We start from the raw sequence: 181,887 nt of genomic DNA on the forward strand, positions 1-181,887 counted from the left end.
CGGAAGGTGCGAGACTCCTGCGGGAATAGCGGGACAGGTGAGACCCCACAGGCGCAGAGCGCTGAGAAGGCTCACCGCCCGCCCCGCGGAAAGCGAGCAACCTGGAGCGGAAATCAACTAGACCACACTCTAATTAAATAGTAACAAAGTTACGAAGCAGCTGTTTTTATCAGCGAGCCTTTCGATTTTTTAAAGGAATTCGAATGAATAGATCAAGTCGAGATTGTGTTACACTTAACAATAAGAAATAAGATCAAGAAAGGGCAATCACATGAATATTTTGTTTGTAGGAGATGTAGTAGGCTCAATAGGGCGTGATATGATAAAAGAATATGTTCCGAAGCTTAAAGACAAATACCGACCTCAAATCACCATAATCAATGGCGAAAATGCGGCAGGCGGTAAAGGAATTACTGAAAAAATTTATCGAGGGTTTCTGGAAGTCGGGGCTCAAGCTGTAACCCTTGGCAATCATACTTGGGACAACAAGGAAATATTTGAGTTTATCGATAAAGCCAAGTATTTAGTGCGCCCGGCCAATTTCCCTGAAGAAAATCCGGGAAAAGGAATTGTCTATTTGAAATATAATACGGAAGAAATTGCAGTTATCAGCCTTCAAGGGAGAACGTTCATGCCTGCAATCGATTGTCCGTTTAGAAAAGCGGATGAATTGATTAACGAAGCCAGAAAAAGAACCCCATTCATTTTTGTTGACTTTCACGCCGAAGCAACAAGTGAGAAGCAGGCAATGGGATGGTATTTAGATGGAAGGGTTTCGGCTGTTATTGGGACGCATACACATGTACAAACTGCAGATAACCGGGTTTTACCAGAAGGAACAGCTTATTTATCTGATGTAGGAATGACAGGCCCATATGATGGCATATTAGGTGTAGAAAAAGAGGTCGTGATGAAAAGATTTTTAACGGGCCTGCCAGTCCGTTTTGAAGTTCCGAAAGAAGGCCGAACGCAATTAAGTGCTGTTTTAATCGATCTTGATAATAAAACAGGCAAAGCCAAAAAGATTGAGCGAATAATAATTAATGATGACCAACCATTCTTCTCATAAAGTTAAGCCTAAGGTGAGCCTTTAGATTTTTTAAAGGAATTTATCGAGCAAGCTAAAGTAAAATTCGGGCGTAATACGACAAGGCGAATTTGATTGGTTTATACTGCACGTTAGTTTGTGATAAAATAAAGATGACTGTATTCCTTTGCCAAAATAGGCTATGGAATACAGTCTTTTTTATTGGAGTTCGAACGATTAAATGTTGTGAGAATTTATGCAAAGGTGCATTGCGGGCTGTTTTTATTATAGAAATGTGCGGAATATTCCATTATTTTGTCCAAGCCGGAATATGTGATTTAAAAACTGAATATAGTAGCAATGGAATGATATATACCTGATGTGTTCATTTCCAGATAGGCAAGAATCGAAATTTGTTATGCCCTTTTGCCCAAGAGAGGGATTGCTTTTTCCTAGAATATGAAGGCTCACTTCTAACAGGCAGCATTAAGGGGGTATGAAAGCGAAACAAGTTTTGGTCATGAACATACAGGAGGGGTAAAACAAGGAGGAGCTAGGAATGGAAATATTAAAAGTTTCAGCAAAATCTAATCCTAATTCTGTAGCAGGTGCGCTTGCGGGTGTTTTGCGCGAAAGAGGCGGTGCAGAAATCCAAGCGATTGGTGCAGGTGCATTAAACCAGGCGGTAAAAGCAGTAGCGATCGCAAGAGGATTTGTGGCGCCTAGCGGAGTGGATTTGATTTGTATCCCGGCATTTACAGATATAAAGATTGATGGAGAAGAGCGTACAGCGATTAAACTTATCGTGGAACCGAGATAAGAGGAAAAGCGCAAGCGCCTTCGGAACGATCAAAAAGCCGATTGTTCCTGCGATGGTTATTCTAAGGAGCTTTCCTTATCCTGTCGCATTGTCGACACTAGTACGTCCTATACGTCGGGGCTAGGCGCTGGAGCTAGACTGTTCTCCAACTTCAAAAAGCTTATTCTTCTTATTAAAAACCAATGGACCTGTTTGCATATAAAGCAAGCAGGTTCTTTTCTTTGCCTATTCTTAGCAAGTCGAAATCCGAATGGTTTTCCCCTAAATGAACTTTTTAAAATATTATTCTAGCATCCAAGTTGAAATTTATAAGGGTTTTCTGGAAAGGGTTTCCGAGATAAGAGCGAACTGTGAAAAATGTGGCAATCTAAACTACCGTCCCTTATATTTTATAAATGAAAATCAACATATCTAATATAAATTTATAAAAAATAAAATATTCATATAATCGACAATAATTAGTCTGAAAGGGTTGCTTTTTTTTTGACTTAGGTCTAGAATTGAAAGCGTTTAGTACCTTTCGAAATCCTTATTCAGTATACATTTTAATCATTAAGATAAGAGCAATAGAAAGGGACTACACTTATTTAATAAAAACGTTTTTTACATATTTTTTTAACGTATCCAAAGGGGTGTAAGACATGATCAATCAACTTTCATGGAAAGTTGGAGGGCAACAAGGGGAAGGTATTGAGAGTACTGGGGAGATTTTCTCAATTGCATTAAATCGTTTGGGCTATTACTTGTATGGGTATCGCCACTTCTCATCACGGATTAAAGGTGGTCATACAAACAACAAGATCCGCGTGAGTACAACTCAAGTCCGTTCGATTTCGGATGATCTTGATATTTTGGTAGCGTTTGATCAGGAAACAATTGACCTAAATTACAAAGAACTTCATGATAAAGGCGTTATCATAGCGGATGCCAAGTTTAGTCCAAAGAAGCCAGAAGATACGAAGGCTGCATTGTATTCGATTTCATTTACAGATTTAGCTACCGATCTAGGCACATCCCTTATGAAAAACATGGTTGCAGTGGGTGCAACATGTGCAGTTTTAAACTTAGATATTAGCGTATTTGAAGTAGTAGTTGAAGAAATTTTTGGACGTAAAGGGCAGCAAGTTGTTGCTAAAAATATGGAAGCCATTAAAGCGGGCTTTGACAGTATGAAAGAAAATCTAGGTGAAACAGCAGAATTAATGGAACTTGAAAAGGCAGATGGCAAGCAGCGTTTATTTATGATTGGAAATGATGCGATTGCACTTGGCGCGCTTGCTGGCGGATGTCGCTTCATGGCAGCATACCCAATTACACCTGCTTCTGAAATTATGGAGTATTTAATTCAGAAGCTTCCACCTATTGGCGGAGCTGTTATTCAAACGGAAGATGAAATTGCTGCGGTTACAATGGCTATCGGAGCAAACTACGGGGGCGTTCGTGCGATTACTGCATCAGCTGGACCTGGTCTTTCTCTTAAGATGGAAGCAATTGGCTTATCCGGAATAACGGAAACTCCATTAGTTATTGTTGACACACAGCGTGGCGGCCCTTCAACAGGTCTTCCAACGAAGCAAGAACAATCAGACTTAATGGCAATGATTTACGGTACGCACGGAGAAATTCCAAAAATCGTAATGGCTCCAAGTACTGTTCAAGAAGCATTCTATGATACTGCTGAGGCATTTAACCTTGCGGAAGAATACCAATGTCCGGTCATCGTCTTAACGGATCTGCAGCTTTCTCTAGGGAAGCAAACAGTTGAACCGCTTGAATTTGATAAAGTAGAAATTCGCCGCGGCAAGCTGGCAACAGAAGAATTGCCTGAAATTGAAAACAAAGGCTATTTCAAACGTTATGAAGTAACGGCAGACGGAGTTTCTCCACGTGTCATTCCAGGGATGAAAAATGGAATTCACCACGTAACAGGTGTTGAGCATGATGAAACGGGTAAGCCGTCTGAATCAGCAGCGAACCGTAATGCTCAAATGGATAAGCGCTTCCGTAAAGTAGAAAATATCAAATTTGATACACCTGTTCACAAAAACGCTCCGCATGAGGAGGCTGACCTATTAATCGTAGGCTTCAACTCAACACGCGGTGTCATCGAAGAAGCAATGGGACGCCTTGAGAAAGATGGCCTGAAAGTGAATCATGCGCAAATACGCTTGATTCATCCATTCCCAACGGATGAATTATTGCCACTCGTTAAATCTGCTAAAAAAATCGCTGTTGTTGAAAACAACGCTACTGGGCAATTGGCTAATATCATGAAGATGAACGTCGGTAACGCTGAGAAGATTCATAAGCTGTTAAAGTACGACGGGAATCCATTCTTGCCACATGAAATTCACACAAATTGCAAGGAGTTGTTCTAAATGGCAACATTTAAAGATTTTCGAAATAGCGTAAAACCAAACTGGTGTCCAGGCTGTGGGGACTTCTCAGTACAAGCAGCAATGCAGCGTGCAGCGGCAAACGTTGGATTAGAGCCTGAAAACTTAGCAGTTATTTCAGGAATTGGGTGTTCAGGGCGTATTTCCGGTTATATTAATTCATATGGCTTCCATGGAATTCATGGCCGATCTCTTCCAATTGCACAAGGTGTGAAAATGGCAAACCGTGATCTAACTGTGATCGCTTCCGGTGGTGACGGGGATGGATTTGCCATTGGGATGGGACATACAATCCATGCGATCCGTCGTAATATAAATATTACGTACATTGTAATGGATAACCAAATTTACGGTTTAACAAAAGGGCAAACTTCACCGCGTTCAGCAGCTGGTTTCAAAACGAAATCAACGCCATTAGGTTCCATTGAGCAAGCGATCTCTCCAATGGAAATGGCCTTAACTGCTGGTGCGACGTTTGTTGCTCAAAGCTTCTCTACTGATCTTAAGGATTTAACTGCATTAATTGAAGCTGGTATTAATCATGATGGTTTTGCTTTAATCAATGTATTCAGCCCTTGTGTTACTTATAATAAAGTAAACACATATGACTGGTTTAAAGAGAATTTAACAAAACTAAGCGATATCGAAGGGTATGATCCTTCTAACCGCGAAGATGCTATGCAAACATTAATGAAACATAATGGCCTAGTAACTGGCCTTATCTATCAAAATACAGAACGCAAATCTTACCAAGAATTGTTACAAGGATATTCTGAAGCTCCTTTAGCTCATGCTGATCTTAACTTGGATCAGGCCCATTTCGATAAATTAGTTGAAGAATTTATGTAATAAAACAAAAAGAAGCCTATTATAATATAGGCTTCTTTTTGTTTGGCTGTTTTCTAAATGATTGTTGTTTATAAATAGTTATATAAAGTTGATTGGAGCGGAAGATGCGAGACTCCTGCGGGAGTAGCGGGACAGGTGAGACCCCACAGGCGCAGAGCGCCGAGGAGGCTCACCGCCCGCCCCGCGGAAAGCGAGCATCTGGAGCGGAAATCAGCCTACTCCGCACAACTAAGTAGAATAGCAACAAGGTTTGCGAAAACAGCCTTTTGTTTAAAGGGAGTCCTATTTCAATATTATTAAGAAAATATGCTTTAAAAAGAGAAAACCTTTAGGCTAATTTTGTGACAACTATCACGTACGGATATATTAAAATAGTCTATCATTAATAGTTGCAGAATGGTTAAGAATATTTCCTTTGGTTAATAGTTGTAATATCCATCAACTTCGAGGTTGAGACGGGATTTCTATTGTTTTCAAGGCTTAAAGGCCTTATACTATAATAATGTGTGCATAGATTTATGCCATAGCAATGCACCAAATAAAATTATGTGTAGAAAAATAGATCCGTACTTAAACCAAGTATTTGCGAAAGGAGAAAAATTTATGAATGAAAAACAACGACTAGAAGGGCAACAAGTGCAAACAGCTAATCCTTCGGACAAAAAATCCGAAAAGGATTTCAGTAAGTATTTTGAATCAGTTTATACACCACCTTCCTTAAAGGACGCAAAGAAGCGCGGGAAAGAAGAAGTAAAATATCATAAAGATTTTGATATTCCAGAAGAGTTCCTTGGCATGGGAAAAGGGCGTAAATTTTATATTCGCACTTACGGCTGTCAAATGAACGAACATGATACTGAAGTAATGGCAGGTATTTTTCTTGGGCTTGGGTATGAACCGACTGATACCGTTGAAGATGCGAATGTCGTTTTATTAAATACGTGTGCGATACGCGAAAATGCAGAGAATAAAGTATTTGGCGAGCTTGGTCATTTGAAGCCTTTAAAATTAGAAAGACCGGATATGCTTATAGGGGTATGCGGCTGTATGTCCCAGGAGGAATCGGTTGTCAACAAGATCTTGAAAACATATACGCAAGTCGATATGGTTTTCGGAACCCATAATATCCACCGTCTTCCGAATATTTTGCGTGAAGCGTATATGTCAAAGGAAACAGTCATTGAAGTATGGTCTAAAGAAGGCGACGTGATTGAAAATCTTCCAAAAGTTCGCCGCGGCAATATTAAAGCTTGGGTAAACATTATGTACGGCTGTGATAAGTTCTGTACGTATTGTATTGTGCCTTATACACGAGGAAAAGAACGGAGCCGCCGGCCTGAAGATATCATTCAGGAAGTTCGCGGGCTTGCTGCCCAAGGCTACCAAGAGATTACGCTTCTTGGCCAAAATGTGAATGCATACGGAAAAGATTTTGAAGATACTAAGTATGGCCTTGGCGAATTAATGGATGAAATCCGGAAAATCGATATTCCACGTGTGCGCTTTACAACGAGCCATCCGCGTGATTTTGATGATTATCTCATTGAAGTATTGGCTAAAGGCGGTAATCTTGTCGAGCATATTCACTTGCCAGTACAATCAGGTTCAACAGAAGTCCTAAAGATTATGGCACGTAAGTATTCAAGAGAGCATTATCTAGAGCTTATTGGTAAAATCAAGGCAGCTGTTCCAAATGCAACCTTTACAACAGATATAATTGTCGGTTTCCCAAATGAGACAGAGGAACAGTTCGAAGAAACGATGTCCCTTTATCGTGAAGTAGGGTATGAAGCTGCGTATACATTCATTTATTCTCCACGTGAAGGAACACCTGCTGCTCAAATGGAAGACAATGTTCCAATGGAAGTGAAAAAAGAGCGATTGCAGCGTTTAAATGCACTTGTTAATGAGATGTCTGCAGAAGCGATGAAGAAATATCAGGGTGAAATTGTCGAAGTTCTAGTAGAGGGCGAAAGTAAAAACAACCCTGATGTATTAGCAGGCTATACGAGAAAAAACAAACTTGTTAACTTTGTTGGCCCAAAAACAGCTATTGGTAAACTTGTAAAAGTGAAAATTACGGATGCGAAGACATGGTCATTAAACGGAGAAATGATTGTAGAACATGACGCGTTAGAGGTGAAGTAAAATGGCAAAATACACAAAAGAAGACATTGTTGCTCGTGCAAAAGAGCTTGCCCAGATGATAGCAGAAACGGAAGAAGTAGATTTCTTTAAGCGTGCAGAAGCACAAATCCATGATAATGAAAAGGTTCGTGCCACGATTTCGAATATTAAGGGACTGCAGAAACAAGCTGTAAACTTGCAGCATTTTGGTAAACAAGAAGCTTTGAAAAAAACAGAGGAAAAAATTGTTGCTCTAGAGAATGAACTTGATGAAATTCCGGTTGTCCGAGAATTCAAGCAATCTCAAATTGAAGTAAATGAATTGCTGCAAATTGTAGCCTCCGCTATCTCAAACACTGTAACGGATGAAGTGATCACTGCAACTGGCGGTGACCTTTTGAGCGGGGAAACAGGCGCAAATATTAAAAATAGCAGTTGCTCCCATCATTAATTTTTTTGATGGTTTTAACGACAAAAAACACCTGGATCAAAGAATCTGGGTGTTTTTTTGCTATATATGTTTATTGGGTTGTTTTAACTTTGTATCAAAATCCTGTGTAAGTTGATGGAAAAAGTCAGCGGCTGCTTTACCCCCTGTTGCTTCCCCGGAACATTCGCCCTGAAAAAGCATACTATGAATTATGCCAATACTTTTACCTGACATTCATCAAGAAATATCGCACACTAGTCTAATATCCCGCATAGGATGAATTGAAAATGAATGAGGAGGTTCGCTCGCAATGGGAGAATACAGAGAGATTATAACGAAGGCGGTCGTTGCGAAAGGACGGAAGTTTACGCAGTCCAATCATACGATTTCCCCTGCAAACCATCCGTCAAGCATACTTGGCTGCTGGATCATAAACCATACGTACGAGGCGAAGAAGGTCGGTAAAACAGTCGAAATTAGCGGTTACTATGACATTAATGTTTGGTATTCATTTAACAATAATACAAAAACAGAAGTTGTTACCGAACGTGTTGACTATAAAGATGTCATTAAACTAAAATACCGTGATCCAGACTCCTTTGATGACCAAGAAGTAATTGCCCGCGTCTTACAGCAGCCGAACTGTACTGAAGCGGTTATTTCCCCAAATGGAAATCGAATAATCGTTCATGTGGAAAGAGAATTCCTTGTTGAAGTCATCGGTGAAACAAAGGTATGTGTTGCTGTACACCATGACAAATGCGACTGTGATGATGATGAGGAAGTTTGGGGATTAGATGTTGATGATGAAGAGTTTGAGGACTTAAATCCTGACTTTTTAGTAGGAGATGAAGAGGAATAAACGTTTACTAGGAGGTTTTGCTTCCTAGTTTTTCTTTTTCGGCTAGTTATGAAACATTATAGCGTTATTAAACAATTGAAAACAAGGGTTTTATTAAGAATCATTTTGTAATATAATAAACGAAAGTTTCAATAATTCAGAATGCAAGGAGGTAAACCGAGTGGCAAATTATTTACTGTTTGTATTTATGTGTTTTATGCTCATTATTTTGCCGGGTCCTGATACAGCCATTATTACGAAAAATACGATTTCGAAACAAAAAGCAGCAGGTGTGCAAACTACTTTTGGAACGCTTGTTGCCCTTCTTATTCATACGCTGGCAGCCGGATTAGGCTTATCGGCATTAATTGTAAAGTCGGCTTTTCTTTTTACATTTTTAAAATATGTTGGAGCGGTATACCTCATTTATCTTGGCTGTAAATCAATGCTGTTTATTTTGAAAAAACAGCCAAGCTCTGAACAGGCAGACAATAAACCGAATAAATATGAAAATAAATCAAGCTTTCGGCAGGGATTCCTTACAAACCTTCTTAATCCGAAAGTGGCTGTTTTCTTTTTGACTTTTTTGCCTCAATTTGCTGGAACAGGCAATAACGCTTTCATTGAATTCTTAACTTTAGGATTAACCTATACGGTTTTAACAATGATCTGGTTTTTCTTTTATATTAAATTGATCAATTATGTGAGCGAATTTATGAAAAAACAGTCTACAATCAAGGCTGTCGAGGGGCTAACGGGAGGAATTCTGATTTTGTTTGGGATCAAATTGGCTTTTGAAAGCAGATAAATTAACATATGAAAAAGCAGTCTCTATTAGATTGCTTTTTTTCTTTTTTCCATTATTATTTATCAGGACCCAATATTGTTCCACTGAGCAATTAGGAAGTCTATGATATAATGAAAAAGAAGTTTTCATCGGAAAATCTATTAATATTAAAAAAGGATACAATCAAAAAGTTGGAGGATATTATGGCAGCAACTTATACGCCTATGATACAGCAATACTTAAGAGTAAAGGCAGATTACGAAGATGCCTTTTTATTTTTTCGCCTTGGCGATTTTTATGAAATGTTTTTCGATGATGCAATTAAAGCATCACAGGAGCTAGAAATCACATTAACGAGCCGAGAAGGCGGATCTGAAGATCGTATTCCTATGTGTGGGATCCCTTTTCATTCCGCTGCTCCATATATTGATCAGCTCGTTGAACGAGGATATAAAGTAGCGATTTGTGAGCAGACAGAGGACCCAAAACAGGCAAAAGGAGTTGTGCGCCGAGAAGTCGTCCAGTTAATTACGCCTGGCACGATGATGGAAGGCAAGGGTCTTCAGGAAAAAGAAAACAACTACATCGCCTCTATTTCGCATTTTGAAGATGATACATTTGGTTTTGTTTACAATGATTTATCAACAGGTGAAACAAAAGTTACGATGCTTAGTGCAGGTTTTGAAGAGGTATTAAATGAGCTTTCGTTGTCGGGTGCAAAGGAATTGGTCATCGCAACTAATTTTGACGTGGAATGGCAGAGGAAAATAAAAGAGCGTTCAGTCATGACGATTTCATTCGAAGATGATTGTGCCTACCGGGAAACTTATCAATCATTACTAGAGGATATCAACCAGGAGAAGCTGAGTCAAACTGCTTCCAGACTCCTTAACTACTTATATAGAACGCAAAAAAGAAGTTTAGATCACTTACAAAAGATATCAACGTATCAGACGCACCACTATATGAAAATTGATTATTTTTCGAAGCGGAATCTCGAACTAACAGAAACGATTCGTTCGAAAGGTAAAAAAGGCTCCTTGCTCTGGCTCCTTGATGAAACAAAAACAGCAATGGGCGGAAGGCTCCTAAAGCAATGGGTTGACAGGCCGCTAGTGAATGAAGAAAAAATAAAAAGCCGTCACACACTTGTTGAAACATTCATTGCTTCCTATTTTGAACGTGAAGAAATCCGAGAGAAACTGAAGGAAGTTTATGACCTTGAACGACTCGCAGGCAGAGTAGCATTTGGGAACGTTAATGCACGTGATTTAGTACAATTAAAACGTTCCTTGCTTCAGATTCCACATTTACAAGAACTATTAAATAGATTATCGAATGTGGAGGCAGATAAGCTTGCTGAACGCCTTGATTCCTGTGAGGAGGTAGTTGATCTTCTTGAAAGAGCAATTGTTGAAAACCCTCCGCTTTCCATTAAAGACGGCAATATGATCCAGGATGGCTATCATAGCGAGCTGGATAAATTTCGTGATGCAACTCGGAACGGGAAAACGTGGATTGCGCAGCTGGAGAAACAAGAGCGGGAAAAAACGGGCATTAAGTCCTTAAAGGTCGGCTATAATCGTGTTTTCGGCTATTATATTGAAGTGACAAGATCCAATTTACATCTTTTAAAAGAAGGGCAATATGAACGGAAACAGACATTAACGAATGCAGAAAGATTCATCACACCTGATTTGAAAGAAAAGGAAGCACTCATACTTCAGGCAGAAGAAAAAAGTGTGGAGCTTGAATATGAGCTTTTTACAGCTGTCCGTGAGCATGTGAAAGAATTCATTCCGAGATTACAAGCTTTGGCTAAAACGGTCAGCGAACTTGATGTTCTGCAATGCTTTGCAAGCGTAAGTGAAGAGAGACATTATGTCAAACCGACATTTTCAAAAGATCGAAAAATTATCATTCAAGATGGACGCCATCCTGTAGTTGAGAAAGTGATGAATGCACAGGAGTATGTTCCGAACGATTGTTACATGGATAATGAAAGAGAAATCCTTCTGATTACTGGACCAAATATGTCTGGGAAAAGTACGTATATGAGACAAATTGCGCTCACAGCGATTCTTGCTCAAATTGGCTGCTATGTACCAGCATCTGAAGCCGTCCTCCCTATATTCGATCAGGTATTTACCAGAATTGGGGCCGCTGATGACTTAATCTCGGGTCAAAGTACATTTATGGTGGAAATGCTTGAAGCAAAAAATGCGATCGTGGGTGCGACTCAAAATAGTCTCATACTATTTGATGAAATCGGGCGCGGAACATCAACATATGACGGTATGGCGTTAGCGCAAGCAATTATCGAATATATTCATGATCGAATAGGTGCAAAAACGCTATTTTCCACTCATTATCATGAATTGACTGTTTTAGAAGAAGAGTTGGAAAAAGTAAAAAATATTCACGTCAGTGCAATCGAGCAAAATGGCAAAGTTGTGTTCCTTCACAAAATTAAAGAGGGAGCAGCTGACAAAAGTTATGGGATTCATGTGGCCCAGCTTGCTGAATTGCCAGAAGAGCTAATAAAGAGAGCAAATGAAATTTTAACGGGGCTTGAACAAAAAGACCGATTAATAGAGACAGCTAGTAGCGTTGAAAAAGGTCCGCAAAAAGTAGCAGAACCAGCTACCCAGCTTTCTTTCTTTGAGGAAACAACAGAAGTAAAAGCACCAGCCTTGAATTCTAAGGAAAAAAGCATCTTAGAAAAAGTAAAAACACTGGATATTTTGGATATGACGCCAATGCAGGCATTAAATACCCTTTATGAGATTCATAAAAAATTAAAAGGTTAACTTTATTCAGCAGAAGTCCCACTTCTATAAGTGGCGAGATGAATGCAAACGGGTATCCAATTTAATGGGGTTCAAACCCTGGCTGAATAAAGTTAAGCCTCCGGCGGATGCCTCAGATTTTTAGGGAGCAAGCTAAGATAAAAATCTGGGCGCAAATACGCCAAGGCGAATTTGATTAGATAATGAAGTGGCAGGAGGTGGAGGATAATGAGGAGAATTATTCAGTTAGATGACGCGCTTTCGAATAAGATTGCGGCTGGAGAGGTTGTGGAACGGCCTGCATCCGTTGTAAAGGAACTTGTAGAGAATTCGATTGATGCCGGCAGTACAATCATTGAAATTGAGGCAGAGGAAGCAGGGCTTGCGAAAATTCGTATCATTGATAATGGAGATGGGATTGAGGAAGACGATGTGCTTACTGCTTTCCAGCGCCACGCAACGAGTAAAATAAAAGATGAAACCGATCTGTTTCGCATCCGGACCCTAGGGTTTCGCGGAGAAGCCTTGCCAAGTATTGCATCCGTCTCTAGAATTGATCTGAAAACCTGCACAGAAGATATTGGCACGCGTGTACTTGTTGAAGGTGGCAAGGTTGAAGCAGTTGAAAAAGCCCCTGGTAGAAAAGGAACGGACCTGACAGTGTCGGACTTGTTTTTCAACACACCGGCCCGTCTAAAATATATGAAAACAATTCACACGGAGCTCGGCAATCTGACAGATGTGGTCAATCGTCTTGCTCTTGCCCATCCCGAAGTGTCGATCCGTCTCGTTCACAATGATCGAAAGCTTTTGCATACGAACGGAAATGGCGATGTCCGTCAAGTGCTAGCCGCCATCTATGGAATGAATATTGTGAAGAAAATGGTTCCAATCAAGGCGAGCTCACTTGATTTTCGTCTTAGCGGCTTTGCAGCATTGCCCGAGGTGACAAGGGCATCGAGGAACTATATTTCCACGATGATAAACGGCCGATTCATTAAGAATTATCCACTCGCAAAAGCCATTCAGGAAGGCTATCATACACTTTTGCCAATTGGTCGTTTTCCGATTGTTTTACTAAATATTGATATGGATCCACAGCTTGTAGATGTAAATGTCCATCCTTCGAAAATGGAAGTGCGCTTGAGTAAGGAACATGAATTAAATGAGCTTGTGACGGAGGCAATTAGGGCGGCTTTCAAGGCGCAGGAGTTAATTCCATCTGAAAATCCGCAGCCAAAACCAATTCAGCCTCAGTCCGAACAGACCTTTTTTGAATTAGATCCTATACCGGAAAAAGACAGTTTTCAAGATGAAAGGGCTGAAAGGAATCCGAGCCCTTTCGTGATTCGTGAACATAAAGGTCCGTCTGAAGGAATCGCCGCCAATTTTTCAGTTTCTTCTGTTGATAAGGGACCTGAACAAATTGTCGAGGAGTCTTTGCCATTTAATGAGGGTGACAATCGAAGTTTCACTGCATGTCATGAGGAACAATCCATTGAAAGCCGTCAACCACGAGTTCCCGCACTATATCCAATTGGACAAATGCACGGGACATATATTTTTGCCCAGAATGAAAAAGGCATGTATATTATTGACCAGCATGCAGCCCAAGAAAGAATTAAATATGAATATTTTAAAGAAAAGGTTGGAATTGTTGCAAATGAGTTGCAGGAAATGCTTATCCCGCTCACATTTGAATATTCAACAGACGATGCGATAAAAATTGCTGAATATAAGGCCGAACTCGAAAAGGTCGGGGTTTTTCTCGAGCCGTTCGGCCATAACAGTTTTATTATCCGCTCCCATCCACAATGGTTCCCGAAAGGCGAAGAACAGCAGATCATAGAAGATATGATCGAACAGCTCCTTTCCATGAAGAAAGTCGATATTAAAAAGCTGCGGGAAGAAGCCGCCATCATGATGAGCTGCAAAGCATCCATCAAAGCAAATCATCACTTAAGAAATGAAGACATGCAAGCATTACTTGACGAACTAAGACAAACATCCGATCCATTCACATGCCCGCATGGACGGCCGATTATTATTCATTACTCGACGTATGAAATAGAGAAGATGTTTAAACGGGTGATGTAATTTCTAAGTAGGAGTACCATTTAGTTATTTTGTTGAGTACGTGACAAATTAGTGAATTAAAATAAGCCCTTCTCATGAGAGGGGCTTTATAGAAATGAATAGAATGAGGTAAACTTTTATTATTCCTGTATGCCGTCTTGGAAATTCTTATGCCAGTTTTTATCCCCGGTGTGTTCGAGGTCCTGTGTAGTTCGCTCCAAGACATCAAGCATCCATCGTTTGGTTTCATTTAAGGTATCATAGAACAGTTTTTCTTCAACTCCAGATGTCTTTATTCCAGCTAGGGCATTCGAAGCCATTAGACGTCGATGTTCGTCTGCTTTTTTGTCATACTCATCAAAAACATGTTTTACGAACTTCGCAATTTCTCTGTGTTCCTTAGTTACCCTTTGCTGAATATCAAATAATCTTTTATCCATTTAATATCCCCCCTAAAAATATTAATCCTTATAATATTTCCCAAAATAGCAAATGCCATAACTCGTTCGCTCCCTGAAAACATTCAATAATTCAAAAGAAGAAAATTGCGAATAATAACTACCCTATTAAAAAAAGAAGATAAAATTGGTTTCAATTTTATCCTCTTCCTTTTGAATATCAATTATTAAAACAATCTAGTTAAAACTTTGTCCTATGCGTCAAGGGTTCTGTTTATTTCTTTTTCACTATGCACTGTCGCAATGCTATATCTATTTAGATTTAGCTGATTTAATTGCATTGATTATTTTCCATGACGAAATAATAAGGACCCTTTACCGTACAGCTTTTTGCAGCTTGTCAATAAACTTTAATGCTTTTCCCGTCCCAATGGCAACGGATTCTAGCGGGTTTGGTGCAAGATGGACGGGTACAAAGATTTCTTTAGCTACCCATTCCTGCATTCCATTCATTAGAGCGCCCCCACCTGATAGAATCACACCCCGGTCAACGATATCGCCGCTTAATTCAGCAGGACTGTCCTCAAGTGTAGCACGAATGGCCTCAAGAATATGGAGTAATGATTCTTTCATGGCATCGCGTATTTTAAACGAAGACAGGGTAATGGTCTTAGGAAGACCGGTAACAAGATCGCGGCCCCGGATCTCCATTGTTAATTCATCATGGTCTACGAGGGCGTAACCAATTTCCATTTTTACTTGTTCAGCCGTTCTTTCGCCGATAAGAACATTGAATTCTTTGCGGACATATTGAATGATATCATCGTCCAGTCGATCACCAGCGACACGGATTGAATGGCAAGCTACCACCCCGCCGAAGGAGATGATTGCTACTTCTGTCGAGCCTCCTCCAATATCAACGACTACGTTTGCAACCGGTTCATCAACCGGCAAATCCGAACCGATGGCAGCGGCTACAGGCTCCTCAATTAAATGAACATGTTTTGCACCTGCATTACGGACGGCATCGTGTATAGCTCTTCTCTCCACGCTTGTGGAACCCGACGGAGTACAGACAATAACATTTGGTTTTCGAATCGCAAAGCCTAATTTTTTCGATGCTTTTCTCATTACATGGCGGAGCATCTCAGTTGTTGTATCATAATCGGCGATTACGCCACCCTTTAAAGGACGAATTGCGATAATACGCCCAGGAGTTTTGCCGATCATTTCCTTTGCTTCTTTTCCAACTGCCAGCACCTTTTTCGTATCCGTATCAATCGCGACAACAGAAGGTTCGTTTACTGCGATGCCTTTATTTTTACTATAAACAAGTATATTAGCTGTTCCAAGATCAATGCCAATTTCGGAAGTTGCAATCATTTTTTTTCACCCAATTCTCTTAAAATAGTACACAATACAACCTTCTATTACGTTAACATGATTACGGGGGTCATCTTTCATTTGTAAAAGAATCGTTATGGAATTGTAATGAAAGATGAAAAATTCGCCATTTATCCCTTATTGCGTTAGTCAAAATGAATAGGATCAGGAAAATCTGTTAATAATGGTTAAATGTTGGAAAATGAACTTATTTTTTAATAAAAGCTAACCGCTCCCGCTGAAAGAAAATCGTCTTTGTGATACGATAAGGATGAAGCGTCCTTAGTTAAGAACGGGCGATGGCAAATAAGTTCGGCAGTGAAGGCAGTGTGAATAGATTGAAGGAAAAAGAAAAGCTTGTTGTGCTAATTGGGCCAACTGCAGTAGGAAAAACGAAATTAAGCATAGACCTGGCAAAAAGGTTTAACGGAGAAATTATAAGCGGCGACTCGATGCAAATTTATAAGGGAATGGATATCGGAACGGCCAAGATTAAGAACATTGAAATGGATGGGATTCCGCACCATTTAATTGACATAAAACAACCGGATGAACCTTTTTCTGTTGCTGAGTTTCAACAATTGGTCAGATCCAAAATCACTGAAATCGCACGAAATGGAAAACTTCCGATGATCGTCGGCGGAACGGGTTTGTATATTCAATCTGTAATATATGATTACCAATTCTCAGATGCGCCTTCAGATGATTCCTTTCGGGAAATCCTTGAAAAAAGAGCAGAGGCAGAAGGAAATGAGCAATTGCATCATGAATTGATGCAAGTCGATCCGGAAAGTGCGGGACGAATACATCCTAATAATGTCCGCAGAGTGATCAGGGCTTTAGAAATTTATCATTGTTCGGGTAAAACCGTAAGTGATTACCAGGAAAAACAAGTTCCGGAACTATTATATAATACAGCGATTATTGGCTTAATGATGGAACGTGAACAATTGTATGCACGGATCAACAAAAGGGTTGATTCCATGGTTGAGGAGGGGCTGCTTCCTGAGGTTGAGAAGCTGTACAAACAAGGGATAAAGGATTGTCAATCTATTCAAGCGATTGGCTACAAGGAGCTTTATGAATATTTCAATCATCGTGTCTCTCTCGAAGAAGCAATTGTTCAATTAAAGCAGAATTCCAGGCGCTACGCGAAAAGGCAGCTAACTTGGTTCCGCAATAAAATGAATGTGGAATGGTTTGATATGTCGAAAATTGCTGATTCAATAGAGTTTGAAAAAAAATTCACAGAAATTTCAACGTATATTGAAGGAAAGCTGAAAATAAAATCGAATACATAGTATTAGAGATAAAAGAGGAGGATTTATAATGAAAACATCTATTAATATTCAAGACCAATGTTTAAATCAGCTACGCAAAGACAACACAAATGTAACAGTATTCCTGTTAAATGGATTTCAAATAAGAGGCCAGATTAAAGGCTTTGATAATTTTACTGTTCTTTTAGAATCAGAAGGAAAGCAACAGCTTGTGTATAAACACGCGATTTCTACATTTGCTCCGCAGCGCAATATACAGCTGGATATGGACATACAACAGTAAATTCACTGTGTTCAGTTCTCATAAATACAACAATGCCCGCTCCATCAATGGAAGCGGGTTGTTTTAGTTCATCTTTTTACCCAAGGCGAGGTTTAAGCTTGTAAATTTCTTTAATGAAGTTTGCTTGATTTGAATACATATAGATTAGATATATCTGCTCGCAGATTAATCTGCCATACATTCCAACTAACTGCATATTCACTTCATTGTGAAACAGCTTGTATCAGTAGAAATGAGGAAATAACGGATAAAGGGTTAAAAACAATTAGGAATTGAGATAGGCTTTTGTCACAAACAAAACTTCTAGGCGTATACTGTTCCTTAGAATGTGAGGTGAATGCTTTTGGATCAGCCGATTCGCTTGAAGAATAATGGACAGATTAGTATTGTTCTAAATTCACAAAAACGAACATTATATGCGAAAGACCAGCCTAATTCTCAAGCCATTTCGAAGGAAATCCCCCCCGAGCATACAGCTCTAAAAGATATTGAAGATGAACTCGGAACACTAGTGGGAATGGAAGAAATGAAGAGAATGATTAAAGAAATTTATGCCTGGATTTATGTGAATAAGAAGCGGGAAGATGCCGGCCTAAAGGCAGGGAAACAGGCACTGCACATGATGTTTAAAGGAAACCCAGGGACAGGTAAAACAACGGTGGCAAGATTAATCGGCAAGCTTTTTCAAAAAATGAATGTACTATCAAAAGGACATTTAATAGAAGCGGAGCGAGCTGACCTAGTTGGAGAGTACATTGGACATACAGCACAGAAAACGCGGGATTTAGTCAAAAAGGCGATTGGCGGGATTCTCTTTATTGATGAAGCGTATTCACTAGGGAGGGGGGGAGAAAAGGATTTCGGAAAAGAGGCCATTGATACGCTTGTTAAACATATGGAGGATAAGCAGCATGAATTTATTCTTATACTTGCAGGATACTCAAGAGAAATGGACTATTTTCTCACTTTAAATCCGGGTCTTCACTCGCGCTTTCCATTAGTCGTTGATTTTCCTGATTACACAATTTTGCAGCTCATGGAAATTGGTGAGAGAATGTTAAAGGAACGTGAATATACATTGAGTCATGAAGCGGAGAAGAAGCTCCGTGAACATTTATTATGGGTAAAAACACATTTGAATCCAGTAAGCTTTTCAAATGGAAGATATATTCGAAATGTCATTGAGAAATCAATCCGTACCCAGGCGATGAGGCTGTTAATGCAAAATAGCTATGACCGCCATGATTTAATGACCATTCGGAGCAATGATCTTACTTTTGAGGACAATTAATAAGGATTCCGGCCAATGGGGATCCTTTTTTTGCCTGATCTAAGATAGAAAATAGAGTTAGCTACTCATATTTGGTATGATGTTATTAATGTACATAAGGAAAGAAGGATGTTGATTGGAACATAAGCATGAATTTGAAAAAGTCATTCTCGTTGGATGCCAAACGAAAGAAGATGATCAGCGCTTCAGATATTCAATGGAGGAGCTTGGCTCATTAACTGAAACGGCAAAAGGAACTGTTTTGGCTACTTTGACGCAAAAAAGGGATCGCATTCATTCGGCTACATATATAGGTAAAGGCAAGGTTGAAGAATTGTTATCTTTACAGGAAGAACTTGAAGCAGACTTAATCATTTTTAATGATGAGTTGTCCCCAAGCCAAGTAAGGAATCTTTCTGCGGATCTTAACGCAAAAATTATTGATCGTACTCAGCTAATTTTAGACATTTTTGCCCAAAGAGCAAGATCGAAAGAAGGAAAGCTCCAGGTAGAATTGGCTCAGCTCCAATACTTGATGCCGCGTCTTGCTGGTCAGGGAACCCAGTTATCAAGGCTCGGGGGAGGAATTGGCACGCGTGGTCCCGGTGAAACGAAGCTGGAGTCGGACCGTCGCCATATCCGTAATCGCATCAATGAAATCAAAACACAGCTTTCTGTCATTGTGCAGCATCGGGATCGGTACCGGGAAAGAAGAAAAAAGAATAAAGCATTCCAAATTGCTCTCGTCGGCTATACAAATGCCGGAAAATCCACATTATTTAACCGATTAACAGAAGCGGATTCCTTTGAGGAAAATCAGTTATTTGCTACTCTTGACCCGATGACAAGAAAAGTCATATTGCCAAGTGGATTCATGACACTGTTAACGGATACGGTCGGTTTTATTCAAGATTTGCCGACAACATTGATTGCAGCATTCCGGTCCACGTTAGAAGAGGTTAAAGAGGCCGATCTGCTGCTCCACATCGTCGATATGTCCAGCCCGGATTATTTTCAGCATGAACAAACAGTAAATAAGCTGTTAGAGGATTTAGAAAATGAGGAAATCCCGCAATTAACCGTTTATAATAAAAGGGACATGCAGCATCACGATTTTGTCCCAATTGCGAAAACAAAGGCCATTCAAATAAGTGCTTTTGACGTTAACGACAGAAGTAAACTAAAGCGATTAATCGAAGAAATGGTGCTTGGAATGATGAATGCTTATCATGTGGAAGTACCTTCAGCGGAAGGTAAACTTCTCTCCCAGCTTAAAAATGAAACCATTTTTCGTGAATTAACCTTTCATGAAGAAAAACAATTATATGTCTGCAAAGGTTATTTTTTAGAGAATCATCATATTGCAGGTCAATTGAAAAAATACACAAAATAGATAGGGGTACAACATGTTTCAACAGTTATCATTCGGGGAAAAGCTGCAACCAATCGTCAAAGAAGTGGAGCAGCAAATTGCAAATGTATTGCAAAAAATAGATGGCAGAATTGAGGAAAATCAATTCCGGGTTCTAAATAGTTTTCAAAATCATAAAGTGAGTGATTTCCATTTCAATCCTTCCACGGGCTATGGATACGATGATACAGGAAGAGATACGCTCGAAGAAATATATGCGGAAGTGTTCGGCGGTGAATCGGCAGTTGTCCGTCCGCAAATTATATCAGGCACGCATGCTATTTCGATTGCTTTGTTCGGAGTCCTTCGTCCAGGTGACGAGCTGCTTTATATAACGGGGAAACCTTACGACACCCTTGAAGAAATTGTTGGCATTCGGGGGAATGGGGTCGGCTCATTGCAGGAATTCGGTATTTCTTATGATAGTGTGCCATTAACAAGTGAAGGAAATATTGATTATGAGGCAGTTGCAATGGCGATCAAACCAAAGACAAAAATGATCGGGATTCAACGCTCAAAAGGGTATGATCCAAGACCTTCATTTACCGTTTCACAAATCGGCGAAATGATTCGATTTGTGAAAGAAATCAAACCTGATGTCGTAGTTTTTGTCGATAATTGTTATGGGGAGTTTGTTGAAGAAATGGAGCCGTGCCATGTCGGAGCGGATCTAATGGCTGGCTCTCTCATCAAAAATCCCGGCGGCGGGCTTGTGAAGACAGGCGGATATATCGTTGGAAAAAAAGAATGGGTGGAAGCATGCTCTTATCGGATGACTTCTCCAGGAATCGGTGCTGAGGCAGGCGCTTCCTTATATAGCCTGCAGGAAATGTATCAGGGCTTTTTCTTGGCTCCGCATGTTGTTGGCCAGGCATTAAAAGGAGCCGTATTTACAGCCGCGATTCTTGAACGGCTTGGAATGAACTCCTATCCAAAATGGGATGCAGAAAGAACAGATTTGATTCAATCTGTGCAATTTAATGACCGCGATAAAATGGTTGCATTTTGCCAGGCAATTCAATTTGCATCCCCTATCAACTCCCATGTGACGCCTTATCCAAGTGCGATGCCAGGTTATGAAGATGAGGTCATCATGGCAGCTGGAACCTTTATTCAAGGTGCAAGTATCGAGCTGACAGCTGATGGTCCGCTAAGGCCTCCATATGTGGCATATGTGCAGGGAGGACTTACATACTCCCATGTGAAAATGGCTGTGTGCATCGCATTAAACCGATTATTAGACAAAGGATTCATTCAATTAAATTAAAGGCTGTTTTCGTAAAGTTTGTTACTTTTAAAATGTGATTTTTATTTAATAATCTGAGTTGATTGGAGTGGAGGGCACTTGACTCCAACGGGAATAGAGGGAAGCGGGAGACCCCGCAGGCGGTAACGCCGAGGAGACTCCCGTCCTTCCCCTCGGAAATCAAGTGCCTGTAGCGGAAATCAACGGGCAAACTTTATAGGCTAAAAACAACATATGCGAAATGAGCCAAATTAAAAGAAAGCAAACGGGGCAGCTATTTAATTAGTTGCCTTTTTGTATGGGAATAATGAATTATCGGTCACAAACACAGAAATTTCCTTAGACGCGTGAACCAGCACATTGAAGCAAGTCGAAAGACATTTTCATATTACTTGGGAGTATGCATTCATGAATGTTTTATCGAAGGAAAACCTTATGTTAGATAACCTAACATGATGTTGACAATTGACCTAACATTCAAATATAATAATTTCATGAAAAAGGAAGAGGAGTTGAAATAAGTGACTGGAAGTGAGATTCGCCGTTCCAGGCCGCTATTTCCAATTGGAACTGTCATGAAGTTAACCGAGTTGTCTGCCCGGCAAATTAGGTACTATGAAGAGCACCAATTGATTTCTCCATCTAGAACCGATGGAAATAGAAGGCTTTTTTCTTTGAATGATGTTGACAAATTGTTAGAAATTAAAGATTTAGTTGACCAAGGTGTGAATATGGCTGGGATAAAAAAGCTCTTTTTTGTAAAAGAACAGCAAGTTGAAGCACCAGATTTACAAGCTGAAAAACCTGAGCGGGAAATATCCAATGATGATTTAAGGAGGCTACTGCGAAAGGAACTGGTTCAAGCAGGGCGATTTAACCAATCGTCTTCACATCAGCATAATATGCAACGTTTTTTTCATTAGGTTGTATTCGTATAGTTTGTTGCTTTACTACAGTAATATTAATTTAAAAATCTGAGTTGATTGGAGCGGAGGGCACTTGACTCCAGCGGGAATAGAGGGAAGCGGGAGACCCCACAGGCGGTAACGCCGAGGAGGCTCCCGTCCCTCCCCGTGGAAAGCAAGTGCCCGGAGCGGAAATCAACGGGCAAACTTTCAAGGCTAAAAACAACAATATATGCGAAAACTGCCTTTCATTAAAAATAGGTTTGTTAATACGAGAGGGGTTTCTACATGGCAAAGTTTACAAAAGATGACATTAAAAGAATTTCATTAGAAGAAAATGTGAAATTTATCCGTCTGCAGTTTACTGATATTTTAGGAACGATTAAAAATGTTGAAATTCCAATCAGCCAGCTAGAGAAGGCGCTTGATAATAAAATGATGTTTGACGGCTCTTCGATTGAAGGATTTGTTCGGATTGAAGAATCAGATATGTATTTATTCCCGGATCTGGATACATGGGTTGTATTCCCTTGGACAGCCGAAAAGGGGAAAGTGGCCCGCTTAATTTGTGATATATATAATGCCGACGGAACCCCTTTTTCGGGAGATCCTCGCAATAATTTAAAACGTATCCTAAAAGAAATGGAAGATATGGGCTTCACGGACTTTAATCTCGGGCCTGAACCGGAATTCTTCCTGTTTAAACTGGATCAGTACGGCAATCCAACACTTGAACTGAACGATAATGGAGGATATTTTGATTTAGCACCGACAGATCTTGGGGAAAACTGCCGCCGTGATATCGTCCTCGAGCTTGAGGAAATGGGCTTTGAAATTGAAGCCTCACACCATGAGGTAGCGCCGGGACAGCATGAAATTGATTTTAAATATGCAGATGCGCTAACAGCTTGCGACCAAATTCAAACATTTAAACTAGTCGTAAAAACGATTGCCCGTAAGCACGGCCTGCACGCTACATTTATGCCGAAACCATTGTTTGGTGTTGCCGGATCAGGGATGCATTGCAATGTTTCGCTTTTTAAAGATGGTGAAAATGCTTTCTTTGATGAAAAAGGGGATTTGCAAATGAGTGATCATGCACGTCAATTTATTGCGGGCATAATTAAGCATTCAACTGGATTCACTGCGGTTACGAACCCAACTGTTAACTCCTATAAGCGTTTAGTGCCAGGATATGAAGCACCTTGTTATGTAGCGTGGTCCGCTCAAAACCGGTCACCGCTCGTTCGCATTCCATCTTCACGCGGCATAAGTACTCGTATAGAAGTCCGGAGTGTCGACCCTGCTGCGAATCCTTACTTGGCTATGGCAGTCTTATTAAAAGCGGGCCTTGATGGCATAAAAAACAACCTTGTTCCTCCAGCCCCTGTCGACCGCAACATTTATGTGATGAGTAAAGAAGAACGCTTAGCTGAAGGGATTTATGATTTGCCATCAACATTAGCACAAGCTCTTGACAAACTAAAAGCAAACGAAGTAATCGTCTCTGCTTTAGGCGGGCATATATTTGAACATTTTGTCGAAGCGAAAGAAATTGAATGGGAAATGTTCCGTACACAAGTCCATCCGTGGGAACGGGAGCAGTATTTGCAGACGTATTGATTGTATTTAGCCTTGATGCCATTGGCGTCAGGGCTTTTTTGTTCTAGGAGTTCTCCGTATAAAACAACAATAAAAACCCCGTTCTGGATCGAACGGAGTTAAACCTTCAAAGCATTTTTTTAATGAATATGGCGGAAAACGCCGATAACTTTCCCTAAAATGGAGACATTACTAAGAATAATTGGTTCCATTGTAGAATTTTCAGGCTGGAGTCGAATATGATCTTTCTCTTTGAAAAACCTTTTAACTGTTGCCTCGTCGTCTTCAGTCATAGCTACGATAATATCACCATTATTTGCTGTATTTTGTTGCTTTACAATGACATGATCTCCATCTAAAATCCCAGCCTCGATCATACTTTCCCCCATAATTTCTAACATAAATACATGTTCATCAGATGGAGCCAGTCTCTCGGGCAGAGGAAAGTATTCTTCGACATTTTCAATAGCAGAAATAGGTAGACCGGCGGTAACTTTCCCGACAATTGGCACATTTACCACTTTGTAATTTGGCGTCTGTGCGGAGTCATCCAAATCAAGAATTTCAATGGCGCGAGGTTTAGTTGGATCGCGGCGAATTAGTCCTTTGCTTTCCAATCTGGCAAGATGGCCATGAACAGTAGAGCTTGAGGCAAGTCCAACTGCTACTCCAATCTCCCTAACAGAAGGGGGATATCCTTTCAGCCTTACTTCATCTTTAATAAAACTTAGAATATCTTGTTGCCTTTTCGATAATTTAACCATCATAATCACACCTCATATGATTTTCTTTCCCTAATTATAGCACAATTTGCAATTGAGTACAAACATAAGTTCGAATTAGTGTTGACATGAAACGAATGTTCGTTTTATAATTAACTCATAAAAACGAACATATATTCTATGAGGTGTTTAATAATGAAGAAACTATGGGAATTATACTCTTATTCTATTATTTTATTTGTTTTAAGCTTATTATCAGTATGCATCTTTCTTATTCATTTAGATGAGCATGAAAAGAAGGATTTTATGAAAATAACCGTGAATGAGGGTGATTCACTTTGGAAAATTGCCGGGGAATTTTCTGATGAACACAAGCTTACCTCTACGGACTTTGTTAAATGGGTAGAGAAAAATAACGGTATTTTAGGTGGAAGGATATTTCCGGGAGATGAAATTGTCATTCCTGTTGTATCCAACAAAAGCAGCCAAACTGAATATGCCAGTTCATATTTAAAATAGATTTATTGTGAGGAGAGCAAATGAAAGCGATCATCTACTGTAGGGTCAGTACAAAGAAGGAAACACAGGAAACATCCCTTCTTAGGCAAGTGGAGGAATTAACCGAGCTTGCAAAAAGGAATGGATTCGAGATTATTAAGATAATTCAAGAAAAGGCAAGTGGCTACGAACTTGATAGGGAAGGGATACTTGAGCTTCTTTCTCTGATTAAAGAGCCGGAAGTTAAGATTGTCCTCATTCAGGATGAAACTCGGTTAGGTCGAGGGAATGCCAGGATTGCAGTTCTTCATTGCATTATTAAAGAAGGAATTAAGCTTTATAGCATTTCACATAATGGTGAGCTTCAGCTTACCGAATCAGACTCGATGGTTTTAAGTATTGTCGGAATGGTAGAAGAATATCAGCGCAAGCTACACAATATTAAGATTAAACGTGGAATGAAACGTGCTGTGAAAAATGGGTACAGACCTGAGAAAAACTTAACTAATAATGGTATCCATTCAGGCAGAGAACGAATAGATGTTCCAATTGAAGAAATTGTTAGGCTGCGGAAAAACGAATTAACTTTTTCCGAAATAGCAGCTACATTAAGAGGATTTGGCTATCAAATATCTAAAGCAACCGTTCATCGCAGATATCAGGATTACATCGATTCCCACCCTCAATAGTGGTCTTTCCTTGTCAAAGGAGCTCATTTTTAGTAATATTTCAATTGAGTTTAGCTAAACAAAAAAGGAGCTTAAATATGCTGTCGAAAGAGAAACTTGCTCGTATCAATACACTTGCAAAGAAGGCGAAGGAAGCTAAATTAACTGAATTAGAAGCGAAAGAACAATCCGCTCTTCGCAGAGAATATTTAGAAACTTTCCGTTCTTCGATGCTAACTACGTTAAAGGGTGTAACCATTGTTGATCCAAATGGGAATGATGTTACTCCTGAGAAGCTAAAAGAAGTTCAAAATAAGAACCATCTTCATTAAGATGGGATATATAGAGGGAATATTGCCGGTGACTTATTCCTTCTTTACATATGTCAGCTTCATTTGTGACAATATAACAGCAAAGGGATTTTTTTAACTAAATCCGATATAAATTGTTGTGTTAAAGAGAAACTGACTATACTATTAGATAGTAATTACTATTCGCAGAGAGGATGTATATAATGTTTGATCAAAATGATGCTTTATCAATAAGCTCCATTCGAACTTTATCAATCGATGCCATTGAAAAGGCGAATTCAGGACACCCAGGTATGCCAATGGGTGCTGCACCTATGGCCTATACACTTTGGACACGTTTTATGAATCATAATCCAAAAAATCCAGAATGGTTTAATCGTGACCGCTTTGTACTTTCAGCTGGTCATGGATCAATGCTGTTATACAGTCTCCTACATCTTTCAGGCTATGATGTATCAATGGAAGACATTAAAAGTTTTAGACAATGGGGAAGTAAAACTCCAGGTCATCCTGAGTATGGTCATACAGCTGGTATTGATGCAACGACAGGTCCACTTGGGCAAGGAATAGCTATGGGTGTCGGAATGGCAATGGCTGAACGTCATCTAGCTGCAGTCTACAACAAAGAGAATTTCAATCTGGTTGATCATTTTACATATAGCATTTGCGGTGATGGAGATTTAATGGAAGGCGTTTCTGCGGAAGCAGCTTCACTCGCCGGCCATTTAAAGCTTGGTAGATTAGTTGTGCTTTATGATTCTAATGATATTTCACTTGATGGGGATTTAAATAAATCTTTCTCAGAGAGCGTTGAACAGCGATTTAAAGCTTATGGTTGGCAATATTTAAGAGTTGAAGATGGAAATGATCCTGCAGAAATTGCAAAAGCACTTGAAGAAGCCAGATTAGATGAAAACCATCCAACACTCATTGAAGTAAGAACAGTTATTGGCTATGGTTCCCCAAATAAATCAGGCAAATCGGATGTACATGGCGCTCCGCTTGGTGCTGATGAATTGAAATTAACGAAAGAAGCGTACAAATGGACTTTTGAAGAAGATTTCCATGTTCCTGAAGAGGTTTACGACCATTTCAGAAAACAAGTTTTAGATCATGGTGAAAAGAAAGAACAAGAATGGAATGAATTGTTCTCACAATATAAAAATAATTATCCGGAACTTGGTGCTCAGCTTGAACGTGCTATGAAACGCGAGCTTCAACAAGGATGGGATAAAGAAATTCCGGTTTATGAGGAAGGGAAGAGCTTGGCAAGCCGTGCTTCCTCTGGAGAAGTATTGAATGCAATTGCCAAGAACTTGCCATCATTTATTGGCGGTTCTGCAGACCTTGCAGGTTCTAACAAAACAATGATTAACGGCGCTGCAGACTATACGCCTGAATCTTATGACGGGCGTAATATTTGGTTTGGTGTCCGAGAATTTGCAATGGGAGCGGCTCTTAACGGAATGGCATTGCATGGAGGACTTAATGTATATGGAGGAACGTTCTTTGTTTTCTCTGACTACCTACGCCCAGCCATCCGACTTGCTGCATTGATGAAGCTGCCGGTAACATATGTGTTCACACATGATAGTATTGCAGTTGGAGAAGATGGCCCGACACATGAGCCAATCGAACAGTTGGCCGCATTACGCGCGATGCCTAATTTGTCTGTCATTCGTCCCGCAGATGGAAATGAAACAGCAGCAGCTTGGAAGGTGGCTGTCGAATCAACTGATAAACCAACAGCATTAGTATTAACTAGGCAAAATCTGCCGACATTAAAAGGAACAAATGAAACAGCCTACGAAGGTGTTTCAAAAGGAGCATACGTCGTTTCACCTGCTAGCAAAGACAAAGCAGATGTATTATTGCTTGCTGCTGGTTCAGAAGTGAATTTAGCTGTTGATGCACAAAAAGTATTAGAAACAGAAGGAATCTTCGCTTCTGTTGTAAGTATGCCTGCATGGGATCGCTTCGAGGCTCAAACAAAAGAGTACAAAGAAAGTGTAATTCCGAAAGATGTGAAGAAAAGATTAGCGATAGAAATGGGTTCTTCACTTGGCTGGCATCGTTATGCGGGTGATGAAGGAGAAGTACTAGCGATTGATCAATTTGGTGCATCTGCTCCAGGTGAAAAAATCATGGAAGAGTACGGGTTCAGTGTCAATAACGTTGTTGCTCGTGTTAAAGCTTTACTTTAATAAATTCAAAATAAAAAGGATAGATGGTTGCAGATTTGTCAGCAACCATCTATCCTTTAAAATTTTATCGGAAAAATTTCTATTAAGATGTAGGAACTAAATTCCAATAGAAACAATTTTATCCCTTTTATGAATGCGCAGCTTTATTAATAGCACTCAATGCGTTAGTGATATCATCCCTTGAAACATCATAATGAGTAACAAATCGAACAGATGAAGGTCCAAAAGCAACAGCAAGAACTCCGTTTTCTTTTAACTTTTCGACGAATTGGCTGGAGCTGATATTTAAGTCTTTTACATCGGCAACGATGATATTCGTTTCAACTTTATTGACAATTTGCAGGCCGTTTATTTGCTGTAAACCATCTGAAAGATATTTTGCATTTTCATGGTCTTCTATTAACCGGTCCCTCATTTTCGTGATAGCAATAAGGCCTGGTGCAGCGATTACTCCCGCTTGACGAAGACCGCCCCCAAGTCTTTTTCGCCACTTTCTAGCACGCATAATAAACTCCCTGCTCCCGGCAAGAATAGAACCAATGGGCGCACCAAGCCCTTTAGATAAACAAATTTGGACGGTATCACAGTATTGGGTAAACTTCTGAACGGGTTTATCTACAGCTGCTGCTGAGTTAAAAAGTCTTGCACCGTCCACGTGAACCGGGATATTATTTTCCACTGCTATGTAATAAATTTCCTTCATGTTGGAGATGGGCACCACTGCTCCGCCAGCACGGTTATGCGTATTTTCAAGGCAAATTAATCCGGTTTCTGGAAAGTGTTGGTCTTCATCCCGGATAGCATACTGAACTGCGGAAGGATCCATAGCGCCCCTGATGCCGGCAATCGTTCTTGTTTGTACCCCGGCAAAAGCAGCCACAGCACCGGTTTCATAGTAAAAAATATGACTCTCAGATTCTAGGATAATTTCTTGACCTGATCGGCAATGAGTGAGAACAGCCACCTGATTCCCTTGGGTTCCGCTTGTTACAAACAAAGCAGATTCTTTTCCAAGTAGATCGGCAGCTATTTCCTCTAATTTTAGGATCGTTGGGTCTTCACCATAAACATCATCCCCAACTTCCGCTTCGTATGCGGCTTTTCTCATTTCTTCTGTCGGTTTTGTTACTGTGTCACTTCTAAGATCAATCATCTCTCAACCTGCCACCCTTTTTTCTTTTCATGTTACGTTAAATATAGAAGAATATCAACGAATCGTCTGTACGAATATCATTTCTTAAAATCTAATGGTTGTATGTTTCCACTGAGAAGTATTCTATTTTTTTCGATAAGAATCAGAGCCTTTGACTAGGTTTGGATTGTGAAATTTCTGAATTCGACAAAATAAGTGGAAGTTTTCGACGCTTTAAGACACATTGTTTAATAACACTTCTTTATAATGGAATGAAAGTGGGTTGTCCCGGAAGGAGAGGTTTGGATGAGAGCCTATCGGTTATATTTAATTGAAGAAGAGTTTGCCTCCCATTACTTCGGTAGGGAGAGAATGTTTTTCCAATTATTCCAGGAATATGAAAATTCGTCGGGCACATTGAAATCCATAATAGCAAAACAAATTCAATTTATCACAAAACCGATACCGGGATTAAAACTTCACCAATATATAAATCAGCAGCTATTTCGAAAAAAAGATTTTCTGACAAAAAAAGGTGCATACTATATAGAGATGGGAAAAAGAAGTCATGCCAAACTTGAAGTATATGATCAATGCTTAGTTTTAAAAGCGAATGGTAATTATGATGCTGAAACAGTATTTTTTGAAGTATTAAGGAAAAGTGAATCTTCATTCTTAGCGATTGATATACAACATCATCGTTATGGCTGGCTAAAGCCGATTAAGGAAAGAAAATTCGTATAAAAACTAGAGAAAAACACGAGCAAATATTGTATAATAACCTTTGGTCTAGTACACTGTATGATAGACAACATGAAGGAGGAAATTTGGATGTGGCCTTATATTCTAGTTGGTATTCTGGCGCTTCTTGCTGGTGTAGCACTAGGATTTTTCATTGCTCGGAAATATATGATGAGCTATTTAAAGAAAAATCCGCCAATTAATGAACAAATGTTAAAAATGATGATGATGCAAATGGGACAAAAACCGTCTCAGAAGAAAATCAATCAAATGATGAACGCCATGAATAAACAAACAAAATAATAGCGGACAAGCACTCAATTACGGGTGCTTTTTCTTTTTTGTGTTAATAATAAATTGTGGCCAAACTACTCAGAACTTGTCTTTAGATATGCGGAATAACTAGCGCAGTGAAAGCAGGACGACCGATATTTATATACTGGGTTTATGAGAGTATTTAATGGACATTCACGAATATATAATCTTCCTTATTTTTGTAATATTTGATAAACTATTTAGGCTATTATAATAAAAATTGCCAATTATTAATTGGTGGGAGGAATTTATTAAACCCAAAAAGTTATAAAAACCTATGTGGAGTAACGCCGCAATAAACCCATTTCGATATTCTTGAAGAAGTGAAGGCGAACCTTTTAAAGTATTTTAGTTTGATATTTCTTACCATGAGTCACTAACTCGGAGGATATGCATATGAAAGTATTTTTAGATTTAATGTGGTTTTTTAAACAGGAGAAAAAAGCATACTTGACCGGGATTCTTTTGCTTTTGTTTGTGGCTCTGCTTCAGCTGATTCCTCCACGGGTCATCGGAATTTTTGTGGATCATATTAAAAATGAAACAATGACAACTGAAATTCTTTATATGTGGGTGGGAGTATTAATAGGGACAGCTTTAATTATGTACGTATTGCGTTATTTTTGGCGGATTCTAATTTTTGGGTCGGCGGTTAAGCTTTCAAGATTGTTAAGGAATAAGCTTTATTATCATTTTACAAATATGTCTCAATCCTTTTATCAAAAAAAGCGGGTGGGCGATTTAATGGCTCACGCTACAAACGATTTGCAGGCTATTCAGCAAACGGCTGGTGTTGGCATTTTAACCCTTGTGGACTCATTAGCAACCGGCGGCTTTGTTATCATCGCAATGGCAGCGACGATCAGCTGGAAACTAACTTTGATCAGTTTAATTCCGATGCCCATTATGGCAATCCTGACTAGCTGGTATGGAACCCTTCTGCATAAGCGTTTCCATAAAGCACAAGAAGCATTTTCGGCACTAAATGATAAAACGCAGGAAAGTGTTACAGGGATTAAAGTAATTAAAACATTTGGGCAAGAAAAAGAAGATATTGAGGATTTTAAAAAACAATCAGAAGGTGTTGTTCAGAAGAATATTTCTGTTGCAACGATTGATTCCTTATTTGATCCGACAATATCAATTATCGTCGGCATTTCCTTTTTCCTTTCGATTGCTTTCGGTGCCAAATATGTGCTTAACGATGAATTAACGATTGGACAACTCGTTTCTTTTACAACATATTTAGCGCTTCTCGTTTGGCCGATGCTAGCATTTGGATGGCTGTTTAATATAGTTGAGAGGGGACGTGCCTCGAATGACCGTGTGTCAGCACTTCTAGCTGAAAAGGTTGACATACAGGATGATCGTGATTCTTTGGAAATCGTCCCGAGCGGGGATATTGAATATCAAATTTGTCATTTTGCCTATCCAGATGAAATAGACCCACTATTAAATGATATTCACTTCTTGTTAAAAAGGGGCGAGACGTTAGGTGTTGTTGGAAAAACAGGCTCTGGAAAAACAACTTTATTGAAATTGCTCATTCGTGAATTCGAAGGATACGATGGGACGATCAAGTTTGCAGATAAGCCTTTAAACCGCTATAAAATGAAAAAGTTGAGAGAAGCAATCGGCTACGTCCCTCAGGATCATTTTTTATTTTCGGTTACTGTCGGTGAAAATATCGCTTTTGCCAATCCTGAAGCAGATGTGGAAGAAATTTATGCAGCAGCGAGACTCGCTAATATTCATGAGGACATTCTTCAATTTACCGATGGCTATCAAACGATCGTTGGCGAAAGGGGGGTATCTCTCTCCGGCGGACAAAAACAGCGAATCTCAATTGCTAGGGCTTTATTAATGAATCCGGAAGTATTAATTCTTGATGATTCCTTATCTGCTGTTGACGCGAAAACGGAGGAGGCGATCCTCTCCTCCTTAAGGCAAAACAGGGAAGGAAAAACAACGATCATAACTGCACATCGATTAAGTGCCATTCAGCATGCCAATCTTATTCTTGTTCTTGAAGCGGGGGAAATCCTGCAAAGAGGCACTCATGAAGAACTAATGGCAGAAGATGGCTGGTATAAAAAGATGTATCTGTACCAGCAGCTAGAAGAACTTGTTGAGCATGGAGGGTAGGAAGATGGAAAAGACAACAGTAATTAATGGGAAAGATCAGCGTAAAATTCTTTTCCGCCTGCTTTCTTATACAAAACCGCATAAGAGAACATTGGTCCTGGCTTTCAGTTTGCTTCTAATCACGACAATTGGAGATATACTTGGACCAATATTAATAAAGACTTTTATTGATGACTATTTATCGTCTCGTAATCTAGCTTTTGAACCGATTTTTGCTCTTGGCGCTGCCTTTATTGGCATTCAAATCTTAAATGTGATTATTTCTTATTTTCAATTGTTGAATTTTCAGAAGGTTGCTTTGAAAATCATCCAGCAGCTTCGCATAGATGTGTTTTCAAAAGTTCAATCGCTCGGATTGAAATATTTCGATAAAACACCGGCTGGGAGTATCGTTTCGCGAGTAACAAACGATACAGAGGCAATTAAAGATATGTTTGTCGAAGTGCTCGTTTCATTTATCCAAGCCGCTTTTCTATTAATAGGGATATTTATTGCCATGTTTATTTTAAATGTAAAGTTGGCATTTTTCTGCTTATTCATTTTGCCGCTTATTTTTTTGATTATGCAGACCTACAGGAGATTCAGTTCAATATTTTATCAGGATCTAAGGGAGCGATTAAGCCAACTCAATGCAAAAATGAGCGAATCATTGCAAGGTATGGCGATTATTCAGGTTTTTCGGCAAGAAAAACGGCTGCGCAAAGAATTTGGCGATATCAATGATCTGCATTATAGGGCTGGAATGAAAAATATTAAAATCGACGGCTTACTATTAAGACCTGCTATCGATCTTGTCTATGTTTTCGCACTTATTCTTGTTTTAAGTTATTTTGGGCTCACATCGATGAATAGTCCGATTGAAATTGGTGTTCTTTACGCCTTTATCAGTTATTTAGATCGTTTTTTTGAACCTATTAACCAGATGATGATGAGGCTCTCTATGTATCAGCAGGCGATTGTTGCTGGTTCTAGGGCATTTAAGTTATTAGATGAGACGGAACTTGCCCCTGCTCAGCGACCGGGGGGGAATAACCGAATCGAGAAAGGGGAAATCGAGTTTCGTAATGTAAGCTTTTCTTATGATAATCAGAGAGATGTAATGAAGAATATTTCATTCACAGCTAAACCAGGGGAAACGGTAGCGCTTGTCGGCCAAACTGGCAGTGGAAAAAGCTCGATTATTAATTTAATGATGCGTTTTTATGAATTTGAAAGGGGCGATATATGGATTGATGGGCAATCCATTAAATCTTATTCGACGGAGGAGCTAAGGAAGCGGATGGGCCTTGTTTTACAGGATCCATTTCTATTTTTTGGCTCGATAAAAGACAATATTCGCCTTCATAATCAGGATATAAGCGATCATGAAATCGAAGCTGCGGCCCAGTTTGTGCAGGCGCATTCATTTATTGAAAAGTTGGAAGATGGGTATAATCACCAAGTTGTTGAAAGGGGTTCTACTTTTTCCAGCGGCCAAAGGCAGCTTCTTGCCTTTGCAAGAACGATTGCTGCAAATCCCAAAATACTTGTCCTTGATGAAGCGACTGCAAATATTGATACAGAGACAGAAGAGGCCATTCAAATTGCACTATCAAAGATGAGAAAGGAAAGAACGACGATCGCAATTGCCCACCGGCTATCGACGATTCAAGATGCGGAGTTAATTCTAGTCCTCCATCAAGGAGAAATTGTGGAACGTGGAAATCATCAAGAACTATTGGCTAAGCGCGGATTATATCATAAAATGTATTTGTTGCAAAATAGTTCTGGCGAAATAGTAGAAGATGTGGTTGGATAGATTGCACTTTCAAAGAATGGTAGGAGATTTAGTTTATTAATAATGAAAACCAGCTTCGTGCGGACATCGCCATAGCTGGTTTTTTTATTGGGTATGAAGTTTCTTGATAAAAATCCGGTTATATTCATTCAGTAAATGATCCAGTTCTTGGCTATACTTAACTGCTTTCGAAGATGTTAAACCGTTTTTCATGGCCACTTGAATTAATTCTAGTCTTTTTTGTTCAATTAAAGTAAGTAACTCTTGTTTTAACACGGCCATTTATCCTTTCATCTGGTTTTAATAAATAATCATGTTTATAGGCATAAAATGGATCAATGTAAAAACATGAAAAATAATAACAATAATTGTAACATTTACTCTAGTATAACGAATTATGGGATTTAATTCAAAAGAAATTTATAGAAACTGCCATAATATTTACAAAAAGGTTAGATTCTTTTAACGTTTTGAGAAAACTTCCTAATCAGAAACAATAAATAATAGGACACAAATTGTTCAAAACTAATCATTATCTTTTCATACCAAGTTTTGTTAGAATGAATGATGAATCATTGTATACAGGAGATGTTAAGATGACAGATTTGAATGTGTTCATTGCATTAGGAGCCGGGTTTCTAAGCTTTATTTCTCCTTGCTGCTTACCATTGTATCCTGCGTTTTTATCTTATATTACGGGGATGTCTGTGGGTGAGCTGAAAGAGGAACATGCGATGCTCCAGAGGCGAAGCATGTTGCATACATTATTTTTCCTGATTGGATTTTCGCTTATTTTTATCGCAATCGGTTTTGGGACTTCCTTCCTTGGCCGTTTCTTTGTTGATTACCAGGATCTAATTCGACAACTTGGTGCAATATTTATCTTTTTCTTTGGATTAATGGTTGTTGGTTTTATTAAACCGGAGTTTTTGTTAAAAGAAAGAAGGTTTGAATTTAAAAACCGTCCATCTGGTCTAATCGGTTCCAGCTTAATAGGAATGGCTTTTGCTGCAGGCTGGACGCCTTGTACAGGCCCAATTCTAGGTGCTGTTATTTCATTGGCTGCATCTAATCCGAATTCGGCGATGATCTATATGATTGCTTACATACTTGGATTTGCAGTGCCATTCTTCATTCTCTCGTTCTTCGTTGGCAAACTTAAATGGATTAGGAGAAACAGTCTAACAATCATGAGAGTCGGAGGCTTTATAATGATGGTGATGGGAATTGTCTTATTCTTTGACTGGATGACGAAAATCATTGCAATGCTGTCACCTTTATTCGGCGGGTTTATGGGCTTTTAGGGAGCTATTTTTGCCGTAATAAAGTTGCAGTTTCTAATAGAATGATCTATAGTACAATAAGCCTATTGACTTTTATAAGTATCGGCGGAAATTGTCGTATTCTTTAAATTGAAATTTCCCTCATCTTTCGATATATTGAATTAAGTGTTTTATTATTGGGGGATCTTGTTTATGATATTGCGACATAAAAGTGAAAATTAAATTCTGTTTTATAAAAGAAATAGAATTTTAATAGAGAAAACTTCCGTTGTAGTGGGTCGAGGGGGAACAGCGATGGCAAGAATATTAATTGTAGACGATGCTAAATTTATGAGATTAACTTTATCCAATATCTTAAAAAAAGCAGAGCATGAGATAGTTGGCGAAGGAGAAAATGGGAGAGAGGCAGTCCGTCTGTACGCGGAATTGAATCCCGAATTAGTAACAATGGATATTACGATGCCGGAAATGAGCGGAATTGAGGCAGTAAAGGAAATTAAAAAGGAATATCCAGGAGCAAAAATAATCATATGCTCAGCGATGGGACAACAAAAAATGGTTGTAGAAGCTATTGAAGCAGGAGCTAAGGATTTTATCGTCAAGCCATTTGACGAGGGCCGCGTATTGGAGGCTGTAAACCGAGTATTAAATTAATCTAACATAGGCTGACTCATAGGGGATTGGGAAGGTGCGAACCTGTCTAATCCTTTTTGGTTAGCTCTCTTCTTTTATTTAGGCTGTTTTCTTAAACTTTGTAGGCCAAATACAACAATATATGCGAAAACAGCCTTTATTTATTAACTTTTCACAAACTGCACAAATAGGATATAATGGAATGGTAAATAAAAAAATAAAGGATGAAAGATTATGAACATGGTTATTGCTTCATCGATTGGAGCCATCTGCATGGCTGTTTTTGCCATGTTCATCCGTATGAAGGCTGCAAAACAACCGGCAACCGCTAAAAAGATCATATTGCCACCCGTTTTCATGAGCACCGGTGCGCTGATGTTTTTATTTCCTATATTCAGGGTGACGCCACTTGAAATTGTCGAAGCAGCTGCAGTTGGAATGATTTTTTCAATTTTGCTGATTAAAACATCTTCGTTTGAAATCAGGGATAATCAAATCTACTTAAAACGTTCAAAAGCGTTCTTGTTCATTTTGCTTGGTTTGCTTATTGTCCGGGTTATTGCAAAGTTGGTCTTAAGCTCCTATATCGATATCGGTCAATTAGGAGGCATGTTCTGGATCCTTGCCTTTGGCATGATCGTTCCATGGCGCATTGCGATGTTTATGGATTTTCGTAAATTACAACAGCAGCTATATAGTTCTACGAACAAGAGGCCTACCATCTAATTCAAAGGTCACCGGAAGTTATTTCGGTGGCTTTTCTATGGTAAAAAAGCGGATTTGTCTCAAATTTCTCAGAAAAAAACCATTCCAATGGATCGGAATGGCTAAAATAAATGCTCGTATGGAGTCATATTTATTTTTTTCTCTGATAATTTTTTTCTGAGAAATTTATGATCTCTTTTAGGCGTAGCTAAAATATAACCACGTATGATCAAATCTTCATTGATATTCGATGCGTGCTCTTTTACTGCAAGCTCACCAATTTTTCCAGCAATTTTTTGACGGGCAACATCTCGGAACAGTTCAGGGACTGGACTAACTAAATCTTCCAGCAGATTCTTTTCTTCCTGTTCCCATAGGTGGATCGTTTCATTGACAAAATGCTCTTCCCAATCCAAATCCGATTTACCGTCCTCTTTCGGCAATCTTTTCAAAAACTTACGAAACATAAAGAAACCGCCAATTGCAAAGAACGAAATCAATATAACAACCCAAAACAGGATAAACCACATAAACCAGCCTTCAAGCATTTTCCTCACCTACACACATATTTTCCTATCTCTATTATAATCGTTCATGTATTGGCAGACAAGACATGAACGATTTGCGAGAAACTTCAGAAGGTTTTCCTTGATTGATCTATTGTAAATTAATATAATAGAATAAGTCCTTTAATGGGGCTGAATGGGGTACTGGTGTCCTCCACGGTCTTCAAAACCGCTTGTGACCTGCGTGCCAGGTCAGCTGGGTTCGATTCCCAGACAGTCCCGCCATCCTTGATACCTAAGGGTTTTTCACATATAAGTTAAGTTATTTCTCCAACGGTTTAATTGCACTTTTTGAGCGAGTTCGTTGGAGACCGTTTAACGAGACCGTGTGCGTAAAATATAGTTTATAGCCTTCTACTTGATAAAATGTAGGAGGTTTATTCATGTCAAAAATGAAAAAAACTAAGGTTAGAATGTATTCTAGAGTAGGTATTCATGTACCTAATAAAAATAATATTGAAGAATATTCAATAAGAGAATTGTTTGATATGTTCTTAGCAGATAAAAGTATTGAAGGGCTTTCTGAAAGAACACTACATGACTATAATGTCCACTTTGATTATTTGATGGGTTTCTTAGGAGAGGAAATAACTAATAACCAGTTCAGTAAGGAACTTTTCAAAAGCTATATTGCTTATATGTTACATGAAAAAGGTTTAAGTCCAGTTACAGCAAATGTAAGAATTAGAACTGTTAGAGCCTTTTTAAGATATTGCTACCTAAATGACTATATTGTTGAACCTATTCATGAATATTTTAAGCCAGTTAAAACAAAAGAGGATACATTAGAATCTTTTACCTCTGATGAAATAAAGAAGTTACTTTCAGTAGTAGATGACAAGTCTTACAAGGGCTTTCGGGACAAATTAATAATTTATTTGTTATTAGACACACTTGTAAGATGTTCAGAATTAGTTGGAATGAAAAGGAAAAATGTTGATCTAAAAGCAGGATTTATTACACTAGAATCAGAAGGAACAAAAACAAAAAAGGCGAGGACTGTTCCCGTATCAATTCGAACAACAAAATTGTTAAAGGAGTATTTAGCCATAACAGAAGAGTATGAAACCGAATTTTTGTTACTAACTTATGAAGGAGAACCATTATCTGATAATACAGTGAGAAAAAACTTAGCTGAGATTGGCAGTAAAGCAGGAGTAAAAAAAAGAGTATCACCCCATACTTTTAGGCACACGGGAGCATTATTCTATATTTTGAACGGTGGTGACCCTTTTAGCCTTCAAAAGATACTTGGACACACTGATATGTCGATGGTGAGAAAATACATTCAGATGACAAATACAGACGTTAAAAAACAACATAATCTTTTTTCTCCGCTAAATATGGTATTTAAATAAGAGTAGCCCCCTCAAAAGAGGGGGCTAGTTTAAAGGGAATTTAACTTTTTCGTAAAATATTAAACAGGAGTTTCCGCAAGTTCGTTTCACATCGCACTCGATTGGAGAACAAAATAAAGACTTCAATTATCTCCGTGTTTTTTATCTCCAACATATTTCCACAAGTGGTATATCCCCCAAAACAAGATTGTGTTTAAGAGTAGAAATATGGGGACCATCAAAGGATTTTCCGCAAAATAATTCGACGCAAAGACAGAAACACCTACCAAGATAATTATGAATGGGAGCAGAAGAATCCAATACCGTTTATCTTTAAGAATTTGAAAACTAAACATGCAACCACCCCTATTCCATACATGATAAATCTTTTGAAAAATAATACCTTGTTTATCCAACAATATGGCTCCGTTTGTTGAATCGATTCTATACACGGAACCTTTTAATTTATCTTAACACAGATTTTCTTGTTTCCTCCAAAAAAATTACTTCAATTGACTTTAGGTGGGCACCTTTGAGCGGGAGTTCTCGTTGTTATGTTCAACCAATTAGCAAGCGTTTTAACGCAGGATTTAACAAAGGCGCATAAATTTATGCGATGCTGTTAATTCCTGTACCAATTGTTGTGCCAAATCATCCATATAAAGCGTTCAAACGTTGATATACCGACTAAAAAGGGAACACCAATTCATACGTGAATTGTGTCCCCAATCATTGTGTTTTTTAATGTTTTCTTCCCAACAACCGAACCCGTTACTTTTTGTGCATCGTCTTTTTATGTTCGTTATATTGTGTTTTTTATCAATACTGAATAAATTGTTTGTATTTTAGCAAAAACATGAAGAATTAACATTTTAATATGTAAAAGATTCATGCTTTCTGTCTTTGTAGCGGCTGAGGGAGCTTCAGTAAACCGATTTATGAATATTTGGAGAGAATAAAGCCACATAAGAAAATAATAGCATCTACCAAAGGTTGAATAAAGACATAGATTGGATAGAGATTGAGAAAAACTTAACACTTTTTTCGCCTTAAACACTTATTACCGCATAGGAATAGTCAGATTAATGACAAAAAAATCAAACTATAATTCTGTTAAACTATTGACTTTTTTTATAAAATATGAGATAATAAAGAATGTACCATTTTTAGGGTATAGAACCCCATCTTAAAATTATCAATTACCTAATTTTATTATACAAATATTTTGGGATGGTGTCAACAGATTTTTTATAAAAAAAGGAAGGTGAAAATATAATGGTAAAGTCAAGTTTTACTTAGTGGGAGATCAGTAATTGCAGATGTTTTTGAAACCTGAATATAGGAAAAGAATTATCAAAAAAATATATGGAGGTAAATGGAAAATGAAAAATGAAAAAATGCAGTTCCCTATTGAATTAAAAAAATTAGATCAGTTAGCTTACAAAAAGCTTTATGATAACGCAAGAAACATATATGACAGATCACAAGATCACACAGTAAATGGTCAGCGAGAAGAATATAAAAATACAAAATGCTTGTTAGGTGCAAATATTCCGCAAATTAGAGACAACATGTGGAAGGATGATCGTTTAAAGCAAGAAATGCGAAAAGCAATGATGGTTTATTTAATAAATGGACAGGCTATAGAATACGTCCCTGAAGTACATAGGACAACAAAAGATTACGATTTTAACGTGGAAATATTAAATAAAAATGTGCATTCACAAGAGGGTAGCATGCAGAGTGCTGTAATCATGCGAGAGACTACGGAAAAATATGAAGTGATTGGAATAGAGGTTTTCTCCAGTAAATCGCAGCTTGCCAAAAGATTAGGTGTGAGCAAAAACTTAATTTACACATGCGAGGCAGGAAAAATAATAAAAATTGACGATATTGTAATTAAATTCCAAAATGTCATCAAAGATAAATCAAAATTAATTGGGTGAAAGCGTGAAAAAAAGGGAAAACAACAAGGTAATAGGAAGCGTAAATGTACAGCGCTTCCTAGAATGTCATTGATAAAATATTACTTTTACAATAACAATCTGTATAGGGTTTTCTTTAAACGAAGGACATTAAATAATATTGGCTCAGGAATTAAAATCCAAAAATGATTTTCAATTTATATCAAATTGATGAAAGGTTGCAGAAGGCACTGGATGAATACAAAGCAAGATAATCACAAACTAACCCCATACAAATTCTATTAAAAATTCGGAGGTAATTTATTTATGAAATACGAGGAAATTGCAAAACTATTACAATATAATAAAGAATACGAAAGCAAATTATTTATGCCAAATGAGATATTTAAAGATTTAAAGGCGAATATCAAGAACACCCCACATATTGCATTTGCTTACTCTTATATCTATCTAGTAACGTGGTTATGCAGATATACGAAATACATTGGTAGCAATGAATCACTTAGCAATCCCAAAATCAAGGAAATATTAGGGTATAATCCTAGAACGCAGACACTTAATTACCTCATAAAGAAAAACGGTTTGCTAGATAATATTGGATATACAAGAATAGATAGAGACCTTCCATATTTAACAAGATTGGAAGATAATGAATTAGAATTTACATGGCTAAGTGATTTAGACGATGCGGAAACGGAAAAACTGATGAGGAGAGATATACCAAAGAATTTTACAATAAAATTTCCAGTAAAGGCATTTAATCGGTATGTTGAAGAAGATGGAGATTTGGGAGTAGCAGGAACGTTTTTTGGGATTGAGAACACCCACTGTATTCCATTTGAGGTCTTTATGTATTGTATGGGTAATGAAGAAATTGGTTGTACAGGATTTTACCTATACGCTTATCTCAAACACAAGAATGATATTTTCAAGAGAGGGTATGATGTACCACTTGAACGATTGGTTGAAGAAACAGGAATTGCTGATAGAACCCTTGACAAATATCTTAATGAGTTGAAAGGATACAAGGTAATCAGATTTAAGCACAATCAGAAATTCTTTGCTGTTGGATTAAGAGAGAGTGAAAGAATGGCAAATACTTACATAACAAATGAATATGTTTTGTTTGAAGATAATCCTGTACCATTCAGAAGGATTGACATTATGAAGAAACAGGATTATCTCGAAATGTTGAAAGAAGAAGAAAACTTGAATATTCAACTAGAGCAATTGCCATTCTAGTTTCGTATTTCAACAACATATGAATTTGCGGTACATATAATATATATATATATATATATATATATATATATAGATTACAATTATTCTTAGCCCCTATTTTACTTACCGCAAAAAGATATGTTATTAATTTTCTATTCGAAAATTTACACATATAGGAACATACATTTGTTATAAATTTACGATACGAGAGCATCAAAACAGACTGAATATGCTTATATATCAAAGTTTTAGTCGTGTAATTAACATCCCAAAGATTATTCTTAGACAAGCTGAAAAGTTAGTATTTTCAAGGTTTAGATCATTCCGAACATGATTGACGATAACCAATATAAGGGCAAGAACTTGTACGAGGTTAATCTACTAATTCCATACGATAAAACCAGTATTTTTGTTTTATATTCTCGAATGTATTTATGTTTTTAATCAGTTCAGTGTCGAGATCACTACACGTCAAATGAGTCAGTTTATTCATAATATCCATTGTGACAATGTCATCGTCTTTCAATTCATTATGACAAGCCCCACAGCAAATTCCCATTCCCATTTGGATTCCATTCTTTCATTTATTCCTTTGTCCATTGTGTAGCATGGGAATAATTATAAATGTTTAAGTGTTTGATGAATTGTATAAGGGGCCCTACCAACAATACACGGAAAACATACGCAAACAAATTTCGACATGAAGAAAGCCGATTTTTCGGGTCTGTTTAGAGAGCAAAATATCTGCTCTCTTTTTTAGTTTCTAAATATATCCAATTTGCGGCTCATAAATGATAATGAACTATGACTAAGGAGGGATAATTTTGAAAAATTTTTTTTGTTTTTTGTTTGTATCATTACTTTTATTTACTGGGTCTACTATGACAATTGCGGAAAGTCCATGGGATCAAAAGGATGTAGCAATAGATAAAAAATGGACTATAAAATTTAATATGGAGGTACTAAATGAAACCGTTAATAAAGAAAATATTTATATTGAAGATTCAAATGGTAATCGTTTAAGTAATGTGATTGTCAGCATAGGCAATAGTGAAGATACTGTAGTTGTCGAAAACTTTTTTAATTATGAATATGAAAAAAATATTATTTAATTATTACAGATAGGGTTAAGGGTAGGAATGGTAAGAGTTTAGGAAATCCAGTAAAAATGCAGTTTACAACTATTAATGAACCAGCTAATGATGAGCCTTTTTACATTGTAGAAGGTGTAGGGGAAAAACAAATTACAACAGATAAAAAAGCGCTCTGGCGTATTTTATTTAATTTAGAAGTTGACCCGAGTACTATTAATCAAGAAAATATATATGTTGTAGATGAAAATGGGAATAAAATGGATACTACTCTGAAACTTTCAAATACAGACGGCAGACATATTATAGTTCTGCCTCCACATGAAGGATATTCATATGAAGAAGTTTATAAGTTAATAGTGAAAAATGTGAAATCAAAAAAAGGAAAAATATTGGATAGAGAAGGAGAAATGCTGTTCCTTATTAAAGATGAAAATTCCCCGTTATAATAAATGATATTTCGTAAATGAGAGCGACCTTTGTGTCGTTCTCATTTTTTTATTATCTCATTGAGGATGATTATCAATTATGTAATGCCAAAATACACCCTTGTTATTATTTACGATATGATTGCCGTGGAGCACACTAAAACCCTTTATCTTCAAGCCTTCAATCATCTTTAGTATCGTGAAACTTAATATCCCTATATCACTCTTAAGGTCTGTATTTTCAAGGGTTCGCAACCTATTCGGAAGAATTAATGATAGCTGAAATTAAATAAATATAAAGTAGCATTTTAAAAAAGTGTTCTTAAACAATATTCTAGGAAATATATTTATTACAAGTAATAATGGGCTTACCTAAAGGAGGAATACAACATGTTAGCTACAGATTCAATTACCACTATTTCTGGCACAAAAGGTAAACAGTTTGGCAAAGATGTTTATACTTCACTAATCAAATTTAAAGATTTGGAGGAGTTTTTGGCAGTTTTCCCTCATGTCCAAAGAAATGTAGATAAAAAGAGAGTGAATTTAATATCAGGTTACATTTTAAAGGGGTTAGAGGATGAAAATATGAGCTTCTTAACTTCACTTACTGTTACATGTAGAGGGAATATGTTCTTTAATGACTCCAAGCAGATGATCGCAATTGACACAACTAGCCGTTTATCAATTAATGATGGTCAACACAGATTTGAAGGGGTCAAGAAAGCGATAAGTGAGCTGAGGAAGGAAATCAAGAAAACTAAAGCTGGTGAAGTTAAAAACGCTTTAAAACGGAAATTGGATTATTTAAATGATATGGTGCTCCCAATCGTTATTTTTGCTAACATTTCAGAAAATGAAGAGAAGCAGTTGTTTCATGATTTGAACAACTTGGCAAAGCCACCTAGTAAGTCTGTAAGTTTAAAATTTGACCAATCTAACTTATATATCAGATTAGCAAAGGAAATTTCTCTAGGGAACGATTACCTTGTTTCGTATGGCATCGACATGGAGAGTGACAGACTTTCTGATAAGAATACAAATTTCGCTCTTTTAAGTACAATAGCGAATAGCATATGTTTCTTATTGGTGGGTACAGAAAAACAAACCGAGGACTTTCTAACGCAAGAAAACTTCCAAACTTATAAGTCCCAGGTTAATGAGACTTTCGATAATTTATTTTCGACTCTGCCGGACGACATTACCAATCGAAAAAAATATCTATTAGGTAAAGCAACAACCTTACAGGGGATATGTAAATTTATTCATAATACTAAGAGTAAATTTATGTTATCAGATGAAGTGATTTACGGAATAATAGAAACAACAGAGTGGAGGCACAACGATATTTGGTTAAGCCATGGTGGCTCATGGGATAAGGATAATAAAAACATTACTTTCCCTGGCAGTGGCACGGGAATAAGGGCGGTTTATCAGATGTTAATGGCTAACCTAAATAAATTCCAAAGTGAAGAAAAAGGGTAAGGGCTCTCTCCTTGCCTTTTTTCGTGGATACAAACGATAATAGCCATTAATGTATTAACTCCATGCGATAGACCAATGTTTTTGCTTTATATTTTCAAATGTATAAATCTTTTTTATTAGAACAGAGTGCAAGCCGATACAAGTGTAATGGGTAAGTGTATTGATAATGTCGATTTTAACTATATTAGCATCTTTTAAAACTTTATGGCAAACGCCACAGTAGATATTCATTGTATCCCTCCTTTCATTCTTATTATACATAAGAGCGAGAAGTGGTACGAACAAAATATATCTTGAATCAAAAGTATCATATCTTAGAAGTATTGACCCTGTTTTTGAGTTGTAGTATTATCAAGGTATAGAGGGGTATCGTAACTTAGTGTCATAAATGCATATCGAAAAAGGGAGAGGATAACATGAAATATGGATATGCTAGGGTGTCAACAGTTGGACAAGATTTAGATGCACAGATTCAAACATTGGAGAATGAAGGTTGCAAAAAGATTTATTCTGAAAAGTTTACTGGGACTAAAAAAAACAGACCTGAGTTTCAAGAATTGCTATCAATCTTAAAAGAAGGTGATACATTAGTAGTTACAAAACTGGATAGGTTTGCACGTTCAACAGTAGACGGTATTCAGACAATAAAAGCACTCTTTGAAAAAGGTGTTAAGGTCCATGTTTTAAATATGGGATTAGTTGAAGATACACCAACAGGAAGATTAATATTTAATATTATGAGTGCATTTGCGGAGTTTGAAAGGGATATGATTGTAGAGCGAACCCAAGAAGGCAAAGCAATAGCAAAGCAAAAAGATGATTTTAGAGAAGGCAGACCGGTTGTTCATAAGAAAAAAGCCATTGAACACGCTTTAAAGTTACTGGAGAGCAATTCATATAAACAGGTAGAAGAAATGACAGGCATTAGCAAAAGTACACTAATTAGAGCCAAACGAAAGCTAAAAGAGCAAGTATAAGGGCTAGGTCAAATTTAACTCCTTCCTTGCAAATAAACTAATTTAGCTAAATATGACTCAAGTGGAAACAGTGAGATATTAGATGTTCTCAAGAGAAATAAGGAACAAATTATAAATATATGTAGATAGCTAGGCTTATTGCACTATAGAATCTTGAAAATATTCGACAAATATTATTCCCCCTTCAATTGTTCCCGGTGGCAGATATCCTTTCACGGGGGGTGGTTTTGACCATTTAAGTGGGTGTAGTGCCGTATATAAGGTAGAGCACACCTAGCCCTCTACTACAGCTTGATTTCGAAATTGAATTTTTGTTAAAGCAACGCAAGTGATTTAACATATAACAACGCTTGGTATAAAACGAAAGCGAGTTGAAACATATTTATCATTAAACTCCTTGATTGAATTACTTGTAATAACCGCTTGTATAGGCTTATTATTCACATATCCATCCGTTCCAAAATTATCTAACAAATGGTTAAAGTCATTTTCTTGAAACAGTAAACAGATAAAACTTCATGTGATTTTCTGCTTTCTTATTGGAATCTGTTGAAGAATGAACTATCACTTTTATCATCGACAGGCATTTGTAGATCCTTTCTCTCTAATTGGTCAATTCGTTACTGTAGGGTATCGGCAAATTCCGAAATGCTCATATCATCTTGTTTATAATTCTTCATGAGTGAAGGTTGGTTTGCAATGGATTCTAAAACGGATAAAGCAGTTTTATAGATAGAACGCTTGGACAGGTTAGAATTGGGTTTATATTCGTCATAGTGCTTTAATCCACTTTCTTCTAGGTAAATTTGTATTTCTTCATGTGAAAGTTCAATGCCTTGAACCTCTAATTCAAGGCGTTGCAGATTGTTCATAATTTCATCTCCTTTGTAAAATAAAAAAAAGCAAAGAAATTATTTCCCTTGCTTCTAACAGTTTAGGTAAGCCAATTAATTTAGTTGTTATTTTGATATAGTATTACAGTAAACTTTCTATACCAATGATTTGCCTGATTAGTGATTTTATTATATTTATCACTTCCCAATTTTAATTCACTCGCTGAATCATAGAAAGGGATTTCGAAAATCGGATTTGATAGGTCATTTACAACAATTTCGAGAACCAATTTTCTTATTGATTCAATAGATTCTGTTTTACCACCTAATCCCCCAACAATTGCACCTACCCCTCCTGCCAATACGCCACCAACAATTGCTCCACCTAATTGTGAACCTCTTGAAGTTGATGTAATTGTACTTGAATTAGCATTAAGTTTCACTTCAATGATGTCACTAAATTTAACGTTATGTACTTTAGGAATACTATTTGCAATTTTCAAATCCACATAACTAGGTACCTCAACAATAATAATAGATGATAGTTCCTCATTAATAGATAGAACCTTTCTCTTTGATAAGGTTCCAACATTTGATATATATTTTTCACCATTTATATTTTCATTTAATAAAATCAGTTTTATTCTGGAACTGAAATCCTCAGCGTCTTGGGCATTTCCATTTAATATAATAATACCCAAAGTAATCCAGAGGATAAATCCCAAAAACATTAGGAAACCCCAACCATCTGCACGACCTAAGAAAATAAGTATAAATCCTACGGGAAACATTAAAAGCATCAAACAACCTTTTACTGAATTCAATTTTCATTCTCACCCTTTGACAAGATTATTATTTTTATTTAATTTATGTTTAACTTTACAGGTTGTTAGTTAAGCATTCTCTGTTTTTGCTGTTTAAACTCTTCTTCTGTCAGTATTCCTTTTGAGTATAAATCGGCAAGTTTAGTTAGTTCATCAGCCACATATGTACTTGATGAATTTTCAGAAATTATATTTCCATCAGTTCGGTCTATGATATGGGTTAGAAGGTTGTGCCAATGATTGGCTTCCTTTATTTCATCACCAGTCATGAATGCTCCAAGGTCATGAGGGGATATAAATATCACTCTATGGACAGAATTTTTTGCGTTGTTTACAACGATCTGTAATTCTAACTCCATTACTACCGAAGTTGATTCACTCGAACCACCTAATCCACCAATAATTGCCCCAACCCCACCTGCTAAGGCCCCACCAATAATTGCCCCACCTATTTGACTACCTCTTGAGAATTTCGTTATGGTTACACCATCCTTTATAATTTCTGATTGGATTATTTCAGCGAAAGAGTAAACGTAATATTGGTAATCATATTTATTCATAGATGACAATTCCCCATTGCCTTTATGTTTATTTTCAATTATACAAACTTTTTTATTGTCTTCATCTATTGCTATATATGACTCTCGGCTAGGGGATATAAATTCTTGTGTAATATTAAAATCCTTAATCGCTTTTACGATTTTTTTAAATTTTTCCTCTAATTCATCACCATAGCCTAATCTACGCTTTGAGTTTAAACGTTCTCCTAAAATCCCACTCCCTACAATTCCAAATAAACAAAAAAATATAAATCCAGCACCTAAATCAACAAAAGAAAATAACATTATTGCAAATATAATCATTCCTAAGCAACCTATTCCATAACCCATTAACAGCCCTCCCACATATTTTATAGTTAAATATTACCACAACAATAGGAGGGTATAATAAAATTATTTAAATATTCCCAATTTTATTATCTTTAAACTTAGACGGTGAAGGTGAAAAGGTAATTTTTTTACATGTGTGTAAAATGGTATGCTGTAGGCATCATTTTCCTTTTTGGGGTATCGTATAGCCAAATAATAAGTATTTTTAATCAAATATAATCAATGTCCTCATAATGAATCTTATGGGGACATTATTTTTGGGAATCTCATTTGAATTATTTGGAATAAAATTGATATTTTATCGAAAATAAACCACTATTCCGTATAGGTAGCGGTCTAAAGGTTGTTAAATAATGGGATTTATTCACGAAATTACTTACCTAATACCACTATCTATATCAAATAAGTACAAGAGAAGGAGCCTAATAAGAAAATTGAAGAGGAATTAAAATCTCGTACCTTTAAGTTGGTAAAAGTAAAAGGCTCATATGGAACATACATAGTTAAAAAGAGGATATTTCCAGATGATGTGAGGAGTGTTTTTTATATCGTAGCAATAGTAGGCACAATCATAGCTATATTCTGATATTTTGACAAATAACTTCTATAAATATAGGGGTTATTTTATTGAATAAAAGGGAACATTTGTTCTATAACGAAGAAAGGAGGGATGCGAAAAGGCAATTAGTGATCGGGGAAAAAATGGCAGACAGCTCACTTTCTGCCGGAACATGTGGCAATACTGAAAAAGGTGGAAATAGAGGATAATTTTCTTGCAAAGCCAATTATTGATAAGTATGAGGTTGTGGAACTTGAAAATAAAATTCACTATGCTATGGAGTTTGCTTTTAGTATGAAGTTAAAGATTTGGCGAGAAGGGTCCTTTAGGGAATATGAAGGAAGGGTGACAAGGCTGGATGGGATTGGCAAAGTAATTTATTTGGTGACTAAAGATGGAAATTTAGAAATAGAGATTTAACATCTTAAAATTTGTTACTTTACATATGGAAGACAAAATAGCAACACCATACAATAATTTGCTGGAACAATAATACCTTCAAGGTGCTTTCCTTCTAAAATTTCATTATCAAAGACCACACTTATTTCGTTTAAGAGTACCACTTCCTTTTTAGTATATGACTACATAATTTGACAAGTAGTGCTAAATGCCTGTCATAAACCTTGACAAATTGTTACAATATTACTAAGGTTTTTGAAAATTTCAAAGTATATGTAACTTACTTTGTAGAGATATCAACAACATGGAATTATTTTATCTAGATGTTGTAATACTTCAGTTGATGATAGAGGAATAATTATTCCCTTGGTTGATCAAGATTTAATATTTATGTTAAATCAAATGAAAAAAACAATTATCAAGGCAATTGAAAGTGTATTAGCAGATAGATTAAAAAAAGTCAAATTAGGTTAAAACAAAGAAAGATATGGTGATAGAATGAAAGAATTAATTGAAGAAATAATTCAATTTAGAGATGAACGTGATTGGAAACAATTTCATAATGCAAAAGACCTAGCCATTTCATTATCATTGGAAGCAAGTGAGTTACTTGAGAATTTTCAATGGAAAACGAGTGGGGAAGCCATTGAAAAGAACATTGAGAAAATAAAAGACGAATTAGCTGACGTTGTTATCTATTCTATATTGTTATCGAGTGAGTTAAGTATTGATCTAGAAGAAATAGTGAAGAAAAAAATGGAAAAGAATAATCTGAAGTATCCAATTGAAAAATCAAAGGGTACAAGTAAAAAATATACTCAACTTTAATGAGAGAGGTTAGTTAAATGACATGGTGGATAGTTCCTGCTGGAACAAAAACTGATAAGATTGCACTTCGAAATGTTAAAAATACCCTAGAAAGTCCATATCATATAGAAAGTAAAAGAAATCTTCTGAATGAGGATACTCTTAAACAACTTGAACTAGTTGATTCTGATAAGTTAGTTCACGTTTGGGGGGCAAAAGGAGGTAAGGATAATAAGAAAAATTGGAAGTCCCTTCAAAGAGGGGATAAGATTATTTTTTACACACAAGGGAAATATATGTATCTTGGAACAGTTTACTCAAAGTTACATGATTATGATCTTGCTAAAGAAATTTGGCCTCCTAAAGATAAGAATAGTGCAGTATTCGAATACATATATTTCTTGATTGATGTTCAAAAAATTAATATTGATGGAAATGAATTTAACAATTTACTTGAATATGGTGGAAGCCCAAGAGGCTTTAATACTATTGCATCAGAAAGAATAGATAAACTTGTTGACCAATTCGGAAGTGTTGAAAAAGCGCTAGAATCGTTGATGGGGAAACAGAGAATTACTTCACAAAAAATTGTAATGGTTGAAATGATCGAGGATGATAATTTCCTATCAGATATTGAAAATACTCAGCAACCTTCACCAAAAGAGGATGATAAACCAAAGGAAAAACCTAATAGGATATCTGGAGGAAATAGTAATGGGAAATGGAAAAGAGATGCTTCTGTTGCATTACGTGCAATTATGGATGCGGATTACAAATGTGAAGTTAACTCAAGCCATTCAACCTTCACATCAAAGGCAACAAAAAAACCTTACGTAGAAGCCCATCATTTAATACCAATGCATACACAAGAATTATTTGATAATAGTATTGATGTCACTGCAAATATAGTCTCCTTGTGTCCAAATTGTCATAGAATTTTACACCATGCTCTTATGAATGAAAAACAGCATTTATTAGAATTACTTTATAATGAAAGAAAAGAACGATTGAAAAATTGTAATATTAAAATATCTAAAAGGGACTTAATATCATTTTACAACTAAATAGCTTTTATTATCTGTCCTAAAAGAGTACATAGTTTTCAAAAATTCACTTAAAACTGTGTACTTTTTTATGCCTTTGAAAGGATTATTAATTGAAAAGGTATCAATTTAAAATGAGATATTTGAAGTTAATAGACCTAGAGAAAAGCAGATTTATATTAGTGGAAGCCCATCAGTTCAGGAACAGTTTGAGAAAGGGTTAGATGTGGTAGCAAATATTATGTTGTTATGTCCTCTATGTCATATAAAAGTGCATCATACAACAATAGAATATAAGTAGCCCATTCCTTAGTGTTATTTTTAGTTTCTATTTATTAAAAGGTGTCTTAAATATCTTTATTCACATATTTATCACAATTTTCAAAAGGGTTAAACTTGTGCTCATGGAACTGTTACCTATAAGGAGGATGGTCTATGTGAACATTGAATTAGCAAAGAAGAGAATTTCTGAATTACAAAACTATGTTGATTTGACTGAAACTTATGTGGCTGATTGTTTTGAAAAACACATAATTAAAGAGTATGCAATTACTGGAAGTGTTGTTAAAGTTGCTGAAAAGATGAATGAGTTAGGATTTAAAATTGGAGAACGTAAAGTAGAAAGTAATGATGTTTCTGCTGTAATAAATACAAATCCTAGTAAAAATGATGATGAATTACATAGGATTGTTAGAAGACTTTATAGAAATAAGTTGAAGAGTCATCCGTATTTGTAGATCAGTAAGGGGGATTAGATTTCCCCTTTGATGATAAAACAGATAATAAAATATGGATGTAGTCAGTTTGTTGAAGAAAAAAGGAGACTGTTGTATGAATTACTCAATTATAGCAGAAAATGATGAGTCGCAGTGGGAAGACCAAACAGGTATATTATATCATTTCCCAGCAAGGTATAAAAACATCCTTACACCTGGTACTAAAGTAATTTATTACAAAAGCAGAATGAAAAATAGAGAGTTTGCCTCTATGCGTTTATCTAAAGAACCACATTACTTTGGATTGGCTACAATAGGAGAGGTGTACCCATATACAAATACTGCTAAGAATCAATATTTTGCTAAGATAGAAGAATATATACCGTTTGGAGAAGCAATAGACTTTAAGGATAGCAAGAATAACTATTTAGAAAATGTAAGTAAAAGCAACTATTGGAGAGATGGAGTAAGAAAAATAACAAAGGAAATTTATATTAAAATTGTTAGTTTATCTAACTTAGATATTCAAAGTTCGAAATCAGATGAAATTGAAGTAGAAATAATAGAAGATACTTTACCGAGTATTCATGAAGTAACCCCAAAAGTGGTTGATAATTTGTTTATCAAAAAAATTATTACAAACGACAATAACTCTAAGACTAAGCAAAATGCAAGGGGAAATGGATATTCAAGAAATGCTAAGAAAATAGGGGACAGAGCCGAACAAGTAGTTTTAAAATATCTAGCGGATGAAAAAATGAATAGTATCAGATGGTTAGCAAACGAAGGTGAAAAACCAGGCTATGATATATCTTGTAAAAATAATGATGGAAATGAAATTTATATCGAAGTAAAAGGTACTACTACAAGTAAATTTGATGGCTTTATTATTACAGATAATGAGTTAAAGACGTCTGAAAAATTGGGAGACAAATTCTATATTTACTTTGTCACGAATTGTTTAAGTAAAAATCCAAGAATCCAGCCAATCCAGAATCCTTACAAAAAGGTGAATTTAAATGAGTGGGAATTGACCCCATTATCATATAGGGTTTCCTTTTCATAATCGATAATGATTCAATCAAGAGTAAGAGAATTTGAATAGAAACAAGATGAGATTAGATAGTACATAGTTATCTATTAATATATATATAACTGTTAACTATCTAGATAACTTAAAGAAGTAGTAAAATACATGTTATCAAAAATACTGAAGGGTCTTTCCAAGAAAAAGTCATCTAAAGAAGAATCTATTATATCCACTACTAAACCTAAAGAATTCAAATCTAATGTTACACCAACAAGAATCGGTGAAGTTGGAGAATATAAGATAAACAGTACATAGTTTCCTTTTTTATATAAAGATATAGTTAGGAAACTGTGTACTATCTTAATGTTGTTTAGATGTTTGACCGACTGCTTATTAATGCCTGTTTATATGCTTCATCAATAAGAGGTTTAACATATTCCAAACTCTTTACATGTTTCAATTTAATATCAATTTGATTAGGTTCTTTGTCTTTTTTGTTTTCATTCTCTAAAAACTTATCTTTGTAGCGTTGTATTTCAGAGATAATGTTTTTGTATTTATCGTAAATACTATCACGATTTCCATTAGGAAAATGAAATAGCAAACGATTTACTTTAGCTGATATTGATAGAAATTTCTCATTACATTGCACAACTTGAAACATAATTCCATCTGAAATATTACAAATGATTGGGGTGTCTAAAGTATGCAATTTGTTAGAAACATATTCATAAATATCGTTTGGAATAGTTCCTTGTTTATTTAACTTTTTGATTACATTTTCCTTAGTGCGATAAGGCGACCCTCCTTTAGGTATTTCAACTAAATTTTCTAAATATACTTCTATGTCCTTTTTATTGAAATGTTTATACTCTATTTGTAGTTCTTGTAGTTTTAATTGATAAATATCTTTTATTGGATAGTTTGCGATTAGCATGAATCTTGAATTGCTATCCCCTACCAAATTTCTATAATTTAAAATTTGTGAAATGGCTTCATCACTTACAACTTCTTTTACTTCGATATAAAGCTTTACTCCATTTTTGTCATGAAATAAAATGTCACATCTCTTACTTTTATTAATTATCGATTCCCTTTCAATTAATGTTAATCCATCTTCAATTAAGTCATACCTGATTAGTAACTTATTTTGTAAAACAATTTCTTCGTTGTATTTCATTTAATCCACTCCTAATTAATTATATAGAATAATCATAACACTTGTAAGGTTTGTTGAAGCAGGATGTAAGCGAATCTTTTTTGAAAAGGTTACAGGAACAAGTACCACTAAAAGAAATGAATTGAAAGCAGCTATTCAGTTTTTAGTTAAAGGTGATACTCTTGTAGTGACAAAGATTGACCGCTTAGCGCGTTCGATTATTGACCTAAATAACATCGTTAATGAATTAAATGCAAAAGGTGTAAACGTTCGATTCTTAAAAGAAAATATTGAGTTTCAAGCGGGAGAAAATAATAATTCACTTCAAACATTACTCTTTAATATTCTAGGTTCATTCGCACAGTTTGAAAGAGATATAATTGTAGAGCGTACTGGAGAGGGTAGAGAGAGAGCAAAAAAACAAGGTAAACACATGGGTAGACCTTTACAAGATAAAAAAGCAATTGAGAAGGCATTAAAGTTGTACTATGAACGAGAAACAAATAGATTAAGTGTTAATGATATTGTAAAAATGACAAGCGTACCACGATCCACTATTTACGCAGAATTAAGGAAAATAAAAGGATAATATTATCCCCTTATACAAGATTTGATAGTTAAGGAAGGATTTTATTTAATAGTGTAGAAATAATGTATTTGCATCTTTAGGATTATACCAGAATAGTTCAAATTAACTATAACAGAACGAGGGTTGATAAAGTGGGTTTCAAAGCAGAAGTTTTACGTGTCCTGATCGCTTCACCTTCAGATGTACAACAAGAACGTGATGAGATTGAAAAGGCAATTTTTGAATGGAACAGTGTATATGCCGAACATTTACAGACTGTACTTCTTCCGAGCAGATGGGAGAATGATGTTACCCCAACATATAGTGGAACATATTCTCAGCAAGTAATAAATGAACAGTTGGTAAAGAAATGCGATATTCTTATTGGTGTGTTCTGGGCAAAACTTGGCACTCCCACAATAGAGCATTCCTCTGGGACACTAGAAGAAATTAGCATTTTTATTGAGCAACAAAAAGAGGTTATGGTTTATTTTGTTGATAAGCCTATTCCTAGAGATTTTGATTTTGATGAAGTTAAAAAGGTTAATGCCTATAGAACTGAATATGGAAAAAAGGGGGTTTATGCTTCTTATAACGTAAATAGAATTGTCGAACATTTATTTCAAAAGGTTATTGATTATAAATCGAAAAATGAAGTAGTAAGTAAAAGTGATCAAGTTAATACTCAAACTAAGGATGTTACTGAAGAAATAGACAAAATTCCTTTCGAAGAATTAATATTATCAGGTAGGCTAACCCAAAATGAAATTCTTTTACTCGGTTACATACTTGATACTGGAAACAGGAATTTTGGCTCAAGATGGATGGCAGATGAAACGAAGAAAATGATACAGAATTGGAATGAAAGATGTTCATTGTCGAATGATATATTGCCTAACTATGAAGGGGTAATAGCAAACTTAGTCGAGCGAGGATTATTAGAAGCAACAGAATATACTAGTCATGGTAACGTAAGATTATTTACAATGCCTATAGCTATATTTGATCAACTTCGTGATCTACCAGTAGGAATAAAATATGAAATTAACAATGTGGTAGAATCTTTTTATTTAGAATTACCGTTTTAGGTAAACACTTTTCTTGTTTCAACAACAAGTGGGGATAATTTAGTAAGAGAGATCGTCTAAAGACACTCTTTTTTACGCTTATTTTCACTATATTTTAGTACAAATTTACGTTTTAAAATCTGTTGGAAATAAAAATGAATATGATTCAAAGCTTAGGCACTCAATAGAGTGTCTTTTTTATATTATCGGGGGCATTTTTCACCAAATATAAAAGTTTATTTATGGAAATATGGTTTAGCTCTTCTGCTCCTGCACTCTGAATTAATCTTGGGTTTGAGCTCTTTTATAAAAAATTTCAATGGTTATCATTGCTAGCTTTATAACAAAAAACTATTCTATAATTAGCTTTTTCTTGAATTGCTCAAGTGGGATAGTATAAAAGTTGGTTTTAAAATACAAAAACCCTGTCTTATGTTGTTGGAAAATGTTATTATTTGTATTACTGTATCTCTTTTTTAGGAGTGAATATAAGTGGATAATATTAATAGAAGAAGTGTTCTGGAAAGAGCTTTTCATAGATTCAGTAAAATGCAAGTGATTGAGTATATCAAAGGTTACAAAGTGGGATATGTTCTTGACAAGGATAAAAAAAATAAAATCGATTTAATAGACGATTTCCTCCTTTTAGATAAAGTACTTAGTGAACAAGATATAATCGACTTAGCTGAAATGGCAGTTATGAAAAGGAAAAAAGGTTTATCCGCGTATACTTATAACTATAAAAATTTGGGTAAACTAAAAGATAAAAACATTGAGCAGATAAGAACTGAATTTGTGAAATCTTATGTATTAACTCCTGTGTATGAGGTTGCTCTAGTTAATGTTGAATCGAATGATGAGAAACTTGATTTAATCATCAAAGTGAAGGAGTATGGAACATATTGGAAGATGGGGGTTCAAGATTTAAATTCATTAACAGCTGTTTATGATAATAAAGTTACTTTTGAGAAGGAAGGTAATAAGGTATCAATTGAAGCAGGGGACGATAATATTGAAGACGTTATAGAAAAATTCCTTTCAAATAGATTGGGGATACCTTTAATCCCTTACACTATTAAAATGTTTAGTGGTTTCTATTCTGACCAAGATAGTGCATCAGAAAAAACTATGCTAATCTTTGACTTCATATATAATAGGCTACCCTCAAAAGGAATTAGTTCAAGCTTTAATGATGTAAAATTTAAAATGAATAATACTTCTCAAAGTGGTGGAGTAAAAGGTATTACTGTTCATGGTAATGATATTATTGCTTCAGATGAAGCATGTAAGTATATTACCCTTTCGAATGATATTGTCTCATTTAAAACAACCTCGTTATACCAAGGGGCAAAGGTAAATGTGCAATTTAGCTTAAAAGGAAAAGACTTTGATAAGTTAAAAATTGTTATTCTTGATAATAAATCAGAAGAATATAAACAAGAAGTAATGAATCTTATGCAAGAAGAATACATTCTTATGTGTAATGATGGGATAAAAAACATTGAAGAAACTAGAAGAAAACTTGAACCTATTTACCAAAATTTCATAGCTTCTAGAACATAGAAGCTATATAACCTCTTTAAAGTAGGTGATATTTAATGCTTTACAGGGATTGTATCTTTTATAAATATAGTGGAACGCCTAATTGGAGGGATATGCAGAGCAATAGTAATGATAATTATTGTTCGTTTAGCTGTGATTCTTACGAGGGGGAAATTCTACAAGCAAGCATTGCTTGGTCAGACCCAATAAAGGTAAGAGACAAAATTATCACATCAGAGCGGAAAACAATAAAGTTTTTTGTTTTTAAGGAAAACAAAGTTATATGCATTTTTGGCGGTTCTGAAAGTCAAATGGCTTATACAATTTCGAAATTATTTACTTTTTTTTCTATTTCGTTGAAAAAAATAAATATATTTGAAAGTTATAAACAAAAAACTTTAAAATCAACCTTTTTTAAGGGATTAACCTTAACTAGTCTTGATATTGCTAAGCAACAATCTGGTTTTGATAATAGTACATATATTAATATTTCGGTCAATGATATTGAGAAGAATAATCTAGCGAAATACATCAATTCACCAGAAATTCTAAGTTTAATCATTCTTTATAAAGAAAAACAAATATACTTTTCATTGGATGTATTTTCTGTTGTTTCTTTTTTTGATACCGATGAATTTAATTCTATTTTTGAAGTATGTAGAAGGATTGTGGTTGATATTGTCTAAGTGGTGGTCTACATTTTTAGTAATAATTCCATTTGTTCTAAACATGGGATTATTATTTGTATTTAAAGATTTCCAGAGTGTTTTTCTAGTGAATGATTTACCAGATTCAATTTCCAATTCCTCTTCCTCTATTTTGGTTAGTTGGTTGTTTGGAGGAATTATGTCATTATTAGGTTTCATTACATTATTTATTGCCTTTTCGTACGAAAATAAGCTTTTAACCGCTTCAAAAATTAAACAACAATTATTAAGACCATATGCCTTAAGTCTTGAAGAAATAATGTTGAATTTTAGCGTCTATAGACTTTATATTTCAAAAGATTTTTTACTAAATTATATTTATTGGGTTTTTATTATTGTTTCAAGTATTTCTATCTTTACTTGGGGAATAATTATTAGTTTTTATACTAATTTCGAATTTATAACCCTTCCAATTAGTTATATGCAAATAACTGATATAATTGTGGTAGTAATTTGGGGATTATTATCTTTTGTTTTAATAGCTATTTCAATATTATTAAACCTCATCCGCTCTAATAAAGACCCTTTAGAGAAAGGCTTTTTACTAAATGAAACACAATTATCAGATGTCCAAATACTTCACGAAAAGAATGGTGACTTGCAAGAACTTTTCTTTAAGATTGCTCCAACTATAACTCTACTGAGAAAACCTCAGGATGTTGAGGAATATGAGTTGAACATTTATTTTCCTATTAAGCTTTCTAATATGAGGTTTGTTGCACAAATATACAATACCAATAGGGACGTATCAATTCGAACGTTTGGTGTAATACAAAACGTTGATAAAATAGGGGGAAGTTTTTCTCATATCTTTACCAATCAACTGAGTTTGACAAGTATTAACTTGAATGAAAACTCTAATGGTGTCTTGAAGTTTTATGATAAAGATAACAGGTTAGTAAGTTTGTTAATGTTAAAAGCAAATAAAAGTGATGAAGGCATTAAATATCAAGTTACTGAGAAGGTAGATTTAAAAATTATTACAAATGATAATGATTACAGGGATATAGAAAATAGAAACGATGAATTTATGGACTACACATTGGGAGTATTATAATCTTTAATATAACAAAAGTGTCTTAATTTTGTACTAGGGTGCAATTGACCAGTTTTAATGATTGATATGTTGATTTAATTGGTAGCTTCACCCCCACAATCGGAACGCATTTTGGATGGCTTATTTGTTAAATGAAACGTAAACGTAAACGTAATCAACGAATAGACTAAAAGAAAAGAATGTTTAAGCACTCACTAGTGAAGGTAAGTGCCTTTTTGTATATAGGGTGGTGCTTTTGACCAATTACATCGATTTATACATTAAATAATGTAAAAGCTGTATCACTCCCACAATCTGTTAAATATCACTTGTGTTTTGTCTCTTGAATACGTTTGATATAAAGGAAATATATATTGTTAACTACATAAAAAATAGAACAAATGAAGGCTAAAAATGTTATAATATAGTTGAGAATGCTATAGACTAAACCGTTGGTGGAATTGGGAAAAGACCGTTGGAATCCCCTGCTACTTAAGGGCTGAATGGGGTACTGGTGTCCTCCACGGTCTTCAAAACCGCATGAAGCCTGCGTGCCAGGCTTGCTGGGTTCGATTCCCAGGCAGTCCCGCCAAAATACAGATTATTATTATTACCGTACGTTGATTTTCACTCGTGCGGTTTTTTCGTAACAAGTTAACTTCAATTAAGTTGGGATTTCAATTTAGATGAATCTAATTTGAACACTTATTGACGTTACTGGTTAATTGCTTCATATTTCTGTGGTTACCCACTTCTTTATCAAACAAAAAAGCGGCGACTATATTTAACATCTCATTCTTCCTGCGATCGGGTTATTGATTATTGTATAGGTTTGATTTAATTTATCGGGATTTGTACTCACTTTTGGACTTTGTTGGGTATTGGTCGGTTCTAGATACTACTTCTTCATAACTAAGACTAAAAACAGTACGCCTAGCATAACAGGCATAACTGGATAATAAGCTTGGGAAGAAAATCGTTTTTCGTTTTCTTCCCAAGCTTTTTTTAGGGACTTATTTGACTGTATTTTTTTATCAGCGGAAAACAGGGGATTTTAATTACATTGATTATTGGGAGAATTAAATTAATTTCTGGTTAATCGCCTAGTTCATTTCTGGTTTCCACAGCATATCTTAAAAGGGACGATAACACTATTCTTTGTGTCTGAGCTTAATTAATACACAAGGACTCTTTGGGGCAATATTTATTGCCTCTTTTTTTGTTGCTTTCATATAAAATCCTCCTCTAAGGTCGAGTTATTGTATTCATCGTCTACAGCATGTGCACGGATTTAATATGCAAAAGGTTTATACAAACGATTTCGCCGGTAGCTAGTACAAATTCAGCGAGGTTATTTTCTACCTTTTTTAACAAGCCTACTTTTCTAGGGTCCATTCCTCCATCAAAGATGACCAGTTTTCCTTCCACCTTTTTTAACTGGTTTTCTAAGGAAAGGAGTAATGGAAGGTTATTCGGACTTTTACTGAAGGGGAGGCTCTCCTTACTTAGTGTATACGGCGTAATGTTTTGGGTGTATGGGATTAGCCATTTGATGTGATGAATCGGAATATATATCGTCTTATAAAGAGGAGAATCGAAAGCAATATAATCATTTAAGACGTTTGTGATATATCCGTAGAAAGATAAATTTCTTGCCACATAAATTTCGAGAAAATTTCCTTTTGCATTTGTCAATACATCTTGATAAGAAAGGGGGTCCATTTCTGCTGTTACAGTTGATTTACTGGGCGGCGGATCAACTAGCTCATCTTTGTTTCTATTAAGCTTGATTTGATGTACATGAAATAAAGGAATATACATATATTGCTCTCCATTAAACAATACAAGAATTTCTTTTCCTGCGTCGATTAATATCCCATTAATCGATTCTTTTCCTATTTGTACATTGATTTGTTTACTCTGCAAAGCGGTTAAATCAGTCAAGATAATTCCTCCTTTAAAATTTTAGTGTTTTTTAGGCAAATACCATTTGTACCCAGTAGTACAATAAGAACAGGGTGAAAATTGTGGATATTGGAATGACAATCAATGATACGCTCAGATAATCCTTCCATTTCACTTTGATCTTATGCTGTTTGAGGATATACATCCAGATAAGCGACGCAAGCGTTCCGATCGGTAACAATAAGGAACCCATGTCACTTCCAATGATGTTAGCAAGATAAATCGTTTTTAATGTAACAGGATCGAGTCCCATTTGTGTTAAAGTAATCGTTCCAACCATTAAAGCTGGATGATTATTAAAGATATTAGATAGAAGGGAAACTAATCCACCCATCGTTAAGCTCGCATAAAGTAAGCCCTGGTTTACAATCGGTTCACATAATTGCACGAGGAACGCTGTCAATCCTACATTGTGAAGCCCGTAAATGATGACGTACATGGAAAACGCAAAAATCAGAATGTGCCATGGGGTCTTTTTCAAAATGTCAACGGGGTTTGTGCGTAGATGATACCATCGCCACATAAGTAAGCAGACGGATCCGAGTACGGCAACTAGCGCAATTGGTATGGAGAGAAAGGAAGCAACAAACAATAGACAGCGCATAACAAAGACGAACAGCAAAACCTTTAACATAAATTTTGTGCGTTTTCCCTTTGTTTCCACCGAGAGTTTTGATCCTTTTAATGGATGGAAATTTTTGGTGAAAAAGTTTTCCTCAATCTCATAAGTGGAATCAGGCAATTTTTTCGGCAATTTTCTTTTCACGACGAGAAACATCAACCAGGACATAAACAGCAAACCTAATGTTGCGGGTACAAACATCATCGCGGTGTGCATATACAGTGTCATATTCACAATTTCCAATGCGATTAGGTTAACGATATTGCTTACGCCAATCGGGGCACTGGAGGCGGTTGCAGTAAGGGCTCCACTTAAAAGGTACGGAATTTGTTGATGGGGTTTTAATTGAAGGTTCCGTAGCAGTAGTATCAAAATCGGTGTCGTAATCAATATACTCCCATCATTATTAAATAAAAGTGTCATCAAAAAGCATAACAGCTGGACGTACCAATATAGCCTGTACCCTGATCCTTTAGCTAAACTGGCAAGACGGGCTGCTGCCCAGTGGAAGAAACCGAAACTTTCTAAAATGACTGCCATGACAATCGTCGCCATAATTGTAATGGAAGCTCCACCAATCTTACTAATAATATCTGATATGTCTGTTCGTGAAACAATTCCTGTTAATAAAATAATCCCTGCACCAATAGCCGCTGGAAACGCTTCGTTTATCCCTTTTGGTCTCCAAAAAATTACGAGCATGGTCATTACGAAAACAAAAATGGTGATTCCTAACTGAAATGTCATCTTCCCACTCCTTTCAATATTTCGGGTAGAGTCACATGACCCTACTTGTCCGTTTGCTTATATTTATATTCGCCCCGAGAAAGAAGGAACTAGATTATTGACTTATTTTGTCTAAATGTATGTTTGTCTGATAGAGATAATTGTACGATTAAGATAGATAACTATTTTTGCAGTTCTCTATTATACTTGCAAGTATCCTGTTGTAGATCGCATTTAAAAAATCCTCAAAATCGTGTGTGATCTGTATTTTAGATTCAGCTTGGTTCGATTCTTTGTCGGTCAAGCCAAACTTGATATTGTATGATTCATACTCCGCATGGTGATTTTTTTATACGTGCGTTTTTTTTATTTTTAGTAGGCACATTCAAAAGATGAGAATCAATTTCCAGATTCTATCTACAAATTGTATAAACTATTAATTATATTGTGAATTTGTTACAATTTGCTTAAGTTTTAATAATATTAACAAGGGGGATATGTTATGAAAGGGGTACTAAAGTTTTTAGTCTTATTTTTGCTATTTACATATTTAAATATAAATTCAGTTGAAGCCCATAGTGGTAGGACTGATAGTAGCGGAGGACATAATTGCAGTCCAAAATCAGTCGCAAAAGGCTTATGTTCTGGTTATCACTATCATAATGGGGGAGGAACCACTAATACAGCCCCTGCACCTGCTAAAACCGTATACAATCCAAAAGTTTACTACGATAAAGGTTATCAAGCTGGTTATGACAAAGGACATGAAATGGGATACAAAAAAGATTCCTCAATCTTCAGTTCTACTGATAATAACAGTGACTATATCGAAGGATGGTCAGCCGGATATCAAAAGGGTCTAGAAGATGGATTAAATAAAATAAAAAAAGAAGAAAAGGATGCGAAAGATAAAAAAGATGGAGAAGAAAAAGGGAAAAAAGACGGTGCAACTTCCTTTTCAGCAGGGAAGAATAATAACGATTACTCATACTCCTCAGGAAGCTCAGAACTTTATATAATTGCTTATAAAGAAGCATTTACTACTTCATGGCAAATAGAAAAAAGTAGAAAAGATGCTTTTGAGAATGGCTATGAGCAAGGATTATTGCAAGATGAAATTGTTATCCCAACTAATTTTGAAACAGACATACTGAGATCTGAATATGAGAAGGGCCACAAAGAAGGAGTGAATGAACGGGATAAAAATGAGATGATAAAATACGAAAAAGAAGGACATTCTTTGGGTTATGATGTAAAGGAGTTTGCCGTGCCTGCGGATTTACAAAAAGAAATTTATATTGATGCTTTAAAACAAGGATATGAAGCTGGTTTACAAAAACGAAAAGAAGAAATTGTGAAAGAAGGCTATACATTTGCCTTTAAACAAATGAAGTATGAAAACAATTTGTATGAAGGAAAAAAACATTTTTCGAACTGGTTTAAAGAAGGTTACGAAAGCAATGATGTTGCTGCAGAAATTAAAATAAAGGCAATAAAATTAGGAAAGGAAAACAAGGAATACACGATCCCAGAGAAGTACAAGGTAAATGCTGATGCTATTGCTTTATATGATAAACTTTTCTTAGAAGGACAAAAAATTCAAAAAGAAGAAAATAGAAAGACCCGTGCCACTTTAATGGCAGCTGGTGTAATAGGTTTTCCAACAGTAGGTGGAATATATTATTGGACTCGTAAGCGTAAAAAGAAAATCGAGTAGTGACATGCAGGCTTCAAGAAATACTTAAAGATAGTTATTATGATATATTTTGCTATTAACATTAATTTTAGGCTAGCTAGGCCTTACCGAGAAGTTCCTTTCAATATTTGTATTAATCCGAACAGTGATTCACTCATGCGATTTTTCTGCGTTTTGGAAATTACTGGACTTAATCTTTATTTATGAAGGTGAGGAGTATTTTTGTTTATTTTCATGAGAAAAGAGGGAAGTATAAAGGAAGAAATACAAACGAAAAATATAAAAATGAATACAGCCAAGAACAATATTAGGTGGGTGTTGTTCTTGGAATAGAAAAAAGAAATTGCCTTCTATTATTCTGTATGATAGAATTGCATACAATATCTAGTATTTATCTTTCGTATATATAACTACATATGGAGATTAAGCATTGGTGTCCTTCTTAGGACTTAATAGGGAATTCGGTGAAAATCCGGAACTGTCCCCGCAACTGTAAGTGCAGACGAATAGAGCAGACCACTGTACAGGGTAACTTAGCGGTACTTGTATGGGAAGGGCTTTTAGTAGGATGAAGCACAAGTCAGGAGACCTGCCAACTTAATCGAAAGTTTCTTTTCTTCGGGGATTGAGATGATGAAACGATAGTGTAATGGTCACAGTTTATTTTACTGTTTCTTTAGTTTATTCTGTCGTTTGATCCGCTCAGTTTCTGGGCGGTTTTTTTATTGCCAGAAGGAGGAAATGGTGAATGAATAATCATATAAAAGATGACCTACTAGCATTCGATTTATTAAAAGAATCTTATCCGCATTTGGATATCGAAGAGTTGGAAAATAGAGCTAGGCAAATGAATAATTTAGATGGCGAAGCCTTATATGATCAACTGATACTGGAATGTTTGTCCTATTTAAGCATTAATGAACCAGATTGGACATATGTGGCATCACATCTCTTACTAAAGAAACTCTATCATGAAGCGGGGAAAAATCGTAGATATTCTTCTGAAAAGTCCTACGGAAGTTTTTATACATTAATAGAAAAGCTAACAACTCTTGAAATCTATCATACAGATCTTTTGGATAGATATTCGAAAGCAGATGTCGATGAGTTAGGTGATTTTATTCTTCCTGATCGAGATAAACTATTCACTTACCTGGGCCTTAAAATGCTTGCAGACCGATATTTAGCTAAAGACAAACTGAAAAATATTTATGAACTGCCTCAAGAACGATTCATGGTCATTGCAATGGTATTAATGAAAAATGAAGCACAAGATAAGAGGCTAGAGCTCGTTAAGGAAGCATATTGGGCAATGAGTGGCCTTTATATGACCGTTGCTACGCCTACGTTAACAAATGCCGGTAAAAATTGGGGCCAACTTTCAAGTTGTTTTGTGGAAACAGTTGATGATAGCCTCGATTCTATTTATGACAGTAATACGGATATTGCTGCCCTTTCGAAAAACGGCGGGGGAATTGGTGTGTATCTCGGAAAAATCCGCAGTAGAGGCAGTGATATTAAAGGATTTAAAGGAGCCTCCTCTGGCGTTATTCCATGGATGAAGCAGCTAAATAACACAGCAGTCAGTGTGGATCAGCTTGGTCAGAGACAAGGGGCGATCAGTGTTTATTTAGACATATGGCATAAAGATATCTTCTCCTTCCTTGATGCGAAGCTGAACAACGGAGATGAAAGGCATCGCACCCATGATCTGTTTACCGGCGTCTGTATCCCAGATTTGTTTATGGAAAAGGTTGAGAGCAGGGGGGACTGGTATTTATTTGATCCCCATGAAGTGAGAAAGGTAATGGGCTTTTCTTTAGAGGATTATTACGATGAAGGAGATTCAGCAGGCTCATTTAGGCAGAAGTATAAGGAATGTATTGATAATAAATCCCTTTCAAGAGAAAAGGTACCAGCTATCGAAATTATGAAATCAATTATGAAAAGCCAGCTGGAGACTGGGACTCCATTTATGTTTTACCGGGATGAAGTAAACAGGAAAAATGCCAATTTACATAACGGGATGATCTACTGCACGAACTTATGCACAGAAATTGTTCAAAACCAGAGTGTGACAAGAAGAGTGGAGGAATATACAAAAGACGGAAAAATCATTATCGAAAAAATACCCGGTGACTTTGTGGTATGTAATCTTTCATCTATTAATCTTGCAAGAGCACATCAAGATCGGGTGTTAGAGAGATTAATTCCAATTCAGGTGAGAATGCTCGATAATGTGATCGATATTAATACAATCCCAGTATTGCAAGGGCAAATTACGAATCAAAAATATCGAGCCATTGGGCTTGGGACGTTTGGCTGGCATCACTTACTAGCGGTCGAAAAAATTCAGTGGGAGAGCATGGAGGCAGTTGAATTTGCCGATCGATTATACGAGAAAATTGCGTTCTTGACGATCCAGAGTTCAATGAAATTGGCAGTTGAAAAGGGAAAGTACCCTGCTTTTAAAGGGTCGGAATGGGAGACTGGTATATTTTTTGAAAAACGAAGATATAGCAATGAAGCTTCTGAGTATGACTGGGATTTCTTGAAAGAGCAAGTAAAGCAAAACGGGATCAGAAATGGTTATCTCATGGCCGTGGCACCGAATGCATCAACTGCCCTAATTGCAGGGAGCACGCCAAGCATTGACCCTATATTTAAGAAACATTATTCAGAAGAAAAGAAGGATTATCGTATCCCTGTCACAGCACCTGACCTTAATAGTGAAACGACATGGTTTTACAAATCTGCTTATCATATTGATCAGGAATGGAGCATTAGGCAAAATGCGGGAAGGCAAAGGCATATCGACCAATCTATTTCTTTTAACTTTTATATTTCAAATAATATAAAGGCCAAGGATCTGTTAAATCTTCATCTCTCTGCATGGAAGCATAAATTGAAAACAACCTATTATGTTCGTTCTACATCTTCAGAAGTAGATGATTGTGAATCGTGTTCAAGCTAAAAGGAATTGGAGGATTCAACATGGAACTATTAAAGAAACGACAGATAATGAATAATACCGCACCAAACCGTTCTACCGCTATTGTGAATGGAGAGTGCTCGAATATATTAAATTGGGATGATGTCCGATTTTCATGGGCTTATCCTAAATATAAGAAAATGCTTGCAAACTTTTGGACACCCTTTGAAATCAATATGTCACAAGATATGAAGCAGTTTCCCCAATTAACAGAAGACGAACAGGATGCTTTTCTGAAAATTATTGGGCTTCTGGCACTGCTCGACAGCATTCAAACCGATTATGCTGGAAAAGTAGCAGACTATTTGACAGATTCGAGTTTGTCTGCACTTATGATCATCCTTGCTCAGCAAGAGGTCATTCATAATCATTCATATTCTTATGTCTTGTCGAGCCTTGTGCCGAAACAAAAACAAGATGAGGTATTTGAATTCTGGCGGACGGAACCTATTTTAGTTAAAAGAAATGAATTCGTCACGAATGGATACCGAGATTTTGCCGAGAACCCCACACCGGGGAATTTATTAAAATCTATAGTTTATGATGTCGTGCTTGAAGGATTGTTTTTTTATTCAGGCTTTGCTTTCTTTTATCATTTGGCACGTAATCAGAAAATGGTCTCTTCTAGTACGATGATCAATTATATTAATCGGGATGAACAAATTCACGTTGATTTATTCATAAAGATATTCAAAGAGATCTTAAATGAGAATCCGGCGCTAAACACAAATGAATTGAGCGAATTTGTAAAAGCAACCTTTAAAAAGGCTGCAGAACTTGAAATTGAATGGGCCCGCTTTGTTATTGGTAATAAAATAGAAGGTATTCTACTTTCAGATGTTGAGGCATACATTAAGTTTTACGCTAACGTAAGAGCTAATCAATTAGGTTTTGAAAGACCTTTTGAGGGATATCGGACGAATCCACTGAGATGGATCGTTGCATATGAAGAAGTGGATTTTGGGAAATCGGACTTCTTTGAACAAAAATCCAGGCAGTATACGAAAGTAAACCAGGTTGATAATGGATTTGATGAATTATAAGATTTCTAAAGTGTGAACCTTGCTTTTGAAGCAAGGTTTTTTTTTGTAACTTGTTGAACTCATAGGAGTACGATTAGGTTAAGTACAAAGGCGTTTAGTGTGTAAATTTATACATTATGGATATTGTCATTGTTTTACCACTATGATAAATTATTTTATTGGATTATACAAATATACCAATTTTGTAAAAACAGAATATAAAAGTGGAATGAATGAAAGTAGGGAATAGGATGAGGTTAGTAAAAGGATTATTTGGTATCGTAATTGGCATATTTTTATTAGGTTTAGTTGCAATTTCTCCAGTAGCATTAATTGGTGTAGGGATTTCGATTTTCGGATGGTATTTAATGAGACAGAAGAGGAAAGGAAAGCAGATTCCTCTGAAGGCTGGCTGGGTACTTACTACAGGCATATTACTCACATTTATTTTGGCTGGAATGTTTGGCGAGACGGATAATGAAGTAAAAGATGTAGTTGAAAATAACCATAAATCCCAAGTTGAAGAGGGTACACATAAAGAAAAACTAGCCGAGGAAAAGGCTAATAAGCAAAAAGAAAGATTAGCTAGTGAGGAAGCCGAAAAAGAACAAAGAGAGAAAGAAGAAGCTGAAAGGCTAGAAAAAGAAAAACAAGAGGCCCAAAATGCACAACAGGAAAAAGAAGAATTAGCTAAAAGGTTTAATTTAGAGGCATATATGGTTGCTCGAGTGGTCGATGGCGATACATTTGTGCTTTCTGACGGTAGAAAAGTCCGCTTGATCGGGGTTAACACGCCTGAGTCGACGACTAGGACTGAAGTGTATGGGAAAGAGGCAAGTATTTATACGACTGAGAATTTAAATGGAAAACAAGTTTGGTTACAAAAAGACGTTTCCGAAACGGATCGATACGGGCGCTTATTAAGGATCGTCTGGTTAGACATTCCGACGAATGATATGGACGAAAATGAAATACGGTCAAAAATGTTTAACGCTGAATTAGTTTTAAATGGATATGCTGAGCCATCTACCTACCCACCTGACGTGAAATATAGCGAGCATTTCAGAAAATTTGCAAGAGAAGCGAGAGAAGCGGGTACAGGTCTATGGGCGTTTGGTGAAGAAGGTACAACGAAAGGTGACTTTGATACGAAGAAAGACGCTACTAACAGTTCAGGTTCTGCCTCTGCTGGCGGTTCAACTTTGGGTAAAACTTCGACATTGCCATCTGCCTCGAATGGCAGTTCTACTTCAAGTACAGCATCATCGTCTCATGCAGCACCGGCTAGTGGAACGAATACGACTGATGCCCCAACATCCGCGGTCAGTGGAACTAGGGAATCTTATAAAAACTGTACGGAACTTAGAAAAGTCTACCCGAATGGTGTTCCTTCCGACCATCCAGCTTATGAGTCAAAACATGACAGGGATAAAGATGGTTGGGCATGTGAAAGATAACACTGCTTATTGCAAATAGGGATCAAAAACTGAAAAAGCGGTCACCATAGTATCAACAATCCATTAGAAATAAGCCTAAATCAAAATGGTTTATGGGGTTTTTTTGTTTGTTTGAGAAGTCTATTAATATTTAGCAAAGATTAAAGGGTTTTTTGATCCAATGTAGAAGTGATAGTAGTGTAGGAAAAGAATTGTTCATTTATTTTAATGAAATTTATTTTTAGGAGGATGGATAATGCGAAACAAAGAGATGCTACTTATACCTGGACCTACACCAGTCATTGATTCTATTTATGATGCGATGGCTCAGGAAACCAGGAGTTTTGTAGATTCGAGGTTTGTCAAGATTTATAAGAATGCGATTGAGAAAACGAAGGAAATGTTCAAAACAGATGGTGAAGTGTTTGTAGTTGCTGGTACTGGAACTATGGCAATGGAAATGGCTCTTGTAAATACCGTTGCTGCGGGGGAAAAGATTTTAGTCATCAGTCATGGCTTTTTCGGTGATCGATTCATTAAATTAGCGGAAGCTTTTGGCATTGAAGTGGACGTACTCCAAGCTGTTTGGGGGAAGCAAGTTTCTCTTGAAGCTGTAGAGGAAAAACTTGCTAAAGGGAAGTTCAAAGCGGTTACAGTTACTCATGCTGATACGTCAACTGGAGTTGTGGCTAATTTAGATGCACTTGTGCCAATAATTAAAAAGCACGGAGCACTGGTCATCGTTGACGGCGTCTGTGCGTCTGCTGCGATCGAAGAAGATATGAGTAAGACGTATGGCGATTCTGATGCTAAGATCGATGTCGTTTTAACTGGGTCCCAAAAAGCAATTGGCGTACCTCCAGGCTTGGCTGTCGTTGCATTTAACAAAACTGCCTTAGCAGCACGGGAACAAATCGGGCGTGTGCCTGCTTTCTATTGTGATATACATAATTGGATTCCAGTAATGCATGATCCTAGTAAATACTTCGCCACTCCGGCGGTAAATCTTGTCTACGCGTACGATGAAGGAATGAGAATCGTATTTGAAGAGGGATTGGAGAATCGTTATAAGCGCCATGAAGCATTCGGAAAAGCGGTTAGAGCTGCCCTTTCTGTATATGGGATGAAGGCTATCGCTGATGAAGATGTCGCTGCCCCTACACTTAGCTGTATTCTTTATCCGGAAGGAATGGACGATGTTGCATTCCGTGCTGCTCTTGCGGAAAAAGGGCTCATTGTCGCAGGTGCACTTGCTCAGTTGGCAGGTAAGGCATTCCGGATCGGTCATATGGGAAATACGACGGAACAGATTCTTGAAAAAGCGATTTTATTGATTGGAGAGACGATGAATGAGCAGGGATATTCGGTCGATCCGGCTAAGGCAGTGGAATGCTTTAGAGAGTTTAGTGTAAGCTTGCGTGCCTAACTAAATAGCCATGCATAAAGTATAAATCTTGAACTATTCAAAAAAAGTTCACATCTAATTAGGTGCGGAATGAGAAAAGGGTGACACGGTATAATATTATAACCTTGTCACCTTTTTTTTCTTGAGATTAATAACTCCATATTTTTTCATGTTTGTCTATCTATAGGGAAAATATAAACAAATCGGCTTTTTTTCTAACATTGCAAATGAAGCAGATTTTTTGAGCAATAATCAATGAATATTTAGATATCTAAACGAAATCAACATAATATGGTACGAGCGGAGCGCGAATATTACCGAATAATCAAGTAAAATAAGACTACTCCTTATTGTAAATTAAAAACTGGATCTGTTTCCTGAGAAACAAAATCAATTTCAAAGCCGAGATCCTTCAGCATTTGGTGATCGGCTGTTCCCTCCTGACCAGCAGTGGTTAAGTAATCCCCTACGAAAATGGAATTGGCTGGATATAAGCCGAGTGGTTGCAAGCTGCGTAAATTCACTTCGCGTCCACCGGATATGCGGATCTCCTTCGTCGGATTGATATAGCGCATAAGGCAAAGAACTTTCAGGCAATATCTTGGGTTTAGCTCACGTGTCCCTTCTAAAGGTGTTCCGTCAATCGCATGTAGGAAATTGACCGGGATGGAATCTGCATCAAGCGCTTTTAAGCTTCTCGCCATTGATACAACGTCCTGAATTGTTTCTCTCATTCCGATAATGACGCCAGAGCAGGGGGAAATGCCATGTTCCTTAATCAATTCAACCGTGTTCACTCTGTCCTCATAAGTATGAGAGGTTGTAATTGATTCATGGTGGTCCGCTGAAGTGTTTAGATTATGATTGTACCGGTCGACTCCAGCTTCTTTTAATGCCTTTGCCTGTTCAGGCTTTAGGAGCCCGAGACATGCACAGACTTTCAAATTGTATTTATCTTTGATCTCTTTTACAGCCGATACAACCTGCTCAACTTCTTTATTGCTTGGACCTCTACCGCTCGCAACAATACAATAAGTTCCGACATTCATCTGGAAAGCCTGATTCGCACCTTTTATTATCTCGTCTTTATCCATCATCCGATACTTTTCGATTGGGGCTGTTGAAACACTAGATTGAGAGCAGTAGCCGCAATTTTCAGGACATAAACCTGATTTCGTGTTAATAATCATATTTAACTTTACTTTATTGCCATAATAATGACGGCGAATTTGATAGGAGCTATGTAAAAGCTCGAGGAGATCTTCATCAGGACATTCTAATATCCCCAATGCTTCTTTATCTGTTAATTCATACCCTTCCAAGACATCTCGTGCAAGGCTTTGCCAAATTCCCATTTCTTCGGCCTCCTAATCTATTAATATTTTATGCTGTCCGCTGGATTTTCCTAAACTGGCTGCGGGCTAACACTTTATGTTCCAGTCGGTTTGCCATCAAACCAGCGAAAACGGCGAGAATGATATCTTTAGGCAACGGAACAATCATCCAAGTCCATGCCAACTTGTATGTAAATCCGTCTGGAGCGGATGCCCATAGCTTATAGGCGAAATACATCCAATTTGTACCAAACCCATAGTTGATGATCATTCCGATTAATGCAGCTGTAATATAGACAGGTAAGCTTTTTTTCATTTCAATCAGTTTTCCAGTTACGTAAGCTGTAAAAATATAAGAAATGATGAATCCAAAAGTAGGACTAAGGATATGAGATAATCCCCCACCAAATTTTGCGAAAACTGGGGCTCCCGCAAGTCCGACAAAAGCATAGACAGCCATCGTAATTGCACCTAACCGACTTCCAAGAATCGCCCCTGAAAGAATCGCAAAAAAAGTTTGCAATGTTATCGGTACACCGCCAACAACCATAAATGGAACAATCGAGGTAATATTGGCACCTATGCACATCATTGCGACAAACATCCCAGCAAGTGTTAATTCAATCGTTTTTAAGCCCTTTTTCATAAAATTCCCCTCCATAAGAAGCATTTGTTCTAGCATAATCGCTTATATTGTATTGTGTCAACTTAAAATTTATTAAGTTAACATAATGACGGAGGACTTAACTTTTTATTTGTAAATCGAGTCCATATTCATCGGTTAAAGTATGGAGGAAGGGACAACTAGGAAAAAGAAAACCAAGTTAACATGATCCTTGGAATAATGCTGTTTGACCGCAGTGTAACAAGTAGAAAGCAGGGAGCCCGCATATGGAAGTTTCATTTTATGTGTATATTGTTTCCAAGCTTTTTTCTTTTTTGTTGAGGCATTCGTGGGTATAATAAATAGACCCAATCACCTTATCTTTGAAACTTCGAAACTAATTTTTAAGAGTGTGAGACCAAGAGAACTTTTTTGAAGGTGTAAAACAAACGGAAAGGGTAAGAGGCGATTGATCAAGTAATTTATTGATTGTAATTAAGGAGAAGTGAATTGATGAACAGCTACAGTAAATTATTATTAAGGTTATCAGCATTGTTTGCATTTATTGGCGCATTTTTAGGTGCACATATGGCAGGCGCTGGTGGTTATGCTTTCCGGCCAATCCATGCTCATGTATTAGTTGTCGGATGGTTAACACTATTCGCATGGGCTGTGTATTATAAAGTATTCACGCCGAAAATTGGGATTCTAGCAAAGCTTCATGTCTATACTGCGGTGATCGGCTCCATCGGATTAACAGGGGGAATGGCACTTTACATCTTTAAGCCAGCATTTCTCCCAGAGACAGTAAATACAGCGGTTTACATTGGCGGAGGCTCAATTTTATTGCTAAGTTTCTTGTTGTTTTTTCTCTTAACGTTTACGAAAGAAAAATAGAGCGGCAAATGTACCTAGATTCTTAGTTCCAATTTTTCAATCAGTATGCCCCATAAGGAACAGCCCGCTCGAATGAACGGGCTGTTCCTCACGATTGTATCCCTTTCCGTTTGTATGGTTTACGAATACCAGGCATCACAAAGCGATCAATGCCAATTTTTCCAGCATTATAGCCAGCTACTAAAATAAAAATTGTTAATAATACCATTTGCGCATTCGTACTGACAGTTCCAGAAAATAGGAATGCAAAGTTCATAACGATTCCGAAGAAAGCGGCCGCAGTTGTTAAACAACCTAGGATTAATCCTACTCCTACAAGTAGTTCACCCCACGCAACCAAGAAGCTGAATAATCCCGCATTCGGAATGGCGACCGCCTCCAAAAAGCTCGCCCACCATCCTTGGACAGCAGGATGATCTCCGCTCGCTTTTGCTACAGCTCCTTGCAGGAAACCGGAAGCATCAAAACCATCTGCCACTTTATGGTACCCGGCAGTAAGCCAGGAATACCCAAGATAAACCCGGATAACAGTCAGTAATCCAGCTGCAATTTGATTTTCTCTTAACCATTTTACGATCATCTTAATCTCTTCCTTTCAAAATAGTAGATTAATTAATACATGTATAAAGTATCATAGAATGGGATAAAATCCCTTGTGTTGTGATACTCGTCACATAATTGCAAAAACAATTTGACAAAATTATGAAAGTTTCACCTTTTGGAAGATTTGTCGCAAATTAACGGGAAGTAAGACCACCACTTCAAGGCTTTGAGAAAGCGAGGAACTAATATGATCAAAGTGGTTAGAAACATCAATTAAACATTAAAAACACCCCCATAAAATAAGTATGCGAATTTTGGAAATGAATCTTTCGATTGTACATATAAGAACATACTTGTATAATAATGACGTAAAAGTAACGAATGATGTAATTTGGAATAGTCGATGTAATGGCAGTATCTTTAATATGATATTGTAACGGACTCTTGATAATTTTTTGAAAAAGTGTTGTAGAAGCGCTTATTTCATATTACTATTTTTATGTAGATTTAAAGTGGAAAGAGAGTGTTCATAATGGGCCGTAAATGGAATAATATTAAAGAAAAAAAAGCGTCAAAAGACGCTAATACGAGTAGGATATATGCAAAGTTTGGACGTGAAATTTATGTAGCAGCTAAACAAGGCGAGCCGGATCCAGAATCAAATCAAGCGTTAAAAGTCGTTCTCGAGCGTGCAAAAACGTACAGTGTACCAAAAACGATTATTGACCGTGCAATTGAAAAAGCGAAAGGCGGTTCAGAAGAAAGTTATGACGAACTTCGTTATGAAGGCTTCGGACCAAATGGATCAATGGTCATCGTAGATGCACTGACAAATAATGTGAACCGTACGGCGTCAGATGTGCGTGCTGCATTCGGGAAGAATGGCGGGAACATGGGTGTAAGCGGATCTGTCGCATATATGTTTGATGCCACAGCTGTTATCGGTCTAGAAGGTAAAACTGCAGATGAAGTGCTTGAAATATTAATGGAGGCAGATGTAGATGTGCGTGATATTTTAGAAGAAGATGACGCAGTAATCGTTTATGCTGAACCTGACCAGTTTCATGCCGTACAAGAAGCATTCAAGAATGTTGGTATAACTGACTTTACCGTTGCCGAACTAACAATGCTTGCGCAAAATGACGTATCACTTCCAGAAGACGCACTCGTCCAATTTGAAAAAATGATCGATGCAATAGAGGATTTAGAAGATGTTCAACAGGTATACCATAATGTGGATTTTGGTGAATAATACATGAGAGCAGACGCCTGTTATTTAACAAAAGGTCATCTCATTTAGATGGTTCATTGAATTTTTTTATAAATATCATAAGCAACCATCTCTAAAATACGCCAATAATTAAAAGGACCATCCGATGAAGTTACATACCTCATCGGATGGTCCTTTGTTTTCAAACCTTAATAGTCGGTGACAAAGAATCCTCTGTCCAAAAAGGATTCGATCAATTCGCTGATTTTGAAAGATATTTGTGGTGAATCGTAATTTTCAAAGGCATGTTCACAGTTATTTTTATAGGCCATCGTTTCGTCATAATGAGTCATATGCCGCTCTATGTCCGCCTCATTATCTTCACGGTCTTTTTGTCTTTTTATGACAGTATCACGATCAGCATAAATGAAGAAACGCATGACACGCTCACCATACATTTTTTTCAACTTTTCGGTCCCTTCCGGATTCAAAGTCAAATAGACAAGATCATGGTTTTGGAAAGCATTGACGATATCTTGTTCGCGAATGCCATAACGAAATCCATCGATCTCGACACTTTCAAGAAATTCCTGTTGGTCTTGCATGTGTTTGAAGGTTGCTTCATTTACAAAATGGTAGTCTTCACCATTTTTTTCATAATGCCGGGGAGAACGAGTTGTATAAGACAGAACAGTTTCCATATCAAATGCGGTAGCAACCATCTTCGCAACGGTTTTTCTTCCAGAGCCATCAGGACCCGTGTAAATAAATATTTTTTCTTTGTCTTTAATTTGATACATGGACAAACCTCCTTTAATGATTTAAAAAAGTACCTTTATAACGTAAAAATGCTATCAGTACTTTCTTCTTTCTGCCCGTTAAATTGGGATAAATTAATTATATCAAATATTAGGAAAAACATGTCTAATTTTTCTGATTTTTAATTTATAAGAATGAATATAATAAAAAATGACCCCCAAAATATAAATTGGAGGTCTTTTCTTTGGATTTTTGCATCTTTACTTCTTTTGTTTTCAGCCGAAAACAACTAATTATTACATTCCCATTTCCCCGTTATCATAGCTAAATTGCCATGCAATTCCAAACTTGTCCGTCAATTGGCCATAGCATTTGCTAAAAAAAGTTTCTTGAAGGTCCAACGCAACAGTGCCGCCTTCTTTCAGTTTATTAAATTGGGATTTAATTTCATCCATGTCCTTGCTGACAACAGCAAGGCTGATGTTGTTACCTTCAACAAAGGGCATATCCGGAAAAACATCAGAAAACATCACAGTGCTTCCGCTAATATTAATTCGAGTGTGCATGACTAAGTTTTTTGCTTCCTCTGGAAGAGGATATTCCGGGTTTGGCGGAGACTCACCAAAGGTCATAATTTGTGGTTTTTCTGTATCAAAAACCTGTGCGTAAAACTCTACTGCTTCACGGCAATTTCCGTTAAAATTCAGATAAACATTAACAGCCATTTTTTTCGCTCCTTCGTTTTGAATTGTTAATCATTGGTACATGATACAATAATAAATTGTATCATTTGAATGTCTTTTATCAAAATAACAACCCGAAAAAATTTATGAAGGAATGATTTCACCTTTTAAAGACATTAAATCAAAAAAGTTCCTTTTTATTTCAAAAACAAAAAGGAACTTTTTCCTATTATCTTATTGAATTGTATTCTTTCTTGGTTCCGTCTAAAAACACAATATCTAATTCAAATTTTGTATAATCGCTTTTGAGATTAAATGCTTTCAGCACCTCAGCGATCACTTCACTTTTAGGTGTTGCCGTGTCAAATTTCAATTGTTCAAAGGTAGGATTAAGTTCGCTTAAAGCTACGTCTCCATTCACTATGATCCCTTTTATTTTATCTTTAATTTCAGCTTCAATTCCGTAATCATAATCGACTTCGTAGGATTTGTCCCTAGCATAATCAACATCTAACTCAAATTTCGTAAAGTTAAATTTGTTTTCAGTCCCTTTTACTGTCGTATCAGTACCATTATTCGTAATCGTATCAGTACCATTATTCGTAATCGTATGATCATTATGTTCAGCCGGGACATTTTCAGGTGGTGGGGAAGTAGCATTATTACAGCCTTGAAGTAAAATGAAAGGCAAAAACAGGATGAAGACAATATTTGACATTTTCATAAAAGAGCCTCCTTTTTGTCTACTATTAACAAAATTAGGTGGATTTATGCTTTAGTTGGTACACTAATAATAATTTTACCTTGTGCAACATTGTTAGATGTATTTACTTTTTATTGTTTTCCTCAAAAAGGTTGCTCTAGACCCACTAAACTTAGGTTTGATAACATAAAAAGTGTTAATAATAATAAATGGGGTAATCAAATGAATTCATCTAAAATAGCATTTTTATCAGTATTAAGTAATTCCTTTGTTGTTGTTCTAAAAATAATTGTTGGCTTATTTACCGGATCGGTTGCTGTTCTTTCCGAGGCTATTCATTCGTCCTTAGATTTAATGGCTTCTTTAATTGCTTTTTTCTCAGTACGAATTTCGAACAGGCCTGCGGATAAAGTCCACCCATATGGTCATGGAAAAGTAGAAAATCTTTCTGGAACCATTGAAACATTATTAATTTTTATTGCTGGCATTTGGATTATTTATGAATGTATCCACAAGCTAATAAACCCGGAACCAATCCAGCTACCGCTTTTGGGAATAGTTGTCATGTTACTTGGGGCTGTCATCAACTTTGTAGTATCAAAAATTGTTAGAAGAACAGCTGATAAAACGAAATCAGTGGCGATGAAATCTAATGCGATCCATTTGCTTACAGATGTATATACATCTTTAGGCGTAGCAGTTAGTTTGTTACTAGTAAGTCTTACTGGATGGTATTTTTTGGATCCGATTATCGGAATTATTTTAGCTGTTTATATCATGTTTGAAGCTTCTAAATTAATGAAAGAATCATTTCCTCCATTAATGGATGCAAGGTTATCACCGGATGAAGAAAGAAACCTCATGAAGCTGATTGAATCCTATAAGGAGGAATATATTGAATATCACGATTTTCGCACAAGACGTTCCGGTCGATATGAATACGTAGATTTTCACCTTGTTGTTCCGTCACATTATAGCATTGAAACAGCGCATGAATTATGTAACCAGATAGAAGAAGATATCAATCATCTGTTTACTCATGCTCAAGTATTAATACATTTAGAACCTGAGAATGAGCGTATTAAATAAAGACTAAACAGAGGTCTTACTTCTAAACATTGAATTACTAACTCATAAACGTGAAAAAAGGGATATCCTGGCGTGATATCCCTTTTTTTACTTCTTACATTCTTATTATTTTTATTCAATGCTAGTGTGAAAAACGATATGAAATTTTGTAACTAGATAATAATTTCTTCTGCCTCCGGTTACAGTAGAATTGCTCTTTTGTTAATCTACCTAGAAAAGCTGATGGCAGATCTGATAAATACTGAAAATTTTAAATTGCTGCTTGTAGTCTTTATATACTCCATTAAATGCTATCTTCTCTCAATGAAGAAGGCATTTTTTTTATATTAAAAAGTAGGGGATGAAATCCATCGTTTAGAAATTCTTTATCTTTTGCATACCTGTAACTTACCGCTATTTCTGTATGTTTACAAAAAATTAATAAAAGAAGACTTGAATTTAATATATAAGCAAAATATTATATAAACGAATGGTTATATATTAATGCTCGGATGAATTTAGGAGGTGTTTTCATGCAAGTATCAACTGTAGAAATAGAAAAAGCTGCGATGATATTAAAGTTGTTAGGCGATAAAACCCGTTTAACAATGGTGAAGATTTTAGATTCACATGATTGTTGTGTTTGTGAATTTGTTGAAATATTTAAAGCGAGCCAGCCTGCTATTAGTCAACACATACGTAAGTTAAAAGATGCTGGAATAGTAGGGGAAATGAGAAGGGGACAATGGATCATTTATTCATTGAATAAAGATAGTTACTATTATCCAATGATCCAAAATCTTCTCGGGCATCTTCCAAGTCAAGAGTATAAATTACAAGAACTAGAAGAACAGGGATTACGAATCTCGTGTGAGTAATAGGGGGATTATGCATTGACATCAGTAATTTTAGCATCTTTGATTTTCTTAATTACACTTATCTTAGTTATATGGCAACCTAAAGGTTTATCCATCGGTTGGTCTGCTTGCGGTGGAGCTATTCTCGCTTTAATCGTTGGAGTAGTTGATTTTAAAGATGTAGTAGATGTAACATCCATAGTTTGGAATGCAACATTAGCGTTTATCGCTATTATTATTATTTCCTTAATACTTGATGAAATTGGATTTTTTGAGTGGTCAGCTCTTCATATGGCAAGAGCAGCAAGAGGAAATGGCGTTCGAATGTTTGTCTATGTGTCCGTACTTGGAGCATTAGTAGCAGCATTTTTTGCGAATGATGGTGCCGCACTAATTTTGACTCCTATTGTATTAGCAATGGTTCGAAATCTAAAGTTTAATGAAAAAATGGTTTTTCCATTTATTATTGCAAGTGGATTCATTGCAGATACTACATCACTTCCGTTAGTAGTAAGTAACTTAGTTAATATCGTGTCTGCAGACTTTTTTGGAATCGGATTTGCTGAGTTTGCTTCAAGAATGATTATCCCGAATCTCTTTTCATTAGTAGCAAGTATCTTGGTTTTATATCTATTTTTCCGTAAAAGCATTCCAAAGAATTATGATCTGTCTCAATTGAAGAAGCCTATAGAGGCTATTCGAGATGATAAAATGTTCCGATTGTCTTGGATTGTATTAGGAATCCTACTTATTGGGTATTTTGCAAGTGAATTTACGGGTATTCCTGTATCGATTATCGCTAGTATTGTCGCAATCTTTTTCCTTTTTATGGCTAGAAGGAGTCATGCAGTTAACGCTCGTACTGTAATAAAAGGAGCCCCTTGGGCGATCGTATTTTTCTCAATTGGAATGTACGTAGTTGTTTATGGACTAAGAAATGAGGGATTGACTAATATATTAGCTGATCTCATTCAAGTGACAGCAGATCAAGGTCTATTTGCTGCAACAGTAGGTATGGGATTTATTGCTGCGATCATTTCTTCGATTATGAATAATATGCCAACAGTCATGATTGATGCACTTGCGATTGCTGATACGAATACAACTGATGTAGTTAAAGAAGCCCTGATCTATGCGAATGTCATCGGGGCAGATTTAGGTCCTAAAATCACGCCGATCGGTTCTCTTGCAACTCTATTATGGTTACATGTCTTATCCCAAAAAGGGGTTAAGATATCATGGGGAACGTACTTTAGAACAGGTATTGTTTTAACAATTCCAACACTGTTTATTACATTAGTTGGTTTATATATATGGTTGGTAATCATTCACTAATTATTAATGGAGGAATAAATGATGTCTAAAAAAACAATTTACTTTTTATGTACAGGTAACTCATGTAGAAGCCAAATGGCAGAAGGATGGGCTAAGAAATATTTAGATGATGAGTGGAACGTATACAGTGCGGGTATTGAAGCGCATGGCTTAAACCCGAATGCTGTAAATGCAATGAAGGAAGCGGGAATTGACATCTCAAATCAAACATCTGATATTATTGACTCTGAAATATTAAACAATGCAGATTTAGTGGTTACTTTATGTGGTGATGCGGCTGACAAATGCCCGATAACACTACCACATGTAAAAAGAGAACATTGGGGATTTGATGATCCCGCTAAGGCTGAAGGAACTGATGAAGAAAAATGGGCTTTCTTCCAGCGTGTGCGTGACGAAATTGGTGACAGACTCAAACGTTTTAGTGGAAATTGTGAATAATACAATTAAATAACCAAGACAATAAACGCTAGGTTTTCCACTAAAACGAATTCAAAAAGGATAAAGAATCTTTAATAGAAAAGATTCTTTATCCTTTTATTTTTCTCTAAATTACATCCCTATTTATTTCCATCCGCATTTAAGAAAGTAATAGAACTCGGCAGCAATCATGTAGTTTTAGTATGTCTAATCGTTTGGATTGTTTAATCATATAAAAAAATGGTAATGTTTTCGTTTCTATCAATGGTTGCCAATAATATTTCGTGAATGTCAGCATTGTATGTAGACTTAATCCTTGTTTTCAGCCAGTCTTCATCTTTTCCCATTTTGTCCAATTCAGATAACTCAATTTTTCTTTCTTTAATAATGGTTCTGGGAAGAACGAAGGATTTAGGGGTTATTCTCAAATCCGAAGGTGTAACCGGTTGATATTGTGGCTTCAGAAATAGAGAAAGAGTTCCGCCCGTTTCCCACATGGCTAAAGCGATTTTTTGGATATCCTCAATATTCGCTTTCCTCAATTCTGTCATTAGATAATCAAGTGAAATTCTAGCTTTGGCTAGGTTTTTGTAAAATATTTTTCCATTTTCAATTAAGGGCAATGGAGGTGATTCAAAAAACTTTCTTAGTTTATCTGACTTTAAACTCCCAATGATACTTGATGTGTATAAAATTACAAATACGCTCATTGTTATCATTGAGCCTTTGAATCCCAATCTTTCATCTGACAATGGGTGAGCAATGATGTTCCCAATGACTAAAGCTATAACAAAATCAAGTAATCTTAACTGTGAAATTGACCGTTGCCCCATTACTTTTGCTACAATAAGCATAAAGAAATAAGCTACAATGGCCCTCAAAATCCATTGAATGGCAGTCAATGATTCTTGACTATAGAAAAAATCCATCCGTACTCACCTATCCATTTCTTTTTGAACAGACGCTATTGATAATATGTCCTTTTCAGCAAATTTTAATAAAAAAAGAAACTACATGAGAACTTTTGCTCAGGTGGTTATAGTATGTTTACATACTGGATTGTTCGCCGTCACTCATGAGAGAATTTTTTGAGAAAAACTTTTATTTAATTGGCTATGTTAAAGCTTAATGTTGATAATTGCACTTGTTGATTGTAGCGGAAGGCGCGAGACTCCTGCGGGAGAAGCGTGTCAGGGGAGACCCCGCAGGAGCGTTAGCGACGAGGAGGCTCCCCGACCGCCCGCGGAAAGCGAGTGCCTGCAGCGGAAATCAACAGCTACATTTATCACAGCCATTTAATTTAAAGAAGAGAAGTAGTGGTTTGTCTTTAACACTAATTTCCTTTTCGAATATTATTTAAATAAAAGGCAGGTGAGTTAAAGTGTATTTGGTTGGTTTCTATTCGCCAAAAGCAAAATCAGGTGTAACTGAATTGGCTTTATCGATTTATTATTGGCTTATAATGAACACGACATTATCTGCTGCATTTATATCTTATGGGACTTTAGAAAAAGAAGAGATTTCAAATGGGCTTATCCACGAATTCTCGAAATTACCATTAACAGAACAAAAACGCAAAGTTAAAAAGATGAAGAAAGAATACGATATTATTATTTACGATGCATCTAGTCAACTTTCCGAAGGGGTATTAAAACTTTTGCCAATAGTGGACAGGTTATTTGTTGTCGGTGAAGAACATACAGATTTTGCAATCAAATTGCATCAAATTATTGGATTTAATAAAATGTTTGATAAGAGCGTAAAGCGTTTTATTACACATTTACAAGGGAATAAAACGTTTATTATCCGTGAAAATAAGGATGATCGCGTTATTGGCTTTAATTATTCAAAAAAAGAAGCAAATGATATTGGTCAAATGGTGTATACAGATTATGTGACTCATTATTTAGAGGAGAAATTTATTGAAAAAAATCAAAAAGTCTATAAAAAAATCAAACAAATTCCAATAGACGATTTGGATAAAGGCTTATATGAACTAGGGATTGATTTTGAAAAAGCATTGCTCTTTCATAAATATGTTGTTCTACGGGTGGAATTAGGTCAGAATTACAACGAAGCACTAGAAAATCTTTTTCCACTTTTAATTAATTCCTCATTCAACGAACTTTTAGAGAAATTTCAAAGCGAAATAAATCTTATTACAAAACTTAATATGTTATAAACACTCATATATAATGCCTCTAAAACTTTTCGTTCTTTATGATTTCAAGAGAATCAAGTTGATCTCAAATACGATAATAATCCTTTGAAAAAAGACATAACACCTCTTTTTAAAATTCAATTTCATTTGTCTTTTTTACATAGGCAAACCATTGATGAAGGACTTCATTGTGGTGGTTGATAATTTGAGGAGCCTTAAAAATCCCCGAATCATAAGTACTATGTCCGTCTTTTGCGAGAATCACATCATACCCAAGACTATATGCACGACGGCATGTTGCATCCACACACACTTCTGTTTGAATTCCGGTAATGACTATTTGTTTTATTCCTTTGACATCTAATTCTTGTCGGAGATTTGTTCGTTGGAATGAATCTGGATGATTTTTTTCAATAATGATATCATTTTCAAATGGAGTAATGAAAGGGTGTATTTTCCATCCGGATGTTCCACGTTCAAGAGGTTTTCCAGGTATATTGTTAAACTTCGTATAAAAAATGGGAGCTCGCACTAAACGAGTTTTGGAAATGAGCAACTGGATGTTCGTTAGTAATTCATTTCCTTTATATAAAGGTTTAGATTCCTGAAACGAGCCTATTTGCACATCAATAATTAGCAAAGCCATATGGGTTTCTAGCACGAATATTCCCTCCGAAATCTTTTATTCAAATCAGATTTTAGTATGTATCATCGATAATGATTTATCCAGAAATACACCGCTGATTAAAAAAACATTCATTTCTAAAGTAAGAAACAAATGACCTAAACTTGAATATTTTGTTCTCTTATAGTAATTTCATTAGGTCCTTTTTTTTTGAGTGCTATTTAATGATGGGTAAAGCTTTTTGACGTAAAAAAATTCCGCTTCATTGGAAGCGGATGAGATAAAGTGAGACTGGATCGAATTTGGAATAACTCATCTAAAATCAACATATAGTATATTTGATATTGATTGGATACTATATATCGTTGTGTAAAATCAGGTATATTTCGACTTTAAGAGCAATCTATTATCTGAGTTTTAACTTAAAAAGTTGTTAAATCTTGATTTAGTAATAATATTCGCATTTATTTGACTCCCTCGTATTCATAGAAACTACTGATTTGCCGATCCTCCATTAAAACTTAAAAACAATCCCAATAAAAAGCCCGGAAAGAATTGAAACTAGAGGAGATTTTAGTTACATTTAAAGTAAGGATAGATTAATAGCGAATGATTGATATTTTTGTAGAATTATAAGGAAATTGGCAACTTTTCTTTTGTCTGCAACGTCTAATTATTGAAAGGGTAAAAACACCTTCGACTAGCTTAGACTATTGATTTTAACTTTATTCAGCAGAAGTCTCTAAACGATATTATTGGAGAGATGAATGCAAAATTGTATCCAATTTAGTGGGGGTTCAACCCCCGGCTGAATAAAGTTAGCCTCCGGCGGATGCCTAATGTTTTTTATGGAATTTATCGAGCAAGTCCGATAATAATCTGGGCGCAAATACGCCAAGGCGAATTTGATTTGATCATCTTAGAATGAGAAGGAATGGAAAGGTGAACCATCTTGAAAAGAAATGTGAAAAGGAAAATGGTCAAAACAAATGAAAAGGTGATTATTTCTATTTTAGTCTGTATTGCCTTAGTCTTAAGCATTTATGAACCGGGGAGAAGGAATGAGGCATTAGCTGTTTCGCCCCTCACACAGCCTATTAATATGATGTATTCATTAATGATGCAAAGAAATTTAGATCCATTCGAAGAAATGAATGTAACGATCAACCATTCCTTTCGTTCTTTTTATAAAATAAAATCGCAAATAAGCAGTGATAACCAAGACCAAATCGTCGAGGACAAAAACGTAAAGCCGGAAATTGAAAGCCAAGAAGTAATCATACAAAATTTTATCGATATGGATGTTAATAGTAGTGTCCAAGTTTCTGAGTCTGCTAAAGAAGAAAAACCTGAATCTGTACAAGAACAACTTGAAAACAAAACAATATACTTAACCTTTGATGACGGCCCTACAATGTATACAAACAATATTGTTGACACATTAAATGCATACGGAATGCAGGCAACTTTTTTCATGCTTGAGCCGAATATGAACAAGTATCCGGATGAATTACTTAAACTTATCAACGATGGCCATGTTCCTGCGTTACACGGAGTTACTCATGACGTTACGAAAATTTATCGGTCGGAAAAAACGGTTGTAGAGGAGATGAATAAGGCCCAAGAAACATTACTGAAGCTAACCGGTTCAGCAACAAATTTAATTCGAACGCCTTATGGATCAGTTCCACATATGAAACCAGCCTACATTCAAGCTGTGAAAGCAGCAGGCTATCAATTATGGGACTGGACTGTCGATAGCCGGGATTGGAAATATAAAAATGGTGAATATGTCGCCAATGTTATCGATCAATTAGAAAAATTTCCATTTCAAAATCGTCCAATTGTTATTTTATTTCATGACAAAAAAACAACAGCTGAACATTTACCCGAACTTTTAGACTATATAAAATCCAAAGGTTATGATACAGCGGTTCTAAATGAACAGCTAACAGCTTATCATTTTTAAAAAGGGCTCTTTACTAAAAGATTGTTGTTTTTTAAATAGGTTTTGTAAAAGAAAACCGTCCAAAAAGAAGTTGATTGAAGCGGAAAGCGAGCATCCTGGAGCGGAAATCAACCTCTCTTCTCTTTTTGTTATAAAAAACAAAGGAATTAATTCCTTTGTTTTTTATTTGATTAAAATAGTCCGAAGAATGCAATATCATCCACAATCAATCGCAAAATGATTTCTTTTGATCATAAATGAACGAAAATGATTGATTTTTGCAATCGGTTTCAGTAGAATATAACCAAGAGATAAGTACTATGCAGTTAGGAGTGATGTTTTGTTAACACCTGAGCGCCATCGAGCGATCTTAAATCTTTTGAAAGAAAAGAACGTTGTCAAAATTCAGGAGCTTGTTGACGTAACAAATACATCTGAATCAACGATTAGGCGTGATCTTAGTCAATTAGAGGAAGAAAAATTTCTGAAAAGGATCCATGGCGGTGCAGCAAGGCTTCAAGGAAAGCTACTCGAACCGAGCATGTCGGAGAAATCTACCAAAAACCTTCAACAAAAACGAAAAATCGCCCAATATGCTGCAGGATTAGTTGAAAAGGGCGACTGTATTTATTTGGATGCTGGTTCGACGATTATTGAAATGATTCCCTTTTTACCGATAGATGATATTGTTGTCGTTACAAACGGTTTAATGCATGTGAATGCCTTGCTTGAACGAAATATAAGGACATTTTTGATTGGCGGGTTCGCGAAGCCAAAAACGGGAGCGATTATCGGAAGAGGAGCCATTGCCAGCCTTGAACATTATCGATTTGATAAATGCTTTATGGGTGTGAATGGAATTCATCCCCTGTCAGGCTACACGACTCCTGATCAGGAAGAGGCGATGATTAAGCAACTGGCCATTTCTATTTCACGTGAAGTCTATGTATTGGCAGATCAGACGAAATTTTCTGAGATTGCCTTTGCGAAAATCGCTGATATTCATCAAGCTGACATCATTACGAATGAATTAGACATCGATAACAAAGAGCAATATATGAGTAAAACGACAATAAAGGTTGTGACATCATGATATACACATTGACATTGAATCCATCTGTAGACTATATTATCGGGCTTCGAAAGGTGGAATTAGGGGAATTGAACCGGACGGAGAGGGAAGCTAAGTTTCCAGGCGGTAAAGGAATTAATGTCTCTAGAGTACTGAAAAGAATGGGCGTACCTAGTAAAGCAATCGGGTTCACTGGCGGTTTTACAGGTAAATATATTGAGGAATATTTGCAGAACGAAAGCGTTGAAACAGACTTTGTTCATGTAGATGAAGATACAAGAATTAATATCAAAATGAAAACGGACAATGAAACAGAAATTAATGGGAAAGGGCCAACAATTACAGATGAGGCGTTTTGGGCATTGAAAGATAAAATCAGCAGGCTTTCAAACGGGGATCTCCTTGTGCTTGCTGGCAGCATTCCATCCACAATGCCCAATACAACATACGAAGAGCTCGTTCAAATTTGTGCAGAAAACGGCGCCTCCTTTGTAGTTGATGCTGAAGGTGATTTGCTAAAAAAAGTCCTTCCATATAAGCCGTTTTTAATCAAACCAAATCATCATGAGCTTGGAGAATTATTTGATACAACGATTTCCAGTGTTGATGAGGTTATCCCTTATGGGGAAAAACTCATTGAAATGGGTGCGCAGAATGTGATTGTCTCACTTGCAGGGAAGGGAGCAGTTTTAATTACGAAAGAAGCTGCTTATATCGCATCAGTGCCGAAAGGGGAAGTAAAAAGCTCTGTTGGAGCTGGTGATTCAATGGTCGCAGGCTTTCTAGCAATATATGAAAAGGAGAAAGACATCGAGAAAGCGTTTCGATCAAGTGTTGCCTTCGGAAGTGCAACTGCATTTTCAATCGGTTTATGTACGAAAGAAAAGGTAGAAGAATTACTGCCTCAAGTTTCTATTCACCGAATTAATTAAAGGGGAGAACAAAAATGAGAATAACAGAGTTGTTAACGAGAGATACAATACTTCTCTCTGTGACCGGAACTGGCAAGCTGGATGCCATTAACGGTCTTGTAGATACGCTTGATAAAGCGGGTAAATTAAATGATCGCAATGCGTTTAAAGAAGCGATTTTAACAAGAGAAGGACAAAGTACAACCGGAATCGGTGACGGCATCGCAATTCCTCATGCAAAAACGAAGGCAGTAAAAGAAGCGGCGATCGCTTTTGGAAAATCGGTTGCAGGTGTCGATTATGAATCACTTGACGGCCAGCCAGCTCATTTATTCTTCATGATTGCGGCTCCAGAAGGCGCAAACAATACGCATTTGGAAGCGTTGTCTCGTCTATCTTCAATTTTAATGAATGATGAAGCCCGAAAGAAATTAATGGATGCTGCAAGTGAAGAGGATATTCTTTCAATCATTGATAGTTATGATGAGGAAGAAGAAGAGGAAGATCAAAACATTGCGGGCAGTAAACGTTTTATCGTCGCGGTTACGGCATGCCCGACTGGAATTGCCCATACGTATATGGCCGCGGACTCGTTAAAAGCAAAAGCAGCTGAATTGGGTGTTGATATTAAAGTTGAGACAAACGGTTCTAGTGGCGCAAAAAATGTTTTGACGAAAGATGAAATAGCAAACGCCACAGCAGTTATTGTTGCGGCCGATACGAAAGTGGAAATGGAACGATTCAGCGGCAAACATGTGCTGCAAACAGCCGTTGCAGACGGGATCCGCAAACCAAAGGAACTGATTGAAAAGGCACTTGAACAGGATGCTCCTATTTATCGTGGCGGAAATGGAAACAGTGGTGCAACAGAAGGCCAGAAAGAGCAAAAAGCTGGCATCTATAAGCACTTAATGAATGGTGTTTCCAATATGCTTCCATTCGTTGTCGGGGGCGGAATTTTAATCGCGATCTCATTTATGTTCGGCTATAATGCATTTGACCCTAATGATCCATCCTATCATCCAATTGCAGATGCACTCATGACGATTGGCGGGGGAAATGCATTCGGATTAATCGTGCCAATTCTTGCTGCATTCATTGCAATGAGTATTGCTGACCGGCCTGGATTTGCTGCTGGAGCTGTTGGCGGTATGTTGGCTGCGAGCGGTGGCGCAGGTTTTCTTGGCGGAATTATCGCTGGTTTCCTTGCAGGATATTTAGTTGTTGGTTTGAAAAAAGCTTTTGCGGGATTGCCTGCTTCTCTTGAAGGGATAAAAACGATTTTACTTTACCCGTTACTTGGAATTGCGTTAACTGGATTTTTGATGCTTTATGTTGTCAATAAGCCAGTAGGGGCTCTTAACACAGCTATTACAGAGTGGCTTTCAGGTTTAGGAACTGGAAATGCTGTTTTACTAGGTGCCGTTTTAGGCTTAATGATGGCATTTGATATGGGTGGCCCGGTAAATAAATCAGCATATGTATTTGGAACTGGTTTACTAGCAAGTGGTGTATACGAACCGATGGCTGCGATCATGGCCGCTGGAATGGTACCGCCACTGGGAATTGCTTTAGCAACTACGATTTTTAAAAGCAAATTTACAAAGCAAGAAATTGATGCTGGAAAAACAAACTATATTATGGGCTTTTCGTTTATTACGGAGGGTGCCATTCCTTTTGCTGCCGCTGATCCGCTGCGCGTGATACCTTCGATTATGATTGGATCTGCTGTTTCGGGTGCGATTTCGATGATGGCGCATATCGGATTAAGGGCACCACATGGTGGAGTATTTGTCGTGCCTCTCGTTGAAGGTTCATGGCTTGTTTATTTATTCGCTATTATCATTGGTGCTGTTGTCTCTGCTCTTTTAATCGGATTCTTAAAAAAGCCAATTAAATAACACATTAAAAAGCCGGTAAGCAATTTACCGGCTTTTTAATGTTAAAAATATTTCATGTAGTTAGAGCAATAGCAGCAGATCGATTTTTTGCGAAAATTTAAGTTGTTTTTTAAACGAAAATCTACATGAAAAGGTTGGCATAAAAACCCGCTTTGTATTATATGCTCTTATGAGTATGTCTGAGAGGGGAGATTGTGTGGTTGCAGGTTTTGAAAAAGCTGCTAAATTTGAACATGGATTCTGGCTGCAAATATTAGGGGATCATGCCCGCTTTATCCATGATTCATTGGCACCGCAAGAAAAAGAATTCATTGAAACTGCGAATGGGTTTATCCGAACATTCGACCAACTGCTTGGCAGAGTTGGAGTGGGCGATTTAGTAGAACTGAGTGTGAAAGCTGAAGATGAGACATTAAAATTGAGAGAATTTAAACTGAAAATCTTAGAGCGTCACCTTGTTGGTAAAGTTAAAATTCATCTTGGGCCCGTATTTTTTAACCATATGGTGAACGAATTAGAGGAATACTTAATTGTATTAAAATATTTGAAAAAGGGAGAGGCTCCTCCAGTATTTCACGAGCTGCATCATCATTTAATTTGGTTATTAGATGCGGCTGGACATGCGGGGGCTATATCTAGCAATATGGCCTGGGTTGAAACAGGCATTAAAAAGTCAATCGACGAATATTTGAATCATTTTAAGGATTTTTATTTAAAAGCTGTTGAAATGACGGATTTTCTGCGTACAAATCTCACTTCATTCCCAGCACTTGATCTCTTTAATAAAGAGGTTTCTCTGGAAATGAAGCTGTTTATGAACTTTCTACATGAGATTGAGGAGCTAGGGCTTAGTAAAGAGGCTTTAGGTACATTTGCACCGCTCATGGCTGACCATATGTTCAGGGAAGAATGCTACTATTTGATGAAACTCGCTGAATCCACCCAAGGGGATAAACCGGATTGTAATCCCGCAAAGCCACGTCTAAAAGAGTAATTAACAGCCACCTTTTAGGGTGGCTGTTAATTGAAGTTGTAATCTTCTAAATAAGTCCAATTACGCTACAACAATACTTTAAATGGAAACAGAAAGCACAGTAGATATTAACAAAACCGAAGATAAATTCAAGATTTTCACACTGCTATTTCGCTTCTCCCTCATCCGGTTTAATCGCCATAAACGTAGCAATGACGGCTAGAATTGCCAGTCCGCTTAAAATGTAAAAGAGTGATTTCTCAGCATTCTTCATTAAAACCGCGATTACAGGCGGGCCGGCGGCTACCCCAATAAATCTCATAGAGCTATAAATGGATGTTATCGTTCCCCTTTCTTTTTTTTCAATTCCAACAGTAATTAAGGCATCCAAACATGGCAAGGCAATACCAATGCCAATTCCACTAAACACGAATAACATAATCATAAACCACATGCCATTTGAGAAACTAAGGACGGCAACAGAAATAGCCAGCAGGACAGATCCCCCAAAAATAATCCACTTCATTAAGTTTTTTTTCTCTTTAATCACTTTACCTGTCACATAGGAGGAAATACACAATGCACCTAATGGAACAGCGAGGAGGAATCCTTTTTTAATATTTTTTATATCATAAGTCTTTTCCAGAATCTCTGACAAATAAAACAGGACCCCGAAAAGTACAAACATTAAAATAACGCCAATGATAAAAATGGCGAATAACCATCTTCCATTATTTTTAAAGGTGTTTTTTATGTTTTGGATAAATTCCTTGAATGGTAACGGTTCTTCTTTTGCTTTAGGCGTCTTGACTAAAAATAAAACAAGCAATATCGAAATGGTGCAAAAAACAGGAAATGAAAAGAACGGTAAATACCAAATGAAGCCTGCTAAAAATGCCCCAAGAATTGGGCTTAATACTTTACCAAAAGTATTGGATGTTTCGATCATGCCGAGAGAACTGCTTACTTCTTCATCACTTTTGAACATGTCGCCAATCAATGGCATGACAATTGGGGCTGCACCTGCAGCACCAACTCCCTGAAGAGCCCGCCCAGCTAATATAAGCCAGTATGGATCATCCATTTTCCATGCTGCCCAGCCGGATATGAGGCCTCCAATCCCAGCAATGAATAGACTTGGAATGATCACTTTTTTCCTTCCAACATAGTCGGACAAACATCCGGCAACTGGTATTAACAGAATGGCAACGATGGAGTAGACCGTTAAGATCATACTCGCTTGAAACGCTGAAATATTTAGCTTTTTTTCCATGGCAGGCAAGACAGGGATCAGCATCGAATTTCCAAGTGTCATTACAAGTGGGATCGAAGCAAGCGAAAGGATGGCCCATTTCTGATTTTTTACATTGTCTCTGGACTGCATCCCTTGAACTTTCTTGCTTCCAGATTGTAATTTTTCAACATGCTCCATTGATTCTTTCCTTTCCTTAAACGTAATCAAACTTAATATTAATATGAGCTAATAAACGAAAAACTAGAATGGAAAACAGCTTACTTTTTATGGGAAGTTTTAGATAGGAAATTAATGTTTGGCTTTGGGATGATAAAAAGGATAAAATAGGAAAAAACAGATAGAGATATGGGGTGCGGAATAATGGAGAGGAAAATCATTGCATTAAATATTGGGAGAGCCGGGCTGCATCTATGGAAGGGGACAACGGAAAAATCTGCAATCGGGAAAAAGCGGGTAAATGAAGCCCATTTGACAAAGAATGGATTCCGAGGAGATTTTGTCGCCAATCGAGAAGTTCATGGTGGACCTGAGAGAGCCGTTTGTTTATATCCGTTCGAACATTATCAGCAATGGGAAAGGGAATTTAACAAGTCATTTCAGCTGCCTGCATTCGGTGAAAATGTTTGTGTGGAAAACATGTTAGAGCGTGACGTTTATATTGGAGATACATACTCCTTCGGCGAGGCAATCATCCAAGTTTCTCAAGGGCGAATTCCATGTGCAACCATTTCAAAGCATAATCGCGAAGATAAACTGCTTAAAAGGGTCGTTGAAACAGGCTATACAGGGTATTTTTTCCGTGTACTCCAAGAGGGGCTGGTTTGTGAGGATTCGTACTTAAAATTACTAGATAGAACCCAAGAAAAATTTTCAGTTCTCACAGGAAATCATATTATGTTTTATAACCGGCAAAACCGGAAAGTAATCGAGGAGTTCCTTGAGGTTGAGGAGCTTGCAGAGGTTTGGCGAGTGAAATTCATTAACACATTAAATGAATAAGCTGTTTTCGCAAATTTTGTTGTGTTTTTATAATAAGATTTATTATCTCGAAAAATAGGTAATCAGTCACAAAAAAAAGGTTCATGGTGACCGAAAGCTCGTCGAAAAGAGAAAACGGTCACACAAAGAGGGCATAAGTGCCCGAAATCTCGTCGGAAAGAGGAAAACGGTCACTCAAAGGGGGGATAAGTGTCCGAAATCTCCCTTGAAAGAGAAAAACGGTCACACAAAGGGGGGGATGGTGCCTGAAAACTATTTATATCATAAAGAAACAATCTTTTAGAAATGAGCCAATGAATAAAATAAAAAACCCCCTTGACATTTTCCATAATTGCGAATAATATAATAAGCAATATAACGTACGGCGTTGACGAAGAGTAGTAGCTTAAACGGAAACTTTAGAGAGCTGATGGGTGGTGCAAATCAGTGTGGACGTTTTAGTGAATGGACTTCCGAGCCTCCAAACCGAACCTTTTTCAGTAGTAGGCTTTGGCGAACGGTCTCATCGTTACAAGGGACAGATATTCAAACGATTTTCGTTTTAATATCTGTTAAGTGAGCTGAATAATCAGCTAATGAAGGTGGCACCACGGGTCTCTCGTCCTTTTTAGACGGGGGGCTCTTTTTGTTTTTTCAAAAAAGTTATCATCCGTAATAAAATAAATAAATCAAATCGTTGAGTAAGAGGAGTACATTGATTTCACTTCGTTTCAGAGAACCAGGCGTTGGTGTGAGCCGGTACGAAGAGTCAATGGAATGGACTTACGAGAGACTTCTTGAAGGACAGTAGGGAAGTACGGATTTCCACCGTTATAGGGATAGGGTATCGATTGAAGTGACATAATTACCATAGCCGTTTAGGCCAATGGGCATTCCATTTCATCCGTACCTGAAATAAGGGAGCAAAAGCCTTTGCTCTAAACTGAGGTGGCACCGCGGTCTGCAGATACGTCCTCTATACGCACAATTTTTGTGTGTATAGGGGACTTTTTTATTTTTATGCTGTGTGTTTTCCAATTTATTAGCAAATATTCCGGTTTTATTAGCAGGTTTTCGCAATCTATTAGCAAATATTCCGGTTCTATTTGCAAGTTTTCGCAATCAATTAGCAAATTCCCGGTTTCTATTCGCAAAGTACACAATTTGTTTGCAAATCCGCATGTCTATCAACAACAACATTAAGTAAGGGGGAAAAGATTTGGAAAAGTCAATTCAAGATCGATATATAGTTGAAGAGCTTGAGGGCGATACGTTAACACCGATCCTAATTTATCAGCGTATGAGCGGGAAGAAAAAATTCTTGTTTGAAAGCTCATTAAAGCATGAAAAGTCCGGCAGGTATTCGTTTATAGGGGCGGATCCGGTGATGGAATTAAAGGGGGATGGGAACAACAGCATTGTAATCACAAACGAGGGGCAAGAAATAATCCACGAAAAGCCGTTGGAAGTATTGAAAAAACTCATGCCTGAAGACAGAATGAATGGGTTTGAGACATTTCCGTTTTGCGGGGGTGCAGTCGGCTATGTCGGTTATGATGTCATCGGACAATATGAGGATATTGGCCGTATTCCAAAAGATGAGTTGAATGTACCTGATGTCCACTTCTTATTTTTTGAAGATATCGCAGTATTTGATCATCTTGAACAAAAGGTTCATCTCGTTGCAACACCAGTAAAATCAAATACCGATATCGATGCTTTGAAACAACGGATCGTAAAAAGAAATGCTGAAATCAAAAACGGAGCAACCGGTAAAAATTCCGAAGATTCAAGGTTATCAGCATTTAAAGCCTCTACCCCAAAAGAAGATTTTATCGAAAAAGTAAAAAAAGCCAAAGAGTATATTTTGGAGGGAGATATTTTTCAAGTCGTGCTATCCCAACGTCTGCAGGCAACGATGGATGGGGATCCATTTTCCTTTTACCGAAAGCTTAGGGTGCAAAATCCATCTCCGTATATGTATTATTTAGACTTTGAGGACTACGCTGTTGCTGGTACCTCACCAGAAAGCTTAATCAAAGCGACAGATGGAAAAGTAACAACAAACCCGATTGCGGGCACAAGGCCAAGAGGGAAAAGTGAATTGGAAGATGAGCAGCTCGAGAAAGATTTGCAAGAAGACGAAAAAGAGCTTGCTGAGCATCGCATGCTTTTGGATCTTGGCAGAAATGATCTAGGCCGTGTATGTGAGTTTGGGTCTGTTCAAATTGAAAAATACATGAAAATTGAGAAATATAAACATGTCATGCACTTAGTGTCAGAAGTCGGCGGGAAGCTGAAAGAGCCTAATTCAGCGATTGATGCTTTGATTTCCTGCTTGCCGGCCGGAACCGTTTCGGGAGCACCGAAAATTAGAGCGATGGAAATAATAAATGAGCTTGAGGATGTAAAGAGAGGGATTTATTCAGGTGCTGTCGGCTATTTTTCCGCAAATGGAAATATGGATTTTGCCCTTACGATCAGAACGATGATTATTAAAGACCAAAAGGCTTATATTCAGGCGGGAGCCGGAATTGTGCATGATTCAATTCCTGAAAAAGAGTACGAAGAAACAATCCACAAACTAAAAGCTTTTTTGGGAGGGCAAGATGATCTTACTTATTGATAATTATGATTCGTTTACGTATAACTTATATCAGTATTTTGGGGAATTGGGAAAGGAAATTGTGGTTGCAAGAAATGATCAGATTACGATTGAAGAGATTGAGAAGCTTAAGCCGGAAGCGATCGTATTGTCACCGGGACCTGGACGGCCGGAGCAGGCTGGCCTTTGTATAGATGTCATCAATAGCTTTTATGACCGGGTTCCAATCCTGGGGATCTGTCTTGGACATCAAGCGATTGGCTATGCGTTTGGCGCTATTATCAAGAAAGCCAAAAATATCATGCACGGAAAGGTTTCAAAGCTAAAACATAATGGTTCTCATTTATTTCAATACATGCCACAGCCGATAGACGTCATGCGCTATCATTCACTCATCATTCAGTCAGGGACTTTGCCGGAAACCTTTCAAGTGCTAGCAAGATCGATGGACGATGATGAAATTATGGCAATCAAACATGAACACTATCCGCTTTTCGGGCTTCAATTTCATCCAGAATCAGTCGGAACAGCACAAGGTAAGCCCATTTTAGAGAATTTTTTACATGAAATTGAGAGGGGTAAGAACAATGAAAGTCATTCTGCAACGATTGTCTGAACGTGAATCCTTAACAGAGCTTGAAATAAAGGAAGCAGTGGACCATATTTTTTCCAATGATGTTACAGATAGTGAGATCGCGGCTTTCCTAATTGGTTTAAAAACAAAAGGAGAGACGGTTGAGGAAATTGCGGGCTTGGTTAAAGCATTACGGGAAAAATCTCTTTCGTTTAGTAAGAAAATTCCTAATGTTATGGATAATTGTGGAACGGGAGGTGATGGTTCCAAAAGCTTTAATATTAGCACCACCTCCGCGTTTGTCATTGCTGGAGCAGGAATTCCGGTTGCTAAGCATGGGAATAGAAGCATTTCGAGCAAGACTGGAAGTGCCGACGTATTGGAGCATATTGGCATTAACTTGAACCTATCGCCTGAGGCGACGGAAGAAATTTTAGAAGAGGTTGGCATTGCCTTCTTGTTTGCACCACATGTTCATCCGCAAATTAAAAGGATTATGAAGGTGCGCAAGGATTTAAGGATCCCAACAACTTTTAACCTGATTGGGCCGCTAACGAATCCGGTCGAACTAGAGACACAATTGCTCGGCATCTATCGCCGGGATTTAACGGTTATGTTTGCTGAAGTGTTAAAAGCACTTGGCAGGAAACGAGCAGTTGTATTGAACGGGGCAGGTTATATGGATGAGGCCTCACTTCAAGGGGAAAACCATCTCGTTATTCTTGAGGATGGAAGGATTATGGAGAAAATTCTTCATCCAGATGATGTCGGATTATCCGTTTATAATAATGATGCGATCAGAGGCGGAGATTCAAGGGAAAACTCGGAGATTCTAATGAAGGTTCTAAATGGAGAAAAAGGTGCTTTTAGAGACACTGTCGTTCTGAATGCAGGGATTGGCATTTTTACAGGCGGCAAAGCGGGAACCATTCAACAAGGGATAAAAATCGCACGGGACACCATCGATTCGGGTGCAGCTTTAAATAAACTTGAACAGCTAATAAAAGCAAGCCAATCTTTACAGAAAGAGGTAATTTAAATGACAACGATCTTAGATACAATTTTGGAAGAAAAGAAAAGAGAGGTTCACAGGTTAAAAGATGAGAGCGGTATGGTTACGAGCAGTTTAAACCTTCCGAAGCGTTCATTTCTTTCGAAGCTTGAAAAGGCCCAACAACTTTCGATTATCGCTGAATTCAAGCGTGCCTCTCCTTCTAAAGGGGAGATCAATATGGCATTAAATCCAGAGGAGCAGGCAAAATCCTACACTGATTTTGGGGCCGATGCGATTTCAGTTCTGACTGACACATCTTTTTTCAAAGGAAGCTTCTCTGATTTAACTGCTGTTAGTGAGGCTGTGGATGTACCTGTTCTATGCAAGGATTTTATCATCGACGAAACGCAAATCATCCAGGCGAAAAAAGCTGGGGCAAATTTAATTTTATTAATTGCCGCAGCTATGGATGCCTCCAGATTGAAAGAACTTTATGAATTTGCGCTTGCGCAAGATCTTGAAGTACTGATGGAAGTCCACAACGAAGAAGAAGTGGAAAAAGCACTTAAGACGGGAACGCGGCTAATCGGCGTTAATAATCGGAATTTAAAAACATTTGATGTTGATTTGGCGGTTACTGAGAGACTTGCTACCTCTATAAAAAAGGCTGGGGCTTTCCTCATTAGTGAGAGTGGGATTAAAACCGAAGAGGATGTTAAAAGAGTCATTGCTGCAGGAGCAAACGGAATTCTCGTAGGAGAAGCCTTTATGTTAGCTGCTAATCTTGAAAAATTATTAAAAGGGATGAAATTGCCATTAAACGAGGTGGTTCAGCAGTGAAAGTCAAAATTTGCGGAATCACGGATATTGAGATGGCGTTATTTGCAATCGAAAATGGAGCAGACGCTATCGGCTTCGTATTTGCGGAAAGTAAAAGAAGTATCACACCAGAAAGTGCTGGAGAAATCATCAGCCAATTGCCAGATGGAATTTTAAAAGTGGGTGTGTTCGTAAATGAAACGAAAGAAATGATCGAGGAAATCGTAAACCTTGCAGGAATCAATACCATTCAACTTCATGGAGATGAATCTCCGGAATTTTGCAGTGGGTTTAGCCTTCCTGTCGTTAAAGCTTTAAGCATTAGCTCTACTGAAGACCTTTCAAAAATAAATGACTATTCCTGTGAATACCTATTACTCGACAGCCCAAAAGGGAAATACCGGGGAGGAAATGGGATTGCATTTGATTGGAGCATGCTCGCAGATGTTGAATTAAATGAGAAAAAAATCATCCTCGCGGGAGGATTGACGATAGAGAATGTGGCTGAAGGTATCGAAAAGGCAGCGCCATATATGGTAGATGTTAGCAGCGGGGTTGAAACCGATGGGAAAAAGGATGCGGCAAAAATAAAAAGATTTATAGAAAAAGCGAAAAGTACGATGAAGGAGGAAGTAAAATGACGACTTACACATTACCAGATGAACGGGGCCATTTTGGTATATACGGAGGAAGATATGTACCAGAGACATTGATGCAATCTGTCCTTGAGCTAGAAGTAGAATACAAAAAGGCGATAGCAGACGACTCTTTTCAAAAGGAACTGCAAGGTTTATTAAAAGACTATGTAGGCCGGGAAACACCCTTGTATTTTGCCGAAAACCTGACGAGACATGCAGGGGGAGCTAAAATCTATTTAAAACGGGAAGATTTAAACCATACAGGCGCACATAAAATCAATAACTCGCTCGGCCAGGCCCTTTTAGCTGTAAGGATGGGGAAAAAGAAAATTGTCGCCGAGACAGGTGCCGGTCAGCACGGAGTGGCAACAGCAACAGCATGTGCGCTTCTCAATTTGGATTGTGTCATTTATATGGGAGAGGAGGACATTCAAAGACAGCAGCTAAATGTTTTCCGCATGGAGCTCTTAGGTGCAAAAGTTGTCAGTGTGACATCAGGCAGCGCTACGTTAAAAGATGCGGTCAATGAAGCGCTTCGTTATTGGGTAACAAATGTGGAGGATACGCATTATATTTTAGGTTCTGTCATGGGGCCACATCCGTTCCCAATGATTGTTCGTGATTTCCAAAGTGTAATTGGAAATGAAACAAAAAAGCAATACATTGAAAAAGAAGGAAAGCTGCCCGAAGCTGTTGTAGCCTGTATCGGGGGCGGCAGCAATGCAATGGGGATGTTTTATCCTTTTATAAAAGATGAGAATGTACGCATGTATGGGGTGGAAGCAGCTGGATTAGGGATTGATACAGATAAGCATGCTGCGTCTTTGACAAAAGGGGTGCCGGGTGTGCTCCATGGGGCACTCATGTACTTGCTTCAGGATGAGAACGGACAAATTCAGGAAGCCCATTCGATCTCGGCTGGATTGGATTACCCAGGCGTAGGTCCAGAGCATAGCTATTTAAAAGATACGGGCCGTGTGCAATATAGTTCTGTTACAGATGAAGAGGCAATGGAGGGATTGCAGCTCTTGTGTAAAATGGAAGGAATTATTCCGGCGCTCGAAAGTTCTCATGCCGTAGCCTACGCTTTAAAACTGGCACCAACAATGAAAGAGGATGAAGGGCTTGTCATTTGTTTATCAGGCAGAGGCGACAAAGATGTGGAAACAGTCAAAGCAAGATTGGGAGGGGAAAGAAAATGAACCGTATTGAAAGGGTATTTCAGACTCTAAAGGAAAACAATGAAAAGGCATTCGTTCCATATATTATGGCGGGAGATGGCGGATTGGATGCATTGCCAGAGCGAATTACATTTTTGGAAAAAGCAGGGGCGACAGCGATTGAACTCGGTATTCCTTTTTCCGATCCGGTTGCCGACGGTCCTGTTATCCAAGAGGCTGGAAACCGTGCGCTCAAAGATGGTACTTCGCTTAGAGGCGTGATTCAAACGATTGCAAATATCCGGCCAATTGTTCATATTCCGATCATTATCATGACCTATATGAACCCGATTATGGCTTACGGAATACAGAACTTCATCTTAGATGCACAGCAAGCCGGCATTGATGGGCTGATTTTGCCAGATTTGCCGATCGAAGAGGAAGAGATAATTGCTCCATTTGCTGAAAAAGCCGGAATTGAAATTATTCGGCTCGTTACATTAACGAGCCCACTTGAACGAATTCAAGAGATTTCTAGCAGAGGAAAGGGATTTCTATATGCTGTAACTGTAAACGGAATAACCGGGGCAAGAAAAGGATTCAACGATCAGCTTGGTGAGCATCTTGAAAAGGTGAAAAGTGTTAGCAGGCTCCCTGTCTTGGCGGGCTTTGGTATTTCTGAACCTGCCCATGTTCAAGAAATGATCCAACATTGTGATGGCGTTATTGTTGGAAGTAAGATCATTGAACTGTTGAAACAAAAGGATTTTTCCGGAATAGAAGGTTTAATAAATGCATCCAAAACAGTAGCAGTCAAATCCTAAATAAATAGCTTCCTTCCATCTTTGGAGGAAGCTATTTATTTTTGAGGATAATAGTGGTCTGAACTCCGTTTGAAACTATTCCGCTAAACCATTTAGGCTATTTGGTAAAAAATTGTTACCGGATTTATTTTACCGGGTAATTGCGATCGAAGTCCGGATTATTAATCTAAATTGATGGAAAGATAAAAGAAATTATTGAATTTTTTATAAAAACAGTTCAAGCAGATTTAGGCGTTTCATTAGGGGTATTCAATGTTTCAATTAGTTTAACAGCCTTATTCTCAGGGATTTTCGTTGTGGCTGCAGGTGGAATAGCCGATAAGGTTGCGAAAGAAAATTACATATATCGGTTTAATATTAAGTATTAGTGGTTCCCTTTGCCTTATTTTGGCTCAAGGAGCTACACTGCTGATTATTGGTCGGATCATTCAAGGGTTTTCTGCTGCATGTATTATGCCAGCTACAATTGCTTTAGTGAAAGCTTATTTTGATGATGCAGATCGGCAACGCGCTTTAAGTTACTGGTCAATTGGATCTTGGGGTGGATCTGGAATTTGCTCTTTTGCAGGTGGGGCCATTGCAACATACATGGGTTGGAAATGGATTTTCGTCTTTTCGATCATTTTTGCTCTTCTGGCAATGCTGTTAATTAAAGATACACCAGAAAGTAAAGGGGAACAAACAGGTTCTTCAAAATTTGACTTCAGTGGTTTTGTGGTGTTCGTTGTCACTATGATTGCATTAAACGTAGTGATTACACGCGGTGCAGATTTTAGATGGACAAGCATCCTCACATTGTCTTTAATCGCGGTCACAATAATCGGGACAGTTGTTTTCCTTAAAATTGTTACAAATAAGTCAAACGGTTTTATTGATGTTGCGTTGTTTAAGAATAAACCTTATACAGGTGCTACGATTTCAAACTTTTTGCTAAATGCTGTAGGCGGAACACTTGTAGTTGCGAATACATATGTACAAATGGGCAGAGGGTATACTGCTTTCCAGTCTGGGATGTTATCCCTCGGATATTTAGTGTGTGTATTAGTGATGATTCGAGTTGGTGAGAAGTTTTTACAACGATCAGGTGCAAGAAAACCAATGATCATCGGCTCCTTAATTTCAGCGATTGGGATTAAGTTTATTGGCTTTAACTTTCTTGCCGGGCGTAATCTATACGATCGTCGCTTTCATTGGGTTTATGCTATTCGGGATTGGTTTAGGAATTTATGCAACTCCATCTACGGACACAGCTGTTGCTAATGCCCCTGCCGATAAAGTTGGTGTTGCTTCAGGAATTTACAAAATGGCAAGTTCACTTGGCGGTTCGTTCGGAGTCGCAATTTCTGCTACTGTTTATGGGGTCATTCTGACGGCTGGTAATATCGAATTGGCTGCCTCTATTGGACTCTTAACAAATGTACTGTTCAGTGTACTTGCGCTAATTGCAATCATTAGTACTGTTCCGGCAAGTGAAGGAATTCGTTTAGAAGATTCATCACTGAAAGGTTTATCGCATGTTAAAGGGCAGTAAAATCTTCATTGAGGAAATTTAATTATTTTTAAGGCTAATCATGATCATAAATATGTAAAAAACTTTAGATATGTAAGAAAAAACGGACAATCCAAGCGATGTCCGTTTTTTTTATTTACTAAAAGTTATTATCCTCTTCCAATAAACATCGGCAAATCGGTATGACCCATCCCCCGAACATACACAAACAAATTGCCTTTATGATGGATTTCATGATCCATTGCCATTTGGAATAACTGACGGCCGGTTAGCTCCATGCCAAATACTTTCGTTAAGTCAATCACTTGGTCTAATTCTTGATCAGTAAGGGAAGCGATTAGATCCTTTGACTTTTCTGTAAAATCCTCTCCTATATGATTAAGGTTTGAGTGTGTAGTTTCTAGTTTCTCAATAAAAGGAGAAGCATTTCCATCTTTAATTGTTTTTACAAATTTATGAAATGACGTATACATATGTGTAACTAGTTTCTGAGCAGTCATAGAAGTTTCAGTAGGCTTGTACTCGTAATTGGCTTCGTCAATTTTCTGAACGAGGTTATTTGTAACTGAACGATGCGATAAAAAATGATTTAACATATTAGATTGACTCAAGATTATTCCTCCTAATAAATTCGTTTCAAGAGTATCACCACGATCTTATCACAAAATATTCCCACTTGCATTTCGAATGAATTGAACTTTAGGTAGAAGTTCCTTTTATCCTCAATTTTCTTTTTAGCAGCTTCGCACAGTTACTTATTTTTCCTTTTAGTACCATTAGCAAACTCCTCACGTATTTTTCAACATTAGATTGACCAAATACGCTGCGGTTGACAAAGAAGTAAATTGTTTCCTCGATGATGGCTAATATAATAATAGGAATGATGATTAATAGAAACCAGATCCACATGAAACGACCCCTTTCTTTCAAGTAATTCCAAATTCATATTCTTATTTGGCTTTGATAAATCTTATTGTTGAAAATCAATACTTGAGGGGAGATTTTGCCTGTAGAGAACCTTTTTTGTGTTAGCAAAAACCGCTTCTCGGAAGGTAAATCGAATCCGTGTGTCTATCAACAAAATTGATTAACATTGCCTTATTTTTAATAGGTACGAAAGAATACAGTACGACCAATTATGCTGGAGGAATGGTATTTGTCAAAAGTAAAATGAAGAAAATAAGGCCTATAAGTAGAAATAATAGGGATGCAAAGTCTACGTAATTTGGACGTAATGTAAACTCTTCTCTTTTCGTCGCTAATCCTGTCATCGCGCTAGTTTGGCTGTCATTAAATTTCGTCATCGTCCCACCGCTGCTAGAAAACCAAATTGTCACTGTCGCAAACAAAACCACTGCAAAAAACATCAATTCAATAAAACGTATGGAAAAAGCGAGGCAAATAGAACAGTAAGCCCAGTTTCAATGGCCATAGTGGTTACGAAAATGATGATGCTCTTTTTCAAAATATTCCCTCCTCTAAAGATGCATATGAAAAGGTTTCGGAAAAATGGAAAATCAGTAAAAAAGATACTGTGGGGCCGTTATGATGATGTGAATTATGTAGAACATGTTATGCGCTATTACAATCGAGGAAATGGTGGTGTCGTGGGTGACGCTACACAGTCATTTAATGCGGAGGAAGTCCATTAACATTATGAAAAAGTTTCTTGGCAGACCGTATGTATGGGGGGAAAGACACCCACAGCAGGAGGGTTTGACTGTTCGGGATTACTGGAATATGCCTTTGCACAAGTCGGCATTGATATGTATGGGACAGCTCAATCTCAGTACAATAAAACAACATCTGTTCCAGAAGATAAAATTAAGCCAGGCGACTTAGTATTTTCCCGCATACAAGCCCGGAGCATCATTTATGTCGGAACGGTCAATTTAGTAATGCAATTAGCAGAGGCGGTACTTCTTATTCTTCCGTTGAAGAGTGGAAAAAACTATATACCATCTTAGGTTTTAGACGGATCTGAGGTAAACGTCATAGTGCCTAGCCAAAAGAAAAATTTATTAATGATTGGAGTTGTTGTTGCTGCTTTGGTAATTATGTACGTTTTCAGTTTGCGATTACAGTTGCAAGGAAGCCAGAGCCAATCAGGGAAACTATAAAGAACAGATTAAAAGTATTGAAAAGGTATTAGAGAATTCAGTAATACTCAGAAAGGGATTTATCATCTTCAATTACTTGAACTTGAAGGTGATAATTCGTACTTTGTTTTGTCTCTATCTTATAAAACTAAAATTGAAAATCAGGAAGAAAATGATCGTATTTCATACATCATAGAAAAGATTATTTCAAACCCTTTTTATGTTGGGCAATCCTGGTTCCGGCTTATCGGTAATGAAGGAAGAATAATACGCAAACTTTTTTGCTATTCATTCAGAGAATATACAGTATGAGATATTGCAATTGTTAAAGATATTCATTTTAAATTTTATCCATTAACGAACGACAGAGTCTTTCGTTAATGGATAAATCTCACGTGTATCTGTATATAAATTGGTGGAGATGCTCGAAAAAGTCCCAATAAGGTAAACTCTATTGATACAGCTTTAATAGCACTTTATCTAAAAAAGTTTTTAATGTGAATGTTGTTAATTGTCAAAATCCCGACGGTACCCCATTATAATCCCATTCATTTTTTAAATTAAAGTTAAGATCCTGTTCCAATGGGCTAACAATTGTCCGGGATCAGGATTATTTTTTTTGAAAAAGAAACATGCAACGATTTTTTGTGTTCCATATATATGTTTATTTGAACTACTAGAATATTAATGTCTATCTCAAAATTTAATTCAATATTGAATTTAATGTTTCAAAAATGAATCAATTAATTCAAGAAATCATAAATGAATAATTTAATTATGAATCTTTTGAAAGAAAACATGATGAATACTCCTTTTTATATCTGCTTTCCAACGAGATTGAATTTTGGCACTATTCTTGCAAGTTGTATAAGTGCAAGGAACATTGCTTTTATTATTTTTTGCCAATAAGACAAATAAGGTGGACATGATGTGTTCAGGCATAAGTTCAATGCAACTTGTGGAATGGGAAGGTAGAAAAAAAGATAACAAGTGAAGGAGTGAGAAATTTAAAAACGGACTTGTGAAAAACGTGATAAAAGGTCGGTAAGTGATGAAGGGTACTTAAACAGTTGAAAGTAACGAAACTGTATCTAAATGATTTGATTGAATCTAGTAGCAATTACTAAAATAACCAGACGTTAAAATAAATCTCTCTATGCCCTGGTTGAGTATTAAAAAGAATAGCAAAACAAAATGTGGAGGGAAAATGAAAATGAGTAGAGCAGTGATCGTCTCTGTGGCAAGAACCCCAATTACTAGAATGCGAGGAGGTTTTAAAGATCTCCATCCCTCCATTTATGGAGGGATTGTCATCAAAGAAGTGCTTCAAAGGGCCCAAGTCGAAGGTGAGGAAGTGGATGACGTCCTATTAGGAAACTGTAATGCGGGCGGAGGAAACATCGCGCGCTTGTCTCTACTAGAAGGTGGGCTGCCCATAACGGTACCGGGAGTTACGATTGACCGGCAATGTGGATCGGCAATTAATACTGTAGCGATAGCTGCCGACTCTATCAATGCCGGAAGTGGGCGGATTCTTGTGGCTGGGGGAACAGAAAGTTTAACAAGGGCTCCTTATCTATTGGAACCCCCAAGTCAATCCTTTGACCGAGTCCCACCTAAGTTTTTACTGAAACAGTTGGCACCAGATCACATCGGAAGTCCGACGATGGGTATTACCGCTGAAAACCTTGCGGAACACTATAACATCAGCCGGGAGGAACAGGATGCTTTTGCCTTGCGAAGCCAGCAAAACATGAAAAAAGCGGTGGAACAAGGATTTTATAAGAATCAAATCATCCCTGTACCCATTAAAGGAAGAAAAGGAGAAGTCATTTTACTTTCTGAGGATGAACACCCAAGACCGGAAACGACTTTGGAAGGGCTGGCTCCTCTTCGCCCGGCATTTAAGAAGGATGGTACAGTAACCGCGGGTAACGCATCTGGTGTTTGTGACGGAGCTTCAGCGCTGCTTATGATGTCAGAAGAGGAAGCGTTGAAAAGAGGGCTGGAACCGCTTGCAAGAGTAGCTGATTGGGCGATCGCGGGTGTGGATCCGAACATTATGGGGATAGGTCCTGTCCCAGCCATCAATAAATTATTAGGGAAAATGGGTTTGACTTTAGAAGATGTGGATTTAATTGAAATCAATGAAGCTTTTGCCAGTCAAGTACTCGCGTGCGATCGTGAACTAAACATGGATATGGAAAAGCTCAATGTGAATGGAGGAGCAATTGCCCATGGGCACCCAACTGGTGCGACCGGAGGGATGCTGGTGATGAAGCTTGCACATGAAATGAAGCGCCGGGGTGTTAAGCGTGGACTCGTATCGGCTTGTATCGGCGGTGGTCAAGGAATTGCTCTAATGCTTGAAAGGTAATGGAAGATGCAGTACGAAAAACATGCTTGTTTTTTAATGTACCTATAAATGTCGTAGAGGAGGTCATCTAATGAGTCGTTTACAAGATAGGATTGCGATTGTCACCGGTGCAGGGCAGGGGATTGGTGCGGAAACAGCGAAGCGATTAGCACAAGACGGGGCAAAGGTGGCAGTATTTGATCTGAATGAAGAGGTTGGTCGTGAAACAGTTCAAGCTATTCAATCCAACGGTGGAGAAGCGATTGCGATCGGTTGTAACGTTTCTGACGTTGAGCAAGTAAATGCTGCTGTTGAAAAGGTTGCTTCTCACTTTGGACGGATTGATATTTTGGTGAATAACGCTGGAGTGACCCGTGATAACCTTCTTTTCAAAATGTCAGTGGAAGACTGGGATACGGTGATGAATGTGCATCTAAAGGGCAGCTTTTTATGTGCGAAAGCGGTGCAGAAATTTATGGTTGAAGAACGCTATGGAAAGATCATCAACATTAGTAGCGCATCGGCTCTGGGAAACCGTGGACAAGCCAATTATTCAGCCGCCAAGGCCGGATTACAGGGGTTTACTCGAACCCTAGCGATGGAATTGGGTCCTTTTAACATTAATGTAAATTCTGTTGGTCCTGGGTATGTCGTAACGGACATGACAAAGGCAACATCAGAACGAGTAGGCTTGGATTTTGAGGAACAGCAAAAATTAATTGCAGAGAGAAATCCGCTTAGAAGAGTCGGGAAACCTGAAGATATTGCCAACGTAATCGCCTTTCTAGCCAGTGAAGACTCAAGTTACGTGAATGGACAAATTATCTACGTCAACGGAGGAGCCCGCTAGGTCTATTCATCATAGTGGTCAATCAAAATAATTTACAGAAAAGGGAGATGGAGAAACATGGAGTTTTTATTGACAGAAGAACAGAAAATGGTGCAAAAAACAATTCGGGATTTCGTGCAGAAGGAATTAATTCCGTTAGAGCCCGAGGTGTTGCGAAATGAGCGAGAAGGGCGTCCGGGAATTTCACCAGAAAAGCTCCACGAACTTCAGATGAAAGCGAAAGAAATTGGTTTTTGGGGAATTGAAACCCCGGAGGAGTATGGGGGAGCAAACCTTGGGGCTGTAATGAGCGCAATTATTGCAATCGAAATCGCTAAAACTTTCATTCCATTTCGACTAGGCGGTGCGGCAGATAATATTCTCTATCTCTGTAATGAAGAACAGAAGAAAAAATACTTGATCCCAACGATTAACGGAGAACGTCGCTCTTGCTTTGCTATTACCGAACCAGGAGCCGGATCTGATGCTAGGAGCATCCGCATGTCGGCAGTGAAGGATGGGAATGACTGGGTTTTGAACGGGGAAAAGACTTTTATCACACAAGGGCATGAAGCGGATTTTACCATCGTGTTCGCAGTTACGGATAAGGAAAAAGGTGCAAACGGCGGGGTTACTTGTTTCCTTGTAGATCGGGATATGGGGTGGCGTTCCGAGTATATTCATACAATGGGAGAATGGGGACCGGCCTCTCTCGTCTTTGAAAATGTGCGGGTTCCGGAAGAGAATATTTTGGGTGAATTAGGTAATGGTTTTGAGCTTGCCATGAGATGGATCGGCAAAGGCCGATGGATGATTCCCTCCAGAGCGATTGGATCTGCAGAAAGATTGCTGCAGATGGGCGTAGATTATTCCAAAATGCGTATGTCTTTTGGCAAACCAATATCTGAATATCAAGCGATTCAGTGGAAGCTTGCGGACTCCGCGGTAGAAATCGAGGCGACGAAATGGCTCGTTTTACGTGCGGCGTGGATGGTAGAAAACGATATTGATGCGCGTCATCAGTCAGCAATTGCCAAGCTATACGGCTCTAATATGGCCAACAATGTGGTGGACCGGGTACTGCAAATTCATGGCGGAATGGGTTATACGAAAGAGTTGCCGATAGAACGATGGTATCGCGAATTAAGATTGCTTCGTATTTTTGAAGGTACTGACGAAATCCTGCGCCGCACAATTGCTCGCAATCTGATCAAAGGACATGTGAAGATTGGAGAACTCGCTTAATAGTGAAGACATGCTTAGCCCGTTATGAAAGGAGGAAAAGAGTTGCTAATAGATCCTAGTTTTATCGGAAGTACAAGTGAATCGAAAATCTTCGAGATCGAAAAAGGAGCCATTCGCAGTTTTGCTGTAGCCATTGGCGATGATAATCCCTTGTACACAGATGAGGCGTTTGCTAAGGAATGCGGGTATCGAAGTATCGTTGCTCCTCCTACATTTCCAACTACGATCCGGGTGATGAACCCGAAAGTCAATTTTGAACCAAGCCGAGTTTTGCACGGAGAGCAGGAATATCTTTATGAACGGCCAATTGTAGCAGGAGATATCTTACGCTGTGTCAGCTCTGTTACTGAAGTCTATGAAAGAGAAGGAAAGATTGGCAAGATGACGTTTCTTGTGCAGGAAACCCGCGGCGAAGATTTTGAAGGTAACTTGGTGTATCGCGGAAAAAACACGCTGATTGTGCGCTGAATGGAGTGAAGTAAATGAATGGAATTGACTGGACTCGGGCAGAAATCGGGCAAGAGTTAGAGCCTCTCGTCAAGCCGGCAATTGATAAAGTCCAATTAGTGAAATACGCCGGAGCGTCTGGAGATTTTAATTTGATTCATACCGATGTTGAAACAGCAAAACAAGTTGGTTTACCAGGCACCATTGCACACGGAATGCTTAGCATGGGTTTTCTAGGTCAGCTATGCAGTCAATTGGTCGGAACAAACGGTTTTGTCAAGCATTTGATGGTTCGGTTTGCAGGCATGGTTTTTCTTGAGGACGTTCTGACCTGTCGGGCCAAGGTTACGAACAAGAATGAGGAAGAGCGTACATTGGATTTGGAAATTCTCGTAGAGCGCGAGCCCGGCAAGACCTTGACAACAGGTAAGGCAACGTTGAAGTTCTACTAAATATGGAAGGGCAAAATGCAGCCAAGTCCTTGTGAGAACGGCTGCATTTTGCTATACGATGGAATCTACTTAAGCTATATTCCATTTTTATCAGGTTAAATAAAAGAACTATTTTTAATTATGATGGATTTTTAGAATTATTTTTTGCATTTAGATTTGATAGGAGAAATGGAAAAATATTGTAAAGAAAGGATGAATATTTTTGCTGGTATTCCTTAATTTTATTGCCTTTCTGGCAGTAACAGGTTATGCGATTTATCTGGTTGCGAATCTTGTCTATAGCCGTGTAACCTTCATCAAGTTAGGGAAGAAATCTAATTTGGGAAAAGATACCCAACAGCGCATCAAAGAAGTTTTAATCAATGTATTCGGCCAGAAAAAATTGTTTAAAGACAAGAAAAGCGGTTATATGCATTTGGTATTGTTTTATGGCTTTTTCATCATACAAATAGGCCTCATAGAAATCATAATCAAGGGATTTATTATTGGTTATGAATTTCCATTCGGAGTAGCGCACAAATATTTCAGTCTCATGCAGGAGTGGACGACCTTCCTTATGCTGTGCGCAGTTGTATACGCTTTTTACCGCCGTTATATTGAGAAGCTGAAGCGGTTGCAATTCAAGCGAGATGCCAAAGCCGCCTTTGTCTATATTGGACTGACCACGCTGACCGTGTCCATCCTGCTTACGCTGGGCTTCGAAACGATCATGCTCGGGCACAAACCTAACTCCGTCCATGCTCCCTTCTCTGGAGTGATTGCGACAGTGTTCTCCGGCATCGGAACGGCGGCTGGAACCGTGTGTTTCTATGTATTTTGGTGGGTACACCTACTGAGCGTTTTATCATTTATGGTGTTCGTACCGCAGTCGAAGCAAGCACATGAGCTATTCGCTTTGTTCAACGTCTTTTTCAAGAAGGTAGGACCTGTTGGAAAGTTGAGAAAAATTGATTTTGAGGATGAAGAAATCGAGGAATACGGCGTCGGGAAAATAGAGAATTTTACCCAGCTGCAGCTGATCGATCTGTACGCATGTGCAGAATGCGGAAGATGCACGAATATGTGTCCTGCTTCAGAAACTGGGAAGACGTTATCTCCGATGAATCTTATCATTAAAATGAGGGATCATTTGACAGAAAAAGGAGCGGCTGTTACCTCGCGTAACCCATGGATGCCCGGTTATGTTTTTGGATCTTCTGCATTATCTCCTGCATTAACAGCTGGATCATCAGCGCAGGAAACAGCGGCAACAGTTGAAATGCCTAAATTAATTGGCGATGTAATCACCGAAGAGGAGATCTGGGCTTGTACGACATGCCGCAACTGTGAGGATCAATGTCCCGTTGCCAATGAACATGTAGATAAGATTATAGATATGCGTCGATACTTAGTGTTAACTGAAGGTAACATGCCGCACGAAGCAACTCGCTATTTCCAAAATATCGAACGACAAAGCAATCCCTGGGGCCTTAACAGGAAGGAACGCATTAAATGGCGCGAAGGCAGAGAAGACATTGTGGTGCCTACCGTTGATGAAGTGAAAGATTTTGAGTTTCTGTTTTTTGTAGGTTCCATGGGATCCTTTGACAATCGGAGCCAGAAAATTGCTCAATCGTTTGCCAAAATCATGAACGCAGCGGGTGTGAAGTTTGCAATCCTCGGCAACGAAGAACGGAATTCCGGCGACACGGCCAGGCGCATGGGCAATGAATTTTTATTCCAGCAGTTATGCCAAGAAAATATTGCCAACTTCCAGGCTTATCATGTCAAAAAAATTGTGACGATCTGCCCGCATACGTATAACACATTCAAACATGAATACCCCGAATTCGGCTTGGAAGCGGAAGTGTATCATCATACTGAATTGATTTGGAAGTGGATTCAGGAAGGTCGGATCAAGCCAACGAAGCAAGTAAAAGAATCGGTCGCTTATCACGATTCCTGCTATATAGGCAGATATAACGATATTTATGATATTCCTCGTAAAATTATAGAGTCGATTCCAGGTGTGAATGTATTGGAAATGGAGCGTAATAAGCAAGATGCCATGTGCTGCGGAGCAGGAGGAGGCATGATGTGGATGGAGGAGACGCAAGGAAAACGCGTTAATATCGAGCGTACAGAACAGGCTCTTCGTTTGAACCCGACAGCGATTGGAAGCAATTGCCCATATTGCTTAACGATGATGAGTGATGGAACGAAGGCTAAAGAAGTCGAAGATCGAGTCAAAACCATGGACATTGCTGAAATCGTAGAAAAATCCCTGGTATGTTAATAACAACATTTGAGAGAGAGAGTCGATGATACAAAATGAATCATTTAATTCAAAAATAAGCGATTTTGATTAATGAGATAAACTTTAAAACTGGTTTTCGAGTGGTTTACAGCATTCTATTTTGGCATAAAAATTGCTTTATACATTTAGTGTAAGAAGTATTCTGTTAGGAAAGGGAGTAAGAGGATGAAAATACTAGTGTTGTTAAAGCAGACGTTTGATACCGAAGAGAAAATTTCTCTCCAAAATGGCAAGGTTAGCGAACAAGGGGTTGAATTCATTATCAATCCGTATGATGAGTATGCTGTGGAAGAAGCGATGAAATTAAAAGAGAAATTAGGGGCAGAAGTAACAGTACTTACTGTGGGGCCGTCACGAACGGAAAGTGCGCTTCGAACTGCTCTTGCAATGGGTGCGGATAAGGCTATACAGATTGAACAGGATGGTTCAGAAGCGGATGAATATGTTATATCGAATATGATTGCTGCGGCTATCAAGAACCAGGCCTTTGATCTCATTCTTGGTGGTAATACAGCAGTGGATTCAGGGGCAGGCCAAATCGCCATCCGAGTAGCGGAAATTCTAGGAATTCCCCATGTTGCAACCATTACTAAATTATCTTTTAACGGAAGAAAAGCTACTGTTGAGAGAGATGTAGAAGGAGATTTGGAGACGATTGAAGTAGAACTTCCATTTTTGGCGACTGCCCAACAAGGGTTGAATGAACCACGATATCCCTCCCTTCCAGGGATTATGAAGGCAAAAAAAAAGCAGATCGAGCGTCTTATTCCGGATGAACTGGGGATCTCAAAAGAGGAGCTATGTGCCCGGACAGAGGTCCTTGACCAATATTTGCCCTCGAAGAAGCAAGCAGGTCAAATTCTAACAGGAGAAATGTCTAACCAGGTTAGTGAATTGTTTCAACTGCTCCGCACAAATGCAAAAGTTATTTAATGGGAGAGGATTGAGAAAGATGAGTAAAGTACTTGTAGTTGCTGAGGTAAAAGACGGAAAATTAAGAAATGTATCCTTTGAAGCATTAACATTAGCTCGATCTTTAGGGGCAAACGGGGAAGTAAGTACAGTCCTTTTTGGCCCAGGAGCAGCCGCCTTTCTGGAAGACATCAGCAAATACGGAGCCGACCGGCTGTATGTGACTGATGAGCAAGCTTTATCTACTTATACAACGGATGCTTATGCCGAAGCATTGGCTGGATTGATTGAAGAAGTACAGGCAGATATCATTCTCATGGGTCATACGGCCATTGGAAAAGATCTAGCACCGCGGATTGCCGCACGATTGGGAATCGGATTGATTTCCGATTGTACGGGAGTAGAAACAAAGGACGGCAAGATTGTGTTTGCCCGTCCGATTTATGCGGGCAAGGCATTCGAGAAGAAAACATTCCGTGAAGGAAAGAAATTTGCCACTCTTCGTCCAAATAACTTTGAGACGTCAGAGAAGCATGTCCAGACTGAGTTGGTTTTCTTCAAACCAAAAGTAAAAGATTTCCGAACAATTGTGAAGGAAATCGTGAGAAAAACTTCAGGTGAGGTAGATCTAAGTGAGGCTAAAATCGTTGTTTCCGGCGGCAGGGGAGTAAAGAGTATGGAAGGATTTAAGCCGCTTAGAGAATTAGCAGAGGTCCTGGGAGGAGCAGTTGGAGCCTCACGCGGAGCTTGCGACGCTGAGTATTGTGATTATTCTTTGCAAATTGGACAAACAGGAAAAGTCGTCACTCCTGATCTCTATATCGCATGCGGAATTTCAGGTGCCATCCAGCACTTGGCTGGTATGTCTAATTCGAAAATTATTGTTGCAATTAATAAAGATCCGGAAGCACCCATTTTTCAAGTAGCCGATTACGGGATTGTCGGAGATTTATTTGAGGTTGTTCCTATGTTGACGGAAGAAATCAGAAAGGCATTGGTAACCAGTTAAATAGATAAGGCATCATTTCCCATTATGTAAAGTGAAATATCGCTTTTTTCATAAAGCGACGATAAGATTCATAAGGCTAATGTCAAAATTTAATTTCTGAGAAACTAAATGTGTGGGAGGATATAAAAATGTCAAAATTTACACAAAAGGAATTTACAACAGCTGATGCCATTGTACAAGAGCTCGTTTCTGCAGGTGTTGAAGTCGCTTTTGGAATTGTAAGTATTCACAACTTGCCAATCTATCAAGCTATTCATCGGGATGGAAACATTCATTTGATCACTGCACGCGGGGAAAGTGGTGCGGTGAATATGGCTGATGGATATGCACGGGCAACCGGCAAATTGGGAGTTGTGATAACAAGTACCGGATCTGGAGCAGGAAATGCCGCAGGTTCATTAGTTGAGGCGTGGAATGCAGGTATTCCACTTCTCCACATAACAGGTGAAATAGAGAGCCCGTATATAAATGTAAGACGACAATATATTCATGAAGCGAAAGATCAACTAACGATGATGGAAGGTGCATGTAAACATGCATATCGTCTCCGTAAACCTGAACAGGCGGTTCCAATGATTCGTAAGTCAATCCATGAAGCCTTTGAAGCTCCTACTGGACCAGTTACTTTGGAGATTCCAATTGATTTCCAATCAGCGATCATTCCAAAAAGTAATATTATAGAAAACAACAAAGGTGTTACTACTCAATTAATTGAAACAGACTTTGTTTTACCTGACGAGATTGTTGCAAAAGTCTATGAAGCGCGTCGTCCTGTTCTATGGGCAGGAGGCGGGGTTATTAAATCCGAAGCGGCAAATGAAATAAAAGAATTGGCAGAATTAATCGGAGCACCAGTCATTACAAGCCAAGCGGGAAAAGGCTCAATTCCTGAAAATCATCCATTATGTATAGGTTATTTTTCTTCTACTCAAGATGTTCGGAATTTTGTGCAAAAGTCAGATTTACTGATTAGTGTTGGTACCCAATTCCGAAGCACAGAGACAGCCCTTTGGGATAGCTTTCTTCCTGAAGACCATATTAGCATTAATACTGATATAAATGCTTTTAACCTCAATTACCCAATTACTCACGGTATTGTAAGTGACGCAAAGCAACTATTAAGAAAATTAATTAAAAGTATATCTAAAAGAGATATTTCAACAAACAACGAGTATTTGGAGGAAGTTAGACGCGTTCGTGATAACGCACGGTGCTCGTTACTTGAAACGCTTGGGCCTTATAAGCACTTTGCAGAAGGTATACGAGAGATCTTACCTAATGACGCCGTCTTTGTTCGTGATGTAACTGTTCCTGCTAACTTATGGGGAAGTCGCGTAATTGATACTTATGAACCAAGAACATCTATTCATGCTGCTGGTGGGGGAATAGGACAAGGACTTCCGATGGCAATCGGTGCACAGGCAGGTTGTAAAGATCGTACTGTTGTCTTGATGGTAGGAGATGGCGGATTTATGGTCAATGTTGGCGAAATGGCAACAGCTATCCAAGAAAATTTACCGATCGTTATTATTTTGTTTGACGACTCAGGGTATGGCGTATTACGTGGCATCCAAGATGTGGTATACGGAGAGCAATTCGCAGTAGATCTATTAAGTCCTGATTTTGTTAAGTTAGGCGAATCAATTGGTTTTGAATCAGCACGGGTTGGTTCACCTAAAGAATTTTTAACAGAATTTGAAAGAGCGGTTACCAGAGGAAAAGCCTCTTTAATTGTTGTAGATATGAAATGTGTTGGTCCAATCGCAAAAAAGAATGCAGTCACACCTGCAGTAGTACCAGATTATCGACCTAAAGCATTCAACTGAATAGCTAATATAGTCAGAAACTCTTTGGACACAGATAATCCTTTATTATAGCATTCCAAGTCTTTTATTTGTCTTAGTACATTTGAATCATTCCAACAACAAGGGGGAAAGGCATCAGAAGCGCTCAATGACTTTGTACGACAGCAGTAGGAATTGAATATAGCCTTAATAAACATAAAATATCGATATCCGATTTTCTATTCTAAAGCACATTATAGTATCGCTGAATGGTCACGAGATTAACGCTACAGTTTGTACAAAGGATACAAAAAAGGGTTGCTTAAATCGAATCCGTTGTCCCAGGAAAGTAGACTTTGGTGTTTTCTACCTACTCAGCTTGCCTTCTTTAGGGTAAATGAAATAGTAAATACAACTAACGGTAACAGAGTGGAGCTCAGATTATTGTATTTAGACACTGATAAGTTTAGAAAGTTTGATGCCAATACCGGATGGATTGCCCATTCCATGATCTATTTCAAGATAAGGGGAGGTTTTTTAATGTATATTAATGGACAATGGGTGAAAACGAATAAGCAACTAGATGTGAAAAACCCTGGAACAGGTGATGTAGTAGATCAAATCTATCTAGTAGGAAAAGAAGAAACAGAGAATGCGATCCAAGCCGCAGAAGCTGCTTTTCCATTATGGTCTGAATTAACTGCTGAACACCGCGCTGACTATCTTGAGAGAGTTGTAAACAAACTTAAAGAAAAAAAAGAATATCTTGCTGAAATAATTACAAAGGAAATGGGAAAATCCATTCATAATGCACGTTATGAAGTTAATAGTACTATTGCCTTCTTTAAGTGGTATGCGGAGGAAGCGAGAAGAGTTTATGGAGATACGATTCCAGCTTCCGCTACTAATAAACGTATTTCAGTTATCCGTCAACCTATTGGGGTTGTCGCAGCTATTACACCTTGGAATTTCCCTTTATCAATGTCGGCACGTAAGCTTGGTCCTGCACTAGCTGTCGGCTGTACTGTTATTATCAAACCATCATCTGAGGCACCTCTATCTTCTGTAGAATTATTTAAGATATTTGATGAAGTCGGATTTCCAAATGGTGTAATTAATTTAGTTATAGGAAAATCAGGTGAAATTGCCGAACCACTTATGAAAAGTAAAGTTGTCCGAAAGATTTCTTTTACTGGATCTACGGAAGTTGGAAAGATACTAATTCGTCAATCTGCAGAAACAGTAAAGAAAGTTTCTATGGAACTAGGCGGTCATGCTCCATTTATCGTATTTGAGGATGCTGACATTGACTTAGCTGTCGATGGACTGATTCAAAATAAATTTGCATCTACCGGCCAACAATGTGTCTGTGCGAATCGAATCTATGTTCATGATGATATCTATGATGAATTTGCAAAACGTTTTCAAGGAAAAATCGCTAAATTGAAAGTAGGAAATGGACTTGACGAATCAAATGAAATTGGTTCTATGACAAACGAAAGTGGAATTGAGAAAGTACATGATCAAGTCAAAGATGCTGTAGAAAAAGGTGCAAAAGTCCTTTATGGCGGGCACAGATTGACAGATGGTGATTTAGCGAATGGATACTTTTATTCTCCGACATTACTGGTAGATGTGAAGGAAAGTATGAAAATATGTTTTGAAGAAACATTTGGTCCAGTGGCCCCTTTGATCCGGTTTAATTCAGAGGAGGAAGTTATTAAGAAGGCAAACGATATTGAGTATGGTCTTACATCTTACTTTTACACGAACGATTTATCTAGGATGTATCGAGTTTCTGAAAAATTAGAATATGGAATGGTGGGAGTAAATGATCCTGCTCCTTTTGCTGTGCAAGGACCATTTGGAGGTGTAAAAGAAAGTGGTTTAGGTCGTGAAGGTGGATATTATGGTCTAGATGATTATCTTGAGACAAAGTTAGTTTCTCTGGCGATTCAACTTTAGTATTTATATTTTAGTACATTTAATCACTAGTGTTGCATTAAAATAGCTTGATTTTTAAAAAGACTCAAAATGCTCAATAACCCTATTTAAGCAAAGGAATAGTCCTTTTTTATGGATAAAGTCAGGTGGTAACCCGTCTAAATCCACTAAAAAAGGACTTACGCATGGACAAAATTCCACGAAAAACTTCATTTGGACAATGGTTTTCACCAATAAATCTGTGTTTATGCAACACTATTGAAATTGGACAAATTAATCAATATTATCCTCAACAAGCAGTCATTCTGACCAATACAGGAAGTATCGGGTGAATTTATTTGGGGATGGATTTTTCTCAAAGTGAACTCCTCGCCTACATTTATCTAATTTATGAGAAATAATGCTGGATCCAGATCAGCTTTTATCATTCACCACAGGGAATGATAAAAGTGATTTCTACATAAGTTCTCTATCGAAAGAAATTTTCCCATCATGAATCTAAATGAAAAATCTGTACGATCATTTCGGAACACAGATCTTAAAAGACCCATAGACTAGAAAAGATAAATTATCAATATGATTGATGAAGAAGCCTGAGTCAGCAGATGCCAGGCTTTATAATTTTAGAATTTTTTAATTATACAAATTTAAGCGTATGGAGTTGACTGTTTTTAATTTTAAAGGTAAGATCCTAATGAATATTCTAAAAATTCATATAAATAATACTGGGTATAATTTACGTTGTAGGAACTTCTAGCATTCGAATTAGATAGAGAATACCATCTCTAATAAAAAAAGGAGTGGCAAGCAATGGATAAATCTCCGGATTGGCTGGAATCTATTCCATTTCCGATGATCTTAACAAATCAAGAATCGGTAATTAAAAGCTATAATTCTCTCTTTTTCAAGCTCTTTGACAATATTGTTGTTGGAGGAAATATACAAGAGTTATTTAGTGAATGGAAAGTACTTGGGAATCTTCTTGTATTAGCGAAACTAGAGGATCAATCTTATTTATTGCAACATAACTATGTCGAGTGTAAAACTGAAACATCGGTACTATACATTGTATCTGACGGCAACTCCATTCAGCATTCACAAGGTATGATAAGAAAATTAGAGCATGAGAATAGAGAACTAGACGCCGTTTTTGAGAACTCCTCCGATGGCATTTACATTACAGACAGTGATGGTTTGACGCTTAAAATAAATGCCGCTGTGGAGAGAGCCCTTGGCCATCCCAAGGAAACATTTATAGGAAAGAATATCAAGCAGTTACTCCAGGATGGGGTTGTGAATGAAGCGCTGTCCTTTAAGGTGCTTGCACAGGGGAAGACCATCCATTCAGTACCAACTAACCACTTCAACACACACTTAAAAACGGCTGTACCCATTTTTAATGAGGCCGGAGAAATCAAGAAAGTGGTCACCTATATCCGGGATCTCTCAGAATTAAATCATCTTTACCAAGAGTTAAATAAAGTATTAGAAATAAATGAGATGTATAAAGAAGAGTTGGAAAAGCTAAAAAACAAAACATGGTGGGATCCAGATATTGTTGTAGAAAGTAAACAGATGATAGATATATACGAGATGGGAGATCGAATTGCCAATTATGATGCTACTGTGTTAATACTTGGGGAAACAGGTGTAGGGAAAGATATATTTGCCCGGCATATTTACCATGCTAGTCAAAGACGGTTAAAGGGGGATTTCATAAAAATTAATTGTGGATCCATTCCTCCGGATCTCTTGGAATCAGAGTTATTCGGTTATGAAGCAGGTTCATTTACAGGTGCGAGTCGGTCGGGAAAACCCGGATTGTTTGAACTGGCCGATAAAGGGGGTTTGTTTTTAGATGAAGTGGGGGAGCTGTCATTGGCTTTACAGGTCAAGCTGCTCCGCGCTTTGCAGGATAAACAGATTCAGCGGATTGGCGGAACAAAACCAAAAAGTATAGATGTAAGGCTTATAGCAGCAACCAATCGAAATTTAAAAGAAATGGTCGAAAAGGGCGAATTTAGGGAAGATTTGTATTATCGCTTAAATGTACTTCCGATCTCTATCCCTCCTTTGCGGGAAAGAAGAGAGGATATATTGCCTCTTGTTCAATCGTTTCTTCAGAAAGTAACTGAAAAATACGGAATTTCCAAGGAATTCGACCGGAATTTAAAAAATTTTTTCTACCACTATAATTGGCCCGGGAATGTGAGGGAGCTGTCTAACCTTGTGGAACGGCTAGTCATTACGGTGCCTAATAATTTTATCACTGCGTCTGATCTTCCGGAAGAATATAAGGACAAAAAGGAGGTACCTGCTGCCTATATCAAAGAAATGACACTGAAGGAAGCGGCGGAGGATGCTGAACGTGAGATATTATCTGTTGCTGTCCAAAAGTTTAAAAATACATATGAACTGGCGGAAGGTTTGGGGACGAGTCAGGCAACGATCGTAAGAAAACTTAAAAAATATAATTTGACAATAACACCTGCCTGAATGAATGTTCAAGAACGAAAAGAAATAAGTATTGCCGATTTAACTTTGCATCTTAAGGATAAAGATGTGTCGGCAAAACTTATTCTTTTTTTATGGAAATAACATTTGTCCGATTAGCCTGGTTAATAGAAGCTATATATATGTTCGGCTTCTTCCTGCCGGGCTTTTCCTTTTTAGCCTGATTAATGTTCAGTTTAATTCAAAAATGAATTTTACGTTCAAAAGTGGTTTAACTAATCCATGGAAAATCGGACAGGATAATTTAATTATGAATCTTGCGAGATAAAGAATAATGTAAAATCCCTTATTGTCATTGTTTTTAACCAAGTCTGAATTTTGGCACTCTTCTTGCAAGTTAGATATATGTAAGGAATAATGCTTTTTTTATTTCTTATCCACAAGATAAAAAAGAGGGGAGATGATGAGTATAGTAAGGTGGTCTGCAGTGACTTGTGAGAACGGGACAATGGATAATATGGGGAGTGGAGGAATGAGTAATTTAAACCGGCCACCGGGAAAAAAGTTGTCAGGAGGGGGTCCATATTACATTGGAATCCCGTCCATATTAATGTTTAGGGATTTTTTATCCTTCACAGAAGATAATTCTACGAATATACGGTGATTTATGACAGATTAGAGAACAGTCTTTCTGATGGGGTGAGAGGGAAATAGCTGAACCTCTTAAAGTATATTGATTGTTTCTCCGGAAGAGTATGGAGGTATAAAGCAATCATTTTCAACTACCTGTATAGATGTAGTTCACTTAATCTATATATCTATGCTCATAATTAATATTCATAATCGGTTACAAGAGAAATCATTTAATGAGGTGAGTATCCGTGAAAAAAAATCTTAATTTAGAACCTATGTTTTCTCCCAAGTCTATTACGATCATCGGTGCATCACGCGGAGAAGGAAAAATTAGTGCAAGACCGTTATATCTTTTACGTAAACTAGGATATCAAGGATCCATTTACCCTGTTAATGCAAAATACACAGAAATAGAAGGATTTCCCTGTTATCAGGATATTGAAAGTTTGCCAAAAGATATTGATATGGCCATTCTTTCAATTAGGGCAACCGATGTCTTGCCTGCCTTGGAGAGATTGGCGAAAAGATCAGTGAAAAGTGCGGTTGTTTTTAGTTCGGGTTTTGCGGAAATTGGAGAAAATGGGCGGGAACTTCAACAGCGTCTGACTGAATTCGTTGAACGAACAGGTATTCCAGTATGTGGGCCTAACTCCTTAGGTTTTTTCAATTTAAAAGACAAAGTAGTTGCTTCGTTTCAACAAATAGAAGCTAGCCGTATGGATCCCATAGCATTTGTAACGCAAAGCGGAGCTTTTGGAACCCTTACCTACAAAATGCTTGAAGAAATGGAAATAGGTTATCAATATTTTGCTTCTTCCGGGAATGAGGCTGGTGTCGATTTTTTTGATTATGTTCACTATTTTGCCGAGCAGGAAGAGATCAAAGTCATTGGGGGTTACATTGAAGGGGCAAGGGATATTGAGAAAATGGATAATGCCATCCGCATGTGCCAACAACAGGATAAGCCGCTGATCTTGATGAAGGTAGGGACGTCCCAATTAGGAGCCACTGCAGCAATTTCCCACACCTCTTCTCTAGCTGGGGATGCATCGATTTACTCCAACTATTTTCAACAAAGGAATGTTGTCCAAGTTGATGATGAACAAGAACTAATCGATACAATCAATCTGTTTCATAAGGCAAAAACGAGTCCTAAAAGAGGTGGGGTAGCGATCGTTACCATTTCAGGTGGAGCCGGAATCGTAATGGCTGATAAATGTGAACAAAACAATGTTGAGTTAACCAAGTTGATGCCAGAGACAGTCACACAGCTTGAAGAACTTCTACCTGCATTTGCATCTGTCAAAAATCCAATTGATGTGACAGCGCAAATCATTCAGGATCTCGATAAACTTTCTGATAGTATCAATGTATTATTAAAAGATGATGGGGTAGAGGCGCTTGTGATTTACATGCAAATAGGGGACCCTGTCGCTCCTGTAATTATTCCTAAATTATCAAAAGTGGCTAATGAAACGAATAAAACGTTTGTTGTCTGTTGGGCCGGGGCTTCAGAAAAGACGAAAGAAATGTTATCTGCTGAAGGTATTTGTTGGCTTCATACTCCAAGCCGTACAATTCGGGCCCTAAAAAATCTGATGCATTATAACAAACGAAAAGAACTGTTGTCTGAACAAAAGAACATTTTTGCGGAAAGATTGACCGATCGTACGGAATTGGAAGCGATCGAAGGAACGATTAATGAGTATACGGGAAAAAGTTATTTGGAATCATATGGAATTCCAATACCAGCAGGAAATATAGCCAGAAACGTTGAGGAGGCTATTGAAGCAGCGAATGCAATAGGATATCCAGTTGTATTAAAAGTACTGTCACAGCAAATCGCCCATAAAAGCGAAGTTGGCCTTGTGAAAATCAATGTGAAATCGGCCGCGGAGGTAAGAAGTTCTTTTGAAGAAATCATGTCCAACGCTTTAAAATACGACCCTAATCTTCAAGTTGACGGAATTCTTGTGGAGGAGATGATTGGGGAGGGTGTCGAAGTAATGGTTGGTTCGATTCAAGACCCGTTATTTGGTCCATGTGTTCTGTTAGGCTTAGGAGGTATTTTTGTTGAGGTATTTAAAGATTCGGTGATCAGACCAGCTCCATTAACTATAGAAGATGCAAAAGAGATGATACAGTCCATAAAAGGATATGCCATTTTAAAAGGTGTCCGCGGTAAAGGCCCTTATGATGTCCATGCATTGGCGGAAACACTCGTAAAGGTTTCAGAGTTAAGCTTGGACCAAAAAGATTGGCTGCAAGAATTGGATATAAACCCAGTAATGGTGCATGAAGAAGGAAAAGGTATCACAGCTCTTGATGCATTATTCGTTGGAAAGCAAGGAGCATTATCTTTATCTCATTAAATAAAAACCGGTCGGAGGAAGTGGGTAGTTTATGCGCTGGGTGATACTTGCATTTGCGTTTTTTGGTACAGTACTCAATTTTGCAGACAAGTCGGTAGCAGGATATGCAGCTATCCCTATTATGAAAGAGTTTAGTCTTAACTTCACTCAATGGGGATTGGTTGGAAGCAGTTTTTTCTGGTTTTTTGCGATTGCGGGTGTGGTGGGCGCTTCATTATCCGACCGATTCGGAGCCAAAAAGATAATGGCGATCATGGTGATATCTTGGACAATCATACAATCTGGATCGTATCTAGTTTCAGGGCTAACCGGACTCGTTTTGATGAGAGTGCTGTTGGGTATTTTCGAGGGGCCTTATTTTGCCACCGCCGCCAACCTTGTTACCAAGTGGTTTCCGCCTGAACGTCGAGGTATCGCCATCGCCCTTATGAATTCCGGTGGTACAATAGGTGGTTTAGTTATGGCCCCAATACTCGTTTCCTCTATTAGTGAAATGGGTTGGAGGAATACTTATGGAGCTTTAGGCCTGGTTGGTATTGTCTGGTTCGTCCTATGGTTATGGCTTGGAAAGGAAAGCCCAAAGCAAGAGACGGAGACCTTGATATCGGGGGTAACTAAGCCTGCATCAAAAATCGGTTGGTCAAATATTTACCCCGTTTTACTGTCTCGTACCTTTATTTTAGTTTGTCTTGCTACTTTCGCGTCATATTGGTTCTTGGCATGGATGCAGACGTTTTTGGCTGCTTATTTTGTTCAAGCAATCAAATTGACACCGAAAGAAATGGGTAATTATGCATCCATTATCGGAGTTACTTCTGCCACCCTTACTTTGTTGTTTGCCATGTTTTCAGATAGTATATATAAGAAAAGTCAAAGCATACGCAAATCACGTGTATTTGTGGGAGGAGGGGCTGTTACTCTGGCGGGTCTGCTTTTCTTTTCCATGACCATTTTTCATCACCCTATGTATGTGCTATTCGTCATGTGTGTCGGGAAAGCACTGGCGTATGTCATGTTCGTATTGTGGCCAGCGATTGCGGCCAACTTGCTTCCTGGAAGAGGAGGTTTAATATTAGGGATCGGGACAGGCTTTGCCCAATTGGCAGGGATCATCGGGCCACTTGTTACCGGGGCTATTGTACAATCAGCGGGTGATAATGTCATACTTGGCTTCGATTATTCGATTTTATCTATCGGGACGTTAATGGTATTGTTTGGACTTGCTTTTCTTCTATTCTGTAAACCAGATATGCAAGCGGGGGGCCTGGCAAATCTTAGGAAAAATGAGTCGGTGAGTTAAAATGCATAATCGAAACAAACCAAGATCTTATGTTTCGTCAATGGGACCACCAGAGTAATCTTGTTTCACGGCTGTTTTAAAAATATATTTCCTTGATTAGACTAAGGGATCGGGTTATTTCCGATCCCTATAAAAATAGATTTAAAACTTCGTCAAAGCATCAACCGCATCCACCAAATCACTATACGAATCCTTTATATATCGACTCATCGTCGCAATATTGCTATAACCAGCGAGTCCCCTCACTTTTTCAATATCATTATTCGTCGCCTTTAACATCAACTTACAAAAAGTATGCCGGAACATATGAGGTGTTAATTTCTTCTTTGGCAAACTATAGCCTTCAATCATTGTCTGAAACCCGCGGACAGTGAATTTCGACGATCGCTGACTATAAAATACATATGGGGAGTCAGCGACATATAGCTTTTGTTTAGTCATTTCTGCCTGATAGCCTAGCCAATCATGGATTTCTGCCAGCGGCGTATTTGAAATCGGAACTGTTCTGACCTTTATCCCTGTTCCTATGATTCTAATCTCTTCAAATCTAAATCAATGTCCTTTATTTTTAAATTAGATAGTTCATCAACACGAATTCCGGCGTAAGTAAGCAGATATATGATCGCTCGGTCTCGACGATACTTTTCTTCTGGTTTTACCGCCTGCTTTTGAAGGATTTCTTCCTTATTATATACAGATGATTTTCAAACTCCACTTCTGTTAGCCTGTTATGTTTTCCATAGTGGCCCCTCATTCTTCGAATCGTTTCCATCCCCCTTTATAAGCGACCAATTATGCTGACGGATAGTTATTTGTCATACACAGAAAGGTAAAGAACACAGCTTTTCACGTTTATCGGACACATTTGTGCTATTATCGGACAGCTAGACGAATTTATCGGACCACACAAACAATTCAGCCCCAAAGTCCATCCTTAATCGCTAGCGATGTTGATGTTTTGTCTGATTTTTGAACAACGTATCAAAGATCAGGGGATTTCCTCCTGAGGATAGGGAGTTTCCCCGATATGTTAAAACAACTCCGTCTCATACAATAAGAGTAAGTTATTTGGTTTGAATGAGGAGGAGTTAATAATGCAAGCAAAAGCGATTGAAAACCAAAAGTCGGCAAGTTCATTTAACAATGCATTTGCTTCCAACTTTGCTAAATCTATGTTTCTAGCAGTCAGTGGACTTGTGATCTTATCTTTTATTGGTACGAGAATGTTTACGCATATTGATTTAAATCTATATGGCTATATGGTTGGGACGATCGTCTTTCTAGGAGGTTTCTTTTACCGGTTTATTGCTTGGGGAGAAAGGCCGCCAACAAAAATTTTTATAAAAAAAGGCATCAAGCTTCTGTTTAGAAAATCCACGCCACAAACATCAGTTGAGCATCTGGCAACATACAAATTCATCTGGAATCGGGGAATTTACCGATGGACCCAACACATCTTAATTGGTTGGGGATGTATCCTTTCTTGTTTTGTGACGTTTCCGCTTGTATTCGGATGGATGTATTTCACGATGGATGACAATGGCTACTATACAGTCGTTGGCATGGGTATCAATTTAATGACCGTAAAAGCAGACGGGATCATTGCTTTCTTTTTCTATAATGCATTAAATTTTACCGCCGTCATGGTGATTGCCGGGGTATGCATGGTTCTTTACCGCCGCTTGAAAAACATGCAGGCAAGAGCGGAACAGAAATTCATCTATGACTTCCTTCCATTATATATGCTGTTATTGGTGAGTATTACCGGATTGGCATTAACATTTATGAACGTATTTTTACATGGCGCAGGGCAGCCAGCAATGTCTTTAATCCACCAATGGTCAGTTGTAATTACATTAATTTACCTTCCATTTGGGAAGCTTGCACACATTCCGTTCCGCCCAATGAGTGTCCTTGCTCGAAATTACAGAGAGCATTATGCAGAACAATCCATGAAGGAATGTAAAGTTTGCGGGGATCATTTTGTTTCAACAGAGCAATCAAAAGATGTCGTCGAAGTACTCGACGTGAACGATATTAAATTCAAAACAAAGGAAGGCTTCCATCTTGCTGAACTATGTCTTCCATGTCGCAGAAAGTACCGGATTTCTCAGTTCTCCGGTCTTCCTACCCACGAGGTAAAAGTTAAGGAGGCAAACCAGAATGCAAAGGGATAATTTTAGGAACGAGAGAGATAAATTTTTCAAAGAAATTGAAAACCTTAATCATCCAAATGAAACCTTAATCAAAACACATTGTAGCTACTGTGCTATGCAGTGTGGGATGAACCTAAGGGTAAATACAAAAACAAACAAAATCATTGGAGTAGAGCCTCGATATGATTGGCCGGTCACACTTGGAAAGATGTGTCCAAAAGGAGTGACTGCTTATCAACAAGTAAACCATAAAGATCGTTTATTAAAACCGTTAATTCGTGATGATCAATCGCTTAAAGGGACGAAAAACGGCTTCCGGGAAGCAAGTTGGGATGAAGCTTACAACTTGATCGTAAAGAAATTCACTGAGCTTCAGGCAGCCTATGGGAATGATACGCTCTCCGTATATAGTGGAGTTTCAATGACAAATGAAAAGTGTTACTTGACCGGTAAATTCGCTCGTGTTGGACTCCAAACACGCTATATTGATTATAATGGCCGATTCTGTATGGCAAGTGCAGCAGGTGGTTTAAATCGCTCATTAGGTATAGATAGAGGTTCGACGATACCATGGACGGATGTACAGGATACCGATTGTATTTTTCTTGCTGGCAGTAATACAGCCGAATGCCATCCGACTATGATGTTCCGGGTTTGGGCCATTCAAGAACGAGGCGGCTATGTGATTGTTGCTGATCCAAGGGAAACACCAGTTGCTAGAAGAGCAGACCTTCACCTTGATTTAAGACCTGGTACTGACCTTGCACTTGCCAATGGGATTTTAAATTTATTAATTCAAAATGGCTATACCGATGAAGAATTTATTAAAAATCATGCAAATGGCTTTGAAGAAACAAAGGAACTAGTAAAAGAGTTCACACCAGAGTATACGAGTACGATTACAGGTGTGGCACCTGAGAAAATTATTCGGGCTGCAGAATTGTACGGAAAAGCGCCAAATGCAATTGTCATGTTTGCCAGAGGGATCGAGCAACAAATTAAAGGGGTAGATAACGTTTCTGCCTACACCAATATGGCACTTGTTACAGGGAAAATTGGTCGTGCTAAATCAGGTGTTGCGACCATTACAGGGCAAGGAAATGGTCAAGGTGGACGGGAACATGGGCAAAAAGCCGATGCTCTACCTGGATATCGTAAAATAGCGAATCCGGATCACGTAAAATATGTTTCAAAGGTGTGGGGGATTGAACCGGAAGAAATGCCAAAAGAAGGTGTATCCGCATTTGAAATGTTTGGATTAATGGAACAAAAGACCATTCGTGCTCTATACCTATTATGTTCAAATCCTGCCGTTTCTGCACCAGATCAAAATTATGTTCGTGAGCAGTTGAAAAACTTAGACTTCATGGTATGTGTTGACTTTTATCTTTCAGAATCTGCTGAATTTGCTGATGTCGTGCTACCTACAACATCTTGGGCAGAGGATGAAGGAACAACTACAAATGTTGAAGGACGAATAATAAAGATTAATCAAGCACAAATGCCTCTAGGCGAATCAAAGCCTGACTGGAAGATTCAAGTAGAAATTTCCGAGCGAATGGGGCGCGGCAAATATTTTTCTCACTTAAAAACCTCTGAAGACATATTTAATGAACTTCGTGTCGCTTCCAAAGGAGGAACGGCTGATTACTACGGCGTAACATGGGAAAAGATTGACAAGCAAGATGGCGTGTTCTGGCCATGTAAAGATGAAAATGATCCTGGAACACCACGATTATTTTTAGATAAAAAGTTCAATCATCCAGATGGAAGGGCAAAAATTTTTGCATTACCATATAGACCGTCCGCAGAAGAGCCAGATGAAGAATACCCAATACGCTTAACAACAGGACGTGTAGTTTACCATTATTTATCAGGGAATCAAACGAGAAGAATTCAATTCCTTCGCGATATGTGTCCGGAACCATTTGTAGAAGTACATCCGGAAACAGCAGCAAAATACAATATTGAACACGAAGAATCCGTCCGTCTCTATACTCGTAGAGGAGAAACAACCTATAAAGTGAAAATCACTGAGGCTATTCGGAAGGATACTGTGTTTGTTCCTTACCACTGGGGCCATGAAAATTCTATTAATCTATTGACAATCGGTGCTCTGGATCCAATTTCAAGAATGCCGGAGTTCAAAGCATGTGCAGCGCAGATTGAAAAATTAGAATTAAAGAAGGTGAAGTAAATGAAAAAGAGGCTATATTTAGAACTTGAAAACTGCATAGGGTGCCGTTCTTGTTTGGCTGCCTGTACGCAGTGCGGCGGGCATGAGGAGCGAAACCGTAACTATGTTTATGATGTGAATCCGCTTGTAAACCGTCAAACGATGCCTCTAATGTGCCTTCACTGTGTCAATCCGGCATGTGCAAGAAGCTGTCCGGCGCAAGCGATTCAAATTCACGAGACAGGAGCCGTGCTTTCGGCTCTTGTGGAAAAATGCATTGGCTGCCAAAACTGTACAATTGCTTGTCCATACGGGATCCCGAAGTTTGATACAGAGCAAAATCTAATGTACAAGTGCGACTTATGTATCGATCGCTCAAAAGACGGCATCCCGCCAATGTGTGCAAGTGTATGTCCGACAAACACGTTACAATGGCTGACAGACGAGGAGATTGAACAGAAACAGAAGCAATTCAATCTTGATAATGGCAAGTGGGTTACAAGCATGCCATATCTTGAAGGTGAAACAAATGTAAAAGTAAATCTCCCTGGTATTTTACAAGGGATAACAAAGTTGTTTTAGGAGGGATTATGTATGGCTGAAAAAAATAATAAAATTCCCTTTAATGAAGATAATTACACACATAATATTGATCGGAATAACGAACGGAAACTCGACAGAAGAGGTTTCATGAAAACATTAGCGGGTGCTGCCGGCGTATTCGCAGTCTCCTCCCTTCCATGGGGTGCTGTTGCCGCAAAGGAATTAATGGGCCTTGGAGAAAAAGAGTATCCTCATAAAAAAATTACAGATGTGAGTAATCTTGCAATCGGCGATGCAATTGATTTCAAATTCCCGGGCGAGCATGACGATGCGATTTTGATCAGATTATCGGAAAATAAATATGTTGCCTATCAGAATGCATGCACACATCTTCGCTGCCCAGTTTTCTGGGTGAAGGAGCAAGAAGAAATGGTTTGTCCGTGCCACCATGGGAAATTCGATGTCGAAACAGGTGCGCCTACGGCCGGACCGCCTAGACGACCATTGCCAGAAATTCAGGTGAAAGTTGAAAAGGACGCAATTTACGCGGTAAGGGTGAAGCGCTATGAAGCATAAGTTTGTAGGAGTTGCCATTCTTTGCGCCATCTTGATGCTTAATATCATCTTTACTCAATATATGGTTCATCAGTTCTTTTATGAAAACTATGTCAATGTCTTGATCTTTTGCGGATTAAATATCGTGTTGTTTCCGATCGCGATTTATTCCTATAATAAGATGAAAAACGTAAAGGCGTGAATCAAATGAACAGTGAAACATACCTTGATTTTTGCTTTGTAAGAGAGGCATCCGGGAACTTTGCTTCAGAAATAGATAAAGTGCTTTCAAACCTTTTTAAAGGTGTCCGTCTGAACTGGTATTTAGATGAAAAGTCTAAAGACGGGGTTGAAATTGTGGTTGCGGAAGTAAAAGGAATGAGTAGATGGGAATCAGAAGAGGAAACGATTGAATTTATTGAAGGTCATGCTGAAGATGTATTTTGGGAATATCTTCAGGGCTACAAAATGTTCATTTATCCTAATAAGAAAGGGTGCAATGGCTGTGGAACCCACTGAGATTGAGAAAATCCAGTCATTTGTATCGTTAAAAGCCGAAGTAGCGATCCTTAGTCATCAAGACGAGGATCAAGCTCCTTTTGTGAAAAAGACGATTCAAAAAACAGAGCTATGTCCTGACGGAACGCATCTGCGCATTTATTTTGATTATCATTACTTCTTTGCTGTTCCCTTAACCACGAATGTGTCGTATAGCGAGAATGAATGGAAAGCATATGACCCGGATGCAGGCTTAAATTATGTTATTAGAAGAGAGTGTGATCCAAATGATTAGAAAAGTCCAGCTTCCATTGCAAACTTTAAATCTTACGGTTGGTTTTGCGGTATGGGTGTTATTATCATCATTACTTCCATTTATTAAAGAGGATATCACTATTCCGGCTGAGCAACTAGCATTGGTGACGGCGCTTCCCGTTGTTCTCGGTTCGATCTTACGAATTCCAGTCGGATATTATGCCAATCAGTTCGGAGCAAGAGTCCTCTTTCTAATCAGCTTTATCCTGCTTTTATTTCCAGTTTATTATATTAGTATTGCAGATTCAGTGTTTGATCTGTTACTTGGGGGATTATTTTTAGGGCTTGGAGGCGCTGTTTTCTCCGTCGGCGTCACATGTCTACCGAAGTATTATCCGAAGGAACGCCATGGTTTTGTTAACGGGATTTATGGTGCTGGTAATCTCGGAACAGCCGTATCAGCCTTTGCTGCACCTGTTGTCGCATCTAAATTTGGCTGGTCCACGACTGTTCAGTTATACCTGGTTGTATTAGCTATCTTTATAGCAGCCAATTTCTTTTTGGGTGATAAAAAGGAAACAAAAGTGAAGACTCCACTTATGGAACAAATTAAAGGGGTCTATAAAAACGAAAAAATGTGGCTTCTATGTTTGTTCTACTTTATCACGTTTGGATCGTTTGTTGCTTTCACAATCTATTTACCAAACTTCCTTGTTGCTAACTTTGGGCTTGATAAGGTTGATGCTGGTTTAAGAACAGCTGGATTCATTGTCATTGCGACTGCGATGCGAACTGTCGGTGGATGGCTTGCTGACCGCTTTCATTCTCTGAAATTATTAATGTTTGTTTTTGGTGGGTTCACAATCTCTGCAATGATCCTTTCTTTTGCCCCGTCAATCGCCTGGTATACATTTGGCTGTTTAACGATCGCTTTTTGTGCAGGAATGGGGAATGGTGTTATATTTAAACTTGTCCCGATGTATTTCCAAAAGCAAGCTGGAATAGTGAATGGAATTGTCTCTGCAATGGGCGGGTTGGGCGGATTTTTCCCGCCATTAATACTAACACTATTATTTAATCTTACTGGACATTATGCTATTGGTTTCATGGCCTTATCGGAAGTGGCACTAGCAAGCTTAATACTAGTTATCTGGATGTATTACCAAGGGAAAATGGGCTTAGCGAACGAAGTAGTCAATCATACAGTTGAAGGTATTCTGGTCACCGATACGAAAGGCAAAATTATTTCAGTTAACCCTGCTTTTTCTGAAATTACTGGATTTCAATCAGAAGAAGTCATTGGGAAAAACCCAAATATTCTTAAATCCGATAAGCAATCAAAAGCGTTTTATGAGGATTTATGGAAATCGATTGAAATAAATGGGTTTTGGCAGGGGGAAATTTGGAATCGACGCAAAGATGGCCGGCATTATCTACAATGGCTGACCATAAGTGCGATCAAAAATGATGCCGGTGATGTCGTACAATATGCTGGAATGTTCAGTGATATTTCCGGCCATAGGGTAAAAAGAGCATAAGTGGGGAGGAGGGGTGGAAATGGACACACAGCCAGTTGAAAAAAATATTAGCTCTTATATCATTCAATCCCAAGAAGATGAGATTAAAAGGATCGCCCTCGAGCTTCATGAAGGTGTAGGACAGACTTTATACAGTCTCTATAACGGATTGCAGTTGATAGAATCAGCGATTGAACAGCCGGCAATGAAAGGATATGTTGGCGAAATGGCCCAAATGCTTGAGAAATCGATTCAAGAAATCAGGCTTCTGGCTGTTGAACTGCACCCTCCGACTCTCATTACACTTGGGCTTCTGCCTGCAATCAAAAGCTATTTGAAGCTATATACGTCAACATATGGGGTTGTCGTTGATTTGGAAAGCTCTGGAGAGGAAGTTCGCATCTCAGAGAGGGAAAGGATTACTCTTTTTAGAGTTTGCCAAGAAGCCTTGGCGAATATTGCCAGATATGCTGATACGATGAAAGTTAAAATTACCTTTAAATGGAAATTAGGTTGTTTATCCATCCTGGTTATCGATGAAGGCAAAGGGTTTGATGTTGAAAAAGGGATGAATCAATCAACCGGCCTCGCAGCGATGAGAGAAAGGATGCATTTAATTGGCGGAAAATGGACCCTTTCATCTAAAATAGGGGAAGGGACTACGATCAAGCTTGACCTACCGTTAGTATAGAGCAAACGCAACAAGGGATTTGCGATTCGCAGTCCCTTGTTGTGTATTTTTTATTTTGGCTATAAAGAAAAATGTTGATCTAGACCACAGGTTGATTGCAGTGGAAGGCACGAAGACTCCTGCAGGAGAAGCGAGTTAGGCGAGACCCCGCAGACACGAAGTGTCGAGGAGGCTCGGTGGTCGCCCGCGGAAAGCGAAGTGCCTGGAACGGAAATCAACTATCAAGATTAACAGAGCCTTTATTTACTGTTATCTTTTTGGAAAAAGCGTATAGTTAAAATATACTTTAAATAAGAACGCAAAATAAAGTTAGGGGGAGTTGACTTGATTAAAATTCTGCTTTGTGATGATCATGCAGTTGTCAGAATGGGATTGAAAATGCTTTTAAACAACCATTCTGATATAGAAGTAGTCGGAGAGGCTTCCGAAGGGAATGAAGGAATCCAGAAAGCCCTTGAACTTCAGCCGGATGTTGTTGTTATGGATTTAAGCATGCCACATGGGAAAGACGGTTTATCTGCCACATCTGAACTAAAAAAGTTATTACCTGAAACCGCTATTTTGATTTTGACGATGCATGACGATGAGGAATATTTATTCAGAGCCATTCAAGCAGGTGCTTCGGGGTGTATTTTAAAGAGTGCGCCACATGATGAACTTTTGGCTGCCATCCGTTCGGTTTCAACCGGCAACGCTTATTTGCATCCTTCTGCGACAAAAAGGCTGATGGAGGAATACATAGGCAGTGTGAAGAATGGAAAGGCGGATACGTTTAATCTTCTCTCTGACAGAGAAAAAGAAGTACTGACATTGGTCGCAAAAGGTTTTTCAAATAAAGAAATTGCTGAGCAACTGATTATTAGTGTAAAAACGGTTGAAACGCATAAAGGGAACTTGATGGAAAAGCTCCAAATGAAAACAAGGCCGGAGCTTGTTGAAATTGCTTTGAAAAAGGGGCTAATGGGATATGGCATATAAAGGATGTAAGCGATTATGCATCAATCAATAAGTAAACAGCCGATTGCTCAAGCTTGTGAAAAAATATTGTCAGAAATAAACGTTGATTTTGTTGGTCTTGCTTTGCAAAACAATGATGGGCCTGATGTCAGCTGGCATTATGCCGCTGGAAACAGCAACGAGAAATATAAGAGAATTTCTGTTCGTTATGGAAAAGGAATTGCGGGAAAAGTCATTTCGACAGGCAGTTCGATAACAATCAATCATTTTCCTGAAAACATCCCTGGGAAAGCATTAGAATATCCGATTATGCTTGCTGAAAAGCTATGTTACGCTTTCGCTGTTCCAATTCTCTATAATGGAGTTCCAAAGGGCGTATTATTAGTAGGAAATCGAACAAATGATTCAATTTCAGAGCGTGAACAAAATATGATTAAGCAGGCTGCGATCACGTTGGAAGGAATGTTAGCGGGCTTATTGTAACCGGCAATGTGGGAGGTAAGATTATGAACAGAAATAATCAAACACATGATGAAATGAAGATTGCTCCTCGTTCTAGCGATGCGACTATTCTCGTAAATGAATCAGGCATCATAACGTTTGCCAATCAGCTTGCAAACGACCATTTCGGGTATCTGGCTAAAGAATTAATCGGGAAAAGGATAAAGGAATTTATGCCTGAGGTAGATCTTCAAGATACTGTGGAGGGCATTGTTTCTCACCAGCACGGACAGCACCGGAACGGCCAAGCTTTTTCCTTCTTTTTCAGGGTGAATTCTTTTTCTCTTGGGGAGGAACGTTTTTTTCTTATTGTTTTTCATAGTGTAAAAGATCAGTCAAGGCTCAATAAACAGCAGTCCTATCAATTAAATGAGCTAGTAGATTTAAAATTCGCCCTCGATGCTTCGACGATCGTCGCCTTCACAAATAAAAAAGGAATCATTACCTACGTGAATGAGAAGTTTTGTGAGGTCTCAAAATATTCAGCGGAAGAACTGATTGGGAAGGATCACAGGATTATCAATTCCGGTTATCATTCAAATGAGTTCATGAAAAATCTTTGGCAGACCATATCAAGTGGAAATGTCTGGACCGGTGAAATTAAAAACAAGGCAAAAGATGGGGCTTATTATTGGGTAGATACGACGATTGTACCTTTTCTGGATGAAAGAGGAATCCCATACCAATATTTAGCGATTCGCCATGAGGTAACACAGCGTAAGCAGGCAGAGGTAGAGCTCCAAAATATGATGGGAAAGATTATTTATGTACAGGAAGATGAACGAAGACGTTTATCCAGGGAACTCCATGATGGAATGGGTCAAAACTTATATAGCCATCTAATTACAATCAGCCGGCTACAGACCGAAATTGATCATCCGCTTTTGGATCAGATGCAGGCTGAAGCAACCGAAATTATTGAAGAGCTTCGTAATCTTTCTTGGGAACTTCGCCCATCGGTACTTGATGACCTAGGACTTATTCCCGCGATTCGTTCATATTTAGTCCGGTTTTCAGACCACCATCAAATCAATGTCCATTTTGATTGTTACTTGAGTAAACGTCTTAGTGCAAACATAGAAATTTCGATATACCGGATCATTCAAGAGGGTTTAACGAATATTGGGAAATATGCTGAATCAGCAGAAGCCGCCGTTACGATTCGCGAAATCGATGATGTCATCCGGGTGATGATTGAAGACCAAGGCAAAGGCTTTGATATTGACAAAATCAAACGGGGAGTAGGCATTTTCAGTATGGAAGAAAGAGCCCGTGCTGTAGGGGGAACACTCTCGATTAAATCGGTTGAAGGAAAAGGGACGATAATCATTTTGGAAGTTCCGTTGGAATAAAGCAACATTGTAAAACATCGGAAATCAAACACCGGTGTTTGATTTCAGTAGCGAATGAGCCAATTATTCCTATAAGGAAAAAGCTGCCGATAAGGCCGGCAGCTTTCGCAATTAATTAAGGTACCCTAATAATACACCGCCCAAAGCTCCTGTTAATACAATTATCCAAGGGGGGAGCTTCCAAAAACTTAGCATGCTGAACAATATGGCAGCAAAGGCAAAGTCAGCTGGTTTTATAATAGAGCTTGTCCAAATAGGCTGGTAAAAGGCGGCAATTAATATACCGACAACCGCTGAATTCACGCCCATTAATGCTCCTTTAATTTTCGAATTACGGCGAAGGTGATCCCAAAATGGCAATGTACCCATTATTAAAAGAAAGGCAGGCAAAAAGATCGCAAAGGTCGCAAGTAGCCCACCCTGCCAGCCATTCATAACAGCACCTATATATGCAGCAAAAGTGAATAACGGTCCGGGAACTGCCTGTGCGGCGCCGTATCCAGTAAGAAATGATTCTGCGCTAATCCACCCAGAGGGAACAAATTCACGCTCTAATAATGGTAAAACAACATGGCCACCGCCGAAAACGAGCGCACCTGAACGATAAAAACTGTCAAACATTGCAATCCAAGTAGATGCAGTTAATTCTCTTAAGATCGGTAGACTGAAAAGCAGCCCAAAGAATAGCACTAAACACCCGATCGCAAATCGTTTTGAAAGCGGAAAATGAAAGTGATTTTCTACTGTATTACGATGTTTTTTATAAATAAGATAGCCGAGCACTCCTGATAGAAAGATGACGCCAACTTGGGTAAAAGCAGTTTGCCAGAGTAATGTAGCTGCGATCGCAACAAGGGCGATTGATTTTCTCGGCAAATCGGGTGCAAGATTCTGTGCTATTCCTAAAATCGCATGTGCAACAACAGCAACCGCCACAATCTTCAACCCATGAATCCAGCTTGCATCTACTGTACCCATTCCTTGAAGCAAGAGTGCAAACAAAATTAAAGCAATGACAGAGGGCGTCGTAAATCCGAGAAAAGCCAATATCCCGCCGATTATTCCCCCCCGTAACACTCCAATGCCGATCCCAACCTGACTGCTTGCTGGACCAGGGAGAAATTGGCACAATGTGACTAAGTCAGCATAGCTGTTTTCATCCATCCATTTTCTTTTGCGGACGTATTCATTATGAAAATAGCCGAGATGGGCAACTGGTCCGCCAAAAGAGGTGAAACCTAATTTCATAGAGATGCATAGAATTTCAAGTAATGTCATTAAATTTATAGTTCTTTTTTCGTTCCTCATTAAATGCTCCTTTTTGAGTAAATTTTACAATATATTTAACTAGACCAAAAAACAAATAAAATTATATTTTATTATCTCTATTATTCTGATAAAGGCGGATAATGGCAGCTATGAAAGAAATTGTTCGTTTTTTCATTTTTAATAAACCTTTATTAAATTCAATCTGTTAACTGAAAAATTATCTTCGTATCGTTTCAATGACTTTTGCTAAAATTGACATATTAATCTAAGGTTAACAAAGTTCATATAATAAAATATAGGATTGAACGGAAAACTTTACAAACATTTAACATTGGTTAATATGGAAAATTAGAAAAAAACAAAAATTTACGTTTGATCTTTTAATAAAGGATGATTTCATTATTTGAAATGAAAAATGTGAATGATTGTGGTTTAATAAAGGATGGATTTTACGAATCACATTTTTTAAAGGCTGGAGGAAGAAGAATGGAAAATAAACTGCTGCCTCATTCACTCGAAGTGATAGAAATCTGTCTGCTTGCGGGGAAGATCATGCTGCAGGGCGGGGCGGAAACGTACAGGGTAGAAGATACGATGTCTAGAATTGCCTCATCTCTTGGTATTCCTCATTCACATAGCTATGTAACACCAACCGGAATTATTTTTTCTATCGATGGGACCGAGCCTGCCAAGTTAATCAGAATATCTGAGCGTTCAACGGATTTATATAAAGTAACATTAGTTAATGGCATTTCACGTAAAATAAGTAGTGGAGAATTAACGGGGATAGAAGCCTTTGACAGGCTGAAGGAAATTGAAAAAGCTGATTACGCGTTTCCGACATATCAACAAATTCTAGCCGCTTCGATTGCAAGCGGGTGTTTCTTATTGATGTTTCTGGGGCAGTGGATTGATGTGATTCCTGCAATCATTGCAGGGGGTTTTGGTTTTACTTGTTTTGTTTATGTTCATAGGGTTGTTGAAATAAAGTTCTTCTCAGAATTTCTTGCTGCTCTCGTGATCGGATTAATTGCCTTTATTTTTGTTAGGACTGGAATTGGCTTGCAGCTGGATAAAATTATCATTGCTTCTGTCATGCCACTAGTGCCCGGCTTGCTGATTACAAATGCGATCAGAGATTTAATGGCTGGACACCTTGTTGCAGGTTTATCTAAGGGTGTAGACGCATTATTGACAGCTTTTGCGATTGGAGCAGGAGTCGCAGTTGTATTTTCTGTTTTTTAAGGTGTTATGCAGAAAGCCATGTTCATTATTGAATGGATTTTCGGTTATCTTCGCTATTGTTGCTCATACTTTGCAATAATTGGTCTCATTATCAAATTAATTGAGCCCATTTTTGAAATAATTGATCCCATTATCGAAATAATTGAACCCATTTTTATAATAATTGGTCCCATATAGCATAATTCCCTAGTTAAAAAATATTATCATTGCTTTACCACTAACGGAGGAGTACGAACGATGGTTCTACATCTAATAACAAGCTTTATTGCTTCGGCTGCTTTTGGTGTCCTTTTTAATGCGCCGAAGAAATCATTAATCAAATGCGGTTTTGTTGGAATGGTCGGGTGGATTATTTATTTCTGGCTTGTAAATATACAATATGATGCTGTTGTAGCATCGTTATTTTCCGCTTTTTCAATTGGGTTGGTTAGTCAGCTTTTTGCTAGGATCTATAAAACGCCGATGATTATTTTCAGTGTTGCAGGGATTATTCCTTTAGTGCCTGGAGGAAAGGCCTATGACGCCATGCGCCACCTCGTTGAGAACGATTATAAAACTGCCATTGAACTTGCGGCAATGGCATGCATGATATCTGGGGCCATTGCAGCCGGACTCGTGATGTCTGAAGTGCTAAATCAAGTCATATTGAAAATAATATATAAGAGACCATCCGAAAAGTAATATTTGTTAGCAAGAAAGATGGACGAAATCCGTTACCAAAATTAAAGATTTTGATAACCATTCTGTAACTCATTTAGCTCGCTGCGGGAGTACAATTCAGATAGAAATAAAAAAACCGAAACGAGCAAATGGAGGAATAGAAAATGAAAGCAAAAAAATGGGTAATCGCAGGTCTTGCAGTTACGACGCTGAATGTGCCGTTGCTTTTTCAAAATGAATATGCACAGGCAACGGAGCAACCGGGAAAAATTGTTCTGAATGAAAAGGAGCATAACAAGATTAATGAAGCCCAAGTAGTTTCGTTAGCAAGCAAATGGAAACAAAGTGAGAGCTATGTGCAGAGGGGAGGAAATTATAAAAAAGGGGAATACGAAACATTTAATTATGAAGGTAAGACCTACCGATATTTATCAGGCGATATTGGGACAAAGAAAAAGTTAATGAAGTATTTAACAGGAACGTTAACAAAATCTCAGGCAAGGCAATTTATTGCTAATCGCGAAATCATTGAGTATAAAGGGAAAATGGCTCAGCCAGAAGCGGATGGCGGCTCTCTTCTTCAATGGAATTTAGCAAAGGCATCTTTTATAAAAGAAGAAGGGAAAAACAGCATTTATAAATTGGATGTACCTGTTGGGGAGACCACTGAAACGGAAGCCTTTAAGATCGAAGTCCGTTACGTTCCAGGAATAGGCTGGAGAATAACTGAGGTTCCCTACAGAGATATTAATCTCGATATTCCATTCAATATTAACCCCGTGTTCATTTTCTTTAACTACTTGCTTATCGATCATGAAACCTCTAAAGAGCAATTTATCTTTAGTGATTTTGATACAGAAGCTTTCAAAAGAGGAATAAAGAAGCTCGAAGTACGCACGATGGAGGAGCACGCTCGAACAAAAACACAAGTGGAATATATCTCGACGTTTTATGTTGAATTAGAAAATGGTTATAAAGGCGAATTGAAAAAAGGCAATAACCAAATGTATTTCCTCATTGAAAATACCGGTGAAATGGAATTTAAAATTGTCAGTGCCGGGGCGCATCCTCATATTGTAAAATAATTATGCACCATTACCAGTTTCAAAGATAACTTACAGAAGCAAAAAAGGAAGGAATATTAACCTTCCTTTTTAGTTTGCCGTCATTTACATGAAGGCAAAAACTTTTAATATGAGTATTGTTATTTCAAAGGAAATAATTGATAATCAAGAAAGATGGAGTTGTTATACTCATCTCAGGTTATTTGTAGAAATGATGGCGTTGTACGCCATATTTTTTAGTGTGAGGGGGATGACATTGAAACTACGTGTTTCTGCAGTGCAGTATCATCTGCATACTATTCATTCATTTGAGGATTTTGCAAAGCAATGTGAACATTATATTAAAACGGCTCAGGAATTTGATTCGGAGTTTGTTTTGTTTCCTGAGTTTTTTACCACACAGCTACTATCAATTGATAATGCCCAAGGAAAAAGGCCGACAATTAATGATCTGCCAGACTTTACTGAACAATATATGAATCTATTTTCTAATTTAGCAAGAGAGTCAAATATGCACATTATTGGCGGCACACATGTGATTAATAAAAATGGCCGCTTATATAATGTGGCGCATTTATTTTACCCAGATGGCAGAATTGCAGAACAGGCGAAATTGCACATTACTCCAACAGAAGTTCAGGAGTGGAACATGTCTCAAGGGAAAGATTTGCAAGTTTTTGATACAGACAAAGGCCGCATTGCTATGTTGACCTGTTATGATATTGAGTTCCCAGAGATTGTTCGAATGGCGAAAGCAAAAGGAGCAGATGTTATTTTCTGTCCATTTTGTACGGATAACCGTCATGGATTCCACCGCGTCCGTTATACAAGCCACGCACGCGCAATTGAAAATCAAGTGTACGTAGTCTTGGCAGGCACGGTTGGCTCACTGCCAACTGTTGATTTCATGCGTAGCAACTTCGGACAGGCTGCAGTCATTACACCTAATGATATCCCGTTCCCGCCAAAAGGGATCATGGCTGAAGGGGAAATAAATGATGATATGATCATAACGGCTGATCTTGATTTAAGCCTTTTATACGAAGTAAGGGAAAAAGGTTCGGTCACAACATGGCGTGACCGCCGAGTAGATTTGTATCCTGATTGGGAAAAAATAGATTCTTGAGAGTGATAAAAAATGGCATATAAAAGCGAATTTTATGTGTTTGATCAAGAGAAACCGGTCCCTGTTGTCATTCGGAATTATACGAGAGACGATTTTGAAGAATTGATTAAAATTCAATCCGAATGCTTCCCGCCTCCCTTTCCGTCCGAATTATGGTGGAATAAGGAGCAATTGAACAATCACGTAACATTGTTTCCTGAAGGCGCCCTTTGTATCGAAGTAAATGGTCAACTTGCAGGCTCGCTAACAGGACTTTGCGTTGATTTTAATCCGGCGAACCCTTCCCATACTTGGGAAGAAATCACGGATAGCGGATACATAGGAAATCACAATCCCGAAGGAAATACGCTTTATATTGTTGACATAAGCGTGCGCCCAAGGGTTCGCAAGCTTGGACTAGGAAAATACTTAATGCAGGCGATGTATCAGGTTGTTATCCAGCGCAGGCTTGACAGACTGCTTGGCGGGGGAAGAATGCCAGGATTTTATAAAAAAGCGGATAAGATGACTGCTTCACAATATGTGGAGGCTGTTATTCAAGGAGAGTTTAACGATCCGATTATCACATTTCTCTTACGCTGTGGAAGAATCCCTCTATCTATCGTTGAGAATTATTTAGATGACGAGGAATCACTAAATCACGCCGTATTGATGGAATGGAAAAATCCATTTAACTTTATTCAGCAGAAGTCTCCCACTCCTATTAGTGGCGAGATTAATGGAAACAGGTATCCAATTTAGATGGGGTTCAAACTCCGGCTGAATAAAGTTAAGCCTCCGGCGGATGCCACAGATTTTTTAAAGGAATTTATCGAGCAAGCTCGATAAAAATCTGGGCGCAAATACGCCAAGGCGAATTTGATATAGAGGAGAGTATGTCCCATGGAATATAAAAGAATTACAAGTATAGAAGATCCATTATTTGTTAAGATGCATGAGCTGATGAAAGAGGTTTTTCCACCTGAGGAAGTGCTTGAATTTGAATTGTGGAAAGAACCTTTAGAGGATCCGGGAATTCGCGTTTTTGTTGCTGTTCATCATGAGGATGTAGTGGGGGCGACAGAATATAGGTACTATCCGGATTGGAATATTGCGATGACAGACTTTACCATCATTGGCCGTCCAGGCCTAAGTCTTGGACGTTTTTTGGCACAAAATCGCTCAGAGGACTTGAATGAGCTTGCAAAAGCGAATGGTAAAGAACTTTTTGGCATGTTCGCAGAAATTTATGATCCATATCAGCTAGAGGATCACGAATTTGGCGGCGTCAAGCCAATGAATCCATTCATTCGCCGTGAAGTTCTTTCCCATCTCGGCTATAAACGTCTTGATTTCCCATATGTCCATCCATCATGGAAAAATGACGGAGAAGCGGTAAAAGGACTCGATTTTTGTTTCATGCCGACAGATGACAATGTTTCAGAAATTCCCGCGAGTCTAGCTGCAGATTTCTTAGTTGCTTATTATTCAGTCCTTTCGAATAAACCTCAGGAATGGGTGCAAATGATTGAGGATTTAAAAAACCAAACAAATGTAAACTTGCTCCCACTATAAAATGATGAATAGAATTTGTATACTTTTAGAACCCTATCAAGCCAGAGTTCTGTTTAAATGGATGAAAAGCTGCTGTTGAGACCTCAACAGCAGCTTTTTGGCTTAAATATTTTGAGCATATCTTTCATCAGGAATTTTATTCAACATCACATAAAGACTTACTGGATCACTTCCGCTATTCACAAAGGCAAATTCCTCATCTCCGCTTGCATGAATGACATCTTTTTCAGTAACTTCTGATGGCTCCCCGTTGATTGTTAATGTCCCGTTTCCTTGTAGAACCAATAAATAAACTGCTGTTCCTGGATGCTTGTGAGCAGGCAACTGCTGGCCAGGCATGAAGTTTAGGACAAATACTGTACTTTCACCCTCGCGAAAAATAATCCTTTTAGTAAATTGGTTATCACTAAACTCCTGAGCCTCTACAAGTGATTTCTTTTCCATCATTATGACCCCCAAATAGAGAATGATTCCTACATGTTAATGATAATCAATTTCAATGGAGGGTGTGATGATTTAGATCACTTAAATGAATGACCTTTAAGTAATTTTATTATTTGTATTTTTGCTGAATGTTATTTATAATATATTACCAAAAATAATGAACGCCTTAAATTACCAGCACAAGAATTAAATAAATCACATGCGTATGAGCAATAATATCGTTTGTAAGTGATTATTACAAAGGCTTCTTAAATGTTGATTTTGCAGCATGCCAAGAAGAAGAGGTAAGGATCAATCGGCAAAAACCGATTGGCTTATTAGGTATGTGTTATGTATGAGCATCAACATGCAGAAAAGAGCCAATACGAAAGAAAGAGGGTATTAAAATGACAGTAGGAACTCAGGTAAAACAAGCGATTGCGGGTTTAAAGAGTGCACAAGCAAGCTTAGAGGGATTTGCTTTAGCAACTGACAATAAAGCAGCAAAACAATTATACCAAGATGCAGCACAGCAAACACAAACAATCATTGACAATGTTGCACCGCGTCTGCAGCAAATTGAGCAAGAAGAGCCGCAATACAAACAATAATAGCCTTGAATTGGTTGGCTTTTAGCCAACCTTTTCATTATTTTAACTTTATTCAGCAAAAACCTCTAAACGAAACGAGTAGCGAAATGAATGGTAAACAGGTATCCCATTCAGTAGGGTTCAAACCTCGGATGAATAAAGTTAAGCCTCCGGCGAGCCTTTAGGTTTATTAAAGGATTTTATCGAGCAAGCTAAGGTAAAAATCTGGGCGCATATGAGCCAAGGCGAATTTGATTTTGAAATATTGCCGAATAGGAAGATGAAAATATGACCATAATTTCGAATGTAAAACAATGTGTAGCAACAATTAAAGGAATTGAAGCGCAGCTCTCATCTTTAGCTTTAAATTCCCAAGATCCTGAAGCTCAAAGGACCTTTCATGAAACGATGTCCATGATGAATGATATCAAAAAAGATCTTCAAGTCCGTGTAAATGAATTAGTATTTGAAGAACCACAATATAAATCTTGAATCTTAATGTGTGGGGTGACGAAATGTCTGAATGGAGCCATATCATCGTTCGTTCGCTCGTATTTATTGCTTTTTTATTCGTAATGACCAAGATTTTAGGGAAAAAACAAATTTCCGAAATATCATTTTTTGAATATATCGTCGGAATGACAATCGGTAGTATTGCTGGCGAAGTCATAATGGGACTTGATGGTCCGATTGGGCATGGAATACTTGCCATCTCCATTTTTGGAGTAATTGCATTTTTAGTTAGTATTATTTCTTTAAAAAGCAATAGCTTTCGGGACTTTGTTGAAGGGAAAGGAACCATATTTATTAAAGACGGAAAGATTATGGAGGATAACTTAAAGAAGGAAAAATATTCAACGGATGCACTAAGTACTTTGCTTCGTCAAAAAGATGTTTTTAATATGGCAGATGTGGAATTTGCAATGTTAGAATCTACAGGTGAATTAACGGTTCTTTTGAAAAAAGAAAATAGACCCCTAACCCCAAAAGATCTTAACATGAAAATGCCTAAAGATAAAGTACCTCAGACGATTATAAGGGATGGTCAGATCGTTAATAATGCACTTGCTGCTGCTGGAAAAGACCGTAAATGGCTTAATATTGAATTAGATAAACTAGGTATTACCCTAGATAACGTGTTTTTTGCCCAAGTAGACTCTTATGGAGATTTAACTGTCGATCTTTTCGATGACAAAATGAAGCAACCTTCCCCACAAACAAAACCGCTTTTAATGGCAATGCTCAAAAAATGCCAAGCTGACCTAGAAATTTTTGAATTGGAAACCGATTCTAACACGGCTAAACAAATGTACAAAAAAAATGCCAAAAAACTAGACGAAGTCATAAAAATACTTAGCCCATACTTAAATGGGTAATAAATTGAATAAGTACCAGTCACGGAACAGGCGTCCCACCAGTTTATCAATAATTTATGTGGGTATTTCCATGAAATTGTGCGGGCAGTTAAAAAAGCCCCTGACCATAATGGGCTAGGGGCTCATAGAAGGAGATATAGGAACTAATAAGTTGGTCATCGACCATCCATTGCCATAGTGGGTCATCGGTTACTGGTAAAAGTATAAATGGTTATCGGTCATTGGTTTGCCAATCGCCATGAATTCAGTACTAAGATGTACACAAGGGGGATCTCCTTCTACGCCTTGAAGAGGAGTCTCACCGCTTCAAGGTTTAGAAATATCTATCGCTGTCAAAGTCTAATTCAACAGCATAATTTTTCGCATTTATTAAATTAGACAGACGGTTCGCCTGACGTTCCATGTCTAATGCTTTTAGGCGGTAGTCTTCCGGATCGAACATGGCGACCTTAACCATAGAGCTAGAATCGCCAAGCGGGTAAAGAAATTCCTCTTTAGCTGTGGATCCAAACTCCTTGTATTTACGTGCTCTGGCACGGAGCTGGGAAGCGAATTCAATTGCCTCTACAATGGCAAGAGATTCGTTATTGAAAATGATTTCATTCTCAATATTTGCTTTGTACATAAGCCGATCAAGAAGTCGGAAATCTTTACGCACTTCTTCAATATCCTTTTCAACTTCTATCAAGTTCCGTGCTTGTTTTGGCAATTGACTCCCTTTTTCCATGTCGATATAGGCGACCCGGCCCATTTCTTCTTCTAATTCATGGATTCGCTTTGATAGGACACTCTTTAATTTAACTGCTACTGCGAGTGAAATTTTCGACATTCTATCGCTCCTTTACACACGATTGTCCATTTAGATTAGCATAGGATTAATTATTCAACAATATTTTGCTAGAGCGGAATTGTGTTATTCTACAATTCTTTTGACATGGGAATATACGTTGAATGAATTCCCGCGAATAAATCCTACGGTCGTAATGTTTAATTCTTCGGCCAGTTTGATGGCAAGGTCCGTAGGGGCGGATTTTGACAGGATAATGCCAACACCGATCTTGGCCGCTTTTAGCAGCACCTCAGAAGAAATTCGCCCACTGAATGCGATTATTTTATCTCTAACAGACAATTTGTTTTGGATACAATAACCAAAAATTTTATCTAAAGCATTGTGTCTGCCGATATCCGTTCTGCTGATGATCAATTCATCTGTTGAGAGTAAGGCGGCATTATGAACCCCACCAGTTTTTTGAAAAATAACGCTGCTATTTTGCAGTTGTTTCATAAGGGATAGACACTGTTTTGATGTCAATATCAGTTCGGAAGTAGACGTTTTCGCTGTCCGAGCATCATTATGAAAATAAAATTGTCTGCTTTTTCCGCAACACGAACCGATGAAACGCTTTGAGTGAAATTCGTGGCTTGTAGTTGTTTGAGCATATAGGTCAACATAGGCAATGCCTTTGTCTTCGTTAATGTGAATATTTTTAATTTCATCCTTCCGCCGAATAAATCCTTCTGACGCTAGGAACCCAAGTGTAAGTTCCTCTAAATTATCAGGGGAACAAACCATTGTCGAAAATTCCTCGCCATTGAGGAAAATTGTGAGGGGATGTTCGGATACAATTTCATCAAATTGTTCTTGTAATATACCATTTTCGAATTTGAAAATTTTATTACTGTGGCTAATTTCTATCGTCATCTTAATCCACCTGCCTAACTTAGCTGAATAACAAAAATACTAGCATATATTTTTCAGATGGCAAGGGTTAAAGATATATTCATAGTGTGAAAACTAAAAAAGTTGTATAAATTAAATAATAGTGATATTATCTATTTAGTTCATAATGTTGTAACATTTTTGATATGAGATAGCGATCCTGTCGTCAGTTAAGAGTGATACAGCTATTTGAAAGCGATTAATTGTTTATGTCCAGCAGCGTTCCTGCTGGAATTAAAAGGATTGAAGACGCATGAATAAATATGAAGCCGAATTTAGCAATCTTGTTCGTTCCTTTCGAAAAAAACATATGGGCAAAGGGCCGAGCAAAGTGACAACCACTTTCTGTAAAAACTGGGCCATTTGCGAAATGGAGGGAAACCTCTCACCAGTCGAAAAATTCATCGCAAGCGCTGATGATGGCAAACAAATGCTTCGGGCAGCCAGAACAGAAATGGTAAAAGAGATGTATAAAAAGAACCAGCCTTTTGAAATGGAAGAGTTCTTACAGGCGAAGTTAATTGATTTATTTGTGGACATCGATATCGAAAGAGACTTTGGAATGTCTATATTTGTTTTTGATCAGGATATTGAAAAGATGTACAAAATCTAGCGTTGGCACTTGGTAGCGAACCTGCTAAAGACTAACCACCAAACACTGCATGTGTCTGGTGGTTTTTATTTTATATAAATAACAAAATAACGAAAAAATGGTCCACATTTAGAGACGTATCAGCATTTAACGGCCAAAATTTTTAATATATCGGTTAGTTTAGTGCATTTATCGGCCAAATTTTTAATATATCGGCCAAAGTCCTAGCGTGATGGAAAAACTTCTAAAGGGGTAGAGCATATGGGAACAACAAAACATACAGGACCTATGAAACTAGATAAATCAATTAAGCCGTCATTATGGGCGGGTTTAGCACCAATGGGGCTTGGAAAGGTAAAGCCGCATCATATCCGGGATACGATGAAGGTTGCCTGGGATAATAAGGATAACTTGCCATATGCATATAGGATTTTAACTCAAGGTGTATGTGATGGCTGTGCCCTTGGCGTATCGGGGTTATACGACCAAACGCTTAACGGCCCTCATCTTTGCACGACTAGGCTAAATGTTCTCCGCTTAAACACAATGCCGGCGATCGATCCAAAGTGGCTGGAAGATGTGGAAAAAATGAAAGAATTGGATAGTACACAGTTGCGAAAATTAGGGAGGATTCCGTACCCGCTTTCTCGTAAAAAGGGAGAAAAGAAGTTTACGAGAATTTCATGGGACGAAGCGTTAAATCGAATCGCAGATAAAATTAAACAAATTGATCCGAAGCAGCTTGCTTTTTATTTAACAGCGCGTGGAATAACAAATGAAGTTTATTATACGGCAGCGAAAACAGCTCGCTTTCTCGGCACGAATAACATTGATAATGCTTCCCGTATTTGTCATTCTCCAAGTAAAACAGCTTTAAAACGGTCGCTTGGAATCGGGGCATCTAGTTGCAACTATAAAGATTGGATCGGGACAGACGTCCTCATTTTCTGGGGTTCAGTTGCGGCGAATAACCAGCCTGTATCAACAAAATATATGTATGCGGCGAAAAAAGCGGGAACGAAAATTATTACGATTAACCCTTACCGTGAGCCAGCAATGGAAAATTACTGGATTCCATCGATTCCGGAAAGCGCCGTTTTTGGAACGAAAATCGTTGATGACGTTTACCAAGTTAATATTGGCGGCGACATTGCCTTTATGAACGGTGTAATGAAGCATTGGTTTGAAATGGAAGAAAAGCAGCCAGGTTCTGCAATTGATTACAATTTTGTTAACGCACATACTAACGGTTTTGCCGAATTAAAAGAGCATCTTTTCAGCCAAGATTGGGATCAACTTGAGAAATCCTCTGGTTTAACAAAGGAACGGATGTATGAATTTGCTGAGCTTTTAGCAAATTCCAAATCAGGGGTGTTTGTGTGGAGTATGGGGTTAACCCAGCACCGTTTTGCAACAGATAATATTTCACAAGTAGCCAATCTTGCTATGCTTCGTGGCTTCCTAGGCAGAGAGCATTGCGGCGTGATGCCAATCCGGGGGCATAGCGGTGTTCAAGGCTCAGGTGAAATGGGTGCAGATCCGTTCGTATTGCCTGGCAGTGACTTTGATGAATTAAATGCGAAGCGGATGGAAGAAATCTGGGGGTTCCCTGTACCGAGATGGCAGGGGGATACTGTCGGCCAAACATTAGAAAACATTATGCTTCCAGATGATCATGAACGAAAAGTAAAGCTCTTTTTTACAAGTGGCGGGAATTTCCTTGAAACAATGCCAGACCCAGATTTCATTCAGCAAGTTCTTGAGAATGTTGATTTGCGTGTTCACCAGGATATCATTTTCAACACATCAACACTTGTCGATGCAAAGGAAGAAGTCATCGTCCTTCCAGCCATGACCCGTTACGAACAGCCGGGAGGAGGCACATCTACAAGTACGGAAAGAATGGTTTACTTTAGTCCGGAAGTTAAAGGACCGAGAATCGAGGGAGCCCGTGCGGAATGGGAAATCTATGTGGATCTTGCCTCAAGAGTTTATCCGGAAAAGAAACATTTGATCCAATTTAACCATGCAGCAGAGATTCGCAATGAAATTGCTGTAGCTAATCGCAATTATGATGGCATTCAGCATTTGAAAAATCGTGGGGATGTCTTCCAATGGGGAGGAGCATGGTTATGCGAGGGTGGTGTATGTCCGACACCGGACGGTAAAGGGACTCTTCTCGCCATTGAAATTCCAGAGCTCCGGAAAACAGAAGGTCAATTCTATGTTACTTCAAGAAGAGGGAAGCAATTTAACTCGATGGTATATAGTGAACAAGATCCATTTAACGGAGCCGATCGTTATGACATTATGATGAATGCAGCTGATGCAGCTGTGCTAAATATCCGTGAAGGCGAATCGATCGTTGCCTACAACCGCTTTGGTACTTACCAAGGACATGCTAAATTCGAAGATGTGAAAGCTGGTAATATTGCGGTATTCTGGCCGGAAGGAAATGTACTGCTTCCGAAAGGCGTATACGAACAATATGCGAAAATTCCCGAATACAATACTAGCATTATCCTTGAAAAAGCCGAAACCTTTCATGCGCAAAAAGATCGCAAATATGTTGAAAAAAGAATTGAAGAACTCGAAATGAGCATCGATTAAGCCGAGTTTCTTCTATTATAATAAGCTGATTATGCTTTGGATGTTATTCCTCAGCATAATCAGCTTTTTTTCTTTTACGGAATCACTCTCTCAACTATGAGTAACAAACATCCGTTCGACTTCACCATTGCGATGGCTGACTGGATTTTCCCCCCATTTCTATGATTCTACTAGCTACTAATTGTATCTGGGGAAAGATGGCAGCAATTGAAATGTTTTTGTAATATGAATAACATATTCCTGTCAAATTATGATGCTATAATCCTTTTTGAGAGTAAATTTATCTTTAATTTTGTCATATTACATAGAAAAAACACGAATGATACAAATGATTGTCAAATTAAGTTATTCAATACATAGACCACTTGCAATAGTAGCGAGAGTATTTTACGTGGAATTTTAGAAAGCAGGCGAAATGAGTGAAGAAGAAACTAATTATTTTAAATACGACACTTATGCTCGGACTTGGCAGTGCATTTGCGCTTCCGTCTGTTCATGCAGAATCCTTTAATAAACAAAAGAGCGAAATTCAAAACCAACGATTAAGTGTTCAATCAAGCTTACGAAAAGCAGATCAAGAAATGGCTGCTGTCCTTGAGGAACTTGCTAGAATTAATGCACAAATAAAACGTGTTGATCAGGCCATAATTGATAATAACAAAATGATCGTGAAAACCGAGTCTGATATTGTTAGCACAAAGGCAGAAATTGAGCAGCTGCAAGAAGAAATGTCTGTAATAAAAGAAAGAATTGAAAAGCGAAACCTTGTCTTAAAACAACGCGCGCTTTCTTTCCAAGAAAATGGGAATACCATTGGTTACGTTGAAGTGCTGCTTGGTTCAACTAGCTTTGGTGATTTCATTGAAAGGGTCGGTGCTGTTACTAAGATTGTGGAAGCTGACCAGGATATATTGGCTCAACATGATGCTGATAAAAAGAGTTTGGAAGAGAAACAAGCTTCAATCGAAAACAAGCTTGCTGGTTTAACGAATATGAAAATGGAGCTTGAAGGCATGCGAGCTCAAATGGAAGAACAGAAAAAACAAAATGATGAATTAAAGCAAGAACTTAAAGTGAAAGAGCAAGAAACGGCTGTATTAAAAGCATCTCTACAAAATCAAGACAGTCTCCTTGCTTCAAAGGAACTTGAAATCCAAAGAATTCAGCAAGCACAAAATTCAATTGTCAAATCCACATCGCGTTCATCTAATGAACGTAAGAGTTCAAACAATAATACAAAAAGTAGTTCCAATCAGGTGACTAATATAAAAAGTAGTTCCAATAATCAGGTGACTGCAACGGCGAATACGGTTGTAGCTAGCGGGAATATCGGTACTGTAATCTCTGCTGGATATAAGTATATCGGTAATTCAGTTTATGTATTCGGTGGTGGTAGAACCGCATCTGATATTGCAAATGGCAGATTCGATTGTTCCGGCTTCGTTTCTTGGGCGTATTCACAAGCAGGGATTAAATTACCGGCTTATACGGAATCATTGAAGAATTCAGGTCGACAAGTGCCAACAAGTGATATGCAGCCTGGAGATTTAGTTTTCTTTGATACATACAAGAAAGATGGGCATGTAGGTATATACATTGGCGGTGGAAAATTCATTGGTTCACAAAGCTCGACTGGTGTAGCAATTGCGAATATGAGCAGTGGATATTGGAAAAATACATTTAACGGACGAGTAGTTCGTATTTAATAGGTAAATGAGCATCGATGACTAAGAATCGGTGCTCATTTTTTTTATCGTTTGTAGATTTCTGTTTCGTTTGTTATTTTTCACAAAAATGTTATTAAAATAGTCACAATTTTTATTAAATTCATACTAATCAATTGATTTTTTCCTTCTGGAATGGTTTAATAATTGTAAACATCATGTGAGTGCTGACCGGGAAAAAAGCATGAAACTACATAATATTTCATTTTTTTTGCTAGGGAATAAAAACAGCGTTTCTTATTATGAAACAACAAGGAGTGTTAAAAGTGATCGCAGCAGATCTTCTAGCAGAAATGCAACAATTTTTAATGGAAGAACAAATAACTATGGAAGAATCCACAAGCCATCCGTTTGGCAATAACGGACACATTTCGGTTTACCCAAAATCAGAAGAAGAAATCGCCACAGTCTTGAAGTATGCCAATGACAAAGAATTATCGATATCGGTTATGGGAGGAGGAACGAAAAGAGGGTTTGGGGGTGTAATCGAATCGGCCGATATATTACTATCTCTCGCAAACTTTAAAGGAGTTGTTGAGCATACGGTAGGGGACATGACATTAACCGTTAAATCAGGGACTACTTTTCAGGAGGTGCAGAATTATTTAGCCGAATTCAGACAAAAGATTTCGCTCGATCCTTTCTGGCCAGAATATGCGACAATTGGTGGCATCATCGCTGCTAATGATAGCGGTCCCAGAAGGCTTAGGTATGGTGCTGCCAGAGATGCAGTCATTGGCTTAAGAACTGTTTATCCTAATGGTTTGGTGATCCGATCAGGTGGAAAAGTTGTAAAGAATGTGGCCGGCTATGATATGAATAAGCTATTTATTGGTTCCATGGGTACGCTCGGCGTTGTTTCAGAAGTAACTTTCAAACTTAGACCGCTCGCTAAATATGAATCACTTGTGCTACTAACGTTCCCAGAAGGAAACCTTGAAGAAATGAAAACATTTGCAGTTAAAGTGCTTGATTCACTCATAGAACCGGTATGTATCGAACTGTTAAATCCCTTATTATCATTCAGACTGACTGGCCAAAAACAGTATACATTGGCAATTAGCTTTGAGGATGTAGAAAGCTCTGTTCATTATCAAGAGGAATTTTTAAAAGGCATCCAACCAAAGAAAACAGAACTTACGATTCTTCATCAAAAAGAGGCCCAAACCTTTTGGGAGCAATTTTATACAATCTCCCCAAATGGTGCCATTACTGAAAAAGGAACTGAAACAACCGCAGCCTTAAAAATCGGCGTTGTAAATCTGGATGTTCTAAAGATGCTAAAGGAATCCGAATTACTGCAGGATAAAAACAATGTAATTATCGAAGCACACGGCGGATTGGGGCACGGATTATGTCAGGTAATAGTGAAAGGGGCAAGTGAAGACGTCGTAGCAGCAATTCATGAATTAGGAAAAATGGCAGAAATGCTAGGAGGATATGCAATCGTAAAACATTTGCCGTTTATCAATCGCAAAGATGTCAATGTGTGGGGCAACAGACCTTCCTACTATTTCCTGCTAGAAGGAATTAAGGAAAAAGTGGATCCGAATAAAATATTGAATCCTAAACGATTTGTGGGAGGGATATGAAGTGAGTGTTACTGAACGCGATTTAATCCAAAACCCGCCATGTACATCGAGCCTAAGTAATTATCTTTGGAGTGATCCGCCAGATGAAAACAAATGGGCAGACTGTGTTCACTGCGGGATGTGCTTGGAATCGTGCCCGACCTATGAGCAAACAGGTCAAGAACAGCATTCCCCGCGCGGGCGTGTCTATCTTATTAAGTCAGTGGCAGAAGGAAGGCTGAAAGTGAATGAACAATTTATAGACCCTGTTTTTGCTTGCCTAGATTGCCGCGCTTGTACAACTGCTTGTCCAGCGGATGTGGATGTAGGCGGCTTAATTGAAGAGGCCAGAGGACAAATTCGCCAGGCCATGCCATTAAAAGGGTGGCAAGGGACAGTCAGCAAGTTCTTCTTGCGCGGAATGTTCCCACATCAGAATCGTTTAAATTCCCTCGGGGGCTTTTTAAAATTTTATCAAAAGAGCGGCATACAAAAGGTAGTCAGAAAAACTAAGCTGATCAACGTTATGCCGGAGCATTTAGTAAATATGGAAGCGATTATGCCTGAAGTAAAAGAACCAGTGAAGAAAAAATATAAAAATCAAAGCGTGATCAAAGCAAGAGGGGAAACAAAGAAGGAAGTTTCATTATTAACAGGTTGTATTATGGACGTCATGTTTAGTGACATCAATCAATCAACAATTAACGTCCTGACAAGGAATGGAAATGATGTGAAGATTCCGCAAAACCAAACATGCTGTGGGGCTCTTCATGTCCATGCGGGTGATCGGGAGATGGGCAGAAAACTCGCAAAACAAAATATTGAAGCTTTTCATGATGCAGAGAAAGTCGTTGTCAATGCTGCCGGCTGTGGCTGTATGATGCAGGAATATGCCGAATTATTCCGCGAAGAGCCGGAATGGCGGGCGAAAGCAGAGGAGTTTTCGAAAAAGGTCGTAGATATTTCCAAACATCTTCATGATACCGGTTATGATAAGCCGGGTGCTGAGCTCAATACAAGGATCACCTATCATGATGCCTGTCACCTTGCCCATGGCCAAGGCGTGCGCCAAGAGCCGCGTGATATCCTCCTCGATATACCTGGGGTCGAAATGGTTCATATGCCAAACGCTGATCGATGCTGCGGAAGCGCCGGGATTTACAATATTACAAATCCGGAAATGGCAGATGCAGTACTTGAAAGTAAAATGGAAAATGTCCCAGACGACGTTGAAATGATCTCTATGGGAAATCCGGGCTGTATGCTGCAGATGGCGGTTGGCGTTCAGAAATATGGCAGAAATCAAAAAATCGTCCATACTGTTCAGCTTCTTGATTGGGCCTATCAGAAGGAGTCCGACTTAAAGGAGGGGAAATAAATTGGCATTAAAAAAGATCAAATCAACTGACAAACACATTCAAAATCTAGCTGAAATTGTCGGTGGTGCTCGTTCAATTCTCTATCAAAAAGAAGATTTACTAGCGTATGACTGTGATGGGTTCACGCTACACAAGCATTTGCCAAAAGCAGTTGTTTTTCCAAAAAATACGCAGGAAGTTGCAAAGTTAGTAAAATACTGTACAGAAAACGGTCTGCCATTCCTCGCACGTGGTGCTGGAACAGGCTTGAGTGGCGGCGCGATTCCCATTAATGAGGAAGTCATTATTAGTCTAGTCCGAATGAAGCGGCTTTTAAGTGTAGATCTCGAGAATAGAAGGGCAGTCGTTGAACCAGGATATATTAATCTAAAGTTGACAAATTCGATTTCTGATAAAGGATATTACTATGCACCTGATCCTTCGAGCCAATCCTGTTGCACAATCGGCGGGAATGTGGCCGAAAATGCTGGTGGCGCTCACTGCCTTAAATATGGGGTAACGACCAATCATATTCTTGGCCTTGAGGTTGTGATGCCAAATGGGGAAATTGTTGAAATCGGCAAAAATGGAATCCTAGACGCTCCGGGCTATGATCTGCTTGGATTGATAACCGGGTCAGAAGGAACATTAGGGATTGTGACGAAAATAACCGTCCGTATTCTAAAAAATCCCGAGGGAGTGCAAACAGTCCTTGCCTATTTTGATAATGTTGAAGATGGGAGCAAGGCTGTTTCAGAGATCATTTCGGCTGGCATCGTACCTGCAGCGCTAGAAATGATGGATAAAGTCGCTATTGAAGGGGTTGAGGCAGCAGCATTCCCGGTTGGCCATCCAAAGGATATTGAAGCGGTCCTGCTCATCGAAGTAGACGGAATTGCTGCCGGGATTGATGAACAAATTAATCAAATTCTTGAAGTGTGCAAAAAGTGGAATGTCCGTGAAGTTAGAGCTGCTAAAGATGAAAAGGAGAGAGCAAGCTGGTGGGCAAACCGGAAAACTGGATTCGGGGCGATGGGCGCGATCTCACCTGACTATTTAGTTCAGGATGGAGTGATTCCAAGAAGTAAGCTTCCAGAAGTACTGAGAGGAATTAATCAAATCAGTAAAGAATCCGGTCTGCGAATCGCAAATATTTTTCATGCTGGTGATGGAAACTTGCATCCGCTAGTCCTTTTTGACGCAAGAAAACCAGGTGAAATTGAAAAGGCCTTAGTTGCCGGAAGTGCCTGTTTGAAGGTATGTGCAGATGTCGGTGGCACGATCACTGGAGAACACGGAGTCGGAATTGAAAAACGGGAAGAAATGCGCTTTGTTTTCAAAGATGAAGAAATTATCGCCCAGACTGATATACGTGAAGTCTTTAATCCACATAATCTATTAAATGCAGGAAAGCTGTTTCCAACGCCAGGACGCTGTGTGGAAATTAAGAAAGAGATGAAGGAAGCTGCTGCTATTTCTTGATCAAAATATATTTTTAGATTATTGAATAATATTTCAAACTATGTTATTCTTTTTTTAAATTAAATTTGAAACAGTGTTGCGTAATAACAAACACCATAAGAAGTACTCAATTCAAAATATGAACGAATTTAAGGAGGAAGTAAAAATGACAAATTATTCAAAAGTAGGAAATCTGCAAGTGGCTAATGAACTTTATGAGTTTATCAATGCTGAGGCTCTTCCGGGAAGCGAAGTAGAGCAAGAAAAATTTTGGCGCGGATTAGAGGAATTAATAGATGACTTAACACCTAAAAACAAACAACTGCTTGCTCGGAGGGATGAACTCCAGAACAAAATTCATTCATGGCATCGGGAGAATAAAGATTTTGATTACTCTGCGTATAAAGCGTTTTTGGAGGAAATTGGCTATCTTGAAGATGAAGGGGAGGATTTCAAGATTGCTTCGGAAGCTGTAGATGACGAAATCGCCATTCAGGCTGGACCACAGCTCGTTGTTCCTGTAAATAACGACCGCTATGCATTAAATGCGGCAAATGCCCGCTGGGGAAGCCTATATGACGCCCTTTATGGGACAGATGCCATAAGTGAAGAGGACGGAGCGGATCGCAGTGGCGGCTATAATCCGGTTCGGGGGGAAAAGGTCATCGAATTTGCGAAAGAATTCCTTGATCAGACCGTACCTCTAAAAGGTGGATCACATAAAGATGCGATTCAATATAGCGTTGTGGAAGGAAAATTAGCTGTAACACTTAGTGATGGTCAGGAGTACGGATTAGCAGATGAAGGGAAATTTGCGGGCTATCAAGGTGAGCCTGAAAAACCGGCTGCTGTTTTACTTATAAACAACGGCCTTCATTTTGAAATTCAAATTGACAAAAGTCATCCGATCGGCCAAACAGATAATGCTGGTGTTAAGGATATTCTGCTCGAAGCAGCGCTATCAACCATTATGGACTGTGAGGACTCTGTTGCAGCAGTAGATGGGGAAGACAAAGTCCTTGTTTATCGCAATTGGTTAGGTTTAATGAAGGGGGATTTATCAGCAACCTTCACAAAAGGGAATAAAACAATTACTCGCACGCTGAATCCCGACCGAAGCTATTCATCGCCAAATGGGAAACCATTCAAGCTTACTGGCCGATCCTTAATGTTTGTCCGCAATGTTGGACATTTAATGTCAATCAATGCGATTTTAGATAAAAACGGAGAGGAAATCCAAGAAGGAATTTTAGATACTGTTATGACAAGCTTGCTTGCCAAGCATTCTCTATTAGGAAATGGCCAATACCAAAATTCTTCAAAAGGATCGGTGTATATTGTCAAACCTAAAATGCATGGATCTGAAGAGGTTGCCTTTGCTAATGAGCTTTTTGATCGTGTTGAAGACTTACTTAGTTTAGGACGAAACACGCTTAAAATCGGGGTAATGGATGAAGAGCGTCGCACATCATTGAACTTAAAAGCTTGTATTCGTGAAGTAAAAGATCGTGTTGTATTCATAAATACAGGTTTTCTCGATCGGACAGGCGATGAAATGCATACTTCAATGGAAGCTGGCCCGATGATCCGAAAAAATGACATGAAGGCATCAAAATGGCTTCAAGGGTATGAAAAATCAAATGTCAATAATGGTTTGGCAACAGGCTTCCAAGGACGGGCACAAATTGGAAAAGGAATGTGGGCTATGCCTGATTTGATGGCAGAGATGGTAAAGCAAAAAATCGGTCACCCTAAGTCAGGGGCAAACACGGCATGGGTTCCGTCACCAACCGCTGCTACGCTGCATGCTCTTCATTATCATGAGGTTGATGTGAGAACAGTTCAAAACAAACTATTCGAAGAAATAAAGGATTTACGTGATGAGATTTTGCAAATTCCAGTCGCTCTGAATCCACAATGGAGCCCAGAAGAAATTCAAGCGGAACTTGATAATAATGCACAGGGGATTCTTGGCTATGTCGTTCGGTGGGTCGAGCAAGGAATCGGCTGCTCGAAGGTACCTGATATCAATAATGTCGGGCTGATGGAAGATCGTGCAACATTAAGGATTTCGAGTCAGCATGTCGCGAACTGGCTGCACCATGGAATCTGTACAGAAGAACAAGTATTAGCGACATTGCAACGGATGGCGAAAGTGGTGGATGAGCAAAATGCAGGCGATTCTGTTTATCGCCCGATGGCAGAGGATTATGACAATTCCGTCGCCTTCCAAGCCGCATGTGATCTGGTGTTCAAAGGCTATGACCAGCCAAGCGGCTATACAGAGCCGATTCTTCACCGCCGCCGGTTGGAAGCGAAGGCTAAGTTTGCTGTAAAACAATAATTTAACTTTATTCAGCAGAAGTCTCTAAACGATATAAGTGGCGAGATGAATGCAAACAGGTATTCACTTCAGTGGGGGCAAATCCCGGCTGAATAAAGTTTAGCCTCCAGCGATCCTTTAGATTTTTAAAGGGATTTATCGACAAAGCTAAGTTGAAAATCTGGGCGCAAATACGCCAAGGAGAATTTGATATTCGATTAACAGGGCATTCGGTCATTTTTGAATGCCCTGTTATTTAAACCTTTAGGTCCTGTAATCGAAACGGAACTCGATCCGTTAACGATCAAGGTTGAAGCAAGGTTGAACGATGAGGAAAAACAAAATAGCAGCACAGAATTGATGATCATCTCCATTCAGAAAATGATTTCCTATCTATCAAAAGTCATGACCTTAAAACAAGGGGACGTTATTCTTACCGGAAGTCCGGCCGGGGTGGAGTGTGTAGGGAATGGAGACGTGATTGCGTGTAAAATTAAAGAGATTGGGATTCTTCGAAATACATTCGTCACAGCTCGCGAATACGCAAAATCTCATTAATTCACACTAAATATGAGCTGAATTAACAAGCAATAATGATGGACTAAAAAGGTATGCATCAGAGGTGAGGCAAGTTTGGAAAGAGAAAATATGGTCAAGTCTGTAAGCCGTGCCTTAGATATCATCATGCTAGTCAGTATGAGAAAAGGCGGGCTAGGGGTAACGGAAATCGCGAACCAAATTGATATTAATAAAAGTTCGGTTTACCGAATTCTTTCGACCCTTGTCCAATATGGGTATGTGGAACAGGATAAAGAAACGGGCCGCTATAAATTAGGGTATAAGTTTTTAGAGGTAAGTTCGAAGCTTTTAGAGTCGATTGACTTAAGAGAAGAGGCTAGGCCATTCTTGCAGGAGCTAGAAAATGAGACGAATGAAGTCATCCACCTTGTCGTATATGATCAAGGAGAAGTCGTCTATATTGAAAAATTAGAAGGAAATGAAACATTAAGGATGCACTCGAAAGTCGGGAAACGAGCTCCGATGCACTGCACATCTGTCGGGAAGGCAATCCTTGCCCATCTTCCTTCTAGTATTGTACTCGATATTTTGGAACGAAAAGGAATGCCAGTCCATACGGATAAAACGATTACAGATAAAGAAACATTCCTTCAGGAGCTCAGCTCTGTAAGGAAAAGCGGGTTTGCTCTTGATTTAGAAGAAAATGAGTATGGAATCACTTGTATTGCTGTACCGATTTTTGATCATTTAGGAAAGGTGATTGCAGCAGTCAGTATTTCCGGTACAACGATGCGCATGGCAGATGACCGCTTAAAACAGCTGCAGTCAAGGATGATCCAGATCGGCAGTCAAATTTCGGCAAGGCTTGGGCATATTAGGTAGGATTAGTAAATGATTTTGAAGAAATTTGTTCGATATATCGAAAAAGATATATCGAACAAATTTTTTTGTTCTAAAGAGTTTGATTAAATTTCTGAATATTGTTGATATTAAAAAAACGAGCTGTATAATGGTATTTAGGTGGAAAAGATGTTGTATAACAAAAATAATATAGTTATATAATAATATTTCTACACTCGCAACAAAAGTTATCATTTGTTTGTCATTATGAATCAGAAGGAGGAAAATGTCGTATGAGTACGGGAATGTTAGCTTTTTTATCACTTTTACCGATTCTGGCTGTCGGGGTTTTTCTTGTAGGGTTAAAATGGCCAGCAAGTAAGGCGATGCCGATCTCCTATATCATTGCAGTCGGATTGGCATTCTTCATTTGGAAGGTGCCTGGGGCCAATATTGCTGCTGCATCGGTTCATGGATTGGTTGTCGCAGGAACGCTTTTGTACATTATATTCGGTTCGATACTACTTCTAAACACACTACAGGAAAGTGGTGGACTCAGCACGATTCGTCAGGGCTTTACCGATATATCTACGGATCGACGAATCCAAGTGATCATCGTTGCATGGCTATTTGGTTCATTTATTGAAGGTGCCTCAGGCTTTGGGACACCAGCGGCAGTAGCTGTTCCACTTATGGTTGGATTGGGGTTCCCAGCAATGGCAGCGGTTGTAGCAGGTATGGTTATTCAGAGTACACCTGTTTCCTTTGGAGCAGTCGGAACACCTATGCTCGTCGGAGTTGGTTCAGGTTTATCAGCAGACGCAAGCATTACGGATAACTTCCTGGCATTAATCACTGCAATTGGAGGGCAAGTTGCGATCTTGCATATGATTGCTGGTACACTTATTCCACTTTTTGTTGTAGCCTTGATGACTAGATTTTTTGGGAAAAACAAGTCATTTTCTGAAGGGATTAAAGTATGGAAGTTTGCTTTATTTGCAGCCTTCGCAATGACATTACCGTATGTCATTGTGGCAAACACACTTGGACCTGAGTTCCCTTCCATGACCGGGGGATTAGTTGGTCTCGCCATCGTCGTCTTTGCTGCAAAAAAAGGCTTCCTTATGCCATCAAAGGAAGAAAACTGGGATTTTGCCGAGAAATCAAAATGGGATCCAGAATGGAGCGGCAAGCTTGAAATTAAAGACATTTCACACCAAAATGGAAAAATGAGCATGATCCGTGCCTGGTCACCATATATTTTAGTAGGATTCTTCCTGGTGTTGACAAGACTAAAAGCACTACCATTAATGGACTGGCTGAAATCAGTGGTGTTAAAGGTAGAAAATATTTTTGGGTCCGGAATTAACTCAAGCTTTGAAATACTATTTTCGCCGGGATCTATTTTCATCTTAGTATCGATACTTACATTTTTCATTCATGGTATGAATGGAAACGCATACAAACGCGCTTGGTCGCAATCTGGAAAGACGACTCTTGCCGCATCGACAGCACTTATTTTTACCGTCCCAATGGTACAAGTATTTATTAATACGGGTGGGGGAACAGCTGGATTTGATAAAATGCCGATTGAATTGGCAAATGGAGCTGCCGCGCTAGCAGGTGAATTCTGGCCATTTTTCGCCACATTTATTGGCGGTCTCGGTGCCTTTATTGCTGGAAGTAATACAGTTAGTAATATGATGTTCGCTTTATTCCAATACAATGTCGGCTCGCAAATTGGAGTGGATGCGACATGGATTGTTGCTCTACAGGCTGTTGGCGGAGCTGCAGGTAACATGATCTGTGTTCACAACGTCGTAGCCGCATCGGCAGTAGTTGGTCTCGTCGGGAAAGAAGGTACTGTCATCCGTAAAACACTGTTCCCATTCGTATACTATGCCTTATTATCTGGAGCAGTAGGTTACTCAATTGTTTGGTACTCACAAAAGGGCATCTTCAACATTGGATCATTCATCGCAGTTGCCATCGCATTCGCCGCAGTATACATCATTGCAACCAATAATAGGCGAGCGAATTTACTTCTTAGTCATAACTCCTCATCAGATGTGAAATCAGCGAAGTAAGAACAAGTCGCACCTATCCAAGCTTTAACTTCTAGAGGCTAAGCGCTGGATCTGGATGCTGAAAACGCTCAAATGATAAATCTATAATTTCCGATGTAATAAATGAAAGTCAGGGAGATGCAGACCTGACTTTTATTCGTTTATTGACGATTTAGGGGGGAGAAAAACCCCCTGGAAGAAGGTTCATTTTATTCCCACCTATTAACCAAATTAGCAGATTGTAGTATAATAGAAAGGTATAGCAAGCTTTGCAAGCTCAGCTATTGAAACGACTTGAAGTATTGTTGCCTTAAGGGATAAGCTACTAAACCTCAGAAGAAAAGGCAGCAAAACCCACACGGATGGAAGTTTCATTTTATGTGATGGAAGTTTCTTTGTTTTAGGGGCTGGTGGGGTTTTTCCATGCCTTAAAAAGGATTTTCTTATCAATAACATAAGGGAGGTCGCATAATGGGAGAGGCTGCAAAAGTAAAAACAGTTTGTGGTTATTGCGGGACAGGATGTGGATTAGTTCTCGAAGTAGAGGATAATAAAATTGTCAAAATAAGAGGGGACAGGGAAGCACCTGTCAACAAAGGACAAACATGTGTCAAAGGATCATTTGCCTATGAATATGTTCATGCCAAAAGCCGTTTAACATCCCCGCTTATTCGCAAAGCAGGACAGCTTGTTGAGACATCTTGGGAAGAGGCCTATCAGTTTATTGTTGAAAAACTACAAGGAATCAAGGCTCAATTTGGCCCAGAAGCGATAACAATGTTTGCAACTGCTAGAAGTACAAATGAAGTGAATTACATCACACAAAAATTTATGAGAACAATTATCGGAAGCAATAATATCGATGGCTGTAACCGAACCTGACACGCTCCAAGCGTTGCCGGTCTGGCGACTGTGTTTGGCAGTGGATTTCCAACTAATACTTTAGAAGATTTTGACAAGGCTGAAGTACTCTTGTTAATGGGTTCAAATACAACAGAAGCTCATCCGATCATTGCAAATAGAATGAAAAAAGCGGTCAAATCAGGCTTGAAAATTATTGTGATTGATCCACGGAAAATTGATATGGTTAAGAGTTCCCACCGTCATTTGCAAATTCAAGTCGGATCAGATATTGCCCTGATGAATGCAATGATTCATGTGATTATCAATGAGGAATTATATGATCCAGCATTTATCAGTAAACATACGGTTGATTTTGATACATTAAAGGAGCAAGTGAAAAAATACACACCAGAATATGCAGCGGTAATAACTGGCCTATCGGCTCAAGATATCATTGACACGGCCAGAGAATATGCAAAAGCGGACAAAGCGATGATCGCATATACTTTAGGGATTACCGAGCACCATTGTGGCGTTAATAACGTTTTTGATGTTGCCAATCTTGCTTTATTGACAGGACATATCGGAAAAGAAGGAAGCGGGATCATGCCATTGCGCGGGCAGAACAATGTTCAAGGTGCGGGCGATATGGGATGTTTGCCGAATCAGCTTCCTGGTGCTGTGAGCATAACAAATGATGAATACCGCGGGCGTTTTGAAAAAGCTTGGGATGTCAAAATCAATCCGATTGCGGGAGATACACAAACAAGGGCATTTGAAAAAATGGAAAATGGCAAAGTGAAAGCGCTTTATTGCATTGGTGAAAACCCGCTAATGGCAGATGTTCATATGAATCATACCCAAAAACTGCTAGAGAAGCTGGACCTTTTGATCGTGCAGGATATTTTCCTAACTGAAACCGCAAAATTAGCGGATGTTGTCCTTCCTGCCAGATCATGGGGAGAAGTAGAAGGGACGTATACAAATACGGATCGTCGAATTCAGCGCGTGCGAAAAGCGGTAGAACCGCATCCGAACATTAAGGATGACTGGGAGATTCTTTGCGAGATATCAACAAGAATGGGCTATTCAATGAGCTATAATAGCAGCGAAGAGATATGGGATGAAATGCGCTCGCTTGCATGGGAAATGTATGGCGGCATGCCTTACTCAAGATTGGATCGGGAATACAGTGTCCATTACCCTTGTCCTGACGAGTCGCACCCTGGAACGTTGATTTTGCATGAAAGGTATCATGACCAAAGTGAAGGCAGCAGTAAACCATCTCCATTTGTACCAGTAATGTATACCGAACCTGTCGAAATGCCGGATGAGGAGTATCCATTTACTCTAACAACAGGCAGACGCTATGAATCTTATAATACACATACGCAAACGACTTTTTATGCGAGTGGGGTCAAAATCAAGCAAACAGAAGAAACGGCAGATATTCACCCGGATGATGCAAGTAAACTAGGAATCGAAACCGATGATTTGGTCGAAGTCAGCTCGAGAAGGGGCAGTGTAATCGTAAAAGTGAAAGTGACTGATCAAGTTGTTCCTGGACTTGTCTTTATGAGCTTCCACTTCAGCGATGTTCCGACAAATGTTCTGACAATTAATGAATTCGATCCGATTTCCGGTACAGCAGAATTTAAAGCATGTGCGGTGAAACTCACACCTGTAAAAGCGGCTAACTAGTTCGAAGTTATAAAGGAAAAGAGATGTGGGTAAAACCTCATCTCTTTTCCTTTTTTCTGTGTAAAAACTAAATCGTCGTTGGATTCGTTGAACAAGCCTTGATGTACGTAGTAATCACCAGCGCAGTGAAATGAAGCCGACGACATTTACATACTTGGTTGAGATTGCAAAATCATGTTTTTTATTTATGTTAAGAATTAAAATTCAATCAATTTAATTAATTTCTCAAAAACCTCTTCCCTTTTCCTAAAAGATGCCATATAATCAAACTGTATTAACTGTACTATGAATAGTAATACACTACATACAGATGGGAGGGTAAGTATGTTTGAGTTAGATGTAAGGAGTCGCAAACCAATATATGAACAGTTGGTTGAGAGATTAAAAGAGATGGTTATTACTGAAGTACTGAAAACGGATGAACAGTTGCCATCTGTAAGAACGCTAGCACAGCAGTTGACGATCAATCCAAATACAATTCAAAAAGCCTATCGCGAGCTAGAGACGCAAGGCTATATATATTCAATTAAAGGAAAGGGAAGTTTTGTTAGTCCGGCAAGTCCAACACAAAATGGGGAGAAGTTGATGAAAGTGAAAAATGAACTGGCTAAACTCCTTTCTGAGGCATTGTATCTCGGGATGTCTGCAGACGAATTATTCACAATGATAAAAGAAATCGAAGTTACGATCGGAGGTGGAATTGATATTGATCAAGATCAGTAATGTACGAAAATCATTTGAAGAGCTAGAAGCACTTGAAAATGTGAGCATTCAAGTGAATAAAGGATCTATTTATGGGTTACTTGGATCAAACGGTGCGGGGAAAACGACGCTATTAAAGCTGTTAGCAGGGATTTACGTTCAAGATGAAGGCGAAGTTGCCATTGATGGACAACCGGTCTTTGAAAACCTAGGGACCAAACAGAAAATCTTTTTCATTCCCGATTTCCCTTATTTTTTACCGCAATATACGGTCAAACAAATGGCGCAGTTTTATCAAAATATCTATCTAAGCTGGGATCAGATCCGGTATGAAGAGCTCGTTCAGTTTTTTCAAATGGATGTTCAGAAAAAAATCCATAAGTTTTCAAAGGGGCTACAAAGGCAAGCAGCTTTTATCCTTGCATTAGCAACGAAGCCTGAAGTACTCATCCTCGATGAACCAATGGATGGTTTAGATCCAGTGATGAGGAAAAAAGTGAAAACCTTATTGATTGAAGATGTGGCAGAGAGAGAAATGACGGTGTTAATTTCATCGCATAACTTAAGAGAAGTCGAAGATATTTGCGACTATGTAGGAATCATGCATAAAGGTCAAATCATCATCGAAAAAGAATTAGATGACCTGAAATCAGATACGCATAAAATTCAGTTAGCATTTAAAGAGAAACTCCCATCTGGAATCTTTGAAAATATGAAACTGCTTCATCAAGAACAAAGAGGAAGCGTCCTTCTTTGCATTGTGAAAGGCAATGAAGAAGAAATCGTCGCTGGTATCAATCTATATAAGCCGGTTGTTTTCGATATCCTGCCGCTTACATTAGAAGAAATCTTTATTTATGAAATGGGGGATGTTGGCTATGCAGTCCAAAATATCCTTGGTTAATCGCGAGTTTTGGCTGACGATCACCCGCAGTGTCGGATGGGTGTCGATCGTGTATTTTCTTGGCTTGTTTATTTGTATTCCTATGAATATTTTGATGAATGCATCTGGAGAAAAACGATTGTTCGTAAGGGTGGGGAATTTATTTCAGCATGAATTGGAAATTCAATTTATCTTAATGATTGGGATTCCCGTGCTTTTAGCCGTCTTTCTATTTCGTTTTTTGCAAGTGAAGCAATATAGTGATTTAATCCATAGCTTGCCGATTAAACGAGAAAGAATCTTTCATCAATATGCGATTGCTGGGTTCATCTATTTAACACTTCCGGTAATTTTCATCGCATTGATTCTATTAGCTCTTTATATCCCATTAGAGTTGAGTGATTTCTTTACGATAAGTGAAATTTTTTCATGGCTTGGGATCACGATTTTGTTCAATACATTAATCTATATGTCAGGCGTAATGCTTGCAATGGTAACGGGGGTATCAGCCGTTCAAGGGGCATTAACCTATGTTCTTTTATTGCTGCCGCTCGGCTTTCTTACGCTAATCAACTTTAATCTTCCGTATTTTCTATATGGATTTCCGAGTGAATACTTTTCTGAAATAAAATATGTTACTTTTTCACCAATTGTTGCTGCCGGAGATCTCTATAGTCGGCCAATTGGGACAACGGTAATTATTAGTTATCTGTTTGTCACTTTAATCTTGTACGGATTAGCTTTAGTTATTTATAAACGTAGAAAAGTTGAAGCAGTATCACAAGCTCTCGTTTTTCCAATTCTCAAACCAATTTTTATATATGGCGTGACTTTTTGCGCCATGCTTGTAGGTGGTTTGTATTTAGGAACAATGGGCGGTGATAAACTTTGGGTTGTTGCAGGATATGTGTTTGGAGCGATTTTAGGCTATTACATAGCAGAGATGGTCTTGCAAAAAACATGGCGGGTATTTAATCAAGTAAAAGGATTGCTCATTTATACAGGCGTGATGGCTGTAGTTGTCATCTTATTCCAATTCGATTTCACCCAGTATGAAAAAAAGATTCCGAACATCGATGAAATCGAACGTGTTCATTTGAGTAACAGCCCTTATTATTATCGCGATTCAATCGAAGACGGAGAAGGACGTTTTTATCTACAAGAGCCAGATAATATTGCATTAGTGCGCGGGTTACAAAAGGAAATTATTGCTGATAAACATAAAAATAAGGCAAAGAAATCAGAGCATAAATGGGCATTTTTCATTTATGAATTGAAAAATGGCAAGAAAATGGTACGTAATTATGTGATTGATGAAAGAGAGTATGCCAACTACTATCAACCAATCTATGAATCAAAAGAGTATAAAATGAAAACGAATGAAATTTTTCAAGTGAAAGATGAACAAGTGGATCGAATTTCTATTTTAACTTATGGCCCAATCGACAAAAGGGTAGTCATCGCTGCTCCGAGTGAGATCAAAGAAGTAATTGAGGTTCTTAAGGACGATGTCGATTCAGCCACTTTTGAACAAATCATCGATGAAAAAGAAGGATATGCGACTATTGAGTTATTGTTAAGTGATAAAAAGACCGTCGGAATGGAATGGAGACGATCTTACAAAGGGTTTGACAAATGGCTTGAACAAAAGGGCTTGCGTGATCAGGCTAAAGTAACTGTTGATGATCTATCATACGCCCTCATCGTCCCGAGAAAGGATCTGCAATTCAGTCCAATGGGATTTAATCATGAAGAACTATTTGCTGAAATGGAAAAGGCTACCACCGTGTTAAAAGTGACCGACAAAAGCATGCTAGAAGAAAGTCTTGAAAATGCCCATTGGTCTAGTAATGGGAAGTATATTGTCGGATTCTACTATAAAAATAATAGAACAATATATATACAAAGCTTTGCAGGCAAAGATATACCGGACTTTGTGAAAGAGCATTTTCAATAAAATAATCATTTGGGAGGGAGGATGCATATGGACAACAACCGTTTGTTTGATTTGAAGGAAATATGCGATCTATACAGCAAGCGGCTATTGCATATTGCTTACTGTATTACGAGAGACTATCATCTTGCTCAAGATGTCGTACAGGAAGCCCTTCTTAAAGCCTATCGAAATCGTGATCGCATTCAGGAGCAGGAGAAACTAGGAGCCTGGCTGTCGTCGATTACGACACGAACAGCGATTGACTTCGTCAGAAAAGAAAGGCGAATAAATGAAAGGCTAGATTGTTATATGGACCTTGAAAATGTGGATGTGCACATGAACCAAAACGTCGAAAAAGAAGTGGAAATAAATCTATTTAACGAACAAATCCACCGTGAAATTAATTCCCTTCCACCTGACCAAAAGAATGTGTTATTACTAAAAATTAAGCACGGATTAAAAGAAAAAGAAATTGCTGAAATGCTCCGACTAAATCCAAGCACCGTAAAAACAAGGTTATATCGTGTTCGGAAGCACCTGAAAGGGATGCTGCTGGAGAGAGAATTGGCTTGAAAGGTTATTATGAGCCCCCCTGGATCAATGCCCAGGGGGGCGTTTTTCAATCCTAAACCCCCACTAATTGACGTTTTACCTTATTTAAAAAAGCTTTGAACCTTTTCTATTAGCTCCTCAACAGCAGGAGATAGATAACGATCTTTTAAATAAGCAAGATAAACTGTACGTTCCAAATACTCTGATTCAATAGTATGAGTAGCGATATTTGGATTTAAGTTATATTTAATATAGCTTTCCGGTAGGATCGTAATGCCAAGACCTTGTTCAACTAGGCTGCAGGCTGTTTCAAATCGCTCAATTTCATATCGAATGTGATGGTTTATTTTTTCTTTTTCGAACGCATTTAATATATCCTCTCTTGTTTGAAATCCTATTGTACTAATTATTAAATCTCTGCCTTGCAAGTCAGGAAGAGTGACAACATCTAATAGATTTAGCGGATCCTCATTATGTGTGACGAGGATTAACTTTTCGTGGTAAATGGGAATCAGTATAATTTCTTCTTTGTGTATCGGCTGATTTGTAATCGTAAAATGGACATCATAATGAATGAGTGAATCAAACACTTTTCTTTTTCCCAATAGCTCTTTAAATTGAAAATGGATTTTAGGGGAATTCGCTTTAAATTTTTTAACAACCTTTGGAAGCCAGAATTTAGCGGATTCAATCATTCCGATCGAAATATTACCACTTCCCATTTGTTTCATTTCATCAAGTTCTTTGAGCATATTGTCGAATTTTCTTACTAGTTCTAAGGATTTCTCATAAAAAACACTTCCGGCATCAGTTAATGCAAATCCCCGAGTGCTCCTCTCGAGCAGCTGAAAGCCTACATTATCTTCTAATTTCTTAATGGCATTGCTTAATGAAGGTTGAGAAATGTGCAGGATTTTGGCAGCTTTAGAATAATGCTTTTCTTGGACGACTGTAACAAAATAACGCAGTTGGCGAAGATCCATATTATATTCTCCCTTTATTTATAGTTAAAAACTATATATTAATATAATTTTCGTATTGGTAATAATATATTTATCAATTTATAATTTCATTAAAGCTATTACTCAGAATTTTTTTAAAAGGAGAAGCCATGTATACTGAACCATCAAAAGAAAATTGGTATGGACGAATTGACAGCAATACAGATCCTTTAAGTTTTAGATTTCATCAAAGAGTTAATTTGAAAGGATTGCCATCTGTTACTGCTAATGAAAAAACATTTGGAATCATCGGGTTCAAGTGCGATGCAGGAGTTAATCGTAATAAAGGTCGTATTGGCGCAGCAGAAGCTCCGGATAAAATCAGACAGGCATTGGCTAAACTTCCTTGTCATTTATCGGACCAGACAGAAGTCTTGGATGCTGGAGATGTTCATTGTGAAGGTGACCAAATGGAAGAGGCGCAATCAAATTTAGGTGAAGCTGTTGCTTACCTTTTGAACAAAGGAGTAATTCCAATCATTTTAGGAGGAGGTCACGAAACATTTTATGGGCACTATCTTGGAGCTAGGCAATCGATTGGCCCGAACGCCAATCTAGGAATAATTAATATAGACGCCCATTTTGATTTACGATCCTATGAGGAACAAAGCTCATCAGGTACAATGTTTAAGCAAATTCTAGACAATGATCCACAGTGCGGCTATTTTTGTGCCGGAATACAAAAGTCTGGGAATACAATGGCCCTATTTGCTACTGCAAAACAGTATAATGTTGACTACATTTTAGAAGAAGAAATGACAATATCTGATGTAGAAAGAGTAAGGGAACAGATTGATCATTTTATTAACAAATATGATCATGTCATCCTTACTTTATGTACAGATGCCATTAATTCTGCGTATGCCCCGGGTGTTAGTGCCCCATCTCCATTCGGTCTTGAACCAAAAGTAGTGCGTTATTTAGTACGCCATATCGTCTCAAATGACAAAACCCTTTCATTTGATATATCCGAAGTAAATCCTACCGTTGATGAAAACAATAAGACAGTTGCGTTGGCAGCACAGTTAGTTAATGAAGCAATAATAAACTTTTAATAACATGATTATCGGGGGTAACATATGAATCTGGAATTAAATCAAATAACAACCGTATTTCTAGCAGTGGCTCTTCTGATGGCTGGTGGACTGCTAATTAATAAATTAAGTTTTTTGAAACGCTTTTGTATTCCCGCACCAGTTGTAGGGGGATTACTATTCGCTATTCTTGTAACCGTATTAAAACAGACGGAAATATTAAATATTTCATTAGATACATCTTTACAAAGCCTTTTTATGCTCACATTCTTTACTACTGTAGGATTAGGAGCAAGCTTTAAACTCGTCAAGCTTGGTGGAAAGCTGCTCGTAATTTACTGGATCGCGTGCGGATTCTTAGCACTAGCTCAAAATCTTATTGGCATAACACTTGCGAAAGTTCTTGGCTTAGAGCCATTACTAGGGATTATGGTTGGTGCTGTTTCCATGGAAGGCGGTCATGGTGCAGCAACAGCCTTTGGTGGAACCTTAGAAGAGCTTGGTATCAATTCGGCCTTATCTGTCGGTCTTGCAGCTGCAACCTTTGGTCTGGTTGCGGGAGGGTTAGTTGGAGGACCTACAGTAAAATACTTAATAACGAAATACAAATTGAAGCCGACAGAAACGGAGGCAGCTGAAGAGGTATCAGCTGCCAATGAAACTGGAGAGTCATCCAAAGGGATCAACTCTCATAAGTTCATGACTCAAATTCTCATCATCACTTTATGTATGGCTGCGGGTTCTTACTTAGGTGAGTTATTTTCAAAAGCGACAGGCTTTGTCCTTCCGAGTTATGTTGGTGCAATGTTTTTAGCCGTTATCTTTCGAAACATCCTTGATAGTATTAATAAAGAGGCTGTAGATATGAAGAGCATCAATCTAATTGGCGATGTAACACTAGGAATATTCCTTTCAATGGCACTAATGAGTATTAAATTATGGGAAGTGGCTGATTTAGCATTGCCAATGCTAGTGATTGTATTTGTTCAAGTACTTTTCATTGTCCTTTTAGGCATTTTCGTATTATTTAAATTGCTGGGCAAAAATTATGATGCTGCTGTAATGGTCGGAGGGTTTACAGGACATGGACTAGGTGCTACGCCGAATGCAATGGCGAACATGTCAGCCATTACGGAACAATTTGGACCATCCAGAAAAGCATTTCTAATTGTTCCGATAGTAGGTGCGTTTTTAATCGACGTATTTGCCATGCCGATTATTATTACGAGTATTAATTTATTGAAATAAAATTGTTCGGACTCAATCGTGTTAATGAAAGTGATATCAATAGATTTGTGCAAAACGTCCCGGTCCAAAGGGACGTTTTTTGTTGTGACAAAATAAAAGGGAAGCTGTAGGGTGAAATCACAAGACGAATGAAACTGCCAGTAGGAACAAAATTACATTTAACTATTGATGAATCGATCCTTTAATTGATTGTGCAGTTTGATGGAGAAGAGGTGTACTATTTTGCATTGATTGAAGGTTAAGCTTGTAGTAATTAACAAATAAGAGAAGAAGCACTTGCTATCAAGCTAAAAGACTAGTTGATTGCAAGTGCTTTTTCATCATTTAAAATAAAAAAATGGAACTTTCCGACTATTTTGATCTTAACATCAAACCGTTTTCAATTTCATTTCGTTTCCTTTAAATGAACGGGAACAAAATAATAAATTGGAGGAATGAAGATGAAGAGAGCACTTTTCCTATCTGCCCTTCTTTTGGTTATATTCACGGTTGCAGGATTGTCGGCATTCGCGAATTTTGATCAGCTTTCGGGGTCCCAAACGCTATCTAAATCTAAATCCATCGAGAATGATGGCGTCATTAGAGTGTATGGGCCAGGCGGACCACTAGGACCAATAAAGGAAGTAGCAGAAAAATTTTCATCTGAAACGGGAATCAAAGTAATTGTGACGGCTGGTCCTGAAACAAATTGGATTGATCAGGCAAAGCAGGATGCGGATATCATTTACGGAGGTTCTGAGTATATGCTTCGTAATTTTATGTTCGACTATCCAAGGATGATTAATGACAAAACGCTCTCAGAATTATATCCACGATCAGCAGGAATATTGGTCCGGAAAGGAAATCCGAAGAAGATACAAACCTTAGAAGATTTAACGAAAAAAGGTGTGAAAATTGTAGATGTAAATGGTGCAGGACAACTTGGTCTGTGGGAGGATTTAGCGGGCAGAAAAGGACTGATAACAGAAATCAGCAATAATATTGATATCTCTGTGAAGTCCAGTGCTGAAGCGATTGAGTTATGGAAATCAAATGCTAAGTTAGATGCATGGATTACATATGAATCCTGGCATTACCGTCTTGAGGATGTAACGGAACTAGTTGAACTCCCGGAAGAAGAAAAGCTTTACAGAGGAACACCGATAGCTCTTACGAACATCACAAGTAATAAAAAAGAAGCACAACGATTCATTGATTATTTAAAAACGGAATCTTCTCACAAAGTCTTTCAAAAATGGGGATGGAAGTAGTGGAAAAAAGTCGAAAATTATCAGAATCTAGGAGGAATGAAAATGAAAAAGTTAGTACTTACATTAGTGATGTTTTCTATTATCTTGGTGTTAGTGGCCTGTGGTAACAGTGAAGTCGAAAAAACAGATGGGAAACAAACAGAGCAAGTACAAGCTGACAGCCTAAAATCATTAGAGAATGAAGGTGTTGGTAAATACTTAGCTGATTCAAAGGGAATGACTTTATATTACTTTACAAAAGATGAGTCAGGTAAAAGTAATTGCAGCGGAGAGTGTCTGGGCAATTGGCCGGCATTTACAGAGGAAAGTTTTACAGTTCCGGAAGGATATAATCAAAAAGATTTTGGTGTTATTACTAGGGAAGAAAACGGAATAAAACAAAGAACCTATAAAGGTTATCCCCTATATTACTTTGTAAAAGATCAAAAAGAAGGGGATATCAACGGTCAAGGTGTTAAAGATGTGTGGTTTGTTGTAAATAACGAAACCGAATTTTAATAACCTTGCTAATTGCAAAGGAACTATCAAATAGGATGGTTCCTTTACTTATCTCAAGATAGTATAATGACAGAAATCTATTTTGATTTAATAGTAGGGAGTGCATAGATAGAGTGAATGAAAAACACGATGGGGAATTAATGGAATTAGTGAACAGAAAACACCGTCCTGCTTTGGAAGAGCTCTATAATCGATACATAAAACTGGTGTATAGTTTTGTTATTAAGTTCACTAATGGAAACGAAGAAAAGGCAAAAGAAATTATTCAATTAGTTTTTTTAAGGCTATGGACAACAAACAGCTGCTATGATCCCGAAAAAGGTCACTTTGTTAATTGGCTCTTAACCATAGCCCGCAATATTTGTATCGACTATCTACGAAAAGAGAAGATACTTTTACAAAATCATCAAAATCAGATGATCGATATTGAAGACCCAGTCAACGAAATTGATCAAAGAGTGAATGTTAGTGAAATTACCGCAGCGAAAAACGAATTAACGAAGCCACAAAGAAAATTAATAGATATGTTATATTGGAAAGGCTATTCTCTTACTGAGATAGCGAAGCTTGAAAATGAGCCACTGGGTACGATTAAGAACAGGCTGCACCAAGCGCTCAAACGGTTAAAGAAGCATTTAGAACTGGAGGATTCAAAATGAGAAGGGAATGTGATAACTTACTTTTATATATTGCAAATGAATTAAATGACAATAAACAAATGGAATTTGAGGAGCATTTAAACCATTGTACGGAATGTACAAAAGAGTATAAAGAATTATCCCAAGCTTGGAGTGCTTTACAATTTGATTATATAGAGACAGATGTCCCTGAGTCTTTAAAAGAAGAAGTGCTCGATTTCGTTTTCAAACATGATACTGATAGCCTCTATGAACCACTTTTTTCAAAATTAAAAGAGTTTGTCAGAGTACTTCAAAAGCAATTTACTCCTTTTACTGCCGGCATTATTACACTCCTTTTCATCGCCATGGCAGGTCTTGGAATATGGAGTGTTCAGCAAACAATTCATCAAGAGGCAATTCCAAAAAATGAACCGATCGAAATTTTATCAGCCATCCCTTTAAAAGCATCCGAACATAGTCATTTGAAAACGGGCGGTATGGCCTATATTGTTCAGCAAGGATCAAGGAAAAATTTAGTGGTTCAAGTATACCAATTGCCTAAAATAGAAGGTTCGGAGGTTTATCAGGTATGGATCCTAAAAAACAGCAAAAGAGAAGACGGCGGAATATTCAAACCTGACGAGAATGGATACGGAAAACTAACCTATCAGTTAGCGGAAGGGCAAATTTTTGACCAGATTGGGATCACAGTAGAACCGGACTCGAATAGTACACAGCCTAGAGGAGTGAGGATTGTAGGGTCATTATAGAATAAACGAGTCTAGAAAATGCGATATCGCATATTTAGATTTTTAACAAAAACATGAAAATATATGTTTAAAAATTTATAACTACTATTTTTTTGAATATTTCATGAACTTTGTCAGAAGTCGTACTTTCACATACCATGCTAGTGATAATGAACAAAAAAACATCATTTTACTTACGAACAGGCTGAATGGCCTGTTCTTTATTTTGCGAAGTTAAATATTTTAATTCAAATCTAAAAATCTGTCAATAGTAAGGAAATAACTGAAGTACAATCTAGATGCGAGTAGGAAAAAAGATCTACCATCCTTTAGAAAATGCTTTTACAACAGGAGTAAAGTACTGTTATCATTGGGTTGAGGTGGTAGTTATGTCAAATATTGGGGTACTAGCAAAAATTATGGGAACGGGATATACCCAATTCGGAAAAAAAATTCTGGCTACCCAGCTGCGTTTTTCTACACTGGAGGCCATTTTTGAAGTAGATGAGCAAGTACAGAGAAAACTAGATCCGATAAAACGAGTCGAGATTCGTGAGTTTATGATAAAGGCACTTGAGGCTGGCGAGGATTTCTACTTTTCACCGTTTGTGTTTTCGGCACGTGGAGGAATAAAGGAAACAAGGGATGGCTGGGAATTAGAACCAGGATGTAAACTATATATTTTAGATGGTATGCATAGATCTGCAAGCCTATCTTCAGCAATTAGCCATTTGAAGGCAAGAAAGGAATCGGCCGAAGAAGGAGGTCGTTTTGAAGAGGCCGAGAAATTGCATAAATACATCGAATCTCTGAGGGAATATCCTGTTTCTATGCAAGTATACTTAGAGCTAGAACAACAGCAAGAGAGGCAACTTTTTAGTGACATTAATAGCGAAAGAAGAGAGGCTCACATCGGTCAGGTCATGCTTTATGATAAACGAGATGGTTATACTGAATTAACTAGAAAAATCGCAAAAAATTTTGAAAATCGATTTGAAATTGAACAAAACCTATCTAGGATAACTTTCCATAATTCGTCACTTACATCCCTTGCCACGATGAGGAAATGCCTTATTGCCATGTTCGAAGGAAACATATCAGTCAAAAGAGGCGAACCTTCTTACCGCTGTAAGCCTGATGAAGCAGAAAGGATTGCAAAGGAATTCTTCGATGTATGGAGCAATATTTTTCCTAGGCAAACAGCCGATCGAAGCCGATATGTTAGTGGCTTTTCAGGAATCCAAATCTCCCTTGGATATTGTGTAAATCAGCTTATGAAAAAATACGATTTGTCCTATTCGAAAGCGATAAAAGGACTTCTAATTCTTAAAAAGGGTTGCACATGGAAACACGATGACTTCATATTTCAGCATCTATATGATTCTTCAACTAGAAAAATTAAAAACCACTCTGCAAATAGAAACATACAAAAAACAGCATTAGAATTTATCAAAATAATTGAAAATGAAAGGCATTGGTCAAATGATTATAAATAATGTTTTTACAAAGCGCCAGTCTTTTATTACATATACGTGTAAAGAACTTTTAGCGATGCTAGTAGATGGGAGGCTTCAATTAAGGGAGACGAATCAGCTACATGTAAGGGGAATTAAAAAATATCTTTTTGAGAACGCTTCCACGGAGGAGATCTATTTCCCGCCGATCGTTGCTGCTGTTGAAAATGGAAAGCTGGACAATGGAAAACCTAAAAAAATGAACATTGTTGACGGGTCACTTCGATTAAAAGCTTTGAGCCAAATGGAAGATTTCTTTTTAAAAGCCATGAAAAGCGAGAACCAAGAAGATGTAAAAAAAGCATACGATCTCATGCATCTTTTAGATAAAACAGAGCTCTCTGTTCAGTTATTTGAGGGCCTAACAAAAGCAGAAGAGGACCAGCTTTATATTGATATGAACACAAAGGGAAAGCAAGTAGCCCTGTCTAAGCGGATCGAATTTGATTCAAGAAGCGCTTTAAATCAAATCACAAACAAGGTACTGCAAACGAATAAAAAACTCCGTAAAGCTGGAATTGAGACGGAGAAGCGTTCGATCATTCGTCCTGCAAACAAAAATTTTCTATCCTTATCGCAGCTTCGCTTGCTTGTGGCGGTATTTCTAACAGGAAAAATGACGGTAAAGACGACTGAAATTAAAGCTGAATTGGTGTTAAAAGAGGAAGAATATATCGAATTAATTAATATTTGGTTTGAGAAGTTGTTCGACTTATACCCAACTGAAAGAATCGGAAACTATGAAGAATGTATGCTCGCAGGCTTTCCACTTGTGATGGCAATAGCTTGCTATACAAATAGAGAGATGGTGAGCGAGCCTTACGAACAAAGGAAAACGGATATCATCCGGAAACTTGATTCCTTAGTGAATGTGGATTGGAGCAGGAGAAATTCGGTATGGAAACAATTTAATGGCTTAAGTCGTGGGTATGGAAACTATTATTATTTGAACAATGATCGGTCGACACATATGCAGATCATTAGTTGGCTAGAAAACCAAGGGAGGTGATGAACATGTAACAATAAAAGAAAAACCCTCTGGGTTCAGTCGTGGTGGACGGGGACCAGAGGGTTTACCGGAGGCCGGAGTATACCAACCTCTTAAAGTTAGTATACTCCTTTTTGAAAAAATATTAAATGGTGTAGAATCTTAAAGGAGTGTAGCTTAATGAAAACAATATCGTTCAGTAAGTATGTAATCGTTCCTGAAACAGTCATGATTATCCCGGAATTTGATTCATTCGGTAACATTTATTCGAAGGTCATAGAAGGTAAACATACATTTCTCGTAAAAAAGAAGCCAAGGGATATCGTAACCTTTAGCCTAAATCGTTACGGTTCAGATCTGCAAGGAGCGATGAAGGGCTCAAAAACAATTATCGGTCCATGCCATATGCCGCCCATCCGCATCAATGGCACGCCTGACATGTACTGGATCCCGTATATTTCACCAAACCATGATCTTTGTGTATGGCTAGCCCTACATCATATTGAAGATTATGAGGAAATTACCAACAATGAAACCCGCGTAATTACATCCCATGGCCATAGCATCCCCTTAGACATCGGAATTAAAAAGCTTGTAGATAGAATAAACAAAGCTGATCAGTTAAAAATAAAAATCGAAAAGCAGACGAACAAAACATGGACGTTTTTCTATGACCCTAAAATAGGAATAGAGTTAATAAAAGATGAAAGAAATAATTATCAGGTTAAACGAGAGAAGAAAGTGGAAGAGGAAGAGTAAGATTATTATAGAAAGGTTTTACCGTAATTTGAACTCTGCAAATTAATAATTGGTTTAGAAAAAAGACCGGTATCGGTCTTTTTTTAAATGAAATAGCAAATGGAAACTATTATTAATTGATTTCATAATAAAAAAGCTTATTAAGCAGGAGAAATTGACATAAGAATGGAAAGAATTATCAAATATTTCTTTTAGGAGGTTTGCTGATGAACATTCAAGATTGCCGTGCAATTATAACAGGAGGGGCATCAGGTCTAGGAGAAGCTACTGCTAAAAATATTGTAAAAAATGGAGGGAAAGCACTTATTTTAGATTTATCAGAAGAACGTTTTAAGAGGCTTCAGGATGAGTTGGGGGAGGATGTTTTTTTTATAAAAACGGACGTAGCGAAGGAAGATGAGGTGAAGGCTGCCATTGAATTCGGTTATGGAAGGTTAGGAAAAATAAATACAGTTGTTAATTGTGCCGGAATTGGAATTGCAGCCAAGCTTCTGGGACGTAAAGGGGTCCATTCATTGGATGCGTTTTCAAAGGTGATTTCGATCAACTTAATCGGAACATTCAATGTTATTCGGCTGGCTGCAGAGCGGATGATACAGAACGATGTAAATGATGATGGTGAAAGGGGAATAATCATCAATACAGCCTCTGTAGCTGCCTTTGAGGGGCAAATCGGTCAGGTGGCATACAGTGCATCTAAAGGAGGCGTTGTCAGCATGACATTGCCAATCGCCAGAGAGCTAGCAGCGTACGGAATTCGAGTAATGACAATCGCACCCGGTCTATTTCATACACCGATGTTTGATTCTCTGCCAGAGGAAGCAAAAACATCCCTTGGGAAGATGGTTCCATTTCCTTCAAGGCTAGGGTTTCCAGAGGAATACGCAAAGCTTACTGAAAGCATTATTACAAACCCAATGTTAAATGGGGAAACCATACGTCTTGATGGCGGGATTCGGATGCAGTCTAAGTAAAAGCAGGTATTCTCTAATTATAGAAAACTAGGAGGAAGAAAATCAGTCAGATTAAGGCTAAGACTCTTTTATACATTTAATAGGCTTTACCTTTGAAATGAGAGTTATATATCGCCCTTTTAGGTAATTAGAATTCCGAATATTAAAAATATACAAATGTTTTAATTAGGATATTTAAGAACTTTTCTAGTGTATACCATATCGAGTTTATCATTGAATTTTCACGAAATGAATAGAGAGGAGAACTCAATGACTGCACAATACTTAAAAGAAGAACATGAAATATTTCGCAAGTCACTGCGTCGGTTTTTAGAAAAAGAAGCTTATCCTCATTACAGCCAATGGGAGGAAAATCGGATCATTCCAAGGGATTTCTGGATAAAGATGGGGGAGCAGGGCTTTCTTTGTCCAGATATTGAAGAAAAATATGGTGGAAGCGGAGTGGATTGGGGCTTTGCGGTTGTAATCAATGAAGAGCTTGAACGGGTAGGGTCAGGCCTAGTCGGAATTGGATTGCACAATGATATTGTCGTTCCTTACATAACCGCTTATGGAACGATAGAGCAGAAACAGAGATGGCTTTCTCGCTGTGCAACAGGAGAAATGATAACCGCAATTGCAATGACCGAACCTAGTGCAGGCTCAGATTTAGCAAGTATTACAACGACAGCAAGGTTAGAAGGAGATCATTATATTTTAAATGGCCAAAAAACCTTTATTACAAATGGAATTCATGCGGATTTAATTATTGTTGCTTGCAAAACGGATTCTAATGCAGTGCCAAAGCATAAAGGTGTTAGCCTAATTGCTGTTGAACGAAATTCACCTGGATTTACTAGAGGAAGAAAACTTAACAAAGTAGGTTTACACTGTCAAGATACAGCGGAATTGATATTTGAAGATTGCGTTGTGCCAAAGGAAAACTTGATCGGTAAAGAAGGCAAAGGCTTTCTATATTTAATGGAAAAATTACAGCAGGAACGTCTTGTCGTTGCAATCGCAGCACAAGTGGCAGCAGAAGAAATGCTAAAGATGACGATTGACTATGTCAAAAGCCGCAGAGCATTTGGAAAACCGATTAGTCATTTTCAAAATACCCAGTTTAAAATTGCTGAAATGGCGACAAATATCGAAATGGGTAGAGCATTCCTCGATCAATTGATTATAGAGCATATGAGAGGAAGGGATGTCGTTACTAAGGTTTCGATGGCAAAGTGGAAATTAACCGATAACGCAAGGAAAATCGCAACAGAATGTATGCAGCTTCATGGCGGCTATGGCTATATAGAAGAATTCGAGATTGCGAGACGATATCGGGATATCCCAGTAGCAAGTATTTACGCAGGCACGAACGAAATAATGAAAAGTATCATTGCAAAAAATATGGGTTTATCGCAGATTAACGGGCAGTAAGACCCCCACTGATGGAAGATTCACTTTATAGGGAGGTAGAAGAAATTTGCGTGAAGCAGTTATCGTTGAAGGAGTAAGGACTCCTATAGGAAGAAGAAAAGGATTATTAAAAGATATTAGGCCAGATGAACTGGCTGCAATTGTGTTAAGAGCATTAGTAAATCGTGCGGGCATTGAATCAAGAATGATTGATGATGTCATATTAGGATGTGTGTCCCAAATCGGAGAGCAAAGTGGAGATATTGCTAGAATCGCAGCACTTATTGCCGGTTTTCCTATTGAGGTGCCAGGCACAACAATTGATCGACAGTGTGGATCGAGTCAGCAGGCGGTTCATTTCGCCGCTCAGACCATTCTCGCTGGAGATATGGATGTTGTCATTGCCGGCGGAGTGGAAAGTATGTCAAGGGTTCCGATTGGATCGAGCTATCAAGGGGTGCCTTTTAGTGAAAAATTAACAAGTAAGTATGAGATTATTCACCAAGGATTGTCTGCGGAAAGAATCGCTGAAAAATATGGCTTTACACGTGAAGAATTAGATCAATTCTCATATGAAAGTCATCAAAAAGCTTTAAAAGCGCAAGCTGAAGGATATTTTTCTAAAGAAATTACTCCAATCGAAGTTACCTTGGAGAATGGAGAAAAAATGATTGTAACAGATGATTCAGGTCCACGGAAAGAGACATCTGTTAAGACTCTTGGTGAATTAAAGACTGTCTTTAAAGAGGACGGGGTCATTCATGCGGGAAACGCAAGTCAGATCAGTGACGGAGCAGCAGCTTTATTAATCATGTCTAGAGAGAAGGCTAACGAGCTTGGACTGAAGCCGAGATTTCGAATCCTAACTAGAACAGTTGTCGGTTCTGATCCAACGCTTATGCTGACCGGGCCGATTCCGGCAACAGAAAAAGTATTACAGAAAGCTGGTTTAACAATTGATGAGATTGATATATTCGAAGTGAATGAGGCATTTGCTCCTGTGACGTTAGCTTGGTTGAAAGAAACGGGCGCTAATCCAGCGAAGTTGAATCCGAACGGCGGTGCGATTGCGCTGGGACATCCTCTTGGAGGCAGCGGTGCACGTCTGATGGTCACGATGATGCACGAGCTTGAGCGGACAGGAAAAAGATACGGCCTACAAACGATGTGTGAAGGCCATGGAATGGCAAATGCCACAATTATTGAACGTTTAGATTGATCAAGATTTTTACTACTTCATCAAGGTTTGCACGATTTATTGTTGATTTTTCATTTCATTTTTAAGCTGTGTTAAAGCTTAATGTTGATAATTGCACTTGTTGATTGTAGT

At 38.2% G+C, this 181,887-nt stretch carries 162 protein-coding genes, 2 tRNA genes, 3 pseudogenes, 1 riboswitch and 2 other annotated features; of the genes and pseudogenes, 136 read left to right on the forward strand and 31 right to left on the reverse strand.

Going from position 1 to position 181,887, the window contains the following annotated elements:
- Positions 1-271 precede the first annotated feature (271 nt).
- The 10 genes from BGM26_RS02735 to mutL all read left to right on the forward strand — a co-directional run bounded on the left by BGM26_RS02735 (position 272) and on the right by mutL (position 14,163).
- Positions 272-1,069: a TIGR00282 family metallophosphoesterase gene (locus tag BGM26_RS02735; RefSeq protein ID WP_217038227.1), complete on the forward strand. Its 798-nt coding sequence runs from the start codon at positions 272-274 to the stop codon at positions 1,067-1,069.
- Between the two features lie 517 nt (positions 1,070-1,586).
- Positions 1,587-1,847 carry a stage V sporulation protein SpoVS gene (spoVS, locus tag BGM26_RS02740; RefSeq protein ID WP_009791522.1) on the forward strand — a complete coding sequence of 87 codons (261 nt, stop codon included), beginning with the start codon at positions 1,587-1,589 and terminating at the stop codon, positions 1,845-1,847.
- 641 nt (positions 1,848-2,488) lie between these two features.
- Positions 2,489-4,225 (forward strand): 2-oxoacid:acceptor oxidoreductase subunit alpha, encoded by a 1,737-nt coding sequence (locus BGM26_RS02745; RefSeq protein ID WP_217038228.1) that lies wholly within the window; start codon positions 2,489-2,491, stop codon positions 4,223-4,225.
- Entirely contained in the window at positions 4,226-5,092 is an 867-nt protein-coding gene (locus BGM26_RS02750) for a 2-oxoacid:ferredoxin oxidoreductase subunit beta (protein WP_217038229.1), read from the forward strand.
- A 603-nt stretch (positions 5,093-5,695) separates the two neighbouring features.
- Positions 5,696-7,240, forward strand: coding sequence for a tRNA (N6-isopentenyl adenosine(37)-C2)-methylthiotransferase MiaB (gene miaB, locus BGM26_RS02755; protein WP_217038230.1), 1,545 nt, complete (start codon positions 5,696-5,698; stop codon positions 7,238-7,240).
- A gap of 1 nt (position 7,241) precedes the next feature.
- Positions 7,242-7,670, forward strand: coding sequence for a YlbF/YmcA family competence regulator (locus BGM26_RS02760; RefSeq protein WP_217038231.1), 429 nt, complete (start codon positions 7,242-7,244; stop codon positions 7,668-7,670).
- 289 nt (positions 7,671-7,959) lie between these two features.
- A complete protein-coding gene (locus BGM26_RS02765) occupies positions 7,960-8,511 on the forward strand; it encodes an outer spore coat protein CotE (RefSeq protein ID WP_217038232.1) in 552 nt (183 codons plus the stop codon).
- A gap of 187 nt (positions 8,512-8,698) precedes the next feature.
- Positions 8,699-9,298 carry a LysE family translocator gene (locus tag BGM26_RS02770; protein ID WP_217040611.1) on the forward strand — a complete coding sequence of 200 codons (600 nt, stop codon included), beginning with the start codon at positions 8,699-8,701 and terminating at the stop codon, positions 9,296-9,298.
- 182 nt (positions 9,299-9,480) lie between these two features.
- On the forward strand, positions 9,481-12,087 hold the full coding sequence (gene mutS / locus BGM26_RS02775) for a DNA mismatch repair protein MutS (RefSeq protein ID WP_217040612.1): 2,607 nt from the start codon (positions 9,481-9,483) through the stop codon (positions 12,085-12,087).
- Positions 12,088-12,294: 207 nt separating this feature from the next.
- Positions 12,295-14,163 carry a DNA mismatch repair endonuclease MutL gene (gene mutL / locus BGM26_RS02780; RefSeq protein WP_217038233.1) on the forward strand — a complete coding sequence of 623 codons (1,869 nt, stop codon included), beginning with the start codon at positions 12,295-12,297 and terminating at the stop codon, positions 14,161-14,163.
- Between the two features lie 119 nt (positions 14,164-14,282).
- On the opposite strand, the gene BGM26_RS02785 is transcribed toward mutL, so the two are convergent.
- Complete coding sequence (locus BGM26_RS02785; RefSeq protein ID WP_217038234.1) at positions 14,283-14,582, reverse strand: hypothetical protein; 300 nt, start codon at positions 14,580-14,582, stop codon at positions 14,283-14,285.
- Between the two features lie 333 nt (positions 14,583-14,915).
- Positions 14,916-15,923, reverse strand: coding sequence for a rod-share determining protein MreBH (gene mreBH / locus BGM26_RS02790; RefSeq protein ID WP_217038235.1), 1,008 nt, complete (start codon positions 15,921-15,923; stop codon positions 14,916-14,918).
- 299 nt (positions 15,924-16,222) lie between these two features.
- Here mreBH and miaA point away from each other — a divergent pair, with 299 nt between their 5' ends.
- The 7 genes from miaA to glnA all read left to right on the forward strand — a co-directional run bounded on the left by miaA (position 16,223) and on the right by glnA (position 23,941).
- Entirely contained in the window at positions 16,223-17,224 is a 1,002-nt protein-coding gene (gene miaA, locus BGM26_RS02795) for a tRNA (adenosine(37)-N6)-dimethylallyltransferase MiaA (RefSeq protein ID WP_217038236.1), read from the forward strand.
- A gap of 28 nt (positions 17,225-17,252) precedes the next feature.
- Positions 17,253-17,486 (forward strand): RNA chaperone Hfq, encoded by a 234-nt coding sequence (gene hfq / locus BGM26_RS02800; RefSeq protein ID WP_217038237.1) that lies wholly within the window; start codon positions 17,253-17,255, stop codon positions 17,484-17,486.
- A 343-nt stretch (positions 17,487-17,829) separates the two neighbouring features.
- Positions 17,830-18,777: a stage V sporulation protein K gene (gene spoVK, locus BGM26_RS02805; protein WP_217038238.1), complete on the forward strand. Its 948-nt coding sequence runs from the start codon at positions 17,830-17,832 to the stop codon at positions 18,775-18,777.
- A 115-nt stretch (positions 18,778-18,892) separates the two neighbouring features.
- Complete coding sequence (gene hflX / locus BGM26_RS02810) at positions 18,893-20,149, forward strand: GTPase HflX (RefSeq protein ID WP_217038239.1); 1,257 nt, start codon at positions 18,893-18,895, stop codon at positions 20,147-20,149.
- Between the two features lie 13 nt (positions 20,150-20,162).
- Positions 20,163-21,434, forward strand: a complete 1,272-nt coding sequence (locus BGM26_RS02815) for a methionine gamma-lyase family protein (RefSeq protein WP_217038240.1) — start codon at positions 20,163-20,165, stop codon at positions 21,432-21,434.
- A 554-nt stretch (positions 21,435-21,988) separates the two neighbouring features.
- Entirely contained in the window at positions 21,989-22,336 is a 348-nt protein-coding gene (locus tag BGM26_RS02820; protein WP_217040613.1) for a MerR family transcriptional regulator, read from the forward strand.
- A gap of 270 nt (positions 22,337-22,606) precedes the next feature.
- Positions 22,607-23,941 (forward strand): type I glutamate--ammonia ligase, encoded by a 1,335-nt coding sequence (gene glnA / locus BGM26_RS02825; protein WP_217038241.1) that lies wholly within the window; start codon positions 22,607-22,609, stop codon positions 23,939-23,941.
- 119 nt (positions 23,942-24,060) lie between these two features.
- Here glnA and lexA read toward each other — a convergent pair whose 3' ends face one another.
- The gene (lexA, locus tag BGM26_RS02830) at positions 24,061-24,684 is read right to left on the reverse strand and encodes a transcriptional repressor LexA (protein ID WP_217040614.1); all 624 of its coding nucleotides are present in this window, start codon (positions 24,682-24,684) and stop codon (positions 24,061-24,063) included.
- 153 nt (positions 24,685-24,837) lie between these two features.
- Here lexA and yneA point away from each other — a divergent pair, with 153 nt between their 5' ends.
- The 4 genes from yneA to tkt all read left to right on the forward strand — a co-directional run bounded on the left by yneA (position 24,838) and on the right by tkt (position 28,323).
- The gene (gene yneA, locus BGM26_RS02835) at positions 24,838-25,161 is read left to right on the forward strand and encodes a cell division suppressor protein YneA (RefSeq protein WP_254118938.1); all 324 of its coding nucleotides are present in this window, start codon (positions 24,838-24,840) and stop codon (positions 25,159-25,161) included.
- A 20-nt stretch (positions 25,162-25,181) separates the two neighbouring features.
- Complete coding sequence (locus tag BGM26_RS02840; protein ID WP_217038242.1) at positions 25,182-25,829, forward strand: YneB family resolvase-like protein; 648 nt, start codon at positions 25,182-25,184, stop codon at positions 25,827-25,829.
- Positions 25,830-25,906: 77 nt separating this feature from the next.
- Positions 25,907-26,140 (forward strand): DUF896 domain-containing protein, encoded by a 234-nt coding sequence (locus tag BGM26_RS02845; RefSeq protein WP_217038243.1) that lies wholly within the window; start codon positions 25,907-25,909, stop codon positions 26,138-26,140.
- A 182-nt stretch (positions 26,141-26,322) separates the two neighbouring features.
- On the forward strand, positions 26,323-28,323 hold the full coding sequence (tkt, locus tag BGM26_RS02850) for a transketolase (protein WP_217038244.1): 2,001 nt from the start codon (positions 26,323-26,325) through the stop codon (positions 28,321-28,323).
- A 127-nt stretch (positions 28,324-28,450) separates the two neighbouring features.
- Here tkt and ltaE read toward each other — a convergent pair whose 3' ends face one another.
- A complete protein-coding gene (ltaE, locus tag BGM26_RS02855; protein ID WP_217038245.1) occupies positions 28,451-29,476 on the reverse strand; it encodes a low-specificity L-threonine aldolase in 1,026 nt (341 codons plus the stop codon).
- Between the two features lie 285 nt (positions 29,477-29,761).
- Between ltaE and sirA the strand changes: the two genes are divergently transcribed.
- The 4 genes from sirA (at position 29,762) to BGM26_RS02875 (ending at position 34,454) form a co-directional block, all read left to right on the forward strand.
- Complete coding sequence (gene sirA, locus BGM26_RS02860; RefSeq protein WP_217038246.1) at positions 29,762-30,199, forward strand: sporulation inhibitor of replication protein SirA; 438 nt, start codon at positions 29,762-29,764, stop codon at positions 30,197-30,199.
- A gap of 87 nt (positions 30,200-30,286) precedes the next feature.
- The gene (locus tag BGM26_RS02865; RefSeq protein WP_483297767.1) at positions 30,287-30,499 is read left to right on the forward strand and encodes a YneF family protein; all 213 of its coding nucleotides are present in this window, start codon (positions 30,287-30,289) and stop codon (positions 30,497-30,499) included.
- A gap of 408 nt (positions 30,500-30,907) precedes the next feature.
- On the forward strand, positions 30,908-32,656 hold the full coding sequence (locus BGM26_RS02870; protein WP_217038247.1) for an ABC transporter transmembrane domain-containing protein: 1,749 nt from the start codon (positions 30,908-30,910) through the stop codon (positions 32,654-32,656).
- 4 nt (positions 32,657-32,660) lie between these two features.
- Complete coding sequence (locus BGM26_RS02875) at positions 32,661-34,454, forward strand: ABC transporter ATP-binding protein (protein ID WP_217038248.1); 1,794 nt, start codon at positions 32,661-32,663, stop codon at positions 34,452-34,454.
- A gap of 84 nt (positions 34,455-34,538) precedes the next feature.
- Here BGM26_RS02875 and BGM26_RS02880 read toward each other — a convergent pair whose 3' ends face one another.
- On the reverse strand, positions 34,539-34,715 hold the full coding sequence (locus BGM26_RS02880; RefSeq protein WP_254118942.1) for an aspartyl-phosphate phosphatase Spo0E family protein: 177 nt from the start codon (positions 34,713-34,715) through the stop codon (positions 34,539-34,541).
- A 314-nt stretch (positions 34,716-35,029) separates the two neighbouring features.
- Here BGM26_RS02880 and BGM26_RS02885 point away from each other — a divergent pair, with 314 nt between their 5' ends.
- The 3 genes from BGM26_RS02885 to BGM26_RS02895 all read left to right on the forward strand — a co-directional run bounded on the left by BGM26_RS02885 (position 35,030) and on the right by BGM26_RS02895 (position 37,075).
- Positions 35,030-35,737, forward strand: a complete 708-nt coding sequence (locus BGM26_RS02885) for a cytochrome c biogenesis CcdA family protein (RefSeq protein ID WP_217038250.1) — start codon at positions 35,030-35,032, stop codon at positions 35,735-35,737.
- Between the two features lie 273 nt (positions 35,738-36,010).
- Positions 36,011-36,370, forward strand: a complete 360-nt coding sequence (locus tag BGM26_RS02890) for a response regulator (RefSeq protein WP_217038251.1) — start codon at positions 36,011-36,013, stop codon at positions 36,368-36,370.
- A gap of 213 nt (positions 36,371-36,583) precedes the next feature.
- Positions 36,584-37,075, forward strand: coding sequence for a CcdC family protein (locus tag BGM26_RS02895; protein ID WP_217038252.1), 492 nt, complete (start codon positions 36,584-36,586; stop codon positions 37,073-37,075).
- A gap of 101 nt (positions 37,076-37,176) precedes the next feature.
- Here the strand turns inward: BGM26_RS02895 and BGM26_RS02900 are convergent, their stop codons facing one another.
- Positions 37,177-37,602: a DUF2621 domain-containing protein gene (locus BGM26_RS02900; protein ID WP_217038253.1), complete on the reverse strand. Its 426-nt coding sequence runs from the start codon at positions 37,600-37,602 to the stop codon at positions 37,177-37,179.
- Between the two features lie 146 nt (positions 37,603-37,748).
- Between BGM26_RS02900 and BGM26_RS02905 the strand changes: the two genes are divergently transcribed.
- From BGM26_RS02905 to BGM26_RS02920, 4 genes are all read left to right on the forward strand, one after another.
- Positions 37,749-37,845: transfer RNA gene (locus BGM26_RS02905), tRNA-Sec, on the forward strand.
- Between the two features lie 158 nt (positions 37,846-38,003).
- Positions 38,004-38,978 carry a tyrosine-type recombinase/integrase gene (locus tag BGM26_RS02910; RefSeq protein ID WP_254118944.1) on the forward strand — a complete coding sequence of 325 codons (975 nt, stop codon included), beginning with the start codon at positions 38,004-38,006 and terminating at the stop codon, positions 38,976-38,978.
- Between the two features lie 1,361 nt (positions 38,979-40,339).
- Complete coding sequence (locus BGM26_RS02915) at positions 40,340-40,903, forward strand: hypothetical protein (protein ID WP_217038254.1); 564 nt, start codon at positions 40,340-40,342, stop codon at positions 40,901-40,903.
- A gap of 285 nt (positions 40,904-41,188) precedes the next feature.
- Positions 41,189-42,124 carry a hypothetical protein gene (locus BGM26_RS02920; RefSeq protein WP_217038255.1) on the forward strand — a complete coding sequence of 312 codons (936 nt, stop codon included), beginning with the start codon at positions 41,189-41,191 and terminating at the stop codon, positions 42,122-42,124.
- Between the two features lie 352 nt (positions 42,125-42,476).
- On the opposite strand, the gene BGM26_RS02925 is transcribed toward BGM26_RS02920, so the two are convergent.
- The gene (locus BGM26_RS02925; RefSeq protein WP_217038256.1) at positions 42,477-42,668 is read right to left on the reverse strand and encodes a hypothetical protein; all 192 of its coding nucleotides are present in this window, start codon (positions 42,666-42,668) and stop codon (positions 42,477-42,479) included.
- A gap of 259 nt (positions 42,669-42,927) precedes the next feature.
- Here BGM26_RS02925 and BGM26_RS02930 point away from each other — a divergent pair, with 259 nt between their 5' ends.
- The 4 genes from BGM26_RS02930 to BGM26_RS02945 all read left to right on the forward strand — a co-directional run bounded on the left by BGM26_RS02930 (position 42,928) and on the right by BGM26_RS02945 (position 46,084).
- Positions 42,928-43,215 carry a hypothetical protein gene (locus BGM26_RS02930; protein ID WP_217038257.1) on the forward strand — a complete coding sequence of 96 codons (288 nt, stop codon included), beginning with the start codon at positions 42,928-42,930 and terminating at the stop codon, positions 43,213-43,215.
- A gap of 56 nt (positions 43,216-43,271) precedes the next feature.
- A complete protein-coding gene (locus tag BGM26_RS02935; protein ID WP_217038258.1) occupies positions 43,272-43,643 on the forward strand; it encodes a hypothetical protein in 372 nt (123 codons plus the stop codon).
- Positions 43,644-44,012: 369 nt separating this feature from the next.
- Positions 44,013-45,107, forward strand: a complete 1,095-nt coding sequence (locus BGM26_RS02940; protein WP_217038259.1) for a DNA sulfur modification protein DndB — start codon at positions 44,013-44,015, stop codon at positions 45,105-45,107.
- A 416-nt stretch (positions 45,108-45,523) separates the two neighbouring features.
- The gene (locus BGM26_RS02945) at positions 45,524-46,084 is read left to right on the forward strand and encodes a recombinase family protein (protein ID WP_217038260.1); all 561 of its coding nucleotides are present in this window, start codon (positions 45,524-45,526) and stop codon (positions 46,082-46,084) included.
- A 620-nt stretch (positions 46,085-46,704) separates the two neighbouring features.
- On the opposite strand, the gene BGM26_RS02950 is transcribed toward BGM26_RS02945, so the two are convergent.
- The 3 genes from BGM26_RS02950 to BGM26_RS21330 form a co-directional block, all read right to left on the reverse strand.
- Complete coding sequence (locus tag BGM26_RS02950; RefSeq protein ID WP_254118946.1) at positions 46,705-46,956, reverse strand: hypothetical protein; 252 nt, start codon at positions 46,954-46,956, stop codon at positions 46,705-46,707.
- Between the two features lie 80 nt (positions 46,957-47,036).
- On the reverse strand, positions 47,037-47,741 hold the full coding sequence (locus BGM26_RS02955; protein WP_217038261.1) for a hypothetical protein: 705 nt from the start codon (positions 47,739-47,741) through the stop codon (positions 47,037-47,039).
- A gap of 65 nt (positions 47,742-47,806) precedes the next feature.
- Positions 47,807-48,631, reverse strand: a complete 825-nt coding sequence (locus BGM26_RS21330) for an SHOCT domain-containing protein (RefSeq protein WP_254118948.1) — start codon at positions 48,629-48,631, stop codon at positions 47,807-47,809.
- A gap of 627 nt (positions 48,632-49,258) precedes the next feature.
- On the opposite strand from BGM26_RS21330, the gene BGM26_RS02965 reads away from it, so the two are divergent.
- The 6 genes from BGM26_RS02965 (at position 49,259) to BGM26_RS02990 (ending at position 53,221) form a co-directional block, all read left to right on the forward strand.
- Entirely contained in the window at positions 49,259-49,399 is a 141-nt protein-coding gene (locus BGM26_RS02965) for a hypothetical protein (protein WP_217038262.1), read from the forward strand.
- Positions 49,383-49,610 (forward strand): YolD-like family protein, encoded by a 228-nt coding sequence (locus BGM26_RS02970; protein ID WP_367949262.1) that lies wholly within the window; start codon positions 49,383-49,385, stop codon positions 49,608-49,610. Before BGM26_RS02965 ends, BGM26_RS02970 begins: the two co-directional genes overlap by 17 nt.
- 477 nt (positions 49,611-50,087) lie before the next feature.
- On the forward strand, positions 50,088-50,417 hold the full coding sequence (locus tag BGM26_RS02975; RefSeq protein WP_217038263.1) for a nucleotide pyrophosphohydrolase: 330 nt from the start codon (positions 50,088-50,090) through the stop codon (positions 50,415-50,417).
- Positions 50,418-50,434: 17 nt separating this feature from the next.
- Positions 50,435-51,460, forward strand: coding sequence for an HNH endonuclease (locus BGM26_RS21630; protein WP_302053211.1), 1,026 nt, complete (start codon positions 50,435-50,437; stop codon positions 51,458-51,460).
- 416 nt (positions 51,461-51,876) lie between these two features.
- Entirely contained in the window at positions 51,877-52,176 is a 300-nt protein-coding gene (locus BGM26_RS02985) for a hypothetical protein (RefSeq protein ID WP_217038264.1), read from the forward strand.
- Between the two features lie 94 nt (positions 52,177-52,270).
- Complete coding sequence (locus BGM26_RS02990) at positions 52,271-53,221, forward strand: protein NO VEIN domain-containing protein (protein WP_217038265.1); 951 nt, start codon at positions 52,271-52,273, stop codon at positions 53,219-53,221.
- A 334-nt stretch (positions 53,222-53,555) separates the two neighbouring features.
- Here BGM26_RS02990 and BGM26_RS02995 read toward each other — a convergent pair whose 3' ends face one another.
- A complete protein-coding gene (locus tag BGM26_RS02995) occupies positions 53,556-54,365 on the reverse strand; it encodes an endonuclease NucS domain-containing protein (RefSeq protein WP_217038266.1) in 810 nt (269 codons plus the stop codon).
- Between the two features lie 34 nt (positions 54,366-54,399).
- Here BGM26_RS02995 and BGM26_RS03000 point away from each other — a divergent pair, with 34 nt between their 5' ends.
- The 6 genes from BGM26_RS03000 (at position 54,400) to BGM26_RS03025 (ending at position 59,856) form a co-directional block, all read left to right on the forward strand.
- Positions 54,400-54,933, forward strand: coding sequence for a recombinase family protein (locus BGM26_RS03000; protein WP_367949317.1), 534 nt, complete (start codon positions 54,400-54,402; stop codon positions 54,931-54,933).
- 131 nt (positions 54,934-55,064) lie between these two features.
- Positions 55,065-56,000: a hypothetical protein gene (locus BGM26_RS03005; RefSeq protein ID WP_217038267.1), complete on the forward strand. Its 936-nt coding sequence runs from the start codon at positions 55,065-55,067 to the stop codon at positions 55,998-56,000.
- A gap of 471 nt (positions 56,001-56,471) precedes the next feature.
- Positions 56,472-57,542, forward strand: coding sequence for a hypothetical protein (locus BGM26_RS03010; RefSeq protein WP_217038268.1), 1,071 nt, complete (start codon positions 56,472-56,474; stop codon positions 57,540-57,542).
- Positions 57,543-57,577: 35 nt separating this feature from the next.
- Entirely contained in the window at positions 57,578-58,207 is a 630-nt protein-coding gene (locus BGM26_RS03015; protein WP_217038269.1) for a hypothetical protein, read from the forward strand.
- Positions 58,200-59,285 (forward strand): hypothetical protein, encoded by a 1,086-nt coding sequence (locus BGM26_RS03020; protein ID WP_254118951.1) that lies wholly within the window; start codon positions 58,200-58,202, stop codon positions 59,283-59,285. Before BGM26_RS03015 ends, BGM26_RS03020 begins: the two co-directional genes overlap by 8 nt.
- A gap of 474 nt (positions 59,286-59,759) precedes the next feature.
- A tRNA-Sec gene (locus BGM26_RS03025) sits at positions 59,760-59,856 on the forward strand.
- 680 nt (positions 59,857-60,536) lie between these two features.
- Here BGM26_RS03025 and BGM26_RS03030 read toward each other — a convergent pair.
- Both BGM26_RS03030 and BGM26_RS03035 read right to left on the reverse strand, forming a co-directional pair.
- Positions 60,537-61,208 carry a DUF2642 domain-containing protein gene (locus BGM26_RS03030; RefSeq protein ID WP_217038270.1) on the reverse strand — a complete coding sequence of 224 codons (672 nt, stop codon included), beginning with the start codon at positions 61,206-61,208 and terminating at the stop codon, positions 60,537-60,539.
- A gap of 31 nt (positions 61,209-61,239) precedes the next feature.
- Positions 61,240-62,598 carry an arsenic transporter gene (locus tag BGM26_RS03035; protein WP_217038271.1) on the reverse strand — a complete coding sequence of 453 codons (1,359 nt, stop codon included), beginning with the start codon at positions 62,596-62,598 and terminating at the stop codon, positions 61,240-61,242.
- A gap of 481 nt (positions 62,599-63,079) precedes the next feature.
- Here BGM26_RS03035 and BGM26_RS03040 point away from each other — a divergent pair, with 481 nt between their 5' ends.
- The 5 genes from BGM26_RS03040 (at position 63,080) to BGM26_RS03060 (ending at position 71,149) form a co-directional block, all read left to right on the forward strand.
- Positions 63,080-64,294 carry a YHYH domain-containing protein gene (locus tag BGM26_RS03040; protein ID WP_217038272.1) on the forward strand — a complete coding sequence of 405 codons (1,215 nt, stop codon included), beginning with the start codon at positions 63,080-63,082 and terminating at the stop codon, positions 64,292-64,294.
- 391 nt (positions 64,295-64,685) lie between these two features.
- Positions 64,686-64,884: riboswitch (cobalamin riboswitch) on the forward strand.
- A 137-nt stretch (positions 64,885-65,021) separates the two neighbouring features.
- Positions 65,022-67,247 carry a ribonucleoside-diphosphate reductase subunit alpha gene (locus tag BGM26_RS03045; RefSeq protein ID WP_217038273.1) on the forward strand — a complete coding sequence of 742 codons (2,226 nt, stop codon included), beginning with the start codon at positions 65,022-65,024 and terminating at the stop codon, positions 67,245-67,247.
- A 20-nt stretch (positions 67,248-67,267) separates the two neighbouring features.
- Positions 67,268-68,308 (forward strand): ribonucleotide-diphosphate reductase subunit beta, encoded by a 1,041-nt coding sequence (locus BGM26_RS03050; RefSeq protein WP_217038274.1) that lies wholly within the window; start codon positions 67,268-67,270, stop codon positions 68,306-68,308.
- 230 nt (positions 68,309-68,538) lie between these two features.
- Entirely contained in the window at positions 68,539-69,744 is a 1,206-nt protein-coding gene (locus BGM26_RS03055) for a thermonuclease family protein (RefSeq protein ID WP_217038275.1), read from the forward strand.
- Positions 69,745-69,979: 235 nt separating this feature from the next.
- On the forward strand, positions 69,980-71,149 hold the full coding sequence (locus BGM26_RS03060) for a pyridoxal-phosphate-dependent aminotransferase family protein (RefSeq protein WP_217038276.1): 1,170 nt from the start codon (positions 69,980-69,982) through the stop codon (positions 71,147-71,149).
- A 326-nt stretch (positions 71,150-71,475) separates the two neighbouring features.
- Here BGM26_RS03060 and bioB read toward each other — a convergent pair whose 3' ends face one another.
- Together bioB and BGM26_RS03070 are read right to left on the reverse strand one after the other, a co-directional pair.
- The gene (bioB, locus tag BGM26_RS03065) at positions 71,476-72,483 is read right to left on the reverse strand and encodes a biotin synthase BioB (protein ID WP_217038277.1); all 1,008 of its coding nucleotides are present in this window, start codon (positions 72,481-72,483) and stop codon (positions 71,476-71,478) included.
- Positions 72,484-72,511: 28 nt separating this feature from the next.
- Positions 72,512-73,108, reverse strand: a complete 597-nt coding sequence (locus BGM26_RS03070) for a biotin transporter BioY (protein ID WP_217038278.1) — start codon at positions 73,106-73,108, stop codon at positions 72,512-72,514.
- Between the two features lie 471 nt (positions 73,109-73,579).
- Here BGM26_RS03070 and BGM26_RS03075 point away from each other — a divergent pair, with 471 nt between their 5' ends.
- Positions 73,580-73,963 (forward strand): hypothetical protein, encoded by a 384-nt coding sequence (locus tag BGM26_RS03075; RefSeq protein ID WP_217038279.1) that lies wholly within the window; start codon positions 73,580-73,582, stop codon positions 73,961-73,963.
- A gap of 88 nt (positions 73,964-74,051) precedes the next feature.
- Here BGM26_RS03075 and BGM26_RS03080 read toward each other — a convergent pair whose 3' ends face one another.
- A complete protein-coding gene (locus BGM26_RS03080) occupies positions 74,052-74,543 on the reverse strand; it encodes a DoxX family protein (RefSeq protein ID WP_217038280.1) in 492 nt (163 codons plus the stop codon).
- Between the two features lie 495 nt (positions 74,544-75,038).
- On the opposite strand from BGM26_RS03080, the gene BGM26_RS03085 reads away from it, so the two are divergent.
- Positions 75,039-75,758: a YebC/PmpR family DNA-binding transcriptional regulator gene (locus tag BGM26_RS03085; RefSeq protein WP_217038281.1), complete on the forward strand. Its 720-nt coding sequence runs from the start codon at positions 75,039-75,041 to the stop codon at positions 75,756-75,758.
- Between the two features lie 167 nt (positions 75,759-75,925).
- Here BGM26_RS03085 and BGM26_RS03090 read toward each other — a convergent pair whose 3' ends face one another.
- The 3 genes from BGM26_RS03090 to BGM26_RS03100 all read right to left on the reverse strand — a co-directional run bounded on the left by BGM26_RS03090 (position 75,926) and on the right by BGM26_RS03100 (position 77,882).
- Complete coding sequence (locus BGM26_RS03090; RefSeq protein ID WP_217038282.1) at positions 75,926-76,516, reverse strand: guanylate kinase; 591 nt, start codon at positions 76,514-76,516, stop codon at positions 75,926-75,928.
- A gap of 255 nt (positions 76,517-76,771) precedes the next feature.
- Positions 76,772-77,200, reverse strand: a complete 429-nt coding sequence (locus BGM26_RS03095) for a VOC family protein (RefSeq protein ID WP_217038283.1) — start codon at positions 77,198-77,200, stop codon at positions 76,772-76,774.
- Between the two features lie 187 nt (positions 77,201-77,387).
- A complete protein-coding gene (locus BGM26_RS03100; RefSeq protein ID WP_217038284.1) occupies positions 77,388-77,882 on the reverse strand; it encodes a YusW family protein in 495 nt (164 codons plus the stop codon).
- 201 nt (positions 77,883-78,083) lie between these two features.
- Here BGM26_RS03100 and BGM26_RS03105 point away from each other — a divergent pair, with 201 nt between their 5' ends.
- From BGM26_RS03105 to arsC, 4 genes are all read left to right on the forward strand, one after another.
- Positions 78,084-78,950 (forward strand): cation diffusion facilitator family transporter, encoded by an 867-nt coding sequence (locus tag BGM26_RS03105; RefSeq protein WP_217038285.1) that lies wholly within the window; start codon positions 78,084-78,086, stop codon positions 78,948-78,950.
- 512 nt (positions 78,951-79,462) lie between these two features.
- The gene (locus BGM26_RS03110) at positions 79,463-79,807 is read left to right on the forward strand and encodes an ArsR/SmtB family transcription factor (RefSeq protein WP_217038286.1); all 345 of its coding nucleotides are present in this window, start codon (positions 79,463-79,465) and stop codon (positions 79,805-79,807) included.
- Between the two features lie 15 nt (positions 79,808-79,822).
- Positions 79,823-81,121, forward strand: a complete 1,299-nt coding sequence (locus BGM26_RS03115; protein WP_217038287.1) for an arsenic transporter — start codon at positions 79,823-79,825, stop codon at positions 81,119-81,121.
- Between the two features lie 21 nt (positions 81,122-81,142).
- On the forward strand, positions 81,143-81,562 hold the full coding sequence (gene arsC / locus BGM26_RS03120; RefSeq protein ID WP_217038288.1) for an arsenate reductase (thioredoxin): 420 nt from the start codon (positions 81,143-81,145) through the stop codon (positions 81,560-81,562).
- A gap of 203 nt (positions 81,563-81,765) precedes the next feature.
- Here arsC and BGM26_RS03125 read toward each other — a convergent pair whose 3' ends face one another.
- Positions 81,766-82,470, reverse strand: a complete 705-nt coding sequence (locus BGM26_RS03125; RefSeq protein ID WP_217038289.1) for a DUF421 domain-containing protein — start codon at positions 82,468-82,470, stop codon at positions 81,766-81,768.
- Between the two features lie 452 nt (positions 82,471-82,922).
- Between BGM26_RS03125 and BGM26_RS03130 the strand changes: the two genes are divergently transcribed.
- Positions 82,923-83,723 carry a hypothetical protein gene (locus BGM26_RS03130; RefSeq protein ID WP_217038290.1) on the forward strand — a complete coding sequence of 267 codons (801 nt, stop codon included), beginning with the start codon at positions 82,923-82,925 and terminating at the stop codon, positions 83,721-83,723.
- A gap of 109 nt (positions 83,724-83,832) precedes the next feature.
- Here the strand turns inward: BGM26_RS03130 and BGM26_RS03135 are convergent, their stop codons facing one another.
- Entirely contained in the window at positions 83,833-84,363 is a 531-nt protein-coding gene (locus BGM26_RS03135) for an isochorismatase family protein (protein WP_217038291.1), read from the reverse strand.
- A 916-nt stretch (positions 84,364-85,279) separates the two neighbouring features.
- Between BGM26_RS03135 and BGM26_RS03140 the strand changes: the two genes are divergently transcribed.
- The 5 genes from BGM26_RS03140 to BGM26_RS03160 all read left to right on the forward strand — a co-directional run bounded on the left by BGM26_RS03140 (position 85,280) and on the right by BGM26_RS03160 (position 91,153).
- On the forward strand, positions 85,280-86,296 hold the full coding sequence (locus BGM26_RS03140) for a polysaccharide deacetylase family protein (RefSeq protein WP_217038292.1): 1,017 nt from the start codon (positions 85,280-85,282) through the stop codon (positions 86,294-86,296).
- Between the two features lie 319 nt (positions 86,297-86,615).
- Positions 86,616-87,368 (forward strand): DeoR/GlpR family DNA-binding transcription regulator, encoded by a 753-nt coding sequence (locus BGM26_RS03145; RefSeq protein ID WP_217038293.1) that lies wholly within the window; start codon positions 86,616-86,618, stop codon positions 87,366-87,368.
- Complete coding sequence (gene pfkB, locus BGM26_RS03150; RefSeq protein ID WP_217038294.1) at positions 87,365-88,279, forward strand: 1-phosphofructokinase; 915 nt, start codon at positions 87,365-87,367, stop codon at positions 88,277-88,279. The genes BGM26_RS03145 and pfkB overlap by 4 nt, the downstream gene beginning before the upstream one ends.
- A gap of 14 nt (positions 88,280-88,293) precedes the next feature.
- Positions 88,294-90,159: a PTS fructose transporter subunit IIABC gene (locus BGM26_RS03155; RefSeq protein ID WP_217038295.1), complete on the forward strand. Its 1,866-nt coding sequence runs from the start codon at positions 88,294-88,296 to the stop codon at positions 90,157-90,159.
- 175 nt (positions 90,160-90,334) lie between these two features.
- Complete coding sequence (locus tag BGM26_RS03160; RefSeq protein ID WP_217038296.1) at positions 90,335-91,153, forward strand: DUF2935 domain-containing protein; 819 nt, start codon at positions 90,335-90,337, stop codon at positions 91,151-91,153.
- Positions 91,154-91,298: 145 nt separating this feature from the next.
- Here BGM26_RS03160 and bcbE read toward each other — a convergent pair whose 3' ends face one another.
- Positions 91,299-92,564 (reverse strand): bacillibactin exporter BcbE, encoded by a 1,266-nt coding sequence (gene bcbE, locus BGM26_RS03165; RefSeq protein WP_217038297.1) that lies wholly within the window; start codon positions 92,562-92,564, stop codon positions 91,299-91,301.
- Between the two features lie 183 nt (positions 92,565-92,747).
- On the opposite strand from bcbE, the gene BGM26_RS03170 reads away from it, so the two are divergent.
- The 9 genes and pseudogenes from BGM26_RS03170 to BGM26_RS03210 all read left to right on the forward strand — a co-directional run.
- Positions 92,748-93,386 (forward strand): MOSC domain-containing protein, encoded by a 639-nt coding sequence (locus BGM26_RS03170; protein WP_217038298.1) that lies wholly within the window; start codon positions 92,748-92,750, stop codon positions 93,384-93,386.
- A 358-nt stretch (positions 93,387-93,744) separates the two neighbouring features.
- Positions 93,745-93,995, forward strand: a binding site (T-box leader).
- A gap of 58 nt (positions 93,996-94,053) precedes the next feature.
- Positions 94,054-94,345: a binding site (T-box leader), on the forward strand.
- Between the two features lie 239 nt (positions 94,346-94,584).
- Complete coding sequence (gene trpE, locus BGM26_RS03175) at positions 94,585-95,991, forward strand: anthranilate synthase component I (RefSeq protein WP_217038299.1); 1,407 nt, start codon at positions 94,585-94,587, stop codon at positions 95,989-95,991.
- Positions 95,975-96,586 carry an anthranilate synthase component II gene (locus BGM26_RS03180; protein WP_217038300.1) on the forward strand — a complete coding sequence of 204 codons (612 nt, stop codon included), beginning with the start codon at positions 95,975-95,977 and terminating at the stop codon, positions 96,584-96,586. Before trpE ends, BGM26_RS03180 begins: the two co-directional genes overlap by 17 nt.
- Positions 96,558-97,583 carry an anthranilate phosphoribosyltransferase gene (gene trpD, locus BGM26_RS03185; protein ID WP_217038301.1) on the forward strand — a complete coding sequence of 342 codons (1,026 nt, stop codon included), beginning with the start codon at positions 96,558-96,560 and terminating at the stop codon, positions 97,581-97,583. The genes BGM26_RS03180 and trpD overlap by 29 nt, the downstream gene beginning before the upstream one ends.
- Positions 97,584-98,378 carry an indole-3-glycerol phosphate synthase TrpC gene (gene trpC / locus BGM26_RS03190; protein WP_217038302.1) on the forward strand — a complete coding sequence of 265 codons (795 nt, stop codon included), beginning with the start codon at positions 97,584-97,586 and terminating at the stop codon, positions 98,376-98,378.
- Positions 98,375-98,998, forward strand: a complete 624-nt coding sequence (locus BGM26_RS03195; RefSeq protein ID WP_217038303.1) for a phosphoribosylanthranilate isomerase — start codon at positions 98,375-98,377, stop codon at positions 98,996-98,998. Before trpC ends, BGM26_RS03195 begins: the two co-directional genes overlap by 4 nt.
- Entirely contained in the window at positions 98,995-100,197 is a 1,203-nt protein-coding gene (gene trpB, locus BGM26_RS03200; RefSeq protein ID WP_217038304.1) for a tryptophan synthase subunit beta, read from the forward strand. The genes BGM26_RS03195 and trpB overlap by 4 nt, the downstream gene beginning before the upstream one ends.
- Positions 100,194-100,979 (forward strand): tryptophan synthase subunit alpha, encoded by a 786-nt coding sequence (gene trpA / locus BGM26_RS03205; protein WP_217038305.1) that lies wholly within the window; start codon positions 100,194-100,196, stop codon positions 100,977-100,979. The genes trpB and trpA overlap by 4 nt, the downstream gene beginning before the upstream one ends.
- Positions 100,980-101,185: 206 nt before the next feature.
- Positions 101,186-102,510: pseudogene (locus tag BGM26_RS03210) on the forward strand (MFS transporter); the annotation flags it as partial.
- Positions 102,511-102,638: 128 nt separating this feature from the next.
- Here the strand turns inward: BGM26_RS03210 and BGM26_RS03215 are convergent.
- From BGM26_RS03215 to BGM26_RS21335, 3 genes are all read right to left on the reverse strand, one after another.
- Positions 102,639-103,100, reverse strand: coding sequence for a DinB family protein (locus BGM26_RS03215; RefSeq protein ID WP_254118954.1), 462 nt, complete (start codon positions 103,098-103,100; stop codon positions 102,639-102,641).
- A gap of 88 nt (positions 103,101-103,188) precedes the next feature.
- On the reverse strand, positions 103,189-103,398 hold the full coding sequence (locus BGM26_RS03220; RefSeq protein ID WP_217040794.1) for a hypothetical protein: 210 nt from the start codon (positions 103,396-103,398) through the stop codon (positions 103,189-103,191).
- A 227-nt stretch (positions 103,399-103,625) separates the two neighbouring features.
- A complete protein-coding gene (locus BGM26_RS21335) occupies positions 103,626-103,793 on the reverse strand; it encodes a hypothetical protein (protein WP_254118956.1) in 168 nt (55 codons plus the stop codon).
- A 381-nt stretch (positions 103,794-104,174) separates the two neighbouring features.
- On the opposite strand from BGM26_RS21335, the gene BGM26_RS03230 reads away from it, so the two are divergent.
- The 14 genes from BGM26_RS03230 (at position 104,175) to BGM26_RS03295 (ending at position 124,621) form a co-directional block, all read left to right on the forward strand.
- Positions 104,175-104,456 (forward strand): C40 family peptidase, encoded by a 282-nt coding sequence (locus BGM26_RS03230; protein WP_217038306.1) that lies wholly within the window; start codon positions 104,175-104,177, stop codon positions 104,454-104,456.
- A gap of 1,345 nt (positions 104,457-105,801) precedes the next feature.
- On the forward strand, positions 105,802-106,965 hold the full coding sequence (locus tag BGM26_RS03235) for a thiolase family protein (protein WP_217038307.1): 1,164 nt from the start codon (positions 105,802-105,804) through the stop codon (positions 106,963-106,965).
- Positions 106,966-107,035: 70 nt separating this feature from the next.
- The gene (locus BGM26_RS03240; protein WP_217038308.1) at positions 107,036-107,794 is read left to right on the forward strand and encodes a beta-ketoacyl-ACP reductase; all 759 of its coding nucleotides are present in this window, start codon (positions 107,036-107,038) and stop codon (positions 107,792-107,794) included.
- A gap of 57 nt (positions 107,795-107,851) precedes the next feature.
- Positions 107,852-109,018 carry an acyl-CoA dehydrogenase family protein gene (locus BGM26_RS03245; protein ID WP_217038309.1) on the forward strand — a complete coding sequence of 389 codons (1,167 nt, stop codon included), beginning with the start codon at positions 107,852-107,854 and terminating at the stop codon, positions 109,016-109,018.
- Between the two features lie 42 nt (positions 109,019-109,060).
- Positions 109,061-109,486, forward strand: coding sequence for a MaoC family dehydratase N-terminal domain-containing protein (locus BGM26_RS03250; RefSeq protein WP_217038310.1), 426 nt, complete (start codon positions 109,061-109,063; stop codon positions 109,484-109,486).
- 14 nt (positions 109,487-109,500) lie between these two features.
- Entirely contained in the window at positions 109,501-109,917 is a 417-nt protein-coding gene (locus tag BGM26_RS03255) for a MaoC/PaaZ C-terminal domain-containing protein (protein WP_217038311.1), read from the forward strand.
- Positions 109,918-110,119: 202 nt separating this feature from the next.
- Positions 110,120-112,192, forward strand: coding sequence for a (Fe-S)-binding protein (locus BGM26_RS03260; protein ID WP_217038312.1), 2,073 nt, complete (start codon positions 110,120-110,122; stop codon positions 112,190-112,192).
- Between the two features lie 186 nt (positions 112,193-112,378).
- The gene (locus BGM26_RS03265) at positions 112,379-113,146 is read left to right on the forward strand and encodes an electron transfer flavoprotein subunit beta/FixA family protein (RefSeq protein WP_217038313.1); all 768 of its coding nucleotides are present in this window, start codon (positions 112,379-112,381) and stop codon (positions 113,144-113,146) included.
- 19 nt (positions 113,147-113,165) lie between these two features.
- Complete coding sequence (locus BGM26_RS03270; protein ID WP_217038314.1) at positions 113,166-114,134, forward strand: electron transfer flavoprotein subunit alpha/FixB family protein; 969 nt, start codon at positions 113,166-113,168, stop codon at positions 114,132-114,134.
- 128 nt (positions 114,135-114,262) lie between these two features.
- A complete protein-coding gene (locus tag BGM26_RS03275; protein ID WP_217038315.1) occupies positions 114,263-115,960 on the forward strand; it encodes a thiamine pyrophosphate-binding protein in 1,698 nt (565 codons plus the stop codon).
- A 498-nt stretch (positions 115,961-116,458) separates the two neighbouring features.
- Positions 116,459-117,883: an NAD-dependent succinate-semialdehyde dehydrogenase gene (locus BGM26_RS03280; protein WP_217038316.1), complete on the forward strand. Its 1,425-nt coding sequence runs from the start codon at positions 116,459-116,461 to the stop codon at positions 117,881-117,883.
- A 789-nt stretch (positions 117,884-118,672) separates the two neighbouring features.
- Complete coding sequence (locus BGM26_RS03285) at positions 118,673-120,358, forward strand: sigma-54 interaction domain-containing protein (RefSeq protein WP_217038317.1); 1,686 nt, start codon at positions 118,673-118,675, stop codon at positions 120,356-120,358.
- 839 nt (positions 120,359-121,197) lie between these two features.
- Complete coding sequence (locus BGM26_RS03290) at positions 121,198-123,321, forward strand: acetate--CoA ligase family protein (protein WP_367949264.1); 2,124 nt, start codon at positions 121,198-121,200, stop codon at positions 123,319-123,321.
- Positions 123,322-123,352: 31 nt separating this feature from the next.
- Complete coding sequence (locus BGM26_RS03295; protein ID WP_217038318.1) at positions 123,353-124,621, forward strand: MFS transporter; 1,269 nt, start codon at positions 123,353-123,355, stop codon at positions 124,619-124,621.
- 141 nt (positions 124,622-124,762) lie between these two features.
- Here BGM26_RS03295 and BGM26_RS03300 read toward each other — a convergent pair.
- Positions 124,763-125,345 (reverse strand): annotated as a pseudogene (locus tag BGM26_RS03300) (site-specific integrase); the annotation flags it as partial.
- A gap of 370 nt (positions 125,346-125,715) precedes the next feature.
- Between BGM26_RS03300 and BGM26_RS03305 the strand changes: the two are divergent.
- The 12 genes from BGM26_RS03305 (at position 125,716) to BGM26_RS03360 (ending at position 135,822) form a co-directional block, all read left to right on the forward strand.
- Positions 125,716-126,798: a hypothetical protein gene (locus BGM26_RS03305; protein ID WP_217038319.1), complete on the forward strand. Its 1,083-nt coding sequence runs from the start codon at positions 125,716-125,718 to the stop codon at positions 126,796-126,798.
- Positions 126,785-128,974: a molybdopterin oxidoreductase family protein gene (locus tag BGM26_RS03310; RefSeq protein ID WP_217038320.1), complete on the forward strand. Its 2,190-nt coding sequence runs from the start codon at positions 126,785-126,787 to the stop codon at positions 128,972-128,974. Before BGM26_RS03305 ends, BGM26_RS03310 begins: the two co-directional genes overlap by 14 nt.
- Positions 128,975-129,535 (forward strand): 4Fe-4S dicluster domain-containing protein, encoded by a 561-nt coding sequence (locus tag BGM26_RS03315; protein ID WP_217038321.1) that lies wholly within the window; start codon positions 128,975-128,977, stop codon positions 129,533-129,535.
- A 12-nt stretch (positions 129,536-129,547) separates the two neighbouring features.
- Positions 129,548-130,072 (forward strand): Rieske (2Fe-2S) protein, encoded by a 525-nt coding sequence (locus BGM26_RS03320; RefSeq protein WP_217038322.1) that lies wholly within the window; start codon positions 129,548-129,550, stop codon positions 130,070-130,072.
- Positions 130,062-130,253 carry a hypothetical protein gene (locus BGM26_RS03325; RefSeq protein ID WP_217038323.1) on the forward strand — a complete coding sequence of 64 codons (192 nt, stop codon included), beginning with the start codon at positions 130,062-130,064 and terminating at the stop codon, positions 130,251-130,253. Before BGM26_RS03320 ends, BGM26_RS03325 begins: the two co-directional genes overlap by 11 nt.
- A gap of 5 nt (positions 130,254-130,258) precedes the next feature.
- Positions 130,259-130,570, forward strand: coding sequence for a hypothetical protein (locus BGM26_RS03330; RefSeq protein ID WP_217038324.1), 312 nt, complete (start codon positions 130,259-130,261; stop codon positions 130,568-130,570).
- Positions 130,551-130,844 carry a hypothetical protein gene (locus tag BGM26_RS03335; RefSeq protein ID WP_217038325.1) on the forward strand — a complete coding sequence of 98 codons (294 nt, stop codon included), beginning with the start codon at positions 130,551-130,553 and terminating at the stop codon, positions 130,842-130,844. The genes BGM26_RS03330 and BGM26_RS03335 overlap by 20 nt, the downstream gene beginning before the upstream one ends.
- Positions 130,837-132,342 carry an MFS transporter gene (locus BGM26_RS03340; protein WP_217040625.1) on the forward strand — a complete coding sequence of 502 codons (1,506 nt, stop codon included), beginning with the start codon at positions 130,837-130,839 and terminating at the stop codon, positions 132,340-132,342. The genes BGM26_RS03335 and BGM26_RS03340 overlap by 8 nt, the downstream gene beginning before the upstream one ends.
- A 19-nt stretch (positions 132,343-132,361) precedes the next feature.
- Positions 132,362-133,012, forward strand: a complete 651-nt coding sequence (locus BGM26_RS03345) for a sensor histidine kinase (protein ID WP_217038326.1) — start codon at positions 132,362-132,364, stop codon at positions 133,010-133,012.
- Between the two features lie 324 nt (positions 133,013-133,336).
- Complete coding sequence (locus tag BGM26_RS03350; RefSeq protein ID WP_302053212.1) at positions 133,337-133,990, forward strand: response regulator; 654 nt, start codon at positions 133,337-133,339, stop codon at positions 133,988-133,990.
- 15 nt (positions 133,991-134,005) lie between these two features.
- On the forward strand, positions 134,006-134,452 hold the full coding sequence (locus BGM26_RS03355) for a GAF domain-containing protein (protein ID WP_217038327.1): 447 nt from the start codon (positions 134,006-134,008) through the stop codon (positions 134,450-134,452).
- A gap of 23 nt (positions 134,453-134,475) precedes the next feature.
- Positions 134,476-135,822, forward strand: coding sequence for a PAS domain-containing sensor histidine kinase (locus tag BGM26_RS03360; RefSeq protein ID WP_217038328.1), 1,347 nt, complete (start codon positions 134,476-134,478; stop codon positions 135,820-135,822).
- Positions 135,823-135,933: 111 nt separating this feature from the next.
- Here BGM26_RS03360 and BGM26_RS03365 read toward each other — a convergent pair whose 3' ends face one another.
- Positions 135,934-137,130, reverse strand: a complete 1,197-nt coding sequence (locus BGM26_RS03365) for a chromate transporter (RefSeq protein ID WP_217038329.1) — start codon at positions 137,128-137,130, stop codon at positions 135,934-135,936.
- Positions 137,131-137,577: 447 nt separating this feature from the next.
- Here BGM26_RS03365 and BGM26_RS03370 point away from each other — a divergent pair, with 447 nt between their 5' ends.
- From BGM26_RS03370 to BGM26_RS03395, 6 genes are all read left to right on the forward strand, one after another.
- Positions 137,578-138,336, forward strand: coding sequence for a threonine/serine exporter family protein (locus BGM26_RS03370; protein WP_217038330.1), 759 nt, complete (start codon positions 137,578-137,580; stop codon positions 138,334-138,336).
- A 237-nt stretch (positions 138,337-138,573) separates the two neighbouring features.
- Positions 138,574-139,017 (forward strand): threonine/serine exporter family protein, encoded by a 444-nt coding sequence (locus BGM26_RS03375; protein ID WP_217038331.1) that lies wholly within the window; start codon positions 138,574-138,576, stop codon positions 139,015-139,017.
- Between the two features lie 143 nt (positions 139,018-139,160).
- Positions 139,161-140,081: a DL-endopeptidase inhibitor IseA family protein gene (locus tag BGM26_RS03380; RefSeq protein ID WP_217038332.1), complete on the forward strand. Its 921-nt coding sequence runs from the start codon at positions 139,161-139,163 to the stop codon at positions 140,079-140,081.
- Between the two features lie 235 nt (positions 140,082-140,316).
- Positions 140,317-141,186 (forward strand): carbon-nitrogen hydrolase family protein, encoded by an 870-nt coding sequence (locus BGM26_RS03385; protein ID WP_217038333.1) that lies wholly within the window; start codon positions 140,317-140,319, stop codon positions 141,184-141,186.
- A gap of 12 nt (positions 141,187-141,198) precedes the next feature.
- On the forward strand, positions 141,199-141,927 hold the full coding sequence (locus BGM26_RS03390; protein ID WP_217038334.1) for a GNAT family N-acetyltransferase: 729 nt from the start codon (positions 141,199-141,201) through the stop codon (positions 141,925-141,927).
- Positions 141,928-142,068: 141 nt separating this feature from the next.
- Positions 142,069-142,740 (forward strand): GNAT family N-acetyltransferase, encoded by a 672-nt coding sequence (locus BGM26_RS03395; protein ID WP_217038335.1) that lies wholly within the window; start codon positions 142,069-142,071, stop codon positions 142,738-142,740.
- Between the two features lie 102 nt (positions 142,741-142,842).
- Here the strand turns inward: BGM26_RS03395 and BGM26_RS03400 are convergent, their stop codons facing one another.
- Complete coding sequence (locus BGM26_RS03400) at positions 142,843-143,184, reverse strand: cupin domain-containing protein (protein WP_217038336.1); 342 nt, start codon at positions 143,182-143,184, stop codon at positions 142,843-142,845.
- A 386-nt stretch (positions 143,185-143,570) separates the two neighbouring features.
- On the opposite strand from BGM26_RS03400, the gene BGM26_RS03405 reads away from it, so the two are divergent.
- The 3 genes from BGM26_RS03405 to BGM26_RS03415 all read left to right on the forward strand — a co-directional run bounded on the left by BGM26_RS03405 (position 143,571) and on the right by BGM26_RS03415 (position 145,129).
- Positions 143,571-143,774, forward strand: a complete 204-nt coding sequence (locus tag BGM26_RS03405; protein ID WP_217038337.1) for a DUF1657 domain-containing protein — start codon at positions 143,571-143,573, stop codon at positions 143,772-143,774.
- A 267-nt stretch (positions 143,775-144,041) separates the two neighbouring features.
- Positions 144,042-144,245 carry a DUF1657 domain-containing protein gene (locus BGM26_RS03410; protein WP_217038338.1) on the forward strand — a complete coding sequence of 68 codons (204 nt, stop codon included), beginning with the start codon at positions 144,042-144,044 and terminating at the stop codon, positions 144,243-144,245.
- A gap of 23 nt (positions 144,246-144,268) precedes the next feature.
- Positions 144,269-145,129, forward strand: coding sequence for a DUF421 domain-containing protein (locus BGM26_RS03415; protein WP_217038339.1), 861 nt, complete (start codon positions 144,269-144,271; stop codon positions 145,127-145,129).
- Positions 145,130-145,442: 313 nt separating this feature from the next.
- Here the strand turns inward: BGM26_RS03415 and BGM26_RS03420 are convergent, their stop codons facing one another.
- Positions 145,443-145,958 (reverse strand): DIP1984 family protein, encoded by a 516-nt coding sequence (locus BGM26_RS03420; protein WP_217038340.1) that lies wholly within the window; start codon positions 145,956-145,958, stop codon positions 145,443-145,445.
- A gap of 84 nt (positions 145,959-146,042) precedes the next feature.
- Positions 146,043-146,831 carry a formate dehydrogenase accessory sulfurtransferase FdhD gene (gene fdhD, locus BGM26_RS03425; RefSeq protein ID WP_217038341.1) on the reverse strand — a complete coding sequence of 263 codons (789 nt, stop codon included), beginning with the start codon at positions 146,829-146,831 and terminating at the stop codon, positions 146,043-146,045.
- A gap of 271 nt (positions 146,832-147,102) precedes the next feature.
- Between fdhD and BGM26_RS03430 the strand changes: the two genes are divergently transcribed.
- The 15 genes and pseudogenes from BGM26_RS03430 (at position 147,103) to BGM26_RS03505 (ending at position 168,551) form a co-directional block, all read left to right on the forward strand.
- Positions 147,103-147,462 carry a Na-translocating system protein MpsC family protein gene (locus BGM26_RS03430; RefSeq protein ID WP_217038342.1) on the forward strand — a complete coding sequence of 120 codons (360 nt, stop codon included), beginning with the start codon at positions 147,103-147,105 and terminating at the stop codon, positions 147,460-147,462.
- 240 nt (positions 147,463-147,702) lie between these two features.
- Positions 147,703-150,051 carry an FdhF/YdeP family oxidoreductase gene (locus BGM26_RS03435; RefSeq protein ID WP_217038343.1) on the forward strand — a complete coding sequence of 783 codons (2,349 nt, stop codon included), beginning with the start codon at positions 147,703-147,705 and terminating at the stop codon, positions 150,049-150,051.
- A gap of 419 nt (positions 150,052-150,470) precedes the next feature.
- Positions 150,471-151,757, forward strand: coding sequence for a C40 family peptidase (locus BGM26_RS03440; protein WP_367949265.1), 1,287 nt, complete (start codon positions 150,471-150,473; stop codon positions 151,755-151,757).
- A 284-nt stretch (positions 151,758-152,041) separates the two neighbouring features.
- Positions 152,042-153,367: an FAD-binding oxidoreductase gene (locus tag BGM26_RS03445; protein WP_217038344.1), complete on the forward strand. Its 1,326-nt coding sequence runs from the start codon at positions 152,042-152,044 to the stop codon at positions 153,365-153,367.
- 1 nt (position 153,368) lies between these two features.
- Entirely contained in the window at positions 153,369-154,724 is a 1,356-nt protein-coding gene (locus BGM26_RS03450) for a (Fe-S)-binding protein (RefSeq protein ID WP_217038345.1), read from the forward strand.
- Position 154,725: 1 nt separating this feature from the next.
- Complete coding sequence (locus BGM26_RS03455) at positions 154,726-156,186, forward strand: FAD-linked oxidase C-terminal domain-containing protein (RefSeq protein ID WP_217038346.1); 1,461 nt, start codon at positions 154,726-154,728, stop codon at positions 156,184-156,186.
- A 145-nt stretch (positions 156,187-156,331) separates the two neighbouring features.
- On the forward strand, positions 156,332-158,509 hold the full coding sequence (locus BGM26_RS03460) for a malate synthase G (RefSeq protein WP_217038347.1): 2,178 nt from the start codon (positions 156,332-156,334) through the stop codon (positions 158,507-158,509).
- 234 nt (positions 158,510-158,743) lie between these two features.
- Positions 158,744-159,046: pseudogene (locus tag BGM26_RS03465) on the forward strand (fumarylacetoacetate hydrolase family protein); the annotation flags it as partial.
- Positions 159,047-159,121: 75 nt separating this feature from the next.
- Positions 159,122-159,889, forward strand: coding sequence for an IclR family transcriptional regulator (locus BGM26_RS03470; protein WP_217038348.1), 768 nt, complete (start codon positions 159,122-159,124; stop codon positions 159,887-159,889).
- A 251-nt stretch (positions 159,890-160,140) separates the two neighbouring features.
- A complete protein-coding gene (locus BGM26_RS03475) occupies positions 160,141-161,934 on the forward strand; it encodes an L-lactate permease (RefSeq protein ID WP_217038349.1) in 1,794 nt (597 codons plus the stop codon).
- 450 nt (positions 161,935-162,384) lie between these two features.
- Positions 162,385-164,457, forward strand: a complete 2,073-nt coding sequence (fdhF, locus tag BGM26_RS21340; RefSeq protein WP_367949266.1) for a formate dehydrogenase subunit alpha — start codon at positions 162,385-162,387, stop codon at positions 164,455-164,457.
- Positions 164,458-164,781: 324 nt separating this feature from the next.
- Positions 164,782-165,180 carry a GntR family transcriptional regulator gene (locus BGM26_RS03490; protein ID WP_217038352.1) on the forward strand — a complete coding sequence of 133 codons (399 nt, stop codon included), beginning with the start codon at positions 164,782-164,784 and terminating at the stop codon, positions 165,178-165,180.
- Positions 165,164-166,063, forward strand: a complete 900-nt coding sequence (locus tag BGM26_RS03495) for an ABC transporter ATP-binding protein (protein ID WP_217038353.1) — start codon at positions 165,164-165,166, stop codon at positions 166,061-166,063. The genes BGM26_RS03490 and BGM26_RS03495 overlap by 17 nt, the downstream gene beginning before the upstream one ends.
- A complete protein-coding gene (locus tag BGM26_RS03500) occupies positions 166,038-167,999 on the forward strand; it encodes a DUF6449 domain-containing protein (RefSeq protein ID WP_254118962.1) in 1,962 nt (653 codons plus the stop codon). The genes BGM26_RS03495 and BGM26_RS03500 overlap by 26 nt, the downstream gene beginning before the upstream one ends.
- A gap of 27 nt (positions 168,000-168,026) precedes the next feature.
- Positions 168,027-168,551, forward strand: a complete 525-nt coding sequence (locus tag BGM26_RS03505; RefSeq protein WP_217038355.1) for an RNA polymerase sigma factor — start codon at positions 168,027-168,029, stop codon at positions 168,549-168,551.
- Positions 168,552-168,631: 80 nt separating this feature from the next.
- Here BGM26_RS03505 and BGM26_RS03510 read toward each other — a convergent pair whose 3' ends face one another.
- The gene (locus BGM26_RS03510) at positions 168,632-169,513 is read right to left on the reverse strand and encodes a LysR family transcriptional regulator (RefSeq protein WP_217038356.1); all 882 of its coding nucleotides are present in this window, start codon (positions 169,511-169,513) and stop codon (positions 168,632-168,634) included.
- A 128-nt stretch (positions 169,514-169,641) separates the two neighbouring features.
- Between BGM26_RS03510 and hutG the strand changes: the two genes are divergently transcribed.
- The 12 genes from hutG to BGM26_RS03570 all read left to right on the forward strand — a co-directional run bounded on the left by hutG (position 169,642) and on the right by BGM26_RS03570 (position 181,776).
- The gene (gene hutG / locus BGM26_RS03515; protein ID WP_217038357.1) at positions 169,642-170,586 is read left to right on the forward strand and encodes a formimidoylglutamase; all 945 of its coding nucleotides are present in this window, start codon (positions 169,642-169,644) and stop codon (positions 170,584-170,586) included.
- Positions 170,587-170,610: 24 nt separating this feature from the next.
- Entirely contained in the window at positions 170,611-171,813 is a 1,203-nt protein-coding gene (gene gltS, locus BGM26_RS03520) for a sodium/glutamate symporter (protein ID WP_217038358.1), read from the forward strand.
- 440 nt (positions 171,814-172,253) lie between these two features.
- Positions 172,254-173,063 (forward strand): extracellular solute-binding protein, encoded by an 810-nt coding sequence (locus tag BGM26_RS03525; RefSeq protein WP_217038359.1) that lies wholly within the window; start codon positions 172,254-172,256, stop codon positions 173,061-173,063.
- Positions 173,064-173,105: 42 nt separating this feature from the next.
- Positions 173,106-173,561, forward strand: a complete 456-nt coding sequence (locus BGM26_RS03530) for a COG4315 family predicted lipoprotein (protein WP_217038360.1) — start codon at positions 173,106-173,108, stop codon at positions 173,559-173,561.
- A gap of 140 nt (positions 173,562-173,701) precedes the next feature.
- The gene (locus tag BGM26_RS03535) at positions 173,702-174,220 is read left to right on the forward strand and encodes an RNA polymerase sigma factor (RefSeq protein WP_254119368.1); all 519 of its coding nucleotides are present in this window, start codon (positions 173,702-173,704) and stop codon (positions 174,218-174,220) included.
- Positions 174,217-174,951: an anti-sigma factor gene (locus BGM26_RS03540; protein WP_217038362.1), complete on the forward strand. Its 735-nt coding sequence runs from the start codon at positions 174,217-174,219 to the stop codon at positions 174,949-174,951. The genes BGM26_RS03535 and BGM26_RS03540 overlap by 4 nt, the downstream gene beginning before the upstream one ends.
- A gap of 368 nt (positions 174,952-175,319) precedes the next feature.
- Positions 175,320-176,426, forward strand: a complete 1,107-nt coding sequence (locus BGM26_RS03545) for a DNA sulfur modification protein DndB (RefSeq protein WP_217038363.1) — start codon at positions 175,320-175,322, stop codon at positions 176,424-176,426.
- On the forward strand, positions 176,413-177,453 hold the full coding sequence (locus BGM26_RS03550) for a DNA sulfur modification protein DndB (RefSeq protein ID WP_217038364.1): 1,041 nt from the start codon (positions 176,413-176,415) through the stop codon (positions 177,451-177,453). The genes BGM26_RS03545 and BGM26_RS03550 overlap by 14 nt, the downstream gene beginning before the upstream one ends.
- Positions 177,454-177,612: 159 nt before the next feature.
- On the forward strand, positions 177,613-178,191 hold the full coding sequence (locus tag BGM26_RS03555) for a competence protein ComK (protein ID WP_217038365.1): 579 nt from the start codon (positions 177,613-177,615) through the stop codon (positions 178,189-178,191).
- Positions 178,192-178,397: 206 nt separating this feature from the next.
- Positions 178,398-179,165 carry a 3-hydroxyacyl-CoA dehydrogenase gene (locus BGM26_RS03560; protein WP_217038366.1) on the forward strand — a complete coding sequence of 256 codons (768 nt, stop codon included), beginning with the start codon at positions 178,398-178,400 and terminating at the stop codon, positions 179,163-179,165.
- A 249-nt stretch (positions 179,166-179,414) separates the two neighbouring features.
- Entirely contained in the window at positions 179,415-180,578 is a 1,164-nt protein-coding gene (locus BGM26_RS03565; protein WP_217038367.1) for an acyl-CoA dehydrogenase family protein, read from the forward strand.
- A 46-nt stretch (positions 180,579-180,624) separates the two neighbouring features.
- The gene (locus BGM26_RS03570; protein ID WP_217038368.1) at positions 180,625-181,776 is read left to right on the forward strand and encodes a thiolase family protein; all 1,152 of its coding nucleotides are present in this window, start codon (positions 180,625-180,627) and stop codon (positions 181,774-181,776) included.
- Positions 181,777-181,887: the final 111 nt, after the last annotated feature.

It is taken from the genome of Bacillus sp. FJAT-29790, assembly GCF_019039215.1.
Classification (GTDB): domain Bacteria; phylum Bacillota; class Bacilli; order Bacillales; family Cytobacillaceae; genus Cytobacillus.

What these genes read in the sequence shown, in the direction of transcription:
- BGM26_RS02735 (WP_217038227.1), top strand. Translation starts at nt 272, where the DNA reads ATGAATATTTTGTTTGTAGGAGATGTAGTAGGCTCAATAGGGCGTGAT.
- spoVS (WP_009791522.1), top strand. Translation starts at nt 1,587, where the DNA reads ATGGAAATATTAAAAGTTTCAGCAAAATCTAATCCTAATTCTGTAGCA.
- BGM26_RS02745 (WP_217038228.1), top strand. Translation starts at nt 2,489, where the DNA reads ATGATCAATCAACTTTCATGGAAAGTTGGAGGGCAACAAGGGGAAGGT.
- BGM26_RS02750 (WP_217038229.1), top strand. Translation starts at nt 4,226, where the DNA reads ATGGCAACATTTAAAGATTTTCGAAATAGCGTAAAACCAAACTGGTGT.
- miaB (WP_217038230.1), top strand. Translation starts at nt 5,696, where the DNA reads ATGAATGAAAAACAACGACTAGAAGGGCAACAAGTGCAAACAGCTAAT.
- BGM26_RS02760 (WP_217038231.1), top strand. Translation starts at nt 7,242, where the DNA reads ATGGCAAAATACACAAAAGAAGACATTGTTGCTCGTGCAAAAGAGCTT.
- BGM26_RS02765 (WP_217038232.1), top strand. Translation starts at nt 7,960, where the DNA reads ATGGGAGAATACAGAGAGATTATAACGAAGGCGGTCGTTGCGAAAGGA.
- BGM26_RS02770 (WP_217040611.1), top strand. Translation starts at nt 8,699, where the DNA reads ATGTGTTTTATGCTCATTATTTTGCCGGGTCCTGATACAGCCATTATT.
- mutS (WP_217040612.1), top strand. Translation starts at nt 9,481, where the DNA reads ATGGCAGCAACTTATACGCCTATGATACAGCAATACTTAAGAGTAAAG.
- mutL (WP_217038233.1), top strand. Translation starts at nt 12,295, where the DNA reads ATGAGGAGAATTATTCAGTTAGATGACGCGCTTTCGAATAAGATTGCG.
- BGM26_RS02785 (WP_217038234.1), bottom strand. Translation starts at nt 14,582, where the DNA reads ATGGATAAAAGATTATTTGATATTCAGCAAAGGGTAACTAAGGAACAC.
- mreBH (WP_217038235.1), bottom strand. Translation starts at nt 15,923, where the DNA reads ATGATTGCAACTTCCGAAATTGGCATTGATCTTGGAACAGCTAATATA.
- miaA (WP_217038236.1), top strand. Translation starts at nt 16,223, where the DNA reads ATGGCAAATAAGTTCGGCAGTGAAGGCAGTGTGAATAGATTGAAGGAA.
- hfq (WP_217038237.1), top strand. Translation starts at nt 17,253, where the DNA reads ATGAAAACATCTATTAATATTCAAGACCAATGTTTAAATCAGCTACGC.
- BGM26_RS02815 (WP_217038240.1), top strand. Translation starts at nt 20,163, where the DNA reads ATGTTTCAACAGTTATCATTCGGGGAAAAGCTGCAACCAATCGTCAAA.
- BGM26_RS02820 (WP_217040613.1), top strand. Translation starts at nt 21,989, where the DNA reads ATGAAGTTAACCGAGTTGTCTGCCCGGCAAATTAGGTACTATGAAGAG.
- glnA (WP_217038241.1), top strand. Translation starts at nt 22,607, where the DNA reads ATGGCAAAGTTTACAAAAGATGACATTAAAAGAATTTCATTAGAAGAA.
- lexA (WP_217040614.1), bottom strand. Translation starts at nt 24,684, where the DNA reads ATGGTTAAATTATCGAAAAGGCAACAAGATATTCTAAGTTTTATTAAA.
- yneA (WP_254118938.1), top strand. Translation starts at nt 24,838, where the DNA reads ATGAAGAAACTATGGGAATTATACTCTTATTCTATTATTTTATTTGTT.
- BGM26_RS02840 (WP_217038242.1), top strand. Translation starts at nt 25,182, where the DNA reads ATGAAAGCGATCATCTACTGTAGGGTCAGTACAAAGAAGGAAACACAG.
- BGM26_RS02845 (WP_217038243.1), top strand. Translation starts at nt 25,907, where the DNA reads ATGCTGTCGAAAGAGAAACTTGCTCGTATCAATACACTTGCAAAGAAG.
- tkt (WP_217038244.1), top strand. Translation starts at nt 26,323, where the DNA reads ATGTTTGATCAAAATGATGCTTTATCAATAAGCTCCATTCGAACTTTA.
- ltaE (WP_217038245.1), bottom strand. Translation starts at nt 29,476, where the DNA reads ATGATTGATCTTAGAAGTGACACAGTAACAAAACCGACAGAAGAAATG.
- sirA (WP_217038246.1), top strand. Translation starts at nt 29,762, where the DNA reads ATGAGAGCCTATCGGTTATATTTAATTGAAGAAGAGTTTGCCTCCCAT.
- BGM26_RS02865 (WP_483297767.1), top strand. Translation starts at nt 30,287, where the DNA reads ATGTGGCCTTATATTCTAGTTGGTATTCTGGCGCTTCTTGCTGGTGTA.
- BGM26_RS02870 (WP_217038247.1), top strand. Translation starts at nt 30,908, where the DNA reads ATGAAAGTATTTTTAGATTTAATGTGGTTTTTTAAACAGGAGAAAAAA.
- BGM26_RS02875 (WP_217038248.1), top strand. Translation starts at nt 32,661, where the DNA reads ATGGAAAAGACAACAGTAATTAATGGGAAAGATCAGCGTAAAATTCTT.
- BGM26_RS02880 (WP_254118942.1), bottom strand. Translation starts at nt 34,715, where the DNA reads ATGGCCGTGTTAAAACAAGAGTTACTTACTTTAATTGAACAAAAAAGA.
- BGM26_RS02885 (WP_217038250.1), top strand. Translation starts at nt 35,030, where the DNA reads ATGACAGATTTGAATGTGTTCATTGCATTAGGAGCCGGGTTTCTAAGC.
- BGM26_RS02890 (WP_217038251.1), top strand. Translation starts at nt 36,011, where the DNA reads ATGGCAAGAATATTAATTGTAGACGATGCTAAATTTATGAGATTAACT.
- BGM26_RS02895 (WP_217038252.1), top strand. Translation starts at nt 36,584, where the DNA reads ATGAACATGGTTATTGCTTCATCGATTGGAGCCATCTGCATGGCTGTT.
- BGM26_RS02900 (WP_217038253.1), bottom strand. Translation starts at nt 37,602, where the DNA reads ATGCTTGAAGGCTGGTTTATGTGGTTTATCCTGTTTTGGGTTGTTATA.
- BGM26_RS02910 (WP_254118944.1), top strand. Translation starts at nt 38,004, where the DNA reads ATGTCAAAAATGAAAAAAACTAAGGTTAGAATGTATTCTAGAGTAGGT.
- BGM26_RS02915 (WP_217038254.1), top strand. Translation starts at nt 40,340, where the DNA reads ATGAAAAATGAAAAAATGCAGTTCCCTATTGAATTAAAAAAATTAGAT.
- BGM26_RS02920 (WP_217038255.1), top strand. Translation starts at nt 41,189, where the DNA reads ATGAAATACGAGGAAATTGCAAAACTATTACAATATAATAAAGAATAC.
- BGM26_RS02925 (WP_217038256.1), bottom strand. Translation starts at nt 42,668, where the DNA reads ATGGGAATGGGAATTTGCTGTGGGGCTTGTCATAATGAATTGAAAGAC.
- BGM26_RS02935 (WP_217038258.1), top strand. Translation starts at nt 43,272, where the DNA reads ATGCAGTTTACAACTATTAATGAACCAGCTAATGATGAGCCTTTTTAC.
- BGM26_RS02940 (WP_217038259.1), top strand. Translation starts at nt 44,013, where the DNA reads ATGTTAGCTACAGATTCAATTACCACTATTTCTGGCACAAAAGGTAAA.
- BGM26_RS02945 (WP_217038260.1), top strand. Translation starts at nt 45,524, where the DNA reads ATGAAATATGGATATGCTAGGGTGTCAACAGTTGGACAAGATTTAGAT.
- BGM26_RS02950 (WP_254118946.1), bottom strand. Translation starts at nt 46,956, where the DNA reads ATGAACAATCTGCAACGCCTTGAATTAGAGGTTCAAGGCATTGAACTT.
- BGM26_RS21330 (WP_254118948.1), bottom strand. Translation starts at nt 48,631, where the DNA reads ATGGGTTATGGAATAGGTTGCTTAGGAATGATTATATTTGCAATAATG.
- BGM26_RS02975 (WP_217038263.1), top strand. Translation starts at nt 50,088, where the DNA reads ATGAAAGAATTAATTGAAGAAATAATTCAATTTAGAGATGAACGTGAT.
- BGM26_RS21630 (WP_302053211.1), top strand. Translation starts at nt 50,435, where the DNA reads ATGACATGGTGGATAGTTCCTGCTGGAACAAAAACTGATAAGATTGCA.
- BGM26_RS02990 (WP_217038265.1), top strand. Translation starts at nt 52,271, where the DNA reads ATGAATTACTCAATTATAGCAGAAAATGATGAGTCGCAGTGGGAAGAC.
- BGM26_RS02995 (WP_217038266.1), bottom strand. Translation starts at nt 54,365, where the DNA reads ATGAAATACAACGAAGAAATTGTTTTACAAAATAAGTTACTAATCAGG.
- BGM26_RS03015 (WP_217038269.1), top strand. Translation starts at nt 57,578, where the DNA reads ATGCTTTACAGGGATTGTATCTTTTATAAATATAGTGGAACGCCTAAT.
- BGM26_RS03035 (WP_217038271.1), bottom strand. Translation starts at nt 62,598, where the DNA reads ATGACATTTCAGTTAGGAATCACCATTTTTGTTTTCGTAATGACCATG.
- BGM26_RS03040 (WP_217038272.1), top strand. Translation starts at nt 63,080, where the DNA reads ATGAAAGGGGTACTAAAGTTTTTAGTCTTATTTTTGCTATTTACATAT.
- BGM26_RS03045 (WP_217038273.1), top strand. Translation starts at nt 65,022, where the DNA reads ATGAATAATCATATAAAAGATGACCTACTAGCATTCGATTTATTAAAA.
- BGM26_RS03050 (WP_217038274.1), top strand. Translation starts at nt 67,268, where the DNA reads ATGGAACTATTAAAGAAACGACAGATAATGAATAATACCGCACCAAAC.
- BGM26_RS03055 (WP_217038275.1), top strand. Translation starts at nt 68,539, where the DNA reads ATGAGGTTAGTAAAAGGATTATTTGGTATCGTAATTGGCATATTTTTA.
- BGM26_RS03060 (WP_217038276.1), top strand. Translation starts at nt 69,980, where the DNA reads ATGCGAAACAAAGAGATGCTACTTATACCTGGACCTACACCAGTCATT.
- bioB (WP_217038277.1), bottom strand. Translation starts at nt 72,483, where the DNA reads ATGGGAATTTGGCAAAGCCTTGCACGAGATGTCTTGGAAGGGTATGAA.
- BGM26_RS03070 (WP_217038278.1), bottom strand. Translation starts at nt 73,108, where the DNA reads ATGAAAAAGGGCTTAAAAACGATTGAATTAACACTTGCTGGGATGTTT.
- BGM26_RS03075 (WP_217038279.1), top strand. Translation starts at nt 73,580, where the DNA reads ATGAACAGCTACAGTAAATTATTATTAAGGTTATCAGCATTGTTTGCA.
- BGM26_RS03080 (WP_217038280.1), bottom strand. Translation starts at nt 74,543, where the DNA reads ATGATCGTAAAATGGTTAAGAGAAAATCAAATTGCAGCTGGATTACTG.
- BGM26_RS03085 (WP_217038281.1), top strand. Translation starts at nt 75,039, where the DNA reads ATGGGCCGTAAATGGAATAATATTAAAGAAAAAAAAGCGTCAAAAGAC.
- BGM26_RS03090 (WP_217038282.1), bottom strand. Translation starts at nt 76,516, where the DNA reads ATGTATCAAATTAAAGACAAAGAAAAAATATTTATTTACACGGGTCCT.
- BGM26_RS03095 (WP_217038283.1), bottom strand. Translation starts at nt 77,200, where the DNA reads ATGGCTGTTAATGTTTATCTGAATTTTAACGGAAATTGCCGTGAAGCA.
- BGM26_RS03100 (WP_217038284.1), bottom strand. Translation starts at nt 77,882, where the DNA reads ATGAAAATGTCAAATATTGTCTTCATCCTGTTTTTGCCTTTCATTTTA.
- BGM26_RS03105 (WP_217038285.1), top strand. Translation starts at nt 78,084, where the DNA reads ATGAATTCATCTAAAATAGCATTTTTATCAGTATTAAGTAATTCCTTT.
- BGM26_RS03110 (WP_217038286.1), top strand. Translation starts at nt 79,463, where the DNA reads ATGCAAGTATCAACTGTAGAAATAGAAAAAGCTGCGATGATATTAAAG.
- arsC (WP_217038288.1), top strand. Translation starts at nt 81,143, where the DNA reads ATGTCTAAAAAAACAATTTACTTTTTATGTACAGGTAACTCATGTAGA.
- BGM26_RS03125 (WP_217038289.1), bottom strand. Translation starts at nt 82,470, where the DNA reads ATGGATTTTTTCTATAGTCAAGAATCATTGACTGCCATTCAATGGATT.
- pfkB (WP_217038294.1), top strand. Translation starts at nt 87,365, where the DNA reads ATGATATACACATTGACATTGAATCCATCTGTAGACTATATTATCGGG.
- BGM26_RS03155 (WP_217038295.1), top strand. Translation starts at nt 88,294, where the DNA reads ATGAGAATAACAGAGTTGTTAACGAGAGATACAATACTTCTCTCTGTG.
- BGM26_RS03160 (WP_217038296.1), top strand. Translation starts at nt 90,335, where the DNA reads ATGTCTGAGAGGGGAGATTGTGTGGTTGCAGGTTTTGAAAAAGCTGCT.
- bcbE (WP_217038297.1), bottom strand. Translation starts at nt 92,564, where the DNA reads ATGGAGCATGTTGAAAAATTACAATCTGGAAGCAAGAAAGTTCAAGGG.
- BGM26_RS03170 (WP_217038298.1), top strand. Translation starts at nt 92,748, where the DNA reads ATGGAGAGGAAAATCATTGCATTAAATATTGGGAGAGCCGGGCTGCAT.
- BGM26_RS03180 (WP_217038300.1), top strand. Translation starts at nt 95,975, where the DNA reads ATGATCTTACTTATTGATAATTATGATTCGTTTACGTATAACTTATAT.
- trpD (WP_217038301.1), top strand. Translation starts at nt 96,558, where the DNA reads ATGAAAGTCATTCTGCAACGATTGTCTGAACGTGAATCCTTAACAGAG.
- trpC (WP_217038302.1), top strand. Translation starts at nt 97,584, where the DNA reads ATGACAACGATCTTAGATACAATTTTGGAAGAAAAGAAAAGAGAGGTT.
- trpB (WP_217038304.1), top strand. Translation starts at nt 98,995, where the DNA reads ATGACGACTTACACATTACCAGATGAACGGGGCCATTTTGGTATATAC.
- trpA (WP_217038305.1), top strand. Translation starts at nt 100,194, where the DNA reads ATGAACCGTATTGAAAGGGTATTTCAGACTCTAAAGGAAAACAATGAA.
- BGM26_RS03220 (WP_217040794.1), bottom strand. Translation starts at nt 103,398, where the DNA reads ATGTGGATCTGGTTTCTATTAATCATCATTCCTATTATTATATTAGCC.
- BGM26_RS21335 (WP_254118956.1), bottom strand. Translation starts at nt 103,793, where the DNA reads ATGACGAAATTTAATGACAGCCAAACTAGCGCGATGACAGGATTAGCG.
- BGM26_RS03230 (WP_217038306.1), top strand. Translation starts at nt 104,175, where the DNA reads ATGGGGGGAAAGACACCCACAGCAGGAGGGTTTGACTGTTCGGGATTA.
- BGM26_RS03235 (WP_217038307.1), top strand. Translation starts at nt 105,802, where the DNA reads ATGAGTAGAGCAGTGATCGTCTCTGTGGCAAGAACCCCAATTACTAGA.
- BGM26_RS03240 (WP_217038308.1), top strand. Translation starts at nt 107,036, where the DNA reads ATGAGTCGTTTACAAGATAGGATTGCGATTGTCACCGGTGCAGGGCAG.
- BGM26_RS03245 (WP_217038309.1), top strand. Translation starts at nt 107,852, where the DNA reads ATGGAGTTTTTATTGACAGAAGAACAGAAAATGGTGCAAAAAACAATT.
- BGM26_RS03255 (WP_217038311.1), top strand. Translation starts at nt 109,501, where the DNA reads ATGAATGGAATTGACTGGACTCGGGCAGAAATCGGGCAAGAGTTAGAG.
- BGM26_RS03265 (WP_217038313.1), top strand. Translation starts at nt 112,379, where the DNA reads ATGAAAATACTAGTGTTGTTAAAGCAGACGTTTGATACCGAAGAGAAA.
- BGM26_RS03270 (WP_217038314.1), top strand. Translation starts at nt 113,166, where the DNA reads ATGAGTAAAGTACTTGTAGTTGCTGAGGTAAAAGACGGAAAATTAAGA.
- BGM26_RS03275 (WP_217038315.1), top strand. Translation starts at nt 114,263, where the DNA reads ATGTCAAAATTTACACAAAAGGAATTTACAACAGCTGATGCCATTGTA.
- BGM26_RS03280 (WP_217038316.1), top strand. Translation starts at nt 116,459, where the DNA reads ATGTATATTAATGGACAATGGGTGAAAACGAATAAGCAACTAGATGTG.
- BGM26_RS03285 (WP_217038317.1), top strand. Translation starts at nt 118,673, where the DNA reads ATGGATAAATCTCCGGATTGGCTGGAATCTATTCCATTTCCGATGATC.
- BGM26_RS03295 (WP_217038318.1), top strand. Translation starts at nt 123,353, where the DNA reads ATGCGCTGGGTGATACTTGCATTTGCGTTTTTTGGTACAGTACTCAAT.
- BGM26_RS03305 (WP_217038319.1), top strand. Translation starts at nt 125,716, where the DNA reads ATGCAAGCAAAAGCGATTGAAAACCAAAAGTCGGCAAGTTCATTTAAC.
- BGM26_RS03310 (WP_217038320.1), top strand. Translation starts at nt 126,785, where the DNA reads ATGCAAAGGGATAATTTTAGGAACGAGAGAGATAAATTTTTCAAAGAA.
- BGM26_RS03315 (WP_217038321.1), top strand. Translation starts at nt 128,975, where the DNA reads ATGAAAAAGAGGCTATATTTAGAACTTGAAAACTGCATAGGGTGCCGT.
- BGM26_RS03320 (WP_217038322.1), top strand. Translation starts at nt 129,548, where the DNA reads ATGGCTGAAAAAAATAATAAAATTCCCTTTAATGAAGATAATTACACA.
- BGM26_RS03325 (WP_217038323.1), top strand. Translation starts at nt 130,062, where the DNA reads ATGAAGCATAAGTTTGTAGGAGTTGCCATTCTTTGCGCCATCTTGATG.
- BGM26_RS03330 (WP_217038324.1), top strand. Translation starts at nt 130,259, where the DNA reads ATGAACAGTGAAACATACCTTGATTTTTGCTTTGTAAGAGAGGCATCC.
- BGM26_RS03335 (WP_217038325.1), top strand. Translation starts at nt 130,551, where the DNA reads ATGGCTGTGGAACCCACTGAGATTGAGAAAATCCAGTCATTTGTATCG.
- BGM26_RS03340 (WP_217040625.1), top strand. Translation starts at nt 130,837, where the DNA reads ATGATTAGAAAAGTCCAGCTTCCATTGCAAACTTTAAATCTTACGGTT.
- BGM26_RS03345 (WP_217038326.1), top strand. Translation starts at nt 132,362, where the DNA reads ATGGACACACAGCCAGTTGAAAAAAATATTAGCTCTTATATCATTCAA.
- BGM26_RS03355 (WP_217038327.1), top strand. Translation starts at nt 134,006, where the DNA reads ATGCATCAATCAATAAGTAAACAGCCGATTGCTCAAGCTTGTGAAAAA.
- BGM26_RS03360 (WP_217038328.1), top strand. Translation starts at nt 134,476, where the DNA reads ATGAACAGAAATAATCAAACACATGATGAAATGAAGATTGCTCCTCGT.
- BGM26_RS03365 (WP_217038329.1), bottom strand. Translation starts at nt 137,130, where the DNA reads ATGAGGAACGAAAAAAGAACTATAAATTTAATGACATTACTTGAAATT.
- BGM26_RS03370 (WP_217038330.1), top strand. Translation starts at nt 137,578, where the DNA reads ATGGAAAATAAACTGCTGCCTCATTCACTCGAAGTGATAGAAATCTGT.
- BGM26_RS03375 (WP_217038331.1), top strand. Translation starts at nt 138,574, where the DNA reads ATGGTTCTACATCTAATAACAAGCTTTATTGCTTCGGCTGCTTTTGGT.
- BGM26_RS03380 (WP_217038332.1), top strand. Translation starts at nt 139,161, where the DNA reads ATGAAAGCAAAAAAATGGGTAATCGCAGGTCTTGCAGTTACGACGCTG.
- BGM26_RS03390 (WP_217038334.1), top strand. Translation starts at nt 141,199, where the DNA reads ATGGCATATAAAAGCGAATTTTATGTGTTTGATCAAGAGAAACCGGTC.
- BGM26_RS03395 (WP_217038335.1), top strand. Translation starts at nt 142,069, where the DNA reads ATGGAATATAAAAGAATTACAAGTATAGAAGATCCATTATTTGTTAAG.
- BGM26_RS03400 (WP_217038336.1), bottom strand. Translation starts at nt 143,184, where the DNA reads ATGGAAAAGAAATCACTTGTAGAGGCTCAGGAGTTTAGTGATAACCAA.
- BGM26_RS03405 (WP_217038337.1), top strand. Translation starts at nt 143,571, where the DNA reads ATGACAGTAGGAACTCAGGTAAAACAAGCGATTGCGGGTTTAAAGAGT.
- BGM26_RS03410 (WP_217038338.1), top strand. Translation starts at nt 144,042, where the DNA reads ATGACCATAATTTCGAATGTAAAACAATGTGTAGCAACAATTAAAGGA.
- BGM26_RS03415 (WP_217038339.1), top strand. Translation starts at nt 144,269, where the DNA reads ATGTCTGAATGGAGCCATATCATCGTTCGTTCGCTCGTATTTATTGCT.
- BGM26_RS03420 (WP_217038340.1), bottom strand. Translation starts at nt 145,958, where the DNA reads ATGTCGAAAATTTCACTCGCAGTAGCAGTTAAATTAAAGAGTGTCCTA.
- fdhD (WP_217038341.1), bottom strand. Translation starts at nt 146,831, where the DNA reads ATGACGATAGAAATTAGCCACAGTAATAAAATTTTCAAATTCGAAAAT.
- BGM26_RS03430 (WP_217038342.1), top strand. Translation starts at nt 147,103, where the DNA reads ATGAATAAATATGAAGCCGAATTTAGCAATCTTGTTCGTTCCTTTCGA.
- BGM26_RS03435 (WP_217038343.1), top strand. Translation starts at nt 147,703, where the DNA reads ATGGGAACAACAAAACATACAGGACCTATGAAACTAGATAAATCAATT.
- BGM26_RS03460 (WP_217038347.1), top strand. Translation starts at nt 156,332, where the DNA reads ATGACAAATTATTCAAAAGTAGGAAATCTGCAAGTGGCTAATGAACTT.
- BGM26_RS03475 (WP_217038349.1), top strand. Translation starts at nt 160,141, where the DNA reads ATGAGTACGGGAATGTTAGCTTTTTTATCACTTTTACCGATTCTGGCT.
- BGM26_RS03490 (WP_217038352.1), top strand. Translation starts at nt 164,782, where the DNA reads ATGTTTGAGTTAGATGTAAGGAGTCGCAAACCAATATATGAACAGTTG.
- BGM26_RS03500 (WP_254118962.1), top strand. Translation starts at nt 166,038, where the DNA reads ATGCAGTCCAAAATATCCTTGGTTAATCGCGAGTTTTGGCTGACGATC.
- BGM26_RS03505 (WP_217038355.1), top strand. Translation starts at nt 168,027, where the DNA reads ATGGACAACAACCGTTTGTTTGATTTGAAGGAAATATGCGATCTATAC.
- BGM26_RS03510 (WP_217038356.1), bottom strand. Translation starts at nt 169,513, where the DNA reads ATGGATCTTCGCCAACTGCGTTATTTTGTTACAGTCGTCCAAGAAAAG.
- hutG (WP_217038357.1), top strand. Translation starts at nt 169,642, where the DNA reads ATGTATACTGAACCATCAAAAGAAAATTGGTATGGACGAATTGACAGC.
- gltS (WP_217038358.1), top strand. Translation starts at nt 170,611, where the DNA reads ATGAATCTGGAATTAAATCAAATAACAACCGTATTTCTAGCAGTGGCT.
- BGM26_RS03525 (WP_217038359.1), top strand. Translation starts at nt 172,254, where the DNA reads ATGAAGAGAGCACTTTTCCTATCTGCCCTTCTTTTGGTTATATTCACG.
- BGM26_RS03530 (WP_217038360.1), top strand. Translation starts at nt 173,106, where the DNA reads ATGAAAAAGTTAGTACTTACATTAGTGATGTTTTCTATTATCTTGGTG.
- BGM26_RS03535 (WP_254119368.1), top strand. Translation starts at nt 173,702, where the DNA reads ATGGAATTAGTGAACAGAAAACACCGTCCTGCTTTGGAAGAGCTCTAT.
- BGM26_RS03540 (WP_217038362.1), top strand. Translation starts at nt 174,217, where the DNA reads ATGAGAAGGGAATGTGATAACTTACTTTTATATATTGCAAATGAATTA.
- BGM26_RS03545 (WP_217038363.1), top strand. Translation starts at nt 175,320, where the DNA reads ATGTCAAATATTGGGGTACTAGCAAAAATTATGGGAACGGGATATACC.
- BGM26_RS03550 (WP_217038364.1), top strand. Translation starts at nt 176,413, where the DNA reads ATGATTATAAATAATGTTTTTACAAAGCGCCAGTCTTTTATTACATAT.
- BGM26_RS03555 (WP_217038365.1), top strand. Translation starts at nt 177,613, where the DNA reads ATGAAAACAATATCGTTCAGTAAGTATGTAATCGTTCCTGAAACAGTC.
- BGM26_RS03560 (WP_217038366.1), top strand. Translation starts at nt 178,398, where the DNA reads ATGAACATTCAAGATTGCCGTGCAATTATAACAGGAGGGGCATCAGGT.
- BGM26_RS03565 (WP_217038367.1), top strand. Translation starts at nt 179,415, where the DNA reads ATGACTGCACAATACTTAAAAGAAGAACATGAAATATTTCGCAAGTCA.